This window comes from Spirosoma endophyticum, from assembly GCF_900112365.1.
Taxonomy (GTDB): domain Bacteria; phylum Bacteroidota; class Bacteroidia; order Cytophagales; family Spirosomataceae; genus Spirosoma; species Spirosoma endophyticum.
Genome location: NZ_FOLQ01000001.1, coordinates 1,037,609 through 1,263,030, shown reverse-complemented (window position 1 = coordinate 1,263,030; position 225,422 = coordinate 1,037,609). Strand labels below are relative to the sequence as shown.

198 protein-coding genes and 1 other RNA gene (1 of these 199 cut by a window edge) are annotated in these 225,422 nt (G+C 48.5%); 91 read left to right on the top strand and 108 right to left on the bottom strand.

Translation table 11 applies throughout. The features are described from left to right. On the bottom strand, positions 1–283 hold a 283-nt coding region (locus BM202_RS05060), incomplete at its 3' end, for a helix-turn-helix domain-containing protein (protein ID WP_143100632.1). Positions 284–927: 644 nt separating this feature from the next. Between BM202_RS05060 and BM202_RS37100 the strand changes: the two genes are divergently transcribed. From BM202_RS37100 to BM202_RS05040, 4 genes are all read left to right on the top strand, one after another. Next, complete coding sequence (locus BM202_RS37100; protein ID WP_177236504.1) at positions 928–1,203, top strand: hypothetical protein; 276 nt, start codon at positions 928–930, stop codon at positions 1,201–1,203. Positions 1,204–1,278: 75 nt separating this feature from the next. Then, on the top strand, positions 1,279–1,653 hold the full coding sequence (locus BM202_RS05050; protein ID WP_093823520.1) for a hypothetical protein: 375 nt from the start codon (positions 1,279–1,281) through the stop codon (positions 1,651–1,653). A gap of 134 nt (positions 1,654–1,787) precedes the next feature. Continuing rightward, a complete protein-coding gene (fabG, locus tag BM202_RS05045; protein ID WP_093823518.1) occupies positions 1,788–2,534 on the top strand; it encodes a 3-oxoacyl-[acyl-carrier-protein] reductase in 747 nt (248 codons plus the stop codon). 173 nt (positions 2,535–2,707) lie between these two features. Continuing rightward, positions 2,708–4,795 (top strand): VWA domain-containing protein, encoded by a 2,088-nt coding sequence (locus BM202_RS05040; protein ID WP_245776529.1) that lies wholly within the window; start codon positions 2,708–2,710, stop codon positions 4,793–4,795. A 56-nt stretch (positions 4,796–4,851) separates the two neighbouring features. On the opposite strand, the gene BM202_RS05035 is transcribed toward BM202_RS05040, so the two are convergent. Both BM202_RS05035 and BM202_RS05030 read right to left on the bottom strand, forming a co-directional pair. Further along, a complete protein-coding gene (locus tag BM202_RS05035; protein WP_093823516.1) occupies positions 4,852–7,311 on the bottom strand; it encodes a helix-turn-helix domain-containing protein in 2,460 nt (819 codons plus the stop codon). A gap of 80 nt (positions 7,312–7,391) precedes the next feature. Beyond that, positions 7,392–7,814 (bottom strand): EamA family transporter, encoded by a 423-nt coding sequence (locus tag BM202_RS05030; RefSeq protein ID WP_093823514.1) that lies wholly within the window; start codon positions 7,812–7,814, stop codon positions 7,392–7,394. Positions 7,815–8,025: 211 nt separating this feature from the next. Between BM202_RS05030 and BM202_RS05025 the strand changes: the two genes are divergently transcribed. The 9 genes from BM202_RS05025 to BM202_RS04985 all read left to right on the top strand — a co-directional run bounded on the left by BM202_RS05025 (position 8,026) and on the right by BM202_RS04985 (position 19,625). Beyond that, positions 8,026–9,057, top strand: coding sequence for a Smr/MutS family protein (locus BM202_RS05025; RefSeq protein ID WP_093823512.1), 1,032 nt, complete (start codon positions 8,026–8,028; stop codon positions 9,055–9,057). 124 nt (positions 9,058–9,181) lie between these two features. Then, positions 9,182–10,519, top strand: a complete 1,338-nt coding sequence (locus BM202_RS05020; protein ID WP_245776521.1) for a DUF4403 family protein — start codon at positions 9,182–9,184, stop codon at positions 10,517–10,519. A gap of 616 nt (positions 10,520–11,135) precedes the next feature. Beyond that, the gene (locus tag BM202_RS05015) at positions 11,136–14,327 is read left to right on the top strand and encodes a SusC/RagA family TonB-linked outer membrane protein (RefSeq protein ID WP_093823508.1); all 3,192 of its coding nucleotides are present in this window, start codon (positions 11,136–11,138) and stop codon (positions 14,325–14,327) included. Positions 14,328–14,354: 27 nt separating this feature from the next. Next, entirely contained in the window at positions 14,355–16,001 is a 1,647-nt protein-coding gene (locus tag BM202_RS05010; protein ID WP_093823506.1) for a RagB/SusD family nutrient uptake outer membrane protein, read from the top strand. A gap of 192 nt (positions 16,002–16,193) precedes the next feature. After that, positions 16,194–16,707, top strand: an RNA gene (gene rnpB / locus BM202_RS05005) — RNase P RNA component class A. Between the two features lie 154 nt (positions 16,708–16,861). Next, positions 16,862–17,557, top strand: a complete 696-nt coding sequence (locus tag BM202_RS05000; protein WP_093823504.1) for a 30S ribosomal protein S16 — start codon at positions 16,862–16,864, stop codon at positions 17,555–17,557. A gap of 124 nt (positions 17,558–17,681) precedes the next feature. Further along, positions 17,682–18,263, top strand: coding sequence for a ribosome maturation factor RimM (rimM, locus tag BM202_RS04995; RefSeq protein WP_093823502.1), 582 nt, complete (start codon positions 17,682–17,684; stop codon positions 18,261–18,263). Then, positions 18,253–18,927 carry a tRNA (guanosine(37)-N1)-methyltransferase TrmD gene (trmD, locus tag BM202_RS04990; protein ID WP_093823501.1) on the top strand — a complete coding sequence of 225 codons (675 nt, stop codon included), beginning with the start codon at positions 18,253–18,255 and terminating at the stop codon, positions 18,925–18,927. Before rimM ends, trmD begins: the two co-directional genes overlap by 11 nt. A gap of 65 nt (positions 18,928–18,992) precedes the next feature. Next, positions 18,993–19,625, top strand: a complete 633-nt coding sequence (locus tag BM202_RS04985; protein ID WP_093823684.1) for an NAD(P)-dependent oxidoreductase — start codon at positions 18,993–18,995, stop codon at positions 19,623–19,625. A gap of 10 nt (positions 19,626–19,635) precedes the next feature. On the opposite strand, the gene BM202_RS04980 is transcribed toward BM202_RS04985, so the two are convergent. The 4 genes from BM202_RS04980 to BM202_RS04965 form a co-directional block, all read right to left on the bottom strand. Then, a complete protein-coding gene (locus BM202_RS04980) occupies positions 19,636–20,004 on the bottom strand; it encodes a hypothetical protein (RefSeq protein ID WP_093823499.1) in 369 nt (122 codons plus the stop codon). 11 nt (positions 20,005–20,015) lie between these two features. Then, positions 20,016–22,271 carry a transglycosylase domain-containing protein gene (locus BM202_RS04975; protein ID WP_093823497.1) on the bottom strand — a complete coding sequence of 752 codons (2,256 nt, stop codon included), beginning with the start codon at positions 22,269–22,271 and terminating at the stop codon, positions 20,016–20,018. A gap of 125 nt (positions 22,272–22,396) precedes the next feature. Then, positions 22,397–22,849, bottom strand: coding sequence for a GNAT family N-acetyltransferase (locus tag BM202_RS04970; RefSeq protein WP_093823495.1), 453 nt, complete (start codon positions 22,847–22,849; stop codon positions 22,397–22,399). 66 nt (positions 22,850–22,915) lie between these two features. Then, positions 22,916–23,950 carry an RluA family pseudouridine synthase gene (locus BM202_RS04965; protein ID WP_093823493.1) on the bottom strand — a complete coding sequence of 345 codons (1,035 nt, stop codon included), beginning with the start codon at positions 23,948–23,950 and terminating at the stop codon, positions 22,916–22,918. 73 nt (positions 23,951–24,023) lie between these two features. On the opposite strand from BM202_RS04965, the gene BM202_RS04960 reads away from it, so the two are divergent. Both BM202_RS04960 and BM202_RS04955 read left to right on the top strand, forming a co-directional pair. Next, positions 24,024–24,920 carry a 1-aminocyclopropane-1-carboxylate deaminase/D-cysteine desulfhydrase gene (locus BM202_RS04960; protein WP_093823490.1) on the top strand — a complete coding sequence of 299 codons (897 nt, stop codon included), beginning with the start codon at positions 24,024–24,026 and terminating at the stop codon, positions 24,918–24,920. Positions 24,921–25,007: 87 nt separating this feature from the next. Beyond that, positions 25,008–26,291, top strand: coding sequence for an acyl-CoA dehydrogenase family protein (locus BM202_RS04955; RefSeq protein ID WP_093823489.1), 1,284 nt, complete (start codon positions 25,008–25,010; stop codon positions 26,289–26,291). Positions 26,292–26,319: 28 nt separating this feature from the next. Here the strand turns inward: BM202_RS04955 and BM202_RS04950 are convergent, their stop codons facing one another. Beyond that, entirely contained in the window at positions 26,320–27,591 is a 1,272-nt protein-coding gene (locus BM202_RS04950) for an AGE family epimerase/isomerase (protein ID WP_093823487.1), read from the bottom strand. Next, positions 27,584–28,597: a bifunctional heptose 7-phosphate kinase/heptose 1-phosphate adenyltransferase gene (locus BM202_RS04945; protein ID WP_093823485.1), complete on the bottom strand. Its 1,014-nt coding sequence runs from the start codon at positions 28,595–28,597 to the stop codon at positions 27,584–27,586. The genes BM202_RS04950 and BM202_RS04945 overlap by 8 nt, the downstream gene beginning before the upstream one ends. A 182-nt stretch (positions 28,598–28,779) precedes the next feature. On the opposite strand from BM202_RS04945, the gene BM202_RS04940 reads away from it, so the two are divergent. Both BM202_RS04940 and BM202_RS04935 read left to right on the top strand, forming a co-directional pair. Next, positions 28,780–31,128 carry a DUF7133 domain-containing protein gene (locus tag BM202_RS04940; protein ID WP_093823483.1) on the top strand — a complete coding sequence of 783 codons (2,349 nt, stop codon included), beginning with the start codon at positions 28,780–28,782 and terminating at the stop codon, positions 31,126–31,128. A 129-nt stretch (positions 31,129–31,257) separates the two neighbouring features. Then, complete coding sequence (locus BM202_RS04935) at positions 31,258–32,331, top strand: phosphotransferase family protein (RefSeq protein WP_093823481.1); 1,074 nt, start codon at positions 31,258–31,260, stop codon at positions 32,329–32,331. A 3-nt stretch (positions 32,332–32,334) separates the two neighbouring features. Here the strand turns inward: BM202_RS04935 and BM202_RS04930 are convergent, their stop codons facing one another. The 9 genes from BM202_RS04930 to BM202_RS04890 form a co-directional block, all read right to left on the bottom strand. Beyond that, positions 32,335–33,624 (bottom strand): hemolysin family protein, encoded by a 1,290-nt coding sequence (locus BM202_RS04930; protein WP_093823479.1) that lies wholly within the window; start codon positions 33,622–33,624, stop codon positions 32,335–32,337. Between the two features lie 77 nt (positions 33,625–33,701). Continuing rightward, positions 33,702–33,929 (bottom strand): hypothetical protein, encoded by a 228-nt coding sequence (locus tag BM202_RS04925; protein ID WP_093823477.1) that lies wholly within the window; start codon positions 33,927–33,929, stop codon positions 33,702–33,704. A 111-nt stretch (positions 33,930–34,040) separates the two neighbouring features. Beyond that, positions 34,041–36,704: a cytochrome c biogenesis protein CcsA gene (gene ccsA, locus BM202_RS04920; protein ID WP_093823475.1), complete on the bottom strand. Its 2,664-nt coding sequence runs from the start codon at positions 36,702–36,704 to the stop codon at positions 34,041–34,043. Further along, positions 36,701–36,967: a ParE family toxin-like protein gene (locus tag BM202_RS04915; protein WP_093823473.1), complete on the bottom strand. Its 267-nt coding sequence runs from the start codon at positions 36,965–36,967 to the stop codon at positions 36,701–36,703. The genes ccsA (BM202_RS04920) and BM202_RS04915 overlap by 4 nt, the downstream gene beginning before the upstream one ends. After that, on the bottom strand, positions 36,964–37,161 hold the full coding sequence (locus BM202_RS04910; RefSeq protein WP_093823471.1) for a hypothetical protein: 198 nt from the start codon (positions 37,159–37,161) through the stop codon (positions 36,964–36,966). The genes BM202_RS04915 and BM202_RS04910 overlap by 4 nt, the downstream gene beginning before the upstream one ends. Beyond that, the gene (locus BM202_RS04905; RefSeq protein ID WP_093823469.1) at positions 37,158–37,598 is read right to left on the bottom strand and encodes a cytochrome c maturation protein CcmE domain-containing protein; all 441 of its coding nucleotides are present in this window, start codon (positions 37,596–37,598) and stop codon (positions 37,158–37,160) included. Before BM202_RS04905 ends, BM202_RS04910 begins: the two co-directional genes overlap by 4 nt. Positions 37,599–37,637: 39 nt before the next feature. Further along, positions 37,638–37,901, bottom strand: coding sequence for a CcmD family protein (locus BM202_RS04900; protein ID WP_093823467.1), 264 nt, complete (start codon positions 37,899–37,901; stop codon positions 37,638–37,640). Between the two features lie 67 nt (positions 37,902–37,968). Beyond that, positions 37,969–38,628, bottom strand: a complete 660-nt coding sequence (gene ccsA / locus BM202_RS04895; protein ID WP_093823465.1) for a cytochrome c biogenesis protein — start codon at positions 38,626–38,628, stop codon at positions 37,969–37,971. 65 nt (positions 38,629–38,693) lie between these two features. Further along, positions 38,694–39,368: a heme exporter protein CcmB gene (locus BM202_RS04890; RefSeq protein ID WP_093823463.1), complete on the bottom strand. Its 675-nt coding sequence runs from the start codon at positions 39,366–39,368 to the stop codon at positions 38,694–38,696. Between the two features lie 124 nt (positions 39,369–39,492). Here BM202_RS04890 and BM202_RS04885 point away from each other — a divergent pair, with 124 nt between their 5' ends. The 3 genes from BM202_RS04885 (at position 39,493) to feoB (ending at position 42,750) form a co-directional block, all read left to right on the top strand. Further along, positions 39,493–40,257, top strand: a complete 765-nt coding sequence (locus BM202_RS04885; RefSeq protein ID WP_093823461.1) for a sulfite exporter TauE/SafE family protein — start codon at positions 39,493–39,495, stop codon at positions 40,255–40,257. 79 nt (positions 40,258–40,336) lie between these two features. After that, positions 40,337–40,579, top strand: a complete 243-nt coding sequence (locus BM202_RS04880) for a FeoA family protein (RefSeq protein ID WP_093823460.1) — start codon at positions 40,337–40,339, stop codon at positions 40,577–40,579. 53 nt (positions 40,580–40,632) lie between these two features. Next, a complete protein-coding gene (gene feoB, locus BM202_RS04875; protein ID WP_093823458.1) occupies positions 40,633–42,750 on the top strand; it encodes a ferrous iron transport protein B in 2,118 nt (705 codons plus the stop codon). A 6-nt stretch (positions 42,751–42,756) separates the two neighbouring features. Here feoB and BM202_RS37095 read toward each other — a convergent pair whose 3' ends face one another. Further along, positions 42,757–42,921, bottom strand: coding sequence for a hypothetical protein (locus BM202_RS37095; RefSeq protein WP_177236503.1), 165 nt, complete (start codon positions 42,919–42,921; stop codon positions 42,757–42,759). Between the two features lie 207 nt (positions 42,922–43,128). Next, positions 43,129–44,631, bottom strand: coding sequence for an NAD(P)H-hydrate dehydratase (locus tag BM202_RS04870; RefSeq protein WP_093823456.1), 1,503 nt, complete (start codon positions 44,629–44,631; stop codon positions 43,129–43,131). Positions 44,632–44,746: 115 nt separating this feature from the next. Between BM202_RS04870 and rplS the strand changes: the two genes are divergently transcribed. The 3 genes from rplS (at position 44,747) to BM202_RS04855 (ending at position 47,024) form a co-directional block, all read left to right on the top strand. After that, on the top strand, positions 44,747–45,124 hold the full coding sequence (gene rplS / locus BM202_RS04865; protein ID WP_093823455.1) for a 50S ribosomal protein L19: 378 nt from the start codon (positions 44,747–44,749) through the stop codon (positions 45,122–45,124). Positions 45,125–45,262: 138 nt separating this feature from the next. Beyond that, positions 45,263–46,036: a diaminopimelate epimerase gene (gene dapF / locus BM202_RS04860; protein WP_093823682.1), complete on the top strand. Its 774-nt coding sequence runs from the start codon at positions 45,263–45,265 to the stop codon at positions 46,034–46,036. A 58-nt stretch (positions 46,037–46,094) separates the two neighbouring features. Continuing rightward, positions 46,095–47,024 carry a bestrophin family protein gene (locus tag BM202_RS04855; protein ID WP_093823454.1) on the top strand — a complete coding sequence of 310 codons (930 nt, stop codon included), beginning with the start codon at positions 46,095–46,097 and terminating at the stop codon, positions 47,022–47,024. On the opposite strand, the gene BM202_RS04850 is transcribed toward BM202_RS04855, so the two are convergent. After that, positions 47,025–47,333, bottom strand: coding sequence for a rhodanese-like domain-containing protein (locus BM202_RS04850; RefSeq protein ID WP_093823453.1), 309 nt, complete (start codon positions 47,331–47,333; stop codon positions 47,025–47,027). A gap of 53 nt (positions 47,334–47,386) precedes the next feature. Further along, positions 47,387–47,758, bottom strand: coding sequence for a hypothetical protein (locus BM202_RS04845; protein ID WP_093823451.1), 372 nt, complete (start codon positions 47,756–47,758; stop codon positions 47,387–47,389). Positions 47,759–47,912: 154 nt separating this feature from the next. Between BM202_RS04845 and htpG the strand changes: the two genes are divergently transcribed. Then, complete coding sequence (gene htpG / locus BM202_RS04840; protein WP_093823449.1) at positions 47,913–49,742, top strand: molecular chaperone HtpG; 1,830 nt, start codon at positions 47,913–47,915, stop codon at positions 49,740–49,742. A 139-nt stretch (positions 49,743–49,881) separates the two neighbouring features. Next, the gene (locus BM202_RS04835; protein ID WP_093823447.1) at positions 49,882–50,112 is read left to right on the top strand and encodes a hypothetical protein; all 231 of its coding nucleotides are present in this window, start codon (positions 49,882–49,884) and stop codon (positions 50,110–50,112) included. A 269-nt stretch (positions 50,113–50,381) separates the two neighbouring features. On the opposite strand, the gene BM202_RS04830 is transcribed toward BM202_RS04835, so the two are convergent. Then, positions 50,382–51,014, bottom strand: coding sequence for a DUF4126 domain-containing protein (locus BM202_RS04830; RefSeq protein WP_093823445.1), 633 nt, complete (start codon positions 51,012–51,014; stop codon positions 50,382–50,384). Between the two features lie 42 nt (positions 51,015–51,056). Next, complete coding sequence (locus BM202_RS04825) at positions 51,057–52,541, bottom strand: ATP-dependent DNA helicase (protein ID WP_093823442.1); 1,485 nt, start codon at positions 52,539–52,541, stop codon at positions 51,057–51,059. A gap of 154 nt (positions 52,542–52,695) precedes the next feature. On the opposite strand from BM202_RS04825, the gene BM202_RS04820 reads away from it, so the two are divergent. From BM202_RS04820 to coaD, 4 genes are all read left to right on the top strand, one after another. Beyond that, positions 52,696–53,133, top strand: coding sequence for a CBS domain-containing protein (locus BM202_RS04820; protein WP_093823439.1), 438 nt, complete (start codon positions 52,696–52,698; stop codon positions 53,131–53,133). A 126-nt stretch (positions 53,134–53,259) separates the two neighbouring features. Beyond that, a complete protein-coding gene (locus BM202_RS04815; protein ID WP_093823437.1) occupies positions 53,260–53,763 on the top strand; it encodes an NUDIX domain-containing protein in 504 nt (167 codons plus the stop codon). Between the two features lie 85 nt (positions 53,764–53,848). Continuing rightward, positions 53,849–54,739 carry a DUF3822 family protein gene (locus BM202_RS04810; protein ID WP_245776520.1) on the top strand — a complete coding sequence of 297 codons (891 nt, stop codon included), beginning with the start codon at positions 53,849–53,851 and terminating at the stop codon, positions 54,737–54,739. A gap of 74 nt (positions 54,740–54,813) precedes the next feature. After that, the gene (coaD, locus tag BM202_RS04805; RefSeq protein ID WP_093823435.1) at positions 54,814–55,317 is read left to right on the top strand and encodes a pantetheine-phosphate adenylyltransferase; all 504 of its coding nucleotides are present in this window, start codon (positions 54,814–54,816) and stop codon (positions 55,315–55,317) included. On the opposite strand, the gene BM202_RS04800 is transcribed toward coaD, so the two are convergent. Continuing rightward, positions 55,295–56,011, bottom strand: coding sequence for an NUDIX hydrolase (locus BM202_RS04800; RefSeq protein WP_093823433.1), 717 nt, complete (start codon positions 56,009–56,011; stop codon positions 55,295–55,297). The two genes, coaD and BM202_RS04800, sit on opposite strands and share 23 nt — an antisense overlap. 117 nt (positions 56,012–56,128) lie before the next feature. Between BM202_RS04800 and BM202_RS04795 the strand changes: the two genes are divergently transcribed. The 3 genes from BM202_RS04795 (at position 56,129) to BM202_RS04785 (ending at position 58,847) form a co-directional block, all read left to right on the top strand. After that, positions 56,129–57,418: a hemolysin family protein gene (locus tag BM202_RS04795; RefSeq protein ID WP_093823431.1), complete on the top strand. Its 1,290-nt coding sequence runs from the start codon at positions 56,129–56,131 to the stop codon at positions 57,416–57,418. 345 nt (positions 57,419–57,763) lie between these two features. After that, positions 57,764–58,405 carry a response regulator gene (locus BM202_RS04790; protein ID WP_093823429.1) on the top strand — a complete coding sequence of 214 codons (642 nt, stop codon included), beginning with the start codon at positions 57,764–57,766 and terminating at the stop codon, positions 58,403–58,405. Positions 58,406–58,439: 34 nt separating this feature from the next. After that, positions 58,440–58,847 (top strand): hypothetical protein, encoded by a 408-nt coding sequence (locus BM202_RS04785; protein ID WP_143100631.1) that lies wholly within the window; start codon positions 58,440–58,442, stop codon positions 58,845–58,847. Positions 58,848–58,859: 12 nt separating this feature from the next. Here BM202_RS04785 and BM202_RS04780 read toward each other — a convergent pair whose 3' ends face one another. Then, on the bottom strand, positions 58,860–60,851 hold the full coding sequence (locus BM202_RS04780; RefSeq protein ID WP_093823425.1) for an ATP-binding protein: 1,992 nt from the start codon (positions 60,849–60,851) through the stop codon (positions 58,860–58,862). A 282-nt stretch (positions 60,852–61,133) separates the two neighbouring features. Between BM202_RS04780 and BM202_RS04775 the strand changes: the two genes are divergently transcribed. Next, positions 61,134–61,367: a response regulator transcription factor gene (locus tag BM202_RS04775; RefSeq protein ID WP_093823423.1), complete on the top strand. Its 234-nt coding sequence runs from the start codon at positions 61,134–61,136 to the stop codon at positions 61,365–61,367. A 100-nt stretch (positions 61,368–61,467) separates the two neighbouring features. Beyond that, positions 61,468–61,818, top strand: coding sequence for a hypothetical protein (locus BM202_RS04770; protein WP_093823421.1), 351 nt, complete (start codon positions 61,468–61,470; stop codon positions 61,816–61,818). Between the two features lie 6 nt (positions 61,819–61,824). On the opposite strand, the gene BM202_RS04765 is transcribed toward BM202_RS04770, so the two are convergent. Next, positions 61,825–63,585: an ABC transporter ATP-binding protein gene (locus BM202_RS04765; protein ID WP_093823419.1), complete on the bottom strand. Its 1,761-nt coding sequence runs from the start codon at positions 63,583–63,585 to the stop codon at positions 61,825–61,827. Between the two features lie 203 nt (positions 63,586–63,788). Here BM202_RS04765 and BM202_RS04760 point away from each other — a divergent pair, with 203 nt between their 5' ends. Continuing rightward, positions 63,789–65,120, top strand: coding sequence for a Gfo/Idh/MocA family protein (locus BM202_RS04760; protein ID WP_093823417.1), 1,332 nt, complete (start codon positions 63,789–63,791; stop codon positions 65,118–65,120). A 7-nt stretch (positions 65,121–65,127) separates the two neighbouring features. Beyond that, positions 65,128–66,381, top strand: coding sequence for a DUF2264 domain-containing protein (locus tag BM202_RS04755; protein ID WP_093823678.1), 1,254 nt, complete (start codon positions 65,128–65,130; stop codon positions 66,379–66,381). A 62-nt stretch (positions 66,382–66,443) separates the two neighbouring features. On the opposite strand, the gene metG is transcribed toward BM202_RS04755, so the two are convergent. Next, positions 66,444–68,510, bottom strand: a complete 2,067-nt coding sequence (gene metG, locus BM202_RS04750; protein WP_093823415.1) for a methionine--tRNA ligase — start codon at positions 68,508–68,510, stop codon at positions 66,444–66,446. Positions 68,511–68,648: 138 nt separating this feature from the next. On the opposite strand from metG, the gene BM202_RS04745 reads away from it, so the two are divergent. From BM202_RS04745 to BM202_RS04730, 4 genes are all read left to right on the top strand, one after another. Further along, complete coding sequence (locus tag BM202_RS04745; RefSeq protein WP_093823414.1) at positions 68,649–69,710, top strand: AAA family ATPase; 1,062 nt, start codon at positions 68,649–68,651, stop codon at positions 69,708–69,710. Continuing rightward, positions 69,703–70,218 carry a hypothetical protein gene (locus BM202_RS04740; RefSeq protein WP_093823412.1) on the top strand — a complete coding sequence of 172 codons (516 nt, stop codon included), beginning with the start codon at positions 69,703–69,705 and terminating at the stop codon, positions 70,216–70,218. Before BM202_RS04745 ends, BM202_RS04740 begins: the two co-directional genes overlap by 8 nt. Further along, positions 70,199–71,224 carry an NAD-dependent epimerase/dehydratase family protein gene (locus tag BM202_RS04735; RefSeq protein WP_093823410.1) on the top strand — a complete coding sequence of 342 codons (1,026 nt, stop codon included), beginning with the start codon at positions 70,199–70,201 and terminating at the stop codon, positions 71,222–71,224. Before BM202_RS04740 ends, BM202_RS04735 begins: the two co-directional genes overlap by 20 nt. 114 nt (positions 71,225–71,338) lie before the next feature. Further along, positions 71,339–72,742 (top strand): tetratricopeptide repeat protein, encoded by a 1,404-nt coding sequence (locus BM202_RS04730; RefSeq protein ID WP_093823409.1) that lies wholly within the window; start codon positions 71,339–71,341, stop codon positions 72,740–72,742. Between the two features lie 65 nt (positions 72,743–72,807). Here BM202_RS04730 and BM202_RS04725 read toward each other — a convergent pair whose 3' ends face one another. Then, a complete protein-coding gene (locus BM202_RS04725; protein ID WP_093823407.1) occupies positions 72,808–73,407 on the bottom strand; it encodes a hypothetical protein in 600 nt (199 codons plus the stop codon). A gap of 189 nt (positions 73,408–73,596) precedes the next feature. After that, entirely contained in the window at positions 73,597–74,466 is an 870-nt protein-coding gene (locus BM202_RS04720) for a mechanosensitive ion channel family protein (RefSeq protein ID WP_093823405.1), read from the bottom strand. 103 nt (positions 74,467–74,569) lie between these two features. Here BM202_RS04720 and BM202_RS04715 point away from each other — a divergent pair, with 103 nt between their 5' ends. Both BM202_RS04715 and BM202_RS04710 read left to right on the top strand, forming a co-directional pair. Continuing rightward, positions 74,570–75,748: a cysteine desulfurase family protein gene (locus BM202_RS04715; RefSeq protein ID WP_093823403.1), complete on the top strand. Its 1,179-nt coding sequence runs from the start codon at positions 74,570–74,572 to the stop codon at positions 75,746–75,748. Positions 75,749–75,854: 106 nt separating this feature from the next. After that, a complete protein-coding gene (locus BM202_RS04710; protein WP_245776518.1) occupies positions 75,855–76,196 on the top strand; it encodes a DUF6970 domain-containing protein in 342 nt (113 codons plus the stop codon). Positions 76,197–76,821: 625 nt separating this feature from the next. On the opposite strand, the gene BM202_RS04705 is transcribed toward BM202_RS04710, so the two are convergent. The 32 genes from BM202_RS04705 to BM202_RS04545 form a co-directional block, all read right to left on the bottom strand. Then, positions 76,822–77,832, bottom strand: a complete 1,011-nt coding sequence (locus BM202_RS04705) for a bestrophin family protein (RefSeq protein WP_093823401.1) — start codon at positions 77,830–77,832, stop codon at positions 76,822–76,824. A gap of 36 nt (positions 77,833–77,868) precedes the next feature. After that, positions 77,869–79,041 (bottom strand): SpoIIE family protein phosphatase, encoded by a 1,173-nt coding sequence (locus BM202_RS04700; RefSeq protein ID WP_093823398.1) that lies wholly within the window; start codon positions 79,039–79,041, stop codon positions 77,869–77,871. A gap of 61 nt (positions 79,042–79,102) precedes the next feature. Further along, a complete protein-coding gene (locus BM202_RS04695) occupies positions 79,103–79,972 on the bottom strand; it encodes a sensor histidine kinase (RefSeq protein WP_093823396.1) in 870 nt (289 codons plus the stop codon). 36 nt (positions 79,973–80,008) lie between these two features. Beyond that, positions 80,009–83,710, bottom strand: coding sequence for a sensor histidine kinase (locus BM202_RS04690; RefSeq protein WP_177236502.1), 3,702 nt, complete (start codon positions 83,708–83,710; stop codon positions 80,009–80,011). A gap of 46 nt (positions 83,711–83,756) precedes the next feature. After that, positions 83,757–86,336: a HEAT repeat domain-containing protein gene (locus tag BM202_RS04685; protein ID WP_093823392.1), complete on the bottom strand. Its 2,580-nt coding sequence runs from the start codon at positions 86,334–86,336 to the stop codon at positions 83,757–83,759. Position 86,337: 1 nt separating this feature from the next. Next, positions 86,338–86,898: a GNAT family N-acetyltransferase gene (locus BM202_RS04680; RefSeq protein ID WP_093823391.1), complete on the bottom strand. Its 561-nt coding sequence runs from the start codon at positions 86,896–86,898 to the stop codon at positions 86,338–86,340. A gap of 51 nt (positions 86,899–86,949) precedes the next feature. Continuing rightward, entirely contained in the window at positions 86,950–89,604 is a 2,655-nt protein-coding gene (locus BM202_RS04675; RefSeq protein ID WP_093823389.1) for a TonB-dependent receptor plug domain-containing protein, read from the bottom strand. 35 nt (positions 89,605–89,639) lie between these two features. Beyond that, positions 89,640–92,792 carry an nSTAND1 domain-containing NTPase gene (locus BM202_RS04670; protein WP_093823387.1) on the bottom strand — a complete coding sequence of 1,051 codons (3,153 nt, stop codon included), beginning with the start codon at positions 92,790–92,792 and terminating at the stop codon, positions 89,640–89,642. A 44-nt stretch (positions 92,793–92,836) separates the two neighbouring features. Further along, positions 92,837–93,262 carry an ATP-binding protein gene (locus tag BM202_RS04665; RefSeq protein WP_093823385.1) on the bottom strand — a complete coding sequence of 142 codons (426 nt, stop codon included), beginning with the start codon at positions 93,260–93,262 and terminating at the stop codon, positions 92,837–92,839. 175 nt (positions 93,263–93,437) lie between these two features. After that, positions 93,438–93,752 carry an STAS domain-containing protein gene (locus BM202_RS04660; RefSeq protein ID WP_093823383.1) on the bottom strand — a complete coding sequence of 105 codons (315 nt, stop codon included), beginning with the start codon at positions 93,750–93,752 and terminating at the stop codon, positions 93,438–93,440. Between the two features lie 33 nt (positions 93,753–93,785). Continuing rightward, entirely contained in the window at positions 93,786–95,906 is a 2,121-nt protein-coding gene (glgX, locus tag BM202_RS04655; RefSeq protein ID WP_093823380.1) for a glycogen debranching protein GlgX, read from the bottom strand. A 2-nt stretch (positions 95,907–95,908) separates the two neighbouring features. Beyond that, positions 95,909–96,247 (bottom strand): STAS domain-containing protein, encoded by a 339-nt coding sequence (locus BM202_RS04650; protein ID WP_093823378.1) that lies wholly within the window; start codon positions 96,245–96,247, stop codon positions 95,909–95,911. Positions 96,248–96,272: 25 nt separating this feature from the next. Further along, on the bottom strand, positions 96,273–98,171 hold the full coding sequence (locus BM202_RS04645; RefSeq protein WP_093823376.1) for an AGE family epimerase/isomerase: 1,899 nt from the start codon (positions 98,169–98,171) through the stop codon (positions 96,273–96,275). 57 nt (positions 98,172–98,228) lie between these two features. Further along, positions 98,229–98,645 carry a VOC family protein gene (locus BM202_RS04640; RefSeq protein WP_093823373.1) on the bottom strand — a complete coding sequence of 139 codons (417 nt, stop codon included), beginning with the start codon at positions 98,643–98,645 and terminating at the stop codon, positions 98,229–98,231. Position 98,646: 1 nt separating this feature from the next. Further along, a complete protein-coding gene (locus BM202_RS04635; protein ID WP_093823371.1) occupies positions 98,647–99,219 on the bottom strand; it encodes a DJ-1/PfpI family protein in 573 nt (190 codons plus the stop codon). A gap of 57 nt (positions 99,220–99,276) precedes the next feature. Beyond that, the gene (locus BM202_RS04630) at positions 99,277–100,035 is read right to left on the bottom strand and encodes a DJ-1/PfpI family protein (RefSeq protein ID WP_093823369.1); all 759 of its coding nucleotides are present in this window, start codon (positions 100,033–100,035) and stop codon (positions 99,277–99,279) included. 48 nt (positions 100,036–100,083) lie between these two features. Then, positions 100,084–100,929: an MBL fold metallo-hydrolase gene (locus BM202_RS04625; protein ID WP_093823367.1), complete on the bottom strand. Its 846-nt coding sequence runs from the start codon at positions 100,927–100,929 to the stop codon at positions 100,084–100,086. 44 nt (positions 100,930–100,973) lie between these two features. Next, on the bottom strand, positions 100,974–101,312 hold the full coding sequence (locus BM202_RS04620; protein ID WP_093823365.1) for a nuclear transport factor 2-like protein: 339 nt from the start codon (positions 101,310–101,312) through the stop codon (positions 100,974–100,976). A gap of 56 nt (positions 101,313–101,368) precedes the next feature. Further along, positions 101,369–102,214 carry an FAD binding domain-containing protein gene (locus tag BM202_RS04615; RefSeq protein WP_177236501.1) on the bottom strand — a complete coding sequence of 282 codons (846 nt, stop codon included), beginning with the start codon at positions 102,212–102,214 and terminating at the stop codon, positions 101,369–101,371. Positions 102,215–102,218: 4 nt separating this feature from the next. After that, the gene (locus BM202_RS04610) at positions 102,219–105,101 is read right to left on the bottom strand and encodes a molybdopterin-dependent oxidoreductase (protein WP_093823362.1); all 2,883 of its coding nucleotides are present in this window, start codon (positions 105,099–105,101) and stop codon (positions 102,219–102,221) included. A gap of 29 nt (positions 105,102–105,130) precedes the next feature. Next, the gene (locus tag BM202_RS04605) at positions 105,131–105,523 is read right to left on the bottom strand and encodes a nuclear transport factor 2 family protein (protein ID WP_093823360.1); all 393 of its coding nucleotides are present in this window, start codon (positions 105,521–105,523) and stop codon (positions 105,131–105,133) included. A 12-nt stretch (positions 105,524–105,535) separates the two neighbouring features. Beyond that, positions 105,536–105,958, bottom strand: a complete 423-nt coding sequence (locus tag BM202_RS04600; RefSeq protein ID WP_093823358.1) for a hypothetical protein — start codon at positions 105,956–105,958, stop codon at positions 105,536–105,538. Between the two features lie 56 nt (positions 105,959–106,014). After that, positions 106,015–107,718, bottom strand: coding sequence for a thiamine pyrophosphate-binding protein (locus BM202_RS04595; protein ID WP_093823356.1), 1,704 nt, complete (start codon positions 107,716–107,718; stop codon positions 106,015–106,017). After that, a complete protein-coding gene (locus tag BM202_RS04590; protein ID WP_093823354.1) occupies positions 107,708–108,535 on the bottom strand; it encodes a type 1 glutamine amidotransferase domain-containing protein in 828 nt (275 codons plus the stop codon). The genes BM202_RS04595 and BM202_RS04590 overlap by 11 nt, the downstream gene beginning before the upstream one ends. 487 nt (positions 108,536–109,022) lie before the next feature. After that, entirely contained in the window at positions 109,023–109,775 is a 753-nt protein-coding gene (locus BM202_RS04585) for an HpcH/HpaI aldolase family protein (protein WP_093823352.1), read from the bottom strand. Between the two features lie 13 nt (positions 109,776–109,788). Then, on the bottom strand, positions 109,789–110,226 hold the full coding sequence (locus BM202_RS04580; protein WP_093823350.1) for an ester cyclase: 438 nt from the start codon (positions 110,224–110,226) through the stop codon (positions 109,789–109,791). Between the two features lie 302 nt (positions 110,227–110,528). Beyond that, positions 110,529–112,172 (bottom strand): sensor histidine kinase, encoded by a 1,644-nt coding sequence (locus tag BM202_RS04575; RefSeq protein ID WP_093823348.1) that lies wholly within the window; start codon positions 112,170–112,172, stop codon positions 110,529–110,531. A gap of 34 nt (positions 112,173–112,206) precedes the next feature. Next, positions 112,207–112,653 (bottom strand): hypothetical protein, encoded by a 447-nt coding sequence (locus BM202_RS04570; protein WP_093823346.1) that lies wholly within the window; start codon positions 112,651–112,653, stop codon positions 112,207–112,209. A 16-nt stretch (positions 112,654–112,669) separates the two neighbouring features. Continuing rightward, positions 112,670–113,701, bottom strand: a complete 1,032-nt coding sequence (locus BM202_RS04565) for a hypothetical protein (protein ID WP_093823345.1) — start codon at positions 113,699–113,701, stop codon at positions 112,670–112,672. Between the two features lie 459 nt (positions 113,702–114,160). After that, the gene (locus tag BM202_RS04560; protein ID WP_093823344.1) at positions 114,161–114,940 is read right to left on the bottom strand and encodes a response regulator; all 780 of its coding nucleotides are present in this window, start codon (positions 114,938–114,940) and stop codon (positions 114,161–114,163) included. A gap of 32 nt (positions 114,941–114,972) precedes the next feature. Beyond that, positions 114,973–116,760: a tetratricopeptide repeat-containing sensor histidine kinase gene (locus tag BM202_RS04555; RefSeq protein ID WP_093823343.1), complete on the bottom strand. Its 1,788-nt coding sequence runs from the start codon at positions 116,758–116,760 to the stop codon at positions 114,973–114,975. Between the two features lie 451 nt (positions 116,761–117,211). Further along, positions 117,212–117,808: an NAD(P)H-dependent oxidoreductase gene (locus tag BM202_RS04545; RefSeq protein ID WP_093823339.1), complete on the bottom strand. Its 597-nt coding sequence runs from the start codon at positions 117,806–117,808 to the stop codon at positions 117,212–117,214. A gap of 132 nt (positions 117,809–117,940) precedes the next feature. Here BM202_RS04545 and BM202_RS04540 point away from each other — a divergent pair, with 132 nt between their 5' ends. Further along, positions 117,941–118,279, top strand: coding sequence for a hypothetical protein (locus BM202_RS04540; RefSeq protein ID WP_093823337.1), 339 nt, complete (start codon positions 117,941–117,943; stop codon positions 118,277–118,279). A gap of 28 nt (positions 118,280–118,307) precedes the next feature. Here BM202_RS04540 and BM202_RS04535 read toward each other — a convergent pair whose 3' ends face one another. Beyond that, entirely contained in the window at positions 118,308–119,426 is a 1,119-nt protein-coding gene (locus tag BM202_RS04535) for a trans-sulfuration enzyme family protein (RefSeq protein WP_093823335.1), read from the bottom strand. Between the two features lie 386 nt (positions 119,427–119,812). On the opposite strand from BM202_RS04535, the gene BM202_RS04530 reads away from it, so the two are divergent. The 12 genes from BM202_RS04530 to BM202_RS04475 all read left to right on the top strand — a co-directional run bounded on the left by BM202_RS04530 (position 119,813) and on the right by BM202_RS04475 (position 132,680). Continuing rightward, positions 119,813–121,453 (top strand): DUF1800 domain-containing protein, encoded by a 1,641-nt coding sequence (locus BM202_RS04530; protein ID WP_093823333.1) that lies wholly within the window; start codon positions 119,813–119,815, stop codon positions 121,451–121,453. Between the two features lie 105 nt (positions 121,454–121,558). Then, positions 121,559–123,064, top strand: a complete 1,506-nt coding sequence (locus BM202_RS04525) for a DUF1501 domain-containing protein (protein ID WP_093823331.1) — start codon at positions 121,559–121,561, stop codon at positions 123,062–123,064. A 74-nt stretch (positions 123,065–123,138) separates the two neighbouring features. Then, a complete protein-coding gene (locus BM202_RS04520; RefSeq protein WP_093823329.1) occupies positions 123,139–123,978 on the top strand; it encodes a crotonase/enoyl-CoA hydratase family protein in 840 nt (279 codons plus the stop codon). An 89-nt stretch (positions 123,979–124,067) separates the two neighbouring features. Further along, the gene (locus BM202_RS04515) at positions 124,068–124,952 is read left to right on the top strand and encodes an SDR family oxidoreductase (protein ID WP_245776517.1); all 885 of its coding nucleotides are present in this window, start codon (positions 124,068–124,070) and stop codon (positions 124,950–124,952) included. Between the two features lie 135 nt (positions 124,953–125,087). Then, a complete protein-coding gene (locus tag BM202_RS04510; RefSeq protein ID WP_093823327.1) occupies positions 125,088–125,606 on the top strand; it encodes a DUF4494 domain-containing protein in 519 nt (172 codons plus the stop codon). Positions 125,607–125,787: 181 nt separating this feature from the next. Further along, positions 125,788–126,234, top strand: coding sequence for an HYC_CC_PP family protein (locus BM202_RS04505; protein ID WP_093823325.1), 447 nt, complete (start codon positions 125,788–125,790; stop codon positions 126,232–126,234). Positions 126,235–126,308: 74 nt separating this feature from the next. Continuing rightward, positions 126,309–128,570 carry a TonB-dependent receptor gene (locus tag BM202_RS04500; protein WP_093823672.1) on the top strand — a complete coding sequence of 754 codons (2,262 nt, stop codon included), beginning with the start codon at positions 126,309–126,311 and terminating at the stop codon, positions 128,568–128,570. Between the two features lie 13 nt (positions 128,571–128,583). Then, a complete protein-coding gene (locus BM202_RS04495; protein WP_093823323.1) occupies positions 128,584–129,150 on the top strand; it encodes an AraC family transcriptional regulator in 567 nt (188 codons plus the stop codon). A gap of 89 nt (positions 129,151–129,239) precedes the next feature. Next, positions 129,240–129,596 carry a four-helix bundle copper-binding protein gene (locus tag BM202_RS04490; protein WP_093823321.1) on the top strand — a complete coding sequence of 119 codons (357 nt, stop codon included), beginning with the start codon at positions 129,240–129,242 and terminating at the stop codon, positions 129,594–129,596. Positions 129,597–129,665: 69 nt separating this feature from the next. Continuing rightward, positions 129,666–130,712 (top strand): hypothetical protein, encoded by a 1,047-nt coding sequence (locus BM202_RS04485; RefSeq protein ID WP_093823318.1) that lies wholly within the window; start codon positions 129,666–129,668, stop codon positions 130,710–130,712. A 20-nt stretch (positions 130,713–130,732) separates the two neighbouring features. Further along, a complete protein-coding gene (locus BM202_RS04480) occupies positions 130,733–132,247 on the top strand; it encodes a hypothetical protein (RefSeq protein ID WP_093823316.1) in 1,515 nt (504 codons plus the stop codon). A gap of 67 nt (positions 132,248–132,314) precedes the next feature. Beyond that, on the top strand, positions 132,315–132,680 hold the full coding sequence (locus BM202_RS04475) for a heavy-metal-associated domain-containing protein (RefSeq protein WP_093823670.1): 366 nt from the start codon (positions 132,315–132,317) through the stop codon (positions 132,678–132,680). Positions 132,681–132,750: 70 nt separating this feature from the next. On the opposite strand, the gene BM202_RS04470 is transcribed toward BM202_RS04475, so the two are convergent. Further along, positions 132,751–133,872, bottom strand: coding sequence for an alpha/beta hydrolase (locus BM202_RS04470; protein WP_093823315.1), 1,122 nt, complete (start codon positions 133,870–133,872; stop codon positions 132,751–132,753). 190 nt (positions 133,873–134,062) lie between these two features. On the opposite strand from BM202_RS04470, the gene BM202_RS04465 reads away from it, so the two are divergent. Then, positions 134,063–134,758 carry a carboxylesterase family protein gene (locus BM202_RS04465; RefSeq protein WP_093823313.1) on the top strand — a complete coding sequence of 232 codons (696 nt, stop codon included), beginning with the start codon at positions 134,063–134,065 and terminating at the stop codon, positions 134,756–134,758. 180 nt (positions 134,759–134,938) lie between these two features. Then, positions 134,939–136,147 (top strand): acyl-CoA dehydrogenase family protein, encoded by a 1,209-nt coding sequence (locus tag BM202_RS04460; protein WP_093823311.1) that lies wholly within the window; start codon positions 134,939–134,941, stop codon positions 136,145–136,147. Between the two features lie 137 nt (positions 136,148–136,284). On the opposite strand, the gene BM202_RS04455 is transcribed toward BM202_RS04460, so the two are convergent. From BM202_RS04455 to BM202_RS04440, 4 genes are all read right to left on the bottom strand, one after another. Next, positions 136,285–137,580 (bottom strand): serine hydrolase, encoded by a 1,296-nt coding sequence (locus BM202_RS04455; protein ID WP_093823309.1) that lies wholly within the window; start codon positions 137,578–137,580, stop codon positions 136,285–136,287. Positions 137,581–137,751: 171 nt separating this feature from the next. Then, positions 137,752–138,072 carry a hypothetical protein gene (locus BM202_RS04450; RefSeq protein ID WP_093823307.1) on the bottom strand — a complete coding sequence of 107 codons (321 nt, stop codon included), beginning with the start codon at positions 138,070–138,072 and terminating at the stop codon, positions 137,752–137,754. Between the two features lie 476 nt (positions 138,073–138,548). Then, entirely contained in the window at positions 138,549–138,932 is a 384-nt protein-coding gene (locus BM202_RS04445) for a DUF3037 domain-containing protein (RefSeq protein WP_093823303.1), read from the bottom strand. Further along, on the bottom strand, positions 138,910–139,707 hold the full coding sequence (locus BM202_RS04440) for a HipA family kinase (protein WP_093823301.1): 798 nt from the start codon (positions 139,705–139,707) through the stop codon (positions 138,910–138,912). Before BM202_RS04440 ends, BM202_RS04445 begins: the two co-directional genes overlap by 23 nt. 188 nt (positions 139,708–139,895) lie before the next feature. Here BM202_RS04440 and BM202_RS04435 point away from each other — a divergent pair, with 188 nt between their 5' ends. The 3 genes from BM202_RS04435 to BM202_RS04425 all read left to right on the top strand — a co-directional run bounded on the left by BM202_RS04435 (position 139,896) and on the right by BM202_RS04425 (position 144,012). After that, positions 139,896–140,723, top strand: a complete 828-nt coding sequence (locus BM202_RS04435; RefSeq protein ID WP_093823299.1) for a siderophore-interacting protein — start codon at positions 139,896–139,898, stop codon at positions 140,721–140,723. A gap of 117 nt (positions 140,724–140,840) precedes the next feature. Further along, positions 140,841–141,950: a serine hydrolase domain-containing protein gene (locus BM202_RS04430; protein ID WP_093823297.1), complete on the top strand. Its 1,110-nt coding sequence runs from the start codon at positions 140,841–140,843 to the stop codon at positions 141,948–141,950. 88 nt (positions 141,951–142,038) lie between these two features. Beyond that, positions 142,039–144,012, top strand: coding sequence for a histidinol-phosphatase (locus tag BM202_RS04425; protein ID WP_093823295.1), 1,974 nt, complete (start codon positions 142,039–142,041; stop codon positions 144,010–144,012). A gap of 52 nt (positions 144,013–144,064) precedes the next feature. Here the strand turns inward: BM202_RS04425 and BM202_RS04420 are convergent, their stop codons facing one another. Beyond that, positions 144,065–144,655, bottom strand: coding sequence for a hypothetical protein (locus BM202_RS04420; protein WP_143100630.1), 591 nt, complete (start codon positions 144,653–144,655; stop codon positions 144,065–144,067). 320 nt (positions 144,656–144,975) lie between these two features. On the opposite strand from BM202_RS04420, the gene BM202_RS04415 reads away from it, so the two are divergent. Genes BM202_RS04415 through BM202_RS04405 form a run of 3 tightly spaced genes read left to right on the top strand, consistent with a single transcriptional unit; the run spans position 144,976 to position 146,189 of the window. Then, positions 144,976–145,323, top strand: a complete 348-nt coding sequence (locus BM202_RS04415; RefSeq protein ID WP_093823290.1) for an MmcQ/YjbR family DNA-binding protein — start codon at positions 144,976–144,978, stop codon at positions 145,321–145,323. Positions 145,324–145,359: 36 nt separating this feature from the next. Continuing rightward, positions 145,360–145,752 carry a helix-turn-helix domain-containing protein gene (locus BM202_RS04410; RefSeq protein WP_177236500.1) on the top strand — a complete coding sequence of 131 codons (393 nt, stop codon included), beginning with the start codon at positions 145,360–145,362 and terminating at the stop codon, positions 145,750–145,752. Between the two features lie 50 nt (positions 145,753–145,802). Then, positions 145,803–146,189: a VOC family protein gene (locus BM202_RS04405; protein ID WP_093823286.1), complete on the top strand. Its 387-nt coding sequence runs from the start codon at positions 145,803–145,805 to the stop codon at positions 146,187–146,189. A gap of 23 nt (positions 146,190–146,212) precedes the next feature. On the opposite strand, the gene ppsA is transcribed toward BM202_RS04405, so the two are convergent. The 3 genes from ppsA to BM202_RS04390 all read right to left on the bottom strand — a co-directional run bounded on the left by ppsA (position 146,213) and on the right by BM202_RS04390 (position 150,953). After that, entirely contained in the window at positions 146,213–148,867 is a 2,655-nt protein-coding gene (gene ppsA, locus BM202_RS04400; protein WP_093823668.1) for a phosphoenolpyruvate synthase, read from the bottom strand. Positions 148,868–148,878: 11 nt separating this feature from the next. After that, the gene (locus tag BM202_RS04395) at positions 148,879–149,274 is read right to left on the bottom strand and encodes a MarR family winged helix-turn-helix transcriptional regulator (RefSeq protein ID WP_218160516.1); all 396 of its coding nucleotides are present in this window, start codon (positions 149,272–149,274) and stop codon (positions 148,879–148,881) included. 374 nt (positions 149,275–149,648) lie between these two features. Then, complete coding sequence (locus BM202_RS04390; protein ID WP_093823283.1) at positions 149,649–150,953, bottom strand: SGNH/GDSL hydrolase family protein; 1,305 nt, start codon at positions 150,951–150,953, stop codon at positions 149,649–149,651. 468 nt (positions 150,954–151,421) lie between these two features. Between BM202_RS04390 and treS the strand changes: the two genes are divergently transcribed. Next, complete coding sequence (gene treS / locus BM202_RS04385; protein ID WP_394333773.1) at positions 151,422–154,796, top strand: maltose alpha-D-glucosyltransferase; 3,375 nt, start codon at positions 151,422–151,424, stop codon at positions 154,794–154,796. Positions 154,797–155,043: 247 nt separating this feature from the next. Here treS and BM202_RS04375 read toward each other — a convergent pair whose 3' ends face one another. Together BM202_RS04375 and pta are read right to left on the bottom strand one after the other, a co-directional pair. Beyond that, the gene (locus BM202_RS04375; protein WP_093823279.1) at positions 155,044–156,240 is read right to left on the bottom strand and encodes an acetate/propionate family kinase; all 1,197 of its coding nucleotides are present in this window, start codon (positions 156,238–156,240) and stop codon (positions 155,044–155,046) included. 21 nt (positions 156,241–156,261) lie between these two features. After that, entirely contained in the window at positions 156,262–158,358 is a 2,097-nt protein-coding gene (gene pta, locus BM202_RS04370) for a phosphate acetyltransferase (RefSeq protein ID WP_093823278.1), read from the bottom strand. A 429-nt stretch (positions 158,359–158,787) separates the two neighbouring features. On the opposite strand from pta, the gene BM202_RS38105 reads away from it, so the two are divergent. Together BM202_RS38105 and BM202_RS38100 are read left to right on the top strand one after the other, a co-directional pair. Further along, positions 158,788–159,579 (top strand): ABC transporter permease, encoded by a 792-nt coding sequence (locus tag BM202_RS38105; RefSeq protein WP_245776516.1) that lies wholly within the window; start codon positions 158,788–158,790, stop codon positions 159,577–159,579. Between the two features lie 12 nt (positions 159,580–159,591). After that, positions 159,592–160,014: an ABC transporter permease gene (locus tag BM202_RS38100; protein WP_245776515.1), complete on the top strand. Its 423-nt coding sequence runs from the start codon at positions 159,592–159,594 to the stop codon at positions 160,012–160,014. A gap of 43 nt (positions 160,015–160,057) precedes the next feature. On the opposite strand, the gene BM202_RS04360 is transcribed toward BM202_RS38100, so the two are convergent. Next, a complete protein-coding gene (locus tag BM202_RS04360; RefSeq protein ID WP_093823276.1) occupies positions 160,058–160,594 on the bottom strand; it encodes a pyridoxamine 5'-phosphate oxidase family protein in 537 nt (178 codons plus the stop codon). A gap of 191 nt (positions 160,595–160,785) precedes the next feature. Then, positions 160,786–162,222: a Dyp-type peroxidase gene (locus tag BM202_RS04355; protein WP_093823275.1), complete on the bottom strand. Its 1,437-nt coding sequence runs from the start codon at positions 162,220–162,222 to the stop codon at positions 160,786–160,788. A gap of 382 nt (positions 162,223–162,604) precedes the next feature. On the opposite strand from BM202_RS04355, the gene BM202_RS04350 reads away from it, so the two are divergent. The 3 genes from BM202_RS04350 (at position 162,605) to BM202_RS04340 (ending at position 167,429) form a co-directional block, all read left to right on the top strand. Continuing rightward, the gene (locus tag BM202_RS04350; RefSeq protein WP_093823273.1) at positions 162,605–163,984 is read left to right on the top strand and encodes a TldD/PmbA family protein; all 1,380 of its coding nucleotides are present in this window, start codon (positions 162,605–162,607) and stop codon (positions 163,982–163,984) included. A gap of 82 nt (positions 163,985–164,066) precedes the next feature. Then, positions 164,067–165,710: a TldD/PmbA family protein gene (locus tag BM202_RS04345; protein WP_093823272.1), complete on the top strand. Its 1,644-nt coding sequence runs from the start codon at positions 164,067–164,069 to the stop codon at positions 165,708–165,710. A gap of 417 nt (positions 165,711–166,127) precedes the next feature. Continuing rightward, positions 166,128–167,429 (top strand): alpha/beta hydrolase family protein, encoded by a 1,302-nt coding sequence (locus BM202_RS04340; protein ID WP_093823271.1) that lies wholly within the window; start codon positions 166,128–166,130, stop codon positions 167,427–167,429. A gap of 162 nt (positions 167,430–167,591) precedes the next feature. On the opposite strand, the gene BM202_RS04335 is transcribed toward BM202_RS04340, so the two are convergent. The 6 genes from BM202_RS04335 to BM202_RS04310 all read right to left on the bottom strand — a co-directional run bounded on the left by BM202_RS04335 (position 167,592) and on the right by BM202_RS04310 (position 173,730). Continuing rightward, positions 167,592–168,404 carry a class I SAM-dependent methyltransferase gene (locus tag BM202_RS04335; RefSeq protein WP_093823269.1) on the bottom strand — a complete coding sequence of 271 codons (813 nt, stop codon included), beginning with the start codon at positions 168,402–168,404 and terminating at the stop codon, positions 167,592–167,594. 253 nt (positions 168,405–168,657) lie between these two features. Then, a complete protein-coding gene (locus tag BM202_RS04330) occupies positions 168,658–169,680 on the bottom strand; it encodes a ScyD/ScyE family protein (RefSeq protein WP_245776514.1) in 1,023 nt (340 codons plus the stop codon). A 354-nt stretch (positions 169,681–170,034) separates the two neighbouring features. Next, complete coding sequence (locus tag BM202_RS04325) at positions 170,035–171,060, bottom strand: rod shape-determining protein (RefSeq protein ID WP_093823667.1); 1,026 nt, start codon at positions 171,058–171,060, stop codon at positions 170,035–170,037. Positions 171,061–171,148: 88 nt separating this feature from the next. Next, positions 171,149–172,879, bottom strand: a complete 1,731-nt coding sequence (locus tag BM202_RS04320) for an erythromycin esterase family protein (protein WP_093823265.1) — start codon at positions 172,877–172,879, stop codon at positions 171,149–171,151. Positions 172,880–172,993: 114 nt separating this feature from the next. Beyond that, positions 172,994–173,218 (bottom strand): hypothetical protein, encoded by a 225-nt coding sequence (locus tag BM202_RS04315; RefSeq protein ID WP_177236499.1) that lies wholly within the window; start codon positions 173,216–173,218, stop codon positions 172,994–172,996. A gap of 50 nt (positions 173,219–173,268) precedes the next feature. Continuing rightward, positions 173,269–173,730 carry an energy transducer TonB gene (locus BM202_RS04310; protein WP_093823261.1) on the bottom strand — a complete coding sequence of 154 codons (462 nt, stop codon included), beginning with the start codon at positions 173,728–173,730 and terminating at the stop codon, positions 173,269–173,271. A 293-nt stretch (positions 173,731–174,023) separates the two neighbouring features. Here BM202_RS04310 and BM202_RS04305 point away from each other — a divergent pair, with 293 nt between their 5' ends. The 3 genes from BM202_RS04305 to BM202_RS04295 all read left to right on the top strand — a co-directional run bounded on the left by BM202_RS04305 (position 174,024) and on the right by BM202_RS04295 (position 176,953). After that, entirely contained in the window at positions 174,024–174,869 is an 846-nt protein-coding gene (locus BM202_RS04305) for a sugar phosphate isomerase/epimerase family protein (RefSeq protein ID WP_093823260.1), read from the top strand. Between the two features lie 159 nt (positions 174,870–175,028). Beyond that, positions 175,029–175,847, top strand: coding sequence for an MbnP family protein (locus BM202_RS04300; protein ID WP_093823258.1), 819 nt, complete (start codon positions 175,029–175,031; stop codon positions 175,845–175,847). Further along, complete coding sequence (locus BM202_RS04295) at positions 175,844–176,953, top strand: cytochrome-c peroxidase (RefSeq protein WP_093823256.1); 1,110 nt, start codon at positions 175,844–175,846, stop codon at positions 176,951–176,953. The genes BM202_RS04300 and BM202_RS04295 overlap by 4 nt, the downstream gene beginning before the upstream one ends. 103 nt (positions 176,954–177,056) lie before the next feature. On the opposite strand, the gene BM202_RS04290 is transcribed toward BM202_RS04295, so the two are convergent. From BM202_RS04290 to BM202_RS04280, 3 genes are all read right to left on the bottom strand, one after another. Continuing rightward, positions 177,057–177,437 (bottom strand): MerC domain-containing protein, encoded by a 381-nt coding sequence (locus BM202_RS04290; RefSeq protein ID WP_093823254.1) that lies wholly within the window; start codon positions 177,435–177,437, stop codon positions 177,057–177,059. A 124-nt stretch (positions 177,438–177,561) separates the two neighbouring features. Next, complete coding sequence (locus BM202_RS04285) at positions 177,562–178,263, bottom strand: TapB family protein (protein ID WP_093823664.1); 702 nt, start codon at positions 178,261–178,263, stop codon at positions 177,562–177,564. Between the two features lie 145 nt (positions 178,264–178,408). Beyond that, the gene (locus BM202_RS04280; protein ID WP_093823252.1) at positions 178,409–179,290 is read right to left on the bottom strand and encodes a geranylgeranylglycerol-phosphate geranylgeranyltransferase; all 882 of its coding nucleotides are present in this window, start codon (positions 179,288–179,290) and stop codon (positions 178,409–178,411) included. A 203-nt stretch (positions 179,291–179,493) separates the two neighbouring features. Here BM202_RS04280 and bshA point away from each other — a divergent pair, with 203 nt between their 5' ends. From bshA to BM202_RS04265, 3 genes are all read left to right on the top strand, one after another. After that, entirely contained in the window at positions 179,494–180,633 is a 1,140-nt protein-coding gene (gene bshA / locus BM202_RS04275; RefSeq protein WP_093823250.1) for an N-acetyl-alpha-D-glucosaminyl L-malate synthase BshA, read from the top strand. 125 nt (positions 180,634–180,758) lie between these two features. Further along, positions 180,759–182,096 carry an NAD(P)/FAD-dependent oxidoreductase gene (locus BM202_RS04270; RefSeq protein ID WP_093823248.1) on the top strand — a complete coding sequence of 446 codons (1,338 nt, stop codon included), beginning with the start codon at positions 180,759–180,761 and terminating at the stop codon, positions 182,094–182,096. A 97-nt stretch (positions 182,097–182,193) separates the two neighbouring features. Continuing rightward, positions 182,194–182,841: a sterol desaturase family protein gene (locus BM202_RS04265; protein WP_093823247.1), complete on the top strand. Its 648-nt coding sequence runs from the start codon at positions 182,194–182,196 to the stop codon at positions 182,839–182,841. Between the two features lie 112 nt (positions 182,842–182,953). Here the strand turns inward: BM202_RS04265 and BM202_RS04260 are convergent, their stop codons facing one another. Continuing rightward, on the bottom strand, positions 182,954–183,280 hold the full coding sequence (locus BM202_RS04260) for a nucleotide pyrophosphohydrolase (protein ID WP_093823245.1): 327 nt from the start codon (positions 183,278–183,280) through the stop codon (positions 182,954–182,956). Between the two features lie 76 nt (positions 183,281–183,356). Beyond that, positions 183,357–184,592, bottom strand: a complete 1,236-nt coding sequence (locus tag BM202_RS04255) for a M16 family metallopeptidase (RefSeq protein ID WP_093823243.1) — start codon at positions 184,590–184,592, stop codon at positions 183,357–183,359. A gap of 43 nt (positions 184,593–184,635) precedes the next feature. Between BM202_RS04255 and BM202_RS04250 the strand changes: the two genes are divergently transcribed. Continuing rightward, the gene (locus BM202_RS04250; protein ID WP_093823241.1) at positions 184,636–185,670 is read left to right on the top strand and encodes a glycosyltransferase family 9 protein; all 1,035 of its coding nucleotides are present in this window, start codon (positions 184,636–184,638) and stop codon (positions 185,668–185,670) included. A gap of 296 nt (positions 185,671–185,966) precedes the next feature. Then, positions 185,967–187,106, top strand: coding sequence for a pyridoxal phosphate-dependent aminotransferase (locus BM202_RS04245; protein WP_093823239.1), 1,140 nt, complete (start codon positions 185,967–185,969; stop codon positions 187,104–187,106). 116 nt (positions 187,107–187,222) lie between these two features. Here BM202_RS04245 and BM202_RS04240 read toward each other — a convergent pair whose 3' ends face one another. Continuing rightward, positions 187,223–188,464 (bottom strand): MFS transporter, encoded by a 1,242-nt coding sequence (locus tag BM202_RS04240; protein ID WP_093823238.1) that lies wholly within the window; start codon positions 188,462–188,464, stop codon positions 187,223–187,225. A gap of 89 nt (positions 188,465–188,553) precedes the next feature. On the opposite strand from BM202_RS04240, the gene aroB reads away from it, so the two are divergent. Both aroB and BM202_RS04230 read left to right on the top strand, forming a co-directional pair. Next, a complete protein-coding gene (gene aroB / locus BM202_RS04235) occupies positions 188,554–189,591 on the top strand; it encodes a 3-dehydroquinate synthase (RefSeq protein ID WP_093823236.1) in 1,038 nt (345 codons plus the stop codon). A 132-nt stretch (positions 189,592–189,723) separates the two neighbouring features. Beyond that, positions 189,724–190,257: a DUF4136 domain-containing protein gene (locus tag BM202_RS04230; RefSeq protein WP_093823234.1), complete on the top strand. Its 534-nt coding sequence runs from the start codon at positions 189,724–189,726 to the stop codon at positions 190,255–190,257. A 121-nt stretch (positions 190,258–190,378) separates the two neighbouring features. On the opposite strand, the gene gldA is transcribed toward BM202_RS04230, so the two are convergent. Next, positions 190,379–191,296 carry a gliding motility-associated ABC transporter ATP-binding subunit GldA gene (gene gldA / locus BM202_RS04225; protein WP_093823231.1) on the bottom strand — a complete coding sequence of 306 codons (918 nt, stop codon included), beginning with the start codon at positions 191,294–191,296 and terminating at the stop codon, positions 190,379–190,381. 143 nt (positions 191,297–191,439) lie between these two features. Here gldA and BM202_RS04220 point away from each other — a divergent pair, with 143 nt between their 5' ends. Further along, positions 191,440–193,104 (top strand): amino acid permease, encoded by a 1,665-nt coding sequence (locus BM202_RS04220; RefSeq protein WP_093823229.1) that lies wholly within the window; start codon positions 191,440–191,442, stop codon positions 193,102–193,104. Here the strand turns inward: BM202_RS04220 and BM202_RS04215 are convergent. Together BM202_RS04215 and BM202_RS04210 are read right to left on the bottom strand one after the other, a co-directional pair. Further along, the gene (locus BM202_RS04215; protein WP_093823227.1) at positions 193,098–193,913 is read right to left on the bottom strand and encodes a hypothetical protein; all 816 of its coding nucleotides are present in this window, start codon (positions 193,911–193,913) and stop codon (positions 193,098–193,100) included. The genes BM202_RS04220 and BM202_RS04215 overlap by 7 nt on opposite strands. A gap of 97 nt (positions 193,914–194,010) precedes the next feature. After that, positions 194,011–194,742 carry a class I SAM-dependent methyltransferase gene (locus tag BM202_RS04210; protein WP_093823225.1) on the bottom strand — a complete coding sequence of 244 codons (732 nt, stop codon included), beginning with the start codon at positions 194,740–194,742 and terminating at the stop codon, positions 194,011–194,013. A 76-nt stretch (positions 194,743–194,818) separates the two neighbouring features. Here BM202_RS04210 and BM202_RS04205 point away from each other — a divergent pair, with 76 nt between their 5' ends. Then, positions 194,819–195,217: a phage holin family protein gene (locus BM202_RS04205; RefSeq protein WP_093823222.1), complete on the top strand. Its 399-nt coding sequence runs from the start codon at positions 194,819–194,821 to the stop codon at positions 195,215–195,217. 102 nt (positions 195,218–195,319) lie between these two features. Here the strand turns inward: BM202_RS04205 and BM202_RS04200 are convergent, their stop codons facing one another. The 6 genes from BM202_RS04200 to moeB all read right to left on the bottom strand — a co-directional run bounded on the left by BM202_RS04200 (position 195,320) and on the right by moeB (position 200,137). Next, positions 195,320–195,985: a zinc metallopeptidase gene (locus BM202_RS04200; RefSeq protein WP_093823662.1), complete on the bottom strand. Its 666-nt coding sequence runs from the start codon at positions 195,983–195,985 to the stop codon at positions 195,320–195,322. Between the two features lie 220 nt (positions 195,986–196,205). Further along, on the bottom strand, positions 196,206–196,631 hold the full coding sequence (locus BM202_RS04195) for a DUF2147 domain-containing protein (RefSeq protein ID WP_093823218.1): 426 nt from the start codon (positions 196,629–196,631) through the stop codon (positions 196,206–196,208). Between the two features lie 181 nt (positions 196,632–196,812). Continuing rightward, on the bottom strand, positions 196,813–197,292 hold the full coding sequence (rfaE2, locus tag BM202_RS04190) for a D-glycero-beta-D-manno-heptose 1-phosphate adenylyltransferase (RefSeq protein WP_093823216.1): 480 nt from the start codon (positions 197,290–197,292) through the stop codon (positions 196,813–196,815). Between the two features lie 13 nt (positions 197,293–197,305). Further along, complete coding sequence (locus tag BM202_RS04185) at positions 197,306–198,358, bottom strand: lysylphosphatidylglycerol synthase transmembrane domain-containing protein (RefSeq protein ID WP_093823660.1); 1,053 nt, start codon at positions 198,356–198,358, stop codon at positions 197,306–197,308. Positions 198,359–198,488: 130 nt separating this feature from the next. Next, positions 198,489–198,842 (bottom strand): aspartate 1-decarboxylase, encoded by a 354-nt coding sequence (gene panD / locus BM202_RS04180; protein ID WP_093823658.1) that lies wholly within the window; start codon positions 198,840–198,842, stop codon positions 198,489–198,491. A 155-nt stretch (positions 198,843–198,997) separates the two neighbouring features. Next, the gene (gene moeB / locus BM202_RS04175) at positions 198,998–200,137 is read right to left on the bottom strand and encodes a molybdopterin-synthase adenylyltransferase MoeB (RefSeq protein WP_093823214.1); all 1,140 of its coding nucleotides are present in this window, start codon (positions 200,135–200,137) and stop codon (positions 198,998–199,000) included. A gap of 314 nt (positions 200,138–200,451) precedes the next feature. Between moeB and BM202_RS04170 the strand changes: the two genes are divergently transcribed. Both BM202_RS04170 and BM202_RS04165 read left to right on the top strand, forming a co-directional pair. Beyond that, positions 200,452–201,096 carry a 3-keto-disaccharide hydrolase gene (locus BM202_RS04170; RefSeq protein WP_245776528.1) on the top strand — a complete coding sequence of 215 codons (645 nt, stop codon included), beginning with the start codon at positions 200,452–200,454 and terminating at the stop codon, positions 201,094–201,096. 12 nt (positions 201,097–201,108) lie between these two features. Then, on the top strand, positions 201,109–201,987 hold the full coding sequence (locus BM202_RS04165; protein WP_093823212.1) for a hydroxypyruvate isomerase family protein: 879 nt from the start codon (positions 201,109–201,111) through the stop codon (positions 201,985–201,987). A gap of 29 nt (positions 201,988–202,016) precedes the next feature. On the opposite strand, the gene BM202_RS04160 is transcribed toward BM202_RS04165, so the two are convergent. The 4 genes from BM202_RS04160 to BM202_RS04145 all read right to left on the bottom strand — a co-directional run bounded on the left by BM202_RS04160 (position 202,017) and on the right by BM202_RS04145 (position 206,497). Further along, a complete protein-coding gene (locus BM202_RS04160) occupies positions 202,017–202,889 on the bottom strand; it encodes a glycosyltransferase family protein (protein ID WP_093823210.1) in 873 nt (290 codons plus the stop codon). A 54-nt stretch (positions 202,890–202,943) separates the two neighbouring features. Beyond that, entirely contained in the window at positions 202,944–204,434 is a 1,491-nt protein-coding gene (locus BM202_RS04155; RefSeq protein WP_093823208.1) for a tetratricopeptide repeat protein, read from the bottom strand. A gap of 93 nt (positions 204,435–204,527) precedes the next feature. Beyond that, complete coding sequence (locus BM202_RS04150) at positions 204,528–205,283, bottom strand: zinc ribbon domain-containing protein (RefSeq protein ID WP_093823206.1); 756 nt, start codon at positions 205,281–205,283, stop codon at positions 204,528–204,530. 116 nt (positions 205,284–205,399) lie between these two features. Beyond that, entirely contained in the window at positions 205,400–206,497 is a 1,098-nt protein-coding gene (locus BM202_RS04145) for a Nif3-like dinuclear metal center hexameric protein (RefSeq protein ID WP_093823204.1), read from the bottom strand. Positions 206,498–206,852: 355 nt separating this feature from the next. On the opposite strand from BM202_RS04145, the gene BM202_RS36550 reads away from it, so the two are divergent. From BM202_RS36550 to BM202_RS04135, 3 genes are all read left to right on the top strand, one after another. Beyond that, positions 206,853–207,065 (top strand): hypothetical protein, encoded by a 213-nt coding sequence (locus BM202_RS36550; protein ID WP_143100629.1) that lies wholly within the window; start codon positions 206,853–206,855, stop codon positions 207,063–207,065. A 55-nt stretch (positions 207,066–207,120) separates the two neighbouring features. Then, positions 207,121–207,510 carry a hypothetical protein gene (locus tag BM202_RS04140; RefSeq protein WP_143100628.1) on the top strand — a complete coding sequence of 130 codons (390 nt, stop codon included), beginning with the start codon at positions 207,121–207,123 and terminating at the stop codon, positions 207,508–207,510. Positions 207,511–207,752: 242 nt separating this feature from the next. Continuing rightward, positions 207,753–208,037: a hypothetical protein gene (locus BM202_RS04135; RefSeq protein ID WP_093823200.1), complete on the top strand. Its 285-nt coding sequence runs from the start codon at positions 207,753–207,755 to the stop codon at positions 208,035–208,037. A 102-nt stretch (positions 208,038–208,139) separates the two neighbouring features. On the opposite strand, the gene BM202_RS04130 is transcribed toward BM202_RS04135, so the two are convergent. Next, positions 208,140–208,397: a DUF6582 domain-containing protein gene (locus BM202_RS04130; RefSeq protein WP_093823654.1), complete on the bottom strand. Its 258-nt coding sequence runs from the start codon at positions 208,395–208,397 to the stop codon at positions 208,140–208,142. A gap of 80 nt (positions 208,398–208,477) precedes the next feature. On the opposite strand from BM202_RS04130, the gene namA reads away from it, so the two are divergent. Together namA and ypfJ are read left to right on the top strand one after the other, a co-directional pair. Next, complete coding sequence (namA, locus tag BM202_RS04125) at positions 208,478–209,548, top strand: NADPH dehydrogenase NamA (RefSeq protein WP_093823198.1); 1,071 nt, start codon at positions 208,478–208,480, stop codon at positions 209,546–209,548. A gap of 103 nt (positions 209,549–209,651) precedes the next feature. Continuing rightward, positions 209,652–210,506, top strand: a complete 855-nt coding sequence (ypfJ, locus tag BM202_RS04120) for a KPN_02809 family neutral zinc metallopeptidase (RefSeq protein WP_093823194.1) — start codon at positions 209,652–209,654, stop codon at positions 210,504–210,506. A 72-nt stretch (positions 210,507–210,578) separates the two neighbouring features. Here the strand turns inward: ypfJ and BM202_RS04115 are convergent, their stop codons facing one another. Next, entirely contained in the window at positions 210,579–214,286 is a 3,708-nt protein-coding gene (locus BM202_RS04115; RefSeq protein WP_093823192.1) for a PAS domain-containing hybrid sensor histidine kinase/response regulator, read from the bottom strand. A 479-nt stretch (positions 214,287–214,765) separates the two neighbouring features. Between BM202_RS04115 and BM202_RS04110 the strand changes: the two genes are divergently transcribed. The 3 genes from BM202_RS04110 to BM202_RS04100 are packed head-to-tail and all read left to right on the top strand — an operon-like array spanning position 214,766 to position 216,953. After that, on the top strand, positions 214,766–215,101 hold the full coding sequence (locus BM202_RS04110) for a PKD domain-containing protein (protein WP_093823652.1): 336 nt from the start codon (positions 214,766–214,768) through the stop codon (positions 215,099–215,101). Between the two features lie 6 nt (positions 215,102–215,107). Then, entirely contained in the window at positions 215,108–216,085 is a 978-nt protein-coding gene (locus tag BM202_RS04105; protein WP_093823190.1) for a hypothetical protein, read from the top strand. 25 nt (positions 216,086–216,110) lie between these two features. After that, a complete protein-coding gene (locus BM202_RS04100; protein ID WP_093823650.1) occupies positions 216,111–216,953 on the top strand; it encodes a hypothetical protein in 843 nt (280 codons plus the stop codon). Between the two features lie 71 nt (positions 216,954–217,024). Here the strand turns inward: BM202_RS04100 and BM202_RS04095 are convergent, their stop codons facing one another. From BM202_RS04095 to BM202_RS04075, 5 genes are all read right to left on the bottom strand, one after another. Beyond that, the gene (locus BM202_RS04095) at positions 217,025–218,455 is read right to left on the bottom strand and encodes a WG repeat-containing protein (RefSeq protein WP_093823189.1); all 1,431 of its coding nucleotides are present in this window, start codon (positions 218,453–218,455) and stop codon (positions 217,025–217,027) included. Between the two features lie 102 nt (positions 218,456–218,557). Next, positions 218,558–219,133 (bottom strand): retropepsin-like aspartic protease family protein, encoded by a 576-nt coding sequence (locus BM202_RS04090; protein WP_093823187.1) that lies wholly within the window; start codon positions 219,131–219,133, stop codon positions 218,558–218,560. Further along, positions 219,133–220,485, bottom strand: a complete 1,353-nt coding sequence (locus tag BM202_RS04085; RefSeq protein WP_093823185.1) for a hypothetical protein — start codon at positions 220,483–220,485, stop codon at positions 219,133–219,135. The genes BM202_RS04090 and BM202_RS04085 overlap by 1 nt, the downstream gene beginning before the upstream one ends. 81 nt (positions 220,486–220,566) lie before the next feature. Further along, complete coding sequence (locus tag BM202_RS04080) at positions 220,567–224,004, bottom strand: acetate and sugar kinases/Hsc70/actin family protein (protein WP_093823183.1); 3,438 nt, start codon at positions 224,002–224,004, stop codon at positions 220,567–220,569. A gap of 117 nt (positions 224,005–224,121) precedes the next feature. Further along, positions 224,122–225,422: the 3' portion of a hypothetical protein gene (locus tag BM202_RS04075; protein ID WP_093823181.1), read on the bottom strand. The gene runs 190 nt beyond the window's last position; 1,301 of the gene's 1,491 nt are visible here — the last part of the coding sequence; the start codon falls outside the window, past its right edge; the stop codon is at positions 224,122–224,124.

The window sequence follows — 225,422 nt, the reverse complement described above, 5'->3', positions numbered from 1 at the left end:
CCGCATCTTTGTCGGCTACTTTATCCAGCAAGGGTTTACGTCCCCGTCCTGGTTTGGTTTGTAGTCCTGCGAGTCCATCGGTTTTAAAGCGTTTCAGCCAGCTATTAACACTCACATGGCACATGCCCACAATCTGGGCAACATCTTTCGATTTACGGCCAGCCGCTTTGAGTAGGATGGCTTGGCAACGCATCCGAAAGCTATGGCTATCATTGGTTTTTAATTCACGTTCTAAATCGGCACGTTGGATATCGGTTAGAACCGGAGTATTTACTCGTCCCATGAGGGCAAGTTAGAAAATAATGCAAACTATTTCTCACGGACTACTTAAATCATCTTAGCCTTATACATAATATAATTGTCAATATTAACAAAAGTTAAGATTTATTAGGACAATTCAATGATATAAAAAAATACCTTGCTTTAACCAAATGTCTTTCTAAAATCAACTGAGCTGTAGAATAATTCGAACCTTTGATACTCAACAATGTGAAAAAACAGGTACTAGTGATGACGGGTTTACTCTTCACCAGCGCAGCGATGGCGCAAACGCAAAAGGGCAATGGAATTTTAAATGGTAGTGTATCTACTAATTATAGTCGGCAGAAGAGTCCTTCCGATAATGTTACAACGACATGGTTTCCTGCTATTAGCTTGACAACTGGCCGCTTCTGGTCGGATAATTGGTTAGCTGGTTAGTCAGCTTCTTTTGTGTCAACATTCGGTCGGCAACAGGCAGCGGCTACTCCAAACCTGACTTATATTTCGAGCAACGTATCTATATCATCAACTCCGTTCGTTCGCCGGTACTAGCAGGTTAATTCTGTTTATCTGTTTGCCGGAGCTGGATTGTCGGTCAACGTAGTAAATAGGAAGCAGCCTTCTTTCGACGATAACGGGCAACCGACTGGCGTCAACTCTTCATCTTTGACTATTAATCCACGTCTGGAGGCTGATGCAAATTACTTTCTAACCAACCGACTAAGTTTACAGCTCCTGGCTGCGACCAGTTCATTACCTTTAAGCACGGCTAGCCTAAGTGCTGGTTTAGTTTATTGGACTGGCTCCGATCGACATGCTAACACGCCCGCAGAACGTGCGAATGCCCAAACAGATCCAGGTAAGTGGGTTTTAGAAGGCGGTTTTTCAGTAAACAGCCAGAAAGACAGCCAGTCTGGAAGTATCTCCACCTTAGCTTATTAGTCATCAAATAGAACCTATTCGTTCAATCCCTCAATTGGTTTTTTTGTCAAAAAGAACAGTCTGTTCGGTATAACTATGCCTATTTCTTACAATTTTAATAAGACTGAAAACTCGAGCGTGCCGGCTGTAGATAATGTCCTTTGGGGAGTTGGTATTTCTCCGTACTTTCAACGTTATTGGGCGTCAACCCGATCAACGCCCTACACACGCGTAAACGCAGGATATACCCACTATAATTCTGAGTCGGCGAATAATGTCAACGGCGGCCTAACAATTGGCCTAGCCTATATGGCTGGTGAACGATTCATTATTGAAACTTCATTAGCGAACGCTTCGGTTAGTTATTTAACTGCGGAGGGGTTGAATGGAATGAGCAATAATAAAATCTGGAATGCAGGTATCTCAACTGGATTGACGGGTAATTTTGCTGTTCGCTACGTTCTTCAATAGCGTTAGATTTCCTTGCCGTTTAAGCCTAAACTGCTATTTTTGACAACATTTAATGTGTAATTCACAATGCACGATGGGTAATTATGCATTGCTGTGACCATTATACATTGAGCATTATACATTATCTATTAAAAATGAGTTTACTGACAGGAAAAGTTGCGCTTATTACAGGTGCGTCGCGTGGAATTGGTCGGGCAATGGCCCAGAAATTTGCTCAGGAAGGTGCCGCCGTTGCCTTCACATATTTATCAAGTGTGGAAAAAGGACAGACTTTGGAGGACGAACTTCGGGCATTTGGTGGGCAGGTGAAAGGCTATCGATCGGATGCTTCAGACTATCAGGCTGCCGATGATCTCATTACTCAGGTCCTTGCCGATTTTGGAAAACTGGACGTATTGATCAATAATGCAGGCATTACTAAAGATGGCCTGTTAATGCGGATGTCGGAAGAACAATGGGACACCGTTATTAACGTTAACTTAAAGTCGGTCTTTAACCTGACCAAAGCGGCCATCAAATCCATGATGAAGGCAAAATCGGGTTCAATCATTAATTTAACGTCTGTAGTGGGCATTCGTGGCAACGCGGGGCAGGCTAACTACGCAGCCTCAAAGGCGGGCATTATTGGTTTCACGAAGTCGGTAGCGTTGGAGCTTGGTTCACGTAACATACGTTCCAATGCGATCGCTCCGGGTTTTATCGAGACTGAAATGACGGGCGAAATTAATGAAAAGGCTCTCGAAGAATGGAAGCAGCAGATTCCAATGAAGCGTGGTGGGCAACCTGGTGAGGTAGCCGATTGCGCTGTTTTTCTGGCTTCCGACCTCTCTCGCTACATCACCGGTCAGGTGTTGCAGGTTGATGGGGGAATGTTAACCTAATTATGAATGATGAATGATGAAGTATGAGTGATACGATAGTATCCCACAGAACGTCATTCGTCATTCATCACTCATAATTCATCATTTACTACGTGCGCTCAGACGTTATTTTTCAATCCTCGCCCTGGTGGATTCTGGTATGTCTGCTGGTTGGAGCAGTATATGCATTTGCCATGTACCAACCACTTCCTCGCCTGGTGGGAAGTGGAGCCCGGCCTGGATTGGCTACCGTTGGTGGATTCGATAAACGAACAACCTATGGATTAGCCGCGCTACGTTTCGTAGTCGTTAGCTTCCTATGTTTTTTACTCCTGGATCCACTTATTCGGAGCCTACGCACGCTGACTGAAAAGCCTAAAGTTGTCTTAGCGATTGATAATTCTGAGTCGGTAGCGGCAGCGGGGCGGCCCGCGCTCAACCGGTCATTGACGGCTTTACAAACCCTTCGCCAGCAGCTAACAGACAAAGGTCTGGACGTGGCTATCCGGGTGTTTGGCGACAGTATTGCCAACGATCGCGACGGCGGACCTGACTTAACTCAAATTCCTTTTACCAGCCGCACAACTGATTTGTCGGGTTTACTGTCGGGCATCCGGTCAGACTATGAGGGGCGTAACTTAACCGACGTAGTGCTGGTATCGGACGGTATTTTCAATCAGGGCGTTTCGCCGACCTTTGGGCAATATCCCTTTGCCGTGCAAACCGTTGGCCTGGGCGATACGATTCCTAAGCGGGATATTCAACTGAAAGGCGTTGTCGCCAACCGGATTGCGTATTTAGGGAATCAGTTTCCTGTGCAGGCAGAGATCGTAAGCAATGGGTTTCAGGGACGTAGCGGGACAGTCGTATTGCGACAAAACGGCAAGGAATTAGGGCGTCAATCCGTCAGTTTTGCCGGAACAGTGGGTGGACGTAACGATAGCTTCAATCAAATTACGTTTCAGACAACGGCGACTCAGAAAGGCGTTCAGCATTACGTAGTAGAAGTATTGCCGCAGCCGGGTGAATTCAGCACGCGAAACAACCGCCAGGATGTGTATCTGGATGTTATTGACGGCAAAGAGAAAGTACTCCTGCTGGCGCTGGCTCCTCACCCTGATGTGAAAGCGCTACGTAACATTCTGGAAAGAAATCTGAACTACGAGCTTGATGTCCGCATTCTGACAGGCGTATCGGCTGAGACCGCTCCGTTAGCAGACAAAACCTATGATTTAATTATTCTGCACCAGATTCCCGACAATGGGGGTGTGAGTAGTCCCTTGCTTCAGAAATATCTGGCTAAAAATACGCCGATATTATTTGTCCTGGGTAATCAGTCTTCGCTGGGGCCATTCAATACGTCGAATTCAGTGATGCAGGTGTCAGCGCAACTGGGTCAAAGCGATAAGGTGACGGGGGTGTTCAATCCTGAATTCAAACAATTAAATCTCGATCCGGCCCGGCTTGACATCCTGTCCAAACTTCCGCCAATGTCGGTGCCGTATGGTGAGTTTCGGTTGCAATCGGGTAGTGAAGTAGTCCTGTGGCAACAAGTAGGCAATGTTCGTACGACCAAGCCATTGTTGGCGTTGAACGTAACGAGTCCCCGCAAAACGGCTGTGCTGGCGGGTGAAGGGTTGTGGAGTTGGCGACTTGAGGAATTCGCTCTGACCGATAAACAGGACGTGGTGGATGAGTTGATTCAGAAGGTTATTCAATTGATTTCGGTGAAAGAAGATCGACGTAAACTCCGTGTCTATCCCATCCGAAGCGAATTTGTGGCGGGCGAGAAAGTTATTTTCCTAACCGAACTCTACAACGATATTTACGAGCAATTGTATGATAAACCTGTTCGGCTCGAAATCAGCGACGAGAAAGGACTGACGCGTTCGTACAATTATACGCCCACGGCCGCTAACAACCGCTTTGAAATTAGTCGCCTACCTGAGGGCGCCTATCGGTTCCGGGCGACGGTAAACGTAAATGGAAAAACGGAACAATCGGCGGGGCAGTTTGTGGTACGTGATCTGCAAGTGGAAGCCCTCAACACGACTGCCGATCACGGTCTGCTCCGGCAGCTATCGAAACAGACGGGCGGACAGTTCTACAGTTCCGCTAACATGGATAACCTTGTCCAGACGCTCACAAACCGCCCGCATCCTGCGCGTTTGACGAGTACGGAAGAGATGGACGAACTTATCAACTGGCGGTGGTTATTCTTCGCCGTGCTGACGTTCGTTGCCATCGAGTGGGGGCTTCGAAAGTTTTACGGGGGATATTAAAGAATTTATAACACAGAGATTCACAGGGAGTAAAATAGATACACAGAGCTTTATTCCTACGCGCCATTTGCTCCGGCTTCCGCCCGCATGGCGTATTGTACGTAGCGGATGTCGCTGTAAGAGACGTCGTTACCTAAGGCTTGCCTGATTTCACTTAGAGATTCGGATGGATAGGTTTCGAGATAGGCCTGTATCGTTGCGATTTTCCTGGCAGGTAACAGCGTTTCAACTGCTAACTCGCCCGTACCAACGTAGCGCACCAGATGACTCTCGACGGTGGATACGGCCAGACTACGTTCGGCGGCAATTTCGGCAATGGTTTTTCCCGATTGAAAAAAGGCCAGTGTAATCGCGGGCGACAATTCCTTGGGTTCTTTGGGTGGCTTGGCGACTTTCTCTTTTGGCGTAGTTGAACTGCCCGACCGCCCTGGTGGATTCTCCCGGACGATACGTAGTATTTCATCGCCAATCTGCTTCACTTTTGTCTTGCCAAAACCTTTGATCGCCAATAGCTCTTCCATTGTGGTAGGACGAATTTTGGCCAGCTCGACGATCGTTTTCTGAGGAAGCACCATGAAGCCGGAGGTATTGTGTTCGCCAGCCATGTCATTACGCCATTTCATCAACGCCCCATACAATCCACCGCGTGAGGAACCATCGGAAGTAGCTGTTTCCTGTCGTTCGAGTTTTTTACGTTCTGGCTGGAAATCCAGTTCGGCATGGTTACGTGCCTGTAAGTAAGCTAACGCCCGGAAGCCATCCCGGCAACTATCGAAACTACGAAACTTGCTAAACAGCTCCTTTTCCAGTTCATCCATTGTTTCCAGCAGCAGGTCGCGCACTTTTTTGTTGTCGCTGTCGGTTGGGCAGCGCTGAAGGAATGGTAAAAACTCGCTGCCTAACAATGCCTGGAAATAGGCCCCCGCCTTTCGTACGCGTTCCTGAAGCTGTTCGTTGTTTTCGGGCAGTGCCTCCTGCGAGAAATAGTGCGGGAGCTGTTGCACAAATCGTTGCGTTACGTCGTGGGCTCTCGTCCGAAGTTCTTCCGTGAGCTGGGCCAGCATGGGCATTAATTCGTCGGGTAAACTGCTGGCATGTTCGTTAGCAACCCGCCGACATCGGTAAAGGAGTGAAGTGGCTCGCTCAAACGAAAACAGCTCACGGAGCAAATTCTGCTGGTTCGTTCGTTTCGATTCATGCAGATGCTGCTCGTTGGGTGTTTTCAACTGAACCTGCTCGTGGAAATCCTCTAGCTCCAGTTCCGTTTTGATGCTATGCGATGGAATAGGCGAACGCAACACTAGTCCCGCGAAGGTCTTGCATCGGCTAAGCGCTACGTATACCTGCCCATGTGCAAACGCTGACGATACGTCGATAATGGCCTTATCAAACGTAAGCCCCTGGCTTTTGTGGACGGTAATAGCCCAGGCGAGTTTCAGCGGGAATTGGGTAAACGTGCCAATGGGTTCACTCTTGATTTCTTTTGTATTCGGATCGAGGGTGTATCGTATATTGGTCCAGTCAACCGGATACACCGAAATGTCTTCGCCATCCTGCTGACTCTTTACATGAATAACATCACTGTCAATGCTGGTTATTCGCCCGATTTTACCATTGTAGTAGAGTTTTTCCCGTGAGATGTCGTTTTTGATAAACATCACCTGTGCGCCAACTTTCAGGTCGAGGCTGGCTTCGGTGGGGTAGGTGTGGGCCGGAAATTCCCCTTCAACGGTTGCTGTAAACGTGTGTAGTTTACCCTTCAGCGACTGCAACTTCTGGCTGTTGATCTGTTGGGCGGCCGTGTTGTGCGTTGAAAGCGTGATATAGCCTTCATCATCACTGGGCGAGAAATTGGGAATATAGCGCTGGTTCAGGTCGTCCAGTTGGGCACGCGTGATGGTTTTCTCGCGTATGCTGTTGAGCAAGCTAATAAATCGCTCGTCGGACTGTCGGTAGATGTGTGTAAGTTCAATGGAAACGTAGGGCGTTTGACCGAGCGCTTTGCTGCCGAAAAAATAACCCGTATTGTAATAGGGTTTCAATAACGCCCACTCCTCATCTTTAATAACCGGCGGCAACTGCTGCATGTCGCCAATCAGTAGCAACTGCACGCCCCCAAACGGCTCTGAACTAGATCGATACCGACGTAGCACTTCATCAATGCCGTCGAGCACATCGGCCCGAACCATACTGATTTCGTCGATAACCAACAGATCCAGGGTACGGAGTAAATTGATTTTTTCTTTGTTGAACTTCTTGCCTTCTCGTTGCGTGGTCCCCGGCGTTAATGGGCCGAACGGAAGCTGAAACAGGGAATGAATCGTGACGCCCCCCGCGTTAATGGCCGCTACGCCCGTTGGTGCTACAACCACAAGCCGCTTGGCACTCAGTTTTTTAACCTGATGCAGAAACGTTGTTTTTCCGGTTCCGGCTTTCCCCGTCAGGAATATATTCTGGTTGGTGTGGAGAACAAAGTTGTGAGCGAGGGTAAGCTTTTCGTTTACTGAAGCGGCCATAAAAACAGAACGATATTAATCTGGCAAATGTACTCATGTTGGGCTTGCCTTTTTACTTGTCGTCGAGTTATTGGCCTGATTCAATCCTTGGCAATGGCGATTACGACCGCTCCTACAGCCATCAGCACAGCGCCAATAACAACCTGCCAGTTAAGTTTTTCCTTGAGAAAAACGATGGCCAGAACTACGGCAAAAAGCAGTGACACATTAGTTATTGGCGATACCTGAGAGGCATTTCCCAGCTTCAGTGCCCGAAAGGAGAATAGCGAAGACAGGCACGTAACGATTCCGGCAATAATCAGATAAATCCAGACACGACGCTCTATGCGCATAACATCAGGAAGATTTCCCTGCCCAATGACAACACCCCAGGAGACGAGCAATATCAGAACGGACTGAATGGCAAATGCCACGCTGGAATCGACATTTTTGACGCCTATTTTCGAAAGCGTAACGACGATGGCGGCTGAAACGGCGGCTAATAAGGCAAATACAATCCACATGAAATTGATGGTTAATGGCTAATATAGTTGGGATGAAGTCAACGCGCTTAGGTAGTAAAGTCAAAATGTAGGCTAAATGATTTAAAAATTAATGGGACGTATTTTGGCTAGATCCGTTATACTTTTGGAGTCGGTAGTAGTTAGTCATCAGTCGATAGGAAAAATCGATGAACAACCACTACCGGCTACTGACTAACTACTATCGACTAGTATGAATATTGGTGATAAAGTCCGGTTACTTCGGGCAAAAGAACAGGGAGTTGTGTCGCGCTTTTTGCCCGGCAACATGATTGAAATTGAAATTGAAGATGGTTTCCGCATTCCGGTCATGCGCTCCGAACTGGTGCCAGTTTCGCCGTTGGAGAGTGAACGTCTGCTGAAGACCAGCAATTTTGCTCCCCAAAAAACGGTAGCACCGTCGGCACCTGCCATTTTATCTAATCAGGGGATTTATCTGGCGTTTGTGCCGGTCAATGATCGCGAATACACGCTACATCTGATCAACAATACCGACTGGGAATTTCCTTATGTATTGGGTGAAGAGTCGGCGGGGGCCAGTGGAGGAATACAGTTCACCGGGATTCACAGTGGCCTGTTGAAACCTAAATCGCAGCAGAAAATGAACGACCTCTATGCCCATGCCAAATTTGAAGAATGGCCGACGTTCGTGGTTCAGGGCTTGTGGTTCAGAGCTGGAAAGTCGTCGTTGCGGGCACCGTTGGTCAAGCGATTTAAGGCACGGGCCACTACGTTCTTCAAGAACAAAACAACGGTTCCTGTATTAAGCCAGCCGGGATTTCTAACGCAGCTGGATGCTGAGACAAACGACCAGCCGCAAGCGTCGGCACCCAATAGCAACCGCGCTGCTCAGCCTCAGCCAAAGCGTATTAGTGCTGAGGATCTGAAAGCTGAGATGTTCAAACCAAATTCCGATGTAGCGGATATTTCGGTCGAGCGGCCGTCCTCCGTTGTTGACTTACACATAGACGCATTGTTGCCCAACGGCACTGGCGGCCGAACGCCGGGCGACTTGCTGAAACTCCAGCTTGATACGTTCGAGAAAATGCTCGAAAGCGCCATTGCCAACGGGATGAGCGATATTACGTTTATTCACGGTGTAGGTAGCGGTGCGCTACGCACGGAGTTGCATAAACGGTTAGGGCAACACCCGAACGTTAAATTCTTTGAAGACGCTCAGAAACAGAAATTCGGTTATGGTGCCACGAAGGTCACAATTAAGTAAGTTTCGTTGGAACATCCAGATGCGCGGAGGTACATGGCGATATCCCAAAAAGTTTTGTGCATATCTGTGGCTTCTTGGTGTATCGGTCTGTTTGAATCTATCTTGCCAGCCATCCGGCAACCGTTTGAATCCGAAAGCTCCGAAAGAGGCCTATAATACCACCGTAATGGAAGTACGTAACGAGCGATTTTTGTCTACTGTTCATGTTCCCGTGTCTATTGCGCTGGGCGACGTGGAGCGCCAGATTAATGCACAACTCAATGGTCTGATTTATGAGGATAATAGCCTAGACGATAATAATCATGACAATTTCATGACGAAAGTCTGGAAGCGAGGCACCATCATCGTCAATGCGGAGGATAGCCTGTTTCACTTCACGGTGCCGCTACGTATCTGGGTAAAGGCGGGCGTGTCGGTGCTGGGGTTCACGCAGTATAAAGAAACCGAGTTTGAAATCGACCTTCGTTTTAAAACGAAATTTGATCTTGAGCGAGACTGGTCTGTAAATACCCAGACACAGGCCGATGGCTACGGGTGGGTTCGTCGGCCAACGGTGAGTTTCGTGGGCATCAATATTCCGATCACGAATTTTGTCAGTCGCATGATCGACAAAAACATGGGTACGGTTACCAAAGCCATTGACCAGCAGGTACACCGGAATATAGATCTCCGAACCCCCGTATTGAAAGCCTGGAATACACTTCGTGAACCGTATCTGATTTCGGAAAAATATCGAACGTATCTACAGGTTGTGCCCAAGCGAGTGCTCATTACACCTTTACGATTTGAGGGGCGCGTTATCCGGGCAACTGTAGGTATTGAAGGCTACGCCCTTACGGCTACCGGTGCCAAGCCAACCGTACAGCCTGCTGTCTCGCTGCCTGATCTGACGGTCGTTTCGCAGGTGAAAGATGATTTTCAAATTGGTCTGCTCAGTGAAGCCAGTTATCAGGAAACCGCTCGACTGGCCACTGAAGAATTTGTTGGGAAGTCGTTTACATTCAGCGACAACCGATACAACATCACCATTACAAGCATGGAAATGTATGGACAGAATGATAACCTAATTATCAAGGCTGGACTGAAAGGAACCATTAGTGGCGACATCTACCTAAGCGGTCGGCCTTACTATGATGCTAAGGATCAGACAATTTCGTTGAAAGAGCTTAAATATGACCTGGATACAAAAAATATACTTCAGCAGTCGGCCAGTTGGCTGCTGAAGGGTACGTTTGCCCGAACCCTTGAAAAGCAGCTTACCATCCCAATCGGTTCGCAATTAGCCGACATGCAAAAGCTGCTCCAGGAACGACTCAAAAACAACCAGTTGGCCAAAGGCGTCGTTATCAATGGTCGCATTGACGAAATTCGTCCCGATCAGGTTTATCTGACGCCTACGGCGTTGCTGGCCGTAGTGAATGCCCGCGGTCGGATTGATGTAAAAGTGGACGGGTTGCAGTAATCCAGAAAGATACTGTGTGTAGAGAAGGCCATGACGTAGTGTCATGGCCTTCTTTTTTTGCAGCCCTAATCATACATAGCCTGATAGATTGAGTACGTATTAAATGATTGGGCATGTACTAATTTTTGGCAAACCAGGCCCTGTGAATATGACGAAATAGTATTTTAAATAATATCTATAAAAATTGAAGTAACACTATAAAATGTTATTAATGGTTCTATAGATAAATTTTTAAGTTAAAATATAGTTAAAATACCATTTATTCTTTAGTTAAACCTGAAAAAAATTGATAAGTAAGTATTTGTACTTAATATATTTACAATTTTACAACTATTGATCTGCCTAAAAAATTGTATTATTTGTATAAATCATATTAAGATCAAGATTTAGTCCGTTATTTATAGTGTTGTACATATTTTGACAGAATGCATATATAATTTTAAAAAGAATAGAAAATAACATACTAAGTATTGATTTAGGCAAATTATAGAAATTATATTTTGAGACTTTGTTAGATATGCCTCTATCTAAAAGTATAATATTTTAAATATATGGCTTTGAATTAAAATGTGTGAAATATACCTTTGTTGAGTATTTTAACCTAAGCTAGTCTGTAATGAGGAAAAATTTACTGTTAAGCCTCCTGTTGGTGTGCTTAACCTGCGCCTTTACCTGGGCTCAGGAACGAAAAATTACGGGTAAAGTAACTTCTGTCGAAGATGGTGGCGCGCTTCCGGGCGTATCGGTCGTTGTAAAAGGTACTACAGTGGGAGCGGTCACAGACGGGAATGGTAGTTATTCTATTGCCGTCCCGGCAAAAGGTAGTTTAGTATTCTCCTTCATTGGTATGGCGACGAAAGAAATAGCCATTGGCGCTAATTCGGTCGTAGACGTTAAATTAGAAACAGACGCCAAGCAACTCTCTGAAATTGTGGTAACGGGTGTTGGGGTGGCCACGGACAAACGGAAAATTGCCATTTCGGTCGAATCCGTTTCTGGCAAAGATTTACCCCAAACGCCGTCTGCTTCTGTCGATCAGGCCCTTATCGGTAAAATTCCGGGTGCGCAGATTACCAGCCGGAGCGGTACGCCGGGTGCCGACGTAAACATTCTGCTACGTGGTATCAACACCATCAACCGGGGTACGCAGCCGATGATCCTGATTGATGGGATTCAGATGGGCGCGACCAGCCTGCAAACCATTGATTTAAATGCAATCGAGCGGGTTGAAGTCGTACAGGGTGCGGCTGCGGCTACCATTTACGGTGCGCAGGGGGCTAACGGGGTTATCCAGTTATTTACCAAAAAAGGCAAAAACGGTCAGCTGAACATTGACTTTTCTTCCAGTATCGCGGTCAATACGTACCTGAACAATGGCGGCTTGAGCAAAGCGAAGTATCATGCGTTTGCTACCGATGCCAGCAACAACATTATTGGGTCGTCTGGAAAGCCAATTGTATATGATGCGGTCAATGGTATTTATTCGGAGAACGTACAGTATAATTCGACCGACCCAACTGCGACAAACAGCAAAGCATACGATGCCAATCTGCAATACCACGATCACTTCGATTACTTCTTCAAACCCGCCAATACAACCAATAACAGTATTGCGATCACCGGCGGAAGTCAGCGAGCAGATTTTGGCATTTCGGTGTCGAACAGCCATCAGGAAAGCAACATTCGGGATAATGGCTATTTCGATCGGAGCAATTTATCGGCCAACATTGGTGCGCAGTTAGCGAAAGGGCTCACACTACGTTCGATCACGCAATTGGCGTATACAAAAAGCACATTGAAATCCAGTGATCGAACTATTTTGTTCAATTTATTGAATGCATACCCACTGGCTGATTTCGACCTCAAAACCACGGATGGCTCTATTCCCCTGAATATGAACCAAACGATTGGCATCAACGCGTCGAACCCATCGTATCGGCAGGCGTATACACGGAACAATGACAATAAGGTCGATATCATCCAGAACCTGAACCTTAATTACAAGTTTCCAAAATTTGTTGACCTGGACCTGAAATACGGGCTGAATTTCCAGACGCAGAACCGTGATCTGGAATATGCCAATCAGGCAAATAATGCCAACAACAAATATTGGTTAACACAAGGCACGACCAATTATATTTCGCTCAACAACACGACTAATACCGGTGAGTTAGTGAAGTATGCATGGAGCAAAATGTTCCAGAACTTCCTGGCAACGGCAACGGCTACCTTCGATTTTAAAGAAGATTTTCACCTGAATATTCCGATCAAATCGACAACGCAGGCGTTGTTCGACTGGCGCAATAGCAAGGTTAAAGAATATACCAGTGATGCTATTGGTTTGCCCGCTGCCTATGCACCCTACAATGCCGCCAACACAACATCATGGCGGGTATATCGCGATTATGTAGAGCCATTTATTACGTATGGTTATCTGGTAAACCAACGGTTCGAAATCGGCGAATTTGCCGGTATCTCGGGCGGTTTCCGGAGCGATTATTCATCGGCATTTGGTCAGGGTTCCAAGCCCTTTACTTTCCCACGTGGCGATGCTTATCTGCGCCTGTCGTCTTTGAAGTTCTGGGAAAATAGCCCAATAAACAATTTCCTGCCAGAATTAAAGCTACGGGCAGCCTATGGTCAGGCCGGGATACAGCCCCAGCCGTTTGACCGCTACGTAACCATCACACCATCAACGGTGGGTAACACAACCGCCTTCTATTATGCTAACCAGCAGAGCAATCCAGCTCTTGGGGTAGAGGTTTCGGAAGAGTTAGAAGTTGGAACCGACATGGTGTTCAGTTTATTCAAGGGGAGCAGCTGGTTGAATGCCATTGCCTTGTCGGCGACGTATTGGGATCGGAAAACGAAAGATGCCATCTATCAGGTTGATGTAGCGCCTTCTGTCGGTTTAGGAAAGCTGACTGATAACGCTTTTACCTTAGGCTCGAACGGGCTTCAGATGTCGTTAAACTCGACGGTTTACCACAGCACGAATCTCAAGTGGAACACGACGGTCAATTTTGGTAAGCAGTCTTCTAAAATAATTGCTGTTCGGGGCGATGCGCCAATCATCGTTACGTCCAACGCCGGAAGCACCAACTACGTATTGAAAGCGGGCGAAAAAATTGGTCAGTTGTACGGCTACAAAAATCTGCACAGCGTCGATGAGCGCGATCCCAACGGCAATTTCTTTATTCCACAGGCCGATCAGGAAGGCTATACCGTTGCCAGCAATGGATTTGTGGTTAACAAAACAACCAAACAGCCTTATTTCACGGCCGACAAGTTCAGTTTCGGTGATCCAAACCCGAAGTTTAACATGTCGTTCATTAACGATATAACCTTCAAAAACTTCCTCACATTCGGCATTCAGCTTGATTGGGTGAATGGTAACCACCTGTACAATCAGACAAAAGAATGGATGTACCGTGACGGTATCCACAGTGATTACGCTACTCCATTCACCATTGATGGGAACACGGGTGCCTGGACGGCCTTTTACCGGGGTATTTATGCGCAACGGACGGCCAACGGTACCAAAGATTATTTCTATGAAGATGCTTCGTTCCTGCGTCTGCGGAATATTTCAGTAGGTGTCGATTTTGCCAAACTGTTCAAGATTCCGGCGGTTAAGCGCCTTCAGCTTGTTCTGTCGGGACGTAACATCTGGACGGCGACTAAGTACACCGGTTTTGACCCGGAAATCAGCTCAGGAACGTCGAACTCGGCCTGGGATAGAGGAACCGACCACAGCACGATGCCAAACTTTAAGTCGTATCAGGCTTCGCTGAACTTCGGATTTTAAGGCAACCCATCTCAAAAAACTGACCTCATGAATAAAATAAAAATACTTGCTTTAACCCTGGCTTTCTCCGGGTTTATGGCAGCCTGTAAAGAACAACTGGACGTTCAGAACCCCAACCAGCCCTCGTCGCCGGCTCTGAAAACCGAAACCGGACTCGTTTCGTTTGGCGAAGGGTTTTATATAACGGGCTTTAAAGACGTAAAATACTACGATGGCACGCCAGGGTATTTCTGGTCAGGAGCCATTGGCAATCACGAGTTAATGGGCGACGTGATCGGGACGGATATTGCTAACGTCTTTATCAATCAGATTGGTGCGCCAAACCAGATCACGCTCGACGATGGTACCGTACTGCTCAACCCAAACTCGCCGAATAAACAGATCGACTTCATCCGGATTACCGCTAACGTCAATTCGACGGGTTTTCAGAATTCGACCTATTACGAATGGGCGTATATGTACAACATGAACAATGCGGCTAATACGATCCTGACTAACATTGATGCGGTAACCTTCTCAGGTGCAGCGGATACGAAAAAAGGTGTTTTGAAAGCCTGGGCGTACTGGTGGAAAGGTTATGCCTACTCCCGGATTGGTTCCATGTATTACGCCGGGATTATTAATGACAAAGCAAATGGTGAAGCCCTGAATGGTACTAACGGTAACTACGTATCCAAAGAGGCTATGATCATAGAAGCGAACAAGAACTTTGACGCAGCGTCTACAATCCTGGCCGGTTTAACTGTCAATGCCGATTACACCGCAACGATGGAAGGACTTATTCCAAACTTCAACCGGGTTGGTAAAGGTGGCGTATTGACACCCGTCATGTGGCAACGGAGTATCAACACGATGAAAGCCCGTAATCTTCTGGTTAACACCCGTGTCAGTGCTATGACGGCTGCCCAGTGGGCTGACATTATCACGCTGACAACAAATGGAGTTCAGGCATCAGACTTTGTCTTTACAGGCCGGTCCAATACAAACGGTGATTTCTTGTCCCCAACCGCCGGAACTGTCTCCGGGAAAACAACCGGCGCGAACAATACGTACAAAATTACGGAGCGTCTCATCCAGGATTTTAAGACGGGTGACCTGCGTTTTACGAATAACTTCAGAAAAAGAACCGCTCCCTATATCGGTGAAACCTCACGTGGCAATTCATTTTTCACGCGCTATGATCTGATCAATCGGGGTGCTACTGGTTCAGAAGGAACGGCATCTGTTATTACGTATTCAAACACGAACGCGGGCGGCTACGAATTATACCTGGCGAGTTCCTACGAAGAAAATCAGTTGATGAAAGCAGAAGCGTTGATCAACACGGGTAAAATAGAAGATGGTCTTGCCCTGATCGATGAAGTACGTAAAGCACAGGGAGCTGGTTTGACGGCAGTTGCCGGAACGAGTCTGTCGCTGGATGCCGCCAAGGAGGAACTCCGTCGGGAACGGCGCATTGGTCTGTTATTTCGTGCGTTATCTTTCTACGATGCCCGTCGTTGGGGATTGCTGGAGAATGGTCGGAAAGGTGCTGTTGCCCTTAGCCGGACGGGCGTTGTAAGCACGAACGCCACTATTACGTATGGCTACCTGGATTATTGGGATGTACCAGACAATGAAATCGTATACAACCCGCCATCCAGCAGCAGCGCACCAACGAAAAATCCAAAATAAATTCCTTTGATGGTCACGCGGCCATTAACTGATAAAATTAAAACTCCTGGTACGTAGTGAAAAGCTACTGATACCGGGAGTTTTTGTATGTAGACACCATCCAGTGTTCCTCAAAAAGTCCAGAGGACTTGACATTAGATAGCCCTGAGTTTTTATTCGGGGTTTGAGGTCGTACCTTTGCCATCCCTGATCGATACGAATCGGCTTATCGCGTCTAAGTAATTGGGCGAGGAAAGTCCGGGCAGCGCAGGGCACCCTACTTCCTAACGGGAAGGCGGACGGTTGGGAACGACCGTTCGACAGCCAGTGTCACAGAAAATATACCGCCATCTTTTCAATGAGCGAATGACAAAATGAGTGAAAGAGCGAATAGCTGACGCAAGCCCTATTCACTCATTGTCTCTTTCACTCATTCGCTCATTGAAAAGGTGGTAAGGGTGAAAAGGTGGGGTAAGAGCCTACCGCCCGACGGGCGACCGGCGGGGCAGGATAAACCTTAGGGGCTGAAAGACCAAATAAGCGTCGGATGTGGGGCGGCTCGTTTCCGTTCCAGAGCAATCCCAACCGGGAACGATCTGGATGCCGACGCGGGTAGGTCGAACGAGGTGGTCGGTGACGACCATCCCAGATAAATGATAGGCTATTTGATACGTGCTGAAAGGCATGAATTGAAAGACAGAACCCGGCTTATAGATTCGTATCGTGACGGTTTTTTTATTGGTTTGAGGATTGTACTGAAACATCTGAAGTTATATTGCTATACTTCAGATGTTTCAGTACAATCCTCAAACTTTTTTCGTACCTTTGCGGCCACGTTTTACAGGGGGGATGCGTCTCCCATCAAAACCAACCAAGCACAAATGAGTGTTAAGATTCGTTTAGCGCGTCGCGGACGCAAGAAAATGGCGATGTATGACATCGTAGTGGCAGAATCAACTTCCCCACGCGATGGCCGGTTTATCGAAAAAATCGGTTCATACAACCCCAACACCGACCCTTCTACGGTCGTATTGAAGTCAGAACGGGCCGTTTATTGGCTCATGGTTGGTGCTCAGCCGACGGATACCGCTCGTTCGGTATTGTCGCACGAAGGCATCATGTATCGCAAACACTTGCAGGTAGGCGTCAACAAAGGGGCCATCTCGCAGGAACAGGCCGATGAGAAATACGCGACCTGGAAAGGCGAAAAAGCAGATCGGAAAGCTGGTGCTGCCGATACCAAAACTCAGACGAAAGAGCAGGCTCGCGCTTCTCGTTTAGACGCTGAGAAAAAGGTGAACGAAGCCCGTGCTGAAGCTATTGCCAAGAAAAACAAGGTAGAAGAGCCAGTCGTAGAAGCGCCAGTTGCTGAAGAAGCTGCTCCGGCAGTTGAAGAAGCACCAGTAGCCGAAGTTGCTGCACCTGTAGAAGCTCCAGCGGTTGAAGAAGCACCCGTACCAGTAGCGGAAGCTGCTCCCGCTGCTGAAACTCCAGCAGCAGAGGCACCTGTAGCGGAAGCTGCTCCTGTTGCTACAGCTACAGAAGCACCTGCTGAAGAGAAGCCAGCGGCAGAATAGGTTTTTCAAAATTTCTTAAGAAAGAGCCTGTTCGTTTCTGAACAGGCTCTTTTTGTAACTAACGCGGTCGGCCGATACAACGGTAGAGGGCCGCATTCCGGGCGGCTTTCCAGCCGCGTTACGTATGACTAAAGATGATTGCTATCAGGTAGGCCATATCACCAAAACACACGGTGTCAGCGGTGAATTAGTGCTTTTTTTAGATGTTGACGATCCTGCCGAATATGCTGATCTGGAATCGGTATTGCTGGAAGTGCGGGGTGATCTGATTCCCTATTTTATTGAGTCCATCGCTATTGTGAAGGGCAGCCGCGCCATCATCGCCTTTGAAGATGTAGACACGATTGAACAGGCTGAACGGCTCATTAACTGCGGGGCGTTTTTGCCATTAGACGAATTGGAACCCATTACGGACGAAACTCGATTTTATTTCCACGAAATCGTTGGCTATCAGATTATTGATGCCGAAGCCGGTGAACTAGGTATCGTGCGGGGCGTTTATGCTATGAATGCGCAGGATCTGATTGCGATGGATTATCAGGGAAAAGAGGTTCTAATTCCGATTAACAGTGACATTGTGAGAACAGTTGACCGCGCCAACCAAAAGTTGAACGTAGCACTGCCCGACGGTTTGCTGGAAATTTATATGGAAGAGGACAGCAAGGATAAACCGGAAATCGACAGCGACGACACCGATGAAGATTGATATTATTACCTGCCTGCCTCGCTTGCTCGACAGTTTCTTTGCTCATTCGATTCTGCAACGTGCCCAAGTGGGTGGCTACGTAGAAGTCGTAGTGCATGATCTGCGCGATTATACGGCCGACAAACACCGACGAGTGGATGACTATGCTTTTGGGGGCGGGGCGGGTATGGTCATGCAGATCGAACCGATTGCCCGCTGTATCCGGTCGTTGCAAGCCGAACGCCCATACGACGAGGTGATCTATATGACACCCGACGGCACACGCTTGAACCAACAAACGACGAATGCATTATCGCTACGTCAGAATCTGATTATTCTCTGCGGTCATTATAAAGGCGTTGATGAGCGGGTTCGGGAATTATTCATTACAAAGGAAATCAGCATTGGCGATTACGTATTATCAGGAGGAGAATTGGCTGCGGCAGTGCTTTCCGACGCCATTATTCGCTTGTTGCCGGGCGTATTGAATGATGAAACGTCAGCCTTAACCGACTCGTTTCAGGATAATTTACTCGCTCCACCCGTATACACCCGTCCCGCTGAATTTGAAGGCCACCGTGTGCCGGATATTCTGTTGTCGGGTCACGAAGCCAAGATTGATGAGTGGCGGCATGAACAGGCCCTTGAACGCACCAGGATCAGACGACCGGATTTGCTGGATTGAAAGGCCATCCTGTGAACTTAATGGCTGGCTTTGGGTTAAGTGTGTACCCAAATCAGCCATATTTTATGCAACTTTTAGTCTTAGGAGCCACGGGCGGAACAGGAAAGCAAACTGTTGAGCAGGCCCTTGAGCGTGGACATTACGTAACGGCCTTTGTTCGTAATCCGACTAAGCTATCCATTCAACACCCCAATCTGACAGTACTCACTGGCGACGTATTAAAGCCCGAGACCCTGGTGGCAGCGGTTCGTCGGCAGGATGCCGTTATTTGTTCACTTGGCAGTAAACCCGGACAAAAAGATCATCCTGTGGCTGATGGCACGGTCAATTTGATTGACGCCATGCAGCATGTAGGCGTCCGAAGATTGCTGGTTGTATCGTCGATGGGTGTCGGGAGCAGCTACGAGGAAATGAACATAATTGGCAAAGTATTAATGAATACACTCCTGCGTAGCGTTATGGCTGAAAAAGAAAAGCAGGAACAGGCTGTTCAACAGAGTAATCTCGATTGGCTGATCGTGCGTCCCACCAACCTGACAAACGGTCCCATTACGGGCCAATACAAAGTCGGAGAACATCTGCCCTTTTCAACATTTGCTTTCCCACATATCAGCCGTGCCGACGTAGCTGCTTTTATGCTCGATCAATTGGATAACGATACGTACCTGCGCAAAGCGGTGACGATTACGGAGCGGTAAAGTATGCGTATCAGTTAGGATGTGAACTAACAATTTTGCAATCGCAACGTTTAGTCCCCGCTGGTAAGGCAACTGGCTTGTCAAAAAAGCTACTGGGTAAAAGCGTCCGGGAAAACGTCGTATATTTCTCTTTCAGGATGTTTCCGGATTTATCATAAGCCGTCAGCTTAACGGATATGTCGCTATGGGAACGTAACGATCGATTCCGCACCGATACGTTTACAGAGGAAGCAACCACTACGTTGTCCAGGTCTGAGCAGTCAACGGCAAGGTCGATTGTTTGTGGACTAAGTGATGTATTGTTTTGCTTTGAAACGACGTAAAGAATAACCCCTCCAATCACGACCACAATCAGCAGTAGTCGAATAAATGCTTTCATAAATAATTGTTTTACTGCGTATTAGCTTCAAGCGCCTTTTTAGCTTCTTTTTCCCTTCGCTTTTGTTCCCGCCGTTCCTGGCGAAGCTGCTTACGGCTTTTGACGGTATCAGTCAGGGCCGGTTCGATAGTGGGAGCATCAATACGGTCGGCAGGCTGGGCAGCCGGCTGGTCATTGTCGGGACGTTTCTCCTGTACATTATTCCTGCCCTTGAATAATTTCCGGAAGAAATTGCCGATGCCACCTGTGCCACCTTCGTCTTCGTCATCACCATCGATGTCAATCGGGTCGGTCATCAGGCTGTCGCCCTGAAATAGCGAATCCACCGCAATCACCGGTCTACGTAATCCTTCCCGTACCCGCACGTCGTAGAATCCATACGCGCCGGAGTCGGGAGCTGTTAAGCCGCGCCGGGCCATGATACGGCCAATCAGTTTAAAATAACCCCGCACATTGCGAACCTGAAGTCCACCACCAGGCACAAACCAGTTTAGTGCCGCTTTGGGACGGGGAACGACAAAGGCCAGAAAGATACTTTCGCCAAGGCTTAATTCGGCAGGCGTTTTGGCGAAATAATAGCGGGCAGCTTCGCCGATGCCATAAATGTTACGTCCCCACTCAATGATGTTCAGATAGACTTCATACATCCGTTCTTTCGGGACGATGTGCTGATTTTCGATCAGCCAGACAATCAAAATTTCTTCGACTTTGCGGGAGAGCGTCTTATTTCGATTCAGGAAGGCATTTTTTACCAATTGCATCGAAATGGTGCTGGCACCCCGCTTGAACGACTTTTCTTTGAAATTAGTCGCGATGGACACGCGGAAGGCTTTTTCATTGAAGCCCTTGTGTGTGAAGAAGTTATAATCTTCCGACGTTAATAACGCATTGCGCAGGTCGGGTGAAATCTGGTCCAGTGGGGTGTAATCCGGGTTTTTAGGGCCAACGATAATATCCCGAACAGGTTTGCCTTTCTCATAAGGCGTATACACGAACGGATGGTTGATGGCTGCAAAATCCGTTTTCCCCATCTTTAGCACCTTGAAGCCGTCAGACGTTAGACCAGAGTTGAATTTTACGGAATCGGGCAGGGCTGTGTCTAGCTGAAACGCCAGATCGTATTTAAGTTTACCGGCCACCTGCATACCTTCCAGCGACTCAAACAATCCTTGCGGAAACGAATTGAAAAGGGATTGGGCATCCATGAGGTCAGTATGGAGCTGCACCTCATAAAGCTTGGCCGGTGTGAGCGTATATTTCACGAAGGGCCGGGCGCTAACCGTGCCAAGATGTAGCGTTGAGGAACTATCAATACCAACAAAGTTTTCGCCTACAAACAGGTTCGCATCCATCGCTGCCCGCTGCACCAGTACGTCGGTGCGGGCAATGGCGGGGTGGTTAATACGTAGATTTCGCACCGAACCAGCCCCTTCAAGTCGAAATTCGCCACCCGAACGATCGACGTCTCGGAGTTCAGCCCGGAGCGTATCAACCTGTACTTTAAGGTTGTACTTTTTCTGGATGTAGGGCAGTTCAACGGGTTTGGGCCGTCCATTCTGATCTTCGGCATAAAGCGCCAGATCATATTCACGGTCGGCAGGATCGGCCGTGCCCGTTATGTGCCAGGTAGCCAGATTGCCATTTAACTTCAGTGTCGACGTAACTTGTTCATTCTTGATAAGCGCCGTTTGCGTAAGCAGGCTGATTGTGTCGTTGTCATCCATTCCCCGAAACTCCAGATTCTGAATATTGAGGTCATCGGGAATTTTGGATAATATGTTGTCAATCAGATTTTCCGTTACGTCTGACAAATCCGTGCGCCGATTGGTAGTTTCTGTTTCAGTACGTAGTGAATCGCTCTTTTTTCGATGAATCAGGAAGTCAATGTTGGTCAGCGAGTCTCGTTTGACAACCTGAATCAAGCCGTTTTCGAGCGTCATGCCCGACAGACCAACTTTGCCGGCCAGCAATGGCCAGAAGCGCACGGCTACCTCCACCCGCTGAATGCGTGCCAGGCTGTCACGATCGGCTGGAACGACCGAAATATCAGTAAACGCTACCGAACTTAGCCCCGTAAATTTGGCTGAACCGATGCGAACATCAAGATTATAATCGCGTTTTGCCTTGCGGATGGCCTTCGCGAGTGTCGTCTTTAGAAGAATTTCGCGTTTAGAATAGGCAATACCACCGCCCACCAGGGCTAGTAGAAATATACCCAAAAACACCCATCCAGTGATCCGGAGAGCTTTATGTTGACGTTCCGTCATGCTTAGTAACTAGTCTCGAAAGCGCAAAGATAGAGTTTTTGGGCGAAGGGCGAAGGGCAGAAGGCAAAGGGCATAAATTGCAGGTGTGCTATTTTACCCTACGCCCGTACTCCTCTGCCCCATGCCTAGAAGTCCAAATGACAATTCGTCCAGCCGTCGTCGAAACGAGTGCCAAACTGGCGATAGAAGCCAATGGCGGGCTCGTTCCAGTCGAGTACCTGCCACATCATACCTGTACACTGTGTTTCGTGAGCCATATCAATGGTAGCATCCAGAAGCAGTTTGCCGACACCGTATCCCCGGAATGCTTCCGTAACAATGATATCTTCCAGGTAGAGTCGTTTACCTTTCCAGGTTGAATAACGAAAAAAGTACAGGGCCATGCCCACAATTTTCTGACTATCGGAATCCTCGGCCATGATCATGCCGAAAAGGGGATTCGGGCCAAAGCCGTCAAGCGCCATTTGTTCGACTGTATTGGTAACCTGATCGGCTGCTCGTTCGTAAATAGCCAGTTCCATGACTAAATCGAAGGCTTCTGGTATGTCTTGAAGGGTTCCGGGACGAATTGAAATCATATCTGATGAATGGATAATGTGTAATGAAAAATGGTCATTGGCAGGAAATTAGTAGATAATTGTTCATTATTCATCATCCTTCACTATTATCTTCTGCCATTTAGAAAGTGCGGCCTGAAAATCATCGGGTAGTAATGAATCAAATTGGAGCCACTCCCGGGTGCGCGGATGAGAAAAGCCAAGCGATTTGGCATGCAGGGCCTGACGGGGGAGTAATTTAAAGGCGTTCTCGACAAAAGCTTTGTAGCTGCCTACGGAATTGCCGCGGAGAATCCGGTCGCCACCGTACATGGCATCGTTGAATAACGGATGACCAATGTGCTTGAAATGCGCCCGAATCTGGTGCGTACGACCCGTTTCCAGATTGCATTGCATGAGTGCTACGTAGCGCAGATCTTCCAGCATTTTGTAGTGCGTGACGGACCATTTTCCCCTGCTTTCATCGTCGTAAATCACCTGCACTTTACGATCTTTTACTGAGCGGCCAATGTAACCGGTAATGGTGGCATCGGGCGGGTTGGGAATTCCCCAGACGAGTGCATTATACGTACGTTCGATGGTGTGTTCGTAAAATTGCCGGGCCAGGTGCGTCATGGCGAACTCGGTTTTGGCAATCACCATAAGCCCGGATGTGTCTTTGTCAATTCGATGCACCAGCCCCGGTCTGATTTCGCCGTTGCGCGAGGTGGGTAAATTCTGGAAATGATACACCAGCGCATTCACCAGCGTACCGTCCCAATTGCCATGAGCGGGGTGAACGACCATACCTGCGGGCTTATTGATTACCAGCAAGTCGTCGTCCTCGAAGACAATATTCAACGGAATATTTTCGGGCTTTATGTCGGTCTCGCGGGGTGGGTGCGCCAGCGAAACCGTAATCACATCTGACGGCTTGATTTTGTAGCTGGCTTTGGTCGGCTTATCGTTCACCCGCACCGATTCGGCATCAATAGCTGCCTGAAGTTTAGTGCGGGTAGCGTTTTGTAGCCGATCCATCAGGAAGCGGTCAATCCGTAATAAGCTCTGGCCTTTATCCACCACAATGCGATGGTGTTCGTATAATTCCTCGTCCTCTGAAAATTCGTCTTCCGTTTCTGCCACTGTTTTTCTGCCAAAAACCTATCCCCTTTTGAAAATCGTATAGGTTTGTAATGAATCAACAAAAGTACGGATTATGAACGAACTTGACCGGCAGCTAGCCGAATTGATGGGTAATTCGCCGGTTCAATGGCTTGATAACCCATTCCCAGAAGCCGTACCAATCCGATTGTTTCTGAAACGGGATGATTTACTACATCCGCAGGTGTCAGGGAATAAGTGGCGGAAACTCAAATATAATCTTCTGGCTGCTCAGGATCAGGGTTTTACTAGGTTACTGACGTTTGGTGGAGCCTATTCTAATCACTTATTTGCAACGGCTGCGGCCGGAAAGTTATTTGGTTTTCAGACTATTGGTGTTATGCGGGGTGAAGAACTCGCTCTGTTACCCCGAAATCGAACATTGGCGTTCTGCGAGTCATGTGGTATGCACCTGCATTTTGTCTCCCGAAATGACTATCGGCAGAAAGACACGCCGGATTTTATCGCTGCTTTACGCACGAAATTCGGTCCTTGCTACGTCATACCCGAAGGTGGATCGAATGAGTTGGCCATTCAGGGTACGGCTGAAATCCTTCCCGAAATCATCAAACAGCTAGACTACGAACCTGACTACGTCTGTTGCCCGGTTGGCACGGGCGGTACGGTAAGTGGTCTGGCTCTTTCAGCAACTAACGAGACGCAAGTATTGGGATTTATGGCACTCAAAATCATTGAAGCAGCCAAATCTGAAAGATGGCTGCCCATAACTACGTATCATTTTGGTGGCTATGCCAAAACCACGCCCGATCTGATAAATTTTATCCGGGCGTTTGAGCAAAAAACGGGGGTACTTCTGGAGCAGGTTTATACCGGTAAAATGCTTTACGGTATTTACGACTTGGCCCGTAACGGCTACTTCCCCGAGGACGCGACGGTAGTGGCTGTTCATACGGGTGGGTTACAGGGTAGGAGTGAGGTGTTGGATACGTAGTGTTGAACGTAGTATCTGTCACTTTTAGGCCGCCTGTATTTTGGTAGTGAAAAATGATATAATTTGCCTGCCCTACAGGAGAAAACTATGGAAACGATTTTCACCACCGAACGTATCCGGCCGTTGTTGGCACGAGTTCGCGAATTTGTTGAAACAGAGTTAATTCCGCTGGAAGACGGTTTCTCGCACCAGAATCTTGGTGCGTTAATTCCGCTTCTCGATCAAAAACGCGAAAAAGTCAAAGCATCCGGTTTGTGGGGATTGCACCTGTCTGAAAAGGAGGGAGGACATGGTTTAACCCTTTGCGAATTCGGACAGATTAGCGAGGCATTGGCCCATGCGCCGTTCTTCGGTCACTACGTTTTTGGTTGTCAGGCGCCTGATATTGGCAATACGGAACTGCTTCACAAATTCGCGTCAGATGAGCTGAAGGAACGGTATCTGAAACCGCTGATGGCGGGTGAAATTCGCTCCTGTTTCTCAATGACCGAACCCGACTTTGCAGGCTCCAACCCAACCCGGATGAGTACGATGGCCGTCCGTGACCGGAACGCCGGCGCGGGAGATCACTACGTTATCAATGGCCGCAAATGGTTTACCTCCTCAGCCGATGGAGCTGCGTTTGCCGTGGTGATGGCGGTGACCAATCCCGATGCGGCACCGCACCAACGCGCCAGCATGATCATTGTCCCGACTGACACCCCCGGCTTTACCATCGAACGAAACATTCCCGTTTTTGGCGAAGCGGGCGAAGGCTGGTTTAGCCACGCCGAGGTAACCTATACCAATTGCCGGGTACCGGTTTCGAACGTCATTGCGGGCGAAGGCCTGGGTTTCCGGTTAGCGCAGGAGCGACTTGGACCGGGGCGGGTGCATCATTGCATGCGCTGGATTGGCAATGCCGAAAAGGCGATGGACCTTATGTGCAAACGGGCAGCTACACGCGAAATTGAAGACGGCGTGATGCTGGGCGAAAAGCAGTTTATTCAGGATTTCATTGCCGAAAGCCGCGCCGAGATTGACGCCTGTCGGCTCTACGTACTCAATACGGCCTACATGATCGACACGGTCGGCGTGAGCAACGTCCGTGATGCGGTGTCAGCCATTAAGTTCTACGTAGCAAATGCCTTTCTGCGCGTGCTGGACCGGGCAATTCAGGTGCACGGCGCACTTGGCGTTACGGACGATACAGTCCTGTCCGCTATGTATCGCCACGAACGCGGTGCCCGCATCTGGGATGGTGCCGATGAGGTGCACAAGCAAAATTTAGCGATCAGTATCCTGAAAAAATACGGCCTGGACGTCAAACAAAAAGCGCGCGAACTGCGCCAGTTCCGCCAAATGATGGCTGATCAGGCAGCGGTTGAATAAGATGTTGGGTCTATTATTCGTCTTACGTTTATTCTCTCGCCATAAGCTTGTCCAGCCGTTTAATCGATTGCACCATCGAACGTACTGTATGGTAATTGATTTTCCAGGAGTGGCTCATGTGCGTCCAGATTGGGACACCCTGCCGGGTCATGAGCGGCCACCATTCTCCCACGGGATGGTTCACCATTCTGTCCATCACAAAGCGGTGAACGGCTTCGTAGGCTTTCCAGTATGTATCGTCGCCGAAAAGTAGATAGGCATCCAGTAACCCGATGAGCATTTCGGCTTGCTGCCAGAACTCCTTTTCGCGGTCATAGACGACGCCACCGTGCGAACCTTCCACATACACACCGCCGTAGGCCCAGTCGATTCCGTACGTTAATGCGTGTGAAAGTGGTTTTTGCAGGTGAGAACGGTACGTTTCGGGGGGCGTTTCGAGTATGTCAAGCGCGTGGAGTAGCAGCCAGGCAAATTCGGCGTTATGGCCATAACTTGTATTGTCTTCGGCTTCCCGTTTAACACCATCTTCGGTGAAACGGTCCCACCCCCAGATAACGTCGAATTTAATCTGGGGTGCCACCCGCCAGTCGGCCCAGAATTGGGGAACGCCCGTTCCATAGGTGGGATGCATGATTTTGCCAACCAGCAAATCAATTACTTCCTGTAGTTTTCGGCGATGAATGGACTGTCCAGAGCACTCATACAACGTAGTGAACGCTTCCATCAAGTGCATATGAGCGTCGAGCGTTTTGCGATCTCCCCCCGCCGAACCCGGTCCTTTTAACGTCCAGTCACGATGAAACATCTCAAAATAGCCACCGTAACACGTATCAGACGTGTATTTCTGCAACAGATCGAACACTTTTTGCGCGTACTCAAGCCCGCGCGGATCACCGGTGGCGAGCGTATATTCGCTCAGGCAGTAAATCGCGAAACTTTGCCCATACACGATTTTCTGGTCGTCCAGCACCTCGCCTTTGCGGTTTGTCATCCAGTAAAAACCACCGTGTTCGTTATCCCACATCCGATCAATCAGATAATCGACGCCGTGACGGGCCAGATCGGCCAGGGCACCATCACCATAACCCGCGCGGTGCGCCGACGCATAGGTATAAATCGAGCGGGTTTGGGCAATGAGCGATTTTTCATCTTCGCCCGAGTCCTCGCCGAATTGATCAAAATGGGTAATGTAGCCGCCATGAGCCTGATCGGCGGTACGGGTCATCCAAAAAGGGAGTAATTCCTGCGTGAGGTGCGTGTGTAGTTCCTGGCGATGCTGTTCGAGGATTTCGTTAGTCATGAGCGACGTAGGTATGGTGCAGATCAAGGATTTCGGATAGGCTGGCGGTTCCGGTCTGGGCGAGTTTCTGGATCGTAACGGCAGCCGCCAGATTGGCAATCTCCAACGCCTGTACAGACGTAGCCCCAGCCCCTAAACAAGCCGACCAGGTAGCTACAACCGTATCGCCTGCGCCAACCGTATCGAGTTCGCCCTGTAGCGACAAGCCTTCAACGGTTTGAGTTTCGTATTCATCCAGATAAAAAATTCCCGCATGACCGCGGGTAATCAGCAGGGGAGTATCGCTACATTCCCGAAAGGCATTCGCTTGCTCAACGCACCAGTCGAGGTCAGGCTCAGTGGGAACCGGAATACCCAGAAAGTGCCCTAGCTCGGCCGTGTTTACTTTCAACGTAGCTCCTCGGACGTGCCTACCAACGTCGCGCATATCGGCCACAACCTGAACCGCTGGGAAACGTGCAATCAATTCATTCAGGTTGTTCAATCGATTTTCGGGGAGTAGGGGATTCGGGAACTGCTGATTGATAATCAATACGTCCAGATCTCTCAGCGCTTGTTCCAGACCGATGAGCAGGTTTGCAAAAAGCGCATCAGATAGTGTATTGCCTGTGCCAAAATCAATCCGATTTGCTTCCTGGCCCGCCTGATTCGGCTTGGCGTACACACAGGTGTCCCAGTCATAATCAACAACGTGCAGGTGTTGGGTATTCACGCCCAGCGAGTTGAATAAATACTGCATTTCCCGGCCAAACAGGTCATTGCCAATACATCCCAGCACCTGGATTTGGGAAATGCCCAAGGCTACCAGATTCTGCACTACGTTCCCGGCGGCTCCCAACGAAGCGCGAGGGTGGCTTCCCCAAAACACATCCAGGTGAGTTTCCAGCGACCGCTCACCCGTTTCGGTTTGCAGGTCAAAATAGAGGTCTACAGCAAAATCGCCAATAACGCCAATTCTGACATCGGCAAATCGTTGAAAGAGAGTTTTGATTTCAGAACGTGTCATGTAGGCAACGTAGTGGTTTGCTTCCGTGATTCGGAGACTGGATTAGCGCTACTGTTAAAGCCAATCGATACGTTCTTATTACTCAATTGTTGCCTAAAATCATTTTTTGAAATGAACCTTTGATTCGTAGGTAAGAGTTGACCAAAGCTATCTTTTAGTCTTATCTTTAACGATTCTCACGTATGAAAAATAAGCACTGGATGCTGGGTTTGCTTGCGCTCTCGATGTCAGTCGTTACTTGTCGAGTTGCCCAGAAATCGTCCCCCGGTATTGGGCAGGAAACCGCTCAACGTAACATGGCACAGGCCGATACTGTCCCCGCTTTTACCGCAAATCCTTCGCCGGTTCAGTTAAGTCCGGAGCAGAGCCTGAAATCATTCCGGGTACCCAAAGGGTATCATATGGAACTGGTAGCCAGCGATCCAATGATTAAAGAACCGGTGGCTATTGCCTGGGATGGGAACGCTAAAATGTATGTGGCCGAGATGGACACGTATATGCAGGACGTGGATGGCTCCAATGAGCATGATCCTGTGAGCCGGGTTATGCTGCTCGAAGACACCAACGGGGACGGGAAGATGGACAAGAGTTCGGTCTTTATCGATAAGCTCCTTCTGCCCCGCATGATTCTATGCGTCGACCATGAATTGCTGGTGAATGAGACCGATACATATGATATCTACAGTTATAAAGACACGAATGGAGACGGCGTAGCCGATACTAAAAAAGCTGTTTATCAGGTTGGTAAAAAATCGCCCGGTAACCTCGAACACCAGCGTAGCGGGCTGGACTGGAACCTCGATAACTGGATTTACGTAACGGTTGACCCAGTTCGGTTTCGGTATAAAAATGGCCAGTTAAAGGTCGATTCGATGCCCAGCGGCTCGAACGGGCAATGGGGGTTAACGCACGATAATTACGGTCGTTTATTTTTCTCCAGAGCAGGTGGTGAAATTCCGGCATCGGGTTTTCAGATAAATCCGGTGTACGGTGGTCTTGAGTTTCCCGATCAGTATAACGAGGAATTTAATGCCGTCTGGCCAATTATAAAAACGCCTGACATTCAGGGCGGTCTGAACCGGTTACGACTTGCCGACAGTACGCTGAATCACTTTACGGCCAGCAATGGGCAATCCATTTTTCGGGGCGACAAACTCCCGTCTGATCTGATTGGCGATTACCTGATTGGTGAGCCTGTTGCTCGGATTATCCGACGCGCTAAAGTCATCAATACGAACGGAAAATTGCGGCTGGAGAATGCCTACAAACAACAGGAGTTCATTGCCTCGACCGATATGAATTTCCGGCCTGTTAATACGTATACCGGCCCGGATGGTTGTTTGTACATCGTCGATATGAACCGGGGCATCATTCAGGAGTCGCAATGGACGCCCAAAGGCAGTTACCTCCGGCCACAGATTCAGCGGCTGGGCCTGGACAAAAACGTGCAGCACGGACGAATTTACCGATTAGTACACGATGGCATGAAGCCCGGACAGATGCCACACATGCTCGATGAACCGAGTGCTAAACTGGTTACGTACCTGGATCATCCGAACGGCTGGTGGCGCGATAATGCCCAAAAGCAGCTCGTTATTCTGGGCGATCAATCGGTTGTTCCGGTGCTGAAACAGATTGCTTTGGGGCAACAGGGATCGCTGCCTAAGAAACCTTCGGCTCTCGGTCGACTTCATGCATTATGGACGCTGGAAGGGCTGGACGCCATAGATAAAGACATGGTAATTGCGGCCCTGAAAGACGAAGATCCGCAGGTTCGGCGATCGGCGGTCTGGATTGGGGAACGCTACGTAAAAGCAGATGATGAGCCAGTGATCGACAGGTTTCGGGAATTGAAAGATGATCCGAATTATGATGTGCGCACGCAACTCGTTCTATCGTTACATGCCAGCAAATCAGCTACCGCAAAAGCACTGACGGACGAGCTTTTAGGACAGAATGCGACTAATGAAATGTTGGCCAGTGCTCAGAAAAGCCTCTTGAAAAACGACGACGTCAAGACGTATGGGTTGCGTCTTGGCCGTCTTGAAGCGGCTGATCGGAATAGTGTTATAGCCGGGGCCAATACGTTCAAAACACTCTGTGCTACGTGTCACGGCCCCGATGGGAAAGGCCTGGCCGTTGGCGGAAGCAGCATGGTAGCTCCCCCGTTGTTCGGCTCAAAACGTATCGTTGGTGAGAGAGATGCGCTGATCAGAATTCTGCTTCATGGGTTGTCTGGGCCGGTTGATGATAAATCGTACCCGGATGTGATGCCATCCATGAGTGCCAATGACGATGCGTGGATAGCCTCCGTTCTGAGTTATATCCGCTATGAATTTGGCTATACCGGCAATTTCCCACCTAGTCCGCCACCGCCCGGCCCCCGTCCTGCTGGCATACCGCAAGAAGTGTTAAAACGACGAAACTTCAAACCCTTTGTGAAAGCCGAAGAGGTGAAAAAAATACGGGAAGAAACCTCAGGACGTACTAAAGCGTGGACGTTATCGGAACTTGAAAAAACAAGTGATTAAGCATTCGTGAGATTATATAAGAGTTTATCATTCTGACGAAGGAGGAATGTTTGGTAGGGCAAAAAAGCCATTATCCGAAGATTCCTCCTTCGTCGGAATGATAAATAAATCAATCCCAGTACCAACTTAATGACCGCTTCCGATGCTCCCCGTCCCGTTCGTGCGGGAGAAGAACTTGATCTGACTCGTCTGAATGCATATTTGTACGAACAGGCTCCTGATATGGGGTTAGTGCTGGATGTCCGACAGTTTTCGGGCGGCTTCTCGAACCTGACGTACTGGCTCAAAACGGCTACCGGAGAGTATGTGCTACGTCGGCCACCGGCTGGCGCGAATATCAAAGGTGGGCATGATATGGGCCGCGAATTTCGGGTATTATCGCTGCTCAAAGGGCATTACGATAAGATACCTGAACCCGTCGTTTATTGCGAATCGACCGGTGTATTGGGTGTGCCGTTCTATATAATGGAGCGGGTGCCAGGCATTATTTTGAGGGCGCCCATGGCACCAACGCTGAATCTGGCACCTGCTTTAATGCGTCAACTAGCTGAGGCATTAGTTGATAACCTGGTTGCCATTCATGGGTTAGATATTCATACCAGTGGAATGATTCAGTTGGGGAAACCGGAGGGCTACGTTCTGCGACAGGTTGAAGGCTGGAACAAGCGCTACCGAATGGCCGAAACGGATAAAATTCCGGCAATGGACCATGTTGGCGACTGGCTGCAGCAAAACTATCCTGCCGGACAGGCTCCGGCTTTTCTGCACAACGATTACAAATTCGACAACGTATTGCTGGCTCCTGACCCAACCACCGGAGAGCCGACACCGGTTATCAAAGGGGTGTTGGATTGGGAGATGGCAACGGTGGGCGATCCGCTTATGGATTTGGGCGCAACGCTGGCCTATTGGTCGGAAGCGACAGACAGTCCGGCTTACAGAAACTTTAATTTGACCTGGCTTTCCGGGAATTTAACCCGGCAGGAAGTGGTGAATCGTTATGCCGAACGTAGTAGTCGCGACTTGAGTAATATTCTATATTACTACGTGTTCGGTCTCTATAAAAACGCCGTGATTGCTCAACAGATTTATGCCCGATGGAAGCTGGGACATAGTCAGGATGCCCGCTTTGGCCATCTGTTGCCGATGATTATTGAGCTAGCCAACAAAGCGGCTTCGTCTATAGAAAGTGGAAAGATTTAATAGCTATTCCCGGCTTCGGTTCAGATGAACCTTGACCGTGTCTATACGGGTACCGTCCATGGAAACAATGGTGAAGGTAAAGGGCGAAAATTCAATAACCTCGCCAACCGCAGGAACATCTTCATGTGTCTCCAGGATCAAGCCACCAAGCGTATCATAATCTCCCTTTGGTATATTCCAGCCGTACGTTATGTTCAGATCGTCAATCTCATGACGGGCGCTCAGCAGCCAGGTTGTTTCGTCCAGTTGTTGTTCAACCCAGTCTTCGTTTGTATCATACTCATCCTGAATCTCCCCGAAAATCTTTTCAACCATGTCTTCCACACTCACGATGCCCGCCGTACCGCCAAATTCATCCACGACCAAGGCCAGGCTCTTGCGCTCGGACAGAAAACGCAGCAGCAAATCCTGAGCGGGCATGGTTTCGGGAACGGTAATAATTGGCGTAATTATTTCCTCGACGGTGGCCGGTTTTTTGAACAGGGCAAGCGCGTGGCAATAGCCGATAACATCGTCGATGGTATCCCGGTACACAACGATTTTGGAATGACCGCTGTCCTGAAATGCCTGCCGTAGTTCTTCAACGGTATCATCTACTTCAATGGCCGTAATTTCCGTTCTGGGTACTAAACAATCGCGAACCCGCACGTCGCGAAACTCAATGGCGTTGTTGAAAATCTGCGTATCAACCTCGACTTCCTTCTCTTTTGTATCTGATTTCTGATTCAGTTGCTGGAGGTAATGATTGAGATCTGTCAGGCCGAAAACCGGTCGAATTTCAGGATTTCGTTTGCCTAATACGTAGCGGATGAAGAAGCGGGCTATACCAACCAGCATTCGAACGACGGGCGCAATGGTCTTGTAAATAACCCAAAGCGGAACGGCCAGTGCTTCCAGAAACCGGTCGGGGTGAATAAGGGCCAGGCTTTTGGGAATATAATCGGCCAGGGGCAGAAAAATGACCGTCAGAATCAGGGTTTCGAGGGCAATAAATACCGATTCATACCCGGCCCAATTGTCTGGTAATAGGGCAATTAGCAGAGGGTTCAGGACGGTTACACCAAAAACGGTATAAAGAACCAGAAACAGCGTGTTTCCGGTCAGTGTTGTACCGACAAATAGAATCGGATTCTTGAGAAAACCGGATACTAATTTTTCGCTTAGTGGTCCTTGTTTGCTGTGAAGTTCAAAATAGAGCCGGTTGACTGATACGTAGGCCATCTCGACGGCAGAGAAAAAGCCAGCCAGAACAAGGGCAAGTAAGGCACCGAATAAAAGGACGTATGGTTCCAAATAGGTTTATGGTTTACGGTATTTAGCTTATGGTATTCGGTACCTGCAACGCGTGTTATTAACCGAATACCGTAAACCTATTTTTTCTTTTTCTTCCGATTTTCCACCATTTGCTTGATGGTGGGCGAGATGGCTTTTTCGCGTTCGAGACGTTTATTGCGAACATACTGAAACGCCAGCAGAAAAGCCAGACATAGCATTAATAGCCAATAGCTATCCATGAACGTAGTGCGCTGGTATTCGGCAATCCAGAGAATCAGAAATCCGGCCGCAGCCGCCAGAAGAAGCGTTTCAGAAAGTTTCATTTTTTGTCTAAACTAGAACGCCAGACCGGCTCCGAAGTCGGTCTGGCGAAGTATTGAGCGTATTTGTTATAGCTACCAGAAGATGCTTATGTTCAGGCAGCTCTGTAAAAACTAGGCTACGCTTTTATCTCTCATTTTTCTGAATTCCCGATACCGGCGAATGGTGGCAATGGCAAAACCAAGCACCACAATCAGCGTACCGATCCAGAGAATGTTAATGAGTGGTTTTTCAAACGCTTTCATGACGATATAATCACGCTGTGTTCGATTGACAGCGAACGTAAATTTTCCCGTTCGAGGGTCAATTTCATTCAGCTGAATTCGAACACCCAGTTCATCGCTCAATTCCGCCGGATGGGCTACCATGCGGTTTTTGATGACGAAAGCCGGGTTAAGAATATGCTCGCCGTTTTTGTCAAGTACACGAACCTTCGCCCGAACAGCCGCGTCGCCCGGCCCAACTTCCACGCCTTCCACCTCATTTGTCCGTACTACGTCGTCCAGAATCGCTACGTAGTCATTCAGAAAAAAAGTGTCTTTAATGGCTACAGAAAACGTTTCGGTTTTCTCCCACTGTGTTTCAGCCGATGGGTCGGGGGCCGTGGCGATGTAGGTATACACATCACGAGGCATCGAATGGCTAATGTCGGGGGACAGCACTACGCCCATGCGCTTGTTAACCTGAATCCGCGGATAGAGGGTGAAAATCTGACCGCTAGGCTCCCGGTATTCGACTGCGTAATGCACATTTTCTGGATAGAGCGCCAGCGTGTCGCCTTTCTTGAAATACACCTTACCGTTCTGCTCGATGTCGCGCTGGGCAACGCCGTGAAAATCGCCTTCAATTACATCTACGTTTTCACGGGCTGTATAGCCCGGCATGCCCCGGACCTCAATGTACTGACCTCGATAGGTCAATTGGTATTTGTCCATCCGCTCCGGTTGATTGAGCCAGAGCAGGACGTTCTCTTTATTTTCTTTATTGTTGTTCTTCGTGAAATCGTCGCCTTTTGAAATCATCAAGCCGCTGTTATTTAGGGAAATAACCCGCGAATAACCCGATGAATACAGAATGCCAATCAGCATGAGCGCCATGCCTAAGTGCGCAATTGCGCCCCCCGACAGCCGGTAATTACCCCGAATGATGCCCAGCAAGATTGTCCCATTTGTTATCAGCGCAAAAACTGACGCGACTAACAAGACCATGTAAACCGGATTCTTGATACCCCCAAAGGCAATGATAGCCGCACTTGCGAGGAGAGTAATAATGCCGGGCGTAATGAGCGCATCCCATTTTTTGTTCTCGATTTTGCGCCACCACATAAACTGCCCAAGGCCCGTCAGCAACGCAATAGCGGCAAAGAACCAGGTCTGGAATTTGCCAAAATGAGCCATGGCGTCAGTCGGCATGGCCAGGTTTGACACTTTGCCAAATGATTCCAGAATCTTGTTATAAACGGGAATAGAGGTTGTGGCAATGACCTGAAAAGCAGCCAGACACAAGATCGTAGCCCCGATAAACAACCAGAATTCTTTGGTATACACCGAAGCCTCTTCTTCATCGCTCGGAATATATTTCCACTTGACGGTGGCCAGCAATACCGCTAAAACGACAAACGCCAACAGGTACACCAGCAACTGACCTGATAAGCCCAAGTCCGTGAACGAGTGAACCGAAGCATTGCCCAGAATACCGCTACGTGTCAGGAAAGTTGAATAAAGGATTAGCAGGAACGTGCTGATAGACAGAATAATAGCCGCCTTCAATCCAGTTGAACTACGCTTGGCGATTAGCATTGTGTGTAGGGCGCCAACCATTACCAGCCAGGGAACATATACGGCGTTCTCGACGGGGTCCCAGTTCCAGTAGCCACCAAAATTAAGGGTTTCGTAAGCCCAGTAGCCGCCCATCATGATGCCGATACCGAGTACCATCGCTCCGAAGAGCGTCCAGGGTAAGGCGGGACGAATCCATTCGTACGGTTGGTTACGCCATAAACCCGCCACGCAGTAGGCAAAAGGCACCAGCGTTAAGGCGAAACCCAGAAACAAGGTTGGTGGGTGAATGACCATCCAGTAGTTCTGGAGCAAGGGATTCAGACCGTTGCCATCCTGAGGTACGAAGTTTGGATCAGCGGTAAAGATTGGCGCGTCGGGCATGGCTTCGGTCAACAACAAAAAAGGCGACGAGCCCAGTTTGAAGGTGTCACCGAAAACAACGCCCAGAATCATGGATGCGAGAAAAGCCTGTACAAGCGCAAAAACTGCCATCATGGGCGCTTCCCACTGCTTCCCACTGGTACGTATCAGAATGGCTCCTAATAAAGCATTCCAGAAAAGCCAGAGCAGAAACGAGCCTTCCTGACCTTCCCAGAAACACGAAATCATGTACTGCACCGGCAACGCCCGCGACGAATGGCTCCAGGCGTAATGATATTCGAAGTAGTGATTGTAAACGATATAAAACAGTGATGCGACCACGCCAACTACGGCTGCTCCATGCAGGTAGAACGCCCAGCGTGCCAGCGTACGCCAGTCGTCGCGGGCAGGTGGTTCAACCGTTTCGACAGTGGCTTTAGCTTTACGTTTCGTCGTCTTGCCACCAAAACTCGATTCACCTGCATAGGCTAACTGGGGTTCCTCAACCGCCACTGCCTGAACCTGGCTAGTTCGACCCAGGGCCGACAAAAAATAAGCGACCGTTGCAACGAGGGCTGTAACGAACGACAGGATAACAAAAAAGTGGCCGAGTTGCCCGACTGTGGTATGTATCATTGACTAATTATTCTATCGTATTCTGAGTGAGAGCCTATCCAAAACCAATATAATTCGTTGTCTTCACGTATGGCCAACGCACGGAAATGATCACCTACACGAGCAGCCCACAAATTATCTTTGCCACTTATTTCTTTAAAATGTAGTGAAGGATGCAGTGGATCAGCTTTTAAAAGGTCGAAATTCTTATCAGCTAATTCTTGAATTGCCTCAGATAAACTGTAATAACGTTTCCAGAATTTTGTTGTTGTGTGGTGATTCATAAGGGCTTTGTATTGCCCTTACGAATTTCTTCTCTTGCTTCACTCAACAAATTATCTAATCGACCTGCTTTCGCGTCGGATTCTATTTGCTTATCCCATCGGTCATTAAAAAAGTCAAAAAGGCGGGTTACTAGACCGTCCAATTCGTCGACAGGCAATTCTTTAGCGGCCTTTTCTATATCCTGTACACTCATAATTGGGCGGTTTTGGCTTCGTGTTCGGTCGTTTCCAGCTTACCGTCCTGGTATTTGGATGGACATTTCAGCAGAATCTTGTTGCACTGAAAGTGATCGCCCTGCATGGCACCGATGATTACGATCTGCTCCGACCGTTCGAAATCCTGTGGCTTGGGACTGTTATAAACGACCTTCTGGGCGTGGCTGTCATTGTCCACCAGCGTGAATTCAAAGTGGTTTGGATCAATTGCCGGGTTATAGAGCATGTCCGTAATCCGACCTTTTGCATCTTTCTGCACCTTACCAACGACGTGAATCATTTTGTCGTCGCCATCTTTAGCAAGCTCGGTTGCCTGCTTAAACGTAACGTACGAACTGGCATCACCCGCTGTTGACACGATAATACCAATGGCCAGGGCAATGACGACAATACCTAAAATGTGAGAGATTTTCATGGTTTAGCAATCAGCGGTTAGAGAAATGGAAAAACAGGCCTAACCAACGTCCTGTGTTTTATGTTTTGTCTGATTCTTAACTTCTTTTTCGAGTTTTCCAATCTGACTATCAAGCCGGATGAGGTAAATAATAATACCCGCAAACACGGCTGCAATAACAGCGACGACCACCCAGATTTTGCCATCGGCCCTTAACTGGTCGGCCATTTCAACCCCATTGGAAACCGGCTGTTGAGCCATAAGTGTATGACTGAGTAGAACAAGAGCCGCTAGCGGAAATTTAAGAAAAGAAGGCAGTCTCATTTAAGTAGATGAAAGTACAAAATTAACGCAAAAACAGGGTGAATCATTCCGGGAGTAAGGCATGAGTTTAGTCATCCAATACAATTTTTAACCGACGAACACGAACGCGTAATTCGGTGATCCAAACACCCAATAAAGTGAAGCCGATAACAGCCGGATAGAAGACCATCCGCATCTGACTGTTCATATCGTATTTGCCAAAAGCCGGATTGCCGCCATTACCTGGATGTAATGAGTCAGTTAAGCGCGGCACAATGAAAATAAGCGGAACGAACACCGCAAAAGCGAAGATGTTGTAGACAGCCGAAATACGGGCGCGTCGTTGCTCGTCGTCGAACGAACCGCGTAGAATCAGGTAGGCAAGGTACATCAGCATTCCCACGGCCACGCTATTTAGCTTTGGATCGTTTGGCCAGGGTTCGCCCCAGGTGAAGTTGGCCCATAGAGAGCCTGTTGCACAACCCAGAAGACCAAAAAGAATGGCGGTATTGGCAAATTCAACGGCCACTACGTCGTCACCGATACGGCCGTTGCGAAGGTATTTAATGGAAAAAATGGCTGAGGTTAACAGCAAAATGATCATACCAAACCACAGTGGGACGTGAAAGTACACATTCCGAATACTCTCATTCAGAATGGGTTGGCGCGGTACTACGCCCATTAGTCCCTGTAACATTACGTAAGTTAAAATCAAGACCGAAAGGGCCTTCCACCAGTTTTTTGTCATACTATAACGCGGATCTCTTGTCCGCTATTCGTTTATGTTGTGGGCGGACAAGAGGTCCGCGTTACTTAACTCCGCCATAAAAACGGAAAGAGCAGCCATGATAACGTCAAGACAATGGCGTCAATGGCGAGAACTGTTCCCATCTCGTCCCAGCTTACACTTCGGTCGAGCCCATCGAGTGCGTTTTTTGAGATTTTCAACAACATCAGCAACAACGGCAGAATGATCGGAAAACTTAGAACGGCCATCAAGGTCGCTGGATTTTCAGCTTTGCTGGCAATGCCTGACACCAGCGTTAGGGAAGCCGCAAACCCAATCGCTCCCAGCACCAATGTCAACAGGTATAACGGTACATCGTTAACGGGATTTCCCAACACAAAGGCATACACACTAAAGCCTAACAAAGCCAGCACGAGCATCAAAGCAGTATTGTACAGGATTTTTGAGATAATGATCTGCTGTGGGCTGGCCAGCGTGTAATAGTACAACTGCCGGCCGGCACGTTCCTGCACAAAACTTTTAGCGATGGCGTTAATGGCTGTAAACAGCAGAATAATCCAAAATAACGTATTCCAGACAATGGGCGTTAACTGACCACGGCGGGCGTTGAAACTCAGGTAACACACAAATACTGCCCCAACGATGTACAACAGCATGCCATTGAGCGCGTAGCGTTGCCGCCACTCCAGCAGAAACTCTTTCCGCATCAACGCCCCCATCTGTCGTACTGATTCTGCCATGCTCTGTCTTTTAATTCTGCAAATTTACAGTGCAATGCCGACGTGAAAAAGAAATAGTTTTGCGTTCTGTTCATCCACAAGGCTATGCCTTTTTCTGGATTTGGACGGCTTCCTGGTTTAATTGATGGATTATTCGACTATTCTGACCCTCTGCGGTTTTTCTTTACTTGCCGGTTTTATTGATGCAATTATTGGTGGGGGCGGCCTGATTCAGACACCTGCCATTCTCTTTACACTGCCACAATACCCCGTTCCGACGCTGCTTGGTTCCACCAAAATCCCTTCCCTGTCGGGGAGCCTGATGGGCGCGTTTCAATACAGCCGACACGTAGCAGTTGTTGGGAAATTCATTGCGCCCATGATGGTGATGGCATTTGGTGCGTCGTGGTTAGGTTCCTGGACGCTTACGCGCGTGCCTAACAGCTTTATGAAACCCTTTGCGCTGGTCATTCTCATTGCGGTATTTATTTATACGTTGACCAAAAAAGATTTCGGGCAGGCAACCAGTCAATACGTATCAGCGCGTCAGCAGCGAATACGGATGTGGACGATGGGGGTAGGGATCGGATTTTACGATGGCTTTTTCGGGCCGGGAACGGGTAGCTTCCTTGTACTCGGGTTTATCGCGCTTATAGGTTTTGATTTTCTTAAGGCGAGTGCTCATGCTAAGCTGGTTAATGCCGCCACCAATCTGGCCAGCACGTTATTTTTCATAAGCGAAGGCAAAGTCCTTTATGCGGTAGCCTTCCCAATGGCTGTGGCCAATCTTTCTGGCGCGTTTCTGGGCGCACGACTGGCTATTTTGAAGGGCAACCGCTTTATCCGGGTTTTCTTTCTGCTGGTTATTGCCACCACGATTCTGCGGTTTGCATGGGATTTAGTACAGTAAATTTGCATACACAAACTTTCAGTTGTAATCTTGCGTTAATTAAATTGAATCTAAATAAACGCAGTAACCGTAACGAATTTTGGCACTCAGTACTAGTAACAAGCGTAGCGTGGCTGACTTACAGATTGGTGAACGGGCTACTATTCAGTCGTTCAGCGATCAGTTAATGTCGCTTAAACTCCTCGAAATGGGCTGCCTGCCAGGCGCTGAGGTATGTTTGTTTAGCAGAGCTCCACTTGGTGATCCGATTTGCCTGAATGTGGCGGGCTATTGCCTGGCGATGCGAAAGTCTGAAGCGTCAACGATTCTGATTGATAATTAAGCGTTTATGATTTATGGTTGAAGGCAACCGTAAAGCGTAAACCGTAAACTGCCTTGAAATCATCTCCTATAATTGCCCTCGTTGGCAACCCGAATGCCGGTAAATCCTCACTGTTCAATCAACTAACGGGGCTGCGTCAGAAGACGGGTAATTTCCCCGGCGTTACGGTTGATAAGAAATCGGGAACGTGGCCGATTGATTCCCTAACGGTTGCGACGGTTGTTGATCTACCCGGAATCTATTCGATTTATCCCAAGTCTTTAGACGAACAACTCGTTACCGATATTCTGGCTAATCCATCTCATCCAGACTATCCTGACGTAACCATAGTGGTTGTCGATGCCGCGAACCTCCATCGAAATCTCTTGCTTTTCACACAGGTCGCCGATCTTGGTGTACCAGTCATACTAGCCCTGAACATGCTTGATGTAGCTCATCAGCAATTGAAGGAAGTTAACGCCGTGCGGTTGGCGATGCGGTTAGGTGTACCCGTGGTGCGAATTAATGCCCGCGCCGGAGAAGGCTTGGAACAGCTTAAAAAGGCGGTTGTCAGTCAGATTCAATCACCAACGCTGTCGACTAACTTGTTCTTTGACCCAGCTAAAGAAGCCGCTGGCCTTATTACGGATACCAAGACTCAGTATCAACTCGACAATAACTACCTCGCACTTCAATACGTTATTCAGCACGACGGATTCACGTTCCTGAATCGTCAGCAACGGCTTGATCTGGATGCGATTATTGATAAACATAAATTTAGCGAACCAACTTTCCAGGCAGATGAAACCATTGCCCGCTACAAATACATTGCGACCGTTGTAGAGGAGGTTGTTGTTGATAAGCGCCCGACTGGACAACCAACATGGAGCCAGAAACTTGATAAGGTATTGCTTCATCCAATTTGGGGCTATGCCATTTTTGGGTTCGTATTGCTGCTGATTTTTCAGGCCATTTTTGCATGGGCGCAACCGTTTATGGATGCGATTGATACGGGCGTTGCCTGGTTGAACGGGCAGTTAAAAGAAAGCCTGCCCGCTGGTCCTCTGACAAACTTGTTGACGGATGGAATTCTTGCTGGAATAGGCGGTATTCTCGTTTTTATTCCGCAGATCGCGTTCCTGTTTTTGCTGGTTGGTTTGCTTGAAGAATCTGGGTATATGTCGCGGGTAATGGTCATCATGGACCGTATCATGCGAAAGTTTGGGCTCAATGGACGTAGTGTTGTGCCCCTTATTTCGGGGGTAGCGTGTGCTGTGCCAGCTATCATGGCCACTCGTAGTATTGGTACCCGACGCGACCGGCTCATAACCATACTGGTAACCCCGCTCATGAGTTGTTCAGCCCGTTTGCCCATCTATACTATTCTGATCGCCTTAGTCGTACCGAGCCAGCGCGTTCTGGGCGTATTTAATTTGCAGGGACTGGCGCTGATGGGCCTTTATTTACTTGGCCTGATCAGTGCGTTAATGGCGGCTTATATCCTGAAGCTTGTTCTGCGGACGAAAGAGCGCGGTTTTTTTATTATGGAATTGCCAACGTTCAAGCTACCTCGATGGAACCACGTAGCACTGACAGTTTGGGAAAGCGTTCGGGCATTCGTCTGGGAAGCTGGACGGGTGATTCTGGCAATTTCGATTGTGCTGTGGGTACTGGCCAGCTACGGCCCCGGCAATGACATGGATCAGGCCGAAACCAGGATTCGGCAGGAATCAACGACGCTTACGTCTGAAGATTTAGAAAACCGCGTCGCATCCGAACGGCTCGAATCGTCTTATGCCGGGCAGTTTGGCCACTTTATTGAACCGGTAATCCGGCCACTTGGCTACGACTGGAAAATTGGCATCGCACTGCTCAGTTCATTTGCTGCCCGTGAGGTATTTGTCGGCACGATGTCCACGATCTATAGCATTGGCGCCGGGGCCGACGACGAAAACGTTACTATTCGCGAACGACTTCGGCAGGAGAAGAATCCAGCGACAGGCGGGCCAATGTACACACCCGCCCTGGCCTGGTCGCTCCTGATTTTTTACGTGTTTGCGATGATGTGTATGAGTACCTTAGCAGCTACGCAACGCGAAACTAAAAGCTGGAAGTGGCCTGCTGTTCAGCTAGTCTACATGATGACGCTGGCTTACGTGGCAGCTTTTGCTACGTATCAGTTTATGAAATAACCGGGCTTACCAGAGTAATCCTTTCGAGAGGAGCGGATAAACGAAGTGATACACAATGTAAAATAGTAAGGCTACTGTCAAGCTTCCTAAGGCAGTTGTTTGATCGAATGCACCCGGTGCTTTGCGAATCGGGCGGCTAGTGCGCGTGTCTCGTTGAACGGTTTGTTTCATGGCGGGATGAGATTATAACTATAGTGCAAAATTGGGGCTTCGCTCGCTGCCAAAACAGCGCAGAAACCCGGAATTTTAACAATACGTATAACTACCTGATCCGTTTGTTGCTAAAAGGGTTGTAAGCTTCTAAACGGGAGGTAGAAATAAGACGCCATTTGTATTCTGCGGTAACGGAGTACTGAGAAATCTTGATGTTTTCTGAAGTTAATCCCAACGTAGCGCGTCAATAACATCAGAGGCTACCATTCCTATTGGTCCCCGCTGCTCGGCAACGCGGTCGCCAGCCAGCCCATGTGCGAAAACACCTAATACTGCAGCTTCAACAGAGTCGTAACCCTGTGCTACTAAGGCCGTCAATATGCCCGTCAATACATCGCCGGTGCCGCCGGTGCTCAGACCAGGATTGCCTGTTGAATTAAAATGAATATCGCCATCAGGCGTGGCTATGGCTGAATAAGCCCCTTTTAAAACAACTACGATTGTATATTTCTTAGCGAATTCACGTAGTATATCCAGTTTTTGATAGTCATTATCCCATTTCTGGGTAAGCCGTTCGAATTCTTTGGGATGTGGTGTCAGGATACTATTGGGTGGAAGCTGGTCCAGTAACTCGCGATTTTCAGATAGAAGATTTAACGCGTCGGCATCGACTACAATCGGTTTTTTCAGTGTTGGCAGCAATTTCTTCAGCATTGCCAGTGTTTCGGGCGCTTTGCCTATGCCGGGGCCGATTCCTATCGTTGTAAAGTCGGTCGGTGCTGGACTGCTTATCTCTGTAGCCCCCGTTAGCAGGGTTTGATGATCATCGGCGAGGCACATGGCTTCAGGTACAGCCGTTTGCAGAACCAGATACCCGCAACGGGGCACCTGAACCGTTAGCAGTCCTACCCCCGACCGCAGGCACGCCCGCGCCGACAAAACGGCCGCCCCAATTTTGCCGAAGCTCCCTGCGTATAACAACGCGTGGCCGAATGTACCCTTATTAGCGTACCGGTCGCGCTTGTGGAGCAATAACTTGGCTTCGCTAGGTTGGGTAAAATAATAGGCCGTTGGGGCCAGGTCGATATAGCGTTTGTGTAGTCGAATATCTACGATTTGCCAATTGCCAACGTAGCGCCCATTTTTGGGAAGCATGAAGGCCAGTTTGGGCAACTGAAATGTAACGGTGTAGTCTGGTTCAATAATAACGTCATTAGGTCCGTTGGGCTGATCCGTGTAGAGCCCACTCGCAATATCGACCGATACCACACTGGCTGGAGCGCGATTGATGGCCGCAATCGTCTCCTTAACAATGCCTTCGGTTGGGCGCGATAGGCCCGTTCCAAGAATGGCATCAATAACCACTTCATTATGGCGCAAAGCCGGAATATCCCGCGAAAATTCAATGTATTTGATATTCTCCGTAACGAGTTTAAGCCGACGGTGGTTGTGCATAAAATCGTCCGACTCCCGGGGAGCGTAGCGTACAACTTGAACCTCAACCGGATAGTCACGTTCCAGTAATAAGCGAGCAATAGAAAGTCCATCGCCCCCATTATTGCCTAAGCCACAGAAGACTTTAGTGGGTGTTGTAACTGGAAAATGATCGATAAACCAGTCAACGAAGGCAAGCGCTGCGCGCTCCATTAAATTGATGGGGGCAATGGGTTCGTGCAGGATAGTGGATTGATCAAGCGCGCGAATTTGGTCAACGTTTAGAATTTTCATGGAATCGGCGTCAGTTACGCAGCGTAATTTTACAAAACTATTTTCTGCAACCAAGAAATTTCCCTATCTTTGCGGCTCATTTCGCAAATAGTTATCTGGCGATTTATATACGGTCATGAGCGATTTAATAAAATTAGTGGAGGCAGACAACGCGCAGCGTCGCACCGAGTTGCCCACATTCCGGGCCGGTGATACGGTGAACGTACACGTTAAAATCCGCGAAGGAAATAAGGAACGCATTCAGATATTTACGGGTACGGTAATCCAACGCCGGAACCCAAGCAGCGGTGGTGAAACATTCACCGTTCGTAAAGTATCAAACGGCGTCGGCGTTGAGCGGATTTTCCCACTCCTGTCGCCGAACATCGACAAAGTTGAAGTCGTACGGCTGGGCAAAGTTCGCCGGGCCCGTTTATTCTACCTACGTGGTCGCCAAGGTAAGGCCGCTCGTGTTAAAGAGCGCAAGCCAAAGGCAGTAGTAGCAGCAGCTTAATTGTCTGCCTGCCAAAAAATCAAAAGCTACCTCGAGAGGTGGCTTTTTTTATTGAGTCGTAAGTCACTAGCCGTTGATCGTCAGCCTGACGAAAATGACTATTGACCAGCGACTTATGACTATCGACCCATGACTACATTGAACTTCTTTAAATACCAGGGTACCGGTAATGACTTCGTATTGATTGATGATCGAAACGAGACATTTCCGGCCTCAGATCAGGCACTCATTGAGCGTCTTTGCCACCGCCGGTTTGGTATCGGTGCTGATGGGCTGATTTTGCTCCAGAACGACCCCAACTACGACTTTCGGATGGTCTATTTCAATGCCGATGGGGCGGTAGGAAGTATGTGTGGCAACGGCGGACGGTGCATTGTCCGGTTTGCACATGATCTGGGTCTGATCGATCGGGAAACCCGTTTCCTGGCCGCAGATGGCGAACACATGGCTGTAGTTGGCGAAGAAACTATCTCCCTGAAAATGGGAGACGTAGCGTCTATTGATGATCGTGACGGATTAACGTTTCTCAATACAGGCTCACCACACGTTGTCAAATTTAGTGATGATCTGGAGTCGCTCGATGTCGTTGGTGAAGGCCGAACGATCCGGTATAGCGAACCGTTTCAACCCGGCGGTACGAATGTCAACTTTGTCCAGGTAATAGACGACCAAACGGTTTTTGTTAGAACCTATGAACGGGGTGTTGAGGATGAAACGTATTCCTGCGGCACGGGCGTAACTGCGGTGGCCTTAGTGGCTCATCGGCAGCTACGTATGTCCAGCCCCGTGAGTATTCAAACCATTGGGGGCAATCTGCGCGTTTCGTTCGAGCCGCAGCCGGGTGGACAGTTTCATACCATCTATTTAATTGGCCCGGCTCAACGTGTTTTCGCTGGAACAATAACCGTTTAACCCTGGATGTAGTTAAGAAAGTCAGGTTGTTTCTCACACGTCACATCACAGGGATTGAATGATTATTTACAAGAATAAAGGTATACTGCCATCTATCTGGCATTTTCATACTGGTCCCACAGCGAAAGCGTTGATCCGTCGATTAGCTGTTGTCGGTATTTACGTGTCGATCGTCACAGTCGCCGAAATGCATTACACTGATCTGAGATTGAAAGATACGCCGAATTCCTTTCTGGGAGCCATGGGTATTCTCTTAAGTCTCTTGCTGATTTTTCGGACAAATACGGCTTATGATCGATTTTATGAAGGGCGGCAGGCATGGGGCTCATTGGTCAATAACTGCCGAAATCTGGCTATTTATTTCAATGCCGTTTTGCCGGAGGGGGATGTTATTAGCCGACAGTTTTATGCGAAATCCATTTCTAATTTCCCGTTTGCGCTAAAAAATCATTTACGCGATATGCCCAAAATGGATGAACTGGATATTGTTGAAGAAGGGGAACGGCGCGACCTGAGTAATTTTGATCATAAACCAGCCGGTGTATCAAATCAGCTCTGGGTGAAAACGGAGATACTGTACCGGGAAGGGCATATTTCAGAATCGCAGCATATTAACCTAAATCAGTATCTGACGGCCCTGATGGATGTCTGTGGTATTTGCGAACGTATTAAAAGTACGCCGATTCCATTTTCATATATGCTGTTTATCAAGCTCTTCATTATGCTCTACGTAGCCCTGCTGCCGTTCACAATTATCGCGGCTTTTGGCTACCTGACGGTTCCGGCAGTATTCCTGACGTCCTATGTCCTGGTGGGGCTGGAAATGATTGGCGAGGAGATTGAAGAACCGTTTGGACTGGAACGTAATGATTTGCCGTTAAACCAGCTGAGTCAATTGATTCGCGTAAACGTTCATGACATCTTGCAGATAAACCTGCCCCATGTCGAGAAGCAGGCCGCAAGGCCAGGATTTACCGTCGTAACGTAGTTAATCTTCGGCTTCAATGATACCACCGTGCAAATGGTAAATAATTTTGCCTTGAAACTCAGGCTGACGTAGCAAGTCTTTGGCTGCTACCCGGCTGCGAACGCCATTTGTGCAAATCACAATCAACGTAGTGTAGGGAAGAAGTTCCGCTTTTCGGGCACGTATATCGGGCAACGGAATGTTGAGCCCACCAATGTTAAATTCATCAAATTCCCATTCGTCACGCACATCAACAACGGCCGTATTGGCTTGATCGCGGAGATCGTTGAGTGCTGAAAGGGTAATATCGGTATAAGCCTGAGTGATCATAGAAATTCCTAACAACCTTTTTCCTCTGCCTGTTCAAGCAGAAGGATTCTCTGTCATCGTGCTGTAATCTCCAGAATTTCAATTTCATCTGTTTGTGGTTTGTTCACCCAGCCACAAAGCAACGTAACTTTTGCTCCTGTTTCTGCAAATCGAACGGTTACGGCTCTTTCCCAAGAGTTGTTTGTGGCCGGAATCGTTACCAATGCCTTTTGTAAAATAGGCAATGTCAATGCAGTTGGCTTGTAATAAGTGCTGTTTCTGGTCGAATCCTGATTGCCGAGCCGGACATACGATTCACATCCATCAACGAATAAAGAGTTGTCCGAAATAAAAGCATCCTCAGTACGCTTAGGACCCAGACTAAGGTTTGATTTAGTTTGGCAACTCAGTAAAGTGGTTATAATCAATAATAAAAAATAGCGCATAGTTGTATTTTTTTGTAAAGACCCTTAACCATACAGTATCGTTGGGACAAGAAACCGGTAAAGTAAGCAATCTGTCAATCTGTCAGCCAGCCCGTTACTGGAACAGGATTTGAAGACCGTTGCTCGTATCCAATAAACCATTTAACAACGTACTATGGAAGCCGTACAGAACGAAAAAGGGCAGATTTCAATCCATACCGAGAATATCTTCCCGATTATCAAGAAATTCCTGTATTCCGACCACGAAATTTTCCTGCGTGAATTAGTCTCTAATGCCGTTGATGCTACGCAAAAGCTGCGTCAACTGGCCTCTTTCGGTGAATTTGGCGGTGAACTGGGTGATCTGAAAGTGACAGTTTCGCTCGATGAAGAAGCGAAAACCATTACCATCAGTGACAACGGTATCGGTATGACCGCCGATGAAATCAAAAAATATATTAACCAGATTGCGTTCTCTGGTGCCACAGATTTTCTGGAAAAATATAAAGACAAAACGGATGATAAGGGACAGATTATCGGTCATTTCGGCTTAGGCTTTTATTCGGCGTTTATGGTTGCCGAAAAAGTTGAAATTGTTACGAAATCTTACCGTGAAGGTACCGAATCCGTACGCTGGGTGTGTGATGGTTCCACTGAGTTTGAACTAACCCCTGCCGAGCGTGCTGAGCGCGGATCAGATATTATTCTGCATATCGCACCGGACTCCGAAGAGTTTCTGAGCAAAGGCCGGTTGCGGGGCATCCTGGATAAATACGCCCGTTTCCTGCCGGTGCCAGTTGAATTCGATGGTCAGGTAATTAACAATACGACACCCATCTGGACAAAATCACCGTCTGAACTGACGGATGAGGATTACAAAACATTTTATCGTGAGTTGTATCCAATGGGGGAGGAGCCTCTCTTCTGGATTCATTTGAACGTAGATTATCCGTTTAATCTGACGGGTATATTGTATTTCCCACGTATTAAAAACGAACTCCGATTTCAGCGGGAGAAAATTCAACTCTATAGCCGTCAGGTATTTATCACGGATGAAGTGAAGGACGTAGTGCCCGACTTCCTGATGATGCTGCATGGGGTAATCGACTCGCCTGATATTCCGCTGAACGTATCGCGGAGCTTCCTGCAAGCCGATTCCAACGTTAAGAAAATCAACGGTTACATTACCCGTAAAGTCGCCGACAAGCTCAATGAGCTATTCAATGCTGATCGGAAAGGGTTCGAAGAGAAGTTTGATGACATCGGATTGTTTATCAAATACGGTATCCTGAGCGACGATAAATTTTGGGAGAAAGCGAAAAATTTCGTCCTGCTCAAAAATACGGAGGGCCAGTTTGCTACACTCGATGAATATCGGGAGAAAGTTCAGGCGAATCAGACCGACAAAGATGAAAAGCTGGTGATGCTCTACACCACCGACCGAAAACAGCAGGATGCTTATATCGAATCAGCCACTCGTCGGGGATACGATGTTTTGTTGCTGGACAATGTTATTGACGCTCACTTCATCAATGCGCTGGAGCAAAAGCTTGACAAAGTAACGTTCCAACGGGTCGATGCCGATACCCTCGACAAATTGATCGACAAGGGGCTAAATAATGAAAGCGTCCTGTCGGAGGCTGACCAGACAAAGCTGAAAGAAGTATTCGAACAAGTATTAGATAGTAAACTCCTCAATGTGAGTGTAGTAGCGCAACCTACTGATGAGCTTCCTGTCACGATTACTTTACCTGAGTTTATGCGTCGGATGAAAGATATGTCGGCGCTGTCGGGTGAACAATCGTTCTACGGCAATTTCCCCGTTAGCTATAACGTAGTGGTCAATGCCAACCACCCACTGATTGGTAAAATACTTGCCGAAGCGGATACGGATGCCAAAAAATCTCTGGTAAAACAAGTGTACGATCTGGCTCTGCTTTCGCAAAACATGCTTACCGGTGCAGACCTGACGGCTTTTGTGAAACGTACCGTAGCGAATTTGTAAGCTAGGGACGTAGCTGCTAAAGCTTATACAAAACCCGGATGAACTGCTCAGACAGGTAGCTCATCCGGGTTTTTTCTTTTTATAAAATAATAAGTGTGCCTTCCTTTTCGGCTTGGTCTGGAGTTGGACGGATAATAAAATGATACACGCCCGGATTAATGTGCTTGCCGAGGTAAGAGCCATCCTAAAGTTTTTCATACGGCGATTCCCGAAAAATCAATTCGCCCCAACGGTCGTAAATACGGATGATACACTGCGGAAACGCGTCGATACCAGTGAACATCAAGTGTCATTCACGCCATCGTCATTTGGACTGCAGGCCGTTGGTATAAATAAACTGGGTATCGGCATTGGTAGCGCGAAACGCTAGCGAGAGTGGCTTATTTACGCAAATGTATTCGGCGTTTGGAGTCAGGAAAACAGGCGATGAATTTCTAAATGGCGTTCCATTTTTGATCAGGGGCGGAAAAGAGAGGTAATATATCATGCCCGATGATTCGGGATTTCTGATATTCACTACAGTGCTATTCTAACAGCATTTCTCCCAAACTACGTAGTAATCTGCCACGTAATGATGTGTGAAACCAGGTATGAGCTAGACCTGTACGGAAAATAAATGGTTGTAATCGCCGTAAACTACTACATGCGTCCGTTGCTACTGCGGGGAATCTGGCTGATTGAGTTACCGCCCTGTTTGGAAGGTCGCGTAAACCAGACTTTCCGACGGGCTATCAATCGTCCAATAATAAAGAGCATCACAAGTCCAATGATGACAATAGCAATCAGCGGTAAAAAGATGGTGAAAAGCGATAGACCAAACGAGGCTATGTTCTCGCCTGTGGCTACCACCGGATTGGCTATACCGCCCGTCGTCATGGTGGAACCCATTCGTAGTAAACTAGTACCTGCCTGCACAATCCCCGCCGAACCGCCACCCAGGATCAAACCCAGTCCCCACTGTAGCACGGGCGTGTCGATGTGAAAAAATGACGTACTAACCAACGTGCCGGCCATAATGGAGGCTGGTGTAGCAAGGGTATCCAGAAAATTGTCGAGCCAGGGAATATAATAGGAGCCGATCTCGAAGATGGTTGCAACCGAAAGGCCAATCAGCGCGGGCCATTCGCTAAGCCACTCAAAGCCAGCCATAGTACCAACAAAGCCAAGTTTAGTGGCTACACTGGCGATGAGCAACGGTACAAACACACGAAACCCGCAGCACGCGGCTAAGCCGACGCCTATGCAGGCACTCATAATCCATTCGAGAGACATAGCTTTGCTTTTAAACCCTAACCCATTTTAGGCCAGTAGGGTTTAGCCAAAAAACTGTGAATTGAAATTCATCAGAAAGGCTTCGTCTGTTGCGCGGGTCAACGCCGTATAAAGCCAGCGTATGAATTCCTGATTCACCTGTCCGTCGGGTAGAAAGCCCTGATCCACGAATACCGCGCTCCACTGTCCGCCCTGCGCCTTATGACAGGTAAGCGCGTAGGCAAATTTCACCTGTAACGCGTTCAGATAAGGATCTCGACGAACGGCTTCGGAACGTTCTTTCTTGCTTTTGATGTAAAAATAATCCTTCATCACGCTCTCATACAAGGCTTTATACTGATCGGCGGTTAGCGATGGCACCGGTGTATGCAACGTATCGAGCATGATTTTAGCGTCGAAATCGGGTTGTTCCTCGTAATCGATCAAACGCAACGTAACGGTTGCAAATCGAAACCCGTGCATCTCCTCTTTATTACGGATTTTCTGGACTTCAGCAAATTCACCATTCGCCAGAAAACCAGCCGGGGAGTCTTCGTCAAGTATCGTGTAATTATTCCGGGCAATCATCAGCATATCACCCGTGTCGAGTTCTTCCTCGCACTGATCGATCATCCGCCGGACGAACTGGTTATATTGGACTGCCGTTTTGTTCGAGCGACAGATAATAGCGGTGTTCTCGCGCCCATATTTGTCGTAGGCGTAGCGAATGCCATCTTCCAGTTTTGTCAGCGGCATTTTATAAATATCGCTGAACGAGTGGACGTTCAGCCGGATGTCGGGTGCGTCGGCAGCGGAAATGGTTGAGTTATCATTGACCAGCGCATCGAAGCCAACGAGTTTTGGCGCACTGTCGCCGAGCAGCATCCGCAAACCAGTTGCGTTATAGAGAATGCCGGACTCTTCATCCTGCCGCATTACTTCGGTCAGCTCCTGCTCATACACGGTCATGTCGAAGGCGCTGGCGAGAAATCCCCGATCCAGTGCCGGGCTCAATTCGCGGCCAACGGGGGGGAGCTGAGCCGTATCGCCCACCAGTAAGAGTTTGTTGCCAGGGTTCTCAAAAACGTAGTCAATGAGATCGGTGAGTAAACCTTTGCCCCCAAAATCCGCTTCATCGGAGATCATGGAAGCCTCATCGACAATAAACAAGGTGTCTTCGTGGTAATTTTTCTGCCGCTGAAAGGCCAGCGTTCCCGAACCGGGATCAGCTACCTGACGATAAATTTTTCGGTGAATTGTCTGCGCAGGTTTTTTGGCGTAATTGGTCATAACCTTGGCCGCCCGACCAGTAGGTGCCAGCAATACCGACTTATACCCAAAGCGGGGGAGCACTTTAATGAGCGTTCCGACCAGCGTAGTTTTACCGGTACCGGCATATCCACGTAGCAAAAAGCAATCGCGGTAATGTTCAATTTCCTGGGGGGTGATGAACGCGCCTATTTGTTCGAAAAACTGTTCCTGACCGGGTGTAGGCTTAAAAGGGAAGCGTTTGGCCAGCAAACTGGCGGCCGTCTGGGTTTCGTTCATGCATCTAAATTACAAAAAAAGCAGCAAAGAAAAAAGAGCAAAACTTAACTGTATCAACAGGGATTTATACTATATTTTCTTTCTTTCTCTACTTTCTCTTTCCTTCCTGCTCCTTTTTCCCTATTTTCACCCACCACTTAATTCTTTCAGCCCCATGAACATACGTCAAATACTCCAGGGAAAATCTATTAATGCGCTGTACAGCGTTTCGTCCGATCAAACTGTACTGGATGGGCTCCAAGTCATGGCTGATAAGAATATTGGGGCCTTGTTGGTTGTCGATAAAGGTGTGCTGACCGGGATTTTTTCTGAACGCGACTATGCCCGGAAAGTAATCCTGAAAGGTCGCCATTCGGACGATACCCAGATTGCTGATGTCATGACGGCGAACGTAATTACGATCGGGCCGGAACAAACGCTGGAAGACTGTATGGTTATTATGTCGGATCGTCATATTCGTCATTTGCCCGTTATGGATCGGGGCGAACTGATTGGTATCATTTCCATTAATGACGTTGTGACCGCTATTATCCGGGATCAGAAAGTACGCATCGATTCTCTCGAAAGCTATATTTCAGGCAGCCCGTATTGATTCAATGATGAATTATAAATGATGAATGATTTGCGGAAGTACTCGGTCTCTTGTGCCGCAATCATTCATCATTTATAATTCATTATTAAAAACTTACCTTTGCGTCTTTCTATCATTTTTAATATCGTGACGCAGGTAGCAGATGTAGACAAGCCCCGCGAAGAGGTGCTGAAATTATATGGAAATCGGCTTCGGCTTCGGGTTTGCGGCCTGTATCGCGAAGATGACCGTCTGTTGATGGTCAGACACCGGGGCATTGGTCCAACGAATACGTTCTGGTGTCCGCCGGGTGGTGGGGCGCAGTTTGGTGAAACAGCGCCCGATGCGCTGATTCGGGAATTTATGGAAGAAACAGGGCTGGAGGTTGAAATCGGGCCACTATTGTTCGTGAACGAATTTATGCAACCACCCCTCCATGCCATGGAACTGTTTTTCACTGTACGGGCAACGGGTGGTTCACTACGGCAGGGCATCGATCCTGAAATGAGTCTTGATGGGCAGATTATTGAAGATGTCCGTCTGATGAGTTTCGAGGAAGTTAAGCAGTATCCACCCGAAGAAGTACATGCCTTATTCCGATATTGTCAGTCGCTTGACGATGTGTTTCAGCTACGAGGGTACTTGGGTTAAACATGATTACAGCTAACTTAGCGACAACCCACTTTTTATACGATCAGATCTCCTTTATTACCTTTACCATTTGTATCCCAAAGCTTTGCAAACCGCTGTGACCCTCGCGCCCACCGTAACGATACGCTCCAACTCGTTCGACCCTGCCCATACTGAAAAATCGGTGCTGTGCCTGGAAGTTGGACGAGATCGCCTTCGGTTGCTGGTGCAGGATGCGGGTGGACGGGCATTGTGTCTTGAGGATTATGCGTTCCCATCCCTACTGACCGAGCGGCCGTTAACAAGTGTGCTGCCCGATGTTTTCCGCAATCATGCGGTGCTGGCTGCCGGACCCTGGCAGGAAATACGTATCGGGGTTAATTCGCCCTCGTTTACGCTGGTGCCCAAACCGCTTTTCCGGAAAGAATATGCGGGTAGTTATCTGGCTTTCATGCGGGGAAGTTCACTACCTGCTCACGAATTTGCGCAGACACACGATCATGAGGCTGAGGGTTTTCTGTCGGTTTTTAATGTAGAGCACCAACTCGTAGATTATTTTTCGGAAGTATATCCGCTTCAGCCGTTAAGGTACGTCCATCAGATTAGTGCCCTGCTTCAGGCTACCGCCGATCTGGATCGCCACACACTGACGCCTGATTCAGTTTATCTCTATTTTGAAGATGAGTATGTTACGATCATATTCCGCAAAGCGCACAAACTACAGTACTGCAATCGATTCGGGTATAAAAATGTGCAGGACCTGGTTTACTACGTCTTGTATGCACTGGACGAGCAGCAACTGAGTGTCGACACCGTACACATTGCCCTCTACGGAGAGATTACTCCGTTTGCTGAAGCCTTTACGGAATTAAAGCGGTTTCTTCCACATCTTTCCTTTGGCCGTGCGCCCGCCGGTCTAGCGCTGGCCGCTGACTTTAACGACCTTCCCGATCATCGTTATTTAAGTTTGTACGGTCTCGGTTTAATGAGCGAATGAATTAGCGAATTAGTGATTGTGTGAGTAGGTTCGTCCCGAAATTTGCCAACTCACTCATTTATTCATTCCAGCGTATGAAGCGTATTGCCCTGTTTCCTGGTTCATTTGATCCGTTTACGAAAGGACACGAAGATATTGTCCTACGTGGCTTACGCTTATTTGACGAAGTTGTGATCGGAATTGGGCGTAATGCCCGAAAAGAGCGTTACTTCCCACTGGAGCAGATGATCAACTTAATTGAAGGGGCCTTTCTTCATTATCCTGCCGTACGGGTCATAAGCTACGAAGACCTCACGGCTAACGTAGCCCGGAAAATTGGCGCAACGTTTCTGCTACGTGGCCTGCGTAATACTACCGACTTTGAATATGAAAATGGGATTTCACAGGTTAACCGCTACGTATATGAAGACGTTGAAACGGTTTTCCTGATTACATCGCCCAATCTGGCGCCTATCAGTTCGAGTATTATCCGCGACCTTCACCGGTATGGACAGCCTGTCGATACGTTTCTTCCCTATGCCTTAACCAGTGCGGCTGTGAATCCTGTTCCGTCGCCTACTGACTCACCAGCTGATTAACGGCGTCAATGACGTATCGGATTGAACTGAACGAGTTTGTGAGGGCGAGTTTCGTCTCTTTTCGGTCTAACCAGGCTAGCTTCTCAATGTCTTCTTCGGCTTGAGGAGCCATACGGCTATCATCCAGCACCGTCATCCGATACCATTTGGTACGTTTCAGGATACGGTTTCCGTTGAGGTTGTAGGTATGCCAGGTGGTGCAGATGCGTTCGCCCAGGGTTGCCCGGACGCCGGTTTCCTCCTGTACCTCGCGAACAGCAGCTTTTCGCGACGATTCGCCATCGTCTAATTTCCCCTTTGGTAGATCCCAAACACCCCGCCGGAACATAAGCAGCATTTTGTTGCCTTTAATGACGACGCCACCTGCAGCTTTAATAATTTTGAATGGTTTTTTGATGGCTTCTTCGCAGGCATCCTTATCAAGACACCCTAACGTAACCGATAGCAGCGGCTTGGCATTGGTTTTCTGAAGTAAGGCAAGCAGTTTTCCAACGGTAGATGGTGTAGCGTTGAGTACCAGCAAGTGACCCTGTAAAGCATCTTCTTTTAGTGCTTCCAAACGAGCATCGACAATATGATCATAGTCGATATATGCCTGACGATTGGCCGGAATACGACCTATTGGGGCAATTAATTGAGAAGCAGCTTTAGGGCCAACGAGCTTTATGGGGCGGTCGTTAATGAAGACAATCATCGGGACAAGAGTGTTTCGAAGCGTAAAAGTAGCAAAACTGACGTTCTGCGCACGACCGAACCTATTAGAAACAAGTTCAGTTTCTTTATTTTTGCACCAGGCCAATCATATCCCTTTGTGGAACTTCTTATAATAGTACTACTGACACTGTTGAACGGGGTGTTCTCTATGTCAGAAATCGCTTTAGTTTCATCCCGTAAATCCAAGTTAGAATCAGCCGCCAAGAATGGGGACCGCCAGGCACAGGCTGCGCTGGATCTATCTAATTCGCCCAATCGATTTCTGTCAACCGTACAGATCGGCATTACGCTGATCGGTATTTTGCTCGGTATTTTTTCCGGCGATACGTTAACGACCGATGTCCAGAACTTTGTTGCTCAAATTGAACTGATACGTCCTTACGCGCATACGGTTGCCGTAGTGATTGTGCTGCTGTTTCTTACCTATTTCTCGCTTGTGTTTGGTGAACTGGTTCCCAAGCGCATTGGTCTTTCAAACCCCGAGGGCATTGCCAAAACAATGGCTGCGCCCATGAATGTGCTTTCTAAACTGACCTCTCCCTTTATTGCTTTACTCACAATTTCAAGTGATTTATTGCTTAAAGTCCTGAATGTTAAGCCTAACGAAAGTGCGGTGACGGAAGAAGAGATTAAAAGCTTAATTCAGGAAGGAACGTCGGGCGGGGCCATTGAGGAAATTGAACAGGAGATTGTTCAGAACGTATTCCAGCTAGGCGACCGTAAAATTACATCGCTCATGACCAACCGACAGGAAATCGTTTACCTTGATTTAGAGGACGATCTCGCCGAAAATAAAGCGCGGATTCTGGAGCATAAACACTCTGTTTATCCGCTCTGTAATGGGGGTGTCGATGAAGTTGTGGGCTTAATTTATACGAAAGATTTCTTGGGTAAAGACCTGGATACCGAGCTGGCCCGCCTGAACGGCATGAAGCGTGACGTGCTTTTCATTCCTGAAAACAACAAAGCGTATCAGGTACTTGAGCGTTTCCGGGAGCGTCGGCAATACGTTGGCGTCATTGTTGACGAGTATGGTGGCGTGCTGGGCGTGATTACGCTTAATGATATTCTGGACGTACTGGTAGGCGACATCAACGATGATATCCATTCCGATTATGAAATTCGGGAGCGTGAAGACGGCAGCTTTTTAATTGATGCCCAATTGCCGTTCGAGGACTTTTTATCGTATTTCTCGATTAATATTACAGCGCAAGCCCGACGCGACCTGACTGGTTTTGATACGTTGGGAGGTTTCGCGCTCCATATCCTAAAAGACATCCCTCAAACGGGCGAAACGTTTGTCTGGCATACGTATCGTTTTGAGATTATGGACATGGATAAAAGCCGAATTGACAAGATTCTGGTGAAGAAGTTCGCTGAAGAATAAATCGCTACGTATCATCCGTAAACCATAAAGTAAAAACGCCCGGCTCTGTGCCGGGCGTTTTGCATTGTACCTGATCTATCAACTAAAATGTCCTTAAATTATAGGATGCGAAATCATGGAAATCGGGGATTTCCGGGCGGTACAAAAGTTGGGAACTTTACAGCAGTAATTCATCCACATCGTAGACTTTTCCGCTCACTGTGTAAGGCCGGAAGAAGGACCGGCTTTGCTAAGTGAGCCTCTGTACGTCTATAAGTATATTATCACCATGCTGATTTACAGAAAGTTGACTTTTAGTACTTTATTTATCAGATTACAATCGATTTGTCATTGCCAGCCACACCCATGCGAATTCTTGTAGCGGACGATCATCGGATTTTGCTGGATGGCATTGCTATGCTGCTGTCGAGTATAGATGGAGTTGAGGTCGTATCGAAACACACTAATGGTCGACAGGTGTTAACGGCACTGGAAATTGAACCGGACATAACGCTCGTCGTTTCTGATGTGCAGATGCCCGTTATGGGAGGGATTGAACTGACGCTTCAACTCCGTGAGCGGTTTCCCCACGTAAAAATTTGCTTACTGACAGTGGCTGACCAACCCGAAGCGATCAAAGAGGCCATTCGTGCCGGAGCTGACGGGTATGTACTGAAAAATGCCGAACGCAGCGAATTGGAAACTGCTTTGAGTATGATTGCTAAAGGGAATAAGTTTTACAGCGAACAAGTGCTAATGCAACTGGCGAATGAAGCGGGCATCGAGCTAATACCTGATGCCGGGAAGCCTCAGAAAATAGCCATTACGCAACGGGAACTGGACGTACTGAAACTGATTGCTCAAGAGTACTCAGGAACGCAGATTGCTGAGCGATTATTCATTAGCCCTACCACCGTTGAAACGCACCGTAAACACCTGATGCAGAAATTGGGTGTTCAAACGACGATCGGCTTAGTGAAGTATGCTATCAAATTTCAGATTATTTAACCAAATCATTTTATTTTTAATCAATGCTCAAACAATGGAGACCCAATCCCCCTCTGATGATGCTAAATCGAAATTATCAACTGCCGAGGAATCTCCTGGTAGACAGGCGCTTGTAGCTGAAGAAGATACAGATGTATATATTTTATTACAAGGTCCTGCACACATTATAATAGAGGGAGATACCGTTCAGGTTGCCTTTCTGGATGAATCAGGAAAACGTAAACCACCAATAAACCTACTTCCCATCATTGAGGAAAATACTAAAGTAATAAAACCCTTGTTTTTGGATTTGATTATCGAGTGTGATAAGGCCAAATATGAAAACGGAGAGTTGACAGGTTTCTTCCCTACTACCTATAATGAGATTACTAAAACACCAGTAAACATGCCGAACATGACGTCAACGGGCCCGCCAACGGGTAGTGGATCAGGGACCAACTAACCGGTTCGGTTACTAACCTATTACTGAAGAGCTTACATCCCCATTGACATGAACCGTTTCAATGGGGATTTTTATGACCATACGAGTACCTTTTTCTGCTGGCATCATAATGTCAAATGTTCCACCAAGGGAGTCCAGGCGAGTCTGAATATTTTGAAGGCCAATGCCCTGTGCACCACGGTTTAAGCTCATACCCACGCCATCGTCTGTAACGGATAGGTTGACACCTATGTCGGTCCGGAAAATACGTATGCCGACAGTAGTAGCTTTCGCGTGTTTGATGACGTTGTTAATTAATTCCAGTATAATGCTGTACACATTGAATTCGATTTCTATCGGCAATCGTTCCTGTAGGCTAGTTACTGTGAGTGAAAACACCAAAGCTGAATTCTGATTCAGTCGGTTTATCAGTGTAGCCAACGTAGCCGCCAGCCCTTCCCGCTCAAGTTCGGCGGGTAGAATATTATGCGAAATATTTCGTACTTCCGCATAAGCGTTTTGAATGAGAAGTTTTACATTTCGATAGACGGATTGCTCTGGCTCCGACAGGTTCTGCGGATTAATCGATTGGATGCTCATGTTCACCGCGCTGAGCAAACTGCTCAAATTATCATGAAGCTCAAGAGCCACACGCTTACGCTCAATCGTTTGACCTTTAAAAAGAGCGGCTTTTATTCTCTCATTTGTTTGAATCAGTTCTTTATTTGCATTAAGAAGTTCTTCCGTACGCTCCTGTACTCTTGTTTCCAGGGTTTTATTAATATTGGTAAGCTGCTTCCTGGCGCTTTCGAGTAAGGCTCTCTGCTGGTCAATTTTCCGGTTCTTGGCTTGTAGTCGTCTGTTGTTCCAAACGAGTAAAGCTGTGATGAGCAATATCACTATCATACCGATAAATAGCCCATTCCGCGTCTGCGCCAATTGCTGATTCCGATTTTTCTCAGCCAGTCGTTTCACTCGCTCATTTTGCAACGCGTTTGTTTTCTGTACATTGTCATACTGAGCCTGTAACATTTCAATACGTTGTTGAGTCTTCTCTTTCGACAAACTGTCCCTTAGTATGACAAAGTCTTCGTAGGCTTTCAGGGCTTTGGCTGGTTCATTAAGCTGCTTAAAAATAGTATAAAGCTTTTCGTCGGCTTCCGCGACTATGCTACTATTTTTTAAATGGATGGCTGTTTGTCTAGCCCAATTACAATACTTTAAAGCCTTTGACCATTTTTTCTGCTGGATGTACACATCAGCGATATGAAGCAAAATACTTTCTTCTAAATCGGCACTACCTATTTTGCGGGCTAGAACTAATGCGCTTTGGTAATAGTCGAGTGGTTTAGTTCTATTGCCCATTTCCATGTAGTCCCATCCGATCGTATGTAAGCCCTGGGCTTCATACCACAACACATGATGACGTCTTGACAACTCATACATCTCCTGATTAACTTTCAGTGCATTTGTGAATTTACTTTGGCCCCGATACATAGCCCCCAGTACATTCAGAATTGTTGCGTGAACATACGCATCATACGTATCCGGGTGTTGTTTAAGAACCGTTAATCCCTGTTGAGAAAGTTTTTCTGCCTTCGCATAGTCTTTAAGGCTGGTATAGGCATGGGCCAACCACCCAAGTGATGCCGCCACGCGGGTATACTGTCTCAATTTTTCAGCGAGTGGAAGAGCCTTGTAGTGATACAGTATACTTTGAGAATAATCACCCCGTACCTGAAAGAGATAACCCGCAAACTGATAGGCATAAATGAGTTCTTTCTGGAGTTTCGGATTGCTACATAGTTCAATTATCAGCGTATTATAGTGAGATGAAGAATCGATGTTCACATCAGCATAATCTCTCATAATAGCCTTCAGAATTTTGAATTGCAACGTGTCCTTGCTATATCCATTTGGTTGCTTATCCAGTATTCTTAGCTCCCGTTTCAGGCTATCGATCCGACTTGTCTGAGAAAAACCTATCTGCGCTAATAAGCATAAAAAGAGTAGCAGTTTTTTCATGGGCGTGCGGATTTTAGACAAACTTACGTAGTCTAATTTTATTTCCCAACGGCGAATATCCTTAAATTACAGGATGCAAAATAGTCATAATCAGGGATTTGCAAATAATCCAGGTCTATAGACCTTTGACATGTGTAAGCAACTGCTTATCGAATTGTAACACGATTCTATTTCTATCCACACCACCTTAATAATGCTCTAATATTGAAGATATAAGTTACTTATTGTTACCACCTAGCAATTATGACTAATCTATTATGAACAATTAACCTTCTTTGTTTCATGAATCAGTTTACTGCCACTCTTCCTCAAAACACAATCCCATTAAATCAGCGCGAACGCCAATTTCTTCAGTTGGCATGTTCCGAATTGACATACGCACAAATTGCCGATCGCATGTGCGTCAGCCCGCGTACGGTGGATGGCTATCGAGAAAATCTTTTTATACGTCTTAATCTAAAAAGTCGGGTTGTCCTGGCTCTATGGGCGGTAAAAGTAGGTATAGTCACCTTGTGAGTTTTGTCAGAGTCAGCTTGCCAATGAACGGCTGTGCAGACTTTTTCAAACAGCTGAGCCACCGTATCAGTTATAGGTGAAATCAAACGCATCGATAACTATGCGATATTTCAGCCCTGATTCCAGCGAATTGACCAGCAGCGGTTCCAATCGTCGGTCCGCCGGTGCGGTGCCAACCGGTATGGAAAACGATCCGAATGCCGATGAGGAAGTAATCAACCAAGAGGCTGGAGAGCAATATCCTGAATCCGTCAGGAAAGAGGAACATCCATCCGAAGATACCCCGGCTAAATTAGCTCCCGACAATTTAGCTGATTCGATTGCTTATGCCCTTGATGGCACTGGCCCCGGCCCGATGAATGAGAAACCCAATGTTTCCGGTCACGATGTGATTACAGAAGGTACATCTGGAGCCGGACCCGAAGAAGAGGAACGAATTTTCGGTAAGTAAACGGGTTTACACCATTTCCTTATACTGCATTCGGTAGAGGTTGGCGTAAAAGCCCTCCTGTTGGAGCAATTCTTCATGATTGCCTTGCTCAACGATACGTCCTTTGTCAACGACGATGATGTTGTTGGCTTTTTGAATCGTTGATAAGCGGTGGGCAATCACGACGGCGGTACGTCCCTTCATGAGCTTGCTGATGGCATCCTGAATCATTTCCTCGGTTTCTGTATCGACCGATGAGGTCGCTTCATCGAGGACAATAATCTTAGGGTTCTGTACCATCGCTCGTACGAACGAAATCAACTGCCGTTGTCCAACCGAAAGCGTTGAACCACGTTCCATTACGTTGTACTCATAGCCACCCGGCAATCGCTCAATGAAGTCGTGAACACCAACCAGTCTGGCCGCTTCCACGATTGTCTCCCGGCTAATGCTCTTGTCGCCCAGGGTAATGTTGTTCTCGATGGTGTCTGAAAAGAGAAAAACGTCTTGCAGAACAACACCAATATTTCGGCGAAGATGGCCGAGTTCATACTCGTGAACATCGATCCCATCAATCTCAATTTCACCTTTGTTAATATCGTAGAACCGGCTTAACAGGTTAATGATGGACGATTTGCCCGCGCCGGTTGCCCCTACGAAGGCAACGGTTTCGCCTGCTTTCGCTTTGAAGGAAATGTCGCGAAGTACCCAGTCTTCGTTGTTATAAGCGAACCAAACGTTCTTAAATTCAACTTCTCCTTTGATCGCCGTTGGTGCGAACGTGCCGTTGTTAACCGTAAATTCGTCACTATCCAGCAACTTCAGAATCCGGTCGGTGCTGACGATGCCCATCTGGAGCGTGTTGAACCGGTCAGCCAGCATCCGAATGGGGCGGAAAAACAGGTTGATGAACATAACAAACGCCGTGACAGTACCGAAGGTAACGTCGGAATTGACGATCTGCTTGGCACCGTACCAAACGACTAAACCAACGGCAACGGCAGAAATAATATCGGCAACGGGGTAATAGACCGAATAATACCAGATGGAACGGATGTTGGCCTGGCGATGCTCGTCATTTATAAGTCGGAACTTCTCGGCTTCAATTTTTTCGCTGCCAAATATCTGGACGATGTTCATGCCCGTGATATGCTCCTGCACAAACGAGTTCAGATTTGCTACCGCCGTGCGTACTTCATTGAACGATTTTTTGATCTTTTCCTTAAAAACATACGTACTGAACAGCATTAGCGGAATCGTGGACAGACTGATAGCGGCTAATCTCCAGTCGGTATAAAACATCACACCGATAATCAGGATCAATTGCAGGATGTCGCCCGCAATGGCGGCCATGCCTTCACTGAACACATCAGCCAGCGTTTCCACATCCGAAATGGAACGGGTCACCAGGCGGCCGATAGGTGTATTATCGAAAAATTTAAGCCGGAGATGAAGAATCTTTTGGTATAACTGTACCCGAATATCGCGGATAACGTACTGACCCAGCCATCCCGACAGATACGTATTGGAAAACTGCACAATCGCTTGTACCACCAGAACACCAATCATCACGATCAACATCTGTGTAAGCTGCTTATAATCGCCCTGCGCAATAACATTATCAATAGTATAGCGAATGAGCAAAGGGGCCAACGGCGCCAGACAGGCCGACAACAAAATGATGCCGATTAGGGAATAAAAGCGTGCCTGATAAGGCTTTACAAACGCATAGAGCCGTCGGAGGATGGCCAGATCGAAAATTCGGCCGCTTTTTTGTTCTTCGTTCACGGGGAAACTTAATAATGGCGAGTTCAGAAGTGTAACAGTGTTTTTAAGCCGAACGTTTCAGTTTTTGTCTTGTCGACGATAACATATAGCTTGCTCCAGGCTGCCTCTGCGGTGGGCCGTTTCCTGAACCAGCCAGACAACGTATTGAGTAAAAATGTCGCTCGTAGTCGCTTTCTTGCGTAATCACCTGCATAACCATCGCCATGAATCGCCGAGAGTTTGTCCAGAATACCGCCGTTGCCGGCCTTGCAACGCAGATTTTACCCTTTTCGATTTATGGGCGAAACGCGCCGAGTGAAAAGGTGATTATTGGCTTGATTGGCACGCAGTCGCGGGGAAGCTGGCTGGCGGGACTCTTCTCGAAATTGCCCGGTGCTGAAGTTGGTTATATCTGCGACGTGGAAGATGGTGCCATCGCCAACGGATTGAAGGCTGTGGAGAAAGCGGGGCAGAAGCGAAAACCAACGGTTATCAAAGATTTACGCAAACTGCTGGAACAGAAAGACCTTGATGCCGTGGCCATTGCCACGCCTGATCACTGGCATGCCCCTGCCGCTATTCTGGCATGCTCGGCTGGTAAGCATGTATACGTTGAAAAACCCTGTGGCCATAATCCGCAGGAAGGGGAATGGTTGCTGGAGGCTGCCCGGAAACACAAGCGGATTGTGCAGATGGGTAGCCAGCGCCGGTCGTGGCCGACGCTCCAGGAGGCACATAAGGCTATTCGGGATGGGGCGATTGGTAAGCCGTACTTTGCCCGAGCCTGGTATTATAACAACCGGAAATCCATTGGGAACGGCAAACCGATTGCCGTGCCTGCGACGCTGGACTGGAACCTGTGGCAAGGCCCAGCACCCCGAAAAGGCTATCAGGATAACGTAGTACCCTATAACTGGCACTGGTTCTGGAACTGGGGCACCGGTGAGGCCTGCAACAATGGCACCCACGAAATCGACTGCTGTCGCTGGTTGATGGGCCTGGATTTCCCAACAAAAATCACGTCTTCGGGTGGGCGGTATGCCTACACGACCGATGACTGGCAAACGCCCGATACGCAGGTGGCGTCGTTTGAATTTGGTAATAAAGCGACCATTACGTGGGAAGGATTGAGCTGTCAGGGATATGGTCCCGAAAAAAGCGGTCGAGGCTTTACGATCTATGGCGATAAAGGCGTTTTGTCAGCTCCCGAAAGTGGTCCTGCCTATCAAATCCTGGACTTAGGCGGCAAACTAATTAAAGATGTACAAAACGACGAACCGGCCAATGCCGCCACCAATACCATTAGCGCGGGCGGTGAACGCCTGGATGCCTACCATTTGACTAATTTTCTCGAAAGCGTTCGGGGAACGGCCAAACCTAATGCTGATATTGCCGAAGGACATAAATCAGTTCTGTTATGTCATTTAGCCAACATCTCCCAACGTACCGGTTCTATTCTGCATACAGACCCAACAAATGGCCACATCCTTCAGGACAAAGAAGCGATGAAGTTGTGGAGCCGGGAATACGAAAAAGGTTGGAAACCCGTCGTGTAAGATGAGCATGAAACGACGGACATTTGCCCGGTTAGTTGCTGCACTACCGGTTACTTTACAGGCTAATTCTGCATTCAGCCTGGATGCTCATCCGACTATACGTAGTGAAGCCGCGAATGATGACCGGGCATACTGGTTACAAACGCTACTGAAAGTGGCCGATCCCGTTTTGAAGGCACTGGCACAGAATAAGTTAAAAACCACCATGCCCATTGAGTGCGCTCCTGGCCAACAGGCGAGCCGTCTGGCGGTGTCGCATCTGGAAGCGCTGGGCCGGACGCTGGCGGGACTGGCTCCGTGGCTGGAATTAAACGCCGACGATAATGTAGAGGAAGATCTCTTACGACAGCGTTATCTGGATTTATCCCGACAGGCAATTGCCAATGGTGTTAATCCGCAATCGCCCGATTATCTGAACTTTACGAAAGGTGGGCAGCCGTTGGTGGATGCCGCTTTTCTGGCGCATGGCCTTGTCCGTTCGCCGAAGCTATGGCATGCTTTGAGCACAGCCGAACAGGCTAGCGTAGTGAAAGCGTTACAGTCGAGCCGGGTCATTAAACCGGGCTATAGTAACTGGCTGCTTTTCACGGCGATGGTCGAAGCGGCTTTGTTGAAATATACCGGCTCTGCTGATGAAGTACGAATGGATTATGCCATTAAACAGCATCAGGCCTGGTACAAAGGTGATGGCGCGTATGGCGACGGATCTGATTTTCATTGGGATTATTACAACAGCTACGTTATCCAGCCCATGCTGCTGGACGTAGTAAAAACGCTTACAGAAGCTGGTAAAGCTGAAAAAGGTTTATATGAAGGCTTGCTGACGCGAGCCCAGCGGTACGCCATCGTGCAGGAGCGCCTTATTAACCCTGATGGCTCATTTGCAGCTTTTGGCCGGTCACTGGCGTATCGTTGCGGGGCGTTTCAGTTGCTGGCACAGATTGCTTTGCAGGGAAATTTACCACCAGAATTATCACCTGGGCAGGTGCGATCGGCATTAACGGCCGTGATTCGTCGGACAATGGACGTACCGGCTACGTTTGATGCAAAAGGCTGGCTCCAGATTGGTCTTTGTGGCCACCAGCCTGCCATTGGCGAAACGTACATTTCAACGGGTAGCCTGTACTTATGTTCAGTTGCTTTTTTGCCGTTGGGCTTACCCGTGTCGGACCCGTTCTGGTCGGCTCCCGCAGCCGATTGGACGGCTAAAAAAATATGGTCGGGGCAGAATGTGTCAACCGACCACGCAATTAAGGGGTAGTCAAAACAAAGCCGGGCAATCCAAATGAATCGCCCGGCTTTGTTTTGACTACTGTGGTTCTGTTACGATACGGTTCCGCCATTCCAGACAGCATCGCCGGGGGCAATAAGCGCCAGTTTGCCGTCGCGGTCTTCGGCCATCAAAATCATACCCTGCGACTCGAACCCCATCATTTTGCGGGGAGCAAGGTTCGCCAGGAAAGTCACCTGCTTGCCGATGATTTCTTCCGGAGCGAAATGTTTGGCGATACCACTCAGAATCTGCCGCCCCCCCACCCCATCATCTACTTTCAGTTTTAGCAGTTTATCACTTTTCGGAACACGTTCGGCTTCGGTAATGGTACCGATACGGATGTCCATTTTGGCAAAATCATCGTACGTAATTTCACTACGTAGTTCTGGTACAGTCTTGACCTCTAATTCATTCATTCGTTTGGCATTCAGTAATTTCTGAATCTGTTTATTGATTTCGTCGTCTTCAATTTTGGCAAACATCAGGTCTTCCGGCCCGGCTGGGGCTTTTCCTAACGCGTGGCCTTCAACCAGCAGATCAGCCCGGCCCGCATTGGTCCAATTGAAATGATCGGTAATATTGAGTTGAGTTCGCAGTTTCTCGGCGGTGAACGGTAAAAATGGTTCACAAACAATGCTCAGGTTTGCCGTAATCTGTAACGCAATATTCAGGATAGTGTGCGCTCGCTGCGGATCGGTTTTAATGGCTTTCCACGGCTCCGTTTCGGCCAGGTATTTATTACCCAGACGAGCCAGATCCATCAAACTTACCAGCGCTTCCCGGAATTTGTAATTGCCAATGGATTGCCCAATGCGATCCGGAAACTGCGCCAGTTCGTCCAGCACCTGTTGATCGTAGGCCGTGAGTTCGCCGAGCAATGGTACGTGTCCGTCGGCCATTTTATGCGTTAACACAACCGCCCGGTTAATGAAATTGCCCAGAATTCCCACCAATTCGGAGTTATTTCGGGCCTGAAAATCTTTCCAGGTAAATTCACTGTCTTTCGTTTCGGGCGCGTTGGCCGCCAGCACGTACCGTAGCACGTCCTGCTTACCGGGCAACTCGTCCAGATATTCGTGCAGCCAGACCGCCCAGTTGCGCGACGTACTGATTTTGTCGCCTTCCAGGTTCATAAATTCATTGGCTGGTACGTTATCGGCCAGAATGAAACTGCCTTCGGCCATCAGCATCGCCGGGAAGATGATGCAGTGGAAAACGATGTTGTCCTTGCCAATGAAATGCACCAGTTTGGTGTGCTCATCGCGCCAGTACAATTCCCAATCACGCCCTTGTTCGGCGGCCCATTCTTTGGTCATGGAGATATAACCAATGGGCGCGTCGAACCAGACGTACAGCACTTTGCCTTCAGCATTTGGCAAGGGAACCTTGATGCCCCAGTCAAGGTCGCGGGTCATGGCGCGCGGACGTAGCCCTTCTTTCAGCCACGATTGGCACTGCCCGAATACGTTCGTTTTCCACTCGGGATGGCTGTTAACGTAGTTCTCGATTTCGGGCTGCATCCGATCCAGCGGCAGGAACCAGTTCTTGGTCGAGCGCATAACCGGCTTGGAGCCTGATAGTGTCGAATGCGGCTCAATCAGTTCGGTAGGGCTGAGGGCCGTGCCACAGCGCTCACATTGATCGCCATAGGCGTTGGGGTTTCCACAAACGGGACAGGTGCCCACAATGTAGCGATCAGCCAGAAACTGCCCGGCGACCTCATCGTAATATTGTTCCGTTACCTCCTCAATGAAATCGCCTTTTTCGTAGAGTTTCGTAAAAAATTCCTGCGACGTTTCGTGGTGAATCTGGTTTGAGGTACGCGAATAAATATCGAACGAGATGCCGAAGTCGCTGAACGCCTGTTTAATCTGACCGTAGTATTTATCAACAACTTCCTTGGGCGTGATGCCTTCTTTCTTGGCTTTAATCGTGATCGGGACGCCGTGTTCATCGGTGCCGCTGATGAACGCGACATCCTTGCCAGTTGAACGGAGGTAGCGTACGTAGATATCAGCGGGCAGGTAGCAACCAGCAATATGGCCGATGTGAATCGGTCCATTAGCGTAGATCAGTGCCGCCGTGACGGTATAGCGTTGTGGGTTTTCGAGGGACATTTCAGTAGTCGTTAGTCGTCAGGTGACAGTCAATAGGTATAAACGCTACCGACTGATGGCTGACGACTTATTTGCGCAAAATTAGCAATTCAGGGCCGAACGTTGTTATGTTTACGTAAAGAGTACAACCAGGCTACTATGGAGAACACTACGTCGAATACGAATAATTTCCTCAACTGGGTCGAAATCAAAAACTTCAAGTCTATCAAAGACCTGCGGCTCGACTGCAAGCGCGTGAACGTATTCATCGGCAAGCCAAACGTAGGGAAATCTAATATTCTGGAAGGGCTGGGGTTGTTAGGAGCGGGTTATGATACCGATAAATTTTTGAGAGGTGCTGTCAGGTATAGTAATTTAAGGCATCTATTTTTAGACAACGATATAAACCTACCTATTGAAATAACAACGGATCTGCAAAAAATAAATATTGGTATTATACCATCTATGAGCGTAAAGGTGAATGGAAAGGTATCTACAAGTCCCACGGAATATTTAATCGTGGGAGGGAATAAAGAATCACGAATTATTGACGAGCAAGGGTATCCAAGTAAGATATCTAAGTCAGCCAATCCTAAGGATGAGAAAAATTTCGGAGAGCAATTCAGAAAAGTGAAAAAATATGATTTTGCTAATCTAACCGAATTCATAAACCCATATCAAGATTTTTTATTGCCACCAAACGGCCCCAACCTATATGAAGTAGTCAGAAGAAATAGAGAGTTATGGAATGAGTTTGCTAAACTTTTCACAGAACAGAAATTAGAACTTGTTTTATTCGATGAAGAGCAAAAGTTCATTCTTCAAAAGAAAGACGGGCCATATATCTGGCAATATCCTTACTTCTCTATCGCCGACACCTTCCGGCGGTTCATGTTTTACATCACTGCCATAGAATCCAACAAAAACTCAATCCTAGTTTTTGAAGAGCCGGAGGTACATTCATTTCCGCCATATGTCAAGGCATTAGCTCACCGAATTGTATACAGTGAGACAAACCAGTTTTTCGTTTCGACGCACAGTCCTTACCTTTTGCAAACACTCATTCGGGAGCTTGCCGAAGCAGAATTAACTGTCTTTATAACTTATTACAAAGACTATCAAACATGCGTTCGTAAATTAACATCAGAAGAATTGCAGGAGGCTGAAGACTTGGGTATCGATCTGTTCTACAACCTTAGCCGTTACGAACCGAATGCCTGAACGTAATATCCAGTTTTTGCCTGAATGCCATGCAGACACAGCACTCCTTCGGCACTTTATACCTGACCATCGGCAAAGTATCCATATTTTAGGCTGTCCGGAAGTGGCAAAAACAATGCTTTCATCTAAAGCGGCTGCGTATCGATTTATAGGTATGGTCGATAACGATGATGATTTAGACATTCGTTGTAAAGGATTTTTTAAAGATTTCAAACTTGTTACTCAGGAAAACCGAGTAACAGTAAGAAGCAACTTCTCGACAGAGCAACATATCATAGTTATTGATAAGGCCGCAGAAAGTTTTCTCATTTGGAATGCCGATCAAGTAGGCGTTGATTTAAACATATATGGATTTTCTTCGATGGTTAAAATATTGAGAAATCAGACTAAATCTCCAACTATCGAAACCGATCCCAACTACCTCCGTCTCCTGGCCGATCTACACACTCGTCAGGCCCCCGGCTTCCTCACACTCGAACGTATTCTGAATGACTTCATCATTACGTAACCCGGTCCTCATTACAGGAGGCACCGGCTTTATTGGTTCTCACATTGCCCGACGGTATCTGGCCGATGGGCATTCGGTTTCGGTGCTGCACCGGCCTCAACACGGGTATGGTATGCTGGCCGATGTGGCCGAACGTATCACCTTCATGCCAGGAGATATTCTGGATATTCCCTCGCTTGAAGCGGCTATTCAGCCCGGAATGGATGTGATTCACGCGGCTGCTATCGTGTCATTTGTGCCGAAAGACCGTGATCTGATGGAACGTGTCAATGTAGAAGGCACGGCCAACGTAGTGAATGTCTGCCTGAAAGCAGAAGTGCGGAAATTGGGTTATGTTAGTTCAGTAGCTGCACTCGGGCGACCAGTCGAAAAAGGAGGAAAGTCTAAAGAGCCGATCCTTATCAACGAAGACCAGAAGTGGGAGGATTCACCAAATAACTCCGCCTATGCCAAGACCAAATATCGGGCTGAGCTGGAAGTCTGGCGCGGGGTGGCCGAGGGTCTAAACGCCGTAATGGTTAATCCATCCATCGTGCTGGGCGCGGGCGACTGGAGCCGTAGTAGTCTGCAACTTATCAAATATGCGTACGACGAAAAACCATTTTATCCGGCTGGCTATATTAACTACGTAGATGTCCTCGACGTAACCGACGCACTGGTCCAGTTGATGCAGTCTGATACTACGGCCAGCCGCTACATCCTGAACGGGGGCACCATTCCCTACCATTCGTTGTTAGAACAGGTGGCGGCAGTATTGGGCAAGCGTCCGCCAACGATGCGGATTTCGCCCGGACTGACTCGATTACTCTGGCCGATGGAAGCCGTTCGGGCGTGGTTAGTAGGGAAAGCTCCACTCATCACCCGTGAAACGGCTCGGTCGGCAAGTTCGATTTATCAGTACGACGGAGGAAACATTAAGCAGATAGCTGGGTTTCAGTACCGACCGCTAAGTGAGACATTACAACGTGTGGCAGACGCGTTCAGGACCTCCCCCAAGAGCGCGTAAATTTTCGGCTTTGGGGTTGGAGTTTCGCTTTTTTGGATTTATATTTCACTGCCAAAGGATAAATCGCGCCATTGGCGCGGCCCCTATCCGCCTAACATTTTTTAAGGCATTAGCATGGAGCAAGAGTTCGAAGAACGAGAAGGCGATATTAAAGAATCCATCCGGCGTTTTGAGCAAATGCTGGATCAGCAACAAAGTCATTTTTTCGATCTGGACGTCTATGAGCAGATGGTTGAGCATTATCTCAATAAGGGCGATTTAGACAAGGCGTTTAAAGCCGCCGAATCCGGTCTGGAAAACTTTCCGTATGCGTTAGAATTAATGCTCGACAAAGCCCAGATTCTGGCAAATTTTCAGCGGTTCGACGAGTCGCTGGAGTTTCTTGAACGGGCATCACTCTTTAACCCCGGTGATCTTGATGTGCCCTTTATGCAGGGATCGGTATTGAACATGGCTGGTCGCTATGAAGAATCCATTCAGGTGCTGGAGGAGCTTCTCGACCGCGCCGAAGAGAAGGACGATATTCTGTTTCAGTTGGGCCAGAGTTATCAGAACTGGGGCAAATACGACGAGGCCATTACGCAGTATAAAAAATCAATTGCCTTAAACATTAACAACGAAAATGCTCTGTATGAGCTGGCTTTCTGCCTGGACGTAACGGGCGAACTGGAAAACAGCCTTTCCTACTACCAGCAACTGATCGATACGGACCCGTATTCCTATAATGCCTGGTATAACATTGGTATCGCCTACAGCAAGCTAGCGCGCTACGCCGAAGCGGCCGAAGCCTACGATTATGCCGTTATTATCAAGAGTGATTTTGCTTCGGCACATTTCAATTTGGGCAATACCTACATGAATCTGGGGTTGTTTGAGAAGGCGGAAAGCTGCTATCGCGAGACGCTGAAATATGAAGAAGCGACTGCTGATACGTTTTGTCATCTTGGCGCCAGTCTGGAAAAACAGGACCGTCTGCCCGAAGCCATCAAAGAATACCGCGAGGCCATCAAACTGGATAACATGTGGGATGAAGCCTGGTATGGTATCGGTGTTTGTTTGAGCGAATCGGGCAAGTGGTATGAAGCTCTGCCATTTCTACAGAAAGCCGTTAAACTCAACGACCAGAACGGTGAATATTACCTGGCCGTTGCCGAAACCGAATACAAAATCGGGAACGTACTGTCGAGTGTAGAAGCATTCGAGAAAGCCGCCGAAGTAGATGCTGAAAACCCGGATGTGTATTTGACGTGGTCGCTGGTGCCGTTTGATCAGGGCGATTTCCTGCGGGCAAATGACATTATTCAGTCGGGCATTAACGATATGCCGGAAGAGGCTGACTTGTACTATCGGTCAGCCATTTACCTGATTCACGCGGGTCATTATCGCGAGTCGCTGATTCAATTGGAAGCGGCCCTGTCGCTCGACTATGATGCACACGTTCAACTGTTTGAATTCTTTCCGGAATTGGAAAAACAAAAGGCATTGTACAAGATTATTCAGCAGTATAAAAAGGAATAACCAAATACGAACTTCAGTCAAAAGAAATGCTCACCAGGATTGGTGGGCATTTCTTTTTTCACAGGCTATTCATCATTGAGTTTGGCAACCGCTTTAACAATCTCGCTCTGATTTAAGTAAACATCCGGCAGTTGTTTTCCCGACCGTTCCCGGAAGGTATGGAACCACTTGTTCAGCTTTTGAAGCGATGTAAATTTATACATATTGCTCGCTTCATCCAGTACGTACAATTTCTGGCCTATTTGCCCGCGGTCTTCATCAACGGCAAATACACGGTCCAGCACCATAGTCGAGCCATTGGCCAACTGTCGATACAACTTGTTGCCAAAGCGCTCAAAAACGGTGGAGTCGGTGCGATCCATCACTAACGTATCGGAACCGGCCAGCGCCATCCGCCTGATCATCGAAAACCCTATTCGTTGGCGCGTTGCCTGACTACTGGCACGATATATAAAGGTTTTTCTACCATTATATTGAAAGCGTCCTTTTAAATAACTTCCGTTCGTTAAGAAGGCGGTCCCATCATGGTATTTGTAATCGATAGTAGGCTCGGTTGTGGTAGGTACATATACCGTACTTGGGTAATGAGTATGATGCTTTTGTTGAGCCCATGAAACTGTTGTAATGCAAAACAACGTAGCTGTGATAATTGAGAGACGTTTCATAACGGTATATATCTTAGATAGTTGACAACTTTATGTCAAGATAATCATATTTATTCATCTGCAATTAAAAGTTGATCAGGATTTCAAATGTTTGTGGAAAGCACATCTTTTCTGGTCCAACCAGGTGCGTTGATTTTTCTTTTCGGTATTGAACAATGTGTTCTTTGTGGCGCTGTGGTTAATAAAAAATTACTGATTATCAGTCTGACTAACGGCTATTTTCTGCTTCAGATCGAACGTTTGGGCCGCAAAGACAATCAGAATGTGGTTATCATCGAAGGCTTCTTTGATGGCAATTATGGCTTCGCTTAGCGCTGTTTGCGGGCTGGTGTTAGGCTTAATCCAGAACCAGAGCACAAACTGAATGTTCGCATCACCAAAATTGCGATAGTGAAAATCGACGGCAGGCTGGTTTAACACAAACGGCAGGTTAGTAATTGCCTCTACAGCCACGCGCTGGGCTATTACTAAATCATCCAGATATGAAATACCAGCCGCCACTTCAATACGTCGCTGGCCGATGCGCGAGTAATTCGTGATCGGTTTCTGGAATACATCTTTGCTGGGAATTTCGACCGTTTGCCCCTGCCCGTTATCGATGACGATGGACCGTAGTTTGATATCCAGCACTTTGCCGGTATAACCATTCGTTTCGACGGTGTCGCCCACCTGAATGGGTCGGGCCAGCGCGATCATGGCTCCCGAAATAAAATTGGTGGTCAGATCCTGAAAGGCGAACCCCACCGCCAGCGCAATAACGCCAGCCCCCGCCAGCAAGGACGTAACCGTCTTGTCAAGACCCAGGACGCCCAGCGCCACAAATAACCCAACGGCCACAACGAGTACCCGAATCAGTGCGGCTGTCAGGTTGATGAGCGAGATATTGCTACTGACCCGTTCCAGCCCCCGAATCATCCACCGGCTTACCCATCTCGACAGGAACGTAAAGAAAACCAGCAGCAATAATGCGACGGCTATCTTGGGTATGTAACGTATCGCAAGGCGAATCCAGATGGATAATTCGGCGTAAATAAGGCCTGCGGCCTGGGAGAAATTCATTGGGCAAAATTAGTCGTAGTAGGAGAGGAACGCCACGAATTTGCATTGTGTTTCATCATTAAACCATTCACCGTACCTTTGTCAACTAATTCACAGACTACTGATGACACGTTCTGCCGCCGTTTACCTCGATAATGCCGCTACCACCAAACTCGATCCTGAAGTGCTGGACGCTATGTTGCCACTAATGACCGAGCAATTTGGTAACCCGTCTTCCATTCACAGCCACGGCCGTGCGGTACGTTCGGCCATCGAAAAAGCGCGCAAAACGGTAGCCTCTTTACTCAATACATCTCCGGCTGAGATTTTCTTTATGTCGGGTGGTACCGAAGCCGATAATACGGCCATTCGGAGCAGCATTGAAACATATGGACTCAAACACGCCATTACGTCGCCACTGGAGCACCATGCGGTTTTGCATACACTTCAGCATCTCGAAAAGCAGGGCATTATCCAGTTAAGTCTGGTCAATATAGACGAAAAAGGCCACATTGATCTGGCCCATCTGGAAGAGGTACTGCGTCAGAACAAGACGGTTGGTCAGGGGCGCTCGCTGGTGTCGCTGATGCATGGCAACAATGAGATTGGCAACATGCTGAATTTAAATCGGGTAGGGGAGTTGTGCCGGAGCTACGACGCTGTTTTTCATTCTGATACGGTGCAGACAATGGGCCATTTTCAGCACGATCTACAACAGTTACCTGTCGATTTTATCGTGGGTTCGGGGCATAAATTTCATGGGCCCAAAGGCGTTGGTTTCCTGTATGTCAATGCCGAACAGGTAAAAATTCATCCATTTATGCATGGTGGGGCGCAGGAACGTAACATGCGGGGCGGCACCGAAAACGTGTATGGCATTGTCGGATTGGCGAAGGCACTAGAGATTGCCTACCGCGAGATGGATGAACACCGTCAGCACATCATGGGGCTCAAGCGTCGAATGATTGAGCAACTGCGTGCCAATATGCCGGACGTTCAGTTCAATGGCGACTCGGCCGATGTTGAAAATAGTTTATATACGGTTCTGAATGTTAGCCTGCCAGCCTCTGACATGAGCGACATGCTCTTGTTTAGTTTGGATATTGCCCGGATTTCGGCGTCGGGTGGGTCGGCCTGTTCGAGTGGCTCAAATATTGGTTCGCACGTACTGGGCGCTCTGCCCGGACTTGATGCGGATCGTGGCTACGTTCGGTTTTCGTTTGGCAAATACAACACCATGGAAGAAATAGACTATGCGGTTGCTACGTTGGCCGGCCTGTATCAGAAGGAGTTGGTGAAGTAAAATGTGAATACCAGCAATCACTACTTCCAACGATTGGGGAGCAAAACGAGTCTAGCAGATAAGAAATAGTCTTGAAGGAGATCCGAACTGTTTTTATCTGGAAGCCATGCTCAAATTCATTGTCTTTACGGGTTTATTCGCCCTGGGCTGTACAGGCAATGACATCCCCAAAAGTATACCCGGTTGCGTTGCCAATCTGATTCAACAGATTAAAAATCAGGGTGTCTGGAATCCTCCGGCCAGGATTTATCGCTACGTGTACAAAGGGCAAATCGTTTATTTTGTACCGCAACGGTGTTGTGATATACCCAGCACCTTATACGACGAAAATTGCCATGTGCTTTGTTTCCCCGATGGTGGTTTTACCGGCGCTGGCGACGGAAAGTGCAACGACTTCTTTACCAGCCGGTCAGCGGAAAATCTGATTTGGCAGGATACCAGAAAGTAGTCGTCGAGGTACGTATGAAGATTTAGGCTAGTGAAATGGATGTTGAAACGGTTAAGGGTAAAATCGTATTACATTAGCTTGACATAGACTTCCAGCTCTCGACGTAATATTTAGGTCTAGTAAAAAACTGTATCATGCGAATAGTCGACAGTTTGTTCCTGCTTGCCTTGTTAGGTTGTAATGATACGGAATCAATCGACCAGCGATGTGTGAAAGGTCGCTATATTTCTACTTATTGTGGGGGACTAGTTATTCAAGTACTGGATGGTACACCCATTGGCACCGATTGGAAAGGCAATTCCTCCGAACTCTTACAGAATTGTGTTGTAGCGAGTCTAGATACTCTCGCTTTTAAGAAACTAACTGTTCCGGGATTACCGCGAAGAGATTCAATATTTTACTTTCAATATCGGCAAGGTGGCTACCCCCAAAAAGAATACATACTTTGTTATCCGGCCCCTTTCGTAACCCTTACAGCCGCATCAGGAACTGGTTGTCAGTAGATGATCAGTCCTATTTTATCTATTTACAAAGTCCTATACGGAAAATTGAAACTCCCCAATACAGATTTGTCAAGTCTGCATTGGGGAGTTTCAATAACTGCTACGTTGTTTTTACTTGACGTTCACTTTTTTACAGGCGTCAATATGCTCTCAGCCGCCTGCACCTTCTGGGGTAAGCTGGGTTCGCCAAGCATCTCTCGCAGATCAACTTCCACACTCCGGCAAATAGCCTTCATCGGTACGTCGCTGATGTTGTTTTCGAATGGATTTTCGCTGGTGTCGCTAACGAGCTCCATCGTATAAAAAACCCAGGCAATAATTGTGTAAAAGGGAACCGTCAGCCAGATGTGCCAACTGCTTAATTTCGCCATTTCGGTTAACAGACCGAACGGAAGTATGCTGATGAATAAACAAACAAACAAATAACTGTTGAACGCATACTGACGCAAAAAAGGGAGTGCTTTCAGCCGCTCGGCGGCTCCCTGCTGCGCGTATAAATCGCTTAGAATGTGCTCCATATCCGAATGGTAGAACTCGGTAATCAATCCCGCCATCCGAAGCTCACGCAATTGAGCCGACTGCCGCCTGATAATCTGGGCCGCTGGATTTTGCCGGGCCATGAAATACTCCACTTCATCGTCGTGCAGGAACATACTCAGTTCCTTATCCATCTGAGACTGGAACCCCCGCAGATCTTCGGCGCTGTCTGAGGGATCAAAACAGTTGTGACGCCCGCCTACCTGGATACGTACTGCATTCAGGTAGGCCACATGCCGGTAAATAAGCATCTGCTGGGTCCGGAACAGTTCGTCGGCTGAACAGCACAGTGGGGCATCCATATTGCCCACGTAGTCCATAACCATTACGCCCCACGATCGGCTGGCATTAACCAACTCGCCCCAAACTCGCCGACTTTCCCAAAGCCGTTTAGCCGACGAGTTGTTTTTAAACCCGATGTAAAAGGCCACGGCCGTTCCAATGGCAGCAATGGGCACAAAAGGCATAGCCAGAAATGTCCAGCCAGCCCAGGCATAGAGGGCACAGATCGTTAATGAATAAAGGACAAAAAAGAGGACAGAACGCCAGGCGAACGTCGCTGTGCTACGGAACGGAAAGTGGTTAGCTGTATCCATACGTCTGGTACGCTTAAAAAGAGGAAGAATCTACCATTAACCCGCATAATGCAACGTGAGCGCCGTAATATCGTCGAACTGAGCATTTTCACCGATAAACTCCTGAAGGTGCTGAAGCATCGTCTCATTAACGTGCTGAGGCTTAGCCGCAAATGTCTCTTCGAGGAGTATTTTCTTGATACGTTCCATGCCAAAGCGTTCGCCAGCCAGGTTATTGGCATCGGGCACACCGTCGGTATACGTAAAGAGCGTATCGCCCGGCTGGAGCGTGAACGTAGCGGAAACGTATTCGTACTCGCCATCAATGCACAACGCCAGACCGCCTTTCTTTTTCAGCACTTCAACCGTCTTGTCCTGACGGAGAATCAGCGGAGGTTCGTGACCCGCATCAATGTATTCCACAATGCCCGTTGTCAGATCCAGGATACCAATGAAAGCCGTTACGAACATCATCGACTGGTTATCGGCACTCAGGAACGAGTTGATCCGGTAGACCTCCTCGTGAATGGCACCGCAGTTTTTGTTGGAAAAGTGGCTCTTGAATATGGTTTTTGTGATGGCCATAAACAACGAAGCCGGAACCCCTTTGTCGGATACGTCGCCGATGATGAAAAACAGTCGGTTTTCATCCATCAGGAAGTAATCGTACAGATCGCCCCCCACCATTTTGGCGGCTTTGAGGAACGCGTGCAGATCAAAATCCGTCCGGTCGGGAAACGGTGGATTCGTTTTGGGCAGCATAGCCTGCTGGATATCCTGGGCAATGTTGAGGTCGTTCTGGATGGCGATCAACTGGTCGTGCTCCCGCTGCGAGCGCATCATCATCTCAATGTGCGCAATCGTTTTGTTGATCGTAATTTCCAGATCACTGAAGTTGATGGGTTTAGTGACGAAATCAAATGCTCCGCGGTTCATGGCCGTCCGGATGTTGTCCATATCATTATAGGCCGAAACCATGATCGCTTTCAGGTACGGGTTATTCATTTCGTTCAACTTACTCAGAAACGTCAGGCCGTCCATCTCGGGCATGTTAATGTCGGACAGGATTAAGCCGATGTCCTTAATTTCATCCAGCTTTTCGAGAGCTTCTGCGCCATTATTGGCAAAAATGAACTCGAAATCTTTATTCCGAATCTGCCGTCTGAACTGTTGCGTAATCAGCATTTCCATGTCTGACTCGTCATCTATACTTAAAATTTTGAAGGACATTGTTTGAGTAATTTAAAATTGTAGATGCTGTTTTTTCTGTTTTATATGGTTAAAATAGCGATTAATCGAGTGGTAGTCGAATGCTGAATTCGGTGAAAATGCCGGGTTCAGAATCAACGTTTAGTTGTCCTTTGTGCAAGCCATTAATGATGTCATGACTGAGCGAAAGCCCTAGTCCGGTACCGACACCAACCGGTTTAGTGGTGAAAAAAGGCATAAATAGTTTTTTCTTGACCTCCTCTGAAATGCCGTCGCCATTATCGCGAATTTTAATCTCGATGGCGTCCGCTTCTTTGTGCGACGATATCAAAATGGTTGGCTTATACGTGTCTGGCTGCGTTTTACGGCGCTCGTTTACGGCATAACAGGCGTTCAGAACCAGATTCAGAATAACCCGATTGAATTCATAGGGCGCAATGTTAATGCTGCCAATGGATGGGTCCAGTTGAAACGTCAGTGAGACATTGAACTGATTATCACCCGCCCGCATACCCTGATAGGCGAGTTTCGAAAACTCCTCAATCAATATGTTCAGATCCGTCTGCTCGAATAGCACCGATTCGGAGGAGCGAATCTGAGCGAGCATTCCCTTAATGATTCGCTCGGCCCGCGCCCCATTCTCCCGAATGCGTGATACGTTCCCTTTCAACATGTCCAGCACTTCGAGCAACTCTTCAGGATCGAACTGAGCCTGTAGCTTCACCGTAATGCTTTCCATCTCGCCGACAAGATCGACCGACAACCGCGCGTAGTTGGTAATAAACGTGAGTGGATTTTTTATTTCGTGCAAAATACCCGCTGTGAGCTGGCCAATTGCCGCTAACCGATCCAGTTGCGCCACCCGTTCGCGGAGCGCCATCAGCTCAGCGTCGGTTACCGAGGGCGACTCGTTCAGATGGTCGGGTTCTGCTACCCCTTTTGGCGATTTCATAAAGCAATTGTTAAAAAGATTGAACGGGTCTGTAAGCTAATTGGCTATAGTAGGCAAAGTCATCATAATCTCTGTAAATTCACCCTCCTGTGAATGAATTTCAATTTTTCCTTTATGCGTTTCAATAATATCCCTTGCCATAAACAGCCCCAATCCAGTACCTTTCGACGTGGGTTTAGTAGTGAAAAATGGACTAAATAATTTAGTGATTTCACGTTGAGGGATGCCTTTGCCGTTGTCCCGGAATACGATTTCGACATGACCGTTTGAGGCTGTGGTGTCAATTCTGAATTCCGGTACAAAGTCTTTGGTCGATTTATTTTTTTCGTATAAGGTATAAAAGGAATTACTGACAATATTTTCGATCACCTGCCCAAACTCATAGGGCAGCAGCTTGGCACGTATGGATTTGCTTTCCAGATCCATGACCAGATTTACAGAAAAATCTTTATACTCAATTTTTGCGTTCTGCAAAGCAGTTTTGGCTTTGTTTTCAATGAAATTGTTGACGTCGGTCTCCAGAAAAACCCTCGATTTTTCTTTCAACAATTTCTGCATGTCTTTCAGAATGCGGGTGGTGCTGTTACTATGCTCCTGAATTTTGGACAGATTGACTTTCAGCACGGCCAGTTCTTCCGAGACTTCCTGTAGAGTTTGGGGTTTTATGTCATCCTTCTGACTTTCAATGACATCGATGAGCTCATTGATTAAATCATCGGACGTCTGAGAAAAATTATTGACGTAATTGAGCGGATTCAAAATCCGATCCACGATGCCCTTTGTTAGCTGCCCGACCGACGCCAGACGCTCCTGACGGATCAATTCGTCCTGTGTATTTTTAAGATCATTCAGCGTCGTTTCCAGGTCTTCCAGCAGCCGGGTTTTAATAAAGGCGGCAATCAGATGTTCCTTCAGATTACAGATCATGCTGATATCCCGCTGATCAAACGCATTGACTCGATTCGTGTTTTCGAGGGTAATAAATCCTTCAATGTGGTTGTCAGTCTCGATGACGATCGTAATCAGCGACCGGGGCGTAATCAAATCATCAATCGGACTGTTGAGCGGTTTGTAGACTACGTCGTTTTTGAGATAAATATCCTTGTAAACCTCTACGCTGTTGGTCAGAAAACGGCTTTCGGCCTCCTCCTGGGTCAATTGGACCGACTCGACGTGTTTCAGGTCCATATTGCCACGTAGTGCTTTGAACTTGAATGATTTGCTGGGTTTATCGAAGAGAAGAAAGCTGGCGCTATCCATGTTTCGAATGACCGAGAACTTGGTGACAACGGTCTGGAACAAGTTCGCGAAATCGATTTCAGCGTTGATTGACTGAACGATTAGGTCAATTTTTTTCAATTGATCATTCTTGACCGCCAATTCCTCCGACTGCTTCTCCATCTCTACTTTCTGCACAACTACTTCCTCCGTCCGTTCCTGAATCAGGTTCTCCAGGGCCTCTTTTTCTTTAACCAAAATGAGCAACCGCCAGCGGATCAATCCGTAAATGATCAGTCCGGCAACCAGCACAAACAGGCTTATGACCCACCAGCGTTCGTACCAGGGTGGCAAAATCCGAAAGGAGTAAGCGGCTTCTTCGCTGATGGTACCGTAAATATTTCGGGCTCTTACGCGGAACCGATACGTATTATGCGGCAGGTTGGTGTATTCTTTCCGGTTTTCAGTAGTCCATTCCGACCAGCTCTGGTCGTAATTTTCCAGCATATATTGAAACGAGAGCGCATTGGTAACGGCAAAGCTGGCGGCTGAAAATTCAAAACTGATGTCGTTATTCTGGTAGTCCATCTGGGTCCGAGCCGTCGTGGACGTATCGGCCTGTTCGGCTTTTGAGAGATAGCCATTAAACAGCACCTTTTCGTCTTTCGCCTGAATTTTACGAATCAGCGCCTGAAACGGGAGCTTGTAGGACTTGTTTATCTTCGCATCATACCGTACGATGCCATCCCGCCGACCAAACCAGACCAGACTTTGCTGATCCGGGTAAACTACGTTCACGGGGGAACTCAGGAGGGGCAGAAAGGGTGTTACGATCGGCGTAAAGGTTGTTCCACTTTTTTTGTAAAGCGTAACGCCTTTTTTATCCCCGCTAACAGTCCATATATCGCCGTGAGCGTCTTCGAATAGATTGTCAAGCCAGTAGTGGGTGGCCGGTGTCTTGCTCCCGAATGGGTTGTAAAGGGCGAAGCGATTCTGTTGCGGATTGAATCGGTAAATTCCTTTCTCATTACAGACAAGCAGCCCCTGGCTGGTTCGGGCAATCCGGTTATAGAGCAGCGTTGGCAGACCCTGTTGGGTGGTATAATGGGTGATCTGGTTTGTTTTAGGCTGGAAGGTATAAAGGCCATCCGTAGATGTTTCCATCCAGACTGTTCCGTTGGCCTCTTCCAGTATACCAAAAATGCGCTCGTTCAGGCCCGGAATCGATTGATACGTTCCCGATGTTAGCATTCCCAACCCACTTTCCGTACCGACGTAAAGCCGTGACGGGTTTATTGCTGAGGCCGTAATGCAGAGGGCATAACTATCGGTAATAGCTCTTGCTACGTTGTTTGTTAGCTGATAAACGCCTTTGCTGGTGGCTATAAATAAAGAACCCCCACGCTCGGTTAAAGAGAAGCAGCTGACATTCAGGCCCGCGACCGGATGAATAGCCGTGTTGTCGATTCGAAACAGCCCGTTGATCGTCGCGAGGTAAACGATGCCATTGACACGCCGGATATCCAGGATTTCACCGGCGAGCCGGGTCGCTTCGTGGAAAAGCGTAATGGGCGATGGTATTTCTACCTGGGCAAGGCCGTTGTTCAACGCCAGCCACAGATTCCCGTCGCGGCCGGTAAACATGCCATTAATTAACTGATCATTCAATCCGCTGACGCCCGTAATTAATTGTTTGAGCTGACCCGTGGGGGATAAAATAACGAGGCCACCCCGTACCGTACCAATGGCTAACGAGCCATCACTCAGCACCGCGCCGGTTGTCGCCTGACTTTTGGCCAGATACGTATTGACTGATGCCGGGAACTCACTGATCGTGTTGCCTGTCAATTGAAACAGCCCCTGGTTGCTGGTGACCAGCAGTTGTTTATCGCTGCCCAGCGGCAGCATGGCAGGCATGTCATAGATCGTAGGGAGGCCACTGCTACGTCCTACGGAGCTGAATTTGCCATCCTTAAAGCGGCTCAATCCCTGCTGACGTAGAAATACATAAATCACCTGATTGGCACCGAAGGCTGACATAATATCCGAGGTGGAGGGCCATTCCACTATGTTCTTACCATTCCAAAGAAAAACCGTTTTTCGACTTATGAAGTGGATTCCTTCCTTTGTTTCCAGAATGGCGAGGATTTCCGTAAAGCGAGTTTTGATTCGTTGGTTTAAACTGGAAAATTCGAGTTTACCCGTACTATCGGCCCGCAGAAACCCAAATTCGCCGTTGCCGCCTACATAAACCGTCCCATCCCGGGCCGTTAGTAACGCCGATACTTTGGTGGTGTTCCGGGTAGAAATCGTTCGCCAGTTTGTCCCGTCATACTCCAAAACGCCGGCAAAATTGGCAACGTATAAAACGCCCCGACGATCCTGCGTGAAGGCGAAATTCTGACTGTTCGCATCGTAGTCTTTGGGCAGATACACTCTCGCTGGGGGGGTACCAACACTAGCTGAAAGCTCGTCAGTCTGGGCATACGCTAGCGAGCTGCCGAACAGGCAGAGTAGCATACAGCAGGAAATGACGCGCCAAAACGACATAAATATGAACTCCTAATTATATAATTTGCTGTGAATCAGTCAAAAGTAATTTTCTCTGACGGAGTAATAAGTCTTCGTCTGCCATCCCTGCCGCAATTCGATTGGCCAGTTGGTACTGCATGGAATCGGGCTGGATCGCCACGACACGACGTAACTCCTCAAATCGGGTGGGATTCAATGTATGCAATACGTAAAAGGCGGTTTCGGCCAGAAGCTCGTTTGACGAAGCCACATTGGCCACCAAAATAGCAGTTGGATCGGTTGCGTGCCAGTCCAGCAATGCGTGAACCGCCACGGCTTTCAATTCAGCCGATACGTTGTTGAAATCTTTATTGATGATGTCATGCAATCGCTCCTCGACCGACAATTGCTGCTGGGGATAGTTCACCGAACAGCGACGTAACTTTTCACTCAGGGGCATTTCGGCAAAAAGTGGCAATATCCGATCTTTCACCTCAGCAGGCAAGGCCGTATTAAGCAATTCGATAAGATAGCCCGTCATATCACTGTTTTTGTGCGTAATCAACTCGCCAATGACTTCATAATCCGTGTTACCGTAAAGGATAATGAGTAACGTAAATACTTTAGGGACGATAACCTCCTTTTCATGGTTAAGCGCTTGCAAAATGGGCGACTCCCTGTCGTAGGCTGGGGTCAGGTCCAGCCGCGACGCAGCCAGCCAGACCAGTAGCGCAATCTGTTCATCCAGTTGCAGCATAACCGTTGGCCGTTCGGTGCTCGTTACCCGGTGATGCAGGCGTTTCAGACCGTCAAAAATGGCATCGCGAACAACCTGAACGGGATAATTGATTCTGGGTCTCAAAAAACGCAGGGCAACCGGGCCGCCAATCTCACTTACTACGTTGGCTACACATACCTGATTTTTAGTTAGTTGGCCACTTTGATTGAAAAAACGGGTCAGGGCTGGAATAATCGGTTCGCCAACCCGTATCAGGGCCGCTTTGGCTGTGTTATGATAACGGTCCTGAGCCAGAAACTCAAGCAGGGATGGCCAGAGTTCCGGTTTCCCCAGGACGCCAGCGGCCAGCAGGGCCGCTTTCTTGACATCCGGGTGTTCGTCTTCCTGCAACAGGTTCAGCAAGTGAATATACGCGTAGTAGCGGCCCGATCCACCCAGTTCCCTGGCCGCCTGTATTCGGTCGCCTACATTCCTGGAAGCGGCCAGCTGGACCATAGCGTCAAAAGATGCCGACGTTGTGATGGAAGAGGTTTCATGTTGCTCAACCGCGATAACCTCGGGTCGGCTGCCCGCAATTTTGCTTCGAATAAAAGCCGCCGAGCGACTAACGGTTTCGCTGAGAATCGTTCCGTAAGCCGTTTGAATACGAAACGCGACCACCACCCATACTACAAGAAGTGGCAGAAAAAAATAGCTCAGGTGAACCATCGTAATGAAACTGAAGCTATTCAGAGCCAACAGAAACAGGCCGGGCAGAATGTTTCCCAGTGCTTTAGGACCGCCTTCGATGCTACTGGACAAGGCCGCTCGTTCGACGGTCGGAATTGGCTGAAAGAGAACCTGAAAGGCAGGATCACTGATCGATTTGCGGACGGCACTCATGAAAAAACGACTCAGGGCGATGAAGGCAAAAAAGAGCGAGGCTGTTCCGTAAAAGGTGCCGTATACGGAGGCAACGGTATAACTAAATAGCAGCGACAGCGGAAGCATGACAATGCCAACGCGAATGGAGTAGTTGGTAATGAGCCGGTTATAGAGAAAAGTTTTGATCAGTAGCTCAACGACTGCGCAGATACCAAAGAAGATACCCAGAAAGCTTGCCAGTACGTCTTTGCTGGGAAAACTGGCTCTGGACATCACGGTAAACATAAATTCAACGTAGACCAGCCCGGCAACGGGTAGCAACGACAGGACGTAGAGCAGCGAATAATAGGATTTGTTAACCCGTTTCTGGGTAGCCACAGGACTCGCTTTTGCGGTAGTCTGTTCTACCTTTTCGACCGATAACTGAGCACGAAACCGCTGATTGGTGATCACTGACATACCCATGCAGAGCAGTAGAAATAGCAGGGATATGAACAGTAATTGATCCGTCTGGATAAACTGCAGCAGAATGGGCACGGAGAAATAGCTGAGAATCGACGAAATAACGTCGCCCATGCTGATAAAGCCGAATAAGCGTTTGGATTGCTCCAGACTGAAAACTCGCCCGGCGGTAGACCAGAACGTAACACCATTGACGAATACAAACACCCGGTTCCAGATGAACAGCGTAAAGTAAATCCATTTATTAGGGGCACCCAGGCTGGCCAGAAGTAGTCCACCAACCGAGAGTACCAAAAACGACATTAGGAAGAAGTTCATCTGGGTGAACGACGTTTTCTTACGCAGTTTTTGGACCAGCAATCCTAACAGGTAGACAAAAGAACCGCCGGCAATGAACGCCCACGGAAGCTGGGAACGGGTGAAACTGACGAGAAACAGGGACGTAGTACAGGTATAAAATACCGCCGATGCTACACCCATAAACAGGGAATACAGCACAAACAGCAGTACGGTACGACCTTCGCCCGGCTGCATGTTGACTAGTTTATATACCTGTTTCATCTCGAACATACTATTGGTTCTTTTTTAAATCGTACGACATAAAAAACAAGGGCCAGTGCGGGCGTTCTGGCGTGTTATATAGCTCACAATGGTAGGTGAAGCCAATTTTTTTCAGAGACTCTACCCGATATTCCAGTTGCGTGGCGCCCACAATTACATCCAGATCCGACTGTATGGCATGCTCAACCCTGATCCGGTCTAGCGCATGGGCTAACCCTTGCCCCCGATACTGAGGATCAACGACCATCCGGTTAAAGGACGCAATGCTTTTATTAGTAAACTGCCCCCAGCATTCAGCGGGCAGCAGGGGAGCATAGGGCACCGTTTCCATCGTGGGGTGGAAGCTCATCCGGGCGGCTGCCACCACGATGTCATCTTTGGTAATGACCCAGTGCTGCGATTTTTTGTCGAGTGATTCAATGAGCGTTGGCCGGTCGAAATATGTCTTGTCAACCGCCGGTTCATTTCGCCAGGCACGCACACGCAACGAACCAATCTCGTATTCAAGATCTGAGAAAGGAACCTGCTCAAGGTGAAAATGTGCGTCCATCGTCATTGTAAGTGTTTCCATATCGTAAGGTTGTCCATAACATTCGACGTAACTGGCTTGCCGGATTTATGCCTATTTCTGGACTGATTCTTTGGGCGTTAGGGTGTAAAAAATCCCGAACGAAACATACCGACGATCCTGCGGATAGAAATTGGTATACAGCGTATTGTCGGCCTCCCGAACGCCGGGTACCGAGTAGTCGTTGTTTAGCAGATTATTGACTGATAGTTGCAGGTTCATGCCGCTTACCAGATTGTGATACGTCAGGTTACTGTTCATCACGAAGAAGGCCGGAAAAGTCTTCTGGGGATTGAAACTGCCTGATGTGCCCGCACCCGTCTTGCGGGCACTCACATAATTCCCGGACACGTAGAGGTGTAACTTCGGCAGGATCTGGTAATCGCCACCCGCGTTGACCATATAATCAGCCACATCGCTTAATCGTTGTTCGGTGTCCTGATCGACTGGGTTTGTATACGTGAAATTCATCCAGGCATTCACTCGGGTCGCTTTGTAATTAGCTTCGCCCTGAAGGCCCCAGATTTCGCGTCGGCCCAGGGCCTGAAACTGCTGCGTTGTTCCACCCGTTTCCAACTGTACCTGGGCCACGCCCACAGCGTTGCTATACGTAGCATAATAACCGACAATGTTGGCCGATAACTGCTTGGTGGCCTGGAAATAAGCACTCACATCCAGGTTCTTTACGCGCTCGGGGCTCAGTCCCGGATTCGTCAGGGTGCGGGTGGCTGTTGTTCCGTATTTCTGTAGAAAAGATGCATCTTTAAATGCTTCGGCGTAAATGGCTTTGAAAATGAACTTGCTGTAATTGTAGATGGCCGCAAACCGCGGATTGGCCACCGTGCCGTACCCGTTGTGCGAGCGAACCCGGTTGTTGTCGACCCGCACGCCACCCACCAGTTTCAGGTCTTTCGTCGGGCGGTACGTCACCTGCGAGTAAATGCCCATGTCGGTTGTTCGGAAGTTGTTGCCACCACCCAGGGCTGCATTGCTGACGACAGACCCGGTTTCGTCGGCATAGGGCCTTGTCGAGTTCAGGTAGTTGACCTGAATCTGACCACTACGTACCTCGATGCCACTGCTAACGTCCACATTGTAAGCAGGTGACCAGAACAGGCGTAGTTCGTTTCGGAGCTGGCTGGAAAGGCGGTACTGGTAAATGGCCGTTGCTTTCGGAATCGAATCTTTTGCCAGTTCCAGGAAGCTAAGTTTGCTGTTGTAATAGCCGTTGTAAGTGACGAGGTTGGTATTGCCATTGATTTCGTGCAGCAGGTACGACGAAATATTCACCAACTGGAACTTGTCGTTGAATGGCTTTGAATACGTAATGGAGAACGCCCGGTTTTGCGTAATCCAGCGGGGGCTGCCTTCGGTCGATAAGGTAGTTTTGTTCGTGTACCAGGGCGTTGCGCCTTCGTTTGTTTTCCAGTTCAGGAATGAAATCGTCAGGTCCTTGAATTCCAGCTTGGCCCGGATCATCCAGTCGTTTTTCGTATTGCTGAACCGTACCGGTTGCCCGTTGAACGTATTGCCAAATAGGTTGTTATCCAGTGTGGCGGCTTTCTGAGCGCCCTGTGGTGTGAGCGTCAGCGCCGTTGCCGTGTTAGTGCCGGGTGCATACGTAACATTGTAGAGGTTGCTGTTTGGGTAGCGGGTGAGCAATTTACTGTTGTTGAGGTAATTCTGCGCCCTGTAATTTCCGTTGGCGTCGGTGCCCGTTATGTCGAGTTGCCCCGTATAGTCGGCGGCCGTTCGGGAATCGAAATTCCATTGCGAATACCCGGACAGATCGCGCTCATCCGAATGAAATATCCGCCCGGTTATCGAGAAGGCCACATCCGAGGTACGTCCCCAGATCACGCCATCCATAAAATGCGTATTGAGGCCGCCCGCCCTGGCATTTGCAGTTACACCAATCTGGCGACTTGGGCCAGGTTGATCGCGGTAGTTTTTGGTGATGATGTTAATGACGCCCACGAACGCATTGGCCCCATAGAGCGTAGACGCCGGGCCAAAAATTACCTCCACCCGTTCGATATTCGACAGCGCATACTGCGGAGAAATGAGGATATGGTTAGAGACCAGATCATTCTCTTCTACGCCGTCAATGAGCATCAACGTCCGGTCGTTGGAAATGGAACGATAGCCGCGCTGGTAAAAATAGGAGTAGCCAACGCCGTTGCCCTTCATGACGTCGAAGCCCGGTAAATCGTGAAGGACCTGCTCAAGATCCTGATAGCCCCGTTGGGCAAAGTCTTTGCCGGTCAGCACCATGATCGTAGCCGGCACGTAAAGAATATTTTCCGCCTTTTTTGATACCGACGTAACCTGAACGATCTGCTCCTGCGACTCCCGAACGTAGCGAAACAAGGCTTTATAGCGCGGTGAGGCCGAAAAGTCAGGTTCAAAGGCCGGATTCAGGGTCAGTAGCTGGCTGATAGACTTCGAACTCTGTTGTAGTGAATCAATGGCCAGATACGTCATCGACAGGATCTTTAGCGCCTGCACGCGACCGGTTTCGCTGAATCCTTTTTCGGTACAGGGAGCCAGCAACGCAAAGACGTCGTCGAAGTTGCCGGTAGCGTACCGCTTCGTGGCTTCCGGAATCGCGATCGATTCATCACAATTTCCCTGCGCCACGGCAACCGTACCGAACAGGGTTCGAACGAGCAGACTACCGATGAACAGTATGTAGAAACGTGTATGCATAAATTCTTAAAAACTAGCTCCTCAAACCCAACTCCTCATTTTTCGTACGGGATGTCCTTCCCGATATACTTCGTCCACTCCTCGTCCGTCAGGCTACGTTTCACTTTTTTCGATAGCTCGTCGTACAGATCGGTGGTGTTCACGTTACGTATGCGAACGGTTTTGTCGGCCCCGCAGGCAATCAGGTTTTTGCTGTCGTTCGAGAAGCAAATTCCCATTACCCAAGCATCAAAATCGCTGATGACGATGGGCTGTTGCTGCTGCGCCAGGCTGCTGTAATCCCAGATATGAATGGACCAGTCGGCACTGCAACTGGCCAGTAATTTTCCATTGGGCGTGAATGCCAGATCATTAACCGTAGACGTATGCCGACCCGATAGTAAACTGCCGAATGGCTCAGGCTCATTATTTTTGAATCCCCAGGCATACACAAAACCCGCCTGGGTGCCGGTGATCAGCCGATCGCCACCAGGGCTAAACGTCAGGGCCGTCACCCGATTGCCAAACTCCCGTCGTGTGTAGACACTGGGTTCTTTTCTAAGACTGGCCAATTCGTACCGTAGCACCCGTCCGTTGTTTGAGCCGCAAATCAGGTACTTGCCGTCTTTGGTCAGGCTGGCGCAATAAATGGACGCCTTGGTCAGAACATCCTGCACCGGCGCCAATCCGTTTGCTGAGGGCTGCCAGATACGTATATGTCCATCATTACTGATCGAAATCAGTTGCGAATGATCGAGCGTAAACAGCAACATCTGAATCGGTACATTATGCGCCTGAGCCGCCACCGTTGGCATATCCGACTGGGCCGGATTCCAACTGTACAGCATGCCCTTTTCGCTACCGCCGTAAATCGTTTTGCCGTCCTTACTAAAGACAATACTTCGTACGCCATCGGTATTCCGTTTGGACGTACTCAGTGTAATGGGGGACTTTGCCGGATGACCGTACGACCATACTTTCACCGTCCCATCATCGCTGCTGGAAGCCACCATCTGTTCACCACCGGGTTGCATTACTACGTTACGTACTAAATCGTTATGCCCGCGCAGAACCGTTCGGGCGTCCGTAGCTTTCGCTAGGGCATTAAAAATATCCGGATTGTCGGACTGGCCACCGTTTCTTAGGTTTAATGTATATGCTTTCAGGGCTAATAATACGGGCAGATCATCCTGACCTGTTTCGTTCATCTGGTAGGATTGAATCGCGATGGTCCGGGCTATTGCTTTACTACGTTGCTGTTCGGCAAATTTCTGGGACGTAACGGCTTTACTACGTTGCGTTTCGGCATCTTTCTGGGCGGTTTCTGCCCGGTTCTGTTGCTGGAGTGCGTTCTTTCGGGCACCTTCGGCCTGTAGGCGTTGGGTCTCCGCTTCGGTACGGGCTTCTTCAGCGCGTTGCTTCTGGCTAACGGCCATCTGGCGGGCTACCTCAGCTTCCTGGCGCTTTTCTTCAGCCGTTTGCTGTTCCCGTACGGCAATGACCCGTTGCTCTTCTGTCAGCCCCTTTTGCTGCTCGGCGATGATCTCCTGCTGCTCGGCAATTTTCTTCTGCGTAACGGCTTCGCGGGTCTGGTTCTCGGCGCGTGCCCGCTCGAACAGGGCAATCCGTTTTTCGGCAAGGGCTTCTTCCTCACTTTGCTGCGCCTGCTTTCGCAGTACAGCTGAAACAATCAGAAACATCAGAGAAATCAAGGCCCCGATGCCCAGGAAAATGGCAAAATTGCGCGCTCGTTTCAGTTCCTTTCGCTGGCGGTCGTCTTTGTTCTGGATCGCGAAATCATGTTGATCGCGGCTATATTCCAGAAAATTGATCGCCCGTTCCAGGTAGGGATCATACCGATTGGCCCAGGCTTGTGTCGGGCGGTTTTCGGCCAGCCATTTCAGGCCAATCTGCAATTCTGGATTGGTCCACAGGCCGCTTTTGCCTTCGTGATACAAGGTCGCCGAATTGCTGATCTGTTTGTAGAATTTAGCCGATTCGGTCTCTTCCCGCACCCAGGTACGCAGCCGTTCCCACAGCACCATAATCCGTTCGTGGGAAATGTCGATAATGAGTGCCAACTCCGTCTGAATGGTCGTAGATGGTGTTAGAAACGCTACGTCTGGCTCCCGAAATCGATTCAATACGTCGATGAGCTGATCAGGGTCAATGCCTGTCAGCTCAATAAGGGTACGAACGGGTATGGGTTGAATGGCACTTGAATTACTTGAGCCCAGCACGAGCAAGGCTTTAAACAGTTTCTCGGCTATGAGTCGACTTTTATCACCCGGCAAATCGGCGTACACTTCTTCGGCATGCACCGTGATGGCCTTCTGCATGGTGCCAATGGCCTCATAATCACAAACCTCAATGGGCTCGTCGCCTTTTTTGTTAAACAGCCAGTAATTCCACGTACGCATTAGCGCGTGCTGCAGAATGGGCAGTTGATCCGATTTGCTACCCAGGTCTTTGAGTAGCCGATCCGTCAGGTCAGGAGAAATGCGCGCGCCCATTACGTTAATGGGCGTTGTGATCGCCTGCCGAATTTCCTCCTGATTCATTTTGGGGAGCAGGTAATAGCCCTTATTGATGGCTTCCGTCAGCCCTTCGTAGTCCGTGCAGTCATCCAGGTAATCGGAACGCATGGTGAGGACTACGTAAACCGGGTATTCCTGTCTACGGGTAAAATCCAGCATCAGATCAATAAACCGGGCGACTTCCTCCCGATTATCCTCTGCCTGATGGTAACGAAACAGCTCCTCAAACTGATCGATGATAATCAGTAGGTTAGCGTCTTTGCACCAGTTCATGAGTGCATCAGGGTCCGTTAACAGCAGCGTCTCGACGGAGTCGGGCGAGACGTGTGCTGCAAACGTATGATCCCGCTCACTAAATGCCTGATGCAGGGCGCGGGCCATGTTCCGGATCGGCGTTGCCTCCGGATTGAAGAACGCAATCTGCCACCTAGCAAAGGCCGACGCAAGCAGCCGATTTTCGATCAATTGCGGGATAAGACCCGCTTTGACCAACGACGATTTGCCGCTACCCGACGACCCGATAATAGCTAAAAAGCGGGAATTCGTCAGCCGATCCCGCAAGTCACGAATCTGATTGTCGCGCCCAAAGAACAGATACGAATCCTTAAGCTCAAAACTCCTTAATCCGGGAAAGGGATTGGTATAGGTAACCTTGTTGTAGACTTCTGTCATAGCGTCCTCCCGAATCGTTTTCTCAAAGTCACAACCCGCTGGTATTATGCGTCCCCAACCTTGACAACGAAAATATTTCGATTGCGCTGGTTCGCGAATTCGTAACGAAATTTATCAACGGCATTGATAGTCAAATGAATGCCCATACCTCCAATAGGTCGTTCTTCAAGCGGTTTGTTGAAGAATTCTTCCGTGGGTAATGTATGCTGTAATGGATCGAACGGGGGGGCGTCGTCTTCCAGAGTTACCTCAATCTGATTGTCCCGGTGGTCGATCTGCAGGTCAATCACGCCCGACTTGTCATTTTCTTCATAGCCGTGCATGATGATGTTGGTTGCGATTTCATCAATGGCCAATAGGAGGTTGTATGTCGCTTTTTTAGACAATCCAACCCGCTGCGACTCTTCTTTTACCTCCTGCCGGATACCCTCGAGCGAATCGAGGGTACCCGGAAACGTTTTGCGTTCCATCGTAGTAGGATTGAAAATGGATACTAACCCGGATTACTGCAGTGGGAGCTAATTCGCTTTAACTGTGGCTAGGTTTACTGCCGAAGCAGTGAAGTTTACTTATCAGTACCGTTCTTTAACTGTGCCACAGCCAGGCGAATACGCTCCCACCGGGCCGAACCCAGAGGATTCGGCCTTAAAGGTACTGATCCACGATATTGACGCTGTGCTGAAGGCCCGTTTTCTCGAGCGTTTCCAGAACCGATTCCTGGGGCTTCACGATGTAGATAGCCAAGTTGGTACCCATTTTCTGCTTGGCGAAAATCAGGACGCGCAGTCCGGCCGACGAAATAAAGGTGAGGTTCTCAACGTAGAGAATCAGCTCATCCGGCGATCCGGTTGCCAGTTTCTCAATTTCCTTCTGAAACTCACGGGCCGACAGCGAATCGATTTCGCCCACCAACGTGATCTTGGCAATTTTTTTGGCTTCTGAGAGTATGTGAAAACTCATTGTAAGGCTTGTTTTTAACGTGAAATTTTTGGGTTACTTACCAATCAGCACCACCGTACTACGGGCGCCGACCAGAAATTCATGCTGATTTTCGAGCAGCGGTTCCTTCCCACCATCGAAGCTATCGTTCGGAGCAGGTACGTCCGTATTACTAACCAGGTACCATTTTTTCTCAGCTGGCAAGCCAGGTAATTCGAAATGGAGTCCTTCCCAGTACATGTTTACAGCCACATAGACCATGACGTCTTTAACGATCCCTTCTTTGGCATGATCGCCATCGAGCAGGAAGGCAAACGCCCGGCTGGATGCCGATTGATCGACGCTCCAGGCTTTGGTGCCGTGGAAACTGATGTCGGGGTAGCCGCTGCCGACGTAATCCCAGTACCGAAAATGGACGGGGCTACGCAATACGGGGTGATCATGCCGGAACCGGATGATGCGCCGGGCAAAGTTGAAAATGTCGGCGTTGGTTTCTTTCGCAGACCAGTCCAGCCAGTTCAGTTCGTTGTCCTGACAGTACGTATTGTTGTTTCCCTTCTGGGTGCGCCCCACTTCGTCGCCCATCAAAATCATGGGCACTCCCTGGCTGACCATCAATAAGGTAAGCGCATTTTTGAGCTGTTTGTGCCGCAGAAAGTTGATATCCGGATCGTCCGTTTCGCCTTCCCAGCCACAGTTCCAGGAGTTATTGTCGTTGGCGCCGTCGTTGTTGTTTTCGCCGTTTGCTTCGTTGTGCTTGTTGTTATACGCAAACATGTCGTACAACGTGAACCCATCGTGGCACGTAATGAAATTGATGCTGGCGGTTGGCCCACGCTGGCTGTACATATCCGGCGAACCGATGAGTCGCTGAATCATCTCGCTAACCAGTCCGGGGTCTCCTTTGAGGAACTTACGCATCGTGTCACGGTATTTCCCGTTCCACTCAGCCCAGCGGCCATAGGCGGGAAACGAACCGACCTGATACAGACCGCCCGCATCCCAGGCTTCGGCAACCAGTTTGCACTTGGCCAGAATAGGGTCGTAGGCCAGCGATTCCAGCAAAGGCGGATTGCTCAGCGGAGTGCCATCGGCCGACCGGCCCAGAATAGAGGCCAGGTCGAACCGGAACCCATCAATGTGGTAATCGGCCGCCCAGTAGCGCAGACAGTCGAGCACCATGTTACGTACCACTGGGTTATTGCAATTCAACGTATTGCCGGTACCGGAGAAATTGAAATAGTAGCCCTCCGGCGTCAGCATGTAATACGTCTTGTTGTCAATGCCCCGGAACGAGATTGTGTGTCCACGCTGATCGCCTTCGGCGGTGTGGTTGAACACTACGTCCAGCATCACCTCAATGCCGTTTTTGTGGAGTTCCTTAATGAGCGTTTTCAGTTCATCGACCTGCATGCCGAACTTGCCGGTGGCGGCATAGCCCGCTTTGGGCGAGAAGAAATTCACCGTGCTGTAGCCCCAGAAATTAACCAGCACTTCGCCCGTTGTCGGGCTTGGACGGCTGTTTTCCCACTCGTCGAATTCGTAGATCGGGAGTAGTTCGATGCAGTTGATGCCCAGCTCTTTCAGGTACGGAATCTTCGCCCGAATGGCGCTGAACGTACCGGGATTCTTAACGCCTGACGATGGGTGTTGGGTGAAGCCCCGAACGTGCATCTCGTAGACGATCAAATCCTCCGCCGGTGTTTCGAGCGGGTGGTCATTTTCCCAGTCGAAATCTTCGAAAGCCAACCGGGACCGATAGGGGTATACATTATCCCAGTTCGGTTTGGCCAGCCACGTATCCCGACCGCCAATGACTTTGGCATAGGGATCGCTGAGAATTACTGATTTGTCGAACCGGTATCCCTGACCGGGATCGAACGGGCCATCCATCCGATAACCGTATTCGAGCCGTTCGTAATCCAGCTCAAACACCGTCATGCTGTATACGTTCCCGATGCGAAATTCATCGGGAAACGGAATTTCGGCAAATGGCTGATCGGCGCCCCGTTCAAACAAAACCAGGGTACAAGCCGTAGCCGCACTGGAAAAAATGCTGAAATTCACGCCATTGGCAACCATCGTTGCCCCGAATGGCAGCGAATGTCCCCGACGGAATTTAATACCCTCGTGCTCGTGTGTCGGGTAATAATCAATCCTGTTCGATTCGGTCATGACTAAGCGGCTTTAAGAATGTCGATGCCTTCCTGCATAGTGTCGGCCGTACTGAAGAAGGACAGAAATCCGGTATTGGCCATAATGTCCTGAATTTCTTCGGACGTGCCTACCAGAACCACCTTTCCACTTTTGGCTTTCACCTGCCGATAGATCATCAGCAAAACCCGCAGACCGGCACTCGACAGGAATTCGACGTTCGTTAAGTCGATGATTACTTCTTTCTGCCCCTGAACGGCCGCCATGGCGGTGCGCTCAAATTCAGGGGCAGTTTTACTATCAATACTGCCGGATGCCTCAATAACAATAATGGAGTCAACCGTGCTGGACGTTACGTTCATACCTGTATAGGGTTAATTGGGTAGATTACTCTACCGGAGTGATCAGTACTTTCACGCGCACCTGCTTATCGGTATCGGGCAGTTTTACGGTCAGTGCCTGGGCATCGAAATCTGTATAGGGTTGATCGTCAATGAAACATTCGCTGATGTATATGCTGCCTTTTGGCAGAATGTCCGGGGATACGTACAGGATATTATCCTTGAACGAATCGGGGTACGGCTTGAAGTAGAAATACGTCGGCTTTTTGGTAATCAGCAGGTTCGTGTATACTGTTGACAGGTAGCACAACTCGGTGCTGTGGTAGGCACTCATCGAGTGGCTGCCTTTGAAGCGCTCGTTGCCCATCAAATATGGCATCCCGTTCGAGAAGACGTTGAAGTAGACACCACCGTCGTCGGTATCGAGGAAGAACGCGTTGTAGAACGAAGCGGCTTCGCGCGCCTGTTTTTCGTAATCCTTGTCGTCTAAAATGCCATACAGTATCATGTAGGCAAGAATCGCCTGTTCCTGCTGCCACCACGCTTTGCGATCGTGCCACACAAACTGGTGACGCTTGCTGCCGGGGATTGTTTTTCGTTCCACTACGTCATACCAGCCACCGCGCTGCTGGTCGGAACCCGCTTCGGGCATGAGTTCGGCGATTTTCTTGGCGAAGTCCAGATATTCCTGCTTGGGTGTCAGCGACTGCATGCGCATCAGGTTCCAGGCAATTTTGAGGTTGTGCCCCACAACCGCCCGGTTCTGTTGCCAGCCCCAGGTCTGGTCTTTGCTCCAGTCTTCCATGAATTTCTCCTGCACAAACGGACTGTTGTCGTAATCAGGGAAATACTTGGTGATGGTATCGAAGGTATATTCAAGGAAGTCGGCGTATTTCTTCTCACCCGTAGCCAGGTACAGGTTGATCAGGTACGCGGGCGCGTGGTCACCAACCGAGTTCCAGTTTTTACGGGCGCGGTTATGAGCCAGGGATTCATCGCGTGGATCGAGCCCGATGGGATCAATGTGCGAGAAATAGCCTTCCTGTTCTTTGTCTTTGTAATACATCTCGAAGAGGTCGATGGTCTTCTCGATGTCGAACAGAATCTTTTTGTCGCCAGTGATGCGGAAGGTCTGGGTAGGTCCAGCCAGGGCATAGATTTGCTCATACATCGGGATGGAATAATAGTCATCGCCAAATTCTGAGGTCAGCAGCTTGGTTTCCTTCGCGCCATCCAGTTTCAACCCGTGGTACCAGTAAATGAGGTCGGCATCCTGATCGAAGAAGCGCATATGCTCGCGCAGGTATTCGGTTCCTTTTTCGGCACCTTCCAGATACGCATCGTTGCCGGTGAGCATGTAGGCCGAAGCAAAACCATAAATCATGCGGGAGATCGTATCCGTTTCCTGCAAAAAGTCGCCTTTTTTTGCACCGGCCAGGTGCAGCATGGTCCGATATTTACTGTAGTCGATTTCCTCTTCAGGGTAATTGAACTGCCACTTGAGGTAGCTCGACGCGATGGAACTGATCTGGTGAATCCACCAATCCTGCCCTTCATGCCGATACTCCAGCGGATGGTGCCCTGGGAAGATCATCCATTGTACTTCAAATACAGGTTCTGAGGTGTCGATACCCGGATAGAAAGATCCATAGGCATGAATGTACTGGCCTTTTTGGGAAAGCATTTCGAACATCACACCCGTAGCGTCCTGATACGGTTCGTCCAGGTTGCGGGCTGAGCGGGCATAGGTAGATGCAATCAGAAAAGCTTTGAATTTACGGCCGTCCGACGTTTCAAGGATGAATGCTTTTTCGGATGGAATAAACTCAACAACGTAGCCCGAAATGGTATCGGAAAAGGTGAAGTCGATCCGCATGTTGGCGGTTTTCGTGGCGGAAGATTGCCCATCGGCACCCGGCGCAACACTTGTAATATCGGTTTCCATGAATGCTATTTTGATTTAAGGTGTAAAATCGGTTTGAAGGAGGAGGTGGTCAATATATTAGTCGTGGTAGCCCTGGCTGATTTCCACGATGTTGCCATCAGGATCTTTCACCCAGATGGTTTTCCAGCCCGGAATAAAATCACTGAAATCCAGTGGTCCCAACGTAGCATTGGCGGCATCGCCCATGGCACTGATTGTGGCGTCGACATCCGTCACCTGAAAGGCAATGTGCCGGACTCCTGTGTAATGTGGTCCGTCAGCCACCGCTTCGGGTGTGCCCTCGGGCCGGCTACCTTCGGCCTTAAACAGTTCAAGATAAACCGACTGCCCGTTTTTTAGAAACACAATTTCATTGCCTTCGCCGAGTGGAATCGCCCGCGATCGTTGGAAACCAAAATGCGTCGTGTAAAATTGCTCGGTTACGGCAATGTCGTTGCAGGACAGCGCGATATGCGAAAAAACCAGGTCTGCCATGTTAGTTGGGCGTGGATAAAAGCTCGATAATTTTTTTGGCAAACAAATGGGCGTGTCCTCCCGACCGGCCTGTTACCAGATCGCCGTCGACTACTACGTCCTGGTTGGTGTAGATAGCGCCGTAGGCTTTGGCATCGCCAATGAGATTATTGTGGCAAACTAATGGCCGGCCTTTTACTAGTTCCGTGGCGGGGGCTACCAGCCATAGACCGTGGCAAATGATGCCTTTCAGGACTGATTTTTCGGCGAATACGCGTTTCAGGAATTCGGTGGCGGGTGGAATTTTTTCAACATCTTCCGTATACCGCAACCGATCCGATACCATCCCCGACGGTACAATAATGGCCGAGTAACTTCGCAGTTCCTCATCGGTCATATTCTCGAAACTTTCCGAACACTCCATCGGAGCCCGGTATTCGTGCCCAAGGAACGTAATACGATCATTTCCCCAAAGTCTGGTCAGGAAATGGAGTTCGGCACCTTCCTCCGGGAAACGGTACTTGTAATAGAAAATCTCGTTCTCGAAGTAATCGCTTTCGAGAAGTATTCCGATTTTTTTGCCACTTAGTTTCATTGGGGTATTAGCTAAAGATTTAAGCAGGTTGCTGCACGCTGTTCACAAACCCGTCAACTAGGCCGATAGAGCCTCTACCATTTTATCGCCAAATGCAATCGACGATTCAACCGACAGGGCCGTTACGAATGGATGGTCGTACATAACCTGGGGTTTCTCCCGGTTGGTGGTTGGGTCAGAATATACCTTGCCCATTGGGCCAACGGCATCTTCAACAATTACCTGTAGCGGAAATACAAAGCCCTGGGTTACCAGATCCGTACCAGCATTTTCGGGCGTGGTCCGAACGAGTGGGTAATTGAGGGGGCCGGTAAAATCCCAGGCGCGGGGGTGAGCTACAATCTTTTTGCCATAAATGATCGGGCGGTGTAACGTATCAACATCACGCGCCCAGACGAACGCACCCACCGCATAGCACAGGGCACCCAGCACTTTTTCCTGATTGAACGCTTTTACGCACAGATCATGCACATACGCATTCCCAACGATATCGAGTGGAGATCCCGGTCCGCCGACTAATACCAGCGCATCGTAATCCTCCATTTTCGCATCTTCAATTTTGATTGGCGTATCCCACTCACCGGTATCCAGAATTTCGTTAATCCGATCGACTACTTCGGCCGGATTAACATTGTAATTCTGCATTGGGTCTACGAAACCTTTGTCCATGCTCAATTGCAGCGGAAGGGGTGTCAGTCCTTTAGGTGTGGCTAAGGTAACATTGAATCCTGCTTTTTTAAGAGCATCCCAGGGGGCCTGTAATTCTTCGCCCCAAAGCCCTACATTAGACGCTAGTATTAATACGTTCTTGCTCATGATTTGCAAAAAGATAATGATTAAATGTGTTGTTTTTGGATTGGAAGACTAGTAGCCAATTGGGTTGTTGTAAAGCATATAAGCCGACAGGTCGAGCATGTCAACCACTTTATAGTCAGGGTACTGGGCCATAATCCGGCGTTTCAGTTCCTCACCATCGGCGGATTGAGCAAAGGCTGATTTGGCAAATGTCAGCGATTCGATCATCGTGTCCAGGATACTGGCATCTGTGGGCAAACCGTGGCCTGGGAAGATCGTCTCGTAACCGGCTGTTTTAAGTGTATTAAGGGTAGCGACCCACGTGTCGAAAAAATAGTCGTTGGTAATGTAATTATGATCGCCAATGTAAGGATAGACGCCATTGTATACGGTATCCTGCGCAATTAGAATGTTGAATTGGGGCAGTTCGATCATCAACGAGAACGTGGTTTCTGTCCCGAAGTTTTTATGGTAGATTAGTTCCAGTCCGTCGATTACTTCCTGCTCGATGGCGAAAGGTTGTGGACAAATGACTGTACTGGTAACAGCCGTACCAAAGAGCGGTTGTTTGCTGTCGAGCATGATCTGCCCGTAACCGGTAATCTCCTGAACCGTTTCGGGTAGGGCATACACGGGTACATCGGTGAACGCTTCCAGCCCAGCCCAGTGGTCGGGGTGACAGTGGCTGATAATAACTTTGTTGATGGGCTTGCCGAGGCTGTTGGCATATTCTCTGACCGCCTGAGCCTGTTCCTTTAGTAATTGAACATCAATAATTACCAGGGAGGATGGTGTTTCAATGATCTGTGAGCAAACCATCTCGGCCCATTCCGGACTAAGGTAACTGTGGATCGTATACGGTCCTTTTTCTACTTTAGTAATCGTAGCTTTGGCCGTCGATGAACTTGGATTCATACCAGTACTGATTAAGGATGAGGAAGTTAGCTAAGCGTAAATTACTATTTTAAGCCCGAATAATGGCGAAGAATTTTCCCATCTTTCAGGTAAAGGGCATCATACACTTTCGCCGGACCACTTGTTGTATTGATCGTCGCTTCCAGAAAAATACTGTCATCCGTAGTGGCCAGTTTCTCCGTCGAAATAAAGCCGCGGTAGATATACTCGATGTAGTCACCCAGTTGCTTTTTCAGTGCTTCTTTCCCTTTAATATGAATCGGCTCATCGGCAACTAATAAAATCATTTCGGCGTCGTCGTGATAGTCGTGTTCTACCAGTTCGTTCGCATCCTTGTTGGCCAGCAACACCAGATGGTAATCATAAAATGCTTTCGTATCCATTAGTTATTGATTAAAAAGAGGAAGGTAACTTTAATTTAATCATTATCGCCAGTAAGTTAACCAGCTAATTGTGTTAACGATCGACGGATCAGCACTTTAGCTAATTGATAATAATAGCCTTTCGGTCCGTTGCCAGCCGTAACGGGCAAAGTATTTTCGTCAATCATCTCGACTGCTTCGTCAATGCGCGACAGATTCAGGGGCCGCCCATTCAGCGACGTTTCGATCGGTTGCAGTTGAACAGGTTGTTCAGTGAAACCAGCCAGAATAATCCGGGCTTCTTCGACGCCCCGCTCAGACGAACGTAGTGTTACCGCGATGCCATGCGCCGGTTGACGACCTGACAATTGTTCTATTTCCAGATAGCAGCCTGTGGTTTGTTGAGCTATCGGAACGACTACGGCCGTTACCAGTTTGCCCGCCGGAAGCGGCACCCGCTTGCCATACTGACTAAAGGATTGGATGGGTAGCCGCGTATCGTCTTCCCGACTTAGCACAACGGCCTTTGCATCGAGTGCCATCAGTGCCGCGAGAACGGCCGCATGGGCATGACCGCCGTAATGCAGGGCTCCTCCAAGCGTGCAGTTATGGCGCAAGTGCGGGTCCTGAATCGTGGCTAATGCCTGAGCCAGAATGGGATACTGGCCAATGGCTTCGTGTTTGAGCAGGCTGGCATAGGAAGTCGACGTACCAATGTGTAATTCGCCAGACTCGTTGCCAATGGTGGCCAGCCCCGGCACTTTGCGTAGACTAACCAGTGCCTGAGGAGACGCTGCTCCTTTTTTCATGGTGCTGACCAACGACTGGTCGGCGGTTAATACCTGATACCCTTGACGGCCGATCAGGTCAAGCACACCTTTCAGCGTGTCGGGTGCTTCGTAGGTAAGTTGTGTTCCGATCATGATTTTATACCGTTTCGAATTGATGGGTATGAACAATATCCCAGAGCTTTTCTGGCGTAACTGGCATGTCAATGTGCTTGACGTCAAACTCAGACAGGGCATTAATAATGGCGTTCACGATCGTTGGGGCAACACCCGGATTGCTGACATCACCAGCTCCTTTAGCGCCAAGGATGTTGGTCGGTGATGGCGTTTCGGTGCGAATTAACTCGATTTCAGGGAACCAGTCGGCTCTCGGAATCGCATACGTATCGAAGTCTGTCGTTAAGACCATACCCGTTTCCGGATCGTAGAGACCTTCTTCGGAAAGTGCCTGACCGACGCCCAGAACAATGTTACCATAGGTCTGTCCGTCTACAACCCCCGGATTAACCACAACCCCGTAGTCATTGCCCGCTACGTAGCGTTTGAGTTCGACGTTGTAAGTTTCCTGGTCGACCTCCACAATGGCAACGTGCGTGCCGAAGGGGAAATTGAAATTTTTTGGGTCGAAATACGCCGTTGTTTCCAGACCGGGAGCCATACCCTCTGGCAAGTCCCAGCCGAACCATAGCATCAGCGCGACCACTTGCAACGGCATTACCGCCTGTTCCGGCGCTGGCGTACCAATTACTTTTCCGTCTTTGTACTCGATCAGGTCAATGGGCATCTTGAACAGATAGGCCGCAAATTCCCGTGCCTTCTGGATAATAGCCAGGCAACCCTGCTTAACGGCAGCGCCTTCCACACTGAGCGACCGACTACCGTAGCTGGCCTGACCGTAGTAGATCGGGTTCGACGTATCGGAGTGCTTCAGGGTGATGTACTCCATCGGAATCTGCAACGTATCAGCGGCAATCTGCACAAACGTCGTATCCTGCGACTGTCCGTGGGGTTGCGCGCCGGTGGTGATAGCGACTTCCCCCGATGGTGCTACGTGAATGTAAGCACTGCCCCAGGTACCGCTCAGCAATCCTTCGGCACCCATCTTGGCGGATGGGCCAACGCCCGCTGCGGCTACGTACGAGCCAATACCCATGCCCAGCCATTTGCCGCGTTGACTAGCTTCCAGTTTCATGGCCGCCAGGTCGATGTAGCCCGCTTTTTCCAGGACCAGATTCAGCAGATTTTCGTAAGTGCCCGAATCGTACGTCCAGCCCAGTCCGTTGTCGAAGGGGAACTGATCGGGTTTGACCATGTTTATCCGGCGCACTTCGGCTGGGTCCATCCCAATCTCGCGGGCATACATTTCGATCATCCGTTCCATGAAGAAAATGGCTTCTGCCCGGCCTGAACCCCGCATGGGAGCGGTTGGTACCTTATTAGTGTAGACCACATCCACCTCATAGCAGGGATGCGGAATCACATAAGCACCCGTAATGCTTTTTCCGATAAGAGGCAATGGCTGACCGGGCGCGTTGATGACTGGATAAGCCCCTACGTTGCTGTAGGCCCGGCACATAAGCGCCGAAATTTTCCCATCCTTCGTACCGGCAATCGTTCCGTACTGAACCTGATCGCGGGATTGTGCCGTGTTGCGGGCGAAGCCCTCGCGGGTATCGACCCATTTAACGGGACGACCTAATTGCTTGGCCATCCAGAGTACCAGCGGTGTATCAGGATAAAGGTTACCCTTGCAGCCGTTGCTCTCTCCCATGTAGGGAATAATGACCCGCAGATTATTATACGGAATGCCGAGTACGTAGAGCGAAATCAGCAGGCGGTGCGGATACGGAATCTGCGTATTGGCCCACAACGTGTACTGATTCGTTTTGGCGTTATAATCGGCCAATGCGCCCCGCACTTCGAGGGTATTCTGCATCATCCGCTGGTTGTAAATCCGTTGCTCAACGACTACTTCCGCATCGGCAATGGCTTTCTCGGTAGCCTCTTTATCGCCAAACATGGCATGAATCAGGCGGTTGTTCGGCGCGGTTTCGTGCAGGAGGGGAGCCCCGTCTTTCAGCGCTTCTTCCGGATCGAGTACAACGGGTAAGGCTTCGTAGTCTACCTTAATTTTTTCCAAAGCAGCATACGCCTGTTCGCGCGTTTCAGCGACAACGGCGGCTAACTGATCTCCCGCAAACCGAACCCGATCGGTGGCAAACACCCGGTGCGACCCCGGAACGATACCGGATGGATGGGGCAGAAAGTGACTCTCGGCGTAGGGCGGAACCCAGATAACCGGCATTGGCATAATCTGCTCGGTATCCTTGGCCGTAAACACCCGAATGACACCGGGCATGGTTTCGGCTTCTGACGTATCCAGATTTTTAATGATGGCATGACCGTGCGGGCTTTGCAGAATAGCCGCGTGAGCCATCCCCGGCAACGTCATGTCGGCAATATACTGGGCATTGCCGTTTAATATTTCTTTGGTTTTGATCGGCGTTACCCGTTCTCCGATTCCCTGTCCGTTTGCGGGGGTAGGAGCGTGCCCATTATCGGTGCCACTAATACGGTCAGCCGCATCCAGAATGGCATTGACAACCGGTTGGTAACCGCTTTCACGGGATAAGTTTCCCCGTAACCACAGCTTGATTTCGTCTTCGGTTGGGTTCGGATTTTCGTTCAGCAATTCAACGGCAGCCATAACAAGACCTGGCGTGGAGAAACCATTCTGAACCGCAAAATTTTCCTGGAAAGCCGCCTGAATCGGATGCAGTACGTCGGTTGCTAATCCTTCAATCGTTGTGATCGAAGAGCCGTCAGCTTCAACGGCCAGTATTTGACAACTTTTGGTCGTCTTGCCGTCGACCAGTACGTTACACGTTCCGCACATCCCTGACCCGCATCCCCATTTCGTGCCGGTCAGTTCGAGTTTGTCACGTAGGAAATCGATTAGCAATACGTTAGGGGCAACGTCGTGCTGGCAAGGGGTCTGGTTAACGAGTAGATCGAGGTTCATAAAGAGGATAGGAATGAGCCAGTAGTAGGTTAAGCCAGTGATCCGTCGGGATGTTGAACCATGCCGGCAAAGTGGATGGCAATTCGACCATCGCGCAGTACCCAGCTATCGGCAAACCGCATATGGCTTTCTCCATCGGCAGTAGTCATGGTAATCTGTTCGGTTATCATGATCGTTTCGGGATCTTCGGTTTCGGCCCAGAAAACAATGTCTGTTTCCAGCCCGTCGATGCCTAAAATCCCCTGCATATGCTCGCGAATCTGCTCCTTGCCTTTGTAATAAAGCGGGGTCTTCATGAAACTGCTGATGAGCAGAGCGTCGTCGGTATATTGATCCAGCAGGGCTTCAATGTTCTTATCCAGAATGAACTGAATATGAGCCTTGTACATGGCTCCGAGCTTAGTGTCTGGTACGTTTGTCATGGCGTTTCGGGTTTATAAAGTGGCTGATCCTTCGTAATACTCCAAACCATCTACTACGTACTTCGTAATCACTGTTTTGCCATCGATTACGCCCATTTCCCAGGTTTGATACGCGTCGGCGATGATGCGTTTGCTGGTGGCTTTCGGTGCATTCCAGACACTAGCTTCCCATTTTACAATCACCTTAACCGTCGCCTTGTCGCCGTCAATCGTTGGCGTTACTTCTTTAAGGGTATGTATTTCGTCGAAGAAAATGCGGATGACGCGCTGAAACCAGCCTTCAAAACCCGCCCAGCCATAGATCGTTGCTTCGGGGAAAACCATCTCCAGCTCTTTATCCGCCAGCATGGGTAATACCTCGACCATTGGGGCATGAACATCTAATTTTTTATACCAGACGGCGGCTAATTCCTGGATTGATTCGTTTGTTAACATCTTGATCTGTAATAGAATGTGGTTAAAAAAGAGGAAAGTTATGTTGTTGCTGATTGCTATTGCGAGCAATTCGTTTTCACCCAATCGGACTGGTGATTTCCCTCCAGCACGAGATCAATTAGAAACGGCTTGTCGTCGGCCAGCATCCGGTCAATGGCCGGTCCGATTTCTTCGATACGTTCGACCCGAACCGCATCGACACCCATTGACTGGGCCATCAGGTCGAAACGGGTAGGCGGGAAGGAGAGGTCAAACGACAATGGGTAGTTATGGCTCTCGATGCTACGTTCCTTCCAGTACACATCAATGTTGAGTTGCAGAAGTTTGTAGGAACCGTTGTTGCAGACGACGAACTTGGCACCCGTATTATGCCGCACCGCCGACCAAAGGGCCTGAATGGTGTACATACTACCGCCGTCGCCAGAGAAACCAATAACCGTTTTGTCGGGATGCACCAGCTTGACACCGATGGCGCCCGGAAAGCCAACCCCTAACGATCCACCACGGGTCGTGAAATAAGAACCGGGCTTACGGGGCGGAATGGCTTGCTGTACGGCTGGCGAACTGGTCAGCGCTTCGTCGAAAATAATGACATCGGCAGGGACTTTCTGGGCCAGTACGTTGGCAAACTGTGCCATCTGCAACGGTTTCACTACGTCCGTCGGTGTTTCGGGTTGCGCTACGTTCGAGGGCGTTTGCTTCGCTTCCTGCGCGGCCTTCAACCGACTTTCGGCGGCTGCTTTTTGGGCATCCGTCTGTTTCGCTTCAATCGCTTTTGCCAGGGCTTCCAGTGACAGTTTAGGGTCGCTAACGATTCCCAGATCGACGTGGTGATTTTTGGCGATTTCGTAGGCGTTGAGGTCGAAGTGGATCACCTTGGCACCCGGCTTATAGATATCTTCCAGACGAGGGAAAACCTCTGGCACCATGTATGTCCCAACGATCAGGTTCGTGTCGGCCTTGCTGGTCAGTGGATGGCTGAAAGAACCAAACATGTGACCGGTTGTACCTTTATAGAGTGGATGCGTGGTATCGATGAATACGTCGCCAAAATCGACCCCGTATACGTCGGCACCCAGCAACTCGGCCACTTTGGTAAGCGCATCGTTAGCCCCGGAATACGCCACACCATCTCCCGCAAAAATGACTGGTGTTTCAGCTTCCAGCAGCAGTTGAGCGGCTTCGTCAATGTCTTCCGATGTGGGTGCTACCCGCGTCGACGGAAAGCTGGTGGGTACCACCGGCTCATCGTTTATCTCGTCCAGAACATCCATGGGCATGCACACATAAACCGGTCCCATGGGCGCTGTACCCGCTATTTTGATTGCCCGACGTAACGTGCGAAGCAACGATTTAGAGGATTGTACCATCGTCGCGTACTTCGTCACGGGTGCCATCATCGCCACCAAATCGTTGGCCATCTGCGCGTCCATATTCATGTACTGCAAACCAGCGTCGGAGCCAATCACAACCAGGGGCGCATGACCCCGTTTGGCCTGATATAAAGCGCCAACCGCGTTGCCAATACCGGGAGAGCTGTGTAGCTGAACCAGCGTTGGGTGTTGGGTAGCACGAGCATATCCATCGGCCATCATCACGGCGACACTCTCCTGAAGCGTCAGGATGTATTTCATGGCAGGGTATTCGGCAACAGCATCCAGGAAACCTTGTTCCACCGTGCCAGGATTGCCGAACATGTGGTCCATGCCATCGGCCAGGAACTGTTCGATAACCTTCTGATTACCAGTCTTACCAGCCATAGCGCTTCAGTCCGTTATCCAGCACATTAACAAACTGATCCCCAAATTCAAATGAGCACTGTAACGACCGGGCAGTTATGAACGGATAATCGACGATGACCGAGGTTTCTTTTCCAAAATTGCCGTGATACTGGCCTTCCGGTCCAACAGCGTCCGACAGCAAATATTCCAGTACGTAAGGTGGTGGCCCTATGTTCAGGTCTGTATTCAAAAATCCCGTACCGTCGTGATAATCGTATTCAATGCAGTGCCCTGTAACATGTTTGCCCTTGATAATTGACCGACGTTCGTTAAAATCCCGCGCGAACACAAGGGGAGCAACACCGTAACAAATGGCACCAATCGGCATATCTTTTTTGTGAAATGCCAGGATAATATCGTGAACCCGCTGATTATTAACGATGTCGATAATTGGCCCGCTACCACCCACGAGCAGCAAGGCTGCATATTCTGTGGTGAGGTCTTCCTGAGCTATTTTCAGGTCGCTGAAGTATTTTTCGAATTTCCGGAGAAAATCAGATGAAGAGAAGTAAGGCCGTTCGGGAATTACTTCCGACATATTCTTCCGTTCTTCCAATCGGTTCGTTGCCTCGAAAGCCTTCACCATTTCGGCGGCAAGGGGCGTGGTAACGCACGTACCCAATGGCGGGTCTACATAGGTTGTGTCGTAACTGGGTGGTAATGCTTCGGCTTTTTTGCCTTTGGGCGTCATGAACTCGACGGTATAGCCGGCCTCTTCGAGTTTTGTCAGCGGGCCCACTAGTTCGATTCCCCAGTATCCATATTCTGATAGGATAGCCAGAATTTTCTTTGACATGTAAAGAGAGAAGTTTTTGGTAAAAAGGATAAATAAGAGCAATGCGAGGCTGGATGTGCTCAAAAAATGAGGACATGATACGCCCACGGTTCCTGTAAACCGAATTAATTAGCCAGCAGATCTTATATGGCTATGGCGGACTTATCGTGTGTGTGGAAACGTAGCTGGTTGTTTTCATAAGAGGAAGGTTAAGGCGCATTTCTGCGCTCATTCACTTAACCAAAACTAAATATTTCTTTTATTCAAAGCTATGGTTTTCTTTCATTCAACGTGATTATTTGCCGTGAACAACGATTTTGGTGGAGTGAACAACGAGCTAATGGGTGTGAGTTAGGAAAGGGTGTATATACGAGAATCAGAAATGAAGTATTAAAGCAAATTTATAGCCTATATATGCTCACTTTGCCATGTTTCTTGCTTTGATGGCTCCCGTTTAAATTGATTGATACAGGTTATATCAATCAATTTAAACGGGAGCCATTTAGCATCAGGCTTTTTTCACTGAATCGAGGACGTTCTTCGCTGAAGATGCCAATAGCAGTACATCCGCACCTAATGTCAGCAGGCGAAAACCCTCCTGAATTCGTGCTTTTGCCTGATTGGGATCGCCTACAAAAGCGCCACAGGCAATACCCGCTTTTTTACAGGCAGCCAATACCTTCTGAACCTCAATTTCAATCAAAGGATTTGACAGATCATTTTGAAGGTTCATACTTCCAGCCAGATCCAGTGCTCCGATAATAACGCCATCTAACCCTTCAACCTGAAGAATCTCATGAATATTCTGAACCGCCAGAATGTGCTCAATCATAAAAATCGTTGCCACTTCATCGTTGGCCGACTTTATGTAGCTGGCCAACTTAAGGCCATACCCCTGAGCACGGGCCAGGCCAATTCCTCTTTCGCCGAGGGGAGGATATTTGGTAAATTTTATGGCTTTCTCAGCATCTTCCAGGCTATTAACGGAGGGAATAAGTATGCCATCGGGGCCCGTATCCAGCACCCGTTTGATGGTTGTCTGGTCATTGCAATCAACACGCACAACAGCTTTTGTCCCGGTACCCGAAATGGCCTGTAACTGAGCCAGAATAGTATCCAGGCTCATTGTCGTATGTTCTGTCTCAATCCAGATCCAGTCGAAACCAAGATTAGCAACCAATTCTGCAATTTGGGGCGTACCAATTGTTAAGGTTAAGCCATAAGCTATCTCACCAGAATGAAGTTTTTGCCTTAAATTCATGATTTATTGATTTTTAAATCATGCCCAGTTCCTTCATGAGCGTATACGAGTCATACGAATACCACCATAACTCAGCCAGTTTACCATCGGCGAACCGGCTGATCATATTGTATTTAAATTCACATACTTTTCCGTTTGGCGGTGTTCCATTGGGTAATGGTCCGGTGAAGGTGCCTTTGTAGGAAAGTTCCAGCGTCACCAGATCTCCTTCGCCAAACAAGTTGTGAATGACATGAAAACCATCCGGGAAAGCGACTTCTTCGGTCAGATAAAAAAATTCACTCAACGACCTGTTGCCATGCAGGTCATCAGGAACAAATGCGGTATGTCCTACAAAATCTTCCGCTACGTCGTCAAGATAGGAATAGAATTCTCTGGCATCGTTTCCATTCACAATCTTGCGCATTACAGCTTTGTTCTGTTCTACTGTGCTAACTTTTGTAGTTGTCATGGTGAACTAGTTAAGTGGTTTGATCTACCCGCAGGCAGAATTGATTAAAAAAGAGTATACTTCTAATGGATGTGGAAAGAAGCGGAAGGCCTATCAAGATCAGTACGTTCAAAACTCAGCATGGCGTATCTTCCTTGAAACATGATCAAATCTACTACGTAGATAATGAACCAAGGAAAAATACGCCGTGAACGACAGCTTAGACGGAGCAAACTACTCACTTTTGTGTGTAAGAAAATGGGAGGGATTGAAATATTGAGTTATAGGTAGAAGTACGTAAAACTGCAATCGAGAAAAGTATATTAAACGGTAGGTAAGCGAATCAAAAAGGCAGTATATTGACCTTCCTGCGTGTCTACAGATATCGTTCCTTTGTGGGCCTTAATAATATCTTGACTCATATACAACCCTAAGCCAGTACCTTTAGATGTTGGTTTTGTCGTGAAGAATGGCAGGAAAAGATTTTTTATTTCATTAGCCGAAATCCCCTTGCCATTGTCTTCTATTCTTAACTCGACGAAATCCCCTCCGCAAGTTGTCTTTAAGATTAGCTTTGGTACAAAAGTTTTATCTGTCGACGCTTTTTCCTTCAGTGAATAAAGCGCATTATTTAACATACTATGAATAACAGAACCCAGCTCTGTAGGTAATATCTTGACTGTACAATTTTTAGCCGCAAAATCAGTAACTATTTGTGCGGAGAAATCATCATTATTCTGCTTTGTTTCCTGCAAATATTTGACAATCTGATTATCAAGGAACGAATTGATGTTGGTATCAATAAAAATAGTTGACTTAACCTTTAGTAGTTTACTCATACTTCTGATTATACGGGATAAACTAGTCCCATGCTCGAGTATTTTGTCAACGTTGGCTTCAGTCATATTCAGTAATGGGATTAAATCATCACGAATAACTTCATCTGATACGTATTTCTCTACCTCAATTAGCTCTTTGCTTTCCAGTAAAAAATCTTTTGATACAGCAGAAAAGTTATTGATATAATTCAGTGGGTTGAGAAGCCGATCAAGGAGGCCCTTTGTTAACTGGCCTATGGAAGCCAGCTTTTCCTGGCCTATCAGTTGCTCTTGTGTTTCGTTGAGGTCAGCTAATGTTTTCTTTAGGTCTTCGAGCAACTCATCGGATTTTTTCTTTTCTAAAACTAATTCATTCGTGCGGTCTTCTATTTCCTTGCTGGCCCTGGACAAATCGGCAACCATTTTATTGAAAGCAATGCCAAGCTCGCCAATTTCATCCCTCGATTTACTATTAACTCGTTGAGTGAGGTCGCCGTTACCTACTTTTGTGGCCGCATCTCTTAGTTCCAGTACGGGTACTGATATATTCTTCGCTAAGCCAAATCCAATAACAATTCCAACGGTAAAAACTAAAATACTAAAAAGTAAGGAGGTAATACGTATCTGTTTTTTAGTTTCAATGATTTCTTCTGTTGATGAGGCTAATAAAATTTCTCCATTCATCAATGGAGTCATAAACGAAGCTCGTTTTACAATTCTAAAATCATTTGACAACGCATTCAGGTCTATCTTTTTATCTTCCGGAAACGTTTTGAAAATAGTTTTATTTATTTTATATTCTGAATGATTCTTACTCCATGTAGTATCAATTTGTAGTAAACTTACGAACTCTAAATGCGGATCTTTTTTAACAAAATCCATCGCAGTTTTTACTCCTTCGAAATTTTGCTCAGTCATAGCAATCTTCACGCCAAGGGCAACGGTATTAGCATGGTTCTGAACCTCTTTATTAAAATTACTTAAAAGGCTTCGCTCCTGAATAGCAGGTAGGTATAGCAAGACAAAGAATGAAAATAACAGGACAATAGTAATGACTGTCATCCATATTTTAGTCTTGACAGTTAAACGTACGGGCAATACCTTCCGGACAAGAAGAATTTCATGTATTAGGCCTGTAATTTTTGACATCAACTAGTTTATTAGTCTGAATGCTACTTATGTCTCATAAAAACTTTTTTCCGTCAATTAGTATAGCTCTGTTTGTGGGCGAAACCTGATTAACAACGCCAATCGATCCTTTTGTCTGCGCTACGAATTCTTCCAGCTCACTTTCAGAATTGAAAAAATTAGGGGCGTCTGCCTTGCCCTGAAACACTAAAGCGAGCCAGTATTTATTCAATTCGTCAGAACTCATATTATAGATTTTTTTGCTCGTGTTCTGACCTATTGACGTATTCGTTTTCATGAGGGCTATAACAACTTTGCTGCCATCGGGCCAGCGAAGTTTTTCGCCTTTCATAGTCGACTTCAGTTGATTTATGTTCATCTCTGCCGGCACCCCTTTTGCATTGCCAATTATCGCCAGGTTAACGTCCTGCGATTTTGGCGAAAATCCGTCGTAAAAAAGAGCTACGGCTATACCGATCGAAAGCTGGTAAATCCAATTCATAAGCGTAATACGTTGTTCAAAAACCGATGGCTAGTTGAAGAGTTAATTTATCTGTGTCAGTAGACATCTGTCGTTTTGTATACTGGTATTCAAGTTTAAGAACAGCCAGATAATTTAACTCATAACGTAAGCCACCAATGAACGATTGGGCATTGTTATTAGAAAAGTACACTTCTTTGTTTTTGTACTGAATGTCATCGAATCGAACATACGGTATGAATTTTTCCGTGACTTTCAGGCCCGCATATGCATAGGTGGCAATCGTATTCTGCATGCCAAGTGAATCCGATTTACTCATCGCCATCGTGCTTTCAACCAGCAGCTCATACTTTTTGGAAAAATAAGCAACCGATCCTGTAACCAGATTCTGATTTACCTGAGACATGATCATTGGCGATCCGCCCGCGTGATTGTGAAGGATCGATCCACCTGAGATAACATCATGGTAAAAGGAAGCGCCAAGCCGTAAACCATCCACCGGTTTTATATGCATGGCAGCCGTTACAGATTTGAATTTATCATTATCTGCCAGATCGCTGGAGCCTAATCCATTACCTACCATTAAGTCATAACCGAAACGAATATTTCCGAGATTTTGCCCCTGTAGACTAACCCCGGTTGTATGAAGTGGAATTATGCCTTCAGAAAAAACCAGTGGCCGTTCAATGGTTGGAAAAAATACGCGTCCGTGGTGATACGTATCATTCCAGTAATTAACGGGGGTATGATGTTTTCCAATCAATACACTGTGATTGCCGGCGTAGTTGTATTTCATAATTATCCGTTCAATACTTATATCAAACAGCGTGGGTGAATCCGCGGAATATTTGAAAACGGTTTCGCCAAGAAATGATAAACGCTCGTTCAATTCGGACGTAATAAAAAGATCCTGTTCGCCCAATCCAAAATTTAATTTCCCCCCCTGATAATAAGTGAGCGCGTCTACAAATCCTCTGATTTGCGTTCGCTGGGCAAATGATTGATGTACGGAGCACAGCATTAGCCCGACGATCAATAAAGTAAAAAGCGTACGTACTATTTTTTTCATACTTAGTGAAAATGAAACAGGCTTAGGGTAAGCTGGAAAATGGTGTGCTGAAAAACCTCAAACGCACGCTTTTTCATCGATGAACTGCATTCGTGACACCATCGTGAAGGACCAGACCAGGTAGCATCTCCCCAAACCATTATCGAGCTAAATGAGAAGATTGCCCGTCCACGATACAAGGTTAACATGTTGGCTATGATATGGGCTGCCCGTTGGGTAACAGACGTAGCAGGTTATATATATACTGGCAGGACCACCGAATAAACAGGTAGGCAAGCGTGGGTTGGCTTCCAGATGCGGGGAATAGGTTCGTAAAATAGGGTCATAGAGAAGACAGTTTTATGAACTGATATATATCAAAGATAATCTATAGTTACCATCTAGATTAAAAAATGCCGTGAACGACGGGAAACACGTAGCTAACTGCCGATTTTTGGGTGTAAGAACTGCGTTACTCAACTATCGTACACGAAAGTGACGTAAAAAATCATCTTTATACACTCGGCCAAGGGGTAGTGTCTGTCCGGGAACCTGTATTTCGTAATCGTTAAACGAATCGACACGACCTAAATTTACGGCGTATGAACGATGCACGCGCACCAGTGTCATATCCATGAGTCGTTGCAGTAAAACCGCCAGAGACAGCCGTAGAACGAACTTGCGGGTAGTCGTCACCAACGTAGTGTATTTGTCCTCTGCTTCAGCATAAAGCACTTCGGCCTGGTGCAGACGGACGAACTGATAGTTCTGTTTGATAAAGATATATTCACCTACCTGAAGAATCGCTTCACCCTCGCGGGCAGTGAGGGGAATTGATTGCAAATCCGGAGTTTTAGGTTTTGACGATAATTCCGCAAAGTTGCTCAGGGCGATTTCAATGGCAATGCGCAAACTATCGGTTGTAACGGGTTTTGTCAGGTAGGCGGCCGGTTTGGTATCCTTGGCCAGATCGAGCGTCATGCGGTCGGTTAAGGCCGACAGGTAAATAACTGGTACGGGACGGTGGGCTTTCAGTTTCCTGGCGGTGTCAATACCGGTCCAATCGCCACGCAGGTTAATATCACAAATGATTATATCGGCAGGTTGTTGTTCGTATAAGGCCAGCGCCTGTCGGCCCGTTGTTGCCGTGCCAACGATGGTATATCCTTCCGCTTCAAGACGAACGCAAAGATCCAGGGCAAGGATTGCTTCATCCTCGACAATCAGAATGGAAGTCGGCTCAGTAGAGGTTGTAAGCATGTTTTTGATTATGAGTAAAGAGGTCGTGCAAGTTAGGCTATTTTGGGCATACGCAACTGGAAATGAGTGCCCGTTGATCCTGTGTCAAGCTCATAAGAGCCACCTAGCTGGGCAGACAATGCTTTAATTAATTGTTTGCCAAATGAGCCGTTGGGTTTCTGCCACTTTGCCGGATCGAACCCCGCGCCGTTGTCGGTTACTTCAAACAGAAGGGCCGTCTCGTTCGTCAGGGATATGTGCAAAGAGGGGGTATGGTCAATCTTCTGATAAGCGTATTTCAGAGCGTTCGTAATAACCTCGTTCGCTATCAGACCGAGTGGTATCGCCTGATCTACATCCAGCCATTCCACTTTGATGGCGATGGTAAGGTCAAGCTCATTGGGTTGAAAACCGTAGGCACGTAGCAGACTTTCCGTTAGATCCGTCAGGTAATCGAAGATATTGACCTGCGTCAACAAATCGGTTTGATAAAGCCGTTGGTGAATGAGCGACATGGCTTCAATACGTTGCCTGACAACCTGAAGCGTTTGTTCATTATAGGGCTGGTAGGATTGCAGATTCAATAAACCAGATACCAGCGCCAGGTTATTTTTTACCCGATGGTGCAGTTCTTTAATAAGTAACTCAAGCTTATCGGACTGCTGGCTGATCCGGGTGCGGCTACGCTGGATACGTCTGTATTGCCAGCCCGAAAATCCCAATAATAACAACAGCAGCCCACTGCCGCTACCCAGATAAATCATCTGTCGCTGGTGCAGTTCGCTCTCCCGGTTAAGCTGATTAATGTGCTGTTCTTTTTCAGTCGTCTCATACTGAATTTGCAGTTCATTCAATTGGTGGCCCCGCTCAACAGTAAACACGGAATCGCTGAGTGTATGAAACCGCTGGTAGGCAGCTAAGGCCTGGCTCGTTTTGCCCGCCTGCTGATAGCTGTCGCTCATCGTCTTGTAAATGTCCAGTACTCGTTTTGGTGCCTTCAACTGATTCGCCAGCGTAAGTGCCTGGGCAAACAGGGTTTCAGCTTGCTTTAAATTGCCAAGGCTGGCATAAACGCGAGCTGTATTTTCCAGGCTGTAGGTCATTGAAAGCTGATTGTCGAAGCGCTGGTTGATCGTTGTTGCCCGTTGCGCCCAGGCAAGTGCTTCTTTGGGCTGTCCCTGCTCAAGCGTTACTTTCGAAAGATTATTGAAAAACATGCTCAGATTGGCCTGTTTGTCTGCCGGGCCTTTTTCGGTCAGTCGTGCCGCTTCAAGAAAATAATAGCGAGCCTGCTCGAGGTTACCCTTATTTTTATAAACCAGCCCAATCTGATTGTAGGTCTCAGGAATATACTTCGTCAGCCCTTCCTTTGTGTTAATTTCCAGGGCTTTCTTCGCATAGACGAGAGCTAGATCATAATTTTTCTCTCCTTCAATCAGCATATTGCTGAGGTTATTATAACCCTGACTCAATCCCTTTGGTTTTTTCATCTGATCCCAAATGGGAATGGCTCGCAGAAGATACGTTTTGGCCAACGGGTAATTGCTTTCAATTCGATACGTAGCACTAATGAGATTGTAAGCATCCGCTTCGGCAACATCCATATGTAATTGCTGGGCTAGTTGCAAGGCCTGCGTCGCATACAGGCGGGCTTTGTAGGCATTGGTGGCTTTGTAGCTATTGCCAATGGTATACAATGCTTCAAATCGTACAGAATCCTGGGGAAGTTTGGGCAGAATTTGAAGTAAACTATCTCGCTCCTTATTGGCTTTTTGCGCATAACTGATCTGGCCACAGATACATACGCAGCTAAACAAGAGGAATTGTATGGCAATCTTCATGGAAAGTAATCGCTGTCGATTGGTATAAAAAGATACGTACCTTATGAAACCACCCGATTCGGTCTATCAAGTAAATTCCGCCTGAAAAACTGGTAGCAGCATAAGCCTGTTGAGATGTTAACCGAAAGTGGGCAAGATCAACGTGCCGGTGAAGGCTGTCTTAATACCCTGATAGGACTGTGTGGATGGGTTGCAGAGAAGAACATGACGCATCATCTTTATGGCAAACAGATTGTGTTCTACCAACAATTAAAGATAAATGCAAGATCATACTTTAAACTGTCTTACATCAATATATTTACTGAAAGGCTGTAGTCTCTGTCACGGGAGAATAGGATCTAAAAACAGCCTTGTTGGGTAGTCTGCACGTATTTCGTCCAGCTACAAGAGGGTGCTTGATAACGGCACCCTCTTGTAGCTGGACATACTGAGAATATGTCGGATTATGCGTCTATTTCTCGACCAAACTCGAAGTCATCCAGCGTTGCGCCACGTTTAAAGTATAGTGCAGAAACGCCTTTGCGGTACGTTCATATACTTCGTGACCAACAAAATGACCCTGTTCATCTAAATTTTTATCCGTCTCGTGCGACTCGTATAATTTCGGTGATACGATAGAGTAGCTATTGGTGAAACTGATCAGTTTATTCACCACTGTTGTCATATCCAGCGCGGGTTGCCGCCCGCCACGTCCGTTCGAGATACCCGCCATGGCGAATACTTTGTTCTCAAACAGATGTTTGAAGGTTGGGCCACCCAATTGATGAACCAGATTGGTGGCCTGTGGTGGTGCTGTCCAGTTGTACTCAGGCATGGCGAAAAGTACCAGATCGGCCGCTTCCCAGGCGTTGATCAACTGGGCCTGAAACGGGGTTAGTGTCTCTCTTTTTACAGCTCCCTGGCCAACAAATGGAACATCGTACTGCTCAAAATCTAGTATCGTAACGTCATGCTGGCCCTCCTCAGCCAGAAGGTGCCGGAGGTAGCTCACAAAGCGTAGTGAATTGCTGTTCTTACGCGGTGAGGTAGCAATCAGGGTAATTTTCATTGGATTCAGGTCAATTTGGTTAGAAAACCCCGGCGTTTAGCCTTTAGTTTCCGGGAGCAGCATGCAGAAACAATGCAACCTGTGTGGAATTTATTGGGTCTTTACATCAAGTCATTATTATGTCTTTTTGTTATGAAACGGCTACTTTGTTTATTGGTACTCACGAATGTAGGGTACGCCCAGGTTCCAGCACAATCGATTCGCCGGGATTCTGTGCCGGAAGTTTTTCCACTCCGTGTGGATTCGCCTGATCCAATGCCGAATCGACGACCCAATAACTCATTTTATCGGTATCAGGCGGGCCGATCGACTGTCATGCGGGCCACATTGGATAATATGGCCGTAAAAATCCCCGATTCATCGACACACTATACCATGCTACGTTCGTTCAGGAAATATGGAAAGCCTGAAGAACCACCAACGCAATTCCTCAGGCCTATGAAGCCGGTTTTGCCGAAAAAATATAAATGAGGTAATACGTTGTCAGCACGATAACGTATTACCTCAGTGCCTGCGCCAGATCGGCGATTAAATCCTCTGCGTGCTCAAGGCCAATTGAGATACGTAGCAGGTTTTGGGGTGTATTGGAGTTTGGTCCTTCAACGCTGGCCCGATGTTCAATCAGACTTTCTACTCCACCGAGACTGGTTGCCCGCGTAAAAAGTTTTAGTTTACCAATAAAGTGTAATGCCTCTTCGGCTCCCCCCTTGACCTGCACCGATAACATAGCCCCCGGTTCGTTCATCTGTTGTTGAATCAGAATATGATCGGGATGGTTGGGCAAACCCGGATAATGGACTGTCTCTACGGCAGGATGCCCGTTTAAGAACTCCGCCACGACTTTCGCAGTAGCCGTCTGCGCCCGCACCCGAATCCCCAGCGTTTTAATGCCCCGACTGATCAGCCAGCAATCAAAAGGCGACGGTACCGCTCCGGATAAACTCTGCAACTGACGAACACGCTGCGTAAACTCATTATTATGCTTAAAAATCAGTGCACCACCCAGTACGTCGCTATGGCCGCTGAGGTACTTTGTCGCCGAGTGCATCACTACGTCACAGTTGAGTTCGAGGGGACGTTGTAGAACGGGAGTGGCCCAGGTATTGTCGCACACGCAAATTGCACCGGCGTCATGCGCTATCCGGCTTACCGTCAGCAAATCCGTGATAGTTAGCATGGGATTGGACGGTGTTTCGCACCAGATCACACGGGTATTTTCGTGAATGGATGCCAGCACCGCATCGAGGTCAGTCATGTCTACACGTGTGTAGGTGAGTCCCCACGGGTGAAATACCTGTTCGAGCAGGGCGGGCGTGCCATAGTACGCATCGGTTGACAGCAGCACATGGTCACCTGGCCGAAGGGCTTGAAAAAGCGTCATCGTAGCCGCCTGCCCCGATCCGAACGACATCCCAACGGCCCCACCTTCGAGCGTAGCGAGTGCTTTTTCTAGGGCTTCACGAGTTGGATTATTAGGCCGGGTATAAATGTAGCCTGCGGGCAACTCATTGGCTTCGTTGCGGGCAAATGCAGTTGATAAATGAATGGGAGGCACCACCGCCCCGGTCGTGGGGTCAGATTGGTGCGTTGCATGGAGGGCAAGGGTATCGAAATGCATAGATGGCCAGAACCGTATCAGGGTTGATTTATTGTCTGTCGAATGTCATGGTTTCTATCGGTAATTGTGCAATAGGGGATTAAATTGTTTATTGATAAGCTTTGAAATTATTGATTATCAATAACTTGTCTATGGTAATTTCAGTAGACTTATCCCATCATATCAATATATATGAAAGTAGCCGGACCTGTATTTTTACCGGAAGAATGAAAAGATCAACGCTGTTAATTGTTAATTTTTATTTTAAATAAAATGTAAACTTATTTAACAGTTTAGCTAATTAAGGGTTGATAAAGTCCAGTTTTTTTCTCTCTTTTGTTGATTGAACGGCAGGCTGTCTGAAATAATTATTTACTAACTCATTATAACGCTAACGTACTGATTAAATGCCTTATCTGGACCAGTACACTCAGCCACTTACCGCTGCCACCGCTGCGCATTTACTTCGACGGGCAACCTTCGGACCTACACAAACAGAGATTACCAACTTTACGGGCCTGACGGCTGCTCAGGCGGTGCAACAACTTATCAATAACGCTAACTATTCGCCCCCGCCCCCAATTGATCTGGATAGCACACAGCCAACGGCCGGGCAAACGTATCTTGACAAACCTTTCAACGGCGACCGAGCTTTTGATTTTGGGAATTATCTACGCCATTGGTGGTTGGGCTTGATGACATCGCAAACTGCCCTACCCAGTTTACTTGATAAACTGACCCTGTTCTGGCAGAATCATTTTGTGACCACCTTTACTATAGTTGGTGATTATCGATATGTGTATCAGTATTTACAACTATTGCGCAATAATGCGCTGGGAAATTTTCGAACCTTAGTTACCAAAATTAGTAAAGAACCAGCTATGCTGGCATATCTGAACGGGAATGAAAATGAGGTAGGTAAACCCAACGAAAATTATGCTCGTGAACTTCAAGAACTCTTTACGGTGGGCGCTTTTGATTTTGCAGGTAATAAAAATTACAGCGAAGATGATGTAAAAGCTGTCGCTCGCGTGCTGACGGGCTGGAAAAATACTAATTCGTGGGTGGTGGGTTCAACAAGTTTTGGCACCACATTTACGCTTTCCAAACACGACAAGCTGGATAAAGTCTTTTCAGCCAGCTACAACAATACGATCCCAAATAACACCATCGTAGGGCGATCAACCGCCACCGCGGGCGACGACGAATTAAATGATCTGGTAACGATGCTGCTGAAACATCCGCAGACGCCCCGATTCATTTGCCGGAAATTGTATCGCTGGTACGTTAACCCGAACGTTACACAAACCATTGAGGATAATGTGATTATTCCTCTGGCGCAGTTTTTTGCCAGTGCGCAAAATAACTACGCGATTCAGCCGGTGATTGTGAAACTGCTGACAAGTCAGATCTTTTTCGATGATTCGAATCGGGGCGCTATTGTTAAATCACCGGTTGAACTCGCTGTTGGAACCATGCGCTTTTTTAACCAGCCAGTGCCGGACATGACGACGGATTATGCAGCTTTTAAAGTCTATTTCGATTTCATGTTCTGGCGTATGTATGATATGCAAATGGCGCTCATCGATCAGCCGTCAGTATTTGGGTATGAGCCTTACTATCAGACGGGCTACTCGAAAATATGGATGAACACGACCACCATTGCGCTACGTAGTGATTACACCGATGCGTACATATGGCGTTGGCTGGAGGTTAAGCCGGGCTACAAAATGGGCATCGATGTGTTGGCCTGGGCAACTTCGTTACAGCCTAACTTTTCGGACGTAGCGGGCACGGCTCCCATCTCCTGCGTTGATGTCCAGGTTGCTTTTTCTAAAAATCTGTTCGCTACCGACCTGTTTCAATCGCAGAAGGATTTCCTGATTGACACCATTATGATGCAAGGCATTCCCCGCTCGTCCTGGACGTTTGAATGGAATGCATACCGCACGGCGCCAACCGATACCAACAAACGGAATGGAGTCACCTGGCGATTACAAAACCTGATGAAATACATGCTCCGCATGGCCGAATACCATATTTCGTAATAGTCAATAGGTATCAGTCAAGAGTCGTGAGCAGTTGATAAAAAGGACGTATCGACTGGCAACTGTTGGCTGATGACTACCGACTGACGACTATCAACTCTTTTTATGAAACGAAGAGACTTTTTAACGGCGGCCTCGGCGAGTTTACTGCCGGTGATGCTTAATGGATTTGGACTGAAAGCCATGTCGCGTCAGTCGGTACTGGTGCAGTCGCTGCTGGGTACAACCGCGCTTGCCAGTGATCGGGTACTGGTCATTATTTACCTCAATGGTGGCAACGATGGGCTTAATATGGTCATTCCCCGCGATCAGTATTCGTTGTATAATGGCCTACGTAGCAATATCGCTATTCCGGAAGGGGCCATTCTTGGTTTGGACGGTAATCCGGCTACGGGCCTTCACCCCGCCATGACGGGCCTGCGCGACCTGTATAATAATGGCAAGTTATCCATTCTGCACTCGGTTTCGTATCCTAACCCCGACCAGTCGCATTACCGCGCCACCGACATCTGGATGACGGCCGTTGATGCCAATCAGACCTCTAACTCGGGCTGGGCCGGGCGGTATCTCGAAAACCAGTTTCCGGGCTATCCAGCTGGCTACCCGAATGCGCAGATGGAAGATCCGCTGGCGATTCAGATTGGCTATCTTACGTCAACGGCCTTGCTGGGAAGTCAACAATCAATGGGAATTGCGCTGAGCGATCCGAACAGTTTCTATCAACTGGTTGGGTCGGGAAATGGCACCTCGCCCGGCGATCTTCCCTGTTGCGATGCCGGTGATCTGGTCGCTTTTATTCGCAAGCAACAGGCACTGTCGGTTGGCTATGCATCCGAAATAAAAAAAGCCGCTGATGCGGGCCAGAATCTGGCGGCCTATCCAGATGCTACGGCCAAAAACTCGTTGGCCGATCAATTGAAAATTGTGGCCCGGCTGATTCATGGTGGCCTGAAAACCAAAATTTATTTTGTGTCGCTTAGCGGATTTGATACCCACTCCGGGCAGGTCGATACAGACGTAACGCAGGGCACTCATGCTACGTTGCTGGGTAAACTTTCCACGGCCGTCGCCACGTTTCAGCAGGATTTGAAATTACAGGGAACGGAAGATAGAGTGGTTGGGATGACGTTTTCAGAGTTTGGTCGGCGGGCGAACTCCAATAACTCGAAGGGTACCGATCATGGGGTTGCGGCCCCGATGTTTGTATTCGGCAACGGCCTGAAACACCGGACCATTGGTCAAAACCCCGATCTGGCCAACCTGATAGGTCAATCGGGTAGCAAAGAAATCGGTATGCAAATTGACTTTCGGCGGGTCTATTCCGACATTCTCAATGATTGGTTTGGTACAGCGCACGCAACGACCAATTCATTACTCTTCCGTGAATTTCCGACCGTTTCCTTATTCTCTGACACGATCGAGACCGTGGCATCGGGCAACTGGAAAGACAAAAACGTTTGGACGGTTGGACGAATGCCGTTTGCTAATGAACTCGTTAAAGTGAATGCGGGTCACACCATGACGGTCGATCAGACCATTATGGTTAAAAATATTCGGCTGGAAGGTAAACTGAATTTTACCGGTCCTTATTCAATCAAAATGACGGGCTAGGTAGTTTGATCCTTGCGTTGTATTCGGTTAATCTGCTACTTTTACGCGAACCGTATGCAAGCATACTATAGGTTATGGATCAGACGTATCAATCAATATCAGTTGAACTTACCGACGGTGTGTTAACCGTTACGTTACTTGGCCCTGGAAAGGGAAATGCGATGGGGCCGGAGTTCTGGGAAGAAATGCCCAAAGCGATGGACGCGATCAACCGGATGCCCGATGTCCGGTGTGTTATTTTCCGGGGGAGTGGTGACCACTTCAGCTACGGGCTCAATGTGCAGACGATGATGCCGCTGCTGGGTACCATGACCACCGGTACGGTGCTGGCTCATCAGCGTGTCGATCTCATGGCCCAGATTCGGCAGATGCAGGCTGGTTTTCAGAAAATGCATGAGTCGCCCAAGCCGGTCATTGCCGCGGTACACGGCTGGTGCATTGGCGGAGGGGTAAACATGATTGCGGCTGCCGATATCCGTCTCTGTTCCCGCGACGCAAAGTTCAGCCTGCGCGAAGCCAAACTTGCCATCACGCCCGACATTGGCGGTCTGCAGTTTCTGCCGCCTGTTATCGGGCAGGGTTTCACCCGCGAAATGGCGTTTACTGGTGCCGACTACGATGCGGCTTTTGCCGAACGTATTGGTCTTGTCAATCACGTGTATGACACACCCGACGCCTTATTTGAAGCGGCCATTAAACTCGCTCGCCAAATCGCCGACAATCCGGCATCCGCCGTGCAAGGTGCCAAAAAGGTGCTCAACTATAGCCTTAATAAATCCATTGAGGACGGTCTTCAATACGTAGCAGTCTGGAATTCCAGTCAACTCCAATCCCACGACTTCAGCGAAGCAATGCAGGCCACAATGGAGAAACGAAAAGCCGAATTCAACAAGAAGACAAATCGGGGATATTAACTTAATGAGCGAATGAGTGAAGGAATGAAAGAGTGACTAACGCACCGATTTTCGCTCTTTCACTCATTCGCTCTTTCACTCTTTAAATTATGAACGTAACCGGCATGCTGCGCGACGACGCGCTGAAAGGAAAGACCATTATTGTAACCGGTGGAGGCACGGGTCTCGGCAAATCGGTGAGCCGGTATTTGCTGCAACTTGGTGCTAACGTCACGATTTGCAGTCGTCGACAGACGGTGCTGGATGCCACGGCGAAAGAGTTGATAGATGAGACCAGCGGTCAGGTTTTGGCTGTTGCCTGTGATGTTCGCAATCCGGTAGAAATCGAAAACGTCATTGCTCGAACAATTGAAAAGTTCGGGAAGATTGATGGCTTGCTCAATAACTCAGCCGGAAACTTTATTAGCCCAACCGAACGGCTGTCCTACAAAGCGTTCGATACGGTGGTTGACATCGTCCTGCGCGGAACGTACTACTTTACGCTGGCGGTTGGTAAATACTGGATTGAAAACAAAATTCCTGGTACGGTGCTGAACATCTCAACCACCTACGCCACCACGGGATCGGGCTACGTAGTGCCCTCGGCGGTGGCGAAGGGCGGGGCGTTGATTATGACGAAATCACTGGCGGCCGAGTGGGGGAAATATGGTATCCGACTCAATGCCATTGCGCCGGGTCCGTTTCCAACCAAAGGTGCCTGGGATCGGCTCTTTCCTGAACCATTGGCCAGCATGATGGACCCCACTAGTCGCATCCCCCTCCATCGCGTGGGCGAACACGGCGAACTGGCTAATCTGGCTGCTTTCCTGCTATCGGATTATTCGAGCTATATCACCGGCGAAAGCATCACGATCGACGGGGGCGAGGTATTAATGGCGGGCGAATTCAGCCACCTGGAGAACGTAACACCCGAGCAGTGGGACATGATCGAGCAAACGGTCCGACAGGCGAATAAGGCGAGTAAAAAGGAATAAAATTAATGATGAATTATGAATGATAAATGATGAAAAAATACGTTTGAAATCATCATTTATCATTCATAATTCATCATTAATTCCGCACCTTTGCGCCCTTGTTTTTGTTCTATTTACGTACCAAAATCCTTTACAATGCCTAACTGGTTTCTCGGAAAAATCCGCTATCAGCAACCCATCGACGACTCGAACGTCGGTACCCGGAACGAAGAGTTTATCAAGCAAAAGACGGTAACTGAAGCCTATTTAGTCGACGCCGTTAGTTATACTGACGCCGAAGGGCGGCTCTATCAGGAAATTGCTGCCAACACGCCTGATTTCGAGATTACGAACATCTCGCGTATGAAACTCGCCGATGTGTTTCATAACGAAGACGCGGGTGAAATTTGGTTCAAGGTAAAGGCAATGTTTATTACCGAAGATGAAAAATCGGGTAAGCAGAAGAAAACACCGAGCGTAATGCTTGTGAATGCCGAAACGCCCAAACAGGCGTATGAGTATGTGGAGATAAGCCTGAAAACGGCCCTTGATCCGTTCGAGATTACAGACGTGAATACCACTAAAATTCTGGAAGTCTTCCCGTATAATGAAGAGGAGAAACGGAATCTACGTCCGCTTAGCGAACTGGTAAGCCCTGAACCAGAGACAGTTTAATGAGATATGATTAACCCCTAAATCCCCTGAAGGGGACTTTGTCCAAATGTGTGCAAAGTCCCCTTCAGGGGATTTAGGGGTTAACAGTTATTACAGGATGGCATTTGATTTTTATATAATTCCCGCCTTTTACTCAATTACACTTGCGTTGAATTGGATAGATACGGATATTTGACCCATTATGAAACGTACTCTGTTCCAACTGTTCAACTTCCTCATGGCCTGCGTCGTGCTGCTAAGCAGTACCGGTTTTGGTCTGGTTGAACATTCGTGCCAGATGCGCGGTAATAAAAAAACGATGGTTGTCGCCTTTAGCGAGGTGAAATCGCAGGGGTGCGCTACGGATAAACAACCGATGCCACTTGGCCAGACGATCCTTAAAAAGACGGAATGCTGCCAGGATCAACAGCATTACGAAAACGTCGATATTTCGTCCTCGCTGAGCCAGTTCGTAGCCAAGATCGTTAAAACGATCACCGAAACCATTATTGCGGGGGTTGTGAGCGTAATGGCCTGGCTTATCGACCTGGTCTTTACTGAAAACGCGTCGTCAGTTTCGGCTTATTCATCGCCACTTTCTCTTTCTGGACGAGATATTCTAACGCTCGACAGTACACTCCTTCTCTGATACATTGATTGATGTCACATTTGCCGTATCTGCTTGATACGGAGATTATTGTGTTTATCTCAATTAATGAACTCATGCGATTTCTTTTCATATGGATTAGCCTGCTGGCTACTTCGATTCCAGTATTGGCGCAATCCGACTCAACCCTTGCTGGCAAATCAATAATTATCCGCGGTACTGTTGGGGAAACAGTTAACAGTAAACGATTACCGCTGGTTGGCGCAACAGTCCTGTGGTCAGGTACGTCTACCGGTACAGTAACTGACTCAGTTGGCCGATTTCAACTGGCAACAAACTCATCAACGAATCGGCTAATTATTAGCTACATTGGTTACCGTTCTGATACGTTAACGGTCAGCAACTCGGCTGAAGATCTTGTGATTACTCTTCGCGCCGAACGGACATTGCAGGAAGTGACCGTGTCTGGCGCACCTGGCCAGATTGACCGAATTAATCCTATTCAGACTGAATTTATTAATCAGCGCACACTGGCAAAAGCGGCTTGCTGCAACCTGTCCGAAAGCTTCGAGACCAATGCGTCGGTGAGCGTGTCGTATAGTGATGCCGTTACGGGTGCGAAACAGATTCAGTTTCTGGGTTTAGGCGGTCAGTACGTCCAGACGAACGTCGAAAATATTCCTACGGTGCGGGGGCTGGCCACTACGTTCGGACTGAACTACATTCCCGGTACCTGGATCACGAGTATCGACGTAGGGAAAGGAGCGGGCTCAGTTGTGAATGGTTACGAGTCAATGAGCGGACAAATGAATGTCGAACTGCAAAAGCCCGATGACGTCAACAAGCTGTTTCTGAATGGCTACGTCAACAGTTTTGGTCGTATAGAAGGTAATGCCAACTGGTCGAAAACGCTGAACAAAAAGTGGAGTATGGGCGTGTTGGGTCATGCCAGTACGCTACGTCGCGAGATTGATCAGAACGATGACGGGTTTCGAGATTTGCCGCTCTACACGCAGGTCAACGCCATCAACCGGTACAAATACAGCAGTGAGCGGTTCATGGCTCAGTTTGGCGTGAAAGCGCTCTACGAAGATCGCGACGGAGGCCAGTTATCTCGCTTCGGTACGTCGCGCTACAGCTTCGGGAACACGACGAAGCGGCTGGAATTTTTCTCGAAAACGGCCAAACTATACCCCGATACGCCCTACAAAGGACTGGGCTTGATTTTGAATGGCGTTCACCATGAGCAGACCGCTAATTTCGGGTACCGACCTTATTCAGGACAGCAGCGAACGTTCTACGCAAACCTTATTTACCAGTCAATCCTTGGCAATACAAACCATGCTTATAAAGCGGGTATTAGCTATTTGCTGGACGATTATCGCGAACAATTGGGCTTTATACAGACGAAACGTACGGAGTCAGTGCCGGGTGTCTTTGCCGAATATACCTACACGTATCCCGAGAAACTAACCTTAGTGCTGGGTGGCCGCTTTGATTACCATAACCTGTTCGGGGCGCAGTGGACACCGAGAGCACACCTCAAATATAACATCAGTCAGAACGTAGCGTTGCGGGCATCTGCCGGGCGTGGTTTCCGGGTGCCGAATCCCTTCGCCGAGAACTTTGGCTATCTGGTTAGTTCAAGGGCCGTGTTTTTAAATGAAGCATTGCGGCCCGAAGTGTCCTGGAATTACGGACTAAGCCTGACCAATGATTTTCAGTTGATCGGAAAAAAAGCGTCGCTTGTACTCGATTATCACCGAACCGATTTTCAGAATCAACTCATTGTCGATATTGAGCATCCCGGCGAGTTGTATTTCTACAACCTGACCAACGAGCGGGGCGTTGGTGGCCGGTCGTTTGCCAATAGTTTCCAGGCTGAACTAAACGTACAACCTGCCAAACGATTTGAGGTGAAAGCTGCGTATCGCCTTTTCGACGTCCAGCAAAGCATGGGCGGCCCATTCGGTGAAGAACGGTTATTGCCCAAAATGATGGTCAGTCGCGACCGGGTCCTGCTTAATGCGGGCTATGCGCTTCCGTTCGATAAGTGGAAGTTCGACGCTACATTGCAATGGAACGGTCCCCGACGGATTCCCTACCTACGGGAGGGGTACGTTCATTCCAGCTACCAGAATATGCCGATTGATTTTTCGCCGGGATTCTACAACCTGAACGCACAGGTTAGCCGGGCGTTCAGAAGCGGTTGGGAAGTGTATCTGGGGGGTGAAAACCTAACGGGTTTCCGCCAGCTAAATCCCATCATTGGGGCCGATGACCCGTTTGGTCCCCGCTTCGATGCAGGATCACGGGTGTGGGGCCCCATTACGGGCCAGATGGTGTATGCAGGGTTCCGGTTTAAACCTCAAATCTAACCGCGCGGGACTTATGAAACTACTCATCAAAAATATGGTGTGCGATCGCTGTAAGCGGGTCGTGCGCGAAGAACTGGAGAAGGTAGGTTTGAGTGTTGGCCGGGTTGAACTGGGCGAAGTCGATGTTGATACGCTTCCGCCGGACGTAACGCTTGATGCTGTTCGGCTGATATTACAGGCAAATGGGTTCGATTTGATCGACGATAAAAAACAATCGCTGGTCGAACACATAAAGCTGTTTCTGATCAATGAAATTCAGTACCTGAAGAACGAGCGTCTGCCTGCTGAAAACTATTCGGCCTTTCTGGAGCGCAAGCTCGGCTATGAGTATTCGTATTTGAGTGGACTCTTCTCAGCAAGCGAAGGCCATACACTGGAGAAATACATCATTGCGCTCAAAATCGAAAAAGTGAAAGAATGGCTACGGTATGATGAGCTGACATTGAGCGAGATTGCCTGGCGGTTGAATTATAGCAGCGTGCAGCACCTGTCAAATCAGTTCCGGCAGGTGACGGGCCAGACGCCGGGTCAGTTTAGAAAAGCTACTCAGGCAGAACGACGAAGTTTGGATATGATTTAATCTCATCCATAATTATGTAAAAACCCTATCGACTACGGGTGGTTATTTTGTCAGACCAATGGTGGTCGACTAAACTGTTAACAACGATTATGGAAATGACGCAACACAATCGAACTCACGTCGATACTTGTTTTGACTGCGCTGAAGCCTGCGAACGCTGTGTGACGGCTTGCCTGGAAATGGGCGATAAAGACGGGAAGGGGCATGACATGACGGCCTGTATCAAACTCTGTCGCGACTGCGCCGATATCTGCACCCTGTGCGGCCGGTTAGACGCCCGAGGCTCGGATTTCTCCCGCGATTTTATGGTCCTGTGCGCAGAAGTGTGCGAAGCCTGCGCGGAAGAATGCGAAAAACACGCGGGTCATCATGCACACTGCAAAGCCTGTGCTGAAGCCTGCCGGAAATGCGCTGATGAATGTCGGTCTATGTCGGCAAACGCATAACGAACGTAACAAAAGTGTCCGAAAAAGCCGTAAATGGCTGGTTCGGGCACTTTACCAACAATACTATACATGCTGCATCCTGTACTTGTTTTTTTGTTAGTAATCAGCTGGTTCGTTGGTCCGGGATCGGCTGCTGGCCAGCAAATAGGTATGGGCAGGCATCCGTCTGTTGCTATTGATCCGGCAGGGGGCGTTCATGTGGTGTATGGACAAGGTAACACCATTTTTTACGTAGCATCCCCTGATGGCGAACGGTTCAATAAACCCGTGCGGATAGATAGCCTGATAGGGCTTCATCTTGGTGCATCGCGCGGCCCGCAGATTGCCGCTACGTCGCAGTCAGTTGTGATTACCGCCATTGACAAGCCGGGAAATGTATGGGCTTACTCGTTCGATCGCGCTACTGGAAAATGGCAACCGCGGGTACGTGTAACCGATGTGCCCGATATCGCCAAAGAGGGCTTTGTGGCACTGACAGCTAACGGGAACAATGGCTACATAGCCGTTTGGCTTGACCTGCGCAACGACAAACGGAACAAAATCGTTGGCGCGCAATCGATGAACGGTGGACGTACCTGGTTGGCAAACCAGGTGTTGTACCAATCGCCGGATGGTACCGTATGCGAGTGTTGCCAGTTATCGGTGGTTGCGCAGAAACAACACGTTGCCGTCATGTTTCGCAACTTTCTGAATGGGTCGCGGGATATGTATCTGCTGCAATCGACAGACGGTGGAACCTCGTTCGGGAAAGCGGAAAAATTAGGGGAAGGCACCTGGAAACTCAACGCCTGCCCAATGGATGGAGGTGGATTATTTATGAATCCCAATGGAGACATTACGACTGTCTGGCGTCGCGATCATAAACTATTTACGGCTAAACCAAGACAGGCTGAAACCGAATTGGCAACGGGTAAAAATGCCAGAATAATCTCAACCAGGAAAGGTGACTACGTAGTGTTTCAGCAAGATGACCAGGTGATGGCAATCACGCCAGCGCAAGCTCAACCAAAACGAATGGCAATGGGTGGCTACCCAAAACTGACGCTATTGCCAAATGATAAAGTGCTCTGCCTGTGGGAACAAACGGGTACGGTCTGGGCGCAGGTTATCCAATAAACAGACTTGACAACAGCCTGATGAACAACGTTTTAATTATCCTGCTACTCTGCCTGAATGGCCTGGCTTTTGGCCAGCACCAACATCATGAAGGAATGGATATGTCCAAGCCCATGACTGGCAAGCCGAAAGGTGATACGACCAGGCCGATGGATCATTCGATGCATAAGGGTATGAGCAAGCACGGTAGCATGAACATGGATGGTTCGACAGGCGATCAGAAGATGCTGAATTATGGCCTTACGATGGATACCACAATGGGCACCTCCATGCCGGGAATGACACATTCGCTGTCACGAAATCTGTCCATGAATCGCAATGGCTCTGGTACGTCCTGGCATCCGGACAATACGCCTATATATGCTTACATGCGTACGCCTTCGGGCAGCAAATGGAGCTACATGATGCACTACGCTATTTATCTGCGCTATACCAGCCAGAATTTTAATAACAGCGATGGGCGTGGACGTGGGCAGCAGTTTGGTGCACCCAACTGGTTTATGGGCATGGCCCAGCGTAAAGTTGGTCAGCGAGGTTTATTTCAGGTACGGGCCATGCTTTCGCTTGATCCATTGACAGTCGGAAATGGAGGGTATCCGCTGCTGTTCCAAACAGGGGAGACCTACAAAGGTCAGCCTTTGATTGACAGGCAGCACCCACACGATCTGGTTTCGGAACTATCGGTGAGTTACAGCCATGCGTTCAGCAAGGACATTGACTTGTTTGGCTACGTTGGCTATCCCGGCGAACCAGCGCTTGGGCCGCCCGCCTTTATGCACCGAATTTCGTCGTTCAATATTCCCGATGCACCGTTGAGCCATCACTGGCAGGATGCCACACATATTTTATTTGGTGTGGCCACAGCCGGGTTTCGCTACAAATGGGCCAAAATAGAAGCATCGACCTTTAAAGGCCGCGAACCTGACGAAAATAGATACAACTTCGACAAACCAAAATTCGACAGTTATTCCTATCGACTGTCTGTAAATCCGTCGCCTTCACTGGCCTTACAATTCTCTCAGGGCTTCCTGACTGACCCGGAAGAAGCTCATCCTGGGGAGAACGTAACACGCACAACAGCTTCCGTTTTGCACAGCAAAGGACTCGGCCCCAGTCGCTACGTTACGTCGGCGTTTGTTTGGGGACGTAACAACCATCATGGCGAAGGCGAGAATTCATTTCTGGCCGAAAGTAGTTTGCAACTGGACAAACTGGCAATTTATGGGCGTTATGAAAATGTCAGGAAATCAACAGAGGAGTTAGGAATTACGGCCTTTGCCGATAATCCTGGTGTTGGTCCGTTTTCGATCAATAATTTGACGTTGGGTACGAATTACCGCATCGTTCAGACACACAACTCAGACTTGGTGCTGGGCGCACAGTTAACGGCCAGCAAACCCGATCGATTATTGCAATTTCTCTATGGAAGTATGCCCGTTTCCGGCGAAATTTACCTGCGTCTGACACCCAGCCTGATGACCATGAAGAGTATGAATCATTCGGGGCATGGGCAAATGAAAGGAATGAATCATTAACCCCTACCTGTTGGGCACCATCTACCTGAATTTTTCGTTATCAGTTCATTATAAACCATCTACAGCCATGTTGCGTAACCTATTCTTGACCGCCCTAACCTCATTACTGATCCTGGGTAACTCCTTCGCCAGCGCACCAACCCGCGACGATAAAGAGAAGGAAGTGAAAATTAAGACGTCGGCCATTTGTGGTATGTGCAAAGCCCGTATCGAACGTAATCTTGCATTTGAGAAGGGCGTTAAAGAATCCGATCTGGATGTAAAAACAAAGGTTGTTACGATCAAATACAATCCGGCAAAAACGGACGTAGCAAAACTAAAAGCCAACATCAGCAAAACCGGTTACGACGCCGAAGAAGTCCCCGCCGATGAAGCTGGTTATAATAAACTGCCAAGCTGCTGCAAAAAAGGTGGCGGCATGGATCATCAGTAAACCAGCAATTCTTTTCCATAAAAACGGCCCGCAATCACCTGATTACGGGCCGTTTTTAGTTAGTGTATGCCTATTTAAAGGCATTTATCAACTGGGTAGCAGCAAATGCTTGTGCCTGAGCTGCTTTAGGAACGATGGCATACGTACCAAAGAACTCGTGTGTAACACCCTGATAAAACTGATACGTAACGTTAACCTTGGCATTGGTCAGCGCGTCACGAAGATCCATGCCGTCACTCTGCAACGGATCAATTTCGGCCGCTATAATCGTCGTAGGTGGTAAACCGCTCAGATTTGCTTTGTCCACCAGGGAAATCAGCGGGCTGTCACCGTCGGCCATTGTGTTGAAATACTTATCGACAAACCACTCGACCAGCGGTTTGCTCAACGGCATGGCATTGGCGTAGGTAATATACGAGGGTCTGGTCAGATCATTATTCGCCACCGGATAGACAGACAGAATGTGTAGTGGCTTATTGGCTAAATTATTGTCGCGGGCCATCATGGCCGTCGTAACCGCCATATTTCCACCAGCACTCTCGCCCGCAACGGCTACTTTACCGTTCCCATTCAACACTGACATATTATTAGTAACCCACACATAAGCCGCGTATGAATCCATGTGAGCCGTTGGGAATTTGTTCTCGGGTGCGAGCCGGTAATTGACCGAAACCACGACCGCTCCGGTATTCTGAGCCAGCGCGAGTGTCGATGCTTCATACACATCAGAATTGGCAATGACCCAACCACCACCATGATAATACACAATGACAGGCATCGTTCCCGATACGTTCTTAGGTGTATAGACCGCAATTTCAATCGGGACTCCACCTGCGCCCGGAATGAACCGTTTGCTAACACTGACATTAGCCATGGGGGGCGTAATGTGGTTCCTGTCCAGCAGGGAGTTAACCGCGTCCTTTACGGATGGCTTCATGCGGGCCTCCTGGGGCGTAAGTAAATAGAGTGGCGTTGGATTGAGTCGGGTTAACTCTTCAATAATCGCCAGCATCTGATTATCAATATCAGGCGCATAGGCAGGTTTGGGTCCTGTCGGCTGAATGGCCTGTCCTGGTAAGGGTACTGTGTTGTGGTCCTGGCAGGCGGTTAGCCCAAAGGCAATAAATAAGCCGAGTAATGCAAATTGTCGGATTGAACCGATTCTTGTCGTTTTTGTAAGATGTTGTTTCATAAACGTTGTTTTTGAATTCTCTCAAAAAACGTGATTAAACACATATGGTTGGAAAAGGCTTACTTACTGGCCTAATTTGTTAGGGAAAGGCCCTGCTTATGGCTGCGGGAAGGGAAACGAAGACGGGGTGAACAAATGCAGAGTTGATTTAGTACAAACCTGCGCATCTTTACACGTTAATTAGCAACCCATGCGCCTGACTTTATTTTTTACCTATGTCTGTTTTTTGATACTGTTTTCTCAGGTGATTACGTTGGCGCAGGTACGTAGCAAGAGCCGGGAAAAGTATGAGTACCTGCTCTATCTGCCCAAAGACTACGATGCCAGTAAGGCTAAATATCCACTGGTCATTTACCTGCACGGTGGCTCGCAAACGGGAAGCGACTTGACTAAACTCAAAGAATATGGGCCGCCTTATATGGTCGATAAGGGGCATAATTACAACTTTATTATTGCCGCTCCTCAATGTCCTGAAGGGAAATTCTGGTCGACCGATAACTGGTTTGATGCACTTTACAAAGAGTTAACAACGAAATACAGAATCGATAAAAAACGAATCTATCTGACCGGCGTCAGCATGGGGGGCTACGGTACGTGGCAGACAGCCGTAGCGTATCCGAAAGTATTTGCGGCCATCGCTCCTTTGTGTGGAGGATGTGATGATTCGACCCAGATTTGCCGAATCAAGCGCGTTCCTGTCTGGACAATCCACGGGAGTGCTGACAACGTTATTCCAATCTCCCAAACCGAGCGATTGGTAAATCGATTGGAAAAATGTGGTGGGCAGGTGAAGTTTACCCGATTAGAAAATGAAGGACATGGAATTCAGTACTATTACGAAAAAAATGACATTTACGACTGGCTGTTGACGAAGCAGCGGAAATAAAATCGCTCCATTTGAACAATTACTCTTGCCCTATACGCATCCGCTTTATAAGTCTCAACTTCATTGTCGATTTTTTATCCGTCCTTCGGTATAAACAGCTCTTGGTAGTCAGGCTTTGCGCTAACTTGACAATAAAACGATATTCTGGCAACAAGAGGCCCTTTTTAGAGTTCATTCAGTATGCAAGCCCAAACTCTTTCTCCGCCCCGAAGTAAGGCCGATTCTTTTGAGTCACCGGATTTCTACTGTATTGACGACTTGTTAACGGCCGAACACAAACTGGTTCGGTCGGCTGTGCGCAACTTTGTTAAACGCGAGATTACGCCTATTGTGGAGGACTGCGCGCAACGCGGTGAGTTTCCGATGCATATGGTTCAGAAATTTGGACAGATTGGCGTGTTCGGAGCCACCATTCCGCTCGAATACGGTGGGGGAGGGCTCGATCAGATTTCCTATGGACTGATGACCCAGGAAATCGAGCGGGGCGACTCGGGCATGCGCTCATGTGTATCGGTACAGAGTTCATTGGTGATGTACCCCATCATGACTTTTGGCTCGGAGGCACAGAAACGAACGTATCTGCCCAAACTGGCAAAGGGTGAATTGCTGGGTTGTTTCGGCCTGACCGAAGCGAATCACGGGTCTGATCCCGGTGGCATGGAAACTAACTTCATCGAACGCAGCGATTATTATTTGCTGAATGGCTCCAAACTCTGGATCACCAATGCACCCATTGCCGACATTGCTATTGTCTGGGCCCGTAACGATCAGGGTAAAGTTCGGGGGCTGATTGTAGAGCGCGGTATGGAAGGTTTTACAACAAACGAGATAAAAAACAAATGGTCACTACGTGCCAGCAGCACAGGTGAGCTGATTTTTCAGGATGTGCAGGTCCCGAAGGAAAACCTGTTGCCCGACGCGTTTGGCCTGAAAAGCGCGTTAAAATGTCTGGAGCAGGCCCGCTATGGTATTTGCTGGGGCGCTTTGGGGGCCGCTATGGAATGTTATGAAGTAGCCCGTCGGTATGCGCTCGAACGCATTCAGTTCGACAAACCAATTGCAAGCTTTCAGTTGATTCAGAAAAAGCTGGCCGAAATGCTGACGGGCATTACGCAGGCGCAACTGTTATGCTGGCGACTCGGTATGCTAAAAAACGAAGATAGAGCTAGCAATGCGCAGATTTCACTGGCCAAACGTAATAATGTCGAGATGGCGCAAAAAGTGGCTCAGGATGCGCGTCAGATTCTGGGCGCCATGGGTATTTCCGGCGAATATCCTATTATGCGGCACCTGATGAACCTCGAATCGGTGAGTACGTATGAAGGTACTCATGACATTCAACTGTTGATTTTGGGCGCTGATATTACGGGCATTCCGGCTTTTAAATAGACCATTAATTTGGGGCAGTGGAGCCGTCAGCGAAAAAGAATTTCGTGTTGTCCATGTTCCTTCTGACTTTCTTACAGTCAAATCTCAGCTTCTGCGCTCTGCTGAAGTTGAGGTTTAGTTTAGCTGACAGGTATTGTTTAATTATCAACATTTTTGATCGTCGGCCGACTGTCGTTTGTTCGTTTTTCATACGGTATCTGAAACTGGTCCAAATTGGGGCTGTATTTTCGTTTGCGCTTTCGTTCGTATTGATAAATGGTCTGGCCAAGCTGATACATGAACGGATTTCCTATGCTTTCAAATTCGTATTTATCGTCGTTCAGGATGCCATCGCTGTTGACGTAAATCGTTGCCGTGAGCATGTATTCGACTTTGTTGTTGAAATCCACTACGTAGGAAGCATCCGTTAGAAAGCCGTATGCCCAGCCAACTTTGTTGAACACCCGAACACCCGCTGGCATCTGATGGTGTAAACTATCCATAAAAAAGAATTTCACGTAGCTGTCATAATACTGTTTTGCGTCGTATTTGGGATAGTTCGTTTCGCCGGGATATTGCGACAGGTACTGGTACAGAAATGTGTAATCGTCTTTCGTCAGGTTAAACCGTTGGGTAGCTGGCACAGACAGAGGAAACATGACCGATTGCAATATCTGCTGGAAAGTTTCCAATGGCATTTTGTTACGTTCTGTGAAGTTAAACGGCTCATGAATCAGGCTGTCTTTTGCATAATAGCCCTTGCCGAGCTTAGCAATTCGAGTGAAATCAAACGGGTCTTTGTTGTAGGCGGCCGGTTGCGCATAGATCAATTTGCCATCCTCCCGAATAAATCGGATCGGGTTTGTATGTCGATTTTCGTCAGCCGTCATCCGCACAAACCGGTGTGTGATGCGGGTATCTAAGTAGCCTTTGGTATGTAAGCTGCGGTTGATTTGGCCCTGCCCAACGAATTCATACATACGACTATACGCATCGTTATCGCTGACCAGAAACGCTTTTCGGATGAACTGAGCAATGGACGGATAGCCGTTTTTGGCGGTGGCGTCCTTCCACTCTTTAGTTTGACCACTGTAGGCGCTGTCGAACTGCATGGCCGTAAACTTCGTCACACCCGGAATCTTAAGTGCGTTCAGTTTTTCCAGCGAAAGCAGAGCGAGAGGCAGTTTTACGGTAGACGCCGGATTAAAATAACTAGTGCTATCTACGTGGAAATAGTAATTCGTGAATGAAGGCGTATTGTTCTTGTCACGGTTTATTTGCGTGTAGATAATCTGCAGCCGATACGTGTCCGGTTCTTTTAAAACCTGCTGAAAAACAGGATTTTGATTTGTGGCAAATAAGTGGGTTAGTAACGTATCGGTTCGGGCTTGTGCGTAGCTTAATGTGCTCCCAATGGATAAAATTCCGATGAGTCGTTTGGTGAATCGTGGCATAGTCAACAAAATACGACTGACCCGATAAAATTGCAAATATAAGGCTATCGGCCAATGTCACCAGAAGTGACTTTCGGAACCAGGCTGCTCCAGGCAGAGCTACAAGTCAACTAACCAGCTCTTCGACAAAAAACGAATGAAAGCTACTCATGTGTTTTGAATTTGATGCTATTATTCTTCGCTGGAAAGCAAGCCTGTTACGCCGAATAGCACAGTTCCTAAAATTTTGGGGCCAAACTTCTTTCCAGTGAACCGCCCAAACTCGCTCATCCATTTGGTCTTTTCCACGACTTTAGCACCTGTTTCTCTGAGGGCATCCGATGATTCTTTTCCAGCGGCTCTCTTGGTAAAGTACAGCACGGGGGCGCTTAGACCTAATACGGAGATACCTATCAACGTGCCTGCCACCGCACCGATTGTCCCGGATAACTCTTTACCCGTTTCTTCAAATTGCTTCCATTTTTCTTCAAAATCGTAGTCGTTTGCTTCCATGGCTTTTTTGAGATAAGGTGAAGAAATTCTGTGACTTAAATATACACAGTGGCAGAACAGATTCGACAGAAAAGATAATTTTTAGACGGGGTAAAATCGATTGAATACTCCATGTAACGTCCCAGAAAAGACGACAGAAACTAATTTGGTTAAGGAACGCTGGTTTCTCCTGCCAACCAGGCCAGTAATTGTATATGTTAGATCTGGGTGTAGAGTTGAAATCTGATTGCCAGTCAGTTGCTGATAAACCGTTTTGGTGATTGTGATAATATATAGTTACTGGACAATCGCTGTATATCTTATTATCGTATATGCTCCAGAGGCTGTGTAGCCTCTCAATATTAACTTGCTAAGAATGCATTCAGATCGCTCCGATTCGGAGCGATCTGTTTTAGTAACTGTCCAGATGTCGCTGAACAGGGAATCAAATCGGGCTACAGGACGATCTAACCCAAACGTACGTAAATGGAAGGCGACTATTGAACGAGTTGGGCAAACAGCCGGGCGAGGGTTTCTCCGGCATTCGTGCATAAGCCAGGGTGTACGGATGAGGTTTGCACAATGGTGCTACGGGTGGCCGTGAGCCAGCGGAAACGCGAGGCTATTGGTAGTTGACCAATGGTTCCGCCTTTAGCACGACCCGCACAAATTCGCTCGAAAGCACGAAGCCGTTCGTCCAGTTCAAGGATGTCCAGGTCGCCCGAGAAAGCGCGGAGCCGGTTCTCATCCAGCATAAACATCGTCTGCAGGAAGCCTTGTGCGGAGCAGTAGAGAATAACGCCAACGTTGAGAAATTCTTCGCGTTCGACGCGCGGCACGACGCGGATAACCGCATACTCAAACAAGTGCTTTTCGGGCATCGATTGCATACTTGACAAACGTTTCTGAGGTGGCGACCCGGGCCGTTAAAAACTGAAAATAAACCTGCCGCTTTTCTTCGGCCGATTCCGTAGATGAGCCGTCCATAAGCCAGTCATCGGGAACTACTGAAACAATGGCCTGGATACGCTCGGGTGTGAGGAGCTGACGAAACTCAGCGTCAATACTCTCAAGTTCAGTTGCTTGCGGGAGCAATACATGGTCTTTGACCTGAACAAACGGCCGCCGGCTCTGTTCTTCCCAACTTTGCCAGGAATGATGAAAGTAGAGCGATGCGCCGTGGTCGATCAACCATAGTTCTTTATGCCACATGAGCATATTAGTGTTGCGGGCGGTACGATCCACATTCGTGATCAGGCAATCCAGCCAAACAATTTGTGAAGCCAGTTTGGCATCGACTTTTGTGACCAGGGCATCGAATGTGATGGCTCCGGAGAGGTAATGAAGTGCCAGATTCAGCCCTTCACTGGCCCGTAGCAAATCCTGGATTTCTTCATCCGGCTCCGTACGTCCAAAGGCTTCATCAAGATTGATAAACACAATTTCGGGTACCCGCAAGCCAAGCACGCGGGCAATTTCACCGGAAATAAGCTCCGCAATGAGCGCTTTCGTGCCTTGCCCCGCTCCGCGAAACTTTACTACGTATAAGAAATCGTCGTCTGCCTCGACAATGGCCGGCAGTGAGCCGCCTTCGCGCAGGGGTGTAACGTAGCGCGTTACATTGACGGTTCTGAGCTGAGGTTGATGACTAGACACAAGGGAAGAACGTTAAACATGGCTAAAGGTCTAAACTTTGTCAAAGGTATTTACCGCAACTAAATGTGCCGCAAGAAATTTAGCCTAAAACTTTACTGAAATAGGGTATATTCATTCTAGTCGTGCTGTTTCGGCTTATTTATCGAAATTTGTTTAGATTTGTTCTAAATAATAAATTCATACATAGCATGGCTCAGAACCGACCGACGCGACAGATTTTAGTTGAAATGGTGCAGGTTGTTCAGATTACGGACGTAACACCACACATGCGCCGAATCACGGTGGCTGCCGATGGCCTTATTGGTTTGCATGGGTTGATGCCCGGCATTCACCTTAAAATACTGCTTCCCCAGCCCGGTCAGGAAAAACCTCTATTGCCAACTTTTGATGGGGCTGGCCAGCTCTTGCCACCACCCGAAGAAGGCCGCCCAGCGGTTCGAACGTACACCGTGCGGTCCTTTGAGCCGGAAACGGGTGAATTGGCCATTGACTTTGTCCTGCACGGTGACGAAGGTCCGGCGTCGGCCTGGGCCACAAACGTTCAACTCGGCAATTACCTGGGCATCGCATTACGTCCCGGCGTTTCGTATCGTGAAGCGGACTGGTATCTGCTCGCAGGTGATCAAACGGCGCTGCCGGCCATCGGCGCTATTCTGGAGCTTTTACCGGCTACGGCAAAGGGGCTGGCCTTCATTGAAGTTCCCGATGCAGCTGAAGAGCAGGCGCTAGACTTCGAGGCCGATATTCAGGTTCGGTGGCTGCATCGAAATGGCCTGGAAGCGGGCAAAAGTACCCTGCTACAACAGGCTATTCGGTCGACTTCGGTGCCAGACGGGCGGGCGGAAATCCGCTTTGTTTGGGTAGCCACGGAAGTGTCGACGGCCAAGGAAATTCGGGATTACCTAAAGATGCGATACCAGCTTGCGGCTCATGAACTCCACGTAGCGGCCTACTGGAAATTGGGTATGAATGAGGATGCCTATCATGAGATACGCCACCGCGAAGCGGACCAATAGGACGAAATCTACAAAGAAAGGAAGGTAGTCAAGAAGATAAGGATAGCTAGAAAGTACGTAAAGAGGGAATCGCTATTTTTAGTTACCTCACTCATCTACATACTGTCTAATTAATCTATGCGCTACTTACCTATCGTCTTCGCTTGCTTACCGCTCGTTTTCGCCACCTGTAGTCGGCCACCTGCCAGGCAGCCAATTTCGTTTGCTTTTCTGGGAGGCCAACTCGATTCTTTGTTCAGGGAGTTTCCCGAATTCAGTGGCGTCGTGCTGATTGCTGATAAAGGAAAACCTGTTTATGATAAGGCGTTCGGGTACAAAAACTTCGAGACGCGCGAGCATATGACAACGGCTTCTGTGTTTGAATTGGCGTCTATTTCGAAACAGTTTACAGCCATGACAATTATGATGCTGAAGCAGGAAGGGAAACTGTCGTATGATGACCTGATCGAGAAATACCTGCCGGGCCTGCCGTATCCAGGCATTACCATCCGGCATCTGCTCAATCATACGTCGGGCTTGCCCGATTACCAGGATGTTATGGACAAACATTGGGACAAGACCAAAGTGGCCAATAACGCCGATAATATTGCCTATCTGATTCAATACCACCCGCCCAAATTAGCTGAGCCAGGCGCAAAATACGCGTATAGCAATACGGGCTATATGCTACTGGCCAGTATTACCGAAAAAGTGTCGGGACAGGATTTCATTGATTTTTGCCGGGCCCGTATTTTCAAGCCGCTCAACATGACGCATACGGACATTCGCACTCAGGAAGAAAAAAACAAACTGACCGATATGGCGTGGGGGCATTTGTATGTTCCAGAAAAAAAACGCTACGTCCGCGCCGAGACGTTTCCAGAATCCAACTACGCAATCTGGCTGGGTAATCGAAAAGGGCCGGGTCGTATGAGTGCTACATCTGATGATTTGCTGAAATGGGATCGGGCCTTATACGGCAATCATCTGGTGAACCAGAAAACACTAAGCGACGCGTTTATGGCGGCCCACTTGAACGATGGTTCTTCATCGCCCTATGGGTTTGGCTGGGAATTGGCGCAGAGTGCCAGACTTGGAAGAGTCGTGCGCCACAGTGGGAGTAACCCGGGTTACAAAAATCAGATTATTCGCTACATCGATGCCGATCGAACCATTATCCTGCTTTGTAATAACGCCGACGAAAAAATGCCGGTAATTCTGAAGGAGATACAGGCGCTGGTTGAATAGGCGTTGGGTAGTTTTTTTCGTCCCAGCCTTTCAAAAGCGTAACCTGACGTATAAACGGCCCGTCTGCGTCAGCTGAATTCCTGGCTTTATGAGAAAAAACGTCTGTTTAACGCTGCTTTTAATCTGCTTGCTCGTTTCTGGCACACAGGCACAAAACTGGTATAAAGGTAATTTGCATACGCATTCTCTCTGGAGTGATGGCGACGATTATCCCGAGATGATTATGAATTGGTACAAGGCCGAAGGCTATCATTTTGTGGGCTTATCGGATCATAATATTTTGCAGGATGTCGAGAAGTGGGTAAATGTGCCGCACCAGAAAGACCGCCGACGAACGTTTGATCGCTACCTGCGCACCTTCGGCCCCGATTGGGTAACGTACCAGAAAGGACCCAATGATTCGCTAAAAGTCCGTCTGAAAAAACTGGAGGAATACCGAGGCCAGTTTGAAGAGCCGGGCAAATTCCTGATTCTCAAAAATGAAGAACTTTCGACCAGCTACAAGGGTAAGCCAATTCATATTAACGTTACAAACGTAAAGAATCTCATCCGGCCACAATTTGGCAACAGTGTAGCCGAGGTGATTCAGAATAACATTGACCTGGTGGTTGCGCAACGGCGGCTGACGGGGCAGCCCATGTTTCCGCACATTAACCATCCTAATTTTTACTACGCTGTTACGGCGCAGGACCTGATGCAACTTCGGTTTGAGCGATTTTTTGAAGTGTTCAACGGTCATCACCTGGTCAACAATTACGGCGATAGTACTCACGAAGGCACCGAGTCGATGTGGGATAAAATTAACCTTCATTTTCTGCAACAAGGCCGCCCGCTCATGTACGGGCTTGGCACCGACGATAGCCACAATTATTACTTTTTCGGACCAGAGTTTAGCAATTCGGGACGGAGCTGGGTCATGGTCAATGCGGCTGAACTGACGCCTAAAGCCCTCATCGAAGCAATGGAAGCCGGGCGATTCTATACTACGTCGGGTGTTACATTGACCCAACTGCCACAAGCCGGAAATACGCTGACGGTGCGGGTTAAAACCGAACCTGGCATAACGTATCGCATTCAGTTTTTTGGGATTAAAAAAGGCCGGCAACAGGCTGAATTATTACGGGAAGTCGCCGATACCGCAGCGACCTATACACTATCGGATGATGTTCTGCTGGTTCGGGCGAAGGTCATTTCCAATAAGCCCAAATACAACCCATATATGCAGATTGATCGGGCCGCCGACGCGGTGGAAACGGCCTGGACACAACCCATTGCGCAAAAGCTGGTTCCGCAGCCACTGGCTGGCGTCGTGCCGCTGCCTTTCGGTCACGCGCATAACGACTACGAGCAGTCGCGCCCGCTCTGGGACGCGCTCGATAATGGGTTTGCCAGTGTCGAAGCAGATGTACACCTGATTGATGATACGTTGTATGTGGCACACGATCGCCCGACGTTCAAGAATCCGGCGTCTACGCTCGAAAATCTGTATCTCAAGCCGCTCGCCGAGCGAATCCGGCAGAACGGTGGTCAGGCACTAGCCGGTCATAAGGGATCATTTTACCTGATGATCGATGCTAAAACACAGGCAGACAGTACGTATCAGGCGTTGAATAAACTCCTGCAACGCTATCGTTCCTTATTGACAACGGGTAACCGAACTGAAAATAAACCGGGGATTATCTCCATTGTGCTGTCGGGTAATCGCCCAATACCGACCCTTGTAAAGGCCAGCCAACGGCTGCTGTCTGTAGATGGACGACCTGATGATCTGGGAAAAGGATATAGTCCGGCGGTCATGCCCATAATCAGCGATGCGTACAAAAATCAGTTGACCTGGCGGGGAACAGCCGAGATGCCTGCTGCTGAGTTCCAGAAGTTGCATCAACTGGCTGAACGTGCGCACAAGGAAGGGAAAAAACTACGCCTTTGGGCTAGTCCCGAATATCCCGTTGTATGGGCTAAACTGCGCGAGGCAGGTGTCGATTTCATCAGTACTGACCAATTGGTAATGGCTCGCGATTTTTTTCTTCAACCCAAGGGTATTGAGAAGGCAGAAAGATAAAATGACTTGCCCCCGCATTAATGCGGGGGCAAGTCATTTTATAAATGAGCTTTTATTCTGCTGCGTGAGTTGGCTGATCCTGTTTATAGAACAACGTAATCAGTTTTCGGGCCTGGCCAGAAGGGCGATTACTCAACTCATCGAGTCTGTCAAATGCGGCCCGTTTGTCGGGCTGATCATAGAAAATATCGTCCAGGTTAGCGCTGGTGATCAGATGGATCGGTGAATTTGCCTCACGACTAACGTAGTACACTGTATTGGCATAGGTTGATCCGCCACCGGGTATCCAGACATTGGTGGGCCTGCTGTAGATAAACAGCCGATCGGTGTGTTCAACGCGGTATAAATCACCCTCGAAGCTTCGATAATCGACGCCTTCTTTTCGCTCTCCCCATACCGTAGCAAGTGGAAATTTGGCTTCCGGCGCGTTGGGCTGATCGACCTTTAACGTCCGTTGAAAGGTCTCTTCCCGTAAGCTATAGCCTGGCTGGTTACTGTCGAAACCGTCGGTCAATTTACGGGTAGAGAAATCGGCGGAGGATAGATAGATGCCGTTATCAGGATAGGGAGTGAACGTAGCGGTTTGTTGCGCGAGCGCCGAAAAAGGTAGCGTAGCAATGGCTACCAGCATGATAGTTTTCATAAGAATCGAACGAATTAGTGAAACAAAAAATAAAAAAAACAGGTGGGCAGCCTTGATTGTGAATAGATAAATATGACTGCTTACTAGTATTTGTGTTTCATTCGTTTTCCTGATAATGGGCCGATCGCCGAAGCAAACCTGAGGATACAAGATTATAATCAGATGAGTTTTTTGTTAATAAGTCGTTAAAAATCAGTACTTTACTGATTAGTGCAAAAACTTGGTCGAATCGTTCAATGAAGCTTGAGGAAATCGCTATGGAAAGTATATCTGCAAAAAATCGTATCTTAACAACGTAGCCGTACTTGTAACAAACACACATGATTGACCTGGAAACAATTCGACACATTGCGCTGTCGCTTCCCGAAACGAGTGAACAGGCTCATGCTGAAAAGCTCTCGTTCAAGGTGGGTAAAAAGATATTTGCTACGTATAATGAGAAGGAAAACCGGGTCTGCGTTAAACTATCCGAAATAGATCAGGATGTTTTTTCGTCATTCGATACGTCCGTTATTTACCCTGTTCCAAACAAGTGGGGCAAACAGGGCTGGACACTTATCAACCTGCATAAAGTGCCTGAAGAAACACTCGTCGACGCTCTGGCAATGGCTTATTGCGAGGTAGCGCCTGAAAAGCTTTCTGTGATGGTCAGAAGCCGCTATGCGTGAGCGATGCATAATGAAAAACTAGTTTCCTTAAAATCGATGACCTTTTACACCGAAACAGTAGCGAAAATTAGTCGGGATTGGTACCCAAAAGACCATATAGTTCAGCAGGTTATAAAAGCGAAACAGTTCATTGACCGTCATTTCGCCGATCCTATTGACCTGGATGCGATGGCGCTGGAAGCTTTTTATTCAAAATTTCACTTTATCCGGTGTTTCAAAGCCCTTTATGGCAGGACGCCACACCAGCACCTAATTTCGGTGCGGATGGAAGCGGCCAAACACTTTCTGGAAACAGACGCGCGTATTGCCGACATCTGCTATCGGGTGGGTTTTGAAAGCGTTACGTCATTCACCAGCTTATTCAAAAAAATGACCAGTGTAACGCCCGCTGTGTATAGGGATAGAAAAAAAGCAATTTTCAAGAATTGAGACAAAAAACTATTGCGGAGATTTGCTGATGAAACGGAAAAAGACGTCGAATGAAAATTAAGCTCACCAGCGTAATGGTCGATGACCAGGACAAAGCCCTTGCCTTTTATACAACGATTCTGGGTTTTGCCAAGAAAACCGAAATTCCAATGGGCGAACATAAGTGGTTAACGGTTGTGTCCGCCGAAGAACAGGATGGCGTTGAATTACTGTTGGAGCCCCTGGGCTTTGCACCCGCTCAAACGTATCAAAAAGCCCTTTTTGATGCAGGTATTCCCCTGACAATGTTCCATATTAACGACGTCGATAAGGAATATGAGCGACTGATGAAGCTGGGGGTTACGTTCAGTATGCCACCAACGCAAATGGGTCCGGCAAAGCTGGCCGTACTCGACGATACGTGCGGCAATCATATTCAGATCGTACAGATTTTGTGATCGATCCGTGTAGATGTTCCTGTTTACAGGATTTCTACATATCCGTCCGTTCCATTCACTCGAATTCGCTGTCCGTCTTTGATGAGCCTGGTTGCATTCTCTACGCCGACAACGGCTGGTAAGCCATATTCCCGTGCAATAACGGCGCCATGAGTCATCAGTCCGCCCACTTCGGTGACCAGGCCTTTTATGGAGACAAACAAGGGTGTCCAGCTGGGGTCAGTAAAGGAAGTGACTAGTATATCGCCAGCTTCCAGATCAGCCATCTCCATGGTTAAGATGACTCGTGCCCGTCCCTCGATAACCCCGGAAGAAACTGCCAGGCCTACAATCGCATCGGTGGGAAGATTTTCCCGTTTGTACGCACCCGTAATGATCTCACCGTCCGACGTAATCACCCGGGGAGGAGTCAGTTTTTCATAGCGTTTGTACTCGTCTTTTCGTTGGCTGATGAGCTGGTAATCCAGTGTATTCGTGCGTACGACTTCGCAAAATTCGTCAAAACTGAGGTAGTAGATATCCTCTTTTTCACGGATGATAGTAGCCTTCACGAGTTGTTCCGCTTCTTTCAGTAAAGCCTGCTTGTAGACGTAGTAGCGATTGACCATGCCGTATTTTGGATATTCACGATAACCGGCGAAATTCCGGATCAGGTCAATCATTCGTTTTGTTTCGTTGGCTTTTTGTGCCCCATCGGCCAACTGCCGCAGTCGATCCAATAGCTCCTGCTCTTTTTCCAACGCTTCCTGTCGTCTCTGCTCAAATTTACCCTTGCTGGCACCCGGCTCAAAATTTTTAAGATTACTAAGGATGATCGGGATGAGCGCACCGGGCTTTTCGCTCCAGCGGGTTCTTGTCATGTCAATCTCACCAGCACAGCGCATACCGTACTTATTTAGAAAAGCCCGGATAGCATCGTGGACCTCCTGCCCGCCCTCCAGCTTTACCAGTTCGTGCAGAAAGGCGTTGGCTGTGACCAGCAGATTGCCCGCTCCGGCGTACTGGCTCCGTTGCAAATAATCAATCACCTCCGGAAAAGGACGAACGACATCGGCGATCTCCATGAGGGCCAGCCCCATCTCCGACGTAATGTTGTTCGATACAGATTGAGAAAGTATGTCTGCTGCATTCTTTTCACCTAGCCACTCCTGCATGTTGGCATTAATCCAGTAGGATGCATTCATGCCGGTCATAATCATACCAAAACTCTGAGGATCAGCCATGATCTTTTTTAGCTGGAGGATGTCTTCCTGAATAAAATCAAACAACTCCAGCCCTGATTTCGTCTGAATAGCCTGTTTTAATTCCTGTACCGATGTTTCATTCCGCCTGATCAGATCACTGACAAGGGCCGGATCGTAGTCTTGCAGGGTTTGGTAATCCGCCAGTGAATGGCCTTTAGCGGGACCATCATCCACTATCGGTTTTATAAAATCGCCCCGTTCAATGAGGGTGGTAAGGGCATCTTTCATAAGTGGATCGGACTTGCCGAGGGTGTCCACCAGCGTTTGTCTGCCGACTGGTGAAACCAGCATAGGGGCCACATCGACAAACAACCGTCCACCCGCCGTATGCATTGGGGCTCGGGTCGTCATCAGGTAAAAAGATAGTCCTAAGGGTTTCATGGGGTCGGTCATCATTTGTTGGTGACCGACGGATACGTAAATACGCGGGCCGCAGTCAGCCGGACTACGCCTGGCATTCTCCGCGTTATCCGCTCCGGGAATGGGGTATAACGTAGTGATTGGCCGACTCTGAACAATGTAGAACGTATCGTCCACCAAACACCATTCGATATCCTGGGGGTAGCCGAAATGGGCTTCGATTGTTCGGCCCAGGCGGGCAAGCTGCAAAATCTGCTCATCCGTCAGTGCCTGCCTGGTCTGCATGGCAGGCTCAATTTCCTGTTCTTTCGTACCGCCCGCTTCTACCGCATAAATAGCCAGTTTCTTGGCGGATATTTTCTTGTCGATGATCTTGCCATCCTGGACTTTGTAGTTATCCGCATTCACCAGGCCGGAGACCATGGCCTCCCCAAGTCCGAAGCTGGCATCAATGGATAGTATGTTTCTATTTGACGTAACCGGGTCGGCTGTAAACATGATCCCCGCTACCTGCGGGAAAACCATCTGCTGAATAACCACCGCGAGCTGGACTTTATGATGGTCAAGTCCATTTTGCAAACGATAGATTATCGCTCTGTCTGTAAACAGCGACGCCCAGCATTGGCGGATATGCTTCAGGATGGCTTCCTTTCCGTTGCTATTCAAAAATGTATCCTGCTGGCCCGCAAAAGAGGCCGTTGGTAAGTCTTCCGCCGTGGCGCTGGAGCGTATGGCATACGCATTTCGTTCACCAAGTTGTTCAATGTGGCGGCTAATGGCTGAATGAATGTCCTGAGGAATGGCGATCCGTTCGATAATGCTGCGAATTTCACCGCTAAGTTCACCGATCTTATCCCGGTCCTTCACTTTCAGCCGCGATAACTGATCCAGCAATTCGTTGATCGACGGCGTTTCTTCCATGACCCGTTCAAACGCATCCGTAGATAGACAAAAGCCATCCGGTACGTGGATTCCTGCAATTCGGGTAAGTTCCCCCAGGTTGGCGCCTTTACCTCCAACAACCTGGAATTTTGTTTTATCAATATTCTGAAAATCAAGCACGTAGTCGCTCATAATTTTCATTTTTACGATTGCTTGCCGTTGAGTTTATGGGTTGTTTCAGTCATTATGTCAATGGCTTTCGAAAAGTAGGTTTCGATAACCTTGATTTCCTCGTTTGAAAACGAAGCCATAAGTTCTTCTGACTTACTTCGGAATTCTTCGTACAGCGGCACCAGAAGCGACAGTATAATTTCGGTGTTTGGTTCGATAATAACCTTCCGCCGATCGTCCTGAGCAAACCGTCTTTTAACCAGGTTCTTCTTTTCAAATCGGTCGATTAAGCCAGTAACGGCGCCGGTCGTTAGACCCGTTAACGTTGAAAGTTCCCCGGCTGTCATCTGCCCTTTTTCTATCAAAAATCCTAAGTATTTATGATCCGTTCCTGAGAGGCCTGCCCTTCGGGCAACGGCTTCGTGCATCTGTATCGAGGTGTAGGCATACAACTGACTCAGTTTTCTTATTCGTCTGATCACCTCGTTTTCCACTTTTATATTTTATTGTCTAAGTATCTTAGTTGCAAAGATAATACTGATTTGTAAGGTGTCCAATTAAGTTTGGCGACCTTGACGTGCTTTTCGCCTAGTACTACAGACCTTGCGGCAGCGATGTGGAATAAATTCAAAGGGGTAAGGTAGGGGAGACTAGTACATGCTTACGGTCGGCTAGCTGACCGACCAATGTATCCTGGTAGACCACTGTAACGCCATGTTTTTTCTGCCAGTAGGGGGACAATGCTTCGATCAACTTCGTCGGGGAAGTTGCTTTTTATGAGTTACTGTAGTTAAAAAGTCAATCAGTCCAATTGGAGAGTGGTTATTTTTCCTACTACCAGCAGATTGCTGAGATACCAGCCGTTTTCAGCATAGCGGCCAGGGTCGTCTATGTTGATGTTCCTCTTTTGAAGAATAGCCGCTTTGTCGAATGCCGTTCCCAGCACCCGTACCGTAACTTCGTGGGGGCCATCGCTGAGCCCTTCCAGGTAAAAGCTACTTTTGCGGTTATAGTGAGCGTAGGCATCGAAGCGCTGAAACTCCTTTTTCTCTCCGTCGAGTGTCACCTCCAGCAGGCCCGATCTTGGCCCTACGATATCATAAAAGCCTAACGTAGTACCGGTGAATCTGACTCGTAAGACGGCATCTGGCGCAATGGCGCGGTAGAGGGCGGGCATGAATTTGGAGAAGCTTTTGACCAGTTCATGATCGGCCGGTAGCTTCTGCCAGTGCGCGGATGGCGTCGTTTCGGGAATGGAAATTAGCTGAGCCGTTTCCCAATTGTCGGCCACGAATGGTTTTGGCAACGTGTGGGGCTGGTTCCCGCTGACGCTTGCCATCTCGTCAAGGTATTTACGCACCACACTGGCATAAACGGGATGCCCTGATTTCGAAAGGGGGTGTGTTTTGTCGGTGGTGAACACGATTTTGCCGGGATTCTCTTCCGGCTTTCCGGTGAATATCAGGCTGCCTTCTTTATACAGTCGGGCTACTTCCACACCCATATGAATGGATGGAATTTTATAGTAATCGGCGATAATTTCCATCGCTTTGGCCGACGGTTGATACATACCGTTCACCAGATCAGGCAAAACATTTTCCGCCAGCGTATACACAAAGCAGATGTCGGTGTTGGGGTACGCTTTCCAGGTTTTCCGAACGATGCCTTCCATCGACTGGTAAAGTTGCTGGGTCGTTCGCCCGAAGTCATTGACGGCGAATTCTACAAATACCAGATCGGGTTTAAGAGCCAGTACGTCGCGGTCCATCCGAAAAACGCCCAGATTTGAGCCCGTTCCACCGATCGTAGCGTTGATTTCGTTGAACGACGTATGTGGATAATTAAGTCGTAAATAATTGAAGGTCAGGCTACGCCAGCCATCGGAAGCTTCGGTGATGCTGCCACCGATATACGCTACGTTAACTTCCTTACCTTGGTTGACTTTCCGAAAGAAATTAGGCAGGCCACCCCGCTGGTGAAATTCCGGCGTCCCCGTGGTAGTCGTCTTTTTCTGCGTATCGGCGCTCGTTGACAAGGGTTTTTGGCAGCTCCAGCCGAATGCCAGCATGGTCATTAATACGGATAAAATCAGGGTAATTCGCGTCATGTCGTTCGTCAAAAAGGTAAAATTGTCAATAGCCAGGCTGCTGAATCAAATAGGATTGTACTGAGTTCCGGCCAACAGGATAAGGAAACTCATCTGGAATGGTTGCACTCTATTAATCGTCCCGCTGCTATTGACGAAAAGCCCATTTTTCGGAACCTCTACCGTAATGGGAATCAGGGCGTACTTTGTAAAGAAGGCATTTATGACAGGACCCGGTTTCCAAAAGAGTAGAGGAAATGGGCTAAGCCGTATGGAAGGATTTCGCTAACTTCTGTCCTGATGCCCAAACTCTCCTGGTGAAAACAGGTTACTATTTACTAAACGTACTCAATCGCATACGATACGTTAGGTAAGTCGCCAGAACTTTTGTTGCTCGATAGTTCTGCCAGATAAGCAAACACCTTCTTACGTGTAGTCTTCTGGCCGGAAATTAAAACGCCTTATGCACAGATAATCATGACAGACAATATGATAGAACAAGACGATAAGCTTCTCTGGTACAAGGACGCCATTATTTATGAACTTCATATCAAAGCGTTCTGCGATGGCAATGGAGACGGAATTGGTGATTTTCAGGGGCTGCTCGAAAAGTTAGATTACCTGCAGGAACTGGGTGTTACAGCCATCTGGCTGCTGCCTTTCTACCCGTCACCCCTGCGCGATGATGGCTATGATATTGCCGATTACTACACGATAAACCCGTCGTACGGAACCATCGAGCAGTTTAAAACCCTGCTCGTCGAAGCCCACCAACGGAATTTGAAGGTCATTACGGAGTTAGTCATCAACCATTCGTCCGATCAGCATCCCTGGTTTCAACGTGCCCGGAAAGCGCCCAAAGGCTCGCCCGAACGGGACTACTACGTGTGGACCGACGATCCAACTCAGTACCGGGATGTCCGGATTATTTTTCAGGATTTTGAACGATCCAACTGGACCTGGGACCATGAAGCGCAGCAATATTACTGGCATCGTTTTTTTCATCACCAGCCCGACCTGAACTACGATAATCCGCTCGTTCAGGCGGAAGTGTTCAGGATGATTGATTACTGGTGCGAGCTGGGTGTCGATGGCTTTCGGCTGGATGCCGTACCGTATCTGTTTGAGCGGGAAGGTACCAACGGCGAAAACCTGCCCGAAACCCACGTGTTTCTCAAAAAACTGCGCAAACACATCGATGATCATTTTCCCTGCGTAGCGTTTCTGGCCGAAGCCAATATGTGGCCCGAAGATTCAGCGTCTTATTTCGGCGATGGCGACGAGTGTCACATGAACTATCATTTTCCGGTGATGCCCCGCCTGTTTATGGCGCTGCAAATGGAAGACCGGTACCCGATCACCGACATCTTCGACCAGACCCCGGCCATTCCTGAGAATTGCCAGTGGGCGATTTTCCTCCGTAACCACGATGAACTAACGCTCGAAATGGTCACCGATGAGGAACGGGATTATATGTACAAAACCTACGTCAAAGACCCCAGAGCACGTATCAATCTCGGCATTCGCCACCGGCTGGCTCCCCTGCTGGGCAACAACCGAAAGCGCATCGAACTGATGAACTGTCTGCTGTTTTCATTGCGGGGCACCCCGGTTATTTATTACGGGGATGAAATCGGCATGGGCGACAACGTGTACCTGGGTGACCGCGACGGTGTACGTACCCCCATGCAGTGGTCGCCGGACCGGAACGCGGGCTTCTCGTCCGCGAATCCACACAAGCTATACCTGCCGACCATTCTTGATCCGGAATATCATTACGAATCGGTCAACGTCGAAACCCAGCGAACCAATACGTCGTCGCTGTTCTGGTTCATGAAGCGGATGATTAATCTGCGGAAGCGATTTAAAGCGTTTGGTCGGGGCGATCTGAAATTCCTGAACGTCGAGAATCCAAAAGTGCTGGCCTTCACCCGCACCTACGAAGATGAAACCCTGCTGATTGTTATTAATTTATCAAAATATTCGCAGCCCGCCGAGATTGAACTGAAGGGTTTCAACGGCTACGTACCGGTCGAAGCATTCAGCCAAAACTCGTTCCCGGCGGTCTCGGAAAACGAAACGTACTTCTTCACTCTGGCTCCGCACGATTACCAGTGGTTTGTGCTGGAGAAAACCAATACAGACGTACTGCCTGCGCTCCAACTGCCTGAAATTCAGGTTACCCTCTGGGGGCAGATTATGAACAAAGGTACCCGCGAACGGCTGGAAACAAGGGTGTTGCCCGATTATCTGCTCAGATCCGACTGGTTCAGTGAAAAAAAGCAGACGATGCGGGGCGTAACCATATTGAACCAAGCCCCCCTCACACTCCCGGTTGGATCAGCTTACATCCTCCTGCTTGAGGTATCGTACGAACGGGGGTTACCCGAAATCTTTCAGTTGATCCTGGCCTTTGCGGATGAGTTGCAGGCCGCTAAACTTAGTCAAAGTTGTCCGCAGGCGGTGCTGGCTACGTTGAAACTGGGCAATGAGTTCGGCCTGCTGTGCGATGGTCTGTATCTGTCCGACGTTCAACAGGCGTTTTTTCAAAAAGTGGCCCAGGAAAGCGGCCATACTGAAGGCAATCTGGTTTTTCAAAGTAAACCGGCGCTGGCGGATTACGTTCGGGAGCACAGCGGCATAAAACCCAGGCTTATTGCTTCCAGGCCTGATTACGCCACTGTTTCCTACGATCACTGTTACCTCCTGAAACTTTACCGGAAGGTCGATCTGGCCATAAACCCCGATACGGAAATTACGCGGTTTCTTTCCGATCAGGCTGGCTTTGCGAACGTGGCTCCGTTTGCCGGGTCGGTAGAAATGACGTCAAAGGGCGAGCCGATCATACTGGGTGTTATGCAGGAAATGGTTGGTCAGCATGGCGACGGAAAGAGCTACGTCCTGGAACGGATCAACAACTTTATCGAGCGTATTCTGGCCCGTGATCAGGTTCAGTTAGCTCAGGCAATGGACGTATCGCTCGGTACGTTGAGCCAGCCGGTTTCGTTTAGTACGTTACCCTTCGAAACCCAGGAGTTGGTGGGTCATCGGGCTGCTCAACAGGCCCGGCTTCTGGGCATACGTATCGGACAGATGCACCAGGCACTGGCTTCCGATGCGATGCATAAGGATTTCGCACCAGAAGAATTCTCGCTGCATTACCAGCGTTCACTGTTTGCGAGTTTTCAGTCGTTGGTTCGTGAAAGCTATCAGAGCCAGAAACGGAACCTACAGCGCCTTCCCGATGACGTACGGCAGGACGTCGAGCAGATGCTGGGTCGAAAAGATGACGTACTGAATCTACTTAAGCGAATCTACCGCAAAAAGTTGAGCACGACGAAAATCCGGATTCATGGCGATTTGCAACTGGAAAAGATTCTGCTGACCGGCAAAGACATCGCCATCCAGGATTTCGGTGGTGATCCCAGCCGAAGCTACAGCGAACGCCGGCTCAAGCGCTCGCCCCTGCGCGACGTAGCCTCCATGATCCGCTCGTTCTACTACGTGGGTTATGAAGGCTTTTTGACGACTAATCAGGTGCAGGCCGACACGACCACTCAATTACTCCCTTACGCTGGGTTCTGGGCGCACTGTATGAGTAACTTTTTTATGGAAGCCTATCTAGAAACGGTTCAGGGTAGCTCGTTCATTCCCGACAATCCTGACGACTTGCAAATGATGCTGGAAACATACCTGCTCGAAAAAAGCATTTCAGATTTAAATTATGAGCTTTACAACCGGCCTGACTGGGTGCGCGTCCCTTTGCAACTAATCAAATCGATTGTAGAGCAACCCGAAGTGATGACCGCAGATCACGTATTAGGCGAAGAAAAAATTGTGCAGGGTACCATTGCCGATAGTTAAGAAACAGGTAGCGTTAATCTTGCTTTGTTGCGAAAGGCCCAGGCTGATTTTCCTGCTTTATCAATTGAGCAGGAAAATCAGGCTGGGCCTTTCGTAAACCGTTCGTGCTGAACGCTAGGGAGTCGATGGGGCAGTGACGGAAGTTGACACCGATTAAAAACTGGTGAACTTGATTTTGGTCAGAATCAGACGGTTTCATAAGCGGTTGGGCAACCAAAAGCAGCTTCTTACTCCCGCTACCATCAATTTATTCCGCCTGTAGTAAGGTATAGCTCTGTTGAGCAATCTCAAGCTCTTCGTTCGTTGGTATCACCAGGATCTTGACCGGTGACTCGGTCGAATTGATTTCTCGAATACCGGGTAAAAAGGCCGCGTTTTTATCGAAGTCGAGGTGAATGCCTAAATAGTCCAGGTGCTGACAGATTCGCGCCCGCACGTCCGAATCGTTTTCCCCTACACCCGCCGTAAAGATCAGCGCATCCAACCCATTCAACACGGCGGTATAGGACCCAATGTACTTTTTGACCCGGTAAGCATACAACTCGGTCGCTAATTCGGCGGTCGGATCGCCTTCTTCGCGTAATTTCCGTACATCCCGCATATCACTAAATCCCGTGAAACCTGCCATGCCTGACTGTTTGTTGAGCAACGTATTGACCTGCTCGGGAGTGTATCCATGCTCGATCAAATAGAAAATGACAGCCGGATCAATGTCGCCAGATCGGGTGCCCATCACCAGACCCGCCAGGGGGCTAAATCCCATACTCGTGTCCAGTGATTTGCCGTTCTGAACAGCCGTAATGCTGCACCCATTGCCCAAGTGGATGCTGATGAGCTTAGCGTTCGGGTTTCCCAGCCAGGAGGCCGCTTTCTCGCTGACGTACTTGTGGGACGTTCCATGAAAACCGTAAACCCGAATGCCTTCCTGCCGGTATAAGGCCTCCGGAATGGCATATCGAAAAGCGTATTCAGGCAGACTCTGGTGAAAAGCGGTATCAAAAACGGCTATCTGTTTGGCTTTGGGGAAGGTTTGTTCCGCGATTTCAATGCACACGTAATTGATCGTATGCAGCGGAGCCAGTGGAAAATACGACCTGATTTTCTCTTTGACCGCCGGGGTGATCTGGGTAGCTCTGGTAAAGTTTTCTCCGCCGTGCACCACCCGGTGGCCGATGGCCCGGATCTCGTCCGGATGCTTAATAACGCCAACCTCCGCATCTGATAGCAGCGCCACCAGTTGCGCAAAGCCCTGGGCGTGCGTGGCAATCGGTTCATGGCGCTCAATGACCGGATTATCAGGTCGATTCAATACGGTATGGCGAATAAAGGACTGATCCGTGCCGATTCGCTCGATTAATCCTGTACACAGAGGTTCAATGGCGGGCATGTCGAAAAGCTGATACTTTAGCGAACTGCTACCCGCATTAATAATGAGAATGTACATAGTTATCTGGTAGCGTATCCGCTACGGATTTTGCTGACATTGAATGGCCGTGATGACGACTGTATTGAACACATCATCCACGGTGCAACCCCGGCTCAGGTCGTTGATGGGTTTATTAAGTCCCTGTAACATAGGGCCGATGGCCAACGCCCCCGTTTCCCGCTGTACGGCTTTATACGTATTGTTCCCCGTATTTAGATCCGGAAAGATCAATACGCTTGCATGACCCGCTACCGTTGAATTTGGTAGTTTCTGGTGACCTACCAGGGGGTCAACAGCGGCATCGTACTGGATGGGCCCCTCAACGTGTAGGTCAGGCCTTTTCTGGCGCACGATAGCCGTCGCCTGCCGAACCTTGTCCACGTCTTCGCCTTCGCCCGAACTACCTGATGAATAGGACAGCATGGCAATGCGGGGCTCAATCCCGAAACGGGCACTCGTTTCGGCTGAGGAAATGGCAATGTCGGCGAGTTGATCGGCCGTTGGATTGGGATTAACGGCGCAATCGCCGAAAACGGAAACCCGGTCGGGCAGGCACATAAAAAAGACGGAGGAAACCAGCGAAACGCCGGGTCTGGTTTTAATGAACTGCAGGGCGGGCCGGATGGTATGCTGGGTAGTATGTACGGCTCCGGAAACCATGCCATCGGCATGACCTTTGTAGACCATCATAGTGCCAAAGTAGGACACATCCAGCATCAGATCCTGCGCCATATCGATGGTCACATTTTTGGTTTTCCGCAGTTCATACAACGTTTCAACGTAGGACGTGTACTGGGGAGAGGTGGCCGGATTGATGATGGTCAATGTTGATATATCCACCGGCAGGCCTAATCGCTTAAGAGACGTCATAATTTCAATTTCATCACCCAGCAAGGTAATCGTCACTACGTTCTGGGCCAGGAGCCGGACCGCTGCGGTCAGGATGCGATCGTCGTTTCCTTCGGGAAGCACAATGTGCTTTTTCTGACTCTTGGCCGTTTTTACCAACTGGTATTGGAACATGTGTGGCGTAATGCCCTCGGCGTGGAAGGTAACAATCCGGTCGTCGAGAGCCTTCATGTCCATATGGGCTTCAAACAGGTTCAGGGCCAGCTCAATTTTGGGTTTGTTATCGGCGGTGATGCGGGAGCGGATCGCACCAATGGCCGTGGTCGTACCGAAGGTGCCCTGTTTGACGGTCAGGATGGGCAATACCGTCTGGAGCCCCGAGATAAGCCGGGTAACGGGCTCATCCGGTACCGTGTCGGCCGTCAGCACAATGCCCGCCACCTTCGGGTAGTTCGTTGACAGATTCGCCTGTAACGCGCCGATGATGATGTCGCCCCGATCGCCTGGGGTGACGATCAGTACGTTCTCCTTGATGTAATTCAGAAAATTAGGCAGCATCATCGCACCCGTGACGAAATTGTCTACCGGGTTAGAAAGCAGACTTTCTCCTAACAGGACTTTGGCCCCCAGCGCGTCCCTGATTTCTTTCATCGTCGGGCTTTGCAACTGTTTTTCCCAGGGAATGACCGTGAGCAGGATATCGGCCGGTAGCTGCATACGGAGGAGCGCCTGCACGTCTTCCACCTGGTCAGGTTTCACCCGGTTGGCCACCAGGCCCAGCACCTGTACATCCCGGCTCACAAATCCTTGCAGGGCACTTTGGGCCGAACTGACGATTTGAGCCGTGGATTTTGCGTCGCCACTAATGACGATCAAGACCGGCGCTCCGAGGTTTTTGGCAATGGCGGCATTCGACTCAAATTCAAAGGCGATGCCCTCGCCCAGAAAATCGCTGCCGTCGATCACGGTAAAATCACTGCTTTCTTCCAGGATTTTATATTTGCTGATGATGGTATTGAGCATGTCGCCCCGCCCGGCCGATTCCATTCGTTGCAGAGCCTCCTGCCGGGTGAAGGCGTAGGTGGCTTCGTAGGGAATGGGCAGGGAAAAATAATCCAGAATGGCTTCGATATGAATTTCTTTCTGACCCGCCGGTTGCTCGGTAATGATGGGTTTGAAATACCCTACTTTTTTGGTTTTTCCCAGTAACCAGTTCACCAGGCCAAGGGCCACTAAGGATTTACCCGTATAGGGCTCTACCGACGCGATGTAAATGGCTTTCGTCATGCGATACGTTGCTTGTTGTTTGTCAGAACGAATCAATCAGAATCCGCTATCTGGCGGCCATGAATCAATCCGATAGGCTCATGTATAGTAAGCCCAAAGGCCCGGTTTATGTTTTTAGAACCGCGCTTTAGGTGAAACCTTCCCGGAGACGCTATGACTGAATAGAATCCACAATGGGGTTGTACCAGGACAAGGTTTTCTCCATGAATGAACTTGTCGTTCAATCGACCAGTATCAGCCAGCAGGTTGAGTCGAATGGGCCAGCGATACAATCGGTTGGGGGAAATGCCCACTGTTGAGAAGCGGAATTCTGACCAGATTCTCCTTGTACGTCCGCTTATCACATAAGCCGTGTAATCTGGTGATAATGTGCACAACTTGTGCATTCTCCGTTACCGCCAGCCATCACGCACCATCCCCCAAACTGTCATGGGAAAGAAAATCCTACTCTCCTTTGCAAATGCCCTGCAAAACATTCGTGCCCGATTTTTTCATACCATTTTGTCGATACTGGGTATTGTGATTGGGGTAGCCGCGTTGGTGGCGATGCTGTCGCTGATCGATGGGATGGAGCAATACGCCCGGGAACAAATCACTAAAACGACTTCGCTGAAAGCCATTCTGATACAGGCCAATCTCTACAAATCAGTGAACGACGTAGGGGTGCGGAAACAGGCGTATGCTTATTTGAACTACAATGACTTTCTGAAGATGCGGTCGTCTCTGACGAAACCGGCAACGGGTTATCTCTATGTCCGGCAGACCGATGAAATAACCGTAAAGGCAACCAATCGACCTATTGGCACGATTATTACCGGAACAGGCCTGCCGCTTCATCCAGATATACAACTTTTGTATGGCACAGCCTTTAGTGAAACCGATCTGAAAAACAGACGTCATGTGGCCTTTATCAATCAACGGCTGGCGAAGCAACTGGTGGGCAAGATGCCGGAGAAAACAGCTATCAATCAGCAAATTATTTATAAAGGAAACGTATTGAAAATCATTGGCATTTCGGCCGATAAGGATGCAAAGGTTGGCCAGTTAATGATGCCGGTTACGGTATTGTCCGACAGTGTTATAAAGGCGAATCCACCTATGTGTGTCATTGAGGCCGAGAACGTAGAAGATGTGCCGGTACTTAAAATGCATATCGAAACTTGGTTGAAAGCCAACATGAAAACCAAACTGGCTGATTTTGCCATTATCACCAATGAATAGCGCGTTAGTCAGGTGGCCAAAGGATTCCTGCTGTTCCGCCTGATTATGGGTATGATCGTTGGTATTTCGGTGCTGGTCGGTGGCATTGGTGTTATGAACGTATTGCTCATTTCGGTGACGGAACGTACCGTTGAAATTGGCATTCGCAAAGCCTTGGGTGCCAAAAAACGGGATATTTTATGGCAGTTCCTGTCTGAATCGATCACCATTTCCACCTTCGGTAGTGTGCTTGGTCTGGCGCTGGGCCTACTGAGTACGATGGCGGTCGTGCCGATTGTGAAAGCCCTGACCGACATTCCGTTTCAGATGGCGTATACTTGGAATACATTCAGCATCATTCTGGTCATAGCGATGCTGATAGGCGTCATCTTCGGTACGTATCCGGCCATGCGAGCTGCCCGACTCGACCCTGTGGAAGCGATTCGGCGCGAGTAAGTCATTGACATTGCCAATGATTTACTCGCGCCAAAGAGAATTACTATACGGTTAACTTACCTTCAATCGAATCGTCCAGTGTTTTTCCCAGGATAGCCCCCGCAGCCATCTTGACAAATGCCACTGCATTGCCATGTTTGTTGTCCCAGTAATAACCTTCCTGCGTATCTACTTTTATCACCGTAATACGTGGATCGTCGATCCCTTCGGTAAACCATGTTTTTAGAACCGGTTCCCAAAGTTCTTTGATGAGTTCCTTGTCTGTGGAGATAGTGGCTGACCCGTAAACGCTCAAAAAATCAGAATAGTCCGAGCCCTGGAATAAGAGATGCACCTGGCTATCGGTTTGTATATCCGCATTTTTGTGGCTGTCGCTGGCGCTCAAAAACCAGAAGCTACCATCTTCATCTACTTTCTGCACCGACATGGGTCTCGTTTTCAACGGCTCTCCGGTCGTAATCTTCGTGCAGAAATAGCACGTACTGCTTTTGCCAACCAGCTCTTTAATCTTCTTTCCGGCTTCAGTACCTGCCAGGTCTTTGTGATTTTCTTCGGGTTGTTGTTGATTGATGCTGTCCATAACGGTTGAGGTAATTGAAAATCGTCGTTCAGCTACTAACAAAATGTTAGCCTAATCGTCTTTTAACAAATCACTAAAGGCCCATTTAGTTACTTTACGGTTTATGATCAAGTCTCCGCATGGCCAATTACCCACTATGGCGTGTCATTTTCTGGCTGATTGAATTTGGTTGGAGATAATTTGGCGTACGTTTACACAAGGCTCTTAAGAAAAGTAATGCTTGGGGCAAAGAAATATTCACCCCCTTTCATCGTCACAAACTGATCAAACTGTGCCGGAATAGTAGGTGAAGGAGTAACATATGTTTGAGGGAATTGATAGCTGCGGTCTGATGATCGCTCGGCCGGGGTTGCGGTTACGGCAGACTGCCCAATAATAGGATCAATTCCTGTGCTATCCGCTGGAAAAGCAGCATTGTTTGCCCAATCCCGCTGAATAAATTCAAACTGATTCTCTATACTCGCCTGATAACTCATAAATAGCAATCCTACACCATTTATAGGTGTTTGGGCGGGTATAGGGTCTAGTTCTGTGTCAACATCCCGATGGCCAAAGGGAATGCCACGCCGTGCCATAGTCCTGGATTTGTCAAATGCATCTCGCCTTGGGTTTGCCTTTCGGACGTGGGCAAAATGAGGACAACGGCCTCCACTAGGATCACTGGCGTAATCGAAATTGTTAAAATGAGCACTGTTTGGAATAGAATCCTCGTCATCCAAAAGCACGGGTGAGCCATCCTCAAAACGTCCAACCAGGTAAGCCCCGGCCAGTTCCCGTTTCGATTCATCGCCCAAATTAGGGAACAACTGCTTACCAATTTTTTTCTCCGCTTCTTTAAAGGCCCGTACATTCTGTTCCAGTTTTCTAAAAACGAAATAGCTTCCCAGAGCTGGTTTTTCAGGATTTGGTGCTACGTAAGGATCGGGAATCAGAATGAGATCCGTATCGGCGGATGGATCAAATTTAAGATTGTCGGACGGCGGAGAGAGCTTGACGCCATGAAGCTGCTCATAAGCTTCAATTTCATCTTGGAGAAACAGGGGCTGGCTCGTGCCATCGACATAGCCAAAATGTTCGATTCCTTCCTTCTCTGAATTTCGGATAGCATTTCCATACTCGACTACATTGATACGACTAAACTTATCAACTATGTCGAGTAAACCTTTTGTGAAGATCCCCATTCGGGTCAGATCGTCATCTGCCAGCAAGATCATGGCATGAATCTCGGCCCTGTATCCTTTTTCCCACTCCTGAGGTTCAGGATCATTGGTTTCGGTACGTCGGGCTTTCAGACCGGCTTTAAATCCCTGATCGCTAAATTTTGTGTGTACATCCGTAAAGCCCAGGGCTTCATAGCCGGCAGCTGACAGGAAAAGGGAAGCAAATAAATCACCGACTTTCGTATTATCTTTATTGAAAGCTTCCCGTTCTTCCAACTGCTTTTTGGCACTGGTGATAGTGTCTTCCGAAAAGGATCGTATCCAGTCTTTCGCTGCGGAAAGACAGTCCGCATCGAAGTGTATAAAAATATGCGTTGTGTGATCACGACCATGGCCTTTTATGGTATTACCCTGAAGATTTTTCAAGATACGGTCGGTAGCAAAAAGTTTCGGATTAACTGGTTTCATTGTTTTCCTGTTTTACTGTGGATATGAAAGAATAGACTAAAATTTGAACGTATCTGTGTATACGTCCTACTTAAAACGAATCTGTGTTGCGTTGCTTGATCGGCTATTTTAACGATACAATAAACAGCAATAATCAGGCTGTTAACTAGGGGGAAAATACCCTTCTTTCTGGCCTGATAGAATAAGTCGCAGATTTTAGAAAACAGTATAGGGTCTTGATGTAAGTCAACATTTAAATGAAATCAGAAATTTTATACTTGTAAAGCGCTTTATAGTAAGTTATTATATTGAGATTCGCTTATTTGGCCAATAATTTTTGTGAATCGGCCCGTTCGGCTTTACTTTACGAATTACTTGGTAAGGGTAGTCTAACTGCAGATCAATGGCCATTTTATCGAAAGAAGAATCGAAGAAATTAATTGACAAAGTGCTGGCTTTTTCGAAAGCTGATGAAATGAGTGTCAGCATCAGCGGAGACAAAGGAGGGAACATTCGCTATGCACGCAATTCGGTAAGCACCAGTGGCCAGTCGGCTAATTTGTCGCTGGCTGTTACGTCGATATTTGGTAAGCGTTCGGGTACCACCACGATCAACGTGTTTGATGACCAGTCGCTCGAAAAAACAGTAAGAAGGTCGGAAGAAGTAGCGCGGTTGGCCCCCGAAAATCCTGAGTACGTTCCGCTCTTAGGGCCACAGAACTATCTGGAAACCCAGACGTATAACGAAGCAACGGCATCCATCGATCCTGCTTATCGGGCAAAACTGGCGTTAGATAGTATTGCTATTTGCAAAAAGAATTCGGTCAACTCGGCGGGGTTTCTGGAAAACTCAACCGGTTTTACGGCCATAGGAAACAGTAAAGGCCTTTTCGGACATAATCAATCGACATCCATCGATTTCTCGGTAACAGTCAGAACGAACGATGGTAAAGGTTCGGGATACGTAGTGCGGGATTATAATGATGTTTCCAAACTCAATAGCGGGCCGCTCACGCAGGTAGCTGTTCAAAAAGCGATTGCTTCTGCCAAGGCGCAGGCGCTGGAACCCGGCAAGTATACGGTTATCCTGGAACCCACAGCCGCTCAGGAACTGATTCGCAACATGATGTCGAACATGGACGCGCGCAGCGCCGAGGAAGGACGCAGTTTCCTGGGTAAAAAAGGAGGAGGAACGCGACTAGGTGAGAAACTATTCGACGAACGTATCACCATTTACTCCGATCCCATGAATGCCGAGATTCCAGGAACGCCCTTTGTTTCGGGAGGTGGTCGCCCTGGTTATGGCGATCTGCTGGGTGGGGGCGGTGGAGGTGGCAGTAGCACCGACGGGCGGCCCCAGGAAAAAGTGATGTGGATTGACAAAGGCGTGGTTAAGAATATGTTTTATTCGCGCTTCTGGGCCGAGAAAAAAGGCGTTAAAGCCATCCCGGCTCCCGACGGAATCATTATCGAGGGCGGCAACGAATCAATGGCTGACCTCATCAAAAGCACTCGAAACGGCATTCTGGTTACCCGGTTCTGGTACATCCGGGATGTTGACCGGCAAACACTGCTGTATACCGGCCTAACGCGGGATGGTACGTTCTACATCGAAAATGGTCAGATCAAGTTTCCTGTCAAAAACTTTCGCTTCAATGAAAGTCCGATCGTTATGCTCAATAACATAGAAGCGATGGGCAAAGCGGTCCGAACAAATGGCAGCCTGATCCCCCCGATGAAAATTCGTGATTTCACCTTTAGCAGCTTATCTGATGCAGTTTAAACGTCGCTAGTCAACAGCTTTATAACAATTTACTAACGACTCTTGACTGACGACCAGCGACTTTCAGATTATTGACAAAACCATGAATCGTCGAGATTTTATTCAACTTACCAGCGCGGGAGCTGGTGCATTGCTGTTGCCCGGTATGGCTGCCGGTGGGAGAGTCATTGCTGCCGAAGCGCTTCTGGACCCTGGTCTTGATCTGGCCGTCAAAAAACGGTTGGCAGATGCTGGTCTGAATGCCGCAAAAGCGAAAGGTGCTACGTATGCCGATGTTCGGATTGGCCGCTACCTCAACCAATTCGTGACAACGCGTGAAGACAAGGTGCAGAGCATTGTTAACCTGGAATCGTTTGGCGTTGGCGTTCGGGTGCTCGTGAACGGTTGCTGGGGATTTGCGTCCCTGGGCGACGCCAGCACAGAAGCACAGGTGGCTGAAACGGCCGAAATTGCGGTGCAGGTTGCCAGGGCCAACATTGCCTTACTGGACGAACCGGTACAACTGGCTCCGCAGAAAGGGTTTGGGGATGTAAGCTACAAAACCCCCTTCACGAAAAATCTGTTCGAGATTCCGATCAAGGAAAAAGTCGATCTGTTGCTGTCGGTGAATGGGGCTGCCATGACCAATGGCGCCAACTTTGTCAACTCGGTGCTGTTCATGGTCAACGAGCAGAAATACTTTGCCTCAACTGACGGTTCGTATATCGATCAGGATATTCATCGCATCTGGCCTACGTTTACCGTAACCGGAATTGACCGCGCGACGGGCCAGTTTCAGACCCGAAACTCACTAGGAACGGCTAAAGCAATGGGCTACGAATACCTGCAAACCACACCCCCTGATCGCATTACGGGTCGACCCACGACGTTGTTCAATAACTACTACGACATGATGGACGATGCTACGTTAGCCGCCCGACAGGTCAAGGAAAAAGTGAAGGCGAAATCAGTAGAAGCGGGGAAGTACGATCTGGTGCTGGACCCGTCTCACCTTCGACTGACGATTCACGAATCGGTGGGACATGCAACGGAGCTGGATCGCGTATTGGGCTACGAAGCCAATCTGGCCGGTACGTCCTTCGCCACTATGGATAAATGGAAATCAAAAACCTTCAAGTACGGCAGTCCGCAGGTCAATGTGTTTGCCGACAAAGTGCAGCCCGGTTCGATGGGTGCTGTTGGCTGGGATGACGAAGGCGTAAAAACCAAAAAATGGGATCTTATTAAGGACGGTATTCTGGTTAATTATCAGGCCATTCGCGATCAGGTGCACATGCTGGGCGAAACCGAATCGCACGGTTGTTGCTATGCCGATAGCTGGAACGCCGTTCAATTTCAGCGTATGGCCAACGTATCACTGGCTCCTGGCACTCAGCCATTGTCGGTGGATGAATTGATTAAGGACGTTAAAAAAGGAATTTACATCATTGGTTACGGATCGTATTCGATTGACCAACAGCGGTACAACTTTCAGTTTGGCGGTCAGTTGTTTTACGAAATCAAAGATGGCCAGATTACTGGTATGCTCAAAGATGTGGCTTACCAATCGAACACGCAGGAGTTCTGGAATTCGTGCGTGAAGGTGAGCGATCAACGCGATTACCGAGTTGAAGGATCGTTTTTCGATGGAAAAGGACAACCTCCGCAACTAAGCTGCGTGTCGCATGGGAGTGCCACGGCTCGCTTCAACGGTGTCAACGTGATCAATACGGCCCGCAAAGTATAGCGGGACGATTTCTCCCCTTATTCGTCCTTCTATGGCTGAATGGGCTCGCCTAAGGCCCGAACACGTATCAATCCGGCTGCTCTGGTTTTTGAACTCAATCGGTCCTGCATGTTTGGTAAAGACTATAGACACAGCTACATGATTGTGGCTGATTGAGTAAGAGTTGCCCACAAAACTCAAAGCGGTGACATGGATCATACCATTCACTAGGGCGACCTGGAAACCTTCCGGTACTTCGCACTCAACGGCGACTAACGTATTGGGGACGCTTCACTAGTAAGGCAGCATCGGCCGTCCGACCTAACGGACTAAAATCAACTCAAACTAATTGCAAATTCACGTTATTTACAGCCGTACAGTTTATTCGACTCAATTTTTCTGTAATACTACCGCGAAATTCCTACTCCTGTAAAATCCATGAAAATCAGTTTGAGTCGCTACGTATTTATCCTGCTGTTTATCGTAGGAACAGTAATTCAGGCTGTAGCCCAAACACCGGGCGACGCCTTCGTGAATGGTGATCTGTTACCAAATGCTCCCGATCTGGCAGCTCGGGGAACGTATGGCGTAGGGGTGCGGACGATGAAACTGGTGCACCCGGCGCAGGTGGATGTTTTGCACACGAAAGACGGTAAGCACCCCCTGTATGACCGCCCGTTGACCGTTGAAATCTGGTATCCGGCTCGCAGTGCGGCCAACAAATCAGCTACCGTTACGTATGAATCCGTACTTGGCCGGGCCAATGATCCAAAACGGCCACTCGTTCCTTTCACGTTTACAGGGCGGGCCGGTCGTGATGCCGAACCAGATCCTGGCGGAGGAGCGTATCCGCTGGTTATCGTTTCGCACGGTTACCTTGGTTCTCGACTTCTGCTGACCTACCTGACCGAGAATCTGGCCTCGAAAGGCTACGTTGTTGTCGCTATCGACCATACCGAATCGACCTACAGTGATGCGGCCGGATTCCCCAGTACGTTGCTGAATCGCTCCCTCGATGACCTGTTTGTACTAAACGAAATGGCCCGGCTGGGTGCTAAAACCAGCAATACCTTCCTGGCCGGATTGCTGGATGCCGACAACACAGCCCTGATTGGCTATTCGATGGGTGGCTACGGAGCGCTTAACGTAGTAGGGGCGGGTTACAGCCCCCAGGCGATGAAACTGTTTGCGCAAGTCGCCGGGGGGAGCACGGCCTTAGCTGTTCGCGCCATGGACTCGCCAGCGTACAAATCCTCGCTGGACCCCCGAATTAAGGCGGTGGTTGCCTTTGCTCCGTGGGGTATGGAACGAGGTGTCTGGGATGCTACCGGATTGGCAGGATTGACTTTGCCAACGCTGTTTGTGGCGGGAAGCAAAGACGACGTATCGGGCTACGAAAAAGGTATAAAAGCCATTTATGATGGGGCCGTCAACGCCGATCGGTATCTGCTGACTTACGTCAACGCCCGGCACAACGTGGCGCCCAATCCGCCCCCGATGGCGTCGCTTCTACCCGGCGTGTCGGCCGATGAATACATGCACTATGCTGAACCCGCCTGGAATGAACACCGGATCAATAATATCAACCAGCATTTCGTAACGGCGTTCTTAGGTATTCACCTGAAGAAGCTCGATTATGCGAAGTACCTGGATCTCCCCGAAACTGACGCTGCCGGACCCTGGACCGGCTTCAAACCCCGCATGTCAGTCGGGCTGGAAATGCGCCATGCGAAACCTTAGAAGCTGTCTGAAACCCCTAAATCCCCTAAAGGGGACTTTGTTCGAGAGGGAGAAAAGTCCCCTTCAGGGGATTCAGGGGTTTCAGACCAAGTAAGAAATATTTTAGCCTCCCCGTGGCAGCCGGTGCGAATCAGCCAAGGGAATGGCCTTCAATACCTCCGGTCAACGTACCACAGTTACGCGCAGGAACGTAGCGTCTATGGACGTGGTATGCTGATCGGGGCTTTTGTTCTGACTCGTAAATAAAGCTTCCAATTCGTGCTGTAGCTCCAGCGCCCTGCCATTCTTTTCCGCAGCCTCGAAGGCATTCATGGTAGGGCCGTAATAGTTTTTGAACATATTGACGAATTCGGATGGGGGATACGGTGCGTTGAAGGTAAATACATCGTTGACAAACGTTATGTTTTCTTTGGCCACACCGGCTTTCTCAAATCGTTCGATAACATGGCTCTCGACACCCCATAGCATTGGACTAATGAAACCTTCTGGCGGTGGCGGTGTATAGGTCGAACTGATCTTTAAAATTTGCGCGACCAGCGTTGGATCGCCCGGTATCCAGTTACCCATGACGATTCGTCCACCGGGACGGGTAACACGGACCATTTCCCTGGCTACATCAAATGGCTTTGGAGCGAACATGGCCCCAAATATACTGACAACCAGATCAAAACGCTTGTCCTCTAAGTCCTGCAAATCGGTCGCATCACCTTCCTGAAAATTACAGTTTGTAAGCCCTTCCGCTTTGGCCCGACGATTGCCCGCTTCAACGAGATTTCTGGCAATATCAACCCCTAAAACGGTAGCGCCAAGTTTAGCTTCAGGTATGGCCGTAGTGCCATCACCACAACCGAGGTCTAGTACGTTCATGCCTTTGGTGATGCCTAGTTGGGCAACCAATGCTGCACCGCTTTCCCGCATGGTTTCGGCAATTTTGGTGAAGTCCCCTTTCTCCCACAATGCTTTGTTCGGATTCATCTTCGTTCATTTTTAGGATTTAGTAGTCTATCAGAGAGATCCTTAGACTAAAGAATGAACAAGAGTCAGATTTTTTCCAGGGAATTCACTCTTTTATTGAGTGAATGGCACAGTTGGGTTAGTGTACGGATCAGTTGCTCCGGGAAGCACTGTTTATCAGAAAGTTAGCTGGAAATAAAGATTCGGGGTCAGCATCAGCGCTAACAGGCTGAAACTAACCCCGAATGGATGAACGTTGGAAGTTACTACGTGTCTAGCGCGTAATTTTCAATAAAGAACCACTGGTAGCATTTGGGCCAAGCACGGTTACGTAGTACGTATTGGCGCTGGTTTGTTTCAGGTCGGTTGGCAGGTCCAGCTTATCGACTAATACCGAGTTGCCGTTGCCTGCTACCTGAATTAATCTACCCGTGTTATGGCTAAATCCTCCGGCAAATACGCCATGCTGTAGCAGTAGTAATCCCAGATTGGTCTCCAGATTAATATCCACTATACTGGTAAAACCACTTTTAACGACGGTAGCACTCCCTGCCGCATCCACCTGGTAAATGACAGACGATGTCTCTGCGAATGGGAAACCAACAAGCGTACTGACCAGGAATTTCTGTCCATCATAAACAATTCCGGTTGGTACGCTCTCGCTAAACGGAATAGGAGGCACTGTTCCTGCCGGATTGGCAACGGGCGGCAGGATCGAAAAGACGCTCCACACACCCGCTTTTGTTCGGCGAATGATAGCGTTGGCACCGGCATCGGTGAAGAAGAGATCGCCATCAGGCCCAATGGCCATATTGTATAGGTGCGTGTCTTCTGTATCCAGACCAGTAGGAAATTTATAGTCAAGTATCCACTGTTTTTTATCCTCGACAGGAAGGCTTTGGGCCGAGATAGTGGGATCACCGACTTTATAATTAGCGACATTGACTTTGTAGAATTTGCTGTGTGATCCAAGGATATAAAGCCACCCATCGGCAAAGAGCAGGTGATTTAATCCATTCGGCTCACCCTGAAATATTTCCGAATCGAAGCCGGTAATAACAGGATGCACCACGCCATCGGGCGTAACTATCGAAACCCGGCCGTCGTTTTGTCCGGTTCCGCCCTCCGTTACCCAGATACGTCCGCTGGGGTCTGTATCAACGCCAATTGGACTCAGTAAACCCGTTGCAAAGGGTGTTGTCGTGAATGCACTAGGGGCAACAACCTGGTGATCCTGGCAACCTGTTACTAAAAATACGGCCAACAGGCAGAGAGAAAGAGTAATTTTGTGCAGCATGATAAAAGGGATATGAGTGATTAAAAAAAGGATTAACCAGGTGTACTAAATCAGAAGTAATGTGCTCAACTGGTTTACGGCCAGCAAGGTAGCATAGGCAAATTGAAGGGTTAACAAGTATTTAGCAAGCGGCAGGTCTTTCGATCGTAGAACAGGAATTACGTAGTAAACGGAAATGTGCGAGGGGTGGCAACTCAGTTGCCACCCCTCGCACATTTCCGTTAATCAGCTTCCTAAACTTAAATTTCTGGTGAGCGGTGTATTCGTTTCAGTAAATAGGGAAGTGGTATGGATACCGGTTAGTTGCGCTGGCCTGAGTGATTGGAAACAACGTAGTAACCAGGGTAATAACCGCTACCTGATTAGAACAGAATGATACATTTCCATATCTTTAATCACTTCACTCGTGCCTTTTACAACGGCCCTGAGCGGATCTTCGGCGATATGAACGGGTAGTTTAGTTTTTAACGCCAACCGCTTATCCAGCCCATGCAGAAGCGCTCCGCCCCCGGTCAGATGAATACCGTTGGTATAAATGTCAGCCGATAATTCGGGAGGAGCCATTTCCAGCGCTTTCATGGTTGCCTCCTCAATTTTTGACACTGATTTTTCCAGCGCGTAGGCAATTTCGCTGTAGGTTACTTTGATTTCTTTGGGAATGCCCGTCATCAAATCGCGTCCGCGCACTTCATAATCCGACGGGGGATTCGTCAGCTCCGTCAGCGCTGACCCCACGACCAGCTTAATTTGCTCGGCAGACCGTTCGCCAATGAACAGGTTATGTTCGCGACGAATGTAATCCACAATATCGCGGGTGAAAACGTCGCCCGCCGTTCGGATGGACTGCTCACAGACAATACCCGACAACGCAATCACGGCAATCTCGGTGGTGCCGCCCCCAATATCGACGATCATCGTTCCGTTAGGTTGTGTAATATCAATGCCGATGCCAATAGCGGCTGCGATCGGTTCATACACCATGTACACCTCTTTCGCCCCCGCGTGCTCACAGGAATCCTTAACGGCTCGCTTCTCCACCTCCGTGATGCCCGAAGGAATGGAGACAACCATTCGATGCGAGGGGGAGAATAACTTACTGCCGGTTTCAAGCATTTTTATCAGGCCCCGAATCATCAGCTCGGCGGCCGTAAAATCGGCAATAACGCCATCTCTCAGAGGACGAATGGTCTTAATATTCTCATTGGTTTTCTCATGCATGAGCATGGCTTTATGGCCAATAGCCAGCACCTTACCGCTGATTCTATCCATGGCGATAATCGACGGCTCATCCACCACAATCTGGTTCTTATGAATAATCAGCGTATTCGCTGTGCCTAAATCAATGGCAATGTCACTTGTAAGGAAATTAAATAAATTCATATACCTGTAACGCGTAAGGCGTGACAGCAGATACAGTTTTTTGGACCTTAAAATAAGAATAAACACATTATATAGCTTGACCGCTACGTTACTTGTCATTCCGTCCCGCTACGTTTTTGACCGACGAATTCGGTCGGGCCCGTGTTGTCGTGTTGATAAACAGCAGGCCGTCGAACCGTTGACCGACGGTTACGGGATAGAAAAAATTCTCCTCAGCACGGGGTGTATAAACCGATCCAATACTGCGCATGGGCGAGGGCGTTGTGAGCCAGGCGTTGAGGTCAGCGTTTTTTTGTGTTTGTCGGAAGTCAACGATAAATTTTTTTAGGCCGGTTTGGGTTAAACACCAGTCAACAGACCTTTCGGGTGCTGGTCGCGCTGTAAAGGACACGAGCATTCGTTTTGTCGAATCTGCCGGTTGCGCTTCCCGTGCCTGAAAGGAACCCTGATTAAAGCTAAAGCCGAGCGCGTAGTACGCATTTCCATAATATTGACGCAAATAAGCGCCCATAGGCATAAAAAGGCCATTGTTGTCCGTGGCCACATGGCCATTATGCGCCCACAAAAAAAAGCGTGTGCCCGCTGGTTCGCGGTCTACCAGGCGTCTGAAATTATCGGCCATGTACACGTCACGTATGGCGATACCCGCTGGCGCCTGGCGACTGTATGAGTCGATATATTGTGTCAATACACGGGCATATTCCCGCATCTGTTCGTATTCGACCTGGCTGGATTTTGCGATTAAGTTCGGTCCATTCAGTTCAAGAAATACGAATAAATCGTTGTAGTTGATTTGCAGTTCCTTGAGCGTTTTCTGCATATTCTCCTGCTGAATGGACGTACTAAGTGCTGAATTCAACGAGTCAAGATTCGTTCTGAAAAAGCTGGCCGTTGTGTCGACCCGCTCTGGGGCAACCCGCTTGAGATAGTCCAGTAACTTGTCTTTGCCGGGTTGATTGAACTGAATATCGAAGCCAACAAATTTGACCCGTTTATCGGCCGGAGCGTCGGCGTTGTAACGTCGTGCCCAATCCAGCATCGTCCGTACTTCTTCGGTATTCCAGGTCCAGAAACCCTGACTGTCGAGGGCTTGGGCGCCGTCGTCCATTATGCCCATCACGTAGTCATTGATCAGTTGCAGGGCAGCATAACTGCCTTCGAGGGCAAACACGCGAAAGCCCAGTTCGCGCACCAGAAATTCGAGCAGTCGATGTTTGACCTGAAAGAACTCGCGGGTGCCGTGCGTTGCCTCACCCAAACCGACAAATCGCACATCCTGAAACGTTTTTTTGAGCGGTTGCAAATCCGTAAAATCAGTGCCGGCTTCAACGGTTTTTAGCGGAATGGCGTTGGTTTTCAGCCAACCAATCACGGCTTTCTGCTTGCGGAGCGTTTCGGCAACCCTGGTAGCATATGCTTGTGCAGAAAGCAATTCATTGATTCTGATTTCATAACGGCCGGGTTTTGCCTCTTTTTCGAACGAACGAACGTCGATGCGGTATAAGCCCGTATTTTTTGCTTCGAGCGCAATGGGTTCGTCGCCCTGATTCCCATTGGGCGAGTCGATCTCAGCAACTTTTGCTCCATCTGGCTCGAAAATACGTACCAGTACGTCGATGCCCTGTTGGTTGATGGTCGCATCCAGGAATTGCCCTTTGCTAAGCTTAACGGTATAGGTATGTGTTTGGTCGGCTTTCAGATCACGTCCAATGGGTTTGCCGGGTTCCAGTGATGTTGCTTCTGCCGAAGCGGAAACTTGCTGAGCGATAGCCATACCGTCGACAAACAACAGGGCCAGGAGAAGAAGCGATTTAATCATAATAGAAGATGGATCATGGACTAAAACGTACCCGCACCAACACAGGCTTGCTGTGTCGAAACCACTAAGTTATTCATGGGCGTAGGATTCAGAAAAAGCCGATCGAATCAGCCTTCAATAAGGGCGGCTTCTGAACCAGTAACCGGTTTTTTGTACTAACGGATTGGGTACAACCGACATACTATAAAACGTAGAGGACATAGTTGGTAGCTGCCAACGACTCTGACCACCCAGAAACTGAGCCGCCATCAGCCACGCGGCAGCCAGTAGCGCCAGGCTGGCAGCTATCACAAAAACCGTTAAGGCGATAGAAAGGACAATGGTTGACAAGCGTTGCATGATTTTATAGAAGAAAGGTGTGGATAGATAAAAAGCTTTCATTTAGCAAACTATTTCACTGAGCTTAATTCAAAGGGAATGACGACATTATACTTGACATTAACGGGTCTTCCTGCCTGTTTGCCGGGTATCCAGCTTGGCATGCTTTGTACCAGACGCACGGCTTCTTCATTCATGCCGTAACCATAGCCTCTTAAAACAGTTACGTCCTGAAGGCGACCATTATACATTACGAGAAACGAAACGAACACTCTCCCCTCAACTTTGTTCTTTATCGCGTCTGCGGGGTATCGTAAATTTTGATGTATATAGTCACTAAACCTGTCCATTCCACCGGGGAAACTCGGGGGCGTTTCAACGACTGTAAAAATTTCTTCGTGGGGCTCAGCATGCTCACTCGGCTGAACGGATTTGATCAGTGAACTCCCCTGACTACAGGCAGTCATCGTGCCGATGAACAGTGAAGCTATCAAAAGCAACATGGATTTGCGTACTGTTTGAAATGTCATCATGGTATTTTGGTCGTTAAGGTGAAAAAGGATGTAGTGCTTCAGTACCAATTTCGAGGGCAGAAGCCTGAGTAAAGCTTTAGTCGGATTATCACTTGATCAGGTAAGCAACGGCCCGAAAAAAATCTTTTCCCTACTCACCGTTGCACCTGTAGCGATGAAAAGGCAGTGAATAAAGTAGAAACCCAATGACTGATTCCTTATGAGCGTATCAACAGCGTAACTTAGCGTTCATTAGATATCAGACCAAAAGGGGAGCACATTCCCTCAATCCATTAATCCCTGTTTACTTCAGCATGATACGTACAACCGCATTTTTGATTTTAGTCGTGATCGCTACGTCGGTCGGTCAGGCGCAACCCTTTGGCAAACTCGTCAAGAAAACGCCCGGCATTGTTTCCTATACCCTGCGCGATAGTTTTGGTAAAGACGTTCCTGGTACGCTGGATAAGATTAAAGCCTGGGGCATTACAGACATCGAATTTTCGAGCCTGTTTGGGAAAACGGCCACTGAACTACGGGCCCTGCTTGACCAGCGCGGGCTGCATGCCAGTAGCTATGGGGTGAGCTATGACGCGATTGATCAAAAGCCGGATTCAATCCTGAACAATGCCAAAATCCTGGGCGTGAAATACATACGTATCGGTTCAATTCCGCACAAAAGCGCAGCAACGCTGGAGATGATGAAGCAGGCCGCTGACGTGTTCAACCGCTTCGGAAAACAGGCGCACGATAAAGGGTTTATGTTCTGCTACCACAACCACGGATTTGAGTTTCAGCCCTACGAGGGCGGTACGTTATTCGATTACCTGGTGAAACAAACCAACCCCGACTACGTGGGCTACGAGATGGACGTTACCTGGACCTATTTGCCAGGCCAGGACCCGGCGGCACTACTGACAAAATATCCGAAACGCTTCCGGCTCATCCATTTGAAAGACGTAGCGAAAGATGTAGAACACAGCGATAAAGGAGGAATGCCGAATGAGAAATCCGTTGTTTTGGGAACGGGGCAAATCGACTGGCCTGCGGTGCTCAGAGCAGCCAATAAAGCATCCATCGATCACTTTTATATTGAAGATGAAAGCAAGGCTGCAGAAGAGCAGGTACCTAAAAGTATGGCCTATTTAAAGAGCCTGTAGACTTTTCAAACGGGTTAAATAAGGGTTAGCGATGGATTGATTCAATCTATCGCTAACCCTTATTTAATACCAACCTTTTACATGAAATTAGGATCGTGTTCGTTACGTAATAGCGTATCCTTATATCCGTTATACGACAGAAGGTGCAACGAAACGACTATGAAAACGACCATTACTGCCGGTTTACTATCAATGCTGGTTATTGGGCTAACCGTTATTGCCTGCGAAACTTCCGACGAGAATCCCGTAATTGTGACAAAGAGTGGCCAGATGCGAATCGCTTTCGATAACGTAGTGGGCTCATCGGACCTGAAACTGAATAGTAGTACGTATCAAAACGCGGCTGGTGAATCGTTCACCGTCACAAAGTTCAACTATTTCGTCAGTAACATTCGGCTTCGGAAAGACGATGGTACCGACTACGTAGTGCCACAGGATAGCAGCTATTTTCTGGTTCAGGAGGCTAGCCCCACTTCCCAGACGATTTCATTGAATAATATACCGATCGGCAAGTATACGGGCCTTACGTTTACGATTGGCGTAGACAGTCTGCGCAGCCTGGCCGACATCAGCAAGCGAACGGGAGTGCTCGATCCTGGTCTTAATGATGGCATGTACTGGGATTGGAACTCAGGCTATATTTTCATGAAGCTGGAGGGTATATCGACATTGGCCCCGGCTACCCAGAATAATACGTTCTTTTATCACGTCGGTGGTTTTGGTGGGGGCTATGATGGCAAAAAAACGATCAATAACCTGCGTACGGTCACGCTGCCTTTTGGGAACGACGTTGCCAGCGTTCAAACGGGTGTTACGCCAATCGTCCGGCTCACGACCGATGCCCTGAGGGTTTTCAATGGCTCAACGCAGCTGAGTATTGCCCAGCATTCGTCGGTAATGTTTGAAACCTATTCAACGAACATCGCGAATAACTACGCGCAAATGATAAGCTACAAGGGGATTCAGGCCAATTTATGATACGGCTCAATACGATATTGCTACAACGTATTGGCTTGGCAGCCAGTGTGGTTTTGTTTGGGGTGGCGGTTTCGTGTCAATCCAGCAACGGCACTGAGCCAACGCCTGATCCTGGTACATCGGGTGGGGGCGGAGTGGTGTATCAAACAACGCCTTATCCGTTTAAGAAGCCTGCCAATTTTCCGGATATGGTGTATGATTTAACTCAGAATCCACTGACGGTTGAAGGGGTAGCGTTAGGAAAGACGTTGTTCTATGATGCGCAACTTTCCCGCGACAGTACCATTAGCTGTGGGTTTTGTCATCAGCAGTTTGCGGGGTTTGGTCATTCCGACCATCCGTTGAGTCATGGTATCGATGGTAAGTTCGGACCGCGTAACGTACCGGGTCTGCAAAATCTGGGCTGGAGCCGTGAGTTTTTCTGGGATGGGGGCGTTACCAGTTTAGACGAGTTGCCTATTTCACCGATCAGGAATCCGGTCGAGATGGATCTAGCCTTCGCTACGGCGCTAAGTCGGGTTCAGAAAAGCCCTAAATATCCGTCGCTATTCAAAGCTGCTTTCGGTTCGGACACCGTGACGACAGCGCGTTTTCTGAAAGCCATTTCGCAGTTTGTGCTGACCCTGGTGTCGGCGGATTCGCGTTACGATAAATACGTCAGGAAAGAAGCGGGTGGTGATTTAAGTTCCGATGAACTGGCCGGCCTTGCGCTGTTTCAGCAGAAGTGCTCGACTTGCCACGCTACCGATTTATTTACCGATCGGAGTTACCGCAACAATGGCCTGCCAGTCAGTGCCATAAATGATCAGGGTCGCTCCGTGATCACGCTGAACGAAGCCGACCGGCTGAAGTTTCGGGTGCCAAGTCTGCGAAATGTTGAAAAAACCTTTCCGTACATGCATGATGGGCGATTCACTACGTTAGATCAGGTGCTTACTCACTATAGAACTGGCGTTAAGGACAGCCCTTCGCTCGATCCTGCCCTGAAGGTAAATGGCACTCTCGGCATCGCACTGACGGACACGGAAAAGAAACAGGTAATCGCTTTTCTGCTAACCCTTACCGACAATACGTTCATCAACAACCGGACGTTCAGCGCCAACTAGGACCGGGATTTTTTTAATTTTACTGACTGACTATGATTTCAGTTGTAAGCCTTTTGGGAAAGTAAAAATCACAGTCGGTCAGTAAAATCAAAGAAATCCCAGTTCAGTGCGTGTGACTTACCCGATGTTGCCGGATGTTGAATAAATGAGTGATGACCAGCCCGGCCGATGCGGCATAGGCCAGGTATTCAAAAGCAGGATCTGTATCTTCGAGAAGAAGCGCAATGGTGAATAAGCCTAGGAAACCCCAAAGACTGCGCTTGATAATAGGAGGAGCGTAATGCCGCGTGGCAAAATAAACGGCAATGATGTTTACCCCGATAAAGACATAATCCAGACTCAAATAGCCCATTCGAAGCCTAGTATCCTGCATGAGCGAGGTCGTTAGCAACAACACAGGCGTTATAAGGCAATGAATAATGCACAGCACTGAGCCGGTAATGCCGATGTAATCAGCTTTGCGGGAAAGAATACCTGTTTTCATGGATGACTGCAAAAATACGGGGCTTTCGCTAAACGTACTTCTCCGAAACCCACTTTTTTGCAACAAAGTTGCGAATTAGTTAGGTAAAAGCCCTGCACGGGCTGGGGTGTCCTACAGGATTAGCTCAATACACTTTACTCAGAACGGAATAGCCCATCAATTTGCCATTCTTGTTGTACGTTTCCGATTTTATGTCAAAAATCTGATTGTCAGTTCGGTAGCTGACAACACGCATGCTGTTACGGATGGGGATTCCCATAACTTTATTTTCGAAACTCATGTCCGATGAAATTTTATAGGCATCGAACGTACCAGCCGGCGTTGTGATCGGGTCTTTGCTTTCTACCTGTCGGTTGGCCATGACCATATTCATGTTCATCATGGTGTTGCCATTGCTGGTCATTTCGGCTTCCATCTGGCCGTCACTCAGTTTCTGACCCACGCTGAGTTTTCCGGGATAAACCAGCTTATTCGATTTGAGTTTCATCTCCATATCTTTCGGGCCATTGGATTGCATGGCCTGCATCATCCCCGACATGTCGGCCACGAGTTCGGTACCAGTACAAGTGTAATGGATGGAGTAAGGTGTGCGTTGTTTGCCTTTTTCATCTTCAAACTGCGCCGTGATGTCCATCACAGTAGCGCCCCCTTCTTTATGAACATCCTTAACAAGGTAGATGACCTTACCGGCAGGCTTGTCTTTGGCGTTGAAGTGACTCAGTTCGAACCCCATACCCGCTTTAAACGTCATGCCCATACAATCCTGAGCCCGTCCAGCCGTTACGGCCGTTAGCGTCAGTAACAGCGAAAAAACAAGCGTCTTCATCATCAAACGTCTTTAGATTTATAGAATACCAAAGGTATATGACCCTATAAACAAATCTCTAAATCCTTGAGTAAACGGCGAAAGATGATGGACGATATGCTTTCGTAGCAACAAATATTTTATGTAGTATACATCCTATATCTCTCTACGCCCATATCATACTGACGACGCCGAGGAGCATAATAAGCTTGCATAGGCTACTGAGATACCCAAAATCCCGTCGGGTGTCGGCCAGCACAAGTTGATAGGTAAGCCACGCGAGGGGGAGAAGTAAAAGCAGAAAAATAAAGTTAAGCCGTACGTTATGAAGGGCGCTGGCAATGAGAAATATGCTGATGAGAAACGCGCCAATTAATACGTAGAGCAGGTATTTTGTTCGGCGCAGGCCCCACACAATGGGCAGTGTTCGGCAACCAAATCGGGCATCGCCCCGGATATCCTGCATGTCTTTAATGATCTCGCGAATGAGCGTAATGCCAAACGAAAACAGGGCATAAATGAGCAACATGCCGACATTATGGCGGTAATAAATAGCCAGTGTAATCAGCGAAAAGGCGGTCAGTAACGAAACGATAAGGTTGCCGATCAGGGGTTGTCGCTTGAACTGCGCCGAGTAGAACCACAACAGCGACACCGAAATAACATCAACCAGGAAAATCCATTTGCTCAGGTAAAGTCCAATCAGACAACCCACTATGTTTAGTATCTGGTGCACGCCCATAGCCACCCGTCGCTTGAGATAACGACCAATAACGACGCGCTTCGGCTTATTGACCAGGTCGATCTTGACATCGAAGTAGTCATTGATAATATAGCCTGCCGCGGCAATGCAAGCCGTTGAAATCGAGAGAAGCCAGATGGTAGGATCGGTAATAAGCTGCGCGCGACCGCCCTCTTCGCCGGGTCCAACTAAAAACACGCGGGCCATGAACTGCGTCAGCACCACAATCAGTAGATTCTGTACCCGAATGAGCCGCAGAAAACCGAATGTGAAGGCTGAGAAAGGAACTGACTGACGCGCAACCATGACCGTTTTTTTGTCAAAAATAAGGATTTTACAGGAAAGAAGGGGGAGATGTAGGACGAAAGGAAAAAAGAGATGACAGCGATAGGGCTACCGTTTTTGGCCCACTTCCCCAGCTCCTTAAATCACTTTAATCCTTTTCTCCCGTGTTCAGGGATTCTTTTTGTTCCCGTTTGTTGTTGAGAGACAAAATCGTTCTCTCACGCATGAAAATTGGTATTGTGTGTTACCCGACCTTCGGGGGCAGTGGTGTTGTCGCTACTGAACTGGGTAAGGGATTGGCCAAAAATGGTCATCAAGTTCATTTCATTACGTATCAGCAACCACCCCGGCTCGATTTTTTCAACGAAAACGTCTTTTATCACGAAGTAAATATACCAACGTATCCGCTCTTTCAATATGCGCCCTACGAGTCGGCACTCGCCAGCGCGATGGTCAATGTTGTTCTGAATCAAAACGTTGATTTATTGCATGTTCACTATGCCATTCCTCATGCATCGGCGGCTTATATGGCCAAAATGATTCTGCGCTCGCAGGGACGTACCATACCCGTTGTGACAACCCTGCACGGCACCGATATTACGCTGGTTGGTAAAGATGAATCCTATGAACCGGTCGTGACATTTAGTATTAACGAGTCTGATGGTGTAACGTCCGTGTCGGAGAATTTGCGGCAGGATACGTATAAACACTTCAACGTTCACCGCGAAATCGAAGTCATTCCTAACTTTATTGACCTGAGTCGTTTTCGACGCCAGCAGAAAGAGCACTTCAAGAAAGCTATCTGCCCGAACGGCGAAAAACTGATCGTACATACGTCGAACTTCCGGCGGGTGAAGCGGATCGACGATGCCGTCATGATGTTCTATCACGTTCAGCAGCAAACCCCTGCCAAACTCCTGCTTGTGGGCGACGGTCCCGAACGGGCCCGTATCGAGCGGTTGGTACGTGATCTGGGTATTTATGATCAGGTGCGTTTCCTGGGGAAATTAGATGCCGTTGAAGAGGTTCTTTCTGTCGCGGACCTGTTTGTGATGCCATCCGAAAACGAGAGTTTTGGACTGGCAGCTCTCGAAGCGCTGGCCTGCGAGGTGCCGCTCATTACGTCGAATGCCGGGGGCTTACCTGAACTGAACATCCAGGGGGTGACGGGCTTTTTAAGTCCCGTTGGCGATGTGGCCGATATGGTCAAAAACGCACTCTATATTTTAGACGATGAGCACCTGCCGACCTTTAAAGAAAACGCGCTGGCAAGGGCCAAAGAATTCGAGTTATCGCGTATCTTGCCGCTTTACGAAGCTCATTATGAGCGTGTATTGCAGGCATCGCTCCCTTTGGTAAGTTAAAAGGCTGATGTATTCGGTTCATGGAATAGACGTATAGGGTGGTTTGGCGAATAAATAACCTGATCGTTAGCCCAGCATAAACTATAAACTGAATACCGTAAGCTGAATACCATAAATCGAAAATAATGAATCCAAACATACCACAAACAGACCGTAAGCGCGTCGTTATTGTTGGCGCAGGTTTTGGTGGACTGAAGCTGGCTCGCAAGCTATCGAGCCGAAAAGAATTTCAGGTCGTGTTATTGAATCGCCAGAACTACCACGAGTTTCAACCACTTTATTATCAGGTTGCTACGGCTGGTCTGGAGGCTAATTCAATCTTGTTTCCACTGCGGTCGGTATTTGGTAACTGTAAGAATGTGCACATACGCGTCACGAACGTAACGGGTGTGCGTCCAGCCGAGAAGACCGTTGACACCGAATTAGGGCCTGTGACCTATGATTATCTGGTGATAGCCACCGGCGCCGATACGAACTTCTTCAATCAGCAGAATATCATCGAGAAAGCACTTCCGATGAAATCGGTGGCGGAGGCTATTTCGTTGCGTAACCGAATGTTGCAAAATTTCGAAGACGCCTTAAGTGTCGAAACGCTGGATGAAAAGGAAGGCCTGATGGACGTGGTGGTAGTAGGCGGGGGGCCAACGGGCGTTGAACTCTGCGGAACCCTGGCCGAAATGCGCAAAACGGTACTCCCCAAAGATTATCCGGAACTGGATTTCAAGATGATGGATATCTACCTCATCGAATCGGGTGGAGAACTGTTAGGGCCCATGTCGGTACAATCGCAGGAGCATTCATTAGCTTATCTACAAAAGCTAGGGGTGAATGTTCGTTTAAATACACGAGTAAAGGATTTTGACGGACGCATTGTAACCATGAACGATGGCACGACGCTACGTACCAATAACCTCATTTGGGCGGCAGGTGTCAAGGCCAATCCGTTGGCGGGGTTGCCTCCGGAGGTGATCGGCCGTGGTGGGCGCGTGCTGGTTAATCGGTACAATCAGGTCCAGGGTTTTACGGATATATTCGCCATTGGCGACGTAGCGCTGATGACTGAAGAGAAATGGCCCAATGGTCATCCCCAGATTGCGCAGGGGGCCATTCAACAGGGAGGGCATCTGGCTAAGAACCTATTGCACTGGCTCCATAATGAACAGCCCAAAGAATTTACGTATCGTGACCTGGGCACCATGGCGACTATTGGAAAAGGATTAGCTGTGGTTGATTTGCCTTTTTTGAAATTTCAGGGATTTTTTGCGTGGCTAACTTGGTTATTTGTCCATCTAATGTCGATTGTCGGTGTAAAAAACAGGCTGACTATTTTTCTGAACTGGATGGCTAACTATTTGACTTACAGTAACTCATTGCGTTTGATTATCAAGCCAAAACTACCTAAAGGGGATATGGTAGCTATGCAGGAGAAACTCTCCGATCAACTGGAGGTTAGTAAGACATAACCAAGATAGTAAACTTAATTTACTATCTTAAATCGCATTAAAAACCCGTTTTCGTCGTACTTTTGCACAATTATTTTTTGCCAACGTATCTGAATCTATGGAATCAACTACTGAGAAGCTACACACTATGGCCGGGCACGGAAAAACCCGTCCTAAAAACAGCGGCACCAAAAAACTATTCGATAATCCTGTACTAGAAGCTCTTTCGCGTACGCACATCATGGTGCCCATCACGATGTGGCTGGTATTGTCTGCGTTCCTGGGTTGGTATGCCTTCACGTATACTGACATGGGCACGTCGATTATTGCGGGGCTTTTTTTTACGGGTCTATTCGTATTTTCGATATTCGAGTATGTGCTGCACCGATACCTGTATCACCTGGCGCCAACGACGCCAAAACGGGCTAAAATTCAGTATACATTTCATGGCATTCACCATGAATATCCGAAGGATAAAACCCGTCTGGCAATGCCTCCCGCCCTGGCGATTTTTGTGGCAGGTGCATTTTTTGGCTTATTTTTCCTGATGATGGGCGAAGCGGCTTATGCCTTCTTTCCTGGTTTTCTGGTAGGGTATTCGGGCTACCTGGCCGTGCATTTTATTGTTCATGCCTACGCGCCACCCAAAAACTTCTTTAAGCAATTGTGGGTAAACCACAGTGTACATCACTACAAAAATTCCGAAAGCAATTACGGCGTATCGTCGCCATTCTGGGATTACATTTTCGGATCTTTCCAAAAGTAAACGACCTGAATTTGACACACAGCAAAAATCCCCGCAGACATCTGATGTCTGCGGGGATTTTTTTTACGTAACGTGGGTTTCCATCGCAATGGTAAACCGTCCGCGCTACGTATTACTTCAGTTTCTCATTATTCAGATGCCGCGTAGCATCCCGGATATTTTTCTTGTCCATATTCTTCTGAAAAGCCTCTGTCAGATCAATGCCCGTCTGGTTGGCGAGGCAAATGAGTACCCATAGTACGTCGGCCATTTCATCGCCCAGGTCTTTGTTCTTATCTGACTCTTTTTCAGACTGTTCGCCATAACGACGGGCAATAATACGAGCGACCTCTCCAACTTCTTCCGTGAGCATCGCCATGTTTGTTAGCTCGTTAAAATAGCGAACACCAACGGTCTTGATCCACTCGTCAACGGTGGTTTGAGCGTCTTTGATAGTCATAATAGTAAACAGTCGACAGTCAGTAGTCGTCAGTCAATACTATTTTGCGGATGACTGACGACTACTGACTATCGACTTATTTCTCGGGTACAAACGTGAGTGAACTGAACTGATTTTCGTCGAAAACCTCCTGAGCGAGACCTTGTAATTGCTCCGACGTAACGGATTTGATGTCGCTGAAAATATCATTCAACGCTTCAACGCGGTTAATGTCCAGCAGGCTCTTGGCCATCATCAGCATAAAACTGTTATTGCTTTCCTCCGACATGGCCAACTGTCCAATTAACTGCTCTTTAGTCTGATGCAATTGCAACGTAGTAAGTGGCTGTTCACGCAATCGCTTCAACTCTTTCATGATCAGCGAGTGCGCTTTGTCCACCTTTTTAGGGTCTGTGCCGAAATAGATGCCTAGAAAACCCGTGTCCAGATACGGTGTGTAGCTGGCATCGATCGAATAGACCAGCCCATATTTTTCGCGCAGATTCAGATTCAGTCGCGAGTTCATGCCGGGGCCACCAAGCAGATTGACGAGCATGAAAAACGGGAGTCGTCGCGGGTCGGTCAAGCCGTAGGCTGGCCGGCCGAGCGCGCACTGAGCCTGTGTAATAGGTCGTTCTACGCGGGTTTGACGCGGTACATACGTAGTGGGCGTTTTGCGCTGACGGACCGAGTGCTGTGCTGGTACATCGCGGAAGTATTTTTCGGCCACTTTCACAACCTGTTTAAAGGGAAGCCTACCAACAGAGGCAAATACGATTCGGCTCGTGTCGTAGTTCTCCGCAATAAATCGCTGCAGATCATCGCGCCCAAATGACCCAACCGTTTCCATCGTGCCGAGAATATTGCCGCCAAGGGCGTGATTCGGGAACACTAACTCATCGAAATCATCCTGAATGGCATCCTCGGGCGAGTCGTAATACATCGCCATCTCTTCCAGAATAACGCTCCGCTCGCGCTCGATTTGCTTTTCGGGAAATACCGAGTGGAACGTAATGTCGGCTAATAATTCGGCTGCCTTCTCGAAATGTTTATCCAGTACCGATGCATGAAAACATACTTTTTCCTTCGTAGTATAGGCGTTCAACTCACCACCAACCGTTTCTAAACGAGTGATAATATGGTAGGATTTTCGTTTCTCCGTACCTTTGAAAGCCATGTGTTCCCAGAAGTGGGCTAATCCCTGCTGGTGAGGTTGTTCGTCGCGGCTACCGATGTCGAGCATGATGCCGCAATGGGAAATCTGCGTATGCGGAATTTGTTTATGTGCTATTCGAATTCCGTTGGGCAGAGTATAAACTTCGTAATCTTCCATTCTTAACAATTTACGCAGTCGTAACGACGTGTTGAGCGTACTAATGATAACCGCAACCAATCCACCCCGGTTCCTGATTATTCAAACCGCTTTCATTGGCGATGTAATTCTGGCTACTGCCTTACTCGAACAGCTGCACGAAACCTGGCCTAACGCTGTGTTGGATGTGCTGGTGCGCAAAGGTAACGAGAGTCTGCTGGCAAATAATCCCTTCCTGAACGATGTCCTGATCTGGCATAAAAAGGGTACCAAATATCGGGATTTATGGCGGTTATTACGTACTGTCCGTGCCCGGAACTATGATGCGGTGCTGAATTTACAACGCTATGGTACCATGGGATTACTGACGGCTTTATCGGGCGCAAAATGTACCGTCGGGTTTAACAAGAATCCATTTTCCCGATTTTTTACGCGGCAGGTCGAACACCGGTTTGAGCCGGGTATACATGAGGTTGATCGGAATGCCGGTTTATTACGTGCACTGGAAATAGACGGGAAACCGGTTAATCTACCGGCCTTCAGATCGCTCACGCGCCCAAAACTTTACCCGTCTATGCCCGACTATGAAGTGGTTAGTATGTACAAAAGACAGCCGTATGTGTGCATGGCACCTATGTCGGTCTGGTTTACGAAGCAATATCCGACGGAACGCTGGGTCGAATTAATTCAGTCTTTGCCTGGAAATTTGAGAGTCTATTTAGTAGGTGCGCCAACTGATAAAGTCGCTTGCGAGACCATTCGGGAACTGACGGGGCGACAAGTGAACGTAGTGAATCTGGCCGGGAAATTGACGTTATTGCAATCGGCTGCATTACAGCAGGATGCTGTAATGAACTATGTAAATGATTCGGCACCACTTCACTTGTGCTCGGCGATGAATGCGCCGACGACGGCTATCTTTTGCTCGACCGTTCCCGAATTTGGCTTTGGGCCGCTGGCTGACGTATCACGCATTGTTCAAACGCCCGAGCTACTCGATTGCAAGCCTTGCACGCTACACGGGCGCATGGCTTGCCCATTGGGCCATTTTCGGTGTGCCTGGACGATTCGAGTCGAAGATTTAACCATCCTGGAATAGCGTGTGTAGTAGACTACATTAGCGTGTGTATTTCAACGTATTGAAATTAGTTATCACATGAGTTTGTGTTTTATTTTGTAATTATTGCATTTATTGAAATTTTATAAAATACTTTACTAATAAAGCGAACTATTTATTTGAAAGGGCCTTGTTAGGCCCTATATTTGGTCTATTAGCGATAGTACAACAAAATAAGCGGTTTCGACTCACCTACTTGCCTGATTCTGTGAGTCGTTAACTCCACAAACAAAGATATTCTTCATCTATCTAGTAGTACGTTATACAAACATACTCGTATGTCTATCAATCGTCGTGACTGGCTCCGGGCCAGTATGTTATCTGGTCTGGGTTTAATGACGGCTCCAGCCGCATTCTGCGAACCAGAACCCGAAATGCCAATGGGCTTTGAAGTGCCTAAGGTTGCCATAAAAGCCCGTTTGTCGGCGAACGAAAACCCTTATGGGCCTTCACCAAAAGCGCTGAAAACCATCACCGAAGCAGCGCCCGATGGTTACCTCTACGCGATGGAGTACGCGAAGCAATTCCGTAAACTGATTGCAGAAACCGAAGGCGTTCCAGAAGATTACGTACTGCTGGGTGCAGGGTCAGGCGAGTTACTCACGGCAGCTTCACTTTGGGCGGCTTACCGGGCAAACGCCGGGCGTACCATTGTGGCGCCCGACCCAACCTTCGACGCGCTTCCACGTACCTCTATCAAACACGGCATTACGATGGACAAAGTGCCCCTCGTTGCAGCCGATGGATACGACATCAACCTGAATAAACTTAACGAACGTATTGGGAGTCAGACGGGTATGGTCTATCTCTGCAACCCGAACAATCCAACGGCCATCACGGTTGATCCTGGCAAACTGCGGGCATTCTGCGATGCTGTAGGCACTAAGACGCCAATTCTGGTTGACGAAGCCTATATCGACTATACGCCAGATCCAAAAGCTTATACAATGGTGGATATGGTGAAGAAAGGAAGCAATGTAATCATAACGAAGACCTTCTCGAAAGTACACGGTTTCGCCGGACTTCGGGCCGGTTATATGATTGCCAAGCCTGAATTGCTGGAACAGATTGCCAAGTTCGCAACGGGTGGCAGCTCCATGAGTATGACGACCTTACGGGCGGCCATGGTGAGCTTGCAGGACAAGGATTTCATCAAATTCTCGCTGGGCAAAACACAGGAGTCGAAAGATTATCTGTATGGCGTGTTGAAGCAAACAAACTACGAACCGCTCCCGTCGGGCGCTAACTTCGTGATGTTCCCAATCCGGATGAAAGGCGAAGATTTCGTAGGTCGGATGATGGAAAAGGGCGTGAGTATTCGTCAGTGGAAGTTCGATGGTCAATACTGGTGCCGCGTTTCGTTGGGCACAATGCCACAAATGCAGGCATTTGCGGAAGGACTGAAAGTTATTTCGTAGAAAAGAACGTAGTAGTAACGCGGCAGGAAAGCCGTGAAGCCGCAGGTTAAATGATATAGCGAAACAACGCCTATAGAATTAACCTGCAGCTTCACGGCTTTCCTGCTGCGTTACCTTTATTTTATCGCTACAGTTTTGGTTGGATCAATACGTAGCCACAAGAGCGCACTCACCAAAAGGCAACCCGCAATCATAAATAATGGGTAATTGAAATTGTTGGTGTGCTGGACAATGGTGCCAAACAGAATGGTAATGAAAAAGCCACCCAGCTGTCCGGCAAAATTCATGGAGCCAGTTACCGTACCCGCGTTACGTTGCCCAATGTCCACGCATACGGCAAAGGCCACAGGCAAGGCCAGATCTTTCATCAACACGCAGATCGCCAGATAGTAACCCGCCATTTGGTTATCCGTAGTAAGGCCAGCCAGCAGGAAAAATAAACTCGATAAGCCCAGACCTCCCACGCCCACCACCCGGCGCCCGATTTTAAGTCCATATCGTTTCGTCAGAACATCGCTCAACGTACCGCCCACCAGACAGCCAATAGCGCCCAGAAAATAGGAAAGCGAAATAAAATTCTTGGTTTGATCTTCGCTCATGCCGCGTCCTTCCTGAAAATAGACCGACGACCAGTTCGTGAAGAAATACGATCCGTAGAAGAACAGATGACACATCAGCATCAACGCCCATAGATCGGGGTTGCGGATAATGGTCGTCCACGGAATTCGGTGGTCACTCTGCTTGAGGTTACGACCCGATTCGATTTCACGAACTTCCTCGGCCCGGATGCCGGGTTGCTCAGATGGTTCATCGCGAAACCAAATGTACCAGCCTAAGGCCCATAAGACACCCGTTAAGCCCAGCAAGGCAAAGGCCCATCGCCAGCCAGCCCAGTGGACCAGCGGAATCACCAGCAGGGGCGTTAAAGCACCACCCAATCGTCCGGCCGCCCAGATAACCGACTGTGCCCGCCCAACCTCAACCGCCGGAAACCAGCGGGCAATAACGATAGACGCATTTGGATAAGCGCCCGCTTCACCAATACCAAACAGAAACCGAACGATAAGCAGATACAAAAAAGTAAAGGCCGTACCTGTAAGGGCCGTGAAGGCTGACCACCACAGAACAACACGCGTCAGGACACGCCGGGGACCAATCCTGTCGCCCAGGGAACCAGTTGGAATTTCGAACAGGGCATACGATAGCGAGAACGCGCCCAGTATCCAGCCGAATTGTTCATTGTCGAGGTGTAGATCTGATTTGACGTATTTGCTCACTACGTTCATGCAAACGCGGTCGAGGTAGGTAATGGTTGAGAGCAGAAATAAACCGGCCAGAACACCGTAGCGAGCCTTCATACAGACAGGGAGAGAGGATTTGTTGGTAAAGCTAAAAATACTTATGGTCTTACCTTTATACCAACCGGCGACTGACGTATTTTTACCGCATGTCTACCGTATCGATTGCCCCACTTGCCGAAAGCCTGCCTGCTTTCCTTGATTCTAATGACTTTTCGGACATTGCCGTTATTGCCGATAATCATACGTCCCGTTTTTGCTACCCCGAACTTAAATCCTTTCTGCCGAAGCATACGCTGATCCGTCTGAAATCGGGAGAGGAGCAGAAGCACATTGCTACCTGCGAATTAATTTGGGATGCCCTGACACGCGCTAATTTTGACCGTCATGCCCTGGTGCTGAATTTAGGGGGTGGTGTTATTGGCGATATGGGTGGTTTTTGCGCGGCTACCTATAAACGGGGCATTGCTTTCGCTCAATTGCCTACTACGTTGCTGTCGCAGGTAGACGCCAGCGTGGGCGGTAAGCTTGGTATTGATTTTCGGGGTTTCAAAAATCACATTGGTGTGTTCAAGCAACCCGAAGCCGTATTGATCGACACTACGTTCCTGGCGACGTTACCCGAACGGGAACTGCGGTCGGGTTTTGCGGAGGTCATTAAGCATTGCCTGATTGCTGATGCTACCATGTGGGACGAAATTCGTCGGCGCGATCTTGAGGAGCAGGACTGGTCAACCCTGGTGGCGCACTCCGTAGCAGTTAAGCAGCGCATCGTTGAACAGGACCCAACCGAGAAGGGGTTGCGTAAGATTCTGAACTTCGGCCATACGTTGGGCCATGCGGTTGAGACGTACTTTTTGACACAGCCCCGCAAGCGTCTTCTCCACGGCGAAGCAATTGCGGTAGGGATGATTGCTGAGGCCTATATTGCGGTACACAAAAAGATGATCGACGAAATCGTGTTGACGCAAATCGAAGAATACATTTTTGCCGTATATGGAAATGTACGTCTTCTGGATGGCGACATCGAACCGATTTTATCATTGACCCTACAGGACAAGAAAAACCGGGGACATCAGGTCAGAATGGCGTTACTTGATGGGCCGGGTAGTTGTGCGTTCGATATTCCGGTTACTGCATCTGAAATGCGACGAGGACTGGAGTTTTACCGAGGTTTAAATAAGTAATAAAATTTGGCGGTAGCCTATTGTTTGCCAAACAATTACGATTATATTTGGGTTTGACCGTAAATGATCCCTTGTTAACTACCATAACTATTTATTATAATCTATTTGTTGAAAACTTTTACAAAGGTGAGTATGAAAAAGTGCATCGGAATTCTATTTACACTGGCTGTTGTCGCTATGGCGGGCTGTTCGCCAAGTAGGTTATTTGTAGAGAATGATTATAGCTACGAGGGCCATTTTAAGAACTACGAATCGTTTAATTTTTTAGAGTGTGAATTCGTTGATTCCACACTCCTCTGTTCCGACATTCAGGATGCTATCCGGCACCAGATGGAAGCCCGGGGCTATCGCGTCAGCAATCGAAACCCCAATCTGCTGATTTCGTATAATATATTCCGTTCCGATCTGCGTTTTCGGGGCTATCAGCAGCCGGTTATGAAGGATTGGGTTGTTCGCGAAGATGATGACGCTACGTATAAGCGCATTGACTATAACCTCGATGAAGGCACGCTGATGATTTCGCTCATTGACGCCGAATCCTATCAGGTAATCTGGAAAGGCTATGCATCTAAAATGATGCGCAACCAGAATTTCAAGAATAATTACTTCAAGGGCATCGTACGATCCATATTTGATCAGTACCCGCTGATGGCAACCGCGCGGTAGTAACGCGGACAAGATATCCTCAGTTTAAATACAGCTATAAAAACAGAAGGCGAGACATGTGTCTCGCCTTCTGTTTTTATAGCTGGACCCAGTAATTTTATAGATGGATAAGATGCCCGCGTCACTTCGTCAATTCCTTAAATATTCCTTCCAGCGAACTTTCCTGCTGACGTAATCCTACGAGCGTTAGGTTCTGATCGGCGGCAAGGCGGAAGATAGCTGCCCGCAGGTCAGTGTTTTGTTCGGCAGAGATTCGATACTGACCTTGTGTCAATAGCTCAACATGCGTAACGCCCGAAACGGTCTTCAAGACGTCTGGATTGGCTAAATTACCTTCAAACTCGGCTACCACAACGACACCGTCTCCAGATGATGCACTTCTGAGCTCACTCAAAGAGCCGTCCGCTACGATTTTACCTCTATTGATAATCACCACCCGATCGCAGACGGCTTCGACTTCCTGCATGATGTGCGTAGAAAAAAGTACTGTTTTGTCGCGGCCCGCATCGCGAATAACCTGTCTGATTTCGGCCAGCTGGTTTGGGTCGAGGCCAGTTGTTGGTTCATCCAGAATCAATACAGGTGGATTGTGAAGTAAGGCCTGCGCCAGACCGACGCGTTGCCGGTATCCTTTCGAGAGCTGCCCGATACGTTTGTGCTGTTCGCGGCCTAAACCAACCAGTTCAATCATATCAGTAATACGTCGGCTCAGATTCGAGCCGCTTAGCCCGTGCAAGGCTCCGGCAAAGCGAAGGTATTCCTTTACGTATAGATCCAGATAGAGCGGGTTATGCTCGGGTAAGTAACCAACGCTACGTCGTACCTCCATTGGCTGGGTCAGAACGTCGAATCCGTTCACTTCCACCGTACCTTCGGTGGGGGGGAGGTAGCCCGTAGCTACTTTCATGGTTGTCGATTTTCCCGCACCATTTGGTCCCAGGAAACCAACGATCTCACCTGGTTTCACGGTTAGCGAAATCTGATCGACGGCCCGCTGTTGATTGTATTCTTTGGTAAGGCTCTTAATCTGGATAGACATGATTTATGGCTAATGCTGAACAATGAACGATGTAGTATACTGAATTGACATAGTAGGAATGTGTAGGGAACAGACAAAAAACCGGAAAGAATTTCTATTTTTAGCGGTTTAACCGCAATAGACACCGTTTTTCCCACCTATACATGTCCATTTTACGTAAAAAAACTGTTGCACAAATCCTGAGTGATGCAGCTGGCAGCGAGTCGAGCAAGTTAGTGAAGACGCTGGGCGTACGCGACCTGACCTCGTTTGGAATTGCAGCTATCATTGGAGCCGGTATTTTCAGCACTATTGGTCTGGCAAGTTACAACGGTGGGCCGGCAGTATCGCTATTGTTCGTGTTCACGGCAATTGCCTGTGTTTTCACGGCCCTCAGTTATGCACAGTTTGCCAGTACGGTCCCCGTGAGTGGAAGTGCCTACACGTATGCCTACGTAGCCTTCGGTGAGATTTTTGCCTGGGTGATCGGCTGGGCGCTGATTCTTGAATATGCGGTTAGCAACATGGTCGTGGCTATTTCGTGGTCAGAATATTTTACGTCGATGTTAAGCGGCTTCGGCATTACATTTCCCAAATATTTCGCTACGGATTATGGTTCGGCGTCGAAGGCGTTCGAGTTAGTACAGCAGACCCAACAGGCGGGCACGGCTCTCAGTACCTTACCTGACAATGTACGTACGTTAGCTAATGCGTATGCCAACGCGCCAGAATTGGGTGGCTTGAAATTGATTGCTAATCTTCCGGCTGGTGCTGTTACGGTTCTGATTACGGCCCTGGTTTACATCGGTATCAAGGAATCTCGTGCGGCCAGTAATATTCTGGTTTTGCTCAAGCTGGCCGTCATTGCCCTGGTTATTGGAGTAGGCGCTTTTTACGTAAAACCCGCGAACTGGTCACCCTTTGCGCCGAATGGAATGTCGGGCGTGTTGAGCGGAGTGGCCTCTGTATTTTTTGCGTTTATCGGGTTCGATTCCATTTCCACTACAGCCGAGGAGTGTAAAAATCCGCAACGTGATCTGCCCCGAGCCATGCTCTATTGCCTGGCAATCTGTACGGTTCTCTACGTACTGATTACGTTGGTGCTTACCGGAATGGTCAATTATAAAGAGTTGGGTGTGAGCGACCCGCTGGCCTATGTGTTCCAGAAAGTAAATCTTGACTTTGTGGCGGGTGTGATTTCAGTAAGCGCCGTAGTTGCCATTACCAGTGCTTTGCTGGTGTATCAACTCGGCCAGCCGCGCATCTGGATGACCATGAGCCGGGATGGCCTGCTTTGGAAACGGTTTGCGACGATCCATCCTACATACAAAACGCCTTCGTTTGCAACCATCATTACAGGTATCATTGTGGCTGTGCCCTCCATGTTTATGGATCTTAAATTCTTCGTCGATTTGACCAGCGTTGGTACGTTCTTTGCCTTCATCCTGGTCTGCGCGGGCATCTTGTTTCTGGATGCCAAAGGATTGACGGCACAGTCTAAATTTAAGGTGCCTTACGTAAATGGCAAATACATTATTGGGCTGGTGTTGCTAGCCGTAGTGGCCTATGCGCTCACGGGTGCCGATCTGCTGCAAACGATGGGGAGTAAACCGTTGTTATTTGTGTTTTGGGGTGTATGGATTGTTTTGGCTGTTCAGGGATTCCGGCATAATTTCTCGCTGCTTCCGGTAATCGGCATTTTGACAAATCTTTATTTGATGACTGAGCTTGGAGCCAGCAACTGGCGGATTTTCGGTATCTGGCTCATTATCGGTCTGGTGATTTATTTTTCCTATGGTTTCCGGAAGAGTAAGCTGGCGAATCAATAATACGCTAGCTCGCTCACCAGGTTGTTTTGATGGATACGTAATGGATACCCATTTGCCGCGTACTCATAGTTTGTGCCTGGCGTAAGCTGAACATGTCGGCTTGAAAAAAAAGCGGAAATGTAATGCACTGTACCAGCATACGGGTTGAGCCCCTGATCGTATTCATAACGAAAGGTGCGATCTGCGTATTCAGGTGTGGTGTTTGTGCTGATTTCTCGTAACGAAATGATGTTGCCTATACCGTCGTAGGTGAACTCCTGAGTTTTGCCTAATTTACGGGTACTGTCATACATCAGAACCTTCACGGGCAGTTGTTGACTATTGTATTCATACGTGGCTACACTGCGTAGTTCCCATTGCTCCGACTGTTTTAAGAACGTTCGACTTTCCTGAATACGTCCAGCATCGTCCGTATTAAATTCATTATAACTTGTCCATTTTACAGGACCACTACAACTGGATAGGCTTGAGTAGCCACACTCATTATCAAAATGCTGTACGTAGCGAAGCCGCCCAGTCGCATCATAGCGGTATTGATCGGCTGTTGTTACTTGTCCCGCTTTATAATTACGCCATTCCACTATTTTACCTTGTTGATTGTAGCGCCATTCGCTGGTTAGCTGCCCAGCGTATGTCTCGCTTTTTAAGCGGCCAGCCACCGAGCTACCCTGCAGAATCGGCTGATAATCGGTAGGTAAGTCAGCGAGCGACTGCACGGGTGCATCGAATGATTGAACCTGAACACCATTATCATCTTTGCAACCTGCCAGAAGAAATGCCAGTCCGACGAGAAGATAGGAAATCTGCATATGGATAGTAATTTTCCAAGAGATTCTAAAACGGGCCGAACGGTTGTAATCTACTGAGGAAGAAATCTGAACCCAACGCTATTCGAGACTGGATACATCACTTTCCGAAAAACATGATGTGCTGTTGTGGTAGCCGGTCATCATTTTTGATCAACTTCAACCCGGCCGCTTTCATCTCTTTCGTTGCCTGCGCTACGCTTAGTTTATGAAGTTCTTTGATCGGTACGTTCGGGTCTTCGGCTCGATATTCAACCAGCACTACGCGTCCACCCGGTTTCAAGGCTGTCACAATATGACCCATCATCTCGCGGGGGTAGGAAAATTCGTGGTAGGCATCAATCAAAATGGCTAGATCAGTGCTGCTGGCAGGCAATTTGGGGTCTGACTCTGTGCCGAGCACAGGCTGTACGTTGGTAATTTTTCGTTTTACTTTTCCTTCGTTCAGGTACGTAATCATTTCGGGCTGGATGTCTACCGCCAGCACTTTCCCCTGAGGCAGTTTGGGCGACATCAGAAACGTAAAAAAACCCGTTCCGGCACCTATATCAGCTACTACGTCGGTCGGCTTCAAATTGAGAGCTTTCAATAGTAAATCAGTACGTTCTTCCCGTTCGCGTTCCGGACGTTCGAGCCAGGACGCACCCAGGTGACCCATAACCTGAGCGATTTCGCGATTCTGGTAAATTTTGCCAATGCCATCGCGGCTGGCCTCACCAAAGCGATAAACCTTCGTAGAATCTGTTGGGGAGGTCGTAGCTGACTGTTGCTGAGATGAGCCTTGACCACAGGCTGTAAAAAAAATGAAGAGTAAGATCCAGAGACGTTGCATGGTTCAAGGTTTGCTATAATTTCTAAACCATCAGAATACAAAACAGTTGTTCAAGAAACCAAATACACCTGATTAGATGAATCTCATCCTACATTTACTGCTCGATGCCGCCGTAATTTTTGGTCTGGCCTACCTTATGCCCCAGGTTGATGTCAAGAATTTTGGCACAGCCGTACTGATTGCACTACTCCTTGGCTTACTGAATTTTTTTGTGGGCTGGCTTATTCGCTTTCCACTCAACCTCGTTACCTTCTTCCTGCTGACGGGTATCGTCAGAATTATTGTGACAGCCATTCTCCTAAAACTGATTGACAAGGTAATGGACAGTTTTACCATCGTTGGCTTCTGGCCTGCTCTTGTCATTGCGCTGGCCGTAGCCGTAGCGGGAACGCTCATTGATCGATCCGCACCAACGCAGGAAATGGTTGAATCGGGCTACGTAGTAACCGTATTGTCGCATCTACGTCTGACGTAAGTAGACGATTACGCCACGAATTAAATTCTTCTCCAATGCAAAAAGCCCTGTCAGTGATGGCAGGGCTTTTTGCATTGGAGAAGTCTGTTCGCCTAGTTGTTGTTAGTCGCTTCGGCGGCCACCCATCAAAAGGCTGGCATAATAAAGTAGTGTGGCCAATGAACCCAGAGCCGCCACTACGTAGGTCATAGCCGCCCACCACAGTGCATCTTTGGCAAAACCATACTCACGTTGATTCACAACACCGGTCGTTTGTACCCAGGCGAGTGCCCGGCGGCTGGCGTCAAATTCAACGGGTAACGTAACGAAGCTAAACAGTGTCGTTAAGGCAAAAAGTGCTACACCGATCGCAAGCGGTAAGGGCGTTGTATTCAATAACAGAATACCCGCCAGCAACACCCACTGCAAATAACGCGATGATACCGTCAGTACGGGTACCATTGCCGAACGGAGTTTGAGTGGCCCATAGGCTAATTTATGTTGCACTGCGTGCCCACATTCGTGCGAAGCTACAGCCGCAGCCGCTACACTTCGGCCGTAGTAAACATCAGCGCTGAGGTTAACGGTTTTCTCCTCCGGATTATAGTGGTCGGTGAGCATACCTTCAACCGAAACAACCCGGACGTCGTATATGCCATTATCATTCAGCATTTTTTGGGCTACTTCAGCACCGCTCATGCCGTTACTGAGACCAATTTGGGAGTATTCGTTAAACTTACTTCGTAACCGCCAGCTCACAAACGCGCTGAGGCCGAAGATAACAATCATCAATATCCAGGAAAATGCCATTGTTAATTAGTCAGGTTTTTGGTTCGTTCTAAACAGGAAACTTAGTACCCGTTGATAGTAAAACAACAGTTTACCCGAAAAAGTATCCCGTTAGATTGACCATTTATCAAGCTAATACTCCATTTAACAAGCCAATACACAAATACGGCTCCACCTATTTGCGTAAGTGGAGCCGTATTTTATGCTGAAATGAAGCCATCTAGGACGTTTTTTCCCGCGTCAATACAAATTCTTTATGTATCCAGCGGAAGCCTTTAAAAATCCGGGCGTTCAGAGTTTTTGAGTCAATCATTTTTACCTCAAGGCTAAAATGAATTCCCGTTTTAGGGTGAATCAGCTCACCTCCCGACCAGCCATTGCCATCGAATCCCAGATTGCTGATGAGTAGTTGATTTTTGGTCAGTCCGAACCGTTCTTGTCCCGTTTGACTAACATCGGCAATGCGGCCAAAGTAGCGATCTCCCGTACGATACAACTCAACCGTTGAACCTCTGCCCGGAAATTCCCAGATGCCCAGAATCTGATCGGCGGTATGATCAACGGACGATTTGCCGGTTATGGGTAATAGTAAAATCAGGACCCAAACCCAGAAACGGCGTTTGTTACGTAGCGAAATCGAATTCATTCGTGCGTTGTCGGTTTACGAGGTAATTACTGGAACGGAAATTATCAGGAAACCCGCCTACGAACGCTGCCAAACTACGTAACGGGACTTAAAAATAGCGTCTTTATTCCTGAATCCATAAGAATGATAGATTAAAATTAATTAACCGGTATAACGGAGCTATAAGCGTTGATATACCGGTCTAATAGCTTTGTTTAATCCGGTCAATAAGTTTGGTGGTGGAGTAGCCCGGTACCAGCGCAACCGTTTCTACGCGTCCGCCCCGGCCCAGCACAAAATCAGCGCCAACGATAGTTGCCACCGTATAATCATTCCCCTTAACCAGGACATCAGGCCGAATAACTTCAATTAATTCGATAGGCGTGGGTTCGCCGAAGAGGACAACCGCATCGACAAATTCGAAGGCAGCCATAAGTCGGGCGCGGGCATATTCATCTACCACAGGGCGTAATGGCCCTTTAACGCAACTAACCGACGCATCAGTGTTGAGGCCTAAAATCAGGCGATCGCCGAGGTGTCGCGCTTTTTCCAGATAATCAATATGGCCAAGGTGGACTATGTCAAAACAGCCGTTCGTAAAAACGATTTGCTGGCCTTCGGCTCTCCACTGGTCAGCCCGTTGAATGGCTTGTTCGCGGGTAAGAATTTTGGATTCGGTCATAAAAGAAAATACCTTATCGTTCCAGTTTAATGGCCTTCGGATCGTCCAGTACATCGGCTGCGTCGGTTACTTTATTGCGCCGAAGCAGAACGACTAACAAGGCCAGAATACCCAGAATGATGATCATAATTGTTGACACACCATGAATGAACGTAGCGAGTACTTGCCCATCCTGGCCCGTTAGGCCGTAGAGCAAAGCCACCTGACCAACCAATAAGTGAAACGAACCGATGCCGCCCGGTGTTGGGGCTGCCATGCCCAGCGAACCAACCACTAAAATGGTTAGCCCCGCCAATGGACCAAGATTGGCCGTGGCAGGCATCGCAAAAAACAACGTGTACGACATCAGGTAATACATAGTCCAGATCAGGAGCGTATGGAATAAAAATGCCCCTGGCCGACGCAATTTACGAACGCTCAGAAGCCCCGACATCAACCCCGTTAGGAAGCCGCTAACCTTTTGATAGAGTGGGTGCCGACCCAGTGCTTCGCGGTATCGGTTGAATAAAAACCAGCCTAGTATAGCCAGCCCTAACAGCACCGCGCCAGCCAGCAGCAGAACGCCCGATCCACTGGACCCTTTGGGCAATTTGCCGCCCAGGAACTCCATGAAAAACTGACTCAAGCGGTCAAATTCCAGCACGAATGTAGCGGCCAGCAAAAGCAGCAGCATCAGTACGTCAAACAGCCGCTCGGCAACGACCGTACCAAAGCTGACATTGACCGGCACGCCCGATAATCTATACAGTGTGCCGCAACGGGCTACTTCGCCCGCCCGCGGCAACGCCAAATTTGCCAGATAACCTGTCAATACGCTCGCCGTTGCATCAATCGAACTTGGACGTTGAGAAACGACAGGCTCCAGCAAAATACGCCATCGTTCGGCCCGGCTCCAGTGCGCAATAATCGTAAAGAAGGCAGATGCCACTATCCATCGATAATCGGCTGCACTGATTTTGCGCCACAGATCGGCTGCGTCAAGATGACTTTGCTGGAATGTAAACCAAAGTAACCCACCAGCAATGGCCAGTGAAATGACGTATTTAAGAATATTTGTTAAATTCATAAAGCGTGTAACGCGGCTGGAAAGCCGCGCTGAAATAACCATTAATGCGGCTTTCCAGCCGCGTTACAAAAAACTCCGTTACAAAGTAACGGAGTTTCGCCCAAATGGGTGTTAACGGTAAATAAAAGGCTTAACCTTTCACCAACCGATTATTAGTATCCGGGAAAACAACCGTTGGTTTATAGGCTTCAGCTTCTTCGGCGGTCATCATGGCATAGGCAATAATAATGATGATATCGCCAACCTGTGCCTTGCGGGCAGCCGCTCCATTGAGGCAGATGATGCCCGAACCGCGTTTACCCTTGATAACGTAGGTGACAAGCCGCTCACCATTGTTATTGTTAACGATATGAACCTGCTCATTTTCGAGTAGACCGGCTGCCTCCATCAGGTCTTCATCAATGGTAATGCTTCCGACGTAGTTGAGTTCTGCCTGCGTGACTTTGACGCGATGGAGTTTTGACTTTAAAACTGTAAGGAACATGATTGTTAGGTACGAATCGGACGTAACGGCGGTATAGCACTTGCTCACTTCCATTACATCGTACCGAAAACAGTCATGAATAGGGCTTGGTTCCGGGCAGTTTCGCCACCACAAATAGATGGAACGTTAACTCATTACGCACCAGTGACTTCGGGTCAATATACCGCCATCGCAGGCTCAACGTCTCGCGCCCAGGCATTGATGCCGCCGTCGAGATTGTACAGATTCGTTAGTCCTTCCTGCGCGTACAGGTACTGAACAACATTCGCCGAACGAATGCCGTGGTGACAGTAAACAACAACGGGTCGATCGGTTGGAATACGTTTCCGATTGTTAGGGATCATGCTAACCGGAATCAGGACGGCATTATCCAGGTGACATAAATCGTATTCGGGCCGTTCGCGTACATCCAGCAGAAAGATAGATTCGCCTAGTGATAGTCGGTCGGCTAGTTCCTGCACCGACATTTTTTGTGGGCCTAACGTACCAGGAGCTGGAGGTAAGCCCATTGATATCAAGCCTTGTTCTGCCAGTTCTTCGGCATCGACCCGACGCTTGGTTTTGATTTTCTGCTGACCCATCGACAGCAGGTCGATCATCAGCAGGTGTTCGCTTAGGGATTGGCCAATACCCGTAATAAGTTTGATGACTTCGTTGGCCTGATACGTACCAATCACGCCCGGCAGCACACCCAAAACGCCCGTGTCGTTGCAATTCGGGATTTCAATCTCATTCGGATATTGTGGAAACAGGCACCGATACGTTGGTCCACGAAGCCCCTCGCCAAGATCGGCATTCAGTACGGCTACCTGACCTTCGAACCGATGGATAGCGCCGTAGACAAAAGGCTTGCCTAACGTAACACACATATCATTGACTAGATACCGAACCTTAAAATTGTCGGTACAGTCAACAACAATGTCGTAGTCTTCAATGATGCTGCGGGCGTTACTAATGTCAAGCGACATCGTATACGTATCGAAACTGATATCTGGATTCAGCCGATTCAGGTGACTAACGGCCACTTTGGCTTTGGGTTTGCCAACCTCATCCGTCGTGTACAGAACTTGCCGTTGAAGATTGCTTAAATCCACTACGTCCGGATCAATAACGCCGATTGTCCCCACGCCCGCAGCCGTCAGATAAAGCAACACAGGACATCCAAGACCACCGGCTCCAACGACCAGTACTCGGGCATTTTTGAGCTGTAACTGACCTTTTGTGCCAATTTCGGGCAGATTCAGGTGTTTCTGATAGCGTTGTTTTTCGGCAGGTACTAGGGTTGTGGCTTCCATATTTGGTGTTCGTTGAGCAAGCTAAAATATGCTGCATTTATCCAACAGATTTATCCTGTCTAAAATTGCGCCGTTTTTAATCAGTGTGTAAATATTTAGTAAACGTGATGTATGTAGTTTTTTTTAGTACTATTGCCCCGTCAAAATCCAAACGTTTCCTAACTATGAACCATAAGCTTTTTCCCGCAATTGATCTGGCTGCTCACACCCATTTACTACAATTTCGGCCACAATTGACGGTTGGCCTGTTGGCCCTTTCTCTAACGTTTACGTCACATTCAGTCAATGCTTCGATTAATCCGGTAAAGCCTGCTATGGGTATTAATGAACCTGCCAAAGGTAAGTGGGAAAGCTTGTTCGATGGTAAAACTTTAACCGGCTGGCACACATATCTGAAAGCGGGTCAACCCGTCTCTGACAAATGGATGGTCGATGATGGTGCGATTCATTTGACTGATCGAGGAGCTGGTGATCTGGTAACCGACAAGGAATACGGTGACTTTGAATTGGAAATAGAATGGAAAATTGCGGAAGGTGGCAACAGTGGTATTATTTACCACGTTCATGAAGACCCTAAATTCAAATCGACCTACAATACGGGGCCTGAGATGCAGGTTCTTGACAATGAGCGCCACCCCGATGCTAAACAGGGTCGCGATGGCAACCGTACCGCGGGGTCACTTTATGATTTACAGAAGCCCGTTACGCCCGGAGCCGCTAATCCGGCTGGTCAATGGAACAAAGCCAAACTGATTGTCAGTAAAGGGAAAGCGGAGCAATATCTGAATGGTAAGAAAACGGCAGAGTATCCAACCAGCGGTCCCGAATGGGATAAAATGGTGTCGGAGAGTAAATTCAAAGGGTGGGAAGGCTTTGGTAAATATGCGAGCGGTCATATTGCCCTGCAGGACCACGGTAACAAAGTCTGGTTTCGCAATATTCGAATTCGCGAATTATAGCCCTAAATTCTTATGACCTTCTCCCGCCGTACGGCCCTTAAAACGATAACTGGCACCGCCCTGACGTTGCCTGTTCTGACCGATTCCTTCGCCAGTCCTATGAATCAAAATGCACAAGCTCCCCTTGCGCTAAAGGGACGAATCAACCATTCGGTTTGTAAATGGTGTTACGGTAAAATTCCACTCGAAGACTTTTGCAAGTCGGCAAAAGAAATGGGAATGACCGGTATCGATCTGCTTGGACCCGCCGAGTGGCCTGTGTTGAAGAAATATGGCCTTACGTGCTCTATGGCACAAGGTGCTGGGAAAGGTATTCCGCAGGGATTCAACGATCTTAAATTGCACGACGAGTTAGTAGCTAGCTACGAGGATATTTTTCCTAAACTTAAGGAAGCTGGTCTAACGAATGTTATCTGCTTCTCGGGAAACCGGCGGGGTATGAGCGATGAAGAAGGTATGAACAATTGTGCTGTGGGACTGAAACGCCTGATGCCCAGTGCCCAAAAGTATGGTGTTACCATGATTATGGAGTTGCTCAACAGTAAGGTGGATCACAAAGATTACATGTGTGATCACTCAGCCTGGGGTGTTGAACTATGTAAAAAAGTTGGCTCAGAAAATTTCAAACTGCTTTATGATATCTACCATATGCAGATAATGGAGGGCGACATTATCCGTACCATCCGGGCTAATAACCAATACTTTGGTCATTATCACACGGGCGGAAATCCTGGACGTAATGAGATCGATGAAACACAGGAACTGTACTACCCAGCCATCATGAAAGCTATTGTTGATACGGGTTTCAAAGGCTTCGTAGCGCAGGAGTTCATTCCTAAACGTGACCCATTGACCAGCCTGAAAGAAGCGGTATTGATATGTGATGTGTAAATTGTAGAGACGCAAGGGGGATTGCGTCTCTACAATTTGTAATTCTTATACTCGCCAATACGCCACCCGGTCAGCTTTTCTATGAAGGTTAGAAAGCGCACCCGGGGGGTGTATTTTTTTTGGGTGATATCAAAATCGAAGGTCCAGTTCAGGCGGTCGACGCGAGGCTGCATGACGGCAGGGTGTGTTCCCGTAAAATGGGCTAATGAATCAATCTCGCCATAGTCAAATACTTTAGCACGGGCATCTGCGTCGGCGATGTTCTCATGGCTGGTATGCCAAAAGCGATTGGCGTATTCAAGCCGTTTTCGTTGTGTTTCAGGCGGTTTTACCCAGCCATAGTGATAAATATAGGCATCAATCAATTTGACGTTCAACTTGCGATTGTCGCGTGTTCGAAAACCCTGTGCGTCCTTGTAGGAGACTACATTGCCGGTGTTTCGAATCACCCGTATTTCGCGACGATACCACTGACGAGAGTCACCTACGTAGCTGTAGGAGCCGTAAAAATGCAGGTATTTAAAAAGCAGCCCATCGACATTCTCGTCTTTTAGATACGTCTGCATAGCCTCCCGCACCACCGGAATAGATTGCTCGTGCAACACTTCGTCGCCCTGGATATAAAAGGCCCAGTCGGCATCTGGTGAAATGGCAGCAAGAGCTTTATCGGTTTCCTGGGCTAACACCCGTCCTCCCGCAAGAGCGCTTTGATCCCAGGTTGTATGAACGATTCGAATTTTGTCCGAGGGGATTGACTTGATCAAATCCAGCGTATCGTCGTCTGAAGCACCTACGGCGATCACAAACTCATCACACAAGGGTAATACAGACGTAATGGCTTCTACTACGGGATAATCGAATTGAACGGCATTACGGATAAAACTGAATCCGGCTACTTTCATGGAATACAGATCGGGTTGACTACGAGTCGGTAAAGATAAGTCTCAATTGCTACGTTATTCATTCAACGCTGCCCGAGCTTTATTATCTACGCTGTTTTTATACTCATGCCGTTTGAAACTGATTGCCTTCTGAAAAAACGATCGAGCATGGGTACGATCGTTTTTTTGCTTGTATATGTAGCCCAACTGTAGGGCGGCTGTTGCCCCGAAGGACAACTGATCCGGTTCGCTAAGCGTAAGAGCCCGGCTGAGATAGGGAATGGCAGCATCGGAGTCATTTCGGCGTTGAAAGATGCGCCCCATGCGGTAGTTATATTCAGCCTTTTCTGGCGTCAGCGGAAATTTGGCCTCACTATACGGCCGGAGATAAGTCAACGCGCTGTCGGTGAAACCACCATCGGATGCAAGTCGGGCACGCATCAGGACCTTCTGGTTGGGTGAGGCACCTCGTTTCAAATACGTATCAGCGAATTTATGCGCGGCTTTATCGGACTCAACCGTTGTGCGCCCAACAGTTATGACTTTTTGCAAATAGGCACGAGATGCTATGTCACCGGCGCTACGGTCATCGCCCAACCAGTAGCAGAGAAATAGCTTATAGTACGTATCCTTTAGAAAATTCTGGCCCTTGTACGTTGCCAGAAACTGCTGAAAATGAGTTATGGCTGAGGGATATTCTCCTTTTTGAAGGGAAATGTCGCCCAGAATATTTTCGATTATTGGCAAGGCAAGGTAGTCTTTTCCCGTAGGTCGATTCGCCAGATAAGCGAGTGCCTGTTCGCTATGTCCATTTTTCTGCTCAATTGTTGCTCCAAAGAAGTTGAGTAACAGATTGTCGGGATGCTCACTAATGAACCGTTGCAACAGTTTCTCATCAGCGTCGGTAAACTTGAGTACATAAGCACGCACCATGAAGTCGATCAAACGGGCTTCGCGACCAAAAACGGGATCTTGCCCGGCTCCTTTCAACTCATCCTGACCCTGTTTAATGTTGCCATGTAACCCCAAGAGATTGGCTACCCAGATGTAATTATCAGGTACGGAGCCAATCATTACGTGCAACGTACCCAGTGACTTATAAGTGGGCAGGAAATTGGGGAATCGTTTTTGGTTTTCCGCCAGCAGTTTATACGCGCGGATTACATCCCAGCTGGCGCTTACTTCTTTCCCGAATTTTAGTTTTACAAATGCCCAATGGAGACGTACTTCAGCTAACATAACGCGTTGCCACGGAGACGTATCGTCTAACTTTTTCAGGACATCGAGCCGGTCACTTTCGCGGTCGCTCAGGCGGTCAAAGGCCTGCTCATCGTCGGAGGTGGCAAGCAAAAGCATGTCGGCGTAATCGTCCAGAAAAATTCGAATGCCATTCGCTGTAGATTCACGAGCCATCTGCTGTTGGGCAGGAGCAACTTTCAGTTTTTGCAAGTCAGAAAAAGCGCGTTGCAAACCGGGTGTCCAGACAAAGTCCTGAGCTGATACGACAAATGGCAGAAAAACGAGCAGGGTTGTTGCAACCGCAACGCGACGAATGAAGGTCAGCATGGTTGTTTCAACAGGAAATAATGTCAAAAGGACTATTCTAAACCAAAAAAGGCCGTCAACCCGACGACCTTTTTGATAACTAATTTTTGCTGATTACCGACCGCGACCAACGACGGCTGGTTCAGGCATGCCTTCAACATCGGCAAAAACTCGTCCGCAGTGTTCACAAACGATGATTTTCTTTTTGTCTTTAATATCAGCCTGACGCTGGGGTGGTACTACGTTGAAGCAACCCCCACAAGCGCCCCGCTTAACAACGACAACTGCCAACCCGTTGAGCGCATTGCCCCGAATTTTGTTGTAGGAATTTAACAAGCGTGGCTCAATGGTCGTTGCCTGTTGATCGCGCTGTCTGATAATTTCCTTTTCTTCTTCCTGGCTTTCCGACGTAATCTGATCAAGTTCCTGCCGTTTGGCTTTCAGATCCTCTTTCCGTTCGTTCAGGGCTGCCTGTGTCGTTTTGATTTCTTCCTCTTTGCCTCGGACGCGGAACTGTGCTTCGTTCGCGCGTTTTTCAACCAGTTCGATTTCAAGTGACTGAAGCTCAACTTCTTTTGAAATAGCGTCAAATTCCCGGTTGTTCCGGACGTTCATCTGCTGATCTTTGTATTTGGTGATCAACTTTTCAGCGTCTTTCTTTGCTACGCGATTGCGTTCAATTTCTTCTTCCAGCGTCTTGATTTCGCTCTGGAACTTGCCAATCCGTGTTTCAAAGCCAGCGATGTCGTCCTCCAGATCACGGACTTCTTCGGGTAGACCACCGCGAATTTTAATAAGTTCGTCTAATTGAGAGTCAAGGGATTGCAGTTTCAGAAGAGCGTCTAATTTTTGCGCAATCGTCAGTTCCATTCGGAGTGTTGTGTTATAATGTATATTGTATAATGAATAATGTTTAACATAAGTTTATGGCAACGTGCTGAAAACTAATCAGTTCTATAACCACTCTACTCAGTATACACGATTCATTAGAAATATTTGACCGGATTCGTATCGGTTTCCGATAAAATTACCGCAAAAGTAGTGAATTTTTTTAGCAAATGCCCGTAAATTAAGTCTTTAGTGAAGACTTCACTTTCATAATGTCCTATGTCGCAAATGCCTATGCGTCCGTCGGCGTCGAAAAACTCGTGGTATTTATAGTCGGCTGTTACAAAGATATCGGCTTCTGCCCGAATAGCGTCCGGCAGTAAAAAACTGCCAACGCCCCCACACACCGCCACACGTTTTATGGGCCGGTCGGGGAGGGGTGTGTACCGGATCAGGTTCAGTTGCATGTGTTCTTTCAGATACGAAAGCCATGAGTTGCTGTCCAGCGGCTTATTTAACTCTCCAACGGCCCCTGACCCAACTTCCTGATGTTGATTATCCAGCAGTGTGAGATAATAAGCGACTTCTTCATAGGGATGCGCCTGTTTCAGGGCGGCTAGCAATTGCCCTTGCTGATGGGTTGGAATAATGACTTCCACTCTATTTTCGGGTTCTTCATGATACTCGCCTACTTGCCCAATAGCTGGCTGGCTGCTCTCACCGGGTTGATACGTACCGGTTCCTTCAGCACGAAAACTACAGTTTTTATACTCACCAATCTGACCCGCTCCGGCTGTGTACAGGGCATCCAGCACACGTTGGGTATCTGCAACAGGCACGAACGTCACGAGTTTACTGAGCACATGCGTTTTAGGTGCCAATATTCGAACGTTATGCAAGTTCAGCTTCTCGGCAATCTTAAAATTTACGCCCCCTGCTACGTTGTCCAGATTCGTATGGGCGGCATAAAGGGCTACGTCGTTTTTTATGGCTTTAATAACGGTTCGCTCAACATAGGTTTTGCCATTAAGTTTTTTCAGCCCCTTGAATACAATAGGATGGTGAGCTACTATTATATTACAACCTTTGGCAATAGCCTCATCAACAACGGCTTCTGTAGCATCAAGGGTCACTAATACGCCTGTGATCTCGGTAGTAGTATCACCCACAATCAGGCCAGCGTTATCATACGATTCCTGATAAACAAGGGGGGCAAGTGCTTCGAGATAAGCAGTAAGATGGCGGATCTGGATCATTATATACTGAATTAATGGCAAAGTAAACAACTTCTAAACCGTAGCGATGGCTCGTGTTGAAAGGTCATTCATCCTACCGTTGCCTAAATGCGGATGGCATGTGAGCAGCAAAGATTGCCTTTTGCCCTGAATGTGGTCATATTCGTAGAATTTATTTTTACAAAGACTTATGGGCTTCTCTATTAGTGATTTAGATTTTAATACACTTGTCAATAAACCCTTTCTATAATTAACAGGACTGACCAAATTCTGTGTTTTTATTTCTCACTATAACCGTAGCCGTTACCCGGTTCGGCGATAGTTGTCATACATAGTGAGTGAATGCATAAGCTGCCATACCAACTCATAAATATACATGTCTAGAACACGTCTCTTACTCCTTATTTGCATAGGAGCATTGGTTGCCTTTGCGTTATATTGTGCTGCGCTCATCAACTGGATTCAGGATTATTCAGCCGGGATGTATGACCGCAATTATACCAGGTTGATGCTCGAAACAGGGGCTATTTTGATTTACACTTACTTGGGTATTCGGTTTTTCAATCGAAATTTGCGTTCGTTTCTCTAGGGCAATTCTTGATGAATGTAGTAGCCCTACGTTTCTACACGTATTATAAGTGCACATGAGAGTCTTCTGTTGGGTTTTAGTGCTGCTGGCTTTGGGTTGTCAGGAGAGTAAGCAGAAAACGACGGATAGCCCGGATGCAGTGCGTGATCTGCTGATTGATCGATCGTTCTGGAAGCCAGGTTCTTTATCGCCGGCTGGTGGCAACCGTATCAATGTTCATCGCTTTACGATTACCAACACATCGCACAAGTATACATATAAGAAAATAGAAGTCCGATTTGATTACTACGATAGCAGTCATCGTAAAATTGATGCTGCCAAACGTATTGTCGACCAGTTGGTTGAGCCACGCGCTGCCATACAAATTAATGACGTTAAGGCTGACATAACCAGGCCAGACGTTGCATCTGCAACCGTCACGATCATAAGCGCTTCAGTAAATTAATACGTAGTTAAATTCACTACGGGCTACTACGTTTTAATTAATATAATTGTCAGGTAGCGAGATAGTTATATGAGACTGCAAATAGTGCTTTCCTGATATTTGCTAAAAAGAAAGTATTGGAAAGAAAAAGCGCAAACAACATGCTCCGATGCTTTGTTAGAAGAAGGTGAATATAATACGGCAGCGGTCGTGATGGTATTCATTTTATAAAACATTCACTAAAGGGGAAACCCAAAAACGGTATGAAAAAAATAGCTGTAATATTCACTGCACTTGCTTTAACAATGGGCGTTGCTCAGGCTCAGGATAGTAAAATCAAGAAAAAAGCTGAAACTGTAGAAGCTAAGGCTGAAGTAGCGGCTGACAAAGCTGCGCTGAAAGAGAATAAGGCAGAGCGCAAAGCGGCAAAAGCAAGCGGTGATAAAGAAGCGCTGAAAGCGGCTCGTAAAGACAGAATGAAGAAAGAAGGTGAGCTGGTTAAAGACCAGGCAAAGAAAAATGTCAAAGTGGTAAAGGAAAAATTTTAGTCGTATTTCCTTTTATATAAGTAACGCCCGATTTTATCCAAAATCGGGCGTTACTTATGTAAGGCGTATAAGAACTGATGATTGTAAAACCAAAAGGGGTAGTTAATCTTCCTGAATTGTAACATCATGCTTTTTAGCCGCCTTTCGAATTCGATCTTTAATTACGTTAACTTCATCGGCGTCGTACTTCGCTGCGTTGTCTTTATGATTGATATAACTCCACGCTGCCCTTACATGCTCGGGCGTGTCGATCGGGTACTTTTTGTTGGTAGGATCGGCGAACTCAACATCTCCGTATTTTTGCTCGCCCTCGGTTAGTTTTACGTCCTCACGCTGGTCAATTTTTGGATCTTTAGTCATGATCATTGAGTAATTAAGTGAAATAATTCAACCAGAACCAAGCGGCAGATGTTTGTTAACTTTAAGCTTTAGAATATACCATGTCGATGCTATTTTCTCCACTCTCCATTCACAGTATTCAATTCAAAAATCGTATCGTTGTTTCGCCTATGTGTCAGTATTCCAGTGAAGATGGCTTTGCCACAGACTGGCATCTGGTGCATTTGGGTAGTCGCGCCGTGGGCGGAGCGGGCCTGATTATCACTGAAGCAACGGCCATTTCGCCGGAAGGAAGAATCTCACCGGATGACCTGGGTATCTGGCTGGATGACCATATCCCGAATTTGAAACGAATTACGCAGTTCATTAGGCACAACGGGTCTGTAGCGGGTATTCAGTTGGCCCATGCGGGTCGGAAAGCCAGTACGCAGAGTCCGTGGAAAGGAGGCAATCCAATTTCTCCGACTGAGGAAGGTGGCTGGCAAACCGTAGCGCCCAGCGCTATTCCGTTTCACGAGGGTGGTCCCGAACCGTTGTCATTAACCGATGAAGGCCTTGAAAAAGTACGGGCTGATTTCGAGGCTGCTGCCACCCGTGCGCTGGAAGCTGGTTTTCAGGTTATTGAAATTCACGCGGCCCATGGGTATTTGTTGCATCAATTTCTGTCGCCGTTGAGTAATCAACGTAGCGATTCCTACGGTGGATCATTTGAAAACCGCATTCACCTGTTACTCGAAGTCATCGAACGCGTTAGACTCGCATGGCCGTCAAGCCTGCCGTTGTTCGTACGAATATCAGCTACCGACTGGACCGAAGGCGGCTGGACTGCCGAAGATGCTATTGCGTTAGCGGCTGTTCTTAAAAATAAAGGCGTGGATGTAATCGATTGCTCATCCGGTGGGAACGTAGCAAAGGCAAAGATTCCGGTTGGTCCTGGTTATCAGGTAACGTTTGCCGAACGTATCAAACAGGAAACCGGAATAATGACGGCCGCCGTGGGCCTTATTGCATCGGCCGAGCAGGCGGAGGATATTCTGAATAATGGTCAGGCTGATATGGTGTTGTTAGCGCGTGAATTTTTGCGTGACCCCTATTTTCCACTGCATGCAGCTCACACGCTGGGAGATGGCATAAGTTGGCCGGTGCAGTATGAACGGGCAAAGCCACGTTGATTAATAAAGCTGAGTGTAAACATTTTAGCCCGTTTGCTAGTAATCTTGCCAGCGAAGGTTAAGCGTTAGTTGTACAATCACCTTAATTAAACAAAAAGAAATCATGCGTTGGTTAGGAGGACGTGAAAGTGATAATGTTGAAGACCGTCGGGGAAGCGGTGGCGGTGGCCTACTGGTGGGCGGTGGTATTGGCACCGTCGTCATTGCGGTTATCGTCATGTTACTGGGTGGCGATCCGTCGCAAATTCTGAATCAAAGCGAACCTGAACAAGCCACAAGCCAGGCACCAGCGGGTCCGCAGGCCGACGATGCTGCGGCTTCGTTTACCCGTAAGGTGTTGGCCAGTACCGAAGATGTCTGGACAAAAGTATTCGCGGAACAGGGAAATCAATACAGGAAACCGACCTTGGTGATGTTTCGCAACGTAACGCAATCGGGTTGCGGGACGGCACAGGAAGCAATGGGTCCTTTTTACTGCCCTGCAGATCAGAAGGTGTACATTGACTTATCTTTTTATGATGAACTCGCCCAGCGTTTTCAGGCGCCCGGCGACTTTGCGATGGCCTACGTAGTGGCGCACGAGATTGGGCACCACATCCAAAAACAGTTGGGAATTATGGATAAAACGGACGCATTGCGCCAGCGATTAAGCGAACGGGAATATAACCAAGTATCGGTGCGTCTGGAATTACAGGCTGATTTTTTTGCGGGCGTGTGGGCGAATAGGGCTCAGGGACAGAGTATTGCACTCGATGCCAACGACGTGGAGGCAGCTCTTACCGCAGCCAATGCCATTGGCGACGACAAGATTCAGGAGCAAACGCAGGGCCGCGTGGTACCCGATGCCTTTACACACGGCACCTCAGCCCAACGTGTCTACTGGTTTAAAAAAGGACTTAAAACCGGCGACATTAAACAGGGTGATACGTTCAACAGCAACGAAGATTCGAATTTGTAGTAGTCTTCAACAGGATACAACAAGAAAGCCGGACCATGTAAGCCCGGCTTTCTTGTTGTATCCTGTTGAAGACTACTTTTTCCATTCGGTCAGGAACTCGTTGAAGGCTTGCTCCAGTGCTTTCAGGGCATCCGATAAGCCACTGGTATCGTTCACCTTCAATTTTCCTTCGGCAGTTCGGGCAATGTCGGCCACACGCGAAATGCCGATGGTTCCGGCGCTTCCTTTGAGGGTATGCAGATGACTTTTTACGGTTGGAATATCGCCAAGATCGTACGCCGAGAGCGCACCCTTAACCAACTCATCCGCTTCATTCACAAACTCCTCCATGATGCTATCGACTAAATCCTGCCCACCAATGTCGCGCAACTGTCCGACAATTTCCTCGTCGATAATGGGCAACGCTGGTTCAGAAGTCACGGCTACGTTCTTTGGCAACAAAGTTGGTGCATCAGCCTGTTTAGCCCGATTCGCATCGGTAAGTTCCTTTACCTTTGCCACCAGACTCTGGGCGCGAATAGGTTTGGCAATGTAATCGTCAAGACCCTGGCTCAGGAAGCGTTCACGGTCTTCGCGCATCGAATAGGCTGTCATCGCAACGATAGTCGGGAGCGTTTTGCCAAATTGTTTGCGCAGGTTCCGCGTGGTTTCAACACCATCCATATCGGGCATTTGAATGTCCATGAAAATAACGTCGAACCCGCTAAAACTACCTTCTTTTTTTAGTTTCTCGGCCTTTTCGACTTCACTGATGGCGGCCGGTCCGCTGTCGGCGGTAATGACCATACAACCCGACTTGCGCAAAATCTCACTGGCCACTTTACGGTTTACCGCATTGTCATCAACCAGCAGTACGTTCGGATGGTAGGTACTGAAGAAGTTGGCCAGGGCTATTTCGGCTACTTCGGTTGCCTGCTGTGTCGGGCTAATGCTGGTCTCTTTTAGTTCGATGGTAAACCAGAAACTGCTGCCCATGCCCACAGTCGATTCTACGCCAATTTCGCCTTTCATTAGATGCGCCAACTCTTTTGAAATGGCTAGCCCAAGTCCTGTTCCGCCAAAGGATTTTCGCGACGACGTATCGACCTGGCTGAATGAATTAAAGAGCAAATTGATGTTTTGGGTAGAAATGCCAATGCCGGAATCATTCACGACAACCCGAATCCGGTTGAACTTGCCCCGCTTGCTCAGTAGCGTTGCTTCGACACGTATGGCACCGTTTTCGGTGAATTTGATCGCATTAGATGTCAGGTTCGACAGCACTTGCAGGAGCCGGGTCTGGTCAGCAATTACGAACATGGGCAGCTCTGGGTCAAGGTGATACGTTAGTTGATTGTTCTTGGAATTCGCCTGCTGGCCGAAAAGGGCAATCAATTTCTCGAAAATTTCCTTGAACGCCACCGGTGCTTCATGCAGCATCATTTTCCCGGCTTCAATCTTGGACAGATCCAGGATGTCATTCAGGATATTGAGCAGCGTTTCCGATGAGCGCTTAACCGTCCTGACATAGCTACGTTGTTCTTCATCTAACTGCGTGTCATTCAATAGGTCAATCATGCCAATGACCCCGTTCATTGGCGTTCGGATTTCGTGACTCATGTTCGCCAGAAACTGTTCCTTTACCTTCAATGACCGTTCGGCTTCCTCTTTAGCTTTCACTAATTCGGCTGACTGCCGTTTTAATTCAGTTATATCACGAGCCAGAACGGCCACCACTGAGTTGCTGCCTGGTGTACCGGAGTCGCCCGACCCGTCGTTCAGCATGAGCATGTTAAACATAAATTGCCGTTCGCTGCCATCTTTCCGACGCATACTGGCTTCAAAATTCCGTAGGCTTCGATTCCGACCCAGCTTGAACATGGCATGGCGAATGTCATTCTCGTCGATGAAATACTGGGTTATTTCCTGCCCTAATACTTCATCGGGCGTGTAGCCCATACGCTTGAAAATTGACGGGCTAATCATGGTGATACGTCCTTTCCGGTCCACGCGGGCGTATATGTCCTGTAGGTTCTCGAAAATACCCCGGAATTTTTCCTCACTCTGGCGGGTCGCAATTTCGGCCCGTCGACGGTTTGTAATGTCGCGGGCAATACCCGATACTTCGTCGATAACACCGCCCGCCAACAGAATCGGGTTGAGGTGAAATTCGAGGTACGTCTCGCCCTTGGGCGTTTCAAAGTATAACTCAAAATTCTGTGGATGCCCTCTGAACGTTTGCCTGTATCTTTCTTCCAGACGTTTCCGATTGTCTTCACCGAACATACGCCAGCCCAACTCTGGAGCACTCGACTGAATAGACGGTGATTCGTCCAACTGGTATTCAATCAGGCGAGCGTAGTTTTTATTGAATGAGGTGAGTTGCAGGGCTTTATTCACCGACCAGATCAAATAGGTACTACTGTCAAAAATAGCGTTCAGGCGGGCGTTTTGTTTATCAAGTCTGGCTTCCGACTGCTTACGGGCGATGGCCAGCGCTACCTGTCCCGAAATAAACTCCAGCAGTTCCAGATCGCGGGGTCCATAGGTTTGTGCATCGTCGTAAGATTTCACGCCAATAATCCCCGTAATCTCATCCCCGATACGTAGTGGCGCCGTCAACATCACCTGCGGCTGGCGCAGTCCATACAAATCAATCTGGTGCTGATCAGATAATTGCCGGATTTCTTTCTCGTACAGAAACAGAGGTTTGTTCGCCAGAATCGTGTATTCGATGATGCCGTTGCCCAGTTTTCGTTTGGTGAACCGCATACTGCTGCCAAAGTACTCATCGACGTAGTAGGGGAACGATAAGTACGTTTTGCTGGTGTCGTAAAGCGCGATGAAGAAATTTCGGGCGTCGATAATATGCCCTAATTCTTCGTGGATTTTGCTATACAGGTCGGCCAGATTCGGGGCGTTGATGGTCCAGTTGGCAATGCTGTAATAGAGTTTCTGCGATTTTTCGGCCCTGATCCGTCCGGTTGTATCGTGCAGAATACACCGAAAAGCGGTGGGTCGCCCATTATCGAATCGGCAGTTAATACTACCCGACAGAAACAGGGTTTTACCCGTTTTACTCCGAAAAACAGTTTCAACATAGGGGAGTTTATCGCCTTCCTGAATGCGTTTGAGCATGCCCAGCGTACTTTCGGCATAATCGGGATGGAGTACATCCCGCAGATTCAGTGCCGAGATCTCTTCAGAACTATAGCCCAATACGTCTCGCCAGGCCCGGTTCACAAAGATGAATTTGCCGTCTAGCGTTAGTAACTGAATCAGGTCGGAAGTATTATCGACCAGGTCCTGTAATTGAGCATTGGTGTTCGACAGGGCCGAAGCGACCCGCCGTTTGTTCGTTACGTCTTCCCCAATGATCGTAAACGAGGCAACATGATCGTCGGAGCCGTTGATAATGAATGAATTAACCTGCACATTACGTAGTGCTCCGCTTCGAGCCAGCAACGTAATTTCTTTCTGTTCAGGAAAACCACCTTTGGCTAATGCCTCCGTAAACTCAGCTTCGAGCCGGGGTCGATCGGCAGGTGGAATGAAAATATCAAAAAAGTTTTTGCCAATGATATCGCCTGGCTGCCAGGCCGTAACGCGGTAAGTATATGGATTCACGTAACTTAGTGTGCCGTCACGTTCGATCGTGAGTCCGATCAAATTAAGTAGGTCAACGGTCTGGCGTACGTCGAAGGCCGGCAATACGTCCGACACGGCGAGTCCGTCGCGTTCAGTATGAAGCCGTTGAATTTCGGCCAGTAATTCGTCTTTAGTTTTAGCAGACCAGCGCATGGAATGGGTAATGAGTCGGTGAATAAGAATACTGACTAGTTAAATTTACAATAAATATTGGTTTATTCTGATAGTTATATGACAATGGCTTAATAATTGGTTTCAGCTTATAGACGATTTGCTGTCAAATAGGTAGTGCTTACTGACTGAATTAGTATGTAGTACATAGGTTAAAACGCTATTTTAGACCGTCAGGTTCTGGCCTTCTATCGTAGGGCATAGCCATCAACTCAGGTGAAAAATTGATGATCTTTAAAGATAGGACTTTCACTCGGAGCCGTGCCACCGCAGCGGCGGACCGTGGTTTTTCATGACGCTTAATGAACCGTGGCACGGCTCCGAGTGAAAGTCTTAAAATAGCAGAGCTCAAAATAACGTAGTGAGTGAAAGCGAACCCTATAGCCGAATGCTGGATCTAATGTAAAATGGTTCGTGAATTGCCAAGTATTGCTTATTTTGCTACGTATCCTCCCATAACCATGTTAAAAAGTTCTATCTGTATATTGATCCTGTTCGTAATGGCGGCTTGTGAGCCATTTGATCTAACCAGGAAAAACTTCCCGGTATGCGCAAAACCAGCGGCAAATATTGGTTATACGGCTGGCTTGCTGGATGTTACCTTCTTTCTCGACGGTCCACAGGGGGATATTGGCGCGGTTGGTTGGGACCCTGGGGATGGTAAAGGAGTTGGCCGCGTTGGCACGCGCGTGACCTATACATACGACAAAGCGGGTACGTATACAGTTACGCTGACAATTGCCAATTCGTGCGACGATAAATTTACAATCACCAAGCAGATTACCGTCCATAATTAACCTGTTATGCGTTTATTTTTAGTTATTGCTTTGGGTTTATTTTTAGTCTTGCCGGGTTGGGCTCAGGAACGCGTTAGTCATGTTCAGATACGGGTTATTGACTCATCGCAACTTGAAATACGGTATGATCTCCTAGCGATTCGACCGGGGGACTCGATTTATTTTAACGTACAGAGCCGGTTGCGGGGGAACCTGCAGATTGCACCTGAGTTTGTGCGGGGAGATGTAGGTAAGCAGATTACCAGTGGCACCGAACGACGTATTGTGTGGGATGCGCTGGCGAATGGCTATGCCCTGAATGAAGAAATTCGGGCCACAGTGCTTGTCAAAACCGGTTCGCCCATAACGGCTAATCAACTCACGTCACCAGCCCCCATTGCGGCTGCGCAGCCTCCTGTAGCCGCACCAAAAGTAGAAGTGGCTCCAACAACACCATCTATCGTGACGGAATCTGTTAATGAGCCGAAGCCTGTAACGCCCGAAAGGTCTATTGTTTCGGTGCCGGAACAGACGAATGTGCAACCCGCCGAGACCAAACCATTACCCGCCCGTGAAGAACGCCAGCAGAAAACGCGCTATGTGGGGCCCGCCTGGGCATTATTATCGGCAGTAGCGCCCGGTATCGGCAATATTTTTGTGCAAACGCCCAAGCCTAAAGTAGGCATACGGCCGTTGTTGACGGTGGGTTGTTATGGCTTGGTCGTGTATGGGTTAATGGAGCGGCAAAAGTCGCAGGATAACTATGCGATCTATTCAGTACAGAAAAATATGACGGCTGGTGAGCCCTACTACCAAATGGCTAATATGCATCATCAGCGCTATTTTCTGGCTACGCGGGGTGCTATTGTGCTGGCTGCGGCCGATGTGATTCTGACCTTTATCAGGGGTGTTCGTAACACGAAGTTGCAGAAAGCGTCATCCATTACGGTATGGCCGGGACTTCAGGCCGGACAGTTAACGGCTGTTGCCCGGTATTCGTTTTAACATGAATCCAACTACCCAAATCTCTATGCCCTTATTTCTCACAATTGGTTTAGTGGCGTTGTTATGGCTCGGTAGCCTTAGCCAGTCATCGGGGCAACGTCAAAGATCAGTTATTTATTCGGCCTCCAGCGGTTGGCAAAAAGTGATATTTAAGCAAACAACCCGTCTGGGAAATAATCGACCCGGCGGCAGTTCGAAAGCTCCTCCTCGTCCTTCAGCAGAGCCCGCGGAACCCGTAGCGAAACTGCCTGAGGCTGCTACAACGCCTGTTGCTTCATCGACCGTCTCGGTGCCTGGATTTCGCCCCGCTTTTACAGGTGATTTTGTTACCAACCGCAATCGCTGGAAAGCAGGTAATCTGGGTGATTATTACTACCAGATCGGCCTGGGCTCCTATAATATTCGGAAACGAAATGTGAATACCCGACGCGTAGCGTTTAGCTCTGTGCCCTTACCGCCAACGATTAACCTGAATAATGCGGACGTTTTTACGATTAGGGCCGATGTGCTGGCCGATTCGGGGCAGGTGCCTGCTGGTGGGCTGTTGTTTGGCGTGAAAGATTCCCTCAACTTTTGCTCGTTTACGCTGAATGCCAGGGGCGAAGTATCGATTAAGCGAGAAGTCAATGGGCAAACCATTAGCGATTATATGCCGGGTGATTTTTTTGCGCCGGGTGTGCCCATTGAGAAAAATCGTAACCGGCTCATGATCCGGCGTCGGGGCGAGTACCTGCATTTTTTTATAAATGATCGGGAAATTCGCACCAGTCCCTATCCCTTTCGATTCCTCTCCGGCAATGGAATTGGTCTGACAAGTTTAGGCTACTGGACGTCGTTTCAGAAACTTAGTGTGACGATTGGGCTGTAGGGCATGGGGCATAAGTCAGTTACTGGCGACTATTGACTTACGACCGCACGGGCGCCCCGTTACGACTATTTTTAATTTCTCACCTGCTCCCCCGACCGGTTGATGGTGATTAGCTGCCCGTTGAGGAAAACGTTTGCAGTGTTGCCTTTAAACGGGGTTATAGCTTCGAATTCGGGTCGAATAACCCATTCATCGAACTCATTAACGTACCCCCAGCGGCCGTGGCTTCGGGCGCGTCGCCAGCCCTGTTCGTCGGGCCCTACTTCTACCTTGTCATAGGGTTTGTTGCCGAAGGCTTCTACGTATTTACCCTGACGAGCCTCTGTCGGATTCGATGGTTTTGTTACGGGTTCTTCAGGTCCGAGGGGTTCTTCAGCAGGCTTGCTGGTCGTCAACTCTTTTTTTTTAACATCGGGCAACGTAGTGATTGGTTCGCTGGCAGCTTCTGTCGGTGTATCCGTCGCTTCTGAAGTTGTTGCTACGTCCGATGTCGGTTCGGACTCCTGCCGACTCACGCTCGTCGTTTTTACCCCTCGTTTCTTCTTCGACGGTTTAGTCGGTTGTTCGATTTTGCTTTTTGGCTCCCGTTCTGGTTCGGGCGTATTGTTGCTTTTAATGAACCAGTAAATAACGGCCAGCAATGCCAGGGCAAACAGGACGCCATACACGCCACTTCGGTCGGGCTTGATCACCTCCACACGAACTGTACTGAGGGGATTGTCATTGGCGTCGAAAAGTGTGTAATCCGTTGTTTTGAGCGGCTTTACCCAACCCCGATTGCTCGGCGATAAACCTTCGCCTAGATCGTCGATGGTGACGGCCAGCAGATTCTCTACTTCCCAGGCGAGTGTTACCGCCTGGCCTTTTTTTATGCGGGCGGGCGTAACTGTAAACGACCGAACAATTGGCGGAGGCTCGGGCGGACCTGATGGAACCACAGGCCGGTCAATGACAGGTGCTACGGGCGTAGGTGGCGAAACGGGAACTGATCGCTCAATAATCGGTTCAACCGGTTTGGCAGGTTCTGGCGCACTAACAGTTGGCTTGGGCGGTTCGGGTTCCCGCTCAATTAGCTGCTCATACGTATCAACCTGATCCACAGGTTCAGATATGGTCGGAGGAGCCGGTGTAAGGACGGGTTCGGCCGGTTCTGGTTTCGAAGCCGCGGCTAACCGCTGTAAAACGGTAGGCACCCACTTGTTTCTGACAAAGTCGGGGGAGAGTTTCAGCGATGAAGCTGCATTGACAATCTGATTTAGATCCTGCTCGCTAAACTGATTGCGCGAGGGCTGAGCCAGCCGGGCAATACGTGCCTGAATGTTCTGAAATAGTAGGTTATTATTGGCTACTTCCTGGCTGATTTCGTTCGCTCGTTTCAGCGCATCGGTCAGCGATAGCCCTGCCTGTTGGGCATCCTGAAGATAGCCATTGCTCCGCCAAACGTCGGGGCCATCGAGAACAATAGCTTCGCGAAGGCGGTCGGTCAGTTCGGTTTCTGTCATTGAGAATGTGAGCGGGTAAGCTTGTTTACGAATCGTATGTGTTGGGACATTTTGCCGTTATGCCCACAAAATAACACACATCATCTACGCAAACACAGAAAATCAGTCGAACGTCACCATATTCCGTCGATAATCCACTGAAATTTTACCAAACTGCGACAATGCCGACTGACCCAACAGCAAGGGGGCCTTAGCATTACTGACAACATTAGCCGTTACGTTTTCGAGAACCCGGTCGCCAATCTGTACCGATTTGAGCCGAATAACCGATCCGGGCGAGATATCACCTTTCGCATCCTGAAACTTCGATTGCCCAATGATGTCATTTTCGGTCAGGGCACCTTGTTTGACCATAAATTCAGCTTCGGTGGCCGATATGGAAATCAAACTGGCGCCCGTATCCAGGATGAATTTCATCGACACACCATTGACAATAACCGGCACTTTATAGACGCCATTTTCCTTCTCCATCGCTACTTCCGTGGGGCCACTGCCAATTTGAGTCAGTGTTGGTTTTGGCACCGTGGCTGGTGCCTGACTGCCTCCATTCTTTGTGGAGTCGGTGGTGCTACGTCGAGTCCTGTGTGTTTGATGGCTGCCCGAACGCGAGCAGCCAGAACAACCGGACAGGTAGACAGAACTACCCAAAAGAAGGAATGCAATGAATAGTCTTGTCATTATTCGTAGCGAATCAGGGCTTTTTTCTTTACGCGCCAGACGCCATTCTCGAGCACAGCCTCACCGTCCCGGCGCATGATAATACGTGTGTGCGTGGCAAAATAACTGTTCTCACTTTCGCAGGCGGGTTCAATCATGTAGTTGCGATACGTCAGAAAGCGGGCTACCCGTCCGGGTTCGGCCTCAAACCGGAACGACGCAACCACCGGTTGATCGCTGCCCTGCTCTTTCCTGGCGGCATCAACGCTGAAGCGGTAGGCCGATTCGGGTGATAATGTACTGGATTTCTGTTCATTATCGAACTGGCCACTCGGATCGGGTGGTGGGAAATAAAATACCTCCGAGCGGGGCGTATTAGCGGGCTGAACGGGCGTTGACTGGGACTGAACAGGAGCGGGCACAGGTGTCGATGATGTTTCTACAATTGGCTCATTACGTTCAGGAGCCGCTACAGGTACAGAGGGTGTGAGGACTGGCGTTGAGCTGGTTGCCTGCTGTCTTAATTGCCGGATAGCCACTAATGGATCAATATTCGTACCCAATTCCGCCCGAATGGCGTCGTAGGCATTGGCTTTTTGCCGGTAATCATTCTGTGGTTGCCGGGACTCATTGGTTGGCTTAGGGCGTTGTGCTACGTCCAGCGAGTGGCTTAACCGCTTGTTTTCAGAAAGCAATTCCTGTATTTCGGTCCGTGCTGCCCGATACACCAATAAATAAACGGCTGCGGCACCAGCCAGCAATCCAACAAAGGCGCTTACAAGTATCATCCAAAATTGTTTATCCTGTTCGTCTCTTACCTTCCGTTCCAATTGGCTGATCTGAAGGGCCACTGGTGTTACACTGGATTGCTCGGCTGCTGCCGAAGCTGAAACGGGCTGGTCAGCAGCGGTCGTTGGTGCTGGTGCCGACGTAGCATTGGGTGGCAGCAGTGCGTCAATTTTGGCCAGCAGAATAGCCTGAACGGGCGGACTGAGGGGTCTGCCGTAGTTTTTGTCATTTTTGTACTTCGTATAGAACTGAGTAAACTGTTTCCGAATCGTTACGTTCGCGTCGGCGGGCGACATGGCTATAAAGCGGGCCGTGTTTTTTAACTCACTCAATTCCTGCATTTTGGCCCCCACCTGATCCCAGCTCCCAACGCCCCGAATAACCTGTTGCGGGTCGCAGCCGTCCCCACAAACCAGCAATTGTGCATAGATTTCCTGAGCTTTGGGCTGTTTAATATCCGCGAATACAGCTTTTGCTACGCCTTTCGTCAACGTATCAACAGCGGCCTGATTCGGGTTTTGCGCGTAAGTCAACGATACCGACGCGAGTAGTCCGACGAAGCTTATACACGATAGTTTTAGCATAAAATTGTCAGGTAAAGGTTAAGTAGTTTAAGGCTTGATCAAGTGTTGTCAGATATTGTCAAATTTGATCAAGCCTTACATTTACGCCAATGCGTTTGCCAACTTATTTATGGCACCAATGAGCGGATAAAAGAATAACGTTTCTTCAATGGGAGCGCCGAGAGCATCGTTCATACCGCTGTACTCTGCCGCTACGTCGCCTTCTTTCCGCTGAATACCATCCATGAGTGAGGTATCCAGATGGGTGCGTAATTCCTGTTGCGCAATGGCCAGCGACCGCGCCGATACGTTCAGGTTCCTGACAAAACTAAACTGCTGATTGAGCGCAAAGAAGAAATCAATAAACGCATTGGTTTCCTTTAAGAGTGAGTCGATGACTTCCGGTTTCCGCAAATCAGCGTAGGTGAGTTTCGGGAACTCGTCGTTGAAGGTAGCCGGATAAATGTAGCTAATGGCCTCGGTATCAACGGGGCGACTATTGGCGGGTTGCATCAACGCGCCTTTGCAGGTTACCTCTTTCGGTCCTTTGCGCTCATAGAACAGCGTCAGACCACTCGTATCGTAGGTGGCAGACTCGTATACTTTCTCGAAAATAGCCCGTGCCAGTTTGCCCAGCATCTGATCGTCGGAGCTGATGATGGTCAACAGTTTCGAACCCGTACCGCTGAACGTAATGGCACCCGGCAGACTAATACCTTTGTGCTTCATCAACCGGGCGATGTGGTAGATCAATGCCGTGTAGAACAGCACAAATACCACTTTCAGGTCTTCGTCTTTCGCCAGCATCCCGTTGAACGACAGCATGCTTTTGGCTTTCACATCGTTACTTTTCTCGATCGAAAACCAGAAGGCCATGATGTCTTCCGAACGGTTAGTTTCCAGAATACGCCGGTTGTTGTCGCTTAAATTGCCGAGACTCTGGCTGGCCAGAAGTGTCTGGATTTTATCGGCGTATTTTCTGACAAAGCCATTATGGCTGGCCGCACCGTATTCGCTGAACGCATCGCCGTAAATGGCGTTTCCCGCAAACCGGAATGAAGTCAGCAGCTTGGGTTCGTTCCGTTCATAGACGACCACATCGGACGTACCACCGCCAATATCGATGTTGATGACGGGCCGCGCCGAGGCACTCAGGGTTGGATTTTGCTTGTAATAATAGAACGGCGCTACCGATTCCGATACTTCACGGAGTCGGCCCGGTGCCCCGCCAATATAGCGGTCATAAAGCTCCTGCCAATCGGCACGTAGCTGACTCACTCGACCGGGGGTCATACTGGCCGGGAAGAACCAGTACACCGTTGTTTGAGTCAGGTTGCCGCCTTCGGTAAGCACTTTATTTTTGATCAGCATCAGCAACTCTTCCAGAAAAGCCTCCACGCGCCGTTCGGTCTGGTCGCTGGTTTTGGCCCACTTCAGATTGGTTGTAATGCGGTTGGAGCCCGCCGGTTGTCGCTCCACGTAAAACGGAATATTGAAGTCGGCCAGCGCCTGTGTTTGCTGATTGAAACTCAGGTTCATTGGCTCCGCAATCGCCGTGCGCGTCGGGAAGTTGTCGGGTCGGCCGGGGCCAATCGTGGGAGGCACAAACTCCAGATCGTAGAGCAAGAATAGCTCGAACAACGCCGGATTGTATTGCGCCGGAGCCACCAACGTAGCGACCTGTGGTGTTAGTTCGGCTACGTCGAATGGTCGGGGTGTCTGGCCGTCTACGCTGTATTCGATGTGGGTATTCGTCGTGCCAAAATCCACCGAAAACGAAAACTGCTTGCTACCGCCGTTGTATAACTGCCAGCGCGGAATTAGTAGTCCATTCATGTCGCGACCATCGGCGCGAATGTGCGTTTGCAGGTAATCAAATTCCTGCCGCAATACGTAGTAAACGCTCGATCCGTCTGTATTCTGCTGGCGGACAGTACGTTGGTGTTTCGATTCTGGCTTAAGTTCGGTGTTGTTCAACTGACCGAAATACGAAAGCTCGTATTGATTCTGACTGTCGAAACCTGATTCAATGAGTTGAACCCGATAATCGGCAGGCACCGTAACCGCCCCCGACCGCACGAACGGATAAATATTGACCGTGAAAGAGTTTTCGATGATAATTCCTTCGTTGGTCAATTCATTAGGCGCTGTTGACGTACCAACGCTTGGGCTATACAGCCGCTCGAAGGTCACGAACTGATTGCCGGGTTGGTTGGGAGCCGTAACCGGAATGTCGAGCGATACGTTGATGCCGCTACCCTGCGGTGTCATTTTCAACCGAACGCGTCCATTCAGTAAATCCTCTACGTCGAAGAAGTCGAAGAAATCCTTTTTGAGGGGCAACAGAAATCCTTTGTCCGTGGCCGACGTTTGCAGATTCCCATCGAAGAATCGGCCGCGATCGGTTGGGAACGGCAGCCGAATAAGATAGGGTTCTAGTAAGTCGCTGACCGTTAGCCAGGGATAATTTCCCGGCTGACCCGGCAACGGACGTTGGTTATCACGCCATGACTCGCGGGCAAAATAGGGGATAGGCGTATTGGAATTCCACTGCGCCTGTGGTACGTAGGTGAACTGCCGGAAGAAGCGGTTCTGCAACGCCATCGGGCGCGGCTGGCCGGGATTCAGGCGGGCATATTTATCGGATTTAATGATGAAGTCGCTGACCTGATCAATAGCCCGTACGTCGGATTTTTTCTTGCGGAGCGGAAAGCCCAGTACTTCAACGATATCACCGGGTCCGGTCGTCAATTCATCGAAATCCTGATCGAATTTCTCACGAGTCAACAGCGGCTGGCCGTTTGGTGACTCGATGTGTTCGTAAAAAAGCGTCGGATTTTGCTGTTGCAGCAAGGTACGACTGCGGTTCAGGTAATCATCCACTTCCCGGAATCGGTCGCGGAAGTTGGGCATGAACAACTTGATGGCATACCAGAACTTCTGGTACTCAATATCGCGCTGGTGCAGTGGGCAAACCGAATTGTCGAACAAACGGTCGTTTCCCATAGACACATCTACCCAACTCAGGTCGTTGCCTGAACTGAAAAATAAGGTCTTGGGCGACGTACCACCTACCACCCGACCCCGATAACTGAGGACGAACAGGCGGTTGATGGCATTGAAATTGTACTCGGGCGCATCCTGATCCAGGAACAGTTTCAACGCATCGCCAAGCCGCTTATGTCCCTGACTGCTCGACTGCCGAAGCCGGTCGAGATCGGTGCGAATATCGAACGGGGTAATGGTAATGTAGGTCTTTAGCTTGTCGTAATTGAAAAATAACTCACCGACGTCAAGGCAATCCGATACAACGCGTTGATCATTGATAGTGCCGCTGAGATCGGGTTTGAGGGCCAGATTCAGGAATGCGGAACGTACTAAATCCATCCGGGCGAAAGGACTTGGGATGGAGGTAGCCTGCTTAACGGTCTGGCCGCCCTGTGGATCACGGATAGCCGCAATCTGGTCGGTGCCGAGGGGTTTACTGACGTACCAGTGCAGGCCAGGAGTAGGATTATGTAAGCTGAATGTTGTTGGCATATTGTTGAGGTTTACGGTTTGAGGTTTTTAGCGACTGGCCGATCCGGCAAGCATATCGACGCGCCAGCCACCGTAGCGACGGACCGCCGTAAACCTCAAACTGAATACCGAAAACGTTTAATAGTCAAGCACTTTTGGGAGACGATCGCGAACGAACTGTTCGGTACCTTCCGAAAAAAGCTGTATGAATTTATCTGATTCACTGCCGTAGGCTTTCCCTTCGGCAGTTTTGTTGAGCGTCTGATCGAGGTCGTCGACGATGTCTAGTTTCACGTCGGACTCCCCACCGAAAATTCCTTTTTTCTTCGGCTCGAAACCCCGAACCGTATGGCCAAGATTGGCCGCATCGAGCAGGAACGGCTCAAACGACCGCTTGTTTGCGCGCATCTCGGAAAGCCACTGGCGGAATCCCGCATCGAAATTTTTGACGCTGTTAAAAAATCCCGAATTCAGGAAGGAGGTTGAAATCTGGGGGTTGGCTTTAGACCACTGCACCGTACCAGCCGCCTGGCGAATCCGCTGACTGAGATACGTACTGAACAGCGCCATTTTGGACAGCGGTAGACTGATAATCTGCTTGGTGGCTCCAGCAAGATTGCCCAATTGAATGCTGATACCGTCCTGTTCGATACCAAATTCCTTGTAAACAGGGTTCGTTGGCCGGCCATTCGCTACGGCCAGACTAGCGTCATCCGTGTTCATGAAATCCACGATGGCTAATGCCGAAGCCATTTCGACAAAGTGAGCTTCGTTTTTCTGACCGCCCGCACCGGGATCGTACGTATAGGCTTTCGTCTGGTCGTCGCCGATGTAATAGAGCGCGTTGACCGCCGGATTGACGCCTTTCTGGTAATAGTTGAGAGCGGCTTTAGTTTTCGCAATGAACGAAGCCGGATCAATCAATTTGTTATCACTGGTTGTCAGGCTGAAATACGGCATCACCGTAACGGCCCCAATTTTCGCGTTAGTCAGAAAAGCTGGATTCGGAATCTGACCGATGGCCTGCGCTCCCCGAATGTTCTTGAGCAGGATTGGAAAACCAGCCGCACCCGTACCACCAAAAATGGAGCTGACAATGAAAATCCGGTCGTTGGCTCCGAAGTTCTCGGCAAAAGCCTGAAACACATCGGAGTAGCGAAACTGGTTGAGTACCGTACTGCCAATATTCGGATTGCCGACAAAGCCAATGTCCATTTTGGTTTCCAGATTTTCTTCCGAAAACAGCAGACTGGCGAAGGCTTTGCTAGGACCGTCTAAGCCCTCATAATTAATGTAATCCCGGAATTTCTCCTGCTGAACGCCCTGTAGTTCAAAGACATACGTATCGGCTATGGTGGCATTGCCGCCAATGGACCGGTTAAGGGTTTTGATTTCGGTACCGAAAAAACCTGATGTTGGTTTGGTTTGCAGACCCGCCC

Excerpts from the sequence above, each read along its gene's own strand:
- BM202_RS04495 (WP_093823323.1), top strand. The coding sequence starts at position 128,584 with ATGAAACTACTCATCAAAAATATGGTGTGCGATCGCTGTAAGCGGGTC.
- BM202_RS04095 (WP_093823189.1), bottom strand. The coding sequence starts at position 218,455 with ATGACAGAAACCGAACTGACCGACCGCCTTCGCGAAGCTATTGTTCTC.
- BM202_RS04320 (WP_093823265.1), bottom strand. The coding sequence starts at position 172,879 with ATGATTAAATCGCTTCTTCTCCTGGCCCTGTTGTTTGTCGACGGTATG.
- BM202_RS04645 (WP_093823376.1), bottom strand. The coding sequence starts at position 98,171 with ATGGAAACCGATATTACAAGTGTTGCGCCGGGTGCCGATGGGCAATCT.
- BM202_RS04475 (WP_093823670.1), top strand. The coding sequence starts at position 132,315 with ATGTTGCGTAACCTATTCTTGACCGCCCTAACCTCATTACTGATCCTG.
- BM202_RS04245 (WP_093823239.1), top strand. The coding sequence starts at position 185,967 with ATGTCTATCAATCGTCGTGACTGGCTCCGGGCCAGTATGTTATCTGGT.
- BM202_RS04100 (WP_093823650.1), top strand. The coding sequence starts at position 216,111 with ATGCCCTTATTTCTCACAATTGGTTTAGTGGCGTTGTTATGGCTCGGT.
- BM202_RS04240 (WP_093823238.1), bottom strand. The coding sequence starts at position 188,464 with ATGAAGGCTCGCTACGGTGTTCTGGCCGGTTTATTTCTGCTCTCAACC.
- BM202_RS04785 (WP_143100631.1), top strand. The coding sequence starts at position 58,440 with ATGGAGACCCAATCCCCCTCTGATGATGCTAAATCGAAATTATCAACT.
- BM202_RS05015 (WP_093823508.1), top strand. The coding sequence starts at position 11,136 with ATGAGGAAAAATTTACTGTTAAGCCTCCTGTTGGTGTGCTTAACCTGC.
- BM202_RS04720 (WP_093823405.1), bottom strand. The coding sequence starts at position 74,466 with ATGAATTTCTCCCAGGCCGCAGGCCTTATTTACGCCGAATTATCCATC.
- BM202_RS04500 (WP_093823672.1), top strand. The coding sequence starts at position 126,309 with ATGCGATTTCTTTTCATATGGATTAGCCTGCTGGCTACTTCGATTCCA.
- BM202_RS04215 (WP_093823227.1), bottom strand. The coding sequence starts at position 193,913 with ATGCAGATTTCCTATCTTCTCGTCGGACTGGCATTTCTTCTGGCAGGT.
- BM202_RS04445 (WP_093823303.1), bottom strand. The coding sequence starts at position 138,932 with ATGCCCGAAAAGCACTTGTTTGAGTATGCGGTTATCCGCGTCGTGCCG.
- BM202_RS04295 (WP_093823256.1), top strand. The coding sequence starts at position 175,844 with ATGATACGGCTCAATACGATATTGCTACAACGTATTGGCTTGGCAGCC.
- BM202_RS04715 (WP_093823403.1), top strand. The coding sequence starts at position 74,570 with ATGACACGTTCTGCCGCCGTTTACCTCGATAATGCCGCTACCACCAAA.
- BM202_RS04595 (WP_093823356.1), bottom strand. The coding sequence starts at position 107,718 with ATGGCTGGTAAGACTGGTAATCAGAAGGTTATCGAACAGTTCCTGGCC.
- fabG (WP_093823518.1), top strand. The coding sequence starts at position 1,788 with ATGAGTTTACTGACAGGAAAAGTTGCGCTTATTACAGGTGCGTCGCGT.
- BM202_RS04455 (WP_093823309.1), bottom strand. The coding sequence starts at position 137,580 with ATGCCACGATTCACCAAACGACTCATCGGAATTTTATCCATTGGGAGC.
- BM202_RS04640 (WP_093823373.1), bottom strand. The coding sequence starts at position 98,645 with ATGGCAGACCTGGTTTTTTCGCATATCGCGCTGTCCTGCAACGACATT.
- BM202_RS04985 (WP_093823684.1), top strand. The coding sequence starts at position 18,993 with ATGCAACTTTTAGTCTTAGGAGCCACGGGCGGAACAGGAAAGCAAACT.
- rfaE2 (WP_093823216.1), bottom strand. The coding sequence starts at position 197,292 with ATGACCGAATCCAAAATTCTTACCCGCGAACAAGCCATTCAACGGGCT.
- BM202_RS04405 (WP_093823286.1), top strand. The coding sequence starts at position 145,803 with ATGAAAATTAAGCTCACCAGCGTAATGGTCGATGACCAGGACAAAGCC.
- BM202_RS04465 (WP_093823313.1), top strand. The coding sequence starts at position 134,063 with ATGCGCCTGACTTTATTTTTTACCTATGTCTGTTTTTTGATACTGTTT.
- BM202_RS04745 (WP_093823414.1), top strand. The coding sequence starts at position 68,649 with ATGGAGAACACTACGTCGAATACGAATAATTTCCTCAACTGGGTCGAA.
- BM202_RS04630 (WP_093823369.1), bottom strand. The coding sequence starts at position 100,035 with ATGAGCAAGAACGTATTAATACTAGCGTCTAATGTAGGGCTTTGGGGC.
- BM202_RS04700 (WP_093823398.1), bottom strand. The coding sequence starts at position 79,041 with ATGTCCTTCAAAATTTTAAGTATAGATGACGAGTCAGACATGGAAATG.
- BM202_RS04575 (WP_093823348.1), bottom strand. The coding sequence starts at position 112,172 with ATGTCAAAAATTACAGGCCTAATACATGAAATTCTTCTTGTCCGGAAG.
- BM202_RS04830 (WP_093823445.1), bottom strand. The coding sequence starts at position 51,014 with ATGTCTCTCGAATGGATTATGAGTGCCTGCATAGGCGTCGGCTTAGCC.
- BM202_RS04970 (WP_093823495.1), bottom strand. The coding sequence starts at position 22,849 with ATGATTTCAATTCGTCCCGGAACCCTTCAAGACATACCAGAAGCCTTC.
- BM202_RS04490 (WP_093823321.1), top strand. The coding sequence starts at position 129,240 with ATGGAAATGACGCAACACAATCGAACTCACGTCGATACTTGTTTTGAC.
- coaD (WP_093823435.1), top strand. The coding sequence starts at position 54,814 with ATGAAGCGTATTGCCCTGTTTCCTGGTTCATTTGATCCGTTTACGAAA.
- BM202_RS04925 (WP_093823477.1), bottom strand. The coding sequence starts at position 33,929 with ATGAAACTTTCTGAAACGCTTCTTCTGGCGGCTGCGGCCGGATTTCTG.
- BM202_RS04900 (WP_093823467.1), bottom strand. The coding sequence starts at position 37,901 with ATGAGACTGCCTTCTTTTCTTAAATTTCCGCTAGCGGCTCTTGTTCTA.
- bshA (WP_093823250.1), top strand. The coding sequence starts at position 179,494 with ATGAAAATTGGTATTGTGTGTTACCCGACCTTCGGGGGCAGTGGTGTT.
- BM202_RS04565 (WP_093823345.1), bottom strand. The coding sequence starts at position 113,701 with ATGAAAAAAATAGTACGTACGCTTTTTACTTTATTGATCGTCGGGCTA.
- BM202_RS04570 (WP_093823346.1), bottom strand. The coding sequence starts at position 112,653 with ATGAATTGGATTTACCAGCTTTCGATCGGTATAGCCGTAGCTCTTTTT.
- BM202_RS04585 (WP_093823352.1), bottom strand. The coding sequence starts at position 109,775 with ATGAATTTAAGGCAAAAACTTCATTCTGGTGAGATAGCTTATGGCTTA.
- ppsA (WP_093823668.1), bottom strand. The coding sequence starts at position 148,867 with ATGAGCGACTACGTGCTTGATTTTCAGAATATTGATAAAACAAAATTC.
- BM202_RS04260 (WP_093823245.1), bottom strand. The coding sequence starts at position 183,280 with ATGACTATCAAAGACGCTCAAACCACCGTTGACGAGTGGATCAAGACC.
- BM202_RS04195 (WP_093823218.1), bottom strand. The coding sequence starts at position 196,631 with ATGAATTCGATTTCGCTACGTAACAAACGCCGTTTCTGGGTTTGGGTC.
- BM202_RS04940 (WP_093823483.1), top strand. The coding sequence starts at position 28,780 with ATGAAAAATAAGCACTGGATGCTGGGTTTGCTTGCGCTCTCGATGTCA.
- BM202_RS04080 (WP_093823183.1), bottom strand. The coding sequence starts at position 224,004 with ATGCCAACAACATTCAGCTTACATAATCCTACTCCTGGCCTGCACTGG.
- BM202_RS04410 (WP_177236500.1), top strand. The coding sequence starts at position 145,360 with ATGACCTTTTACACCGAAACAGTAGCGAAAATTAGTCGGGATTGGTAC.
- BM202_RS04955 (WP_093823489.1), top strand. The coding sequence starts at position 25,008 with ATGGAAACGATTTTCACCACCGAACGTATCCGGCCGTTGTTGGCACGA.
- BM202_RS38105 (WP_245776516.1), top strand. The coding sequence starts at position 158,788 with ATGGGAAAGAAAATCCTACTCTCCTTTGCAAATGCCCTGCAAAACATT.
- BM202_RS04545 (WP_093823339.1), bottom strand. The coding sequence starts at position 117,808 with ATGAAAATTACCCTGATTGCTACCTCACCGCGTAAGAACAGCAATTCA.
- BM202_RS04115 (WP_093823192.1), bottom strand. The coding sequence starts at position 214,286 with ATGCGCTGGTCTGCTAAAACTAAAGACGAATTACTGGCCGAAATTCAA.
- BM202_RS04885 (WP_093823461.1), top strand. The coding sequence starts at position 39,493 with ATGGATTATTCGACTATTCTGACCCTCTGCGGTTTTTCTTTACTTGCC.
- BM202_RS04535 (WP_093823335.1), bottom strand. The coding sequence starts at position 119,426 with ATGCATTTCGATACCCTTGCCCTCCATGCAACGCACCAATCTGACCCC.
- BM202_RS04890 (WP_093823463.1), bottom strand. The coding sequence starts at position 39,368 with ATGGCAGAATCAGTACGACAGATGGGGGCGTTGATGCGGAAAGAGTTT.
- BM202_RS04485 (WP_093823318.1), top strand. The coding sequence starts at position 129,666 with ATGCTGCATCCTGTACTTGTTTTTTTGTTAGTAATCAGCTGGTTCGTT.
- BM202_RS36550 (WP_143100629.1), top strand. The coding sequence starts at position 206,853 with ATGTCTAGAACACGTCTCTTACTCCTTATTTGCATAGGAGCATTGGTT.
- BM202_RS04425 (WP_093823295.1), top strand. The coding sequence starts at position 142,039 with ATGAGAAAAAACGTCTGTTTAACGCTGCTTTTAATCTGCTTGCTCGTT.
- BM202_RS04705 (WP_093823401.1), bottom strand. The coding sequence starts at position 77,832 with ATGGATACAGCTAACCACTTTCCGTTCCGTAGCACAGCGACGTTCGCC.
- aroB (WP_093823236.1), top strand. The coding sequence starts at position 188,554 with ATGTCTACCGTATCGATTGCCCCACTTGCCGAAAGCCTGCCTGCTTTC.
- BM202_RS04265 (WP_093823247.1), top strand. The coding sequence starts at position 182,194 with ATGGAATCAACTACTGAGAAGCTACACACTATGGCCGGGCACGGAAAA.
- BM202_RS04345 (WP_093823272.1), top strand. The coding sequence starts at position 164,067 with ATGAATCGTCGAGATTTTATTCAACTTACCAGCGCGGGAGCTGGTGCA.
- BM202_RS04825 (WP_093823442.1), bottom strand. The coding sequence starts at position 52,541 with ATGAACGAAACCCAGACGGCCGCCAGTTTGCTGGCCAAACGCTTCCCT.
- BM202_RS05010 (WP_093823506.1), top strand. The coding sequence starts at position 14,355 with ATGAATAAAATAAAAATACTTGCTTTAACCCTGGCTTTCTCCGGGTTT.
- BM202_RS04090 (WP_093823187.1), bottom strand. The coding sequence starts at position 219,133 with ATGACAAGACTATTCATTGCATTCCTTCTTTTGGGTAGTTCTGTCTAC.
- panD (WP_093823658.1), bottom strand. The coding sequence starts at position 198,842 with ATGTTCCTTACAGTTTTAAAGTCAAAACTCCATCGCGTCAAAGTCACG.
- BM202_RS04555 (WP_093823343.1), bottom strand. The coding sequence starts at position 116,760 with ATGAAGATTGCCATACAATTCCTCTTGTTTAGCTGCGTATGTATCTGT.
- BM202_RS04315 (WP_177236499.1), bottom strand. The coding sequence starts at position 173,218 with ATGCAACGCTTGTCAACCATTGTCCTTTCTATCGCCTTAACGGTTTTT.
- BM202_RS04230 (WP_093823234.1), top strand. The coding sequence starts at position 189,724 with ATGAAAAAGTGCATCGGAATTCTATTTACACTGGCTGTTGTCGCTATG.
- BM202_RS04530 (WP_093823333.1), top strand. The coding sequence starts at position 119,813 with ATGCCTTATCTGGACCAGTACACTCAGCCACTTACCGCTGCCACCGCT.
- BM202_RS04435 (WP_093823299.1), top strand. The coding sequence starts at position 139,896 with ATGGCTCAGAACCGACCGACGCGACAGATTTTAGTTGAAATGGTGCAG.
- BM202_RS04740 (WP_093823412.1), top strand. The coding sequence starts at position 69,703 with ATGCCTGAACGTAATATCCAGTTTTTGCCTGAATGCCATGCAGACACA.
- BM202_RS04610 (WP_093823362.1), bottom strand. The coding sequence starts at position 105,101 with ATGAACCTCGATCTACTCGTTAACCAGACCCCTTGCCAGCACGACGTT.
- BM202_RS04675 (WP_093823389.1), bottom strand. The coding sequence starts at position 89,604 with ATGCATACACGTTTCTACATACTGTTCATCGGTAGTCTGCTCGTTCGA.
- BM202_RS04220 (WP_093823229.1), top strand. The coding sequence starts at position 191,440 with ATGTCCATTTTACGTAAAAAAACTGTTGCACAAATCCTGAGTGATGCA.
- BM202_RS04520 (WP_093823329.1), top strand. The coding sequence starts at position 123,139 with ATGGATCAGACGTATCAATCAATATCAGTTGAACTTACCGACGGTGTG.
- BM202_RS04300 (WP_093823258.1), top strand. The coding sequence starts at position 175,029 with ATGAAAACGACCATTACTGCCGGTTTACTATCAATGCTGGTTATTGGG.
- BM202_RS04905 (WP_093823469.1), bottom strand. The coding sequence starts at position 37,598 with ATGAAAATCTCTCACATTTTAGGTATTGTCGTCATTGCCCTGGCCATT.
- BM202_RS04870 (WP_093823456.1), bottom strand. The coding sequence starts at position 44,631 with ATGAAAATTCTAAACGTTGACCAAATTCGCGCGCTTGATCAATCCACT.
- BM202_RS04620 (WP_093823365.1), bottom strand. The coding sequence starts at position 101,312 with ATGGATACGAAAGCATTTTATGATTACCATCTGGTGTTGCTGGCCAAC.
- BM202_RS04950 (WP_093823487.1), bottom strand. The coding sequence starts at position 27,591 with ATGACTAACGAAATCCTCGAACAGCATCGCCAGGAACTACACACGCAC.
- BM202_RS04200 (WP_093823662.1), bottom strand. The coding sequence starts at position 195,985 with ATGATTGTTATCTTCGGCCTCAGCGCGTTTGTGAGCTGGCGGTTACGA.
- rimM (WP_093823502.1), top strand. The coding sequence starts at position 17,682 with ATGACTAAAGATGATTGCTATCAGGTAGGCCATATCACCAAAACACAC.
- BM202_RS04670 (WP_093823387.1), bottom strand. The coding sequence starts at position 92,792 with ATGACAGAAGTCTACAACAAGGTTACCTATACCAATCCCTTTCCCGGA.
- BM202_RS05035 (WP_093823516.1), bottom strand. The coding sequence starts at position 7,311 with ATGGCCGCTTCAGTAAACGAAAAGCTTACCCTCGCTCACAACTTTGTT.
- BM202_RS04685 (WP_093823392.1), bottom strand. The coding sequence starts at position 86,336 with ATGTTCGAGATGAAACAGGTATATAAACTAGTCAACATGCAGCCGGGC.
- BM202_RS05025 (WP_093823512.1), top strand. The coding sequence starts at position 8,026 with ATGAATATTGGTGATAAAGTCCGGTTACTTCGGGCAAAAGAACAGGGA.
- BM202_RS04085 (WP_093823185.1), bottom strand. The coding sequence starts at position 220,485 with ATGCTAAAACTATCGTGTATAAGCTTCGTCGGACTACTCGCGTCGGTA.
- BM202_RS04665 (WP_093823385.1), bottom strand. The coding sequence starts at position 93,262 with ATGGAACGCAAAACGTTTCCGGGTACCCTCGATTCGCTCGAGGGTATC.
- BM202_RS04850 (WP_093823453.1), bottom strand. The coding sequence starts at position 47,333 with ATGATCACTCAGGCTTATACCGATATTACCCTTTCAGCACTCAACGAT.
- BM202_RS04770 (WP_093823421.1), top strand. The coding sequence starts at position 61,468 with ATGCGATATTTCAGCCCTGATTCCAGCGAATTGACCAGCAGCGGTTCC.
- BM202_RS04310 (WP_093823261.1), bottom strand. The coding sequence starts at position 173,730 with ATGATGACATTTCAAACAGTACGCAAATCCATGTTGCTTTTGATAGCT.
- BM202_RS04625 (WP_093823367.1), bottom strand. The coding sequence starts at position 100,929 with ATGAATCCAAGTTCATCGACGGCCAAAGCTACGATTACTAAAGTAGAA.
- BM202_RS04775 (WP_093823423.1), top strand. The coding sequence starts at position 61,134 with ATGAATCAGTTTACTGCCACTCTTCCTCAAAACACAATCCCATTAAAT.
- BM202_RS04375 (WP_093823279.1), bottom strand. The coding sequence starts at position 156,240 with ATGTACATTCTCATTATTAATGCGGGTAGCAGTTCGCTAAAGTATCAG.
- ccsA (WP_093823465.1), bottom strand. The coding sequence starts at position 38,628 with ATGACAAAAAACTGGTGGAAGGCCCTTTCGGTCTTGATTTTAACTTAC.
- BM202_RS04450 (WP_093823307.1), bottom strand. The coding sequence starts at position 138,072 with ATGGAAGCAAACGACTACGATTTTGAAGAAAAATGGAAGCAATTTGAA.
- BM202_RS04470 (WP_093823315.1), bottom strand. The coding sequence starts at position 133,872 with ATGAAACAACATCTTACAAAAACGACAAGAATCGGTTCAATCCGACAA.
- BM202_RS04660 (WP_093823383.1), bottom strand. The coding sequence starts at position 93,752 with ATGAGTTTTCACATACTCTCAGAAGCCAAAAAAATTGCCAAGATCACG.
- BM202_RS04105 (WP_093823190.1), top strand. The coding sequence starts at position 215,108 with ATGCGTTTATTTTTAGTTATTGCTTTGGGTTTATTTTTAGTCTTGCCG.
- BM202_RS04140 (WP_143100628.1), top strand. The coding sequence starts at position 207,121 with ATGAGAGTCTTCTGTTGGGTTTTAGTGCTGCTGGCTTTGGGTTGTCAG.
- moeB (WP_093823214.1), bottom strand. The coding sequence starts at position 200,137 with ATGGAAGCCACAACCCTAGTACCTGCCGAAAAACAACGCTATCAGAAA.
- BM202_RS04415 (WP_093823290.1), top strand. The coding sequence starts at position 144,976 with ATGATTGACCTGGAAACAATTCGACACATTGCGCTGTCGCTTCCCGAA.
- ccsA (WP_093823475.1), bottom strand. The coding sequence starts at position 36,704 with ATGATACATACCACAGTCGGGCAACTCGGCCACTTTTTTGTTATCCTG.
- BM202_RS04250 (WP_093823241.1), top strand. The coding sequence starts at position 184,636 with ATGATAACCGCAACCAATCCACCCCGGTTCCTGATTATTCAAACCGCT.
- rplS (WP_093823455.1), top strand. The coding sequence starts at position 44,747 with ATGAGCGATTTAATAAAATTAGTGGAGGCAGACAACGCGCAGCGTCGC.
- BM202_RS04780 (WP_093823425.1), bottom strand. The coding sequence starts at position 60,851 with ATGAAAAAACTGCTACTCTTTTTATGCTTATTAGCGCAGATAGGTTTT.
- BM202_RS04390 (WP_093823283.1), bottom strand. The coding sequence starts at position 150,953 with ATGACGCGAATTACCCTGATTTTATCCGTATTAATGACCATGCTGGCA.
- BM202_RS04980 (WP_093823499.1), bottom strand. The coding sequence starts at position 20,004 with ATGAAAGCATTTATTCGACTACTGCTGATTGTGGTCGTGATTGGAGGG.
- BM202_RS04350 (WP_093823273.1), top strand. The coding sequence starts at position 162,605 with ATGGCCATTTTATCGAAAGAAGAATCGAAGAAATTAATTGACAAAGTG.
- BM202_RS04820 (WP_093823439.1), top strand. The coding sequence starts at position 52,696 with ATGAACATACGTCAAATACTCCAGGGAAAATCTATTAATGCGCTGTAC.
- BM202_RS04480 (WP_093823316.1), top strand. The coding sequence starts at position 130,733 with ATGAACAACGTTTTAATTATCCTGCTACTCTGCCTGAATGGCCTGGCT.
- BM202_RS04730 (WP_093823409.1), top strand. The coding sequence starts at position 71,339 with ATGGAGCAAGAGTTCGAAGAACGAGAAGGCGATATTAAAGAATCCATC.
- BM202_RS04280 (WP_093823252.1), bottom strand. The coding sequence starts at position 179,290 with ATGGTTGCGCGTCAGTCAGTTCCTTTCTCAGCCTTCACATTCGGTTTT.
- BM202_RS04150 (WP_093823206.1), bottom strand. The coding sequence starts at position 205,283 with ATGGAACTGACGATTGCGCAAAAATTAGACGCTCTTCTGAAACTGCAA.
- BM202_RS04155 (WP_093823208.1), bottom strand. The coding sequence starts at position 204,434 with ATGCTGACCTTCATTCGTCGCGTTGCGGTTGCAACAACCCTGCTCGTT.
- ypfJ (WP_093823194.1), top strand. The coding sequence starts at position 209,652 with ATGCGTTGGTTAGGAGGACGTGAAAGTGATAATGTTGAAGACCGTCGG.
- gldA (WP_093823231.1), bottom strand. The coding sequence starts at position 191,296 with ATGTCTATCCAGATTAAGAGCCTTACCAAAGAATACAATCAACAGCGG.
- BM202_RS04305 (WP_093823260.1), top strand. The coding sequence starts at position 174,024 with ATGATACGTACAACCGCATTTTTGATTTTAGTCGTGATCGCTACGTCG.
- BM202_RS04145 (WP_093823204.1), bottom strand. The coding sequence starts at position 206,497 with ATGATCCAGATCCGCCATCTTACTGCTTATCTCGAAGCACTTGCCCCC.
- BM202_RS04935 (WP_093823481.1), top strand. The coding sequence starts at position 31,258 with ATGACCGCTTCCGATGCTCCCCGTCCCGTTCGTGCGGGAGAAGAACTT.
- BM202_RS04590 (WP_093823354.1), bottom strand. The coding sequence starts at position 108,535 with ATGTCAAAGAAAATTCTGGCTATCCTATCAGAATATGGATACTGGGGA.
- htpG (WP_093823449.1), top strand. The coding sequence starts at position 47,913 with ATGGAAGCCGTACAGAACGAAAAAGGGCAGATTTCAATCCATACCGAG.
- BM202_RS04270 (WP_093823248.1), top strand. The coding sequence starts at position 180,759 with ATGAATCCAAACATACCACAAACAGACCGTAAGCGCGTCGTTATTGTT.
- BM202_RS04130 (WP_093823654.1), bottom strand. The coding sequence starts at position 208,397 with ATGACTAAAGATCCAAAAATTGACCAGCGTGAGGACGTAAAACTAACC.
- BM202_RS04615 (WP_177236501.1), bottom strand. The coding sequence starts at position 102,214 with ATGATCGGAACACAACTTACCTACGAAGCACCCGACACGCTGAAAGGT.
- BM202_RS05050 (WP_093823520.1), top strand. The coding sequence starts at position 1,279 with ATGCCTATTTCTTACAATTTTAATAAGACTGAAAACTCGAGCGTGCCG.
- BM202_RS04690 (WP_177236502.1), bottom strand. The coding sequence starts at position 83,710 with ATGCTACTCTGCCTGTTCGGCAGCTCGCTAGCGTATGCCCAGACTGAC.
- BM202_RS04735 (WP_093823410.1), top strand. The coding sequence starts at position 70,199 with ATGACTTCATCATTACGTAACCCGGTCCTCATTACAGGAGGCACCGGC.
- BM202_RS04635 (WP_093823371.1), bottom strand. The coding sequence starts at position 99,219 with ATGAAACTAAGTGGCAAAAAAATCGGAATACTTCTCGAAAGCGATTAC.
- BM202_RS04360 (WP_093823276.1), bottom strand. The coding sequence starts at position 160,594 with ATGGACAGCATCAATCAACAACAACCCGAAGAAAATCACAAAGACCTG.
- BM202_RS05030 (WP_093823514.1), bottom strand. The coding sequence starts at position 7,814 with ATGTGGATTGTATTTGCCTTATTAGCCGCCGTTTCAGCCGCCATCGTC.
- BM202_RS04460 (WP_093823311.1), top strand. The coding sequence starts at position 134,939 with ATGCAAGCCCAAACTCTTTCTCCGCCCCGAAGTAAGGCCGATTCTTTT.
- BM202_RS04975 (WP_093823497.1), bottom strand. The coding sequence starts at position 22,271 with ATGACGGAACGTCAACATAAAGCTCTCCGGATCACTGGATGGGTGTTT.
- BM202_RS04430 (WP_093823297.1), top strand. The coding sequence starts at position 140,841 with ATGCGCTACTTACCTATCGTCTTCGCTTGCTTACCGCTCGTTTTCGCC.
- BM202_RS04205 (WP_093823222.1), top strand. The coding sequence starts at position 194,819 with ATGAATCTCATCCTACATTTACTGCTCGATGCCGCCGTAATTTTTGGT.
- BM202_RS04580 (WP_093823350.1), bottom strand. The coding sequence starts at position 110,226 with ATGACAACTACAAAAGTTAGCACAGTAGAACAGAACAAAGCTGTAATG.
- metG (WP_093823415.1), bottom strand. The coding sequence starts at position 68,510 with ATGTCCCTCGAAAACCCACAACGCTATACCGTCACGGCGGCACTGATC.
- BM202_RS04790 (WP_093823429.1), top strand. The coding sequence starts at position 57,764 with ATGCGAATTCTTGTAGCGGACGATCATCGGATTTTGCTGGATGGCATT.
- BM202_RS04335 (WP_093823269.1), bottom strand. The coding sequence starts at position 168,404 with ATGAATCCGAACAAAGCATTGTGGGAGAAAGGGGACTTCACCAAAATT.
- BM202_RS04325 (WP_093823667.1), bottom strand. The coding sequence starts at position 171,060 with ATGAATTTATTTAATTTCCTTACAAGTGACATTGCCATTGATTTAGGC.
- BM202_RS04135 (WP_093823200.1), top strand. The coding sequence starts at position 207,753 with ATGAAAAAAATAGCTGTAATATTCACTGCACTTGCTTTAACAATGGGC.
- pta (WP_093823278.1), bottom strand. The coding sequence starts at position 158,358 with ATGACGAAAGCCATTTACATCGCGTCGGTAGAGCCCTATACGGGTAAA.
- BM202_RS04680 (WP_093823391.1), bottom strand. The coding sequence starts at position 86,898 with ATGGAAACACTTACAATGACGATGGACGCACATTTTCACCTTGAGCAG.
- BM202_RS04600 (WP_093823358.1), bottom strand. The coding sequence starts at position 105,958 with ATGTTAACAAACGAATCAATCCAGGAATTAGCCGCCGTCTGGTATAAA.
- BM202_RS04710 (WP_245776518.1), top strand. The coding sequence starts at position 75,855 with ATGCTCAAATTCATTGTCTTTACGGGTTTATTCGCCCTGGGCTGTACA.
- BM202_RS04515 (WP_245776517.1), top strand. The coding sequence starts at position 124,068 with ATGAACGTAACCGGCATGCTGCGCGACGACGCGCTGAAAGGAAAGACC.
- BM202_RS04910 (WP_093823471.1), bottom strand. The coding sequence starts at position 37,161 with ATGAGTGTACAGGATATAGAAAAGGCCGCTAAAGAATTGCCTGTCGAC.
- BM202_RS04755 (WP_093823678.1), top strand. The coding sequence starts at position 65,128 with ATGAAACGACGGACATTTGCCCGGTTAGTTGCTGCACTACCGGTTACT.
- BM202_RS04915 (WP_093823473.1), bottom strand. The coding sequence starts at position 36,967 with ATGAATCACCACACAACAACAAAATTCTGGAAACGTTATTACAGTTTA.
- BM202_RS04505 (WP_093823325.1), top strand. The coding sequence starts at position 125,788 with ATGAAACGTACTCTGTTCCAACTGTTCAACTTCCTCATGGCCTGCGTC.
- trmD (WP_093823501.1), top strand. The coding sequence starts at position 18,253 with ATGAAGATTGATATTATTACCTGCCTGCCTCGCTTGCTCGACAGTTTC.
- BM202_RS04420 (WP_143100630.1), bottom strand. The coding sequence starts at position 144,655 with ATGAAAACTATCATGCTGGTAGCCATTGCTACGCTACCTTTTTCGGCG.
- BM202_RS04760 (WP_093823417.1), top strand. The coding sequence starts at position 63,789 with ATGAATCGCCGAGAGTTTGTCCAGAATACCGCCGTTGCCGGCCTTGCA.
- BM202_RS05040 (WP_245776529.1), top strand. The coding sequence starts at position 2,708 with ATGTACCAACCACTTCCTCGCCTGGTGGGAAGTGGAGCCCGGCCTGGA.
- BM202_RS04165 (WP_093823212.1), top strand. The coding sequence starts at position 201,109 with ATGACCTTCTCCCGCCGTACGGCCCTTAAAACGATAACTGGCACCGCC.
- BM202_RS04945 (WP_093823485.1), bottom strand. The coding sequence starts at position 28,597 with ATGACACGTTCTGAAATCAAAACTCTCTTTCAACGATTTGCCGATGTC.
- BM202_RS04355 (WP_093823275.1), bottom strand. The coding sequence starts at position 162,222 with ATGAAACCAGTTAATCCGAAACTTTTTGCTACCGACCGTATCTTGAAA.
- BM202_RS04510 (WP_093823327.1), top strand. The coding sequence starts at position 125,088 with ATGCCTAACTGGTTTCTCGGAAAAATCCGCTATCAGCAACCCATCGAC.
- BM202_RS04650 (WP_093823378.1), bottom strand. The coding sequence starts at position 96,247 with ATGAACGTAACGTCCAGCACGGTTGACTCCATTATTGTTATTGAGGCA.
- BM202_RS04255 (WP_093823243.1), bottom strand. The coding sequence starts at position 184,592 with ATGGAAGATTACGAAGTTTATACTCTGCCCAACGGAATTCGAATAGCA.
- BM202_RS04330 (WP_245776514.1), bottom strand. The coding sequence starts at position 169,680 with ATGCTGCACAAAATTACTCTTTCTCTCTGCCTGTTGGCCGTATTTTTA.
- BM202_RS04395 (WP_218160516.1), bottom strand. The coding sequence starts at position 149,274 with ATGCACGAAGCCGTTGCCCGAAGGGCAGGCCTCTCAGGAACGGATCAT.
- BM202_RS04160 (WP_093823210.1), bottom strand. The coding sequence starts at position 202,889 with ATGAAAGTAGCCGGATTCAGTTTTATCCGTAATGCCGTTCAATTCGAT.
- BM202_RS04845 (WP_093823451.1), bottom strand. The coding sequence starts at position 47,758 with ATGCGCTATTTTTTATTATTGATTATAACCACTTTACTGAGTTGCCAA.
- BM202_RS04855 (WP_093823454.1), top strand. The coding sequence starts at position 46,095 with ATGATTATTTACAAGAATAAAGGTATACTGCCATCTATCTGGCATTTT.
- BM202_RS04605 (WP_093823360.1), bottom strand. The coding sequence starts at position 105,523 with ATGACAAACGTACCAGACACTAAGCTCGGAGCCATGTACAAGGCTCAT.
- BM202_RS04210 (WP_093823225.1), bottom strand. The coding sequence starts at position 194,742 with ATGCAACGTCTCTGGATCTTACTCTTCATTTTTTTTACAGCCTGTGGT.
- BM202_RS04835 (WP_093823447.1), top strand. The coding sequence starts at position 49,882 with ATGATACACGCCCGGATTAATGTGCTTGCCGAGGTAAGAGCCATCCTA.
- BM202_RS04185 (WP_093823660.1), bottom strand. The coding sequence starts at position 198,358 with ATGAATTTAACAAATATTCTTAAATACGTCATTTCACTGGCCATTGCT.
- BM202_RS04960 (WP_093823490.1), top strand. The coding sequence starts at position 24,024 with ATGAACGAACTTGACCGGCAGCTAGCCGAATTGATGGGTAATTCGCCG.
- BM202_RS05000 (WP_093823504.1), top strand. The coding sequence starts at position 16,862 with ATGAGTGTTAAGATTCGTTTAGCGCGTCGCGGACGCAAGAAAATGGCG.
- BM202_RS04560 (WP_093823344.1), bottom strand. The coding sequence starts at position 114,940 with ATGCTTACAACCTCTACTGAGCCGACTTCCATTCTGATTGTCGAGGAT.
- BM202_RS04800 (WP_093823433.1), bottom strand. The coding sequence starts at position 56,011 with ATGATTGTCTTCATTAACGACCGCCCCATAAAGCTCGTTGGCCCTAAA.
- glgX (WP_093823380.1), bottom strand. The coding sequence starts at position 95,906 with ATGACCGAATCGAACAGGATTGATTATTACCCGACACACGAGCACGAG.
- namA (WP_093823198.1), top strand. The coding sequence starts at position 208,478 with ATGTCGATGCTATTTTCTCCACTCTCCATTCACAGTATTCAATTCAAA.
- BM202_RS04285 (WP_093823664.1), bottom strand. The coding sequence starts at position 178,263 with ATGAAGACGCTTGTTTTTTCGCTGTTACTGACGCTAACGGCCGTAACG.
- BM202_RS04110 (WP_093823652.1), top strand. The coding sequence starts at position 214,766 with ATGTTAAAAAGTTCTATCTGTATATTGATCCTGTTCGTAATGGCGGCT.
- BM202_RS04540 (WP_093823337.1), top strand. The coding sequence starts at position 117,941 with ATGAAACGGCTACTTTGTTTATTGGTACTCACGAATGTAGGGTACGCC.
- BM202_RS37095 (WP_177236503.1), bottom strand. The coding sequence starts at position 42,921 with ATGAAACAAACCGTTCAACGAGACACGCGCACTAGCCGCCCGATTCGC.
- BM202_RS04695 (WP_093823396.1), bottom strand. The coding sequence starts at position 79,972 with ATGAAATCGCCAAAAGGGGTAGCAGAACCCGACCATCTGAACGAGTCG.
- BM202_RS04525 (WP_093823331.1), top strand. The coding sequence starts at position 121,559 with ATGAAACGAAGAGACTTTTTAACGGCGGCCTCGGCGAGTTTACTGCCG.
- BM202_RS04290 (WP_093823254.1), bottom strand. The coding sequence starts at position 177,437 with ATGAAAACAGGTATTCTTTCCCGCAAAGCTGATTACATCGGCATTACC.
- treS (WP_394333773.1), top strand. The coding sequence starts at position 151,422 with ATGATAGAACAAGACGATAAGCTTCTCTGGTACAAGGACGCCATTATT.
- BM202_RS04725 (WP_093823407.1), bottom strand. The coding sequence starts at position 73,407 with ATGAAACGTCTCTCAATTATCACAGCTACGTTGTTTTGCATTACAACA.
- BM202_RS04170 (WP_245776528.1), top strand. The coding sequence starts at position 200,452 with ATGGGTATTAATGAACCTGCCAAAGGTAAGTGGGAAAGCTTGTTCGAT.
- BM202_RS04340 (WP_093823271.1), top strand. The coding sequence starts at position 166,128 with ATGAAAATCAGTTTGAGTCGCTACGTATTTATCCTGCTGTTTATCGTA.